At 63.3% G+C, this 226,140-nt stretch carries 207 protein-coding genes and 8 pseudogenes (2 of these 215 running past the window's edge); 92 read left to right on the forward strand and 123 right to left on the reverse strand.

The genetic code is table 11. The features are described from left to right. The 10 genes from F8A10_RS19090 to F8A10_RS19135 form a co-directional block, all read left to right on the forward strand. On the forward strand, positions 1-994 hold the 3' portion of the coding sequence (locus F8A10_RS19090; RefSeq protein WP_152368214.1) for a bifunctional 5-dehydro-2-deoxygluconokinase/5-dehydro-2-deoxyphosphogluconate aldolase. 914 nt of this gene lie to the left of the window's left edge; the window shows 994 of its 1,908 coding nt (coding positions 915-1,908); the start codon falls outside the window, past its left edge; the stop codon is at positions 992-994. Between the two features lie 136 nt (positions 995-1,130). After that, positions 1,131-2,972, forward strand: coding sequence for a 3D-(3,5/4)-trihydroxycyclohexane-1,2-dione acylhydrolase (decyclizing) (gene iolD / locus F8A10_RS19095; RefSeq protein WP_152368215.1), 1,842 nt, complete (start codon positions 1,131-1,133; stop codon positions 2,970-2,972). An 11-nt stretch (positions 2,973-2,983) separates the two neighbouring features. Continuing rightward, positions 2,984-3,880, forward strand: a complete 897-nt coding sequence (gene iolE / locus F8A10_RS19100; RefSeq protein ID WP_085502344.1) for a myo-inosose-2 dehydratase — start codon at positions 2,984-2,986, stop codon at positions 3,878-3,880. A 10-nt stretch (positions 3,881-3,890) separates the two neighbouring features. Then, positions 3,891-4,076, forward strand: coding sequence for a hypothetical protein (locus tag F8A10_RS19105; protein ID WP_152368216.1), 186 nt, complete (start codon positions 3,891-3,893; stop codon positions 4,074-4,076). Continuing rightward, positions 4,073-4,888: a 5-deoxy-glucuronate isomerase gene (iolB, locus tag F8A10_RS19110; RefSeq protein WP_152368217.1), complete on the forward strand. Its 816-nt coding sequence runs from the start codon at positions 4,073-4,075 to the stop codon at positions 4,886-4,888. The genes F8A10_RS19105 and iolB overlap by 4 nt, the downstream gene beginning before the upstream one ends. 191 nt (positions 4,889-5,079) lie before the next feature. Beyond that, entirely contained in the window at positions 5,080-6,684 is a 1,605-nt protein-coding gene (locus F8A10_RS19115; protein ID WP_010395404.1) for an ABC transporter substrate-binding protein, read from the forward strand. Positions 6,685-6,756: 72 nt separating this feature from the next. Continuing rightward, positions 6,757-7,764: an ABC transporter permease subunit gene (locus tag F8A10_RS19120; protein ID WP_029371878.1), complete on the forward strand. Its 1,008-nt coding sequence runs from the start codon at positions 6,757-6,759 to the stop codon at positions 7,762-7,764. Further along, a complete protein-coding gene (locus F8A10_RS19125; protein WP_010395401.1) occupies positions 7,761-8,663 on the forward strand; it encodes an ABC transporter permease subunit in 903 nt (300 codons plus the stop codon). Before F8A10_RS19120 ends, F8A10_RS19125 begins: the two co-directional genes overlap by 4 nt. Before the next feature lie 3 nt (positions 8,664-8,666). Beyond that, a complete protein-coding gene (locus tag F8A10_RS19130) occupies positions 8,667-9,506 on the forward strand; it encodes an ABC transporter ATP-binding protein (RefSeq protein ID WP_010395398.1) in 840 nt (279 codons plus the stop codon). Then, positions 9,503-10,342, forward strand: a complete 840-nt coding sequence (locus F8A10_RS19135) for an ATP-binding cassette domain-containing protein (protein WP_152368218.1) — start codon at positions 9,503-9,505, stop codon at positions 10,340-10,342. Before F8A10_RS19130 ends, F8A10_RS19135 begins: the two co-directional genes overlap by 4 nt. Positions 10,343-10,432: 90 nt before the next feature. On the opposite strand, the gene F8A10_RS19140 is transcribed toward F8A10_RS19135, so the two are convergent. Continuing rightward, positions 10,433-11,473 (reverse strand): lysine-2,3-aminomutase-like protein, encoded by a 1,041-nt coding sequence (locus F8A10_RS19140; RefSeq protein WP_152368219.1) that lies wholly within the window; start codon positions 11,471-11,473, stop codon positions 10,433-10,435. 70 nt (positions 11,474-11,543) lie between these two features. Beyond that, the gene (locus tag F8A10_RS19145; RefSeq protein WP_010395393.1) at positions 11,544-12,014 is read right to left on the reverse strand and encodes an Lrp/AsnC family transcriptional regulator; all 471 of its coding nucleotides are present in this window, start codon (positions 12,012-12,014) and stop codon (positions 11,544-11,546) included. Positions 12,015-12,136: 122 nt separating this feature from the next. Here F8A10_RS19145 and hppD point away from each other — a divergent pair, with 122 nt between their 5' ends. Both hppD and F8A10_RS19155 read left to right on the forward strand, forming a co-directional pair. Next, positions 12,137-13,249 carry a 4-hydroxyphenylpyruvate dioxygenase gene (gene hppD, locus F8A10_RS19150; protein WP_152368220.1) on the forward strand — a complete coding sequence of 371 codons (1,113 nt, stop codon included), beginning with the start codon at positions 12,137-12,139 and terminating at the stop codon, positions 13,247-13,249. A gap of 3 nt (positions 13,250-13,252) precedes the next feature. Then, complete coding sequence (locus F8A10_RS19155) at positions 13,253-13,609, forward strand: Rieske (2Fe-2S) protein (RefSeq protein WP_152368221.1); 357 nt, start codon at positions 13,253-13,255, stop codon at positions 13,607-13,609. Between the two features lie 69 nt (positions 13,610-13,678). Here F8A10_RS19155 and F8A10_RS19160 read toward each other — a convergent pair whose 3' ends face one another. Further along, complete coding sequence (locus F8A10_RS19160) at positions 13,679-14,461, reverse strand: calcium-binding protein (RefSeq protein ID WP_227493549.1); 783 nt, start codon at positions 14,459-14,461, stop codon at positions 13,679-13,681. Between the two features lie 169 nt (positions 14,462-14,630). On the opposite strand from F8A10_RS19160, the gene F8A10_RS19165 reads away from it, so the two are divergent. The 3 genes from F8A10_RS19165 to F8A10_RS19175 are packed head-to-tail and all read left to right on the forward strand — an operon-like array spanning position 14,631 to position 17,019. Further along, entirely contained in the window at positions 14,631-14,981 is a 351-nt protein-coding gene (locus tag F8A10_RS19165) for a PepSY domain-containing protein (protein WP_010395383.1), read from the forward strand. Next, a complete protein-coding gene (locus F8A10_RS19170) occupies positions 14,981-15,664 on the forward strand; it encodes a response regulator transcription factor (protein ID WP_010395382.1) in 684 nt (227 codons plus the stop codon). The genes F8A10_RS19165 and F8A10_RS19170 overlap by 1 nt, the downstream gene beginning before the upstream one ends. Beyond that, positions 15,661-17,019 (forward strand): sensor histidine kinase, encoded by a 1,359-nt coding sequence (locus tag F8A10_RS19175; protein ID WP_152368222.1) that lies wholly within the window; start codon positions 15,661-15,663, stop codon positions 17,017-17,019. The genes F8A10_RS19170 and F8A10_RS19175 overlap by 4 nt, the downstream gene beginning before the upstream one ends. Here the strand turns inward: F8A10_RS19175 and panC are convergent. Further along, positions 17,016-17,864 (reverse strand): pantoate--beta-alanine ligase, encoded by an 849-nt coding sequence (gene panC / locus F8A10_RS19180; protein WP_152368223.1) that lies wholly within the window; start codon positions 17,862-17,864, stop codon positions 17,016-17,018. The genes F8A10_RS19175 and panC overlap by 4 nt on opposite strands. Further along, positions 17,861-18,691 (reverse strand): 3-methyl-2-oxobutanoate hydroxymethyltransferase, encoded by an 831-nt coding sequence (gene panB / locus F8A10_RS19185; protein WP_010395376.1) that lies wholly within the window; start codon positions 18,689-18,691, stop codon positions 17,861-17,863. The genes panC and panB overlap by 4 nt, the downstream gene beginning before the upstream one ends. Positions 18,692-19,184: 493 nt before the next feature. On the opposite strand from panB, the gene argC reads away from it, so the two are divergent. After that, positions 19,185-20,213: an N-acetyl-gamma-glutamyl-phosphate reductase gene (gene argC, locus F8A10_RS19190; protein WP_010395375.1), complete on the forward strand. Its 1,029-nt coding sequence runs from the start codon at positions 19,185-19,187 to the stop codon at positions 20,211-20,213. A gap of 101 nt (positions 20,214-20,314) precedes the next feature. On the opposite strand, the gene efp is transcribed toward argC, so the two are convergent. Then, positions 20,315-20,881: an elongation factor P gene (gene efp / locus F8A10_RS19195; protein ID WP_010395373.1), complete on the reverse strand. Its 567-nt coding sequence runs from the start codon at positions 20,879-20,881 to the stop codon at positions 20,315-20,317. A gap of 136 nt (positions 20,882-21,017) precedes the next feature. Here efp and epmA point away from each other — a divergent pair, with 136 nt between their 5' ends. The 4 genes from epmA (at position 21,018) to F8A10_RS19210 (ending at position 24,929) form a co-directional block, all read left to right on the forward strand. Next, complete coding sequence (epmA, locus tag F8A10_RS19200) at positions 21,018-22,076, forward strand: EF-P lysine aminoacylase EpmA (RefSeq protein ID WP_152368224.1); 1,059 nt, start codon at positions 21,018-21,020, stop codon at positions 22,074-22,076. Positions 22,077-22,212: 136 nt separating this feature from the next. Further along, on the forward strand, positions 22,213-23,487 hold the full coding sequence (locus tag F8A10_RS19205) for a lytic murein transglycosylase (RefSeq protein ID WP_152368225.1): 1,275 nt from the start codon (positions 22,213-22,215) through the stop codon (positions 23,485-23,487). 678 nt (positions 23,488-24,165) lie between these two features. Beyond that, on the forward strand, positions 24,166-24,288 hold the full coding sequence (locus F8A10_RS21785) for a hypothetical protein (protein ID WP_264675572.1): 123 nt from the start codon (positions 24,166-24,168) through the stop codon (positions 24,286-24,288). Next, positions 24,285-24,929 carry a metallophosphoesterase gene (locus F8A10_RS19210; protein WP_193668361.1) on the forward strand — a complete coding sequence of 215 codons (645 nt, stop codon included), beginning with the start codon at positions 24,285-24,287 and terminating at the stop codon, positions 24,927-24,929. Before F8A10_RS21785 ends, F8A10_RS19210 begins: the two co-directional genes overlap by 4 nt. A 10-nt stretch (positions 24,930-24,939) precedes the next feature. On the opposite strand, the pseudogene F8A10_RS21600 reads toward F8A10_RS19210, so the two are convergent. The 10 genes and pseudogenes from F8A10_RS21600 to F8A10_RS19265 form a co-directional block, all read right to left on the reverse strand. Continuing rightward, positions 24,940-25,059 (reverse strand): annotated as a pseudogene (locus tag F8A10_RS21600) (gfo/Idh/MocA family oxidoreductase); the annotation flags it as partial. Next, positions 25,059-26,765 (reverse strand): annotated as a pseudogene (locus F8A10_RS19220) (IlvD/Edd family dehydratase). The pseudogenes F8A10_RS21600 and F8A10_RS19220, both read right to left, overlap by 1 nt. Before the next feature lie 7 nt (positions 26,766-26,772). Next, positions 26,773-27,762 (reverse strand): AraD1 family protein, encoded by a 990-nt coding sequence (gene araD1, locus F8A10_RS19225; protein ID WP_152368227.1) that lies wholly within the window; start codon positions 27,760-27,762, stop codon positions 26,773-26,775. Between the two features lie 874 nt (positions 27,763-28,636). Further along, positions 28,637-29,989 (reverse strand): FGGY-family carbohydrate kinase, encoded by a 1,353-nt coding sequence (locus tag F8A10_RS19235; RefSeq protein WP_152368228.1) that lies wholly within the window; start codon positions 29,987-29,989, stop codon positions 28,637-28,639. Beyond that, on the reverse strand, positions 29,986-30,303 hold the full coding sequence (gene rhaM / locus F8A10_RS19240) for an L-rhamnose mutarotase (RefSeq protein WP_152368229.1): 318 nt from the start codon (positions 30,301-30,303) through the stop codon (positions 29,986-29,988). Before rhaM ends, F8A10_RS19235 begins: the two co-directional genes overlap by 4 nt. Next, positions 30,300-31,292, reverse strand: a complete 993-nt coding sequence (locus F8A10_RS19245; protein WP_152368230.1) for an ABC transporter permease — start codon at positions 31,290-31,292, stop codon at positions 30,300-30,302. The genes rhaM and F8A10_RS19245 overlap by 4 nt, the downstream gene beginning before the upstream one ends. Continuing rightward, positions 31,289-32,260: an ABC transporter permease gene (locus F8A10_RS19250; RefSeq protein WP_152368231.1), complete on the reverse strand. Its 972-nt coding sequence runs from the start codon at positions 32,258-32,260 to the stop codon at positions 31,289-31,291. Before F8A10_RS19250 ends, F8A10_RS19245 begins: the two co-directional genes overlap by 4 nt. Then, positions 32,257-33,810 (reverse strand): sugar ABC transporter ATP-binding protein, encoded by a 1,554-nt coding sequence (locus F8A10_RS19255; protein ID WP_152368232.1) that lies wholly within the window; start codon positions 33,808-33,810, stop codon positions 32,257-32,259. The genes F8A10_RS19250 and F8A10_RS19255 overlap by 4 nt, the downstream gene beginning before the upstream one ends. 63 nt (positions 33,811-33,873) lie before the next feature. Further along, positions 33,874-34,869 carry a rhamnose ABC transporter substrate-binding protein gene (gene rhaS / locus F8A10_RS19260; RefSeq protein WP_152368233.1) on the reverse strand — a complete coding sequence of 332 codons (996 nt, stop codon included), beginning with the start codon at positions 34,867-34,869 and terminating at the stop codon, positions 33,874-33,876. Between the two features lie 30 nt (positions 34,870-34,899). Next, positions 34,900-35,709, reverse strand: a complete 810-nt coding sequence (locus F8A10_RS19265) for a DeoR/GlpR family DNA-binding transcription regulator (protein ID WP_152368234.1) — start codon at positions 35,707-35,709, stop codon at positions 34,900-34,902. Positions 35,710-35,894: 185 nt separating this feature from the next. Here F8A10_RS19265 and F8A10_RS19270 point away from each other — a divergent pair, with 185 nt between their 5' ends. Together F8A10_RS19270 and rhaI are read left to right on the forward strand one after the other, a co-directional pair. Further along, positions 35,895-37,997, forward strand: a complete 2,103-nt coding sequence (locus F8A10_RS19270) for a bifunctional rhamnulose-1-phosphate aldolase/short-chain dehydrogenase (protein ID WP_406611869.1) — start codon at positions 35,895-35,897, stop codon at positions 37,995-37,997. After that, positions 37,994-39,277, forward strand: a complete 1,284-nt coding sequence (gene rhaI, locus F8A10_RS19275; RefSeq protein WP_193668365.1) for an L-rhamnose catabolism isomerase — start codon at positions 37,994-37,996, stop codon at positions 39,275-39,277. Before F8A10_RS19270 ends, rhaI begins: the two co-directional genes overlap by 4 nt. Before the next feature lie 239 nt (positions 39,278-39,516). Here the strand turns inward: rhaI and F8A10_RS21270 are convergent, their stop codons facing one another. Next, positions 39,517-39,759, reverse strand: a complete 243-nt coding sequence (locus tag F8A10_RS21270) for a hypothetical protein (RefSeq protein ID WP_193668376.1) — start codon at positions 39,757-39,759, stop codon at positions 39,517-39,519. A 431-nt stretch (positions 39,760-40,190) separates the two neighbouring features. Between F8A10_RS21270 and F8A10_RS19285 the strand changes: the two genes are divergently transcribed. From F8A10_RS19285 to F8A10_RS19315, 8 genes and pseudogenes are all read left to right on the forward strand, one after another. Further along, positions 40,191-40,682 carry an RNA polymerase sigma factor gene (locus F8A10_RS19285; protein WP_152368236.1) on the forward strand — a complete coding sequence of 164 codons (492 nt, stop codon included), beginning with the start codon at positions 40,191-40,193 and terminating at the stop codon, positions 40,680-40,682. Positions 40,683-40,689: 7 nt separating this feature from the next. Then, positions 40,690-40,770 (forward strand): annotated as a pseudogene (locus tag F8A10_RS21970) (hypothetical protein); the annotation flags it as partial. Positions 40,771-41,089: 319 nt separating this feature from the next. Further along, entirely contained in the window at positions 41,090-41,404 is a 315-nt protein-coding gene (locus F8A10_RS21615) for a FecR family protein (RefSeq protein ID WP_227493554.1), read from the forward strand. A 414-nt stretch (positions 41,405-41,818) separates the two neighbouring features. Further along, positions 41,819-43,887: pseudogene (locus tag F8A10_RS19295) on the forward strand (TonB-dependent siderophore receptor). A gap of 8 nt (positions 43,888-43,895) precedes the next feature. Continuing rightward, positions 43,896-44,726: an ABC transporter substrate-binding protein gene (locus F8A10_RS19300; RefSeq protein ID WP_406611909.1), complete on the forward strand. Its 831-nt coding sequence runs from the start codon at positions 43,896-43,898 to the stop codon at positions 44,724-44,726. After that, the gene (locus F8A10_RS19305; protein ID WP_152368238.1) at positions 44,723-46,591 is read left to right on the forward strand and encodes an iron ABC transporter permease; all 1,869 of its coding nucleotides are present in this window, start codon (positions 44,723-44,725) and stop codon (positions 46,589-46,591) included. Before F8A10_RS19300 ends, F8A10_RS19305 begins: the two co-directional genes overlap by 4 nt. Then, positions 46,588-47,385 carry an ABC transporter ATP-binding protein gene (locus F8A10_RS19310; protein WP_152368239.1) on the forward strand — a complete coding sequence of 266 codons (798 nt, stop codon included), beginning with the start codon at positions 46,588-46,590 and terminating at the stop codon, positions 47,383-47,385. The genes F8A10_RS19305 and F8A10_RS19310 overlap by 4 nt, the downstream gene beginning before the upstream one ends. After that, positions 47,382-48,116, forward strand: coding sequence for a siderophore-interacting protein (locus F8A10_RS19315; RefSeq protein WP_152368240.1), 735 nt, complete (start codon positions 47,382-47,384; stop codon positions 48,114-48,116). The genes F8A10_RS19310 and F8A10_RS19315 overlap by 4 nt, the downstream gene beginning before the upstream one ends. Positions 48,117-48,291: 175 nt before the next feature. On the opposite strand, the pseudogene F8A10_RS19320 reads toward F8A10_RS19315, so the two are convergent. The 4 genes and pseudogenes from F8A10_RS19320 to F8A10_RS21275 form a co-directional block, all read right to left on the reverse strand. Then, positions 48,292-48,552, reverse strand: a pseudogene (locus F8A10_RS19320) (hypothetical protein); the annotation flags it as partial. A 234-nt stretch (positions 48,553-48,786) separates the two neighbouring features. After that, positions 48,787-49,515: an IS21-like element helper ATPase IstB gene (gene istB, locus F8A10_RS19325; RefSeq protein WP_152368241.1), complete on the reverse strand. Its 729-nt coding sequence runs from the start codon at positions 49,513-49,515 to the stop codon at positions 48,787-48,789. Next, a pseudogene (locus F8A10_RS19330) lies at positions 49,448-50,947 on the reverse strand (IS21/IS408/IS1162 family transposase). Before F8A10_RS19330 ends, istB begins: the two are co-directional and overlap by 68 nt. A gap of 54 nt (positions 50,948-51,001) precedes the next feature. Further along, positions 51,002-51,343: a hypothetical protein gene (locus tag F8A10_RS21275; RefSeq protein ID WP_193668367.1), complete on the reverse strand. Its 342-nt coding sequence runs from the start codon at positions 51,341-51,343 to the stop codon at positions 51,002-51,004. Between the two features lie 70 nt (positions 51,344-51,413). On the opposite strand from F8A10_RS21275, the gene F8A10_RS21855 reads away from it, so the two are divergent. After that, positions 51,414-51,779, forward strand: coding sequence for an ATP-dependent Lon protease (locus tag F8A10_RS21855; protein ID WP_319805346.1), 366 nt, complete (start codon positions 51,414-51,416; stop codon positions 51,777-51,779). Between the two features lie 312 nt (positions 51,780-52,091). On the opposite strand, the gene F8A10_RS19340 is transcribed toward F8A10_RS21855, so the two are convergent. The 7 genes from F8A10_RS19340 to F8A10_RS19370 all read right to left on the reverse strand — a co-directional run bounded on the left by F8A10_RS19340 (position 52,092) and on the right by F8A10_RS19370 (position 58,156). Continuing rightward, a complete protein-coding gene (locus F8A10_RS19340) occupies positions 52,092-52,409 on the reverse strand; it encodes a hypothetical protein (RefSeq protein WP_152368242.1) in 318 nt (105 codons plus the stop codon). A 117-nt stretch (positions 52,410-52,526) separates the two neighbouring features. Next, positions 52,527-53,453, reverse strand: coding sequence for an electron transfer flavoprotein subunit alpha/FixB family protein (locus F8A10_RS19345; RefSeq protein WP_152366466.1), 927 nt, complete (start codon positions 53,451-53,453; stop codon positions 52,527-52,529). Next, on the reverse strand, positions 53,453-54,211 hold the full coding sequence (locus F8A10_RS19350) for an electron transfer flavoprotein subunit beta/FixA family protein (protein WP_152368243.1): 759 nt from the start codon (positions 54,209-54,211) through the stop codon (positions 53,453-53,455). Before F8A10_RS19350 ends, F8A10_RS19345 begins: the two co-directional genes overlap by 1 nt. A gap of 18 nt (positions 54,212-54,229) precedes the next feature. Continuing rightward, entirely contained in the window at positions 54,230-55,087 is an 858-nt protein-coding gene (locus F8A10_RS19355; RefSeq protein ID WP_152368244.1) for a sugar phosphate isomerase/epimerase family protein, read from the reverse strand. Positions 55,088-55,089: 2 nt separating this feature from the next. Further along, positions 55,090-56,238, reverse strand: a complete 1,149-nt coding sequence (locus tag F8A10_RS19360; RefSeq protein WP_152368245.1) for a dihydrodipicolinate synthase family protein — start codon at positions 56,236-56,238, stop codon at positions 55,090-55,092. 11 nt (positions 56,239-56,249) lie between these two features. Next, positions 56,250-57,017: a 3-ketoacyl-ACP reductase gene (locus F8A10_RS19365; RefSeq protein ID WP_152368246.1), complete on the reverse strand. Its 768-nt coding sequence runs from the start codon at positions 57,015-57,017 to the stop codon at positions 56,250-56,252. Further along, a complete protein-coding gene (locus F8A10_RS19370; protein WP_010399572.1) occupies positions 57,014-58,156 on the reverse strand; it encodes an acyl-CoA dehydrogenase family protein in 1,143 nt (380 codons plus the stop codon). The genes F8A10_RS19365 and F8A10_RS19370 overlap by 4 nt, the downstream gene beginning before the upstream one ends. A gap of 158 nt (positions 58,157-58,314) precedes the next feature. Here F8A10_RS19370 and F8A10_RS19375 point away from each other — a divergent pair, with 158 nt between their 5' ends. After that, entirely contained in the window at positions 58,315-59,331 is a 1,017-nt protein-coding gene (locus tag F8A10_RS19375; protein ID WP_010399570.1) for an aldo/keto reductase, read from the forward strand. Positions 59,332-59,356: 25 nt separating this feature from the next. On the opposite strand, the gene F8A10_RS19380 is transcribed toward F8A10_RS19375, so the two are convergent. Genes F8A10_RS19380 through F8A10_RS19390 form a run of 3 tightly spaced genes read right to left on the reverse strand, consistent with a single transcriptional unit; the run spans position 59,357 to position 62,981 of the window. Continuing rightward, positions 59,357-60,616 (reverse strand): glycerate kinase type-2 family protein, encoded by a 1,260-nt coding sequence (locus tag F8A10_RS19380; protein WP_152368247.1) that lies wholly within the window; start codon positions 60,614-60,616, stop codon positions 59,357-59,359. Next, positions 60,613-61,413, reverse strand: coding sequence for an enoyl-CoA hydratase/isomerase family protein (locus F8A10_RS19385; protein ID WP_152368248.1), 801 nt, complete (start codon positions 61,411-61,413; stop codon positions 60,613-60,615). The genes F8A10_RS19380 and F8A10_RS19385 overlap by 4 nt, the downstream gene beginning before the upstream one ends. Next, positions 61,410-62,981 carry an acyl CoA:acetate/3-ketoacid CoA transferase gene (locus F8A10_RS19390; protein ID WP_085501633.1) on the reverse strand — a complete coding sequence of 524 codons (1,572 nt, stop codon included), beginning with the start codon at positions 62,979-62,981 and terminating at the stop codon, positions 61,410-61,412. The genes F8A10_RS19385 and F8A10_RS19390 overlap by 4 nt, the downstream gene beginning before the upstream one ends. A 126-nt stretch (positions 62,982-63,107) precedes the next feature. Here F8A10_RS19390 and F8A10_RS19395 point away from each other — a divergent pair, with 126 nt between their 5' ends. Next, positions 63,108-63,926, forward strand: coding sequence for an aldo/keto reductase (locus tag F8A10_RS19395; protein WP_152368249.1), 819 nt, complete (start codon positions 63,108-63,110; stop codon positions 63,924-63,926). A 38-nt stretch (positions 63,927-63,964) separates the two neighbouring features. On the opposite strand, the gene F8A10_RS19400 is transcribed toward F8A10_RS19395, so the two are convergent. The 7 genes from F8A10_RS19400 to F8A10_RS19430 all read right to left on the reverse strand — a co-directional run bounded on the left by F8A10_RS19400 (position 63,965) and on the right by F8A10_RS19430 (position 72,777). Continuing rightward, positions 63,965-65,566: a GMC family oxidoreductase gene (locus F8A10_RS19400; protein WP_152368250.1), complete on the reverse strand. Its 1,602-nt coding sequence runs from the start codon at positions 65,564-65,566 to the stop codon at positions 63,965-63,967. 10 nt (positions 65,567-65,576) lie between these two features. Then, the gene (locus F8A10_RS19405) at positions 65,577-67,073 is read right to left on the reverse strand and encodes an aldehyde dehydrogenase family protein (RefSeq protein ID WP_152368251.1); all 1,497 of its coding nucleotides are present in this window, start codon (positions 67,071-67,073) and stop codon (positions 65,577-65,579) included. A 30-nt stretch (positions 67,074-67,103) separates the two neighbouring features. Further along, entirely contained in the window at positions 67,104-68,141 is a 1,038-nt protein-coding gene (locus F8A10_RS19410; protein WP_152368252.1) for a zinc-dependent alcohol dehydrogenase, read from the reverse strand. Positions 68,142-68,148: 7 nt separating this feature from the next. Continuing rightward, entirely contained in the window at positions 68,149-69,090 is a 942-nt protein-coding gene (locus F8A10_RS19415; protein ID WP_152368253.1) for an ABC transporter permease, read from the reverse strand. Between the two features lie 7 nt (positions 69,091-69,097). Continuing rightward, positions 69,098-70,603, reverse strand: a complete 1,506-nt coding sequence (locus F8A10_RS19420; protein ID WP_152368254.1) for a sugar ABC transporter ATP-binding protein — start codon at positions 70,601-70,603, stop codon at positions 69,098-69,100. A gap of 7 nt (positions 70,604-70,610) precedes the next feature. Continuing rightward, positions 70,611-71,570, reverse strand: a complete 960-nt coding sequence (locus tag F8A10_RS19425) for an ABC transporter permease (RefSeq protein ID WP_040602304.1) — start codon at positions 71,568-71,570, stop codon at positions 70,611-70,613. A gap of 94 nt (positions 71,571-71,664) precedes the next feature. Then, entirely contained in the window at positions 71,665-72,777 is a 1,113-nt protein-coding gene (locus F8A10_RS19430) for a sugar ABC transporter substrate-binding protein (RefSeq protein WP_029372618.1), read from the reverse strand. Positions 72,778-73,001: 224 nt separating this feature from the next. Here F8A10_RS19430 and F8A10_RS19435 point away from each other — a divergent pair, with 224 nt between their 5' ends. Beyond that, the gene (locus F8A10_RS19435; protein ID WP_010399539.1) at positions 73,002-73,655 is read left to right on the forward strand and encodes a TetR/AcrR family transcriptional regulator; all 654 of its coding nucleotides are present in this window, start codon (positions 73,002-73,004) and stop codon (positions 73,653-73,655) included. A 6-nt stretch (positions 73,656-73,661) separates the two neighbouring features. Here the strand turns inward: F8A10_RS19435 and F8A10_RS21975 are convergent, their stop codons facing one another. After that, positions 73,662-73,982 (reverse strand): heme-binding protein, encoded by a 321-nt coding sequence (locus tag F8A10_RS21975; RefSeq protein WP_152368255.1) that lies wholly within the window; start codon positions 73,980-73,982, stop codon positions 73,662-73,664. 98 nt (positions 73,983-74,080) lie between these two features. On the opposite strand from F8A10_RS21975, the gene F8A10_RS19445 reads away from it, so the two are divergent. Beyond that, entirely contained in the window at positions 74,081-74,512 is a 432-nt protein-coding gene (locus tag F8A10_RS19445; protein ID WP_085501639.1) for a hypothetical protein, read from the forward strand. A gap of 439 nt (positions 74,513-74,951) precedes the next feature. Continuing rightward, a complete protein-coding gene (locus F8A10_RS19450; protein ID WP_152368256.1) occupies positions 74,952-75,884 on the forward strand; it encodes a sugar-binding transcriptional regulator in 933 nt (310 codons plus the stop codon). On the opposite strand, the gene F8A10_RS19455 is transcribed toward F8A10_RS19450, so the two are convergent. The 16 genes from F8A10_RS19455 to ugpB form a co-directional block, all read right to left on the reverse strand. Beyond that, positions 75,885-77,327 (reverse strand): FGGY-family carbohydrate kinase, encoded by a 1,443-nt coding sequence (locus F8A10_RS19455; RefSeq protein WP_152368257.1) that lies wholly within the window; start codon positions 77,325-77,327, stop codon positions 75,885-75,887. A gap of 15 nt (positions 77,328-77,342) precedes the next feature. Next, a complete protein-coding gene (locus F8A10_RS19460; RefSeq protein ID WP_010397591.1) occupies positions 77,343-77,999 on the reverse strand; it encodes an HAD-IA family hydrolase in 657 nt (218 codons plus the stop codon). A gap of 3 nt (positions 78,000-78,002) precedes the next feature. Then, the gene (locus tag F8A10_RS19465; protein ID WP_152368258.1) at positions 78,003-79,466 is read right to left on the reverse strand and encodes a mannitol dehydrogenase family protein; all 1,464 of its coding nucleotides are present in this window, start codon (positions 79,464-79,466) and stop codon (positions 78,003-78,005) included. Between the two features lie 12 nt (positions 79,467-79,478). Next, positions 79,479-80,477, reverse strand: coding sequence for an ABC transporter ATP-binding protein (locus F8A10_RS19470; protein ID WP_010397587.1), 999 nt, complete (start codon positions 80,475-80,477; stop codon positions 79,479-79,481). 12 nt (positions 80,478-80,489) lie between these two features. Further along, positions 80,490-81,320 carry a carbohydrate ABC transporter permease gene (locus F8A10_RS19475; RefSeq protein ID WP_010397584.1) on the reverse strand — a complete coding sequence of 277 codons (831 nt, stop codon included), beginning with the start codon at positions 81,318-81,320 and terminating at the stop codon, positions 80,490-80,492. A 4-nt stretch (positions 81,321-81,324) separates the two neighbouring features. Continuing rightward, positions 81,325-82,194, reverse strand: coding sequence for a carbohydrate ABC transporter permease (locus F8A10_RS19480; protein ID WP_010397581.1), 870 nt, complete (start codon positions 82,192-82,194; stop codon positions 81,325-81,327). Between the two features lie 101 nt (positions 82,195-82,295). Further along, positions 82,296-83,603, reverse strand: coding sequence for an ABC transporter substrate-binding protein (locus F8A10_RS19485; protein ID WP_029372265.1), 1,308 nt, complete (start codon positions 83,601-83,603; stop codon positions 82,296-82,298). A gap of 137 nt (positions 83,604-83,740) precedes the next feature. Continuing rightward, on the reverse strand, positions 83,741-84,205 hold the full coding sequence (gene queF, locus F8A10_RS19490) for a preQ(1) synthase (protein WP_010397578.1): 465 nt from the start codon (positions 84,203-84,205) through the stop codon (positions 83,741-83,743). Between the two features lie 17 nt (positions 84,206-84,222). Beyond that, positions 84,223-84,930, reverse strand: a complete 708-nt coding sequence (gene queE, locus F8A10_RS19495) for a 7-carboxy-7-deazaguanine synthase QueE (RefSeq protein WP_152368259.1) — start codon at positions 84,928-84,930, stop codon at positions 84,223-84,225. Beyond that, entirely contained in the window at positions 84,927-85,280 is a 354-nt protein-coding gene (gene queD / locus F8A10_RS19500; protein WP_085501645.1) for a 6-carboxytetrahydropterin synthase QueD, read from the reverse strand. Before queD ends, queE begins: the two co-directional genes overlap by 4 nt. Further along, a complete protein-coding gene (queC, locus tag F8A10_RS19505) occupies positions 85,280-85,981 on the reverse strand; it encodes a 7-cyano-7-deazaguanine synthase QueC (protein WP_029372263.1) in 702 nt (233 codons plus the stop codon). Before queC ends, queD begins: the two co-directional genes overlap by 1 nt. Before the next feature lie 99 nt (positions 85,982-86,080). Further along, positions 86,081-87,511 (reverse strand): alkaline phosphatase D family protein, encoded by a 1,431-nt coding sequence (locus tag F8A10_RS19510; protein WP_152368260.1) that lies wholly within the window; start codon positions 87,509-87,511, stop codon positions 86,081-86,083. Between the two features lie 102 nt (positions 87,512-87,613). After that, positions 87,614-88,675, reverse strand: a complete 1,062-nt coding sequence (locus tag F8A10_RS19515) for a sn-glycerol-3-phosphate import ATP-binding protein UgpC (RefSeq protein ID WP_152368261.1) — start codon at positions 88,673-88,675, stop codon at positions 87,614-87,616. Next, positions 88,676-89,539, reverse strand: coding sequence for a sn-glycerol-3-phosphate ABC transporter permease UgpE (ugpE, locus tag F8A10_RS19520; RefSeq protein ID WP_085501649.1), 864 nt, complete (start codon positions 89,537-89,539; stop codon positions 88,676-88,678). After that, positions 89,532-90,413, reverse strand: a complete 882-nt coding sequence (gene ugpA / locus F8A10_RS19525; RefSeq protein ID WP_010397561.1) for a sn-glycerol-3-phosphate ABC transporter permease UgpA — start codon at positions 90,411-90,413, stop codon at positions 89,532-89,534. The genes ugpE and ugpA overlap by 8 nt, the downstream gene beginning before the upstream one ends. A 49-nt stretch (positions 90,414-90,462) precedes the next feature. Beyond that, positions 90,463-91,758, reverse strand: coding sequence for a sn-glycerol-3-phosphate ABC transporter substrate-binding protein UgpB (gene ugpB / locus F8A10_RS19530; RefSeq protein WP_010397559.1), 1,296 nt, complete (start codon positions 91,756-91,758; stop codon positions 90,463-90,465). A gap of 634 nt (positions 91,759-92,392) precedes the next feature. On the opposite strand from ugpB, the gene F8A10_RS19535 reads away from it, so the two are divergent. After that, positions 92,393-92,596: a P-loop NTPase family protein gene (locus tag F8A10_RS19535; RefSeq protein ID WP_152368262.1), complete on the forward strand. Its 204-nt coding sequence runs from the start codon at positions 92,393-92,395 to the stop codon at positions 92,594-92,596. Positions 92,597-92,655: 59 nt separating this feature from the next. Here the strand turns inward: F8A10_RS19535 and F8A10_RS19540 are convergent, their stop codons facing one another. Then, positions 92,656-94,719, reverse strand: a complete 2,064-nt coding sequence (locus F8A10_RS19540; RefSeq protein ID WP_152368263.1) for a TonB-dependent receptor domain-containing protein — start codon at positions 94,717-94,719, stop codon at positions 92,656-92,658. A gap of 150 nt (positions 94,720-94,869) precedes the next feature. On the opposite strand from F8A10_RS19540, the gene F8A10_RS19545 reads away from it, so the two are divergent. The 4 genes from F8A10_RS19545 to F8A10_RS19560 are packed head-to-tail and all read left to right on the forward strand — an operon-like array spanning position 94,870 to position 98,649. Next, entirely contained in the window at positions 94,870-95,910 is a 1,041-nt protein-coding gene (locus F8A10_RS19545) for a hemin-degrading factor (protein ID WP_152368264.1), read from the forward strand. After that, positions 95,907-96,797, forward strand: a complete 891-nt coding sequence (locus F8A10_RS19550) for a heme/hemin ABC transporter substrate-binding protein (RefSeq protein WP_085501655.1) — start codon at positions 95,907-95,909, stop codon at positions 96,795-96,797. The genes F8A10_RS19545 and F8A10_RS19550 overlap by 4 nt, the downstream gene beginning before the upstream one ends. Beyond that, positions 96,797-97,876, forward strand: coding sequence for a FecCD family ABC transporter permease (locus F8A10_RS19555; RefSeq protein WP_085501656.1), 1,080 nt, complete (start codon positions 96,797-96,799; stop codon positions 97,874-97,876). The genes F8A10_RS19550 and F8A10_RS19555 overlap by 1 nt, the downstream gene beginning before the upstream one ends. Continuing rightward, complete coding sequence (locus tag F8A10_RS19560; RefSeq protein ID WP_085501657.1) at positions 97,873-98,649, forward strand: heme ABC transporter ATP-binding protein; 777 nt, start codon at positions 97,873-97,875, stop codon at positions 98,647-98,649. Before F8A10_RS19555 ends, F8A10_RS19560 begins: the two co-directional genes overlap by 4 nt. Positions 98,650-98,661: 12 nt before the next feature. On the opposite strand, the gene F8A10_RS19565 is transcribed toward F8A10_RS19560, so the two are convergent. The 4 genes from F8A10_RS19565 to acs form a co-directional block, all read right to left on the reverse strand. Then, positions 98,662-99,030 (reverse strand): response regulator transcription factor, encoded by a 369-nt coding sequence (locus F8A10_RS19565; protein WP_152368265.1) that lies wholly within the window; start codon positions 99,028-99,030, stop codon positions 98,662-98,664. Between the two features lie 79 nt (positions 99,031-99,109). Next, positions 99,110-100,822, reverse strand: coding sequence for a cation acetate symporter (locus tag F8A10_RS19570; RefSeq protein WP_010397540.1), 1,713 nt, complete (start codon positions 100,820-100,822; stop codon positions 99,110-99,112). Further along, complete coding sequence (locus F8A10_RS19575; RefSeq protein ID WP_010397538.1) at positions 100,819-101,127, reverse strand: DUF485 domain-containing protein; 309 nt, start codon at positions 101,125-101,127, stop codon at positions 100,819-100,821. The genes F8A10_RS19570 and F8A10_RS19575 overlap by 4 nt, the downstream gene beginning before the upstream one ends. Positions 101,128-101,331: 204 nt before the next feature. Then, positions 101,332-103,293 (reverse strand): acetate--CoA ligase, encoded by a 1,962-nt coding sequence (gene acs, locus F8A10_RS19580; protein WP_010397536.1) that lies wholly within the window; start codon positions 103,291-103,293, stop codon positions 101,332-101,334. A 351-nt stretch (positions 103,294-103,644) separates the two neighbouring features. Here acs and F8A10_RS19585 point away from each other — a divergent pair, with 351 nt between their 5' ends. Both F8A10_RS19585 and F8A10_RS19590 read left to right on the forward strand, forming a co-directional pair. Beyond that, positions 103,645-104,085, forward strand: coding sequence for a pseudoazurin (locus F8A10_RS19585; RefSeq protein WP_010397534.1), 441 nt, complete (start codon positions 103,645-103,647; stop codon positions 104,083-104,085). Between the two features lie 159 nt (positions 104,086-104,244). Further along, complete coding sequence (locus F8A10_RS19590; RefSeq protein ID WP_152368266.1) at positions 104,245-104,517, forward strand: DUF6522 family protein; 273 nt, start codon at positions 104,245-104,247, stop codon at positions 104,515-104,517. A gap of 3 nt (positions 104,518-104,520) precedes the next feature. On the opposite strand, the gene ric is transcribed toward F8A10_RS19590, so the two are convergent. Genes ric through F8A10_RS19605 form a run of 3 tightly spaced genes read right to left on the reverse strand, consistent with a single transcriptional unit; the run spans position 104,521 to position 107,244 of the window. Further along, a complete protein-coding gene (gene ric / locus F8A10_RS19595; RefSeq protein WP_152368267.1) occupies positions 104,521-105,186 on the reverse strand; it encodes an iron-sulfur cluster repair di-iron protein in 666 nt (221 codons plus the stop codon). Then, the gene (locus F8A10_RS19600) at positions 105,179-105,778 is read right to left on the reverse strand and encodes a UbiX family flavin prenyltransferase (protein ID WP_152368268.1); all 600 of its coding nucleotides are present in this window, start codon (positions 105,776-105,778) and stop codon (positions 105,179-105,181) included. Before F8A10_RS19600 ends, ric begins: the two co-directional genes overlap by 8 nt. After that, complete coding sequence (locus F8A10_RS19605) at positions 105,775-107,244, reverse strand: UbiD family decarboxylase (RefSeq protein ID WP_010397527.1); 1,470 nt, start codon at positions 107,242-107,244, stop codon at positions 105,775-105,777. Before F8A10_RS19605 ends, F8A10_RS19600 begins: the two co-directional genes overlap by 4 nt. A gap of 123 nt (positions 107,245-107,367) precedes the next feature. On the opposite strand from F8A10_RS19605, the gene ubiT reads away from it, so the two are divergent. Genes ubiT through F8A10_RS19625 form a run of 4 tightly spaced genes read left to right on the forward strand, consistent with a single transcriptional unit; the run spans position 107,368 to position 111,171 of the window. Next, positions 107,368-107,898 carry a ubiquinone anaerobic biosynthesis accessory factor UbiT gene (gene ubiT / locus F8A10_RS19610; protein ID WP_010397524.1) on the forward strand — a complete coding sequence of 177 codons (531 nt, stop codon included), beginning with the start codon at positions 107,368-107,370 and terminating at the stop codon, positions 107,896-107,898. Next, positions 107,898-108,887, forward strand: coding sequence for a ubiquinone anaerobic biosynthesis protein UbiU (ubiU, locus tag F8A10_RS19615; RefSeq protein ID WP_029372254.1), 990 nt, complete (start codon positions 107,898-107,900; stop codon positions 108,885-108,887). Before ubiT ends, ubiU begins: the two co-directional genes overlap by 1 nt. A 2-nt stretch (positions 108,888-108,889) precedes the next feature. Continuing rightward, positions 108,890-109,780: a ubiquinone anaerobic biosynthesis protein UbiV gene (ubiV, locus tag F8A10_RS19620; protein WP_152368269.1), complete on the forward strand. Its 891-nt coding sequence runs from the start codon at positions 108,890-108,892 to the stop codon at positions 109,778-109,780. Positions 109,781-109,803: 23 nt separating this feature from the next. Then, positions 109,804-111,171: an NnrS family protein gene (locus F8A10_RS19625; RefSeq protein WP_319805345.1), complete on the forward strand. Its 1,368-nt coding sequence runs from the start codon at positions 109,804-109,806 to the stop codon at positions 111,169-111,171. Here the strand turns inward: F8A10_RS19625 and F8A10_RS19630 are convergent. From F8A10_RS19630 to F8A10_RS19660, 7 genes are read right to left on the reverse strand one after another with little or no spacing between them, the layout of a single operon-like run. Beyond that, positions 111,075-111,587 (reverse strand): DUF2478 domain-containing protein, encoded by a 513-nt coding sequence (locus F8A10_RS19630; protein ID WP_152368412.1) that lies wholly within the window; start codon positions 111,585-111,587, stop codon positions 111,075-111,077. The two genes, F8A10_RS19625 and F8A10_RS19630, sit on opposite strands and share 97 nt — an antisense overlap. Continuing rightward, positions 111,587-112,384: a peptidylprolyl isomerase gene (locus F8A10_RS19635; RefSeq protein WP_406611888.1), complete on the reverse strand. Its 798-nt coding sequence runs from the start codon at positions 112,382-112,384 to the stop codon at positions 111,587-111,589. Before F8A10_RS19635 ends, F8A10_RS19630 begins: the two co-directional genes overlap by 1 nt. An 11-nt stretch (positions 112,385-112,395) precedes the next feature. After that, entirely contained in the window at positions 112,396-113,082 is a 687-nt protein-coding gene (gene narI / locus F8A10_RS19640) for a respiratory nitrate reductase subunit gamma (RefSeq protein ID WP_010397511.1), read from the reverse strand. Positions 113,083-113,095: 13 nt separating this feature from the next. Further along, positions 113,096-113,785, reverse strand: a complete 690-nt coding sequence (gene narJ, locus F8A10_RS19645) for a nitrate reductase molybdenum cofactor assembly chaperone (protein ID WP_010397508.1) — start codon at positions 113,783-113,785, stop codon at positions 113,096-113,098. Then, complete coding sequence (gene narH / locus F8A10_RS19650) at positions 113,782-115,299, reverse strand: nitrate reductase subunit beta (RefSeq protein ID WP_085501665.1); 1,518 nt, start codon at positions 115,297-115,299, stop codon at positions 113,782-113,784. The genes narJ and narH overlap by 4 nt, the downstream gene beginning before the upstream one ends. Then, complete coding sequence (locus F8A10_RS19655; RefSeq protein ID WP_152368271.1) at positions 115,296-119,045, reverse strand: nitrate reductase subunit alpha; 3,750 nt, start codon at positions 119,043-119,045, stop codon at positions 115,296-115,298. Before F8A10_RS19655 ends, narH begins: the two co-directional genes overlap by 4 nt. Before the next feature lie 19 nt (positions 119,046-119,064). Beyond that, positions 119,065-121,743, reverse strand: coding sequence for a nitrate/nitrite transporter (locus F8A10_RS19660; RefSeq protein WP_227493551.1), 2,679 nt, complete (start codon positions 121,741-121,743; stop codon positions 119,065-119,067). Positions 121,744-122,056: 313 nt separating this feature from the next. Here F8A10_RS19660 and F8A10_RS19665 point away from each other — a divergent pair, with 313 nt between their 5' ends. Continuing rightward, positions 122,057-122,758: a helix-turn-helix domain-containing protein gene (locus F8A10_RS19665; protein ID WP_010397498.1), complete on the forward strand. Its 702-nt coding sequence runs from the start codon at positions 122,057-122,059 to the stop codon at positions 122,756-122,758. Positions 122,759-122,849: 91 nt separating this feature from the next. After that, complete coding sequence (gene ada / locus F8A10_RS19670; RefSeq protein WP_152368273.1) at positions 122,850-123,911, forward strand: bifunctional DNA-binding transcriptional regulator/O6-methylguanine-DNA methyltransferase Ada; 1,062 nt, start codon at positions 122,850-122,852, stop codon at positions 123,909-123,911. A gap of 399 nt (positions 123,912-124,310) precedes the next feature. On the opposite strand, the gene F8A10_RS19675 is transcribed toward ada, so the two are convergent. Then, on the reverse strand, positions 124,311-125,501 hold the full coding sequence (locus F8A10_RS19675; RefSeq protein ID WP_085501669.1) for a multidrug effflux MFS transporter: 1,191 nt from the start codon (positions 125,499-125,501) through the stop codon (positions 124,311-124,313). Beyond that, the gene (locus F8A10_RS19680) at positions 125,494-125,673 is read right to left on the reverse strand and encodes a hypothetical protein (protein ID WP_152368274.1); all 180 of its coding nucleotides are present in this window, start codon (positions 125,671-125,673) and stop codon (positions 125,494-125,496) included. Before F8A10_RS19680 ends, F8A10_RS19675 begins: the two co-directional genes overlap by 8 nt. Positions 125,674-125,763: 90 nt before the next feature. Here F8A10_RS19680 and F8A10_RS19685 point away from each other — a divergent pair, with 90 nt between their 5' ends. From F8A10_RS19685 to F8A10_RS19705, 5 genes are all read left to right on the forward strand, one after another. Then, positions 125,764-126,477: a FadR/GntR family transcriptional regulator gene (locus F8A10_RS19685; RefSeq protein WP_152368275.1), complete on the forward strand. Its 714-nt coding sequence runs from the start codon at positions 125,764-125,766 to the stop codon at positions 126,475-126,477. A gap of 223 nt (positions 126,478-126,700) precedes the next feature. Further along, the gene (locus F8A10_RS19690; protein WP_029372248.1) at positions 126,701-127,672 is read left to right on the forward strand and encodes an asparaginase; all 972 of its coding nucleotides are present in this window, start codon (positions 126,701-126,703) and stop codon (positions 127,670-127,672) included. 101 nt (positions 127,673-127,773) lie between these two features. Further along, positions 127,774-128,742, forward strand: coding sequence for a TRAP transporter substrate-binding protein (locus F8A10_RS19695; protein WP_010397487.1), 969 nt, complete (start codon positions 127,774-127,776; stop codon positions 128,740-128,742). 3 nt (positions 128,743-128,745) lie between these two features. Continuing rightward, complete coding sequence (locus F8A10_RS19700) at positions 128,746-129,240, forward strand: TRAP transporter small permease (RefSeq protein WP_010397484.1); 495 nt, start codon at positions 128,746-128,748, stop codon at positions 129,238-129,240. Beyond that, positions 129,233-130,522: a TRAP transporter large permease gene (locus tag F8A10_RS19705; protein WP_010397482.1), complete on the forward strand. Its 1,290-nt coding sequence runs from the start codon at positions 129,233-129,235 to the stop codon at positions 130,520-130,522. Before F8A10_RS19700 ends, F8A10_RS19705 begins: the two co-directional genes overlap by 8 nt. Positions 130,523-130,566: 44 nt before the next feature. Here the strand turns inward: F8A10_RS19705 and F8A10_RS19710 are convergent, their stop codons facing one another. The 3 genes from F8A10_RS19710 to F8A10_RS19720 all read right to left on the reverse strand — a co-directional run bounded on the left by F8A10_RS19710 (position 130,567) and on the right by F8A10_RS19720 (position 133,040). Next, a complete protein-coding gene (locus F8A10_RS19710; protein ID WP_193668369.1) occupies positions 130,567-130,953 on the reverse strand; it encodes a YbaN family protein in 387 nt (128 codons plus the stop codon). Between the two features lie 23 nt (positions 130,954-130,976). Then, positions 130,977-132,194 (reverse strand): FAD-dependent oxidoreductase, encoded by a 1,218-nt coding sequence (locus F8A10_RS19715; protein WP_152368276.1) that lies wholly within the window; start codon positions 132,192-132,194, stop codon positions 130,977-130,979. A gap of 165 nt (positions 132,195-132,359) precedes the next feature. After that, entirely contained in the window at positions 132,360-133,040 is a 681-nt protein-coding gene (locus tag F8A10_RS19720) for a TetR/AcrR family transcriptional regulator (RefSeq protein WP_152368277.1), read from the reverse strand. A gap of 224 nt (positions 133,041-133,264) precedes the next feature. Between F8A10_RS19720 and F8A10_RS19725 the strand changes: the two genes are divergently transcribed. The 3 genes from F8A10_RS19725 to F8A10_RS19735 all read left to right on the forward strand — a co-directional run bounded on the left by F8A10_RS19725 (position 133,265) and on the right by F8A10_RS19735 (position 137,648). Further along, entirely contained in the window at positions 133,265-134,494 is a 1,230-nt protein-coding gene (locus tag F8A10_RS19725) for an HlyD family secretion protein (protein WP_152368278.1), read from the forward strand. A 3-nt stretch (positions 134,495-134,497) separates the two neighbouring features. Next, positions 134,498-136,102, forward strand: a complete 1,605-nt coding sequence (locus tag F8A10_RS19730) for a DHA2 family efflux MFS transporter permease subunit (RefSeq protein ID WP_406611895.1) — start codon at positions 134,498-134,500, stop codon at positions 136,100-136,102. A gap of 94 nt (positions 136,103-136,196) precedes the next feature. Next, complete coding sequence (locus F8A10_RS19735) at positions 136,197-137,648, forward strand: aldehyde dehydrogenase (RefSeq protein ID WP_152368279.1); 1,452 nt, start codon at positions 136,197-136,199, stop codon at positions 137,646-137,648. A 56-nt stretch (positions 137,649-137,704) separates the two neighbouring features. On the opposite strand, the pseudogene F8A10_RS19740 reads toward F8A10_RS19735, so the two are convergent. From F8A10_RS19740 to F8A10_RS19755, 4 genes and pseudogenes are all read right to left on the reverse strand, one after another. Beyond that, positions 137,705-138,662, reverse strand: a pseudogene (locus F8A10_RS19740) (IS481 family transposase). 70 nt (positions 138,663-138,732) lie between these two features. After that, positions 138,733-139,446 (reverse strand): annotated as a pseudogene (locus tag F8A10_RS19745) (IS5 family transposase). 309 nt (positions 139,447-139,755) lie between these two features. Next, on the reverse strand, positions 139,756-140,394 hold the full coding sequence (locus F8A10_RS19750) for a carboxymuconolactone decarboxylase family protein (protein ID WP_152368280.1): 639 nt from the start codon (positions 140,392-140,394) through the stop codon (positions 139,756-139,758). A 202-nt stretch (positions 140,395-140,596) separates the two neighbouring features. Then, positions 140,597-142,195, reverse strand: a complete 1,599-nt coding sequence (locus tag F8A10_RS19755) for a glucan biosynthesis protein (RefSeq protein ID WP_029372118.1) — start codon at positions 142,193-142,195, stop codon at positions 140,597-140,599. Positions 142,196-142,599: 404 nt separating this feature from the next. Here F8A10_RS19755 and rnk point away from each other — a divergent pair, with 404 nt between their 5' ends. Then, complete coding sequence (rnk, locus tag F8A10_RS19760; RefSeq protein ID WP_010396684.1) at positions 142,600-143,013, forward strand: nucleoside diphosphate kinase regulator; 414 nt, start codon at positions 142,600-142,602, stop codon at positions 143,011-143,013. Between the two features lie 123 nt (positions 143,014-143,136). Then, complete coding sequence (locus F8A10_RS19765) at positions 143,137-145,128, forward strand: PhoX family protein (protein WP_152368281.1); 1,992 nt, start codon at positions 143,137-143,139, stop codon at positions 145,126-145,128. 48 nt (positions 145,129-145,176) lie between these two features. Here the strand turns inward: F8A10_RS19765 and F8A10_RS19770 are convergent, their stop codons facing one another. From F8A10_RS19770 to F8A10_RS19780, 3 genes are all read right to left on the reverse strand, one after another. After that, positions 145,177-145,620: an SRPBCC family protein gene (locus tag F8A10_RS19770; RefSeq protein WP_085501678.1), complete on the reverse strand. Its 444-nt coding sequence runs from the start codon at positions 145,618-145,620 to the stop codon at positions 145,177-145,179. Positions 145,621-145,636: 16 nt separating this feature from the next. Further along, the gene (locus F8A10_RS19775; protein ID WP_152368282.1) at positions 145,637-146,791 is read right to left on the reverse strand and encodes a DJ-1/PfpI family protein; all 1,155 of its coding nucleotides are present in this window, start codon (positions 146,789-146,791) and stop codon (positions 145,637-145,639) included. A 78-nt stretch (positions 146,792-146,869) separates the two neighbouring features. Beyond that, a complete protein-coding gene (locus F8A10_RS19780; RefSeq protein ID WP_010396675.1) occupies positions 146,870-147,907 on the reverse strand; it encodes a LacI family transcriptional regulator in 1,038 nt (345 codons plus the stop codon). Between the two features lie 213 nt (positions 147,908-148,120). On the opposite strand from F8A10_RS19780, the gene F8A10_RS19785 reads away from it, so the two are divergent. From F8A10_RS19785 to F8A10_RS19805, 5 genes are all read left to right on the forward strand, one after another. Further along, a complete protein-coding gene (locus tag F8A10_RS19785; RefSeq protein WP_227493553.1) occupies positions 148,121-149,362 on the forward strand; it encodes an ABC transporter substrate-binding protein in 1,242 nt (413 codons plus the stop codon). Positions 149,363-149,479: 117 nt separating this feature from the next. Then, complete coding sequence (locus F8A10_RS19790; RefSeq protein WP_010396671.1) at positions 149,480-150,373, forward strand: carbohydrate ABC transporter permease; 894 nt, start codon at positions 149,480-149,482, stop codon at positions 150,371-150,373. Next, positions 150,373-151,251, forward strand: coding sequence for a carbohydrate ABC transporter permease (locus F8A10_RS19795; protein WP_085501682.1), 879 nt, complete (start codon positions 150,373-150,375; stop codon positions 151,249-151,251). Before F8A10_RS19790 ends, F8A10_RS19795 begins: the two co-directional genes overlap by 1 nt. A gap of 5 nt (positions 151,252-151,256) precedes the next feature. Further along, positions 151,257-152,369 (forward strand): ABC transporter ATP-binding protein, encoded by a 1,113-nt coding sequence (locus F8A10_RS19800; RefSeq protein ID WP_152368284.1) that lies wholly within the window; start codon positions 151,257-151,259, stop codon positions 152,367-152,369. Positions 152,370-152,418: 49 nt separating this feature from the next. Next, a complete protein-coding gene (locus F8A10_RS19805) occupies positions 152,419-153,657 on the forward strand; it encodes an AGE family epimerase/isomerase (RefSeq protein ID WP_010396664.1) in 1,239 nt (412 codons plus the stop codon). Positions 153,658-153,672: 15 nt separating this feature from the next. Here the strand turns inward: F8A10_RS19805 and F8A10_RS19810 are convergent, their stop codons facing one another. From F8A10_RS19810 to F8A10_RS19825, 4 genes are all read right to left on the reverse strand, one after another. Next, a complete protein-coding gene (locus F8A10_RS19810; RefSeq protein ID WP_029372115.1) occupies positions 153,673-154,311 on the reverse strand; it encodes a response regulator transcription factor in 639 nt (212 codons plus the stop codon). Then, positions 154,265-155,689, reverse strand: coding sequence for a sensor histidine kinase (locus F8A10_RS19815; protein ID WP_152368285.1), 1,425 nt, complete (start codon positions 155,687-155,689; stop codon positions 154,265-154,267). The genes F8A10_RS19810 and F8A10_RS19815 overlap by 47 nt, the downstream gene beginning before the upstream one ends. Next, complete coding sequence (locus tag F8A10_RS19820; protein ID WP_010396658.1) at positions 155,689-156,099, reverse strand: molybdopterin-dependent oxidoreductase; 411 nt, start codon at positions 156,097-156,099, stop codon at positions 155,689-155,691. Before F8A10_RS19820 ends, F8A10_RS19815 begins: the two co-directional genes overlap by 1 nt. Positions 156,100-156,505: 406 nt before the next feature. Beyond that, positions 156,506-158,950 carry a GcvT family protein gene (locus F8A10_RS19825; RefSeq protein ID WP_152368286.1) on the reverse strand — a complete coding sequence of 815 codons (2,445 nt, stop codon included), beginning with the start codon at positions 158,948-158,950 and terminating at the stop codon, positions 156,506-156,508. Positions 158,951-159,096: 146 nt separating this feature from the next. On the opposite strand from F8A10_RS19825, the gene F8A10_RS19830 reads away from it, so the two are divergent. Next, entirely contained in the window at positions 159,097-159,648 is a 552-nt protein-coding gene (locus F8A10_RS19830; protein WP_010396654.1) for a helix-turn-helix domain-containing protein, read from the forward strand. Positions 159,649-159,798: 150 nt separating this feature from the next. Continuing rightward, on the forward strand, positions 159,799-161,430 hold the full coding sequence (locus tag F8A10_RS19835; RefSeq protein WP_152368287.1) for a peptidoglycan-binding domain-containing protein: 1,632 nt from the start codon (positions 159,799-159,801) through the stop codon (positions 161,428-161,430). Positions 161,431-161,433: 3 nt separating this feature from the next. On the opposite strand, the gene F8A10_RS19840 is transcribed toward F8A10_RS19835, so the two are convergent. The 3 genes from F8A10_RS19840 to F8A10_RS19850 all read right to left on the reverse strand — a co-directional run bounded on the left by F8A10_RS19840 (position 161,434) and on the right by F8A10_RS19850 (position 164,779). Further along, a complete protein-coding gene (locus F8A10_RS19840) occupies positions 161,434-162,678 on the reverse strand; it encodes a hypothetical protein (protein ID WP_152368288.1) in 1,245 nt (414 codons plus the stop codon). A gap of 153 nt (positions 162,679-162,831) precedes the next feature. Then, on the reverse strand, positions 162,832-164,175 hold the full coding sequence (locus F8A10_RS19845; RefSeq protein WP_152368289.1) for an esterase-like activity of phytase family protein: 1,344 nt from the start codon (positions 164,173-164,175) through the stop codon (positions 162,832-162,834). A gap of 109 nt (positions 164,176-164,284) precedes the next feature. Further along, complete coding sequence (locus tag F8A10_RS19850) at positions 164,285-164,779, reverse strand: Lrp/AsnC family transcriptional regulator (protein WP_010396646.1); 495 nt, start codon at positions 164,777-164,779, stop codon at positions 164,285-164,287. A 241-nt stretch (positions 164,780-165,020) separates the two neighbouring features. Between F8A10_RS19850 and F8A10_RS19855 the strand changes: the two genes are divergently transcribed. The 8 genes from F8A10_RS19855 to phnE (F8A10_RS19890) all read left to right on the forward strand — a co-directional run bounded on the left by F8A10_RS19855 (position 165,021) and on the right by phnE (F8A10_RS19890) (position 174,153). After that, entirely contained in the window at positions 165,021-166,274 is a 1,254-nt protein-coding gene (locus F8A10_RS19855; RefSeq protein WP_152368290.1) for a 3-methyl-2-oxobutanoate dehydrogenase (2-methylpropanoyl-transferring) subunit alpha, read from the forward strand. Position 166,275: 1 nt separating this feature from the next. Next, entirely contained in the window at positions 166,276-167,292 is a 1,017-nt protein-coding gene (locus F8A10_RS19860; RefSeq protein ID WP_085501690.1) for an alpha-ketoacid dehydrogenase subunit beta, read from the forward strand. Between the two features lies 1 nt (position 167,293). Continuing rightward, positions 167,294-168,595, forward strand: a complete 1,302-nt coding sequence (locus F8A10_RS19865) for a dihydrolipoamide acetyltransferase family protein (protein ID WP_152368291.1) — start codon at positions 167,294-167,296, stop codon at positions 168,593-168,595. A 3-nt stretch (positions 168,596-168,598) separates the two neighbouring features. Next, positions 168,599-169,987, forward strand: a complete 1,389-nt coding sequence (lpdA, locus tag F8A10_RS19870; RefSeq protein WP_152368292.1) for a dihydrolipoyl dehydrogenase — start codon at positions 168,599-168,601, stop codon at positions 169,985-169,987. A gap of 167 nt (positions 169,988-170,154) precedes the next feature. Then, a complete protein-coding gene (phnC, locus tag F8A10_RS19875) occupies positions 170,155-170,973 on the forward strand; it encodes a phosphonate ABC transporter ATP-binding protein (RefSeq protein WP_010396633.1) in 819 nt (272 codons plus the stop codon). Between the two features lie 33 nt (positions 170,974-171,006). Continuing rightward, complete coding sequence (gene phnD, locus F8A10_RS19880) at positions 171,007-171,918, forward strand: phosphonate ABC transporter substrate-binding protein (protein ID WP_010396630.1); 912 nt, start codon at positions 171,007-171,009, stop codon at positions 171,916-171,918. 66 nt (positions 171,919-171,984) lie between these two features. After that, complete coding sequence (gene phnE, locus F8A10_RS19885) at positions 171,985-172,827, forward strand: phosphonate ABC transporter, permease protein PhnE (protein ID WP_152368293.1); 843 nt, start codon at positions 171,985-171,987, stop codon at positions 172,825-172,827. Between the two features lie 3 nt (positions 172,828-172,830). Beyond that, complete coding sequence (phnE, locus tag F8A10_RS19890) at positions 172,831-174,153, forward strand: phosphonate ABC transporter, permease protein PhnE (RefSeq protein WP_152368294.1); 1,323 nt, start codon at positions 172,831-172,833, stop codon at positions 174,151-174,153. On the opposite strand, the gene phnF is transcribed toward phnE (F8A10_RS19890), so the two are convergent. Continuing rightward, positions 174,118-174,867: a phosphonate metabolism transcriptional regulator PhnF gene (phnF, locus tag F8A10_RS19895; RefSeq protein WP_152368295.1), complete on the reverse strand. Its 750-nt coding sequence runs from the start codon at positions 174,865-174,867 to the stop codon at positions 174,118-174,120. The genes phnE (F8A10_RS19890) and phnF overlap by 36 nt on opposite strands. Before the next feature lie 131 nt (positions 174,868-174,998). On the opposite strand from phnF, the gene phnG reads away from it, so the two are divergent. The 7 genes from phnG to phnN are packed head-to-tail and all read left to right on the forward strand — an operon-like array spanning position 174,999 to position 179,961. Then, on the forward strand, positions 174,999-175,451 hold the full coding sequence (gene phnG, locus F8A10_RS19900; RefSeq protein ID WP_010396621.1) for a phosphonate C-P lyase system protein PhnG: 453 nt from the start codon (positions 174,999-175,001) through the stop codon (positions 175,449-175,451). After that, positions 175,448-176,014: a phosphonate C-P lyase system protein PhnH gene (gene phnH / locus F8A10_RS19905; protein ID WP_010396619.1), complete on the forward strand. Its 567-nt coding sequence runs from the start codon at positions 175,448-175,450 to the stop codon at positions 176,012-176,014. The genes phnG and phnH overlap by 4 nt, the downstream gene beginning before the upstream one ends. Beyond that, positions 176,014-177,096 carry a carbon-phosphorus lyase complex subunit PhnI gene (locus tag F8A10_RS19910; RefSeq protein ID WP_152368296.1) on the forward strand — a complete coding sequence of 361 codons (1,083 nt, stop codon included), beginning with the start codon at positions 176,014-176,016 and terminating at the stop codon, positions 177,094-177,096. The genes phnH and F8A10_RS19910 overlap by 1 nt, the downstream gene beginning before the upstream one ends. Next, entirely contained in the window at positions 177,093-177,965 is an 873-nt protein-coding gene (locus F8A10_RS19915) for an alpha-D-ribose 1-methylphosphonate 5-phosphate C-P-lyase PhnJ (RefSeq protein ID WP_010396616.1), read from the forward strand. Before F8A10_RS19910 ends, F8A10_RS19915 begins: the two co-directional genes overlap by 4 nt. Beyond that, positions 177,962-178,744, forward strand: coding sequence for a phosphonate C-P lyase system protein PhnK (gene phnK / locus F8A10_RS19920; RefSeq protein ID WP_152368297.1), 783 nt, complete (start codon positions 177,962-177,964; stop codon positions 178,742-178,744). Before F8A10_RS19915 ends, phnK begins: the two co-directional genes overlap by 4 nt. Before the next feature lie 3 nt (positions 178,745-178,747). After that, entirely contained in the window at positions 178,748-179,431 is a 684-nt protein-coding gene (gene phnL, locus F8A10_RS19925; protein ID WP_010396612.1) for a phosphonate C-P lyase system protein PhnL, read from the forward strand. Continuing rightward, a complete protein-coding gene (gene phnN, locus F8A10_RS19930) occupies positions 179,428-179,961 on the forward strand; it encodes a phosphonate metabolism protein/1,5-bisphosphokinase (PRPP-forming) PhnN (protein ID WP_010396610.1) in 534 nt (177 codons plus the stop codon). The genes phnL and phnN overlap by 4 nt, the downstream gene beginning before the upstream one ends. Here phnN and F8A10_RS19935 read toward each other — a convergent pair. Further along, positions 179,943-180,623, reverse strand: coding sequence for a DUF1045 domain-containing protein (locus F8A10_RS19935; RefSeq protein WP_010396608.1), 681 nt, complete (start codon positions 180,621-180,623; stop codon positions 179,943-179,945). The two genes, phnN and F8A10_RS19935, sit on opposite strands and share 19 nt — an antisense overlap. A 95-nt stretch (positions 180,624-180,718) precedes the next feature. Here F8A10_RS19935 and F8A10_RS19940 point away from each other — a divergent pair, with 95 nt between their 5' ends. Beyond that, positions 180,719-181,861: an alpha-D-ribose 1-methylphosphonate 5-triphosphate diphosphatase gene (locus F8A10_RS19940; protein WP_152368298.1), complete on the forward strand. Its 1,143-nt coding sequence runs from the start codon at positions 180,719-180,721 to the stop codon at positions 181,859-181,861. 48 nt (positions 181,862-181,909) lie between these two features. Here the strand turns inward: F8A10_RS19940 and F8A10_RS19945 are convergent, their stop codons facing one another. From F8A10_RS19945 to F8A10_RS19965, 5 genes are read right to left on the reverse strand one after another with little or no spacing between them, the layout of a single operon-like run. After that, entirely contained in the window at positions 181,910-182,869 is a 960-nt protein-coding gene (locus tag F8A10_RS19945) for an ABC transporter substrate-binding protein (protein WP_010396603.1), read from the reverse strand. Between the two features lie 18 nt (positions 182,870-182,887). Then, on the reverse strand, positions 182,888-183,856 hold the full coding sequence (locus F8A10_RS19950; RefSeq protein ID WP_152368299.1) for an ABC transporter permease: 969 nt from the start codon (positions 183,854-183,856) through the stop codon (positions 182,888-182,890). Next, complete coding sequence (locus F8A10_RS19955) at positions 183,853-185,337, reverse strand: sugar ABC transporter ATP-binding protein (protein WP_152368300.1); 1,485 nt, start codon at positions 185,335-185,337, stop codon at positions 183,853-183,855. The genes F8A10_RS19950 and F8A10_RS19955 overlap by 4 nt, the downstream gene beginning before the upstream one ends. Continuing rightward, positions 185,334-186,428, reverse strand: a complete 1,095-nt coding sequence (locus tag F8A10_RS19960) for a Gfo/Idh/MocA family protein (RefSeq protein ID WP_152368301.1) — start codon at positions 186,426-186,428, stop codon at positions 185,334-185,336. Before F8A10_RS19960 ends, F8A10_RS19955 begins: the two co-directional genes overlap by 4 nt. Then, a complete protein-coding gene (locus F8A10_RS19965; RefSeq protein ID WP_152368302.1) occupies positions 186,425-187,477 on the reverse strand; it encodes a sugar phosphate isomerase/epimerase family protein in 1,053 nt (350 codons plus the stop codon). The genes F8A10_RS19960 and F8A10_RS19965 overlap by 4 nt, the downstream gene beginning before the upstream one ends. A 96-nt stretch (positions 187,478-187,573) precedes the next feature. On the opposite strand from F8A10_RS19965, the gene F8A10_RS19970 reads away from it, so the two are divergent. Then, positions 187,574-188,587, forward strand: a complete 1,014-nt coding sequence (locus F8A10_RS19970) for a LacI family DNA-binding transcriptional regulator (protein ID WP_152368303.1) — start codon at positions 187,574-187,576, stop codon at positions 188,585-188,587. Positions 188,588-188,659: 72 nt separating this feature from the next. On the opposite strand, the gene F8A10_RS19975 is transcribed toward F8A10_RS19970, so the two are convergent. Beyond that, entirely contained in the window at positions 188,660-190,027 is a 1,368-nt protein-coding gene (locus tag F8A10_RS19975) for a dicarboxylate/amino acid:cation symporter (RefSeq protein WP_152368304.1), read from the reverse strand. Between the two features lie 205 nt (positions 190,028-190,232). Here F8A10_RS19975 and F8A10_RS19980 point away from each other — a divergent pair, with 205 nt between their 5' ends. Together F8A10_RS19980 and F8A10_RS19985 are read left to right on the forward strand one after the other, a co-directional pair. Next, positions 190,233-191,921, forward strand: coding sequence for a sensor histidine kinase (locus F8A10_RS19980; protein ID WP_152368305.1), 1,689 nt, complete (start codon positions 190,233-190,235; stop codon positions 191,919-191,921). After that, positions 191,918-193,249: a sigma-54-dependent transcriptional regulator gene (locus tag F8A10_RS19985; protein WP_010396590.1), complete on the forward strand. Its 1,332-nt coding sequence runs from the start codon at positions 191,918-191,920 to the stop codon at positions 193,247-193,249. The genes F8A10_RS19980 and F8A10_RS19985 overlap by 4 nt, the downstream gene beginning before the upstream one ends. On the opposite strand, the gene F8A10_RS19990 is transcribed toward F8A10_RS19985, so the two are convergent. The 22 genes from F8A10_RS19990 to F8A10_RS20095 all read right to left on the reverse strand — a co-directional run bounded on the left by F8A10_RS19990 (position 193,246) and on the right by F8A10_RS20095 (position 214,112). Next, positions 193,246-194,262 carry a nucleotidyltransferase family protein gene (locus tag F8A10_RS19990; protein WP_152368306.1) on the reverse strand — a complete coding sequence of 339 codons (1,017 nt, stop codon included), beginning with the start codon at positions 194,260-194,262 and terminating at the stop codon, positions 193,246-193,248. The two genes, F8A10_RS19985 and F8A10_RS19990, sit on opposite strands and share 4 nt — an antisense overlap. Before the next feature lie 88 nt (positions 194,263-194,350). Next, positions 194,351-195,223 (reverse strand): quinol dehydrogenase ferredoxin subunit NapH, encoded by an 873-nt coding sequence (gene napH, locus F8A10_RS19995; RefSeq protein WP_085501710.1) that lies wholly within the window; start codon positions 195,221-195,223, stop codon positions 194,351-194,353. Next, positions 195,220-195,885: a ferredoxin-type protein NapG gene (gene napG / locus F8A10_RS20000; RefSeq protein ID WP_010396587.1), complete on the reverse strand. Its 666-nt coding sequence runs from the start codon at positions 195,883-195,885 to the stop codon at positions 195,220-195,222. The genes napH and napG overlap by 4 nt, the downstream gene beginning before the upstream one ends. Positions 195,886-195,904: 19 nt before the next feature. Continuing rightward, positions 195,905-197,119 (reverse strand): cytochrome-c peroxidase, encoded by a 1,215-nt coding sequence (locus tag F8A10_RS20005; RefSeq protein WP_152368307.1) that lies wholly within the window; start codon positions 197,117-197,119, stop codon positions 195,905-195,907. 5 nt (positions 197,120-197,124) lie between these two features. Next, positions 197,125-198,033, reverse strand: a complete 909-nt coding sequence (locus F8A10_RS20010) for a methylamine utilization protein MauJ (protein ID WP_152368308.1) — start codon at positions 198,031-198,033, stop codon at positions 197,125-197,127. A 22-nt stretch (positions 198,034-198,055) separates the two neighbouring features. Beyond that, positions 198,056-198,451 (reverse strand): amicyanin, encoded by a 396-nt coding sequence (locus F8A10_RS20015; RefSeq protein ID WP_010396583.1) that lies wholly within the window; start codon positions 198,449-198,451, stop codon positions 198,056-198,058. 83 nt (positions 198,452-198,534) lie between these two features. Then, positions 198,535-199,101 carry a methylamine dehydrogenase (amicyanin) small subunit gene (gene mauA / locus F8A10_RS20020; protein ID WP_085501713.1) on the reverse strand — a complete coding sequence of 189 codons (567 nt, stop codon included), beginning with the start codon at positions 199,099-199,101 and terminating at the stop codon, positions 198,535-198,537. Between the two features lie 43 nt (positions 199,102-199,144). After that, positions 199,145-199,744 carry a methylamine dehydrogenase accessory protein MauD gene (gene mauD / locus F8A10_RS20025; protein WP_085501714.1) on the reverse strand — a complete coding sequence of 200 codons (600 nt, stop codon included), beginning with the start codon at positions 199,742-199,744 and terminating at the stop codon, positions 199,145-199,147. Between the two features lies 1 nt (position 199,745). Then, complete coding sequence (locus F8A10_RS20030; RefSeq protein WP_010396575.1) at positions 199,746-200,306, reverse strand: MauE/DoxX family redox-associated membrane protein; 561 nt, start codon at positions 200,304-200,306, stop codon at positions 199,746-199,748. Between the two features lies 1 nt (position 200,307). Next, positions 200,308-201,552: a methylamine dehydrogenase (amicyanin) large subunit gene (gene mauB / locus F8A10_RS20035; RefSeq protein WP_152368309.1), complete on the reverse strand. Its 1,245-nt coding sequence runs from the start codon at positions 201,550-201,552 to the stop codon at positions 200,308-200,310. Between the two features lie 88 nt (positions 201,553-201,640). Next, complete coding sequence (locus F8A10_RS20040) at positions 201,641-202,477, reverse strand: methylamine utilization protein MauF (protein WP_152368310.1); 837 nt, start codon at positions 202,475-202,477, stop codon at positions 201,641-201,643. Between the two features lie 243 nt (positions 202,478-202,720). Further along, positions 202,721-203,584 (reverse strand): LysR family transcriptional regulator, encoded by an 864-nt coding sequence (locus F8A10_RS20045; protein WP_193668349.1) that lies wholly within the window; start codon positions 203,582-203,584, stop codon positions 202,721-202,723. Positions 203,585-203,670: 86 nt separating this feature from the next. Then, positions 203,671-204,135 carry a membrane protein gene (locus F8A10_RS20050; RefSeq protein WP_010396567.1) on the reverse strand — a complete coding sequence of 155 codons (465 nt, stop codon included), beginning with the start codon at positions 204,133-204,135 and terminating at the stop codon, positions 203,671-203,673. Between the two features lie 18 nt (positions 204,136-204,153). Beyond that, positions 204,154-205,068 carry an FAD:protein FMN transferase gene (locus F8A10_RS20055; RefSeq protein ID WP_010396565.1) on the reverse strand — a complete coding sequence of 305 codons (915 nt, stop codon included), beginning with the start codon at positions 205,066-205,068 and terminating at the stop codon, positions 204,154-204,156. Beyond that, complete coding sequence (locus tag F8A10_RS20060; RefSeq protein WP_010396562.1) at positions 205,065-205,640, reverse strand: nitrous oxide reductase accessory protein NosL; 576 nt, start codon at positions 205,638-205,640, stop codon at positions 205,065-205,067. Before F8A10_RS20060 ends, F8A10_RS20055 begins: the two co-directional genes overlap by 4 nt. Then, positions 205,637-206,461 carry an ABC transporter permease gene (locus F8A10_RS20065; RefSeq protein ID WP_085501721.1) on the reverse strand — a complete coding sequence of 275 codons (825 nt, stop codon included), beginning with the start codon at positions 206,459-206,461 and terminating at the stop codon, positions 205,637-205,639. Before F8A10_RS20065 ends, F8A10_RS20060 begins: the two co-directional genes overlap by 4 nt. Further along, positions 206,458-207,357: an ABC transporter ATP-binding protein gene (locus F8A10_RS20070; RefSeq protein ID WP_152368312.1), complete on the reverse strand. Its 900-nt coding sequence runs from the start codon at positions 207,355-207,357 to the stop codon at positions 206,458-206,460. Before F8A10_RS20070 ends, F8A10_RS20065 begins: the two co-directional genes overlap by 4 nt. Beyond that, entirely contained in the window at positions 207,323-208,651 is a 1,329-nt protein-coding gene (locus F8A10_RS20075) for a nitrous oxide reductase family maturation protein NosD (protein ID WP_152368313.1), read from the reverse strand. Before F8A10_RS20075 ends, F8A10_RS20070 begins: the two co-directional genes overlap by 35 nt. A 4-nt stretch (positions 208,652-208,655) precedes the next feature. Further along, positions 208,656-210,614, reverse strand: a complete 1,959-nt coding sequence (gene nosZ / locus F8A10_RS20080; protein ID WP_010396551.1) for a TAT-dependent nitrous-oxide reductase — start codon at positions 210,612-210,614, stop codon at positions 208,656-208,658. Between the two features lie 16 nt (positions 210,615-210,630). Further along, positions 210,631-212,811: a NosR/NirI family protein gene (locus F8A10_RS20085; RefSeq protein WP_152368314.1), complete on the reverse strand. Its 2,181-nt coding sequence runs from the start codon at positions 212,809-212,811 to the stop codon at positions 210,631-210,633. Further along, positions 212,808-213,320, reverse strand: coding sequence for a hypothetical protein (locus tag F8A10_RS20090; RefSeq protein WP_152368315.1), 513 nt, complete (start codon positions 213,318-213,320; stop codon positions 212,808-212,810). The genes F8A10_RS20085 and F8A10_RS20090 overlap by 4 nt, the downstream gene beginning before the upstream one ends. A 174-nt stretch (positions 213,321-213,494) precedes the next feature. Then, positions 213,495-214,112, reverse strand: coding sequence for an FMN-dependent NADH-azoreductase (locus F8A10_RS20095; RefSeq protein WP_010396545.1), 618 nt, complete (start codon positions 214,110-214,112; stop codon positions 213,495-213,497). 136 nt (positions 214,113-214,248) lie between these two features. On the opposite strand from F8A10_RS20095, the gene F8A10_RS20100 reads away from it, so the two are divergent. From F8A10_RS20100 to F8A10_RS20130, 7 genes are all read left to right on the forward strand, one after another. Beyond that, entirely contained in the window at positions 214,249-215,214 is a 966-nt protein-coding gene (locus F8A10_RS20100; protein WP_152368316.1) for a LysR family transcriptional regulator, read from the forward strand. Between the two features lie 86 nt (positions 215,215-215,300). Continuing rightward, positions 215,301-216,191 carry a LysR family transcriptional regulator gene (locus F8A10_RS20105; protein ID WP_010396541.1) on the forward strand — a complete coding sequence of 297 codons (891 nt, stop codon included), beginning with the start codon at positions 215,301-215,303 and terminating at the stop codon, positions 216,189-216,191. Positions 216,192-216,338: 147 nt separating this feature from the next. Next, the gene (locus tag F8A10_RS20110) at positions 216,339-217,886 is read left to right on the forward strand and encodes an ABC transporter substrate-binding protein (RefSeq protein WP_152368317.1); all 1,548 of its coding nucleotides are present in this window, start codon (positions 216,339-216,341) and stop codon (positions 217,884-217,886) included. Further along, positions 217,886-218,845, forward strand: coding sequence for an ABC transporter permease (locus F8A10_RS20115; RefSeq protein WP_152368318.1), 960 nt, complete (start codon positions 217,886-217,888; stop codon positions 218,843-218,845). The genes F8A10_RS20110 and F8A10_RS20115 overlap by 1 nt, the downstream gene beginning before the upstream one ends. 1 nt (position 218,846) lies before the next feature. Next, on the forward strand, positions 218,847-219,677 hold the full coding sequence (locus tag F8A10_RS20120) for an ABC transporter permease (RefSeq protein ID WP_010396535.1): 831 nt from the start codon (positions 218,847-218,849) through the stop codon (positions 219,675-219,677). Then, positions 219,674-221,269 carry an ABC transporter ATP-binding protein gene (locus tag F8A10_RS20125; protein WP_152368319.1) on the forward strand — a complete coding sequence of 532 codons (1,596 nt, stop codon included), beginning with the start codon at positions 219,674-219,676 and terminating at the stop codon, positions 221,267-221,269. Before F8A10_RS20120 ends, F8A10_RS20125 begins: the two co-directional genes overlap by 4 nt. 75 nt (positions 221,270-221,344) lie before the next feature. Continuing rightward, entirely contained in the window at positions 221,345-223,354 is a 2,010-nt protein-coding gene (locus tag F8A10_RS20130) for a CocE/NonD family hydrolase (protein ID WP_152368320.1), read from the forward strand. Positions 223,355-223,435: 81 nt separating this feature from the next. Here the strand turns inward: F8A10_RS20130 and F8A10_RS20135 are convergent, their stop codons facing one another. From F8A10_RS20135 to F8A10_RS21620, 4 genes are all read right to left on the reverse strand, one after another. After that, positions 223,436-223,819, reverse strand: coding sequence for an H-type lectin domain-containing protein (locus F8A10_RS20135; protein WP_010400911.1), 384 nt, complete (start codon positions 223,817-223,819; stop codon positions 223,436-223,438). A gap of 59 nt (positions 223,820-223,878) precedes the next feature. Further along, complete coding sequence (locus tag F8A10_RS20140; protein ID WP_010400914.1) at positions 223,879-224,157, reverse strand: hypothetical protein; 279 nt, start codon at positions 224,155-224,157, stop codon at positions 223,879-223,881. A 96-nt stretch (positions 224,158-224,253) separates the two neighbouring features. After that, positions 224,254-224,472 carry a hypothetical protein gene (locus F8A10_RS20145; protein WP_152366819.1) on the reverse strand — a complete coding sequence of 73 codons (219 nt, stop codon included), beginning with the start codon at positions 224,470-224,472 and terminating at the stop codon, positions 224,254-224,256. A 302-nt stretch (positions 224,473-224,774) separates the two neighbouring features. Beyond that, positions 224,775-226,140: the 3' portion of a Hint domain-containing protein gene (locus F8A10_RS21620; RefSeq protein ID WP_227493539.1), read on the reverse strand. Its footprint extends 56 nt past the window's final position; only the last 1,366 of its 1,422 coding nucleotides appear in the window; its start codon lies beyond the right edge, outside the window; its stop codon occupies positions 224,775-224,777.

The raw sequence follows: 226,140 nt of genomic DNA on the forward strand, positions 1-226,140 counted from the left end.
GGCCTTTGCGGTCAGCCGCCATGGCTGCACCCCGGCCTATCCAAGTCTTGATGAGCTGAAGTTCTTTCTTAAGCGCGGTATACGCGAGCGGGCGCTGCGCAAGGACGCAGAGCTGGAGCGGGTCCATCGCGCCACCAATCTGCCGCCGCTTGAAGGCGATATCCGCGCCTTTGCCTTTGACCACCGTATCCAGCTTGAAGAGCTGGAGGGCGCGACGCCCGAACGGATCGGTGCCTTCAAGCAGCTTTGCCTGAAGGCGGCACTGGAGGTGCAGGGCGGCCGTCCTGGCTATGGTATCCTTTGCGACGACCGTCTGGGCCGGCAGGCGCTGCATGCATCGGCAGGTACCGGGCTTTGGGTCGGGCGGCCCTGCGAATGGCCGGGCTCGCGTCCCCTGCGGCTTGAGCCCGATCTGGGCGCGGCCTGTCAGGGGCTGTCGGAATGGCCTGCGGGTCAGGTGGTCAAGGTGCTGTGCTTTTGCCACCCGGACGACGATGCTGCGATGCGTGCCGATCAGGAGGCGACCATTACCCGGCTTTACGAGGCGGCCAGGGCCAATGATCTGGAGTTCCTGCTGGAGGTCATCCCCTCGAAGGTCGGGCCGGTCGATGACGGCACCACGGCGACGCTGATCCGGCGCTGGTATGAGATCGGGGTCTATCCCGACTGGTGGAAGCTTGAGCCTTTGCAAAGCGATGCTGCCTGGCAGCAGGCGGTCGCAGTGATTGAGGAATATGATCCCTGGCTGCGCGGCATCGTCGTGCTGGGGCTGGACGCCCCTGAGGGTGAGCTTGCGGCCAGTTTTGCCAAGGCGGCGCAATATCCGCTGGTTCGCGGCTTTGCTGTCGGGCGGACGATCTTTGGCTCGGTGGCGCGCGACTGGCTTGTCGGGCGTTGCGACGATGCCGGGGCGGTAGCCGAAATGGTCAGTCGCTATGGGCGGCTTTGCGCGCTTTGGGATCAGGCCCGGACGGGCGCCGGGGTCGCTGCATGAGCGGGGTGAGGCGCGGCTGCAGGGGAGGGGCTCTGCCCCTCTTGGCCTGCGGCCAATTCACCCCGGGATATTTGGGCACGAAAGAAGCAGACAGGGCGCGCGCCATGGGCACGGGTCCGCGCCAAGGAGAGAAGGCATGAGCGAGACGATCCGGCTGACCGCAGCCCAGGCCATGGCGCGCTGGCTGTCGGTGCAGATGACCGAAGAGGGCGAGCGTTTCATCGAGGGTGTCTGGGCGATCTTTGGTCATGGCAATGTGGCGGGCCTTGGTGAGGCGCTGCATGGCATCGGCGACGCGCTGCCGACCTGGCGCGGCCAGAACGAACAGACCATGGCACATGCTGCCATCGCCTATGCCAAGGCCAAGAAGCGACGTCGTGCCATGGCGGTCACAAGCTCGATCGGGCCGGGGGCAACCAATATGGTCACTGCAGCCGCGCTGGCCCATGTCAACCGCCTGCCCGTGCTGTTCATTCCCGGCGATGTCTTTGCGGGGCGTCGTCCTGATCCGGTGTTGCAGCAGGTCGAGGATTTTGACGATGGCACGGTCAGCGCCAATGACTGTTTCCGCCCGGTCAGCCGCTATTTCGACCGTATCCAGCGTCCTGAGCAGCTGTTGACTGCTTTGCCGCGCGCGCTGCGGGTGATGACTGATCCGGCAAATTGCGGGCCGGTCACGCTGGCCTTTTGTCAGGACGTGCAGGCCGAGGCTTTTGACTGGCCGCTGGGGTTCTTTGAGCCGAAAGTCTGGCATATCCGCCGGCCTGAACCCGATGCGGGTGAACTGGCCGAAGTTACGGAGCTGATCCGTGCTGCGCGTGCGCCGGTGTTCGTCTGTGGGGGTGGGGTGATTTATTCGGGGGCAGAGGCGGTGCTGGCGGATTTTGCCTCGCATCACGGTATCCCGGTGATCGAGACCCAGGCCGGCAAATCGGCTTTGGCCCAGGCGCATCCGATGAACTATGGCGCTGTCGGTGTCGATGGTTCGGCGGCGGCGAATGCGCTGGCGGCCGAGGCGGATCTGGTTATCGGCATCGGCACCCGGTTTCAGGATTTCACCACTGGCTCCTGGGCGCTTTTTGCCAATCCTGCCCGACGCCTGGTATCGATCAACGTTCAGCCCTATGACGCGGGCAAGCATGGCGCGACCGCTCTGGTCGCGGATGCGAAGGTCGCGCTGGAGAAGCTGGGCGCGCTGCTTGGCGATTATCGCGCCGGCAACGCCGATCCCAGGCTGCGCGCTGATTGGCTTGCGGCGGTCGATGCCCATTGCGCCGCACCTGCCGAGGGGAATGCGCTGCCGACCGATGCTCAGGTCATCGGCGCGGTTCAGCGTGCGGCACCCGAAGCAATCGCCATGTGCGCGGCTGGCACCATGCCCGGGGCGCTGAAGCTGCTGTGGCAACCCTCGCAGGGCGGTTATCATATGGAGTACGGCTATTCCTGCATGGGCTATGAGATTGCCGGGGCCATGGGGTTGAAGCTTGCTTTGCCCGACCGCGAGGTGGTCTGCTTTGTCGGGGATGGCAGCTATATGATGGCCAACAGCGAGTTGGCGACGGCTGTGATGCTGAAGGTGCCATTTACCGTCGTGCTGACCGATAACCGTGGCTACGGCTGCATCAACCGGCTGCAGATCGCCTGCGGGGGTGAAGAGTTCAACAACATGTATGTGGACTGCAATGTCGAAGAGCAGCCGCAGATCGACTTTGTCGCCCATGCTGCCTCGATGGGGGCACATGCGGTGAAGGCGCAGGGGATCAGTGATCTTGAGGCCCAGATCGCTGCGGCACGCGGGCGCAACATTCCCACGGTCATCGTTATCGACACCACCGCCGAGCCCGGCCCCGGCGATGGTCTTGCCGGTGCAGGTCACTGGTGGGACGTCGCCGTCCCCGAGGTCGGAGCATCTGACAAGCTTAGGGCGGCGCGCGAACAATATGAAACCTGGCTGCAAAAACAGCAGATTGCGAACTGAGGTTTACAGGAATGATCCTTTTCGGCACCAACCCCATCGCCTGGGCCAATGACGATGACCAGCGCATCGGCGCCCATATCCCGACCGAGCAGATCCTGCGTGAAGCGGGCCAGATCATCGGCTTTGACGGGATCGAGAATGGCCATCGCTGGCCCGATGATCCGGTCGCGCTCAAGGAGCTTCTGGGCAGCTATGGGCTGAAGTTCATCTCGGGCTGGTATTCGACCTCGCTGCTGACCCGCTCGGTCGGTGAAGAGATCGCGGCGGTGCAGGGGCATCTGGCCAAGCTCAAGGCCAATGGCTGCAGGGTCTGCATCGTCTGCGAATGCTCGAATACCGTTCACGGCAGCCCTGACACCCCGGTCAATGCCCGCCCGCGCCTGTCGGACGCTGAGATGGCCGGGTTCGGCCGCAAGATGGAAGAGTTCGCCCGCTATCTGGCAGATGAAGGCATCACGCTGGCCTATCACCACCACATGGGCACCGTGGTCGAGAGCCCTGAAGAGATCGACGCCTTCATGGCTGCGACCGGTCCGGCAACGCATCTGCTGTTTGATACGGGGCATTGCACCTTTGGCGGTGGTGATCCCGAGGCGGTCCTGCGTAAACATGTCGCCCGTGTTGCGCATTTCCACGCCAAGAACATCCGTCGCCCGGTGACCGAAGCCGTACGCGCCGAGGATATGAGCTTTATTCAGGGCGTTCTGGCCGGGGCCTTTACGGTGCCGGGCGATCCCGAAGGCGCGATTGACTTTCAGCCGTTGCTGCGCATCCTTGCCGAGGCCGGCTATGGCGGCTGGCTGGTGATCGAGGCCGAACAGGACCCCGAAAAGCGCAACCCGCTGGAATATCAGTCGATGGGGCTGAGGGCGCTTAAGGACATGGCGCAGGCCGCCGGGCTGCACTAGACTCGGGGCCATGCTGGTCGATCCGAAACACCCGTTTTTCCGCCCCCTCTGGGTCCGTGTCCTTTGTGCCCTGCTGCCTCTGCTTTGGGCTGGGGTCGAGCTGTCTACCGGCTCGATCTTCTGGACAATCCTGTTCGGGGCGGCGGGGATCTATCTTTTCGTGACGCTTTTTCTGAACCGCGGCGAGGACAGATGAAACTCTTGCGTAAACCGGCCGGCCAGCACGGTCTTGTCCACCATATCACCCCCGAAAATGCGGGCTGGTCCTATGTCGGCTTTGATCTGTGGCGGCTTGAGCCGGGCGAGGTGGCCAGCGGCCAGACCGGTGGCAATGAAGCGATCCTTGTCATCGTCGAAGGCAAGGCCCGCGTCAGCGGCGCCGGTCAGGATTGGGGTGAGATGGGCGAGCGGATGGACGTCTTTGAAAAGACACCGCCCCATTGCCTGTATCTGCCCGATGGCAGCGAATGGAGGGCCGAGGCGACCACGCCGCTGACGCTGGCCGTCTGCCTGGCCCCCGGCAAGGGCGGTCATGCGCCCCGCCGTATCGGTCCCGAAGGCATCACCCTGACCCAGCGCGGACAGGGCGCGAATACCCGCTTTATCAACAATATCGCCATGGAGGCCGAAGATTGCTGCGACAGCCTTCTGGTTACCGAGGTCTTTACCCCGGATGGAAACTGGTCGAGCTATCCGCCGCATCGCCATGATGAAGATGACTTTCCCCGGATGACCTATCTTGAGGAAAGTTATTATCACCGGCTGAATCCGGCGCAGGGTTATGGCATCCAGCGCGTCTTTACCGATGATGGCAGCCTTGATGAGACCATGGCGGTCCAGAACCATGATGTGGTGCTGGTACCGCGTGGGCATCACCCCTGCGGCGTGCCCTATGGCTATGAGATGTATTACCTGAACGTCATGGCGGGACCGATCCGCAAATGGCGCTATGAGAATCATCCCGATCACGACTGGATCTGGCAGCGCGACAACGCCCCGAAAAATTGAACCGGGGTGTTTAGAGGACGCGGATATCCTCTCCTCCGCCGCGTTCTCTTGGCGAAACGCCGAAATAATCGGGCTGATTTCGGCGTTTCGCTGCGTTATTATGTCATAATGACGCCAAATGCAGGCAGAGCACTTGACCTGTCAGGCAGATTCGTTTGCATCAGGGTATATCTCAAGACATGGGAGGCATTATGTCGCTCTTCTCCACCCGCCTGCTCGCGGCGTCGGCTTTTGCGCTGATGGCGGCTGCGCCGCTGCACGCCAAGACTTTCGTCTATTGCTCGGAAGGTTCGCCCGAAGGGTTCGACCCCGCGCCCTATACTTCGGGGACGACCTTCGACGCTTCGGGCCATGCGGTTTATAACCGCCTGGTGCAGTTCAAGCCCGGCACGACCGAGATCGAGCCGGCCCTCGCCGAAAGCTGGGAGGTGTCCGAGGACGGGCTGGAATATACCTTCCACCTGCGCAAGGGCGTCAAGTTCCACTCGAACGACAAGTTCACCCCCTCGCGCGAGTTTAACGCCGACGACGTTATCTTTACCTTTGAGCGTCAGGCCAATGCCGACCATCCCTGGCATGAGTATATGGCCGGGATCACCTACGAATATTATTCGTCGATGGAGATGGACAAGCTGATCAAGTCCATCGAGAAAGTCGATGATTACACGGTGAAATTCACCCTTAACCAGCCCGAGGCGCCTTTCCTCGCCAATGTGGCGATGCCCTTCGTCTCGATCGTCTCCAAGGAATATGCCGATACGCTGGAAGCCGCTGGCACCCGCGAGGATCTGAACAACACGCCCATCGGCACCGGCCCCTTCAAGTTTGTGGCCTATCAGAAAGATGCGGTGATCCGTTACCAGAAAAACGCCGATTACTGGGGCGAGGCGCCCAAGATCGACGATCTGGTCTTTGCCATCACCCCCGACGCCTCGGTGCGGCTGCAAAAGCTCAAGGCTGGCGAATGCCATCTGATGCCTTATCCCGCGCCCGCTGATCTGGACGAAATCCGTGCCGATCCGAACCTCAAGATGGACGAGCAGGCCGGTCTGAACGTCGGCTATCTGGCCTATAACACCACGGTCGCGCCCTTTGACAACCCGCAGGTCCGCAAGGCGCTGAACATGGCCATGGACAAGCAGGCGCTGGTCGAGGCCGTCTATCAGGGCAGCGGCGTCGTCGCCAAGAACCCGATCCCGCCGACCATGTGGGGTTATAACGACACGATCGAGGACGACAAATACGATCCCGAAGCCGCCAAGAAGATGCTTGAGGAAGCCGGCGTCAAGGATCTGACCATGGAAATCTGGGCCATGCCGGTCCAGCGTCCCTATATGCCAAACGCCCGCCGCGCCGCCGAGGTGATGCAAAGCGACTTTGCCAAGGTTGGCGTCAAGGTTGATATCGTCAGCTACGAATGGGGCGAATACCTCAAGAAATCCATGGAAGAGGGCCGCAAGGGCGCCGTCATCCTGGGCTGGACGGGTGACAACGGCGACCCCGACAACTTCCTGTCGGTTCTGCTGTCCTGCGCCGGGGCCAACCCGGGTGGTGCGAACCGTTCGTTCTGGTGCAACGAAGAGTTCTCGGACATTCTTGCCAAAGCCAAGAGCAGCTCGGATCACGAAGAGCGCGTGAAGCTGTACGAAGAAGCTCAGGTCATCTTCAAACGCGAGGCTCCCTGGGCCACGCTTGCCCACTCGACGCAATATGTGCCGATGGCCAAGAATGTGACCGGTTTCGTCCAGTCGCCGCTGGGTGACTACACCTTCGAAGCCGTGGACCTGACCGAATAAGGCCATTTCCCCGGATTGAAATGCTTGGCCGTGCAGGGAATCCCCCCTGCACGGCCATCAGGTTAAGGTTCGATGCTCAGATTCATTCTCAAGAAACTGCTCTACCTGGTCCCAACCATGTTCGGGATCACGCTGGTAGCCTTTGGCTTTATCCGCCTGCTGCCCGGCGATCCGGTGCTGCTGATGGCCGGCGAACGCGGCGTCTCGCCCGAACGTTATGCCCAGATCGCGGCCCAGCTTGGCTATGACAAGCCGATCTGGCAGCAATATCTCCACTATATCGGCAACCTGCTGCAGGGCGATCTCGGCAATTCGCTGGTGACGAAAAAACCGGTTCTGAACGAATTTCTGGCGCTGTTCCCGGCCACGGTCGAACTGGCGCTGGTCGCGATCATCATCGCCACGGCAATCGGCGTGCCCGTCGGGGTCATCGCTGCGATCAAGCGCGGTTCGTGGTTTGACCAGCTGTCGATGACCGCGGCGCTGGTCGGGTTTTCGATGCCCATCTTTTGGTGGGGGCTGCTGCTTATCATCCTGTTCTCGGGCGTGCTGGGCTGGACCCCGGTATCGGGCCGTATCTCGCTGATGTATTTCTTCCCGCCGGTAACGGGCTTCATGCTGATCGACAGCCTGCTGTCGGGTCAGAAGGGCGCCTTTGCCTCGGCGGTCAGCCACCTGATCCTGCCTTCGATCGTGCTGGCGACCATTCCGCTTGCGGTGATTGCACGGCAGACCCGCTCGGCCATGCTTGAGGTGATGGGGGAGGATTACGTCCGCACCGCCCGCGCCAAGGGCCTGTCGCCCCGTCGGGTGATCGGCGTCCATGCGCTGCGCAATGCGATGATCCCGGTCGTGACCACCATCGGCCTGCAGATCGGGGTTCTGATGGCTGGCGCTATCCTGACTGAAACGATCTTTTCCTGGCCCGGCATTGGCAAGTGGATGATCGATTCAATCTCGCGCCGCGACTATCCGGTGGTGCAGTCGGGCCTGTTGCTGATCGCCGCCATCGTGATGATCGTGAACCTGCTCGTCGACCTGACCTATGGTCTTATCAACCCGAGGATCCGGCACAAATGACCGATACCGCAGTCAAGATTTCGGATGCGGCCATCCGCCGCCGGATGCTCAAGGAGTTCTGGTTCTACTTCAGCCAGAACCGGGGCGCGGTGATCGGCCTTGTGGTGTTTGCCATTCTGGTGCTGACGGCCATCTTTGCGCCGCTGCTGGCGCCGCATGATCCGACCCATCAATACCGCGACGCGCTGCTGGTGCCGCCGTTCTGGCAAGAGGGCGGCCGGGCCGAATTTCTGCTGGGCACTGATGCAGTCGGCCGGGACATGCTGTCGCGGCTGATCTATGGCGCGCAATATTCGCTGTTCATCGGCATTGTCGTTGTCTCGATCGCCCTTGTTGGCGGCATTATCATCGGCCTTGTCGCAGGCTTTTTCGGCGGCTGGGTCGATACCGTCATCATGCGGGTGATGGATGTCGTGCTGGCCTTTCCATCGCTTTTGCTGGCGCTGGTTCTGGTTGCGGTACTGGGCCCGGGGCTGACCAATGCGATGATCGCCATCGCCATAGTCTATCAACCGCATTTTGCGCGCCTGACCCGCGCCGCGGTGATGGGGGAAAAGGCGCGCGAATATGTCACCGCCGCCAGGGTCGCAGGGGCTTCGAACCTGCGGCTGATGGTCAAGACCATCCTGCCGAACTGCCTTGCGCCGCTGATCGTGCAGGCAACGCTGAGCTTTTCCTCGGCGGTGCTCGATTCGGCCGCACTGGGGTTCCTTGGCATGGGGGCGCAGCCGCCGGCCTCGGAATGGGGCACCATGCTGGCCGAGGCGCGCGAATTCATCCTGCGCGCCTGGTGGGTCGTCACCTTCCCCGGTCTCGCCATCCTCGTTTCGGTGCTGGCGATCAACCTGATGGGCGACGGTCTGCGCGACGCGCTTGACCCGAAACTAAAGCGGAGCTGACCGATGGGGCTTTTGAACATCCGCAACCTGACGGTGCGTTTTGCCACCTCGGCCGGCAGCTTCACCGCGGTCGATGGTATCGACGTGACAGTGGACAAGGGCGAGGTTCTCGCCATCGTCGGCGAATCCGGCTCTGGTAAATCGGTGTCGATGCTGGCGGCAATGGGGCTTTTGCCCGACATCGCCACCATCACCGCCGATGAGATGACCTTTGACGGCAAGGACCTGCTGCGCATGACACCGCGCCAGCGGCGCAGCATTATCGGCCGCGAGATCACCATGATCTTTCAAGAGCCGATCGCCTCGCTGAACCCCAGCTTTACCACCGGCTACCAGATCGAAGAGGTGCTGCGTTACAATGCCGGTCTTTCGCGTCGCGCGGCGCGGGCCCGTGCGCTTGAGCTTTTCCAGCAGGTCGGTATTCCCGAACCCGAGGAAAAACTCAGAAGCTATCCGCATCAGATGTCGGGCGGCCAGTGCCAGCGGGTGATGATCGCCATGGCCATCGCCACCAATCCGCGGCTGCTGATCGCAGACGAACCGACGACGGCGCTGGATGTGACCATTCAGAAACAGATCCTCGATCTGCTGATGAAGCTGCAGGAACAGACTGGCATGGCGCTGATCCTCATCACCCATGACATGGGCGTGGTGGCCGAGACGGCAGACCGCGTCCAGGTGCAATACAAGGGCAAAAAGATGGAAGAGGCCGACGTGCTCACGCTGTTCGAGGCACCTTCGCACCCCTACACACGTGCACTGCTCTCGGCTCTGCCCGAACATGCCACCGGTGACCGGCTGCCCACCGTCGGCAGCTTTCTTGAACCGGAGGTGCAGCAATGAGCGTCGTCGAAGGCCGCAACCTCATCCGCGACTATTACGTCCCCGGCTCACTGACCCGCGCGGCCAAGACGGTGCGCGCGGTCAAGGGTATCAGCTTCTCGGTCGAGCGTGGCAAGACGCTGGCGATCGTCGGCGAATCCGGTTCGGGTAAATCGACACTGGCACGGATCATTGCGCTGATCGACCAGGCCTCGGGGGGCGAGCTGCTGATTGAGGGCAAGCCCGTCGATATCGGCAAGCAGCGACCGACGCGCGAGATGCGTTCAAAGGTGCAGATGGTGTTCCAGAACCCCTACGGCAGCCTCAACCCGCGCCAGAAGATTGGCGACGTGTTGATGGAGCCTCTGCTTCTGAACACTGACACGCCCGCTGCCGAACGGCGGCGCCGCGCCGAAGAGATGCTGGTCAAGGTCGGTCTGCCGGCCGAGGTCTTTAACCGCTACCCACATATGTTCTCGGGTGGGCAGCGCCAGCGGATCGCCATCGCCCGGGCGCTGATGCTGAACCCGACGCTTCTTGTGCTGGACGAGCCGGTCTCGGCGCTCGACCTTTCCGTGCAGGCACAGGTGCTGAACCTGCTCGCCGACCTGCAAGAGGAATTCAACCTCGCCTATGTCTTCATCAGCCACGACCTGTCGGTGGTTCGCTACATCGCCGATGATGTGCTGGTGATGAACAAGGGCGAGGCGGTCGAGCAGGGCAGCCGCGACGAGGTATTTGCCGATCCCAAACACCCCTATACGCGCGAACTCTTTGCCGCGACCCCGATCACGGATGTCGAGGCAATTCGCGCCCGGGTGGCGCGCCGCAAAGCCTTGCGCGCCGCCACTGCCTGACCAAAAGCGGCCGGGACGCAACACGCCCCGGCCGCGTGCTTCTTTCGTGGCCAAATATCCTCGGGGGTCCGGGGGCGAAGCGCCCCGGTCTCAACCGTCCGGATCGCGGTATTCGTGCCTCTCGCCGCGCCAGTCGCGGATCGCATAGTGACCGGGCGCGATTTCCTCGACATAGTCAGGACCCAACGGCACCTTGCCATGCCCACCCGGCAGATCCAGCACATAGGTCGGCAGACAGGTCCCCGACAGCCGCCCGCGCAGGGCTGCCATAATCGCCTGTCCCTCGGCAATGGTGGTCCGGAAATGGCTGGTGCCGCGCGCCAGATCGCAATGATGCAGGTAATACGGCTTTACCCGGTTGCGGATCAGCGCCCGGAACAGCCCGGCCAGAACCTCAGGATCAGCGTTTACGCCCTTTAACAGGACGGTCTGGGAAAGCAGCGGGATACCCGCCCCGGCCAGCCGCGCCAGCGCCGCCCGCGCCGCTTCGGTCAGCTCTTGTGCATGGTTGATATGCAGCACCACCCAGACGGCAAGCCGCTCCGGGCGCAGCGCCTCGATCATGGCCGCATCAATACGTTGGGGCGCGACGACCGGCACGCGGCTGTGAAAACGGACGATGTCGATATGCGGGATCGCCTCCAGCCGTGTCATCAGCGCCGACAGACGGCGCGCCGACAGCACCATCGGATCGCCGCCAGTCAGGATGACCTCGTGAATGGCGGGGGTGCGGGCGATATAATCCAGCGCGGCAGCCAGGTCAGGCTCGGGCAGGGTACCTTCCTCACCCACCACCTCGCGGCGAAAGCAAAAGCGGCAGTAGACCTCGCAGGTCCGGGTGATGTGCAGGATCACCCGGTCGGGATAGCGATGGGTCAGACCCGGCGTCGGGCTGAAGGCTTCATCGCTAATCGGGTCGGCCAGCTCTTCGGCACGGATATTCAGCTCGCGCGTGTCGGGCACGAATTGCGCGCCGACCCCATCGCGCGCCTCGCGCATCGCCCCGCGCATGGCGGGAGAGACACGGATGCGAAACCCGGCTGCCACCTGATCCAGCGCGTCTGCATCATCCGGGTGGGCAAGTCCGGCCTCGATCAGGGCAGGAACTGTGGTGATGGGACGCTGGGACAAGGCGGATGCTCGCGGCTGGTAGAGGGGCGGTTTATCGACCCGCCCGCGTGGCTTGGCAAGCCCCGGCCCATCAAGGCAACGCGAGGCTGCGATCGTCCTTCAGCGTCTTCAAGACGATCTCAGAGCGTACCTGCGCCACCTGCGGCTGCGGCAGCAGATGACGATGAACAAAGTCCGAGAATGCCTCCAGATCGCGTACCCGCACATCAAGAATATAGTCCGCATCACCCGAGACCGAAAATGCCGAGCGGATCTGCGGATGGGCCGCGACGAAACGGGCAAAATCATCCTCTTTGCCCTGGCCATGGCTGCGCAGGTTCACACGGATGATGGCGCGCAGGCCAAAGCCCAGTTTTTGCGGGTTCAGCCGCGCGGCATAGCCTTCGATCACGCCGGCCTCTTCCAGCGCTGCGCGCCTGCGTGAACATTGCGAGGCCGACAGGTTTACCAGTTCGGCCAGCGCGGCATTCGTCATCGCCCCGTCACGCTGCAGGGCGTTGAGTATGGCGATATCGAATCCGTCTATGCGAACTTCTTGCATTGATCTGACCTGTAATGCGCGATTCATGCCTTTTTATCGCGATCATGGCATATATTGCGCCATTCTTGCATCGAAAATGCGCGATCATTGTCCCAACAGACGCGAACAGAGGAGGAGACGCCATGGGTCCGTTCCCGCATGACGCCCCGAAAGCCACGATCAGCCCCAGCAACCCGGCCGGAACCGACGGTTTCGAGTTCGTCGAATTCGCCCATCCCCAGCCCGAGGTTCTCGACCGCATTTTCCGCCAGATGGGCTTTGTCCCGGTGGCAAAGCATAAAAGCCGCAACATCACCCTCTATCGTCAGGGAGACATCAACTATCTGCTGAATGCCGACCCTGACAGCCATGCTGCGGGGTTTGTGGGTGAGCACGGCCCCTGCGCCCCGGCGATGGCCTGGCGCGTCGTGAATGCGCAGGTAGCGTTGAAACGGGCGCTGGATCTTGGCGGGACCGAATATACCGGTTCCGGAAAATCCATCGACGCTCCGGCGGTTTATGGCATTGGCGGCTCGCTTTTGTACTTTGTCGACCGCTACGGTGATTTGGGCAGCGCCTATGATACAGATTACGATTGGCTGGACGAGCGTGATCCGCGTCCCGAGGGGTTCGGTTTCTACTACCTCGACCACCTGACCCATAATGTCATTCGCGGCAATATGGACACCTGGTACAAGTTCTATCACGACACGTTCAATTTCCGCGAAATCAAGTATTTCGACATCAAGGGTCGCCAGACCGGGCTGGTCAGCCGGGCGTTGACCTCGCCCGATGGCAAGATCCGTATTCCGATCAATGAATCGACCGATGATCACAGCCAGATCGAGGAATATTTGCGCGAATACAAGGGCGAGGGCATCCAGCATATCGCCATCGCCACCGAGGATATCTACTCGGCGACCGATCGCATCGCCGCGGCGGGAATGAAGTTCATGCCCGGCCCGCCCGACACCTATTACGAAATGTCACATCGCCGGGTCAAAGGCCACGAAGAGCCGATCCCGCGGATGAAAAAGCACGGCATCCTCATTGATGGCGAGGGCGTTCTGGGCGGTGGCATGACCCGGATCCTGTTGCAGATATTTTCCAGGACCGTCATTGGACCGATCTTTTTCGAGTTCATTCAGCGCAAGGGTGACGACGGTTTTGGTGAGGGCAACTTCCGCGCCCTTTTTGAGTCGATCGAAGAGGATCAGATCCGCCGCGGCGTGCTAAAGATCGACGCAGCCGAGTAAGCGATGAGTTGGCGCGACTATGCCTCGGCCCCGCCTGCAGGCACCGATATTTGTGCCGAGGCTGATCTGGACCGTATCCGCTGCCTGACCGTGGAAAGCGACAATGGGCATTTTCCCTTGTTGCTGGTGCGGCTAACCGAGGAGATCCGGGCCTATGTGAACGCTTGCCCGCATCATTATCTGCCCTTGGATCACCTTGGCGACAGTATCCTTTCGGCCGATGGCAGACGGCTGATGTGTTCGGTCCATGGTGCGACATTCGACATCGCAAGCGGCGCGGCGGTGCAGGGTACGGATTGCGGACTTGACCCGGTGCCTCTGATGATCAGCAACGGCATGATCCGGATCGCGGGGGCCTGAACGCCCGCATGAGAACGCCGCCGCAATGCGATGCGGCGGCGTATTTGATCAGGACATGAAGGGCAGATCTCAGAAGATGAAATCGCTCATATCCAGCTGACCCAGTTGCATGTCACGGATGGTGACCGTGGTGTCGGCCGAAAGGCGCAGCACCAGATCGTCGCCAACCTGCTGGGCGTTCTTGATCACCGCCTGCACCTGAGCACGGCTGAAGTCATCAAAATCCAGACGGTCAACACCGTTCTGGAAATCGGTGATGATGTCACGGCCGTCGCCACGCTCGAATTCAAAGATATCGGCACCGGCACCGCCGTTCAGCACGTCATTGCCGCGACCGCCTTCCAGCTTGTCATTTCCATCGCCGCCATAAAGGCGATCATTGCCGTCGTCTCCCTCCAGCTCATCATTGCCTGCGCCCGCAACCAAGGTGTCATTGCCGGCGCCGCCTTCCAGCTCATCCCGGCCCGCGCCGCCGTGGAGGTAATCAGCACCGCGGCCACCGTTCAGGTCGTCATTGCCATTGCCGCCGCTGAGCCGGTCGTCACCGTTGCCGCCATAAAGAGTGTCGTTGTCGTTGCCGCCGCGCAGGAGGTCATTGCCGTTACCACCGCTCAGGCTGTCACGGCCGTTGCCACCTTCCATCGTGTCATTGCCGTCACCACCGAACATGGTGTCGTTCCCATCCAGGCCGTACAGTTTGTCATTGCCGCCCAGGCCCGACAGCCAGTCACCGTATTTGGTCCCGGTCAACCGTTCCGAGAGAGAAGTGCCGATCTTGCGTACCATCGAACTAAATCCTTTCCTTTGCTCCAGCAGCGGTAGTGTTCCGCGATGATCGCTGAGCAATGCCATAACCATGCTGACAACGATCTGACCCGAACTGTCAGCACTCTGTCAGTTTTCTTAAACAGAGGTGTATTGAAAGGAAAGAAAACCCGCATAGCGGCAGAATAACCGCAAGACAGCATGATGCCGCCGTTTGTCAGTCAGATGTCAGCGATTTCTCTTTATGAATAGAACCATGAAAAGATGCGCTCTGCTGATCCTGATTCTGACTTTTCTGCCACCGCCCGCGGTCGGACAGCGGGCTGGGGTCTATTCCGTGCAGGACTCCTCGACGCCAGATTTTGAATTCGCCCGTGCTGCGGTCGAACGTGGCGAGATTCTGCCCCTTGCCGTGGCGCTGAAGCAGCTGCAAGAAACCCATCCGGGGCAGGTCACGGAAATCGAGATGGATCAAGAGGATGGCCTGCTGATTTATGAGGTCGAACTCATCACTACCGATGGCCGGCTGATCGAGGTCGAGATGGATGCCAGGACCGGCACCATCATCAAGCTTGAGGAAAGCGATGATGAAGAGGACGACGACTGATGCGCGCCCTTGTGGTTGAGGATGAACTGCGGATTGCCGCGGATCTGGAGCGCGCGCTGAAAGCGGCGGGGTTTCTTGTCGAGTTGGTGGCCGATGGCGAGACAGCGTGGTTTCGCGGCGGCACCGAGAATTACGACCTGATCGTGCTGGATCTGAACCTGCCGCGCCTTGACGGGCTGACCGTGCTCAAGCGCTGGCGGGCCGAGGGTTGCGAAAGTCCGGTTCTGATCCTGACCGCGCGCGGTGCCTGGACCGAGCGGGTTGAGGGTATAGACGCCGGCGCCGACGACTACCTGCCCAAGCCATTCCGTATGGAGGAACTGATCGCCCGCGCCCGCGCGCTGGTGCGCCGCGCAGGGGGAAGGGGCAATGCGACCCAACAGATCGGGCGGCTGACGGTGGACATCAACCGCATGACCGCCTCAATCGACGGTATTCCGGTGTCGGTTACGCCGCTGGAGTTCCGGCTGATCGCATATCTTGCCGTGAACCGTGATCGCACCGTACCGCCGACCGAGCTGTTGGAGCATCTTTACGGTGACGATGATTCGCGCGAACTGAATGCTGTTGAAGCCATCATTACCCGGTTGCGTCGCAAGCTGGGCGCCGGCGTGATCGGGACCCGTCGCGGTTTTGGCTATCACCTCGAAGGGGGAGAGGCGCAGATGCAGGGCAGCGCGTGATCCGCTCGATCCGCTGGCGGCTGGTGCTGGCGGGGGCGCTGGCGATTGCGCTGGCGCTCGCGCTGTCCGGCTTTGGCCTGGCGATCCTGTTTGAACGCCATGTAGAACGTGTCACCATCGCTGATCTGCAAGCCCGGGCGCTGGCCCTGACGGCGATGGTGCAACCGGGAGGGGCCTCGGGCCCACGTCTGCGCGAATCGCCCGAAGACCCGCTATATGACCAGCCGTTCTCTGGCCATTACTGGCAGGTAGAGCTGGGGGATGAGATCCGCCGCTCACGCTCGCTTTGGGATCATGTGCTGGTGACTGGTCAACCCGTCCCATCCCCGGGTGAGGTCAAGGTACGGTCGCTGCCCGGCCCTCAGGGTGAGGCGCTGCTGGCTGTCGAGCAAAGCCTGATGGTCGGCCAAAGCGCCAATCCGGTGCCCCTGCGGATCATCGTTGCCTCGCATCGTTATGAGCTTGAGCTGGCGCGACGTGGCTTTCTGGGCGATCTGTTGCCCTATCTTGGACTGCTTGGGGCGGTGCTGCTGCTGGCCAGCTGGCTGCAGATCACCGTGGGGCTGCGGCCTTTGGCGCAGGTCGGCGCAAGGGTGGCCGAGCTGACCTCGGGTTCGCGTCCGCGCATTGGCCGCGATTTGCCGACCGAGGTAATCCCGCTTGCGACCGAAATCGACAAGCTTCTGGATGCCCGCGAGCAAGAGCTGGCACGCGCCCGTCACCGCGCCGCCAATATGGCGCATGGGTTCAAGACGCCGCTACAAGCCCTTTTGGGCGATGCGGCACGGCTGCGCGCCCGGAACGAGGATGAAATCGCCGGCAGTATCGAAACCATCGCCACCCAGATGCACCGCCATGTCGATCGTGAACTGGCGCGTGCACGCATCCAGTCAGACCGCAACACCTCGGGCGCTGAGCCTGAACGAATCGCTGCCAAACTGGTTGAGGTTCTGCGTCGGACCCCGATGGGGGCGGCGCTCGACTGGCAGGTGCCAAAACCCTCTGGCCTGCGGGCCCGGATCGACCCTGACGATCTGACCGAGGCGCTTGGCGCGCTGCTTGAGAACGCCATGCGCCACGCCCATGAGATGATACAGGTTTCGATCAAGGCAGAGGATGGGCATATCCACATAGGTATCCGCGACGACGGCCCCGGTGTGCCCGAGGCCGATTTGACGCGGTTGACCCAACGCGGGCTTAGCCTTGACCCGAGCGGACAAGGGCAGGGCATCGGCCTTGCCATGGTCGCCGATATCACCGATGCAGCGCAGGGCGAATTGCGGCTGAGCAACGCCCGGCCCGGTTTCCTGGCCGAGCTTGTCTTTGATGCACTGCCTGCACAGCCCGGCGCTTAGGGCAGATTGACCGCCACATTGTCGATCAACCGTACGCCATCAAGCCATGCCGCAACCAGCAATCGCGTTGCGCGGCCGGCCTGCGGCGCCTCAAGCGTGTCGCCATCGCGCAACTCCAGGTATTCCACCGGGGTAATTCCTGCCGCCTCAAGCTCGGCCGCCGCTGCTGTCAAAGTTGTCTCGACCGGCTCGCCCGCCTCGATCTTTCGCGCGGCCTCGAACAGGGAACGGGGCAGGGCGGCGGCGCGGCTGCGGCCCTCGGGGCTAAGGCGCTGGTTACGGGACGAAAGCGCCAGCCCATCCTCGTCACGGACACAGGGGCAGGGGACAATCTCGACCGGCATTTTCAGGTCCTGCACCAGCCGCCGCACCAGCTGAAGCTGCTGCCAGTCCTTTTCGCCGAAAAAGGCGCGATCAGCCTGGGTCATGTTGAAAAGCAGCGTCACCACCGTCGCCACTCCGTCGAAATGGCCGGGGCGATGCTGCCCCTCCAGCGGTTCGGTTACGCCCGAAACCGAAATGACCGTCGCATGACCCGGCGGATAAACCTCATCACCATCGGGAACAAACAGCGCATCCACGCCAAGCGGCCCCAAAAGCGCCGCATCGGCGTGTTCGGTGCGGGGGTATTTCGCAAAATCCTCGGAGCTGTTGAACTGGCGCGGATTGACGAACAGGGTGACGATCACCCGGTCGCAACTGGTCCGCGCTGCGCGCACAAGGCTAAGATGACCCTCATGCAGCGCACCCATGGTCGGCACCACGCCGATGGTCTCACCCCGGGATTTCCAGTCGCGGATCAGGGCGCGCAATTCGGCAAGCGGGCGGATGATCGGCGCACTCATGCGGGTTTGCCCTCGCCAAAGGCATGTTCCGGACCGGGAAAGCGGCGCGCACGTACCTCGGCGGCATAGGCGGCGATTGCCGCATCCGCGTCCTGGCCAAGTTCGGCGTAACGTTTGACGAATTTTGGCCGAAAGTCCGAGAAAAGCCCCAGCATGTCATCGACGACCAGAACCTGCCCGTCGCAATCAGCACCAGCACCGATCCCAATGGTCGGCACAGCGATTTCCCGGGTGATGCGATGACCCAAAGCCTCGGGCAGTTTCTCAAGCACCACCGAGAATGCTCCGGCCTCGGCCAACGCCCGCGCATCAAGGGCGATACGGTCAGCCTCGGCCTGACCACGTCCTTGCACCTTGTATCCGCCAAGGGTGTTCACCGATTGCGGGGTCAGCCCGACATGACCCATGACGGGGATGCCGCGCGCGACCAGAAACGCCACGGTTTCCGCCATATGCTGCCCGCCCTCAAGCTTGACGGCCTGACAGCCCGTCTCGGCCATCAGGCGCGAGGCGTTGCGGAATGCCTGTGCCGGCCCCTCTTCATAGCTGCCAAAGGGCATGTCGACCACCAGACACGCGTGGGACAGGCCGCGCGCGACGGCCTTGCCGTGCAGGATCATCATTTCCATGGTGACGCCAAGGGTCGAGGGCAGGCCATGCAGAACCATGCCCAGACTGTCGCCGACCAGCGCAATGTCACAATGCGCATCGACCAGCCGCGCCATCGGGGTGGTATAGGCGGTCAGGCAGACCACGGGTTCGCCGCCCTTGCGGGCACGGATATCGCCGGGACCAAGGCGGTCCTTGCGTTCGGGGGTCGCACTCATATCAATCCCTCTCCGTCAGTCCTGGCCTTGGCGGCCGCTGCCCGAATATTGGATTCGCGCCCGCATGTCTCGCAATAAAATGATGCAGATGCAGCATTCTTGCGCAGGATTATGATCTGACCGCATTGATTGAATAATTTATTCATACATTACAGTTAATTATACTGTATATGTCAAATCTGGAGCATGTTTGCAAAATCTGCGCTCGCCAATCTCCGGCACAGGCAGGCGGGCGTTCCGCCCAACGGTGGAAGGAAAAGATTCAATAACTTATAATTATATAATAATAAAATCATAATGATAAACATAAAATCTATAAAACTTCAAGGTAAAGCACTTTCCCGACCATTCACCCCAAGCCGCTGCCTCCTCCCGCGCTCAGCTTGACATGGCGGCGGGCCGGGCATAGTGCCGGTTCCGGCCGCCGCGAGGTTGCGGAATGGGCCAAAACCATCCTCGGCCGCCGCCGCGGCCAGTTCCTCGGGGTCGAAACATGACGCTGAAAGCCGCCATCCTTGGTGCTTCGGGCTATACGGGGGCGGAGCTTGTCCGCATCCTGGCCACCCATCCCCGGATCGAGGTTGCCGCACTGTCGGCTGACCGCAAAGCCGGGCAGGGCTATGATGAGGTTTTCCCGCATCTGCGACATCTGAAGCTGCCGCCCCTGATGCGGATGGAAGAGATTGATTTCTCGGGCATCGACGTGGTTTTCTGCGCCCTGCCGCATGGCCTTAGCCAGCCGCTGGTCGGCCAGTTGCCGCGGGATGTCAAGATCGTCGATCTGGGCGCCGATTTCCGGCTGCGCAACCCCGAGGATTACAAACACTGGTACGGATTAGACCATGCAGCGCCCGAGGTTCAGCCTGAGGCAGTCTATGGCCTGACCGAATTCTATCGCGACCAGATCCGCGACGCACGCCTTGTCGCCGGAACGGGCTGTAATGCCGCCACGGTACAATTTGCGTTGCGGCCGCTGATCGGCTCGGGGCTGATCAATCTGGACGATATCATCTGCGATCTCAAGAACGGAGTTTCCGGGGCAGGGCGCTCGCTCAAGGAAAACATGCTGTTCGCCGAACGCTCCGAGGATGTTGCGGGCTATTCGCAGGGCGGCAAACACCGCCATCTGGGCGAGTTCGATCAAGAGTTTTCGGCGCTTGCCGGACGCGAGGTCCGCATTCAGTTCACCCCCCATCTGGTGCCGGTGAATCGCGGCATCCTTGCATCCTGCTATCTCAAGGGCGAGGCGCAGGCCATTCATTCGGCCTTGGCCAATGCCTATGCCGATGAGCCTTTTATCGTCGTCCTGCCATTTGGCCAGCTGCCGGCCATGTCACATGTGCAGGGGTCGAATTTTTGCCATATCGGCGTGATTGGGGACCGGATCTCGGGTCGCACACTGGTCGTCTCGACGCTGGACAACCTGTGCAAAGGGTCCTCGGGGCAGGCGGTACAGAACGCCAACCTGATGCTGGGCTTGCCCGAGACCGAAGGGCTGATGCTCGCACCCATTTTCCCCTGACGACGGGTTATCCGCACAACCCGCACAATCTGCGGATATAATCCGAAAATAAAAAGGGCGGGGGATAGCACATCCCCCGCCCTGAATTTTGGGCCTGCAGTTCAGGCCTTGGCGCGTTCGACATAAGTCAGGTCAGCGGTGTTGATGATCACCTTGGTGCCAACGCCGATATGCGGCGGGACCATGATACGCACGCCGTTATGGGCCACAGCGGGCTTGTAGCTTGACGAAGCGGTCTGGCCCTTGACCACCGGCTCGGTCTCGACAACCTCGACGGTCACTTTCTGCGGCAACTCCAGGGCGATCGCTACACCGTTATGCACCTGCAGGAAGACGCGCACGCCGTCCTCAAGGAACACCTTGTCATCACCGACCACATCGGGCGAAACCACGATCTGCTCATAGCTCTCGGGCTCCATGAAGTGGTAGCCTTCGCCATCCTCATAAAGGAAGTCGTATTCGCGTTCGTCCACATGGGCACGTTCGACCTGCTCGGTGGTTTTCCACCGCTCCGAGACCTTGGTCCCGTCCGAGATGCGGCGCAGATCGACCTGAGTGACGGGCGTGCCCTTACCGGGGTGAAAGTTCTGGGCGGTCAGAACGACATAAAGTTTGCCGTCGATCTCGACGACATTGCCTTTGCGAAGGCTGGAGGCGATGACTTTCAAGGCGGTTTCCCTTGCCTGCTTTTCAAGTTCCGAAAGGCCAGCTATCGAAGGCCGGCGAAGATGATACCCCATAGCGTTTTTCGCAGCTTTGCGCCAGCCGCAAGCAGAAAACGACACTCAGGAAGGAGTCGCGCGCATGAACCCCCCTTTGAACGGCGCAAAATCCAGCCCGTGGTGGGACCGCAACCACCATGCCGGGCGGCGACCTTTGCTGTTGGCGCGCAACCGTATTCAGGCGGCGATCCGCGACTGGCTTGGTGCACAGGGCTTCGTCGAGGTCGATCCGCTGGCGCTGGCCGTAAGCCCGGGGAATGAGGCCCACTTGCACGCATTCGCTACCAGCCGGATCGGCAATGATGGCGAGGCGCAGCCGATGTATCTGCACACCAGTCCCGAATTTGCGATGAAAAAGCTGCTGGCGGCGGGTGAAGCGCGCATCTTTGCCTTTAGTCACGTCTGGCGCAACCGCGAGTGCGGCGCCCTGCATAGCCCCGAATTCTGTATGCTGGAATGGTATCGGTCAGGCGAAGATTATCGCGTTCTTTTCGATGATTGCGCACAATATCTAAAGCACGCGGCCGAGGTTGCGGGGGCCGAGGCGCTGCGGTTTCGCGGGGCCGAATGCGACCCCTATGCTGCACCTGAGGTGATGTCCGTTGCCGAGGCTTTCCGCGAGTACGCCGGTATAGATCTGCTTGCGACCTGCGACGGCTCCGAAACCGATGCCGGCGCATTGCGGGCACAGGCCGAGGGGCAGGGGATCCGGCTGGCTGCGGATGACGGCTGGTCCGATATTCTGTCGCGTATTCTGGTCGAAAAGGTCGAGCCGCATCTTGGTATGGGCCGGCCACTGATCCTTGATCGCTACCCTGCGGCCGAGGCGGCGCTGGCCCGCCCGACCTCAGGCGACCCGCGTGAGGCTGAGCGGTTTGAGCTTTATGCTTGTGGGGTCGAGCTTGCCAACGGCTTTGGCGAGTTGACCGATCCTGTTGAGCAGCGCCGTCGCTTTCAGGCCGAGATGGATGAAAAAGCGCGAATCTATGGCGAGCGTTATCCGCTGGACGAGGATTTTCTGGCCGCATTGGCTTTCATGCCGCCTGCTTCGGGCTGCGCCTTGGGGTTTGACCGGCTGGTCATGCTGGCAACCGGAGCGCCCCGAATTGATGAGGTCATCTGGACGCCACTTATAGAATAAGCAAAATCAATGTCTAATTAATAATATATTATGTTATTTCTTACATAGCGGTGCTTTGCCACCGGCAAGATTTCGGCTTTCAGCATTGAAAATCCGCGGTTAGGCTGGGGCAAAACGCTTTGACGAAGGAACGGGCATGCGGCTTTCTTTGCGACTTTCAGCGACGCTTACAGCCATGGCTTTGCTGCTTGGCGGCTGCGCCGGGAATTACACCGGCATGGGCGTGCCGCAGCAGGAACAAGAGATCAAATGGGGCCGCTATCAGAACCCGCCGCCCGAAAAGGTTGCCGGGCTGCAAAACTGGGTCGAGGGTTTCAAGGCACGAGCACGCGCCCAAGGCATCAGCGACAGCACGCTAAGCATCGCATTCCGCGACGTGACCTATAACCCCGAGGTCGTGCGGCGCTCGCAAAACCAGGCAGAATTCAAGAAATCTCTGTGGGAATATCTTGAAAACGCGGTCTCAGAGAAACGCCAGAACAATGGTCGCGCGGCGCTGGCGCAATATGGCAATGTGCTGAGCCGGATCGAGGCGACCTACGGGGTCGATAAAGAGATCGTCACCGCCGTCTGGGGCATGGAATCGACCTATGGTGAGCGGCGCGGGGACCTGCCGCTGATCGAGGCGCTTTCGACGCTTTCCTATGAAGGCTACCGGGGTGATTTCTTCCGCAGCCAGCTGATGGCGTCGCTGGGCATCCTGCAAGCGGGCGACATCGACCCTGGACATATGACCGGCAGCTGGGCCGGCGCCATGGGCCACACCCAGTTCATTCCGACGACTTATCTAAGCTATGCTGTTGATTTCACGGGGGACGGCAGGCGCGATATCTGGTCGAACGATCCCTCTGACGCACTTGCATCAGCCGCGAATTATCTGGCGAAATCCGGCTGGCAGCCGGGTCTGCCCGCTGCAGTCGAGGTGACGCTGCCCGCAGGGTTTAACACTGGCCTCGCCGGCAAGGGCAAGCGCCGCAGTGTTGCCGAGTGGCAGTCGCTTGGCATTCGTCAGGCAACCTCGCGGCCCTTGCCGCCTGGCGCCGCCTCGGCCGAGCTGATCCTTCCCGGTGGCTCATCCGGTGCGGCTTTCCTGATCACGCGCAATTTCCACGCCATCCTGCGCTATAACAACGCCGACAGCTATGCACTGGCGGTGGCGCATCTGGCCGACCGGCTCAAGGGTTATCCGGGACTTGCGAACCCGTGGCCCGCCAATCATCCCGGCCTGAGGATCGAGCAGCGCAAAGAGATGCAACGCCTGCTGACCGCGCGCGGCTTTGATACGCAGGGCGTCGATGGCAACGTCGGCTCGAACACGATCAATGCGATCAAGGCCTATCAAACCTCGCGCGGACTGCCGGTGACCGGCGAGCCTTCTGCCGCGCTGCTTGAACAGCTGCGTCGGGGCTGAGTAGTGGCAATAGACCGGGCGCAATGAGCGTCCGGTCTGCTTCTCGTTTGGTTAAACCTGCTGACGCAATTTAATTACATAATACAGATTATCGGACATTTACTCTTGTGAGGTGAAAGCCCGTGTCAAACAACCGAAATAATGGCCATTTGGGCCCCTTTTTTTGTCCTTTCTACAACCAATTAATGGCCATCGCAGCGCTTGATTGTAAGCAAAATTGTTTTATTTCAATTCGTTGAAGGAATCCGGCCAGATGGTGCCAGAGGCCGTGGTCTGTCATCGGGCCTCGGACCCGAGCCGTTGACCGCCGGGACGCTGCCCGGCAAGGTCGCCTCAATCCCATCCGGAGCGATGGAACGGCCTGAAGCTCGCCGGATCTCCGCAGTTTCCTGATTACCACGTTTCCGCCGGAAAGCGCGGCTTCTCCGAGCGGCCGAGCCATGTCTCGAGGGTCGACGCAATGTCGCAACATTAAACCCATCCAGGTTGAGCCGGTCGTCAGCCCGCCTCCCCTGCCCTGACTCACTTCCATCCTGTCGGAATCGCCTGGCCGGTTCTCCGGCCGCCGGCCCCGTTTTGCCAAAAGGAATCCTCATGTCCAGCATCCCGTTTATCGAGGCCTATCCATCCGAACGAAAGTCGGGTCGATCTCGTTCTGACCACAGGGGCATGTGGCCAATGAACGTTCTGATCACAGCCGATCTGCATCTCGACCTCTGGGATCGTGCCGGTGTGCGTGACCTCGACGCGCTGATCATCGCGGGCGATCTCGCCAATGATCTAAAACGGAACTGGCCTTGACGTTGGCCCGGATCGCGCGGCCGGTCTCGCCCGCCCGGATCTGGGTGATCCCGGGCAACCATGACTATTATGGCGCCACGCTCGACGATGACGTTCTGGCCCGGATCGCCTCAGGTGCGGGTGTGAACCTTGCCCAGAGTCAGTTTCTGACCTTCGGCGCCTGCCACCTGCCGCCTGCTGTGCTGCACGCTCTGGACGGATTTCGCCTTGCTGGGCGATCCGGGGACGGCGGTGGAGCGTGCGGCGATGGTCATGCCGGATTACGGTCGAATTCGTCGGGCAGAGGGCGGGCTTATCAGCCCCGAGGACACCGTCGCGATTCACCGCGATCACCTCGACTGGTTGACGCGGGAGATTGCCAGACCCTGCACGGACAAGCCATTGTCGTCACCCATCACGCCCCGTGCTTGGCGGTCTCCGGTCCGATTTCGGGCATCAGCGCGGCCTTCGCTTCGGATCTTGACGGCTGGATCGAGACGCACCTGCCTGATTACTGGTTCTTCGGTCATACCCACCGGCCGCTGTCGGTCCGTATCCGCGGTGCTCCGGTTGTCAACGTCTCGCTCGGCTATCCCGACGAGGTGCCCGAGGGCGGTGAGGCCGAACTTCTGCTGCGCGGCCTGATTTTCCCCGGCGCCTGACCGCCATTCCCCCAACGACCCTTCCATGCCGGCTGACGGTCGCGGCCAGCTCCCAGTCGGGGCTGGCCGCCAGCGCCGGGACGTGCTGGTCCAGCGCGATCTTGCCGATGCCGACGAGCGCGATCCGCATCAGTGGCTGTCCTTTCCGACCGGGTTGCCGCGGCAGCCGCGCAGGAAATCCAGGTCCGCGCCGGTATCCGCGCCCATGACATGCTGCTGGTGCAGCCAGGCATAGCCGCTGGCGGGCTGGTCGGGCAGCGGCCGCCATTCGGCCAGCCGCGCCGCCAGTTCCGCATCCGAAATGTCCAGGTGCAACCGGCGGTTCGGCACGTCGAGCACGATCATGTCGCCGTCGCGCACCACGGCCAGCGGCCCGCCCGCCGCCGCCTCGGGCGAGGTGTGCAGGACCACGGTGCCATAGGCGGTGCCCGACATGCGCGCGTCGGACACCCGCACCATGTCAGTGATGCCCTTGCGCAGCACCTTGGGCGGCAGGCCCATGTTGCCGACCTCGGCCATGCCGGGATAGCCCCTGGGCCCGCAGTTCTTCAGCACCATGACGCAGGTCTCGTCGATGTCCAGCGCCTCATCCTCGATCCTGGCCTTGTAGTCGTCGATGTCCTCGAAGACGACCGCCCGGCCGCGATGCACCATCAGGTGCGGGCTGGCGGCCGAGGGCTTCAGCACCGCCCCGTTCGGCGCCAGGTTGCTGCGCAGCACGGCGATGCCGCCCTGGTCGGTCAGCGGCCGGTCGGCGGGCAGGATCACCTCCTCGTTCCAGTTCACCACCTCCTTGACCTCGTCCCAGATCGTGGCGCCACTGACGGTCAGCGCGTCCTTGTGAAGCTGCCCGGCCTCGCCCAGCCGCTTGATGACCACCGGCAGGCCGCCGGCATGGAAGAACTCCTCCATCAGGTATTTCCCCGAGGGCATCAGGTTCACGATGGTTTTGAGGTCGCGCCCCAGCCGGTCCCAGTCCGCCAGCGTCACATCGACCCCGACCCGGCCGGCCAGCGCCAGCAGGTGGATCACCGCGTTGGTCGAGCCGCCGATGGCGCCATTGGTGCGGATCGCGTTCTCGAAGGCCTGCTTGGTCAGGATGTCGCTGGGCTTCAGGTCGTCCTTGACCATCTGCACGATGCGCCGGCCCGACAGCTGCGCCATGGTGCGGCGGCGCGAATCCACCGCCGGGATCGCGGCATTGCCCGACAGCGCCATCCCAAGCGCCTCGGCCATGCTGGCCATGGTCGAGGCGGTGCCCATGGTGTTGCAGGTGCCGGATGAGCGCGACATGCTCGCCTCGGCCTCGAGGAACTCGGCCTGGGTCGTCTCGCCGGCCTTCACCGCCTCGGAAAACTTCCACAGATGCGTCCCCGAGCCGATGCGCTCGCCCCGGAACCAGCCGTTCAGCATCGGCCCGCCGGTGACGACGATCGAGGGAATGTCGGCCGAGGCCGCCGCCATCAGCAGGCTGGGCGTGGTCTTGTCGCAGCCCACCAGCAGCACCGCCCCGTCGATGGGCTGGCCGCGGATCGTCTATTCGATGGCCAGCGCCGCGAGGTTGCGAAACATCATCGCGGTCGAGGTGCCGGCCTCCCACACGCCCGCCTTCACCTTTTCCGCCAGTTCGCGCAGGTGGCCGTTGCAGGGCGTCAGGTCCGACCAGGTGTTCAGGATGCCGATCACCGGGCGGCCGTCGAACAGGTCATGCGGATAGCCCTGGTTCTTCATCCAGCCGCGGTGATAGATCGTGTCGCGCGAATTGCCGCCATACCAATGCTGCGAGCGCAGCTGGCGCGGCCATAGGGCGGGGGTAAAGGACGGGGTGCTGGACATGCGACTTCTAGAGGGTGGCGACGGCGACCGGCACCGCATCGTTGGGCATCTGGACCAGCGGGTTGTGCAGCGGCAGGCCGAGCGCAGGGGCCTCGATCTGGAACACGTCGCCCGGCCGGGCATGGACGCCGTCGGCAAAGGACAGCGTCGCCGTGCCGAGGAAATGCACATGCACATCGCCCGGCTGGCGGAACAGCGCATATTTGAAATGATGGTGTTCCAGGTTGGCGATGCTGTGGCTCATGTTCGCCTCGCCCGACAGGAAGGGCCTTTCCCAAAGCGTGGCGCCGTCGCGCAGGATGCGGCTGGTACCCTCGACATGCTGCGGCAGCGCGCCCAGCAGCATCTCGGGGCCGAAGCTGGCCGGGCGCAGCTTGGAATGGGCGAGCCAGAGGTAGTTGCCCCGTTCCGTGACGTGGTCGGAAAACTCGTTCCCCAGCGCGAAGCCCAGCCGGAAGGGCGTGCCGTCCGGGCCGATGACGTAAAGCCCGGCGATTTCCGGCTCCTCGCCCGCGTCCAGCGCAAAGCCGGGGCTGTCCAATGCCGCGCCGGGCGCCACGGCAGCATGGCCATTGCCCTTGTAGAACCATTCGGGCTGCGCGCCGACCTGGCCTGTGCCGGGCTTGCCGCCTTCGAGGCCCATGCGGAACATCTTCATGCTGTCGGTCAGCTCGTCGCCGTCCAGCTTGGCATGCATGGTATTGCGCGTCGCGGCCCAGCTGAGATGCGTCAGCCCCGTCCCGGTCAGGTGCAGATGCGCCGGGTCGGGATGGTCCAGCGGCAGTAGCATCCGCCCCTCGGCCAGCGCGGCACCCAGGTCGACCGGGGCGCCTTGGCAGCGCGCCTGGACCTCGCCGGCCAGGCTGCGGCCGGCGGCGATGGCGTCCAGCGCCAGGGCGCGGGTGCTGTCCATGCCCGGAACCAGATGCGCGGCATCGCCGTCACGCAAGGCCACCGCACGTCCGCCATCCGGCAAAAGCAATTGCGACAAAAACATGGATCAGCCTTACATTCTCAGTTGGGGTGATGCGGTGACCGCAGCCCGTCCCAGTTGGCGGGACATGGAAGGATGATCGCCAATACAGTGCGGCAACTCTGGATGACATGATTTCCTCTCCCTCGCAGCGCATGGCCGCGTCGACCCGGAGGGCCTTGCCAGCACGATAGCAAGCAATCCACATGATGATAAAATTATATTAATGCCATTCCATATGCATATATTGGTATACATTGTGCCTCTCCCGCAGCATGCTAATCACGTGGCGCTTCGGCTTGGGCATGGCGAGCACACGATGGGAAAATGGCGTCGCCGGTTTGCCGAGCATCGGATCGAGGGGCTGACCGACCAATATCGCTCAGGGCGGCGGCCACGGACGGTATTGGATGCGCAGGTTGCAGGCTGCTGCCCATCTAATCGCGGGTCTTCTAGGTTCCCACGGGACGCGGTTCCGGTGATGCCATGCTCAGGATTGATGCCGACCATGTCGAGCACGCCAATGAGATGGGTAGGCCCGAATTGCATTGAACCAGCATCATGTTGGCGGCCACGGTGCCGGCTACGAACCGAAGCATGCCCAGGTCGACCTCACACGAAGGCTGCCAAGCAGGAAAGCGGTCCATTTGATAAACATATAAGACCGCAGTCCGGCGGCGCATTGCGCCTGCGCAAAACAGCTTGACTGAGACGATCCCGTTACCAAAGCTTGGAGCCTGGGAGAGATGGCGAAGTGCCACGGAAAGAGGCGCCTTAATCCTGTGAACAGCAGAACAAGCCGGCAAACTCTTGTGGCACACCAATTTGATGTTCCCGCAACATCGGTGACGTCCAACGGAGGAAGCGACAATCACCCGACCGAAGTGCGGGCCGCCGCTTACAGATGTTCAAACCATCCGGCAGCATAGCCGCGCAGCGCTTCGGCGTGAGCGGGCATGAGGCATGGCCTGCCTTGTTCGACCACCGCATCCGGCAGGCAGAGCAGCGCCGCCCCGACCGAGGTGCCGGTGGCTGAGGCCGCGGTTTCGACGCCCTCGCCGCGCAAGGCCGACAGCATGTCGAGAAAGTCGCCGTTCCGCGCGAAGGGGCCTTCGACGATCGTCGGCCCACGGGCCGCAATCAGATCGAGGCAAGTCGCCGTCATCAGCGCCAGATACCAGGACAAGGCGACCATGCGCTGCCCTTCGCCCCCAGGCGTTCCGATCCACGCCATCTCGCGGCCCCGGAACGGGCCTGAGCCCGGCTCGACCGCCGGCAGGATCATCACCCCGGCATCCAGCACGGCGGCACGGTCCGCGTCGGAGGGCTCGGCCGCGCTGCCGGCATGGATGATCTCGAACTCGCGCCCACCCATGAACCGGGCCGAAGGCACGGGCTGGCCAAGCGCGTTGACATTGACGAGGACGTCGCGCGCAGGGTCCAGCCGTTCACTTGCGCCACCCACCGCCATGGCCACGACCCAGGTGCCGGTCGAGACCACCGCGAAAGGCGCTTTCCGCGCCAGGACATGCGGGAACAGCGAGGCGTTGCTGTCGTGGATGCCCACCGCAACCGGGGTGCCGGCAGGAATACCGGTCAAGCCCGCGACCTCGGGCGACAGCCCGCCCAGCACTTCGTTCGAGCGGCGCGCGGGCGCGAAGCGGTCGGTCAACCCCAAGCGCTCGACCAGCGGCGAGAAACAGCCCTGCCACGGATCCCAGAGATCGGTGTGGCACCCCAGCGAACTCACATCCGAGGCCCGTTCGCCGGTCAGCCGCCAGCCCCAATACTGCGGATAGGTCACGACATGCGCGACGCGCTCGGCAAGTTTGGGATGGGTGGCCAGCAGCCAGTGAAGCTGCGCGCCGAGGTTCAGCCCCAAAGGCAGCCGGGGGGAGCCGGTCAGCGCAAAATCCGGCCGGATCGCATCATAGCGCGCTGCAAGCGCATCCGGCCCGGAATGCTCGTAATCCAGCATGGGCGCAGCCACCCGGCCCTGCCGGTCCAGCAGCACGGCAGCCGCGCCGTGCGTGGTGATCGAGATCGCATCCACGCCATGCTCGGCCTGGAAGGCCGCCAGATGCGTCAGGAAGAACCGCCAATGCCCATCCAGATCTACATGAGGCCAGGGCGGGCCGGGCAAGGGACGGTTCGGGCGGGTGACAACGGCGATCTCGGCCAGCGTCCTGCCATCGACCAGCGCCAGCTTGGCATTGGTCTTGCCGATGTCGATGACGGCGATATGGGTCATGGCAGGTGGAACATCGGCATCAGCGGAACCGCGACGGGCTCGTTATCGGGGCGGGTTTCCATGATGTCGGCCATATGCGCCCACCAGCGCCGCATCACCGGATGCGCCGGCAGGTCGTCCATACCGTGATCGTCCGGGCGCCAGAGAACCGCGAACAGCGCATTGGTCTGGGGGTCGAGGTGGATCGAATAGTCCCGCACCCCTGCCTGCTTCAGCAGCGCGACGAGTCCGGGCCAGATCGCGTCATGGCGGCGGCGGTATTCCTCGGCCATGCCGGGCTTCAGCATCATGCGGAAGGCGTGTTTCTGCATCACCGCCTCCGCGCCATGGCCCAGAGCCGCGGGATGGCGATGACCGCGATCAGCAGCGCGCCGGTGACGATGGACATGACGATGCCGGGCACGTTCAGCAGGCCAAGGCCGAAGGTCACCAGCCCCATCACCAGCGCCGCCAGCACCACGCCGAGGACGCTGCCCGAGCCGCCGAGGATGCTGACCCCGCCCAACACGACGATGGTCACCACCTCAAGCTCGAAGCCGGCAGCGATCGAGGGCCGGGTCGAGCCCAGCCGCGAGGTCAGGCAGATCGCGGCGATGCCACTCATCAGCCCGGTGAGCAGGAACAGAATGAAGCGGACGCGCTCTACGCGGATGCCCGAGAAGCGCGCGGCGGTGGCATTGTTGCCGATGGCATAAACCATGCGGCCCAAGCTGGTGCGGTGCAGCAGGACACCGAAGACCAGCGCGGCCAGCGCAAATATCACCAGCTCGACCGTGATAACCCAGAAGACATAGCCCTGCCCGAACCAGGCGAAGCTCTCGGGGTAGCCGGTGAAGGCGCCGTCGCCCAGCACGATATAGCTGATGCCGCGAAACAGGCTCATCGTGCCGATGGTCACGACGATCGAGGGCAGGCCGAAGCCCGCGACCAGAAGCCCGTTGAAGGCGCCGCAAAGCAGTCCGGTCCCCAGCCCCAGCAGAACCAGCACCGGGGTCGGGGTGCCCAGGGTCATAGCCAGGCCCATCACCGTCGAGACCAGCGCGATGATCGCGCCCACGGAAAGGTCGATCTCGCCGGCGACGATCAGCATGGCCATGGCGAAGGCGATCATGGCCTTTTCGGTGAAGTTGAAACTGGCGTCCGACAGGTTCCATGGATCGAGGAAATAGGGCGAGGCCAGCGCATTCAGGATGAAGATGGCGACGGCCACGACCAGCAGCAGCCCCTCCCAGCTTTTCAGCGCACGTGCGGCGGGGCTGGTAAGGCGGTCGGGAATGTGGCGTCCATTGATCGCGGTGGTCATGTCCGATGCTCCGCCTGTTTCAGGATGATGCGGCCGGGCTCGCGTTGGCTGGCCGCGTTGAAGGCGATGGCCACCAGGATCGCGCTTCCCGAGATCGCCATCTGCCAAAAGGGCGATATGCCGACGACCGGCAGCGCGTTCTTGATGATGCCCAGGAAAAGCGCACCCATGACCGCGCCGGCGACCGAGCCTGCTCCGCCCGCGATGGCGATGCCGCCGATCACGCAGGCTGCAACCACGTCCAGTTCAAACCCGGCGGCGATGTCGACATAGGCCACGGCATAGCGCGCGACCCACAGATAGCCGGTCAGTCCGGCCAGCGCGCCCGAAAGCACGAAGGCCGCGCATTGCGTGCGCCCGACCGAGAGGCCGGTATAGACCGCGGCGTGGGGATTGCCGCCGACTGCATGGAAGGCCCGCCCCAGCGGCGTCCGCGTCAGCACCAGCGCCATGGCCGCGACGCCGGCAAGGCCGATCCAGGCCATGACCGGCAGACCCAGGACGACGGTGCGGGGGAACGCCTTGAACGCGTCGCTCATCTGATGGGCGTTGATCCAGGCGCCGCCGGTCATCAGGAAGATCGAGCCGCGATAGATCGTCATCGTGCCAAGCGTGACGACGATGGAGGGGATGCCCAGCTTCCAGACCAGCAGCCCGTTCACCGCCCCCAGCGCCGCGCCAAGCAGGATCACCGCCAGCAGGATCAGCGGCAAGGGCACCCCGGCCCCGTTCATCAGCGCCGCGACCATGCCGCACAGCGCCAGGTTGGCGGCAACCGACAGGTCGATGCATTTCGTCAGGATCACCGTCATCTGGCCCAGGGCCAGCAGGATCAGCGGCGAGGTATCGGTCAACACCCGCGCCAGATTTCCGGGCGAGACGAAGCCCGGAAAGCGGCTGGCAATGGCGGCCAGCAGCGCCAGGATGGCAAGGGCCAGGATCGTCTCACGAGATTTCAGCATGCTCATGCGGCTTCTCCTTCGCCGGGGGGTGGGGCGCTGCGGTCCAGGCCGACGGCGGCACGCACCAGGTTTTCCGGCGTCATCCGCTCGCCTGCGAACTCGCCGGCGATGCGGCCCTCGCGCATGACGATCACCCGGTCGGACATGCCCAGCACCTCTGGGATCTCGCTGCTGACCATGATCACCGACAGGCCCTGGGCGGCCAGTTCGGACATGAAGTCATGCACCGCCGCCTTGGAGCCGATGTCGATGCCCTTGGTCGGCTCGTCCAGGATGATGACGCGCGGACGTGTGGCCAGCCATTTGGCGATGACGACCTTTTGCTGGTTGCCGCCCGACAGCAGCGCGACGTCCTGGTCCAAGCTCGCCGCCCGCAGGTCCAGCCGCTGGGTGTATTCGCGGGCCAGCGCGAATTCCTCGGTCAGGCGCAGGAAGCCCACCCGGCTGGTGCGCGCCAGCGACGGCAGGGTGACGTTCTGAAAGATCGGCAGCCCCTTGACGGCGCCCTGCCTGCCGCGATCCTCGGGGACATAGACGATGCCGGCCTCAACCGCCTGCGCGGGCGAGCGGATGACCCGCACCTTGCCCTCGATCCGGCAGGCGCCTTTCGACGGCCGGGTGATGCCGAACAGCGCCTGCATCACCTCGGAGCGTCCGGCTCCAACCAGGCCGTAAAAGCCCAGGATCTCGCCGCGATGCAGGGTGAAGGTGATGTCCGCAAACTCGGTCGGGTGGCTGTAGCCGGCGACGGTCAGCACCGGTTCGCCGATCCGGGCCGGACGCTTGGGATAGATCTGGTCGACCGAGCGGCCGACCATCATGCGCACCAGATCGGCTTCGGCTACATCCTGCATCAGCCCCTGATCGACGAACTGGCCGTCGCGGAACACGGTCCAGCGGTCGGCGATGCGAAAGATTTCGTCGAACTTGTGGCTGATGAACAGGATGGCCTTGCCCTGCGCCTTGAGCTTCTCCACCAGGTCGTAAAGTTCGGCGATCTCCTTGTGCGACAGCGCGGCGGTCGGTTCGTCCATGATGACGACGCGGGCGTCGATGGACAGGGCGCGGGCGATGGCGACCAGGTGCTTGCTGGCGATACCCAGATCGCGCAGCCGCACCGCGGGGTTCAGATCGGCGCCGATGCCGTCCAGGATGGCGCGGGCACGCCCGCGCATGGCGCGCCGGTCGATCAGGCCCCAGCGGTTGCGGGGCGCATGGCCGATAAAGATGTTCTCGGCCACCGTCAGCTCGTCGAAGAGCACGGTTTCCTGATGGATCGCGGTCACACCCGCCTCGCCCGCAGCCTGGGCGGTAGGAAGGGCAACACGCCGGCCATCCACCAGGATCTCGCCCTCGTCGGGCTGGTAGATGCCGGTCAGGATCTTGACGATGGTGGACTTGCCCGCGCCGTTCTCGCCGATCAGCGCGGTCACCTGGCCGGGATAGAGGTCGAGTTGCACGCCACCAAGCGCACGCACTCCGGGAAAGGTCTTGACGATGCCGCGCAGCGACAGCACCGGGGCCGCGCCGTCCTGCGGCCGATACTCAGCCTGCATGATCACATCCTTTGAGGCAGGGATCCCCGGTGCGCCCTGCGCGCCGGGGCAGCGTTCCGGCGATCAGAAGATCGAGCTGAACTGGTCGATGTTGCCGGCATCGTAGACGAAGGGATCGGCCATGGCGGCCTCGGTGTTCTCGTCCAGCGTGATCTCGCCCATGCGGCCGATCGGGATGGTCGCGCCCGGCTCGGCCTTGGCGTCGCCCTTGGCCAGGTGGTAGGCGGCCATGGTCGCCGAATAGCCCAGGTCGATGGGGTTCCAGATCGCGAAGCTTTCCGAGACCCCCGACTTGACATGACCGGCCATTTCCGACGGCAGGCCCAGGCCGGTCACGTTCACCTGGCCGATCTTGCCAGCATCGGTGACGGCTTGCGCAGCAGCGACGATGCCCACCGAGGTCGGCGCGATGATCGCCTTGAGGTTCGGATAGGTCTGCATCAGGCCCTGCGCCTCGCGATAGGACTTGTCGGCCAGGTCGTCGCCATAGACCGTCCCCACTACCCTGACGTTCGGATAGTCGCCCGCGACCTTGTTCATCTCGGCGATCCACGTGTTCTGGTTGGTCGAGGTGGTGGTGGCCGAAAGTACCGCGACCTCGCCGCCCTCGGGGGGCAGGTGATCGGCGGCCAGCTTGATGATCGTATTGCCGATCAGCGGTGCGGAGGATGGGTTCAGCTGCATCTGCCGGCCCGCCGGTGCGACGCCGGAATCCCAGCTGATGACGGTGATGCCGCGCTGCATGGCCTTTTTCAGGGTGGGCACCAGCGCGTCGGTGTCATTGGCGCTGACGGCGATGGCATCGACCCTTTGCGCGATCAGGCTGTTGATGACCTCGATCTGGCCCTCGGCGGTGGTGTCGGTCGGGCCGGTATAGATGATCTCGACATCGCCGAGTTCTTGCGCAGCCTCTTGGGCGCCCTTGTTGGCCGCCTCGAAAAAGCCGATGCCAAGCGCCTTGGCGACCAGCGCGATGCGCAAGTTCTCGGCCTGGGCGGCGCCGGTCATCAGCGCGCCGGCGACTGCGGCGGTGGTCAGGATCTTGCTCAGAATGCTCATGTCTTCCTCCCCTATGAGCGATGTCGCGCCTTACTCCTCGGCGCGTTTCTTCCGGTTTGAAGCCGCTGCTGCCTCGACCACCATCAGGCGGATATCGGCCGCCTCCAGCATCTTGGCGGCGCGATCCTCGATCCCGTCATCGGTGATGACGGTGTGGATGCGTGTCAGCGGGCAAAGCAGCAGGCTGGAGCGCTGGCGAAATTTCGAGCTGTCGGCCAGCACCACCAACTCGTCAGCCTGGTCGATCAGCTTCTGCTCGGCCTGGACCAGCAGCGGATCACCCTCCATCAATCCCAGCTGCCCCAGGCCACGGCAGCCCATGAACATCAGCCGAGCATAGAAGTGGTTGCTGCCGTCCTCGTCGAAGGGCGACAGGATGATGCTCTGTTCGCGGTAGATGGCGCCCGCTGGCACCAGCACGGTATTCTTGGATTGCTTGAGCAGGTGCTCGGCAATGGGAAAGCTGTTGGTAAAGACCTGCAGGCGTCGGGTGGACAGCGGATGCACCATCTGGAAGGTGGTCGTTCCACCGTTGATGATGATGGCATCGCCATCCTGGCACAGTTCGACCGCCGCTTGGGCGATTGCGCGTTTCTGAGCGATATTGATCGTCTGATCGACCGCAAAGGGCCGGGCATTGATCCCGACGAATTGCGGCGGCGCAATGGCCTCGGCGCCGCCGCGCACGCGCCGCAGCTTCTTGCCGACATGCAGCTGAGCAATATCGCGCCGCACCGTCGCCTCGGATGCGCCGGTCAACGCACAGAGATCGGCAACGGTAACGACCGGCCGCTCCTGCACGGCGGACAGAATAATGCGGTGACGTTCGGTTTCCAGCATGTCTCGCTCCCTTGGCGACTCAGTTTCCATCAATTTCGCGCATTGTCAATCATTTTTAAGCGTATACGCCGTTTTATGTGGCAATTATTGATTGTGATTGATTGAAAATGATTGACTTTGAGGCGAACGCAAGGTTATGCGTCTCCTGACCGCGCGGCAACCGCCGCCCGAAAGGGGAGGATCGCATGACCATGACAATGACCGCCAACCGATTGGAAAACCTGTGGGACGACGCCAAGGCTGCGTCCATGAGCGAATCGGAAAAGCTGCTCTATCGCTCGAACCTGCTCGGGTCGGACAAGCGCGTCACCAATTACGGTGGCGGCAACACCTCGGCCAAGGTGATCGAGGCCGATCCGCTGACCGGCGAATCCGTCGAGGTGCTTTGGGTCAAGGGCTCGGGCGGCGATATCGGCTCGATGAAGATGGATGGCTTCGCCACACTCTACATGGACCGGCTGCACGCGCTGAAGGGCAAGTATCGCGGCCCCGCGCATGAGGACGAGATGGTCGGCTACCTGCCCCATTGCACCTTCGGTCTGAACCCGCGCTCCGCCTCGATCGACACGCCGCTGCACGCCTATGTGCCCCGTCGCCACGTTGACCACGTGCATTCCGACGCGATCATCGCCATCGCCGCCTCGGTCAATTCGAAAGAACTGACAGCCGAGATCTTCGGCAACGAGATCGGTTGGCTGCCTTGGAAAAAGCCGGGCTATGAGCTGGGTCTGTGGCTGGAGAAGCTGGCGACCGAGAACCCGAAGATGCGCGGCGCGGTTCTGGAAAGCCACGGGCTTTTCACCTGGGCGGATGATGCCAAGGACTGCTATCTGACCACACTGGAGATCATCAACAAGGCCGCCGCCTGGCTGGAGGGAAAGACCGCGGGCAAGCCTGCGTTTGGTGGGGCGAAGGTTCCCACGCTGCCCGAAGCAGAACGTCGCAACGTCGCAGCCCGGCTGATGCCGGTGATTCGCGGCCTGATCTCGAAAGAGCGTTACAAGGTCGGCCATTTCGACGACCAACCGGCGGTCCAGGAATTTGTCGGCTCGAATGCGCTCGAAACCCTTGCGCCCCTGGGCACCTCCTGCCCGGACCATTTCCTGCGCACCAAGATCCGGCCGCTGGTCGTCGACTTCGACCCGGCAAACCCGGATCTTGACGCGACCATTGCCGGCCTTGAAAAGGCCGTCGCCGATTATCGCGCCGACTACACCGCCTATTACGAACGCTGCAAACATCCCGACAGCCCCGCACTGCGCGACCCGAATGCCGTGGTCTACCTGGTGCCGGGCGTTGGCATGATCACTTTTGCGCTGGACAAGGCCACGGCGCGGATCTCGGGCGAGTTCTACGTCAACGCCATCAACGTGATGCGCGGGGCCAGCGCCGTCTCGACCTACCAGGGCCTGCCCGAGCAGGAAGCCTTCGACATCGAATACTGGCTGCTGGAGGAGGCGAAGCTCCAGCGGATGCCGAAACCAAAGGCCCTGGCCGGCCGGGTGGCGCTTGTCACCGGCGGCGCGGGCGGGATTGGCGCCGCCACGGCCGAGCGTTTCCTGCGCGAAGGCGCCTGCGTCATGCTGGCCGATATCGATGCAGACGCCCTAGGGCGCGCGCATGAGGGGTTGGCCGGCAGCTTCGGCCGGGACGTGGTCCGCTCGATCCAGATGAACGTCACCGACGAGAACCAGGTCGCCCGCGCCTATGCCGAAACAGCGGTCGAGTTCGGTGGCATCGACATCCTGGTGTCGAATGCCGGCATCGCCACCTCGGCCCCGGTCGAGGAAACCTCGCTGGCGCTGTGGAACAAGAACATGGACATCCTCTCCACCGGCTATTTCCTGGTCTCGCGCGAGGCGTTCCGCCTGTTCCGCACTCAGAAGGTCGGTGGCTCGGTGATCTTCGTCGCCTCCAAGAACGGCCTGGCGGCCAGTCCCAATGCCAGCGCCTATTGCACCGCCAAGGCGGCCGAGATCCATCTGGCCCGCTGCCTGGCACTGGAAGGCGCCGAGACGGGGATCCGCGTCAATGTGGTGAACCCCGACGCCGTGCTGCGCGGCTCGCGCATCTGGGAGGGCGAGTGGCTGGACCAGCGCGCCTCGACCTACGGCACCGACAAGGAGGGGCTGGAGGAGATGTATCGCCAGCGGTCGATGCTGAAGCGCTCGGTCCTGCCCGAGGACATCGCCGAGGCCATCTATTTCTTTGCCGGCGACCTTTCCGCGAAATCTACCGGCAACATCCTGAACGTGGACGCCGGCAACGTCCAGGCCTTCACCCGGTGACCGCCATGATCGAGAAAAGCGTGATCGAGGCGGAAAACGCCGCCCGCGCGGCCGATATGCAGGCCGATTATCAAGCCCTTGGCGCCCGTCTGGCGCACCGGGACATCGATATCGAGGCGCTGACCGCCCGTGCCATGTCCTTCGGCGTCGCGGTTCCCAGCTGGGGGACCGGCACCGGCGGCACCCGCTTCGCCCGGTTTCCGGGCGAGGGCGAGCCGCGCGGCATCATGGACAAGCTGGACGATTGCGGCACCATCCACCAACTGACCGCCGCGACACCTCGGGTCAGCCTGCATATCCCCTGGGACAAGGAAGACCCGGCGCTGCTGCGCGAAAAGGCCGAGGAGGTCGGGCTGGGCTTCGACGCCATGAACTCGAACACCTTCCAGGACCAGCCTGGGCAGGCGCGCAGCTACAAGTTCGGCTCGCTCAGCCATACCGACCCGGAGACGCGCCGGCAGGCGGTCGAGCACAACCTGGAATGCATCGAGATCGGCCGGGCCATCGGATCGAAGGCGCTGACCGTCTGGATCGGCGACGGCTCGAACTTTCCCGGCCAGACCTCGCTGTCGCGCCAGTTCGACCGCTATCTGGACTCGATGAAGGCGATCTATGCCGGGCTGCCCGAGGACTGGCGGATCTTTTCTGAACACAAGATCTATGAGCCGGCCTTCTACTCGACCGTGGTGCAGGACTGGGGCACCAGCCTGGTGACCGCGCAGGAACTGGGCCCACAGGCGCAATGCCTGGTGGACCTGGGCCATCACGCCCCGAACGTCAACATCGAGATGATCGTGGCGCGGCTGGTGCGGGCCGGCAAGCTCGGCGGCTTCCATTTCAACGACAGCAAATACGGCGACGACGACCTGGACAGCGGCACGATCGAGCCCTTCCGCCTGTTTTTGGTCTTCAACGAACTGGTCGAGTTGGAGGACACGCCGGGCCTCGACCTGGCCCATATGATCGATCAGAGCCACAACGTCACCGATCCGATCGAAAGCCTGATCGTCTCGGCCGGCGAGATCCAGCGCGCCTTCGTGCAGGCTTCTCTGGTCGATCGCGCGGCGCTGGAGAGCTATCGGGAGGAGAACGATGCGCTGATGGCTGCGTCGGCATTGCGGACGGCCTTCCGCACCGATGTCGAGCCGGTCCTGCAAATGGCGCGGCTGCGCGCTGGCGCGGCGATCGATCCGGTCGCAACCTTCCGTGCCTCGCGCTATCGCGCGCGGGTCGCCGCCGAGAGGCCCAGGACGACATCCGGGGGCGGAGGCATCGTCTGAGCCAAGACCATCAAGCCTCGCCAACGGTAACATTTCGAAAGCGCCGGGCACGTCATAGGAAGCAATTGATCCGCCGCATCACATTCCTCCCAAATGACGGATCCGCGATCCGACGCCTACGCCTTTCAACGGGCTCAGATGGCGAGAACGGCGATCTTGCGGACGGCCTGGGCGGCCTCCGCGCCCTTCTTCACGAAATGGGCATGGAAGAATGCGCGATGCTCGTCATTCGGCCGAGATCATGAAGACCGGGTTATGGATATCGAAGGGACCGGCCTGACGCCTTCGATATTGTCCTGACCGATCTGGTAGTCGGTCTCGATGATCTCGGTCGACCCCTCGGGCTGCGGCAGCGCCTCGACGCCCGGATCGAGGTCGGGGTCGAGATGGCCCGCTAGGGCCTCCTGCTCTCGCCAAAGATCGCCGGGATGGCCCTTGTGGCTTTTGTGAGTCGGTTTGTCGGGTGTGGGTGTCTGTGCCATGCGTCCCTTTCTCATTTGTGGTGCGATCGGGCCCGAAAACTTCGACTCGGCGCCCAGGGCGCCTGCGCGCACGAGGATTTCACAACGTCGCCATGATCGTCACCCACATACGAGATCGGCAATCGGAAGGTCGGATGCCAAGTTAGCGGTAGCATTAGCCACTTTGGTTCTGCCTATGACGGAGATGGGCATCATGCTCAGCAGGCACGCCGCATTTTAGCCTCCCGCAGCACCCTCATCGCATAGGCGCCCACCAAGCCGCTACGACCAGCCTCTTCCTGATGCAATCCGACGTGGCGTTCCCTCAGCGGTTGCGCGACCGCCCAGGCATCGTGGCCTTCGGCATGCTTGCAAGCAAATTCTGATTGTTTTAGTCGGAATTTGCGCACCTGCATCCTCTCTCGTCTGTTCAAGGATTCCCAAGCTTTCGGATGACCGATTCCGTCCATCTTGCCTGTCTCTACATGAAGGAACGGCCCGGTCTGCGTCGGTTCCTGACAAGGATGACCGGCAGCCTCGGCATGGCGGACGACCTGATCCAGGACACGTTCCTGCGCGTGCTGGAGAAAGAAGGCGGAATGGGCGGGGTCCGCGATCCGCGTGCCTATCTGCGCCGCTCGGCGCGCAACCTTGCGATCAACGCGCTGACGGCGCAGCGGCGCAATGCCGACATCACAGATATGCCCGAAACTGCCGATCCGGCGCCCGGCGCCGTCGAGAGGATGATCGCCCGGCAGGACTTGCTGCTGGTCATGCGCACCATCGCCGGCCTGCCGGAAAAGCGGCGGCAGGTCTTCATCATGTCGCGCGTCGACGATCTGAGCTATAATCAGATCGCCGCCCGGCTGGGTATTTCCCGCAACACGGTGATGGTGCAGATCGTCCGGGCGCTGTCCGATCTGCGCAAGGCGCTTGAGATGTAGGCCAGTCATGGGCTCTCCCGACGATCAGGCTCTGGAATGGCTGGTGCGCGTGAATGACGAGCGGGCGGACGACGGCCTTCGCGCGGAATTCACGCGCTGGCTTGCGGTGCCCGAACATGTTGAAGCCTGGGTGCGGGCTGAGGCGTTCTGGAACCGTCTGCAGCCCGCCACCACCGAAATGCGCCAGAGGCGCAAGCTGTCCCGCCGGGCCGCCATCACCGGCGGAGGGGTCGCGCTGCTGGCCCCGCTGACTTTATGGCTAACCCGCCCGCCCGTTCGTCGTCAAGGCGGGTCCGGCCGAATTCAGCGCGCTTGGGACGGCGTTCAACATACGCCTTTCCGGGGATCGGGTCAGCCTTACGGTCACGGAACACAGCGTTCTTGCCAGAAGCGGCACGGTCGAGACGGTGGTGGAACAGGGCCAGCAATTCGTATTCGACGACAATGCCGCCACCGGCCCGCAGGCGATCGATCCCGAATCCGAAACTGCTTGGCGGCATGGCGTCCTTGTGTTCCAGGCGACGCCGCTTGGGGAGGTGATGGACGTGCTGGCCCGCAATGCCGGGTGGAATGTCATGGTCAGCAACACGGCGAAACGCATCCCGGTCACGGCGATGTTCAGCCTGTCCCGCATTGCCGAGGCGCCGGAAACCATCGCGCAGACGCTGCCGGTGCGCCTGACCCACCTGCCGGGCGGCGTTATCATCATACGGGCCAGGTGAGGAAAAATTTTCAGGCCGCTGTAATTACCCCGGCCGCCTGAACTGTCTTTTCTCTGTCATCGGATCCATGGGGAAGACAGGATGCAGGGAATGAAGGGACGGCTGGCCGCTTTGGCCTCGCTGGTATGCCTCGCTACAGCTGCGGCTCAGGCTCAGGAAGCGCAACGCATAGATATCGCGGCACAGCCGCTGGCCAGCGCGGTGCTGGAGCTCGGCCGGAAGACCGGGCTTCAGGTCGTTGTCGATGATCGGCTCATCGCAGGACGGCAAAGCATCGCCGTTTCGGGCATGATGACGCCCCACGAGGCGCTGAGTATCATGCTGGGTGAAAGCGGCTTGCAGCCTGCGCTGATAGATAACGACACCCTGACCATGGATCGCCGGGCCGGCGCGATGACTGCGGATGGGTCGATCATGCTGAGCACCGTCGTCATCAGCGCCGAAAACCCCTTCGGCGCTGTTTCCGGTATCGTGGCCCATTCCAGCGGTACCGGTACCAAGACCGGTGCCAACCTGCGTGACGTGCCGCAGGCGGTCAACGTGGTCACCGCCGACCAGATCAAGTCGCAAGGCGCGCGCTCGGTCATGTCGGGTCTGGCCTATACCCCCGGCGTCGTTGGCCAATACGGCGACAACGACCTGCGCCATGACTGGCTGACGGGGCGCGGCTTCCGCCCCGACCGTTATGCCGACGGGCTGCGGCAGAATTTCGACGCCCGTGGCTATGCGCAATCTCGGGCGGAGCCCTTCGGGCTGGAACGGATCGAGGTGCTGAAAGGTCCGGCATCGGTCCTTTACGGGCAAGCCACCCCCGGCGGCATCGTGAACGTTGTCACGAAGCGCCCCGTCGACCGGGAGGTGCGCGAGGTCGAACTGTCCTTCGGCTCCTACGACCGCAAGCAGATCGGCATCGATTTCGGCGGCCGGCTGGATAAGGACGGCGACCTGCTTTACCGCTTTGTCGCCATGGGCCGTGACGGTGACAGCGAATACCACCATATGAGCGAGCGGAAGCTCTATATCGCTCCGTCGCTGACCTGGAGGATCGACCCCAGCCTGACGCTGACGGTGTTCGGCGAATACCAGAACATCGATTCGCCCGGTAGCGGCGGCGCGCCGTCGCTTTCAGCCAATGGCACGTTGTTCCCCGATCCGGTCCGGGGTTATTTGCCGCAATCCACATTTGTCGGCGAACCGGGCTTCGATCATTTCGAAAGCACCTCTAAACAGGCCGGGATACGGCTGGAAAAGCAGATCAACCCGGACTGGTCCATTAACCAGATGCTGCGCTATAGCGAGGTGGATGTCGACACGCAGCGCGTCCAGCTTTACTGCCTGTCGCTGGCCTGCGGCCCGACCGAGGCCGCGCGTTACGCCTGGGGATTCCCGGAAACCTCGAAGGTCTGGTCCTATGACGCGCACTTGGTCGGCAAGCTGCGCAGCGGCGTGGTCGAGCATGACCTGCTGTTCGGCGTCGATGCATCTCGCGAGAAAAGCAGGTTCGACGAGACGGCGCTCAGCTATGTCTCGATGGGCTGGGACGTGTTCGACCCGGCCTATGTCGGCAGTGGTATCACCCGCCCGCCCGTCGCCATGAGCATCGGGCAGACCCGCAAGCAGGTCGGCATCTATGCCCAGGATCAGATCACCTGGGGCAAGGCCGTTGTTTCGGTCGGGCTACGCCATGACTGGGCCGATACGATAACCCGCACCGTTACGGCGACTTCTGACCGCAGCGTCGAGCAAGGCGATGACAAGCTGACCGGGCCCATTGGCGCGGTCTATCATTTTGACAACGGCATCTCGCCCTATGTCGGCTATACGACCTCCTTCTATCCGGCCGGCGGCACGGACCGTAACGGTGACGTCTTCCCCCCCCCACCACCGCCGACCAGGTCGAGGTCGGGCTGCGCTATGCGCCCCAGGACAGGCCGGTCATGGTCACCTTGTCGGCCTTCCAGCTGACGCAGGAAAACGTGCTGACACCCGATCCGGTCAACACAAGTTTCAACACCCAGACGGGCGAGGTCCGGGTGCGCGGCATCGAGCTGGATGCCAAGGCCGAACTGGCAAGCGGCTGAGCGTCATCGGCTCCTGTGCCTATAGGTGATGGCCAGATCACCCGCGACAACCGCTATCAGGGCAATCGTCCGGCCTTCGTGCCGCGCCATCAGGCCGCCCTCTGGCTGGACTACAGGCTGCAAGCGGCTGATGCCTGGGGCGGGCTGAGCCTTGGCGGCGGTATCCGTCATGTCGGCCAGACCTTCGGCGACAACGCCAACCAGTTCAGCGTGCCGTCATTCACGCTATTTGACGCCGCGATCCGCTACGACCTAGCCGCGATTGGCCATGAAGGCGCGCAGTTCAGCCTGAACGTCACCAACCTGACCGACAAGCGCTATGTCTCGACCTGCCTGAGCGCTTCGGGCTGCTACTGGGGTCCGGGTCGCGCTGTCTCGACCAGCCTGAGCTATAAGTGGTGACTGGAAATGTGTTGTCCCGGCGGGGCTTTCTCGCCGGGGCCACCTCTCTGGGCCTGACAAGCGGCCGCGCCGCCTCGACGGGCACGCCCGGCCGGATCGTCGTGCTTGACTGGGCCCTGGCCGAAACATTGATCGCGCTTGGCTTGGCCCCGCTGGCGGTGGCCGAGGCCCCGCTTTACAGGCAAAGGGTGGTCGAGCCGGCCTTGCCGCCGGGGACGCAGGATGTGGGGCTGAGGAACTGGCCCAATCTCGAAGCGATCAGGTCGCTCCGCCCCGAACTGATCCTGACGCTTGAAGGTTACGGTGCGCCGCCCGCGCGGCTGGAAGCCATAGCCCCGGTGCGCGCTCTGCCGCTATACACTGCGGAACGCCAGCCGCTGCATCTGGCCCGCCAGGCCGTCCGGGATCTGGCCGCGCTGCTGGATCGCAAGGCGCAGGGTGCCCGGCTGCTGGCGGATCTGGAACAGGCCCTTGCGCCGGTCCATAGCGATGCGCCTTCGGTGCTGATCCTGAAATTCGCGGATGATCGTGTCATCGACATCTATGGTTCGGGCAATCTGTTCGACGATGTCATCAAGGCGAAGGGCCTGTGGAATGCCTGGAACGGCCCGACGAACATCTGGGGCTTTGCCTCGGGCGGGATCGAGGAACTGGCCCGCCATCCCGAGGCCCGCCTGCTGATCATCGAGCCCGCCCCTCCTGCCCCCCTGCGGGAAAGCGCCATCTGGCGGGCCATGCCGCAGGTCCGGGCCGGTCGATTCAGTATCCTGCCCCCGGCCTGGGTCTTCGGCGGGGTGCCGTCGGCGATCCGCTTTTCAGGATTCTTGGAGGCGACATGACCCGCGGCACCCTGTTTCTGGCCATGCTGGCCGCCGGATTGGCGATCCTGGCTATTGGCCTTGCCATTTTCAACCTGACTGTGCCGGAACCGACCATCGCCAGCCTTCCCGATGAATTCTGGCAGATCTGGCGCGCCGAGTCGCTGATACCCCGTCTTTGGATGGCGTTGATCTCAGGGGCTGCGCTCGGGCTTTCGGGTCTGATGTTCCAGCAGGTATTGCGCAATCCGCTGGCGGAACCCGCCACGCTTGGCGTGCTGTCCGGGGCGCAGCTTGCCATCGCGCTTTGTGTGCTTTTGGCGGGCAATAGCGCCTGGCTGCGTGAGGCGGCGGGACTGGCTGGCGGCCTTGCTGCGCTGGCGTTCGTCACGTTGCTTGCCGGGCGCCGCGCCTCAGGCCCTGCACTGCTGGTCGCCGGACTGGTGGTCAATCTTGCGGTGGGTGCCATCTTCGTGCTGCTCGCCCTGTTTCAGCATGACTACCTGCGTTCGGTATTCATCTGGGCTAGCGGCAATCTGACGCAGAACGGCACCGCCGATCTGGCGGCGCTTGGCGGTCGGCTGCTGGTGCTGGTGCCGATTGCCCTGATCCTGATGCGGGGGATGGCGCTTTTCGCGGTATCCGATGAAAGCCTGCGCGGCCTTGGAGCCAACGCTTCCAGACTGCGGCTGGGGTTCTCCTTCTGGCCACGCTTGTATCTGCCGTGGTCACTGCCCGGATCGGCGTCATCGGGTTCGTCGGGCTTGCCGCTCCGCTGCTGGTCGCAGGAATGGGCATCCGCAGCCTGCCCGGCCGGATTGGTTGCCACGCCTGCGGCCGGCGCCGTGACCCTGCTGCTGCCCACCGGCGTTCTGACCCCGATACCCTGCGGCCTATTGCTTCTGCTGCTGCTCTGGCAGCGACGCATCCCCGAACATCCGGCACGGCAGGTATTGGCGGGCAATCGGCGTCCATTTCCGGCGGTCCTGGTTGCACTGACCGTTCTGGCAATATCCGTTGCCTTTTCGCTCTCGGAAACCCTCCATCTGCCGGGCTTGGACGCCGCCGAACTTTGGCCCGGACGCTGGCCCCGCGTTCTGACCGCGCTTTCTGCCGGGGTGATGCTGGCACTGGCGGGCGTCGTGATCCAGAGCCTGACCGGCAACCCGCTGGCCAGCCCGGAAAGCCTTGGCATCAGTTCGGGCGCGGGGCTCGGGATCATTCTGGGCCTGCTCGCCGGGGGCATGGCGGCGCTTTTTTCCGGCGCGGTGTCGGGTGCGCTGCTGGCCTTCGCGCTGGTCGTGGCGATCAGCGCGCGAAACCGCTTTGCACCGGGCGCGCTTCTGTTGACGGGGGTTGCCTTCGGCACCTTTGCCGGCGCCTTGATCTCAGTGATAATCGCCAGCGGCGATCCGCGCGCCTTTGTCGTGCTGACCTGGAGCATGGGGCCAACCTATCGCGCCGAGCCGATGGCCGCGCTGACCGGGGCTGCGGTGACGCTGCTCGCCTGTCTCAGCTTTCCGCTTTTCCTGCGCTGGCTTCGCATCCTGCCGCTTGGCACCGCGCAAGCGCAAGCCCTGGGTGTAAGGCCGGTCATCACGCGTTTCACCCTTATGGCCTGGGTTGCTGTCCTGACCGGCGTTTCGACGCTTGCCGTTGGACCGATCAGCTTCGCCGGACTGATGGCGCCGCATCTGGCCCGTGCCCTGGGCGCTTCCGGTCCGGGCATGCAGGGGATTTGCGCCGCCGCCCTGGGGGCAACCATTCTCGTGCTGGCCGATCTGGCCGGTCGGCTGATCTGGTTTCCCTACGAGATTCCCGCAGGCGCGCTTGCATCGCTTTTGGGCGCGCCGTTTTTCCTGTGGCTGATCGGAAGAGGCCGATGACCCTGTTTTCCTGCAAGGCGCTGGAACGTCGCGCAAATGGCCGAACCCTATTGGGCCCACTGGATCTGACGATCGAACCAGGCCGGATCATCGCAATCCTCGGACATAACGGATCGGGGAAGTCCACGCTTCTGAAGGCCCTTGCCCGCCAGGAAAGCCCGGATGCCGGAGATATCCGCTTCCTGGGCCGCGCAATCAGAACTTGGTCTGCCCGGGATTTCGCGCGCAAGCTGGCCTGGCTGCCACAAAACCCGACCGCAGCCCCGGGGATGACGCTGCACGACCTTGTGGGGCTCGGCCGTTTCCCCTGGCACGGCCTGCTGGGGCAACGTTCCACGCAGGACCGTATCGCCTGCGACGAAGCGATGGCGCTGACCGGCACCTCCGCATTTGCGGATCAGCTGGACGATACCTTGTCGGGCGGTGAACGGCAGCGCGGCTGGATCGCCATGCTGCTTGCACAGGGTGCCGAGGTGATGCTGCTCGATGAGCCGGTCTCGGCGCTGGATATCGCCCATCAGGTCGAAGTGATGGAGCTGTTGCGCAGGCTGAACCGTCAGCGCGGCATTTCGGTCATCATGGTCCTGCAAGACCTGAACCTCGCGATGGGCTGGTGCGACGAGGCCATCGCGCTGCATGGCGGCAGGCTGGCTGCGCATTCCCCGATTGAGGAGCTGCATGACGCCGGCCTTCTCAAGCGGCTTTATGGACTTGAGATGGAGGCAATTACCTGGCGCGGCAGCCGCCTGATGATGCCGCGGAGATTTTTCGAATCCGAAACCGCGACGCCATGAGAGATATATTCCCGGCCAATGTAATATCGGTTACCGACTTGTCGCCCTCCCTAATCCGGCTGGTCCTTGCCGTCGGGAATATGGAACTGTTTGAAAGGACGAAACACCCGGGCGAATGGGTCAGTCTCTGGTTTCCCGATGCCGCGGGGGCGCTGCCGCTACCCGCGCGCAACCTCTGCGGCAAGCGTCTGCCGCGCAACCGCTCTCGCCCGTATACATTGCGCAAGATCGATTGGCGGGAAGGGACCGTAACGATTGATATGGTTCGCCATGCAGGCGGACTTGCGGCCAGTTGGGCAGCTCAGGCGCGTATGGGCGATCAACTCCTGATGGGTCAGCCCGAGGGCAGGTTCAGAATTGCCCCCGGAATCGACCGGATTCTGATATTTGCCGACATCACCGGGCTTCCGGCCATTGCGCGCATTTTCGATGAGTGGCAGGGGCAGGCAAGAGCCATCGCGCATATCTGCGTGCCGTTCCCGGCTGACAGGCCGATGATGTTCGCGCCCGAAACCCATGAGATACACTGGCATCAACAGTCCGAAGCGGACGATCAACTGCTGGGGAGCGTTGCGGAAAGCATCTCGTTCCTGCCAGGTCGGGACTATGTGTGGATCGCTGCGGAGGCTACGACTGTGGCCCGTCTCAAACGCTGCTTTCGGGCAAAAGGCGCATACGACGGCGATGTTACCACGATAGGCTACTGGATCCGGGGCCATAGCCGCAGGTGAATATGCCGATAGAGGGGGCGGACCCCATCCCGGTTTGCCGAGCCGCGTTGCCCTGACTGGTCTCTTCGTCGCGGCTGGCCGGCCACAATCCGTCCAAGATGCAGCCGGCAAAGGGGCGGACGGGTGAGGGCGATGCTAGATGGCATTCCGCCCCCTTCCACCTCCCGCACCAGCCCTGATCTTCACGCGCCCGGCGGGCGAACTCGTTCAGCGTGGCCACCGCTGCGTCGAAGCGGTGTTCCGCCTCCGCATGGCGCAGGAAGGCCACGCGCTGCACCAGTATCTCGGCGGGCGTCGGCTGCTGCGCGAACAACTCCATCACCTCGTCGATGAAATCGGTCAGCGGCAGATAGCCGGGCCGCGTCGCTTGCCCCAGCGTCAGGTCGGTCTGCACTGCGGGCGGCACCAGTTCGATCACCTCGACCCGGCCTCGCAGCCCATCAGAAAAAGCTATGTGCCGAACTTGGCGCCAATCGGGTGATCTGCCTGCCGCTTACCCGTGAATCGGTGAAACAGGGGCTGGTTTTCGTCCGGAATCGTGAACTGGACCATGTCAATCAGCGCGCAAAACTGACCCCTTATCGGCGTCCAATATTGCCCCCCTGATGCGGTTTGCGCCGGGGCCTGAGCCGACGGAACTGATCAGTGGTGGAGGCGGGTCAGGCCCCGGTCATGCACGGTTCTTGAAGCGCCAGGACTCGTTGCCGGTCTCGATGATCTCGCAATGATGGGTGAGCCGATCGAGGAGCGCCGTAGTCATCTTGGCATCGCCGAAGACAGCCGGCCATTCTCCGAAGGCGAGGTTCGTGGTGACGATGATCGAAGTGCGCTCGTAGAGGCGGCTGATGAGGTGGAACAGCAGCTGACCGCCGGATTGGGCAAAGGGCAGATAGCCCAGCTCGTCCAGAATGACGAAGTCGAGGCGCGTCAGGTAGTCGGCCATGCGACCCTGCTTGCCGCTACGGGTCTCGGTCTCCAGGCGGTTCACAAGGTCGACGACATTGAAGAAGCGTCCACGGGTGCCGCCCCGGATCAGGGCGCGTGCTATGGCAATGGCGAGGTGGGTCTTGCCGGTGCCTGTGCCGCCGATCAGCACGACGTTGCGCTGGTCGGCAACGAAGCTGCCGGTGCTGAGGTCGCGCACCAGACCCTCGTTGATCGGCGTGCCGGTGAAGTCGAACTCCTCAATATCCTTTGCCAAGGGCAGTTTGGCGACGGTCAGTTGATAGCGGATGGATCGCGCCAGCTTCTCGGTGATCTCCGACTGCAGCAGATCGCCGACGATCCGGGGCGGCTCGTGCTGACGCTTGATGCCGGTGGCCATGACCTCGTCATAGGCGCTGCGCACTCCGTAAAGCTTCGGCGTCCCCATCAGGTCGAGGATTTGGGTGCGTTCCATAATGGCTTGTCCTCCTGAGGTTATCGTAGCGCGCACAGTCGGCCACGGGCTCATGGGTCAGGCGCAGCGCGGTTGGTGTGAGCAGCAAGGGCGGTGGCGCGGGGTTGCGCTGGCGGGCGAGGATGTTGATGACGACCGGTGCGGAATGGACGCCGTGCCCGAGCGCTTCGCGGCAAGCGGCCTCGACAGCCTGAAGGCCGTCCTCCGGCACGCAGGCCAGGATCTGGACCATCTGCCGATCACCGTCATCGCTGCCCTTCAACTTGCGCCGGATCGCCGACATGGCGGCGGGCAAGGCCCAGTCCCTGAAGGGCGCACCATTGCGCAGCGCTCCGGGTTTGCGCGCCAGAACAGGCACATAGTGCCAAGGGTCATAAACGGTCTGGCCTTGCCCGAAGACGCGGGCATGCTCGCCGACCACCACCCCATCCTGCCGGATGGTGATGCGATCGGCATAGGCATGCACCTCGACGGGGCGGCCAACAGCTGTGGCCAGCACCGAGTATTTATTGTTGTCGAACCGCACCGTGCATGTCTTGGCCACCGACGCAGGCACGCTGTGGAAGCCGTCGAAGGGCCCGGCATAGGGCACGAGATGCGGGCGTTCCGCCTCGAACATCTCCCAGACCGTCTTCCCGCTTTCTTCGGGATGGCGATGGGTCTTGGCATAGGCCACGCGTTTGTCGAGCAACCAGGCGTTCAACTCGTCGAGGCTCCCTACCCGCAAACGCAGCGTGAAGAAGCGCTCCCGCACCAGCCCGACCTGGTTCTAGACCTGGTCCTTCTCCCATCCGGAGGCGGGAGTGCAGGCGACCGGCTGGACCAGGTAATGGCTGCACATCTGCAGGAAGCGGCGGTTGTATTGGCGTTCCTTGCCGCTGGAGATCGCCTCCACCGCCGTCTTCATGTTGTCATAGATACCGCGCATGTAGGCGCGGGCAAACATCACCCGGCTGTGGCAAAGGCGGAGATGGGCGACATTCACCGTGACCGTCACGTCCGAGATCAGAACGACCTCATGGCTCCAGTCGAACTGGTAAGCTTCGCCAGGAGCATAGTAGAGCGGCACATAGGCTTCGGCCGTCACCGCCCCGCGGGTCTGTGACCAAGGTCGCGCGAACCGGCGCACGGCATCGTATCCGCCCTCATATCCGAGCGCTTGCAGCTCCTCGAAAATGCGGATCAACGTCAGCCGCTCGCGAGGTGCCTTCGACGCATTCGAGGATAGAAACTGCTCAAGCTGCCCCTGCCACGGCCCGATCCGGGGCAACGGCTGACGGCTGCGCTCATAGCTGAAATCCGTCTCGTCCGACCGCAGGATCTTCCGCACGGTACTCCGCGATACGTGCAACTCCCGAACGATCTTCTTCACCGACCAGCCATGAACGTAGAAGGCACGCCGGACCCGCGCGATCGTATCCACCCGCTTCATCTACTCCTCCGCTCGCTGACCTCCAGCGAACGGTCTGACAAAACATCAGGGGGGTCAAAATTGGGTGCCGATACCCCCGCCTAAGGGGTCAAGATTGCATGCCGAAACACAGGCTATCAACGTGAGTTCAACCCCGCTCTGTCTTCGGGCGCGTTTATCGCTGATGCGATCTCGCGCGGGGTTGATACCTATTTCAGCTTGACCAATGAGCAAGCGGCTCAAGCTGATCGTGAGGCAGAGGCCGTGCAGGCCGTGCGCGAACATGAGCGCCGCAAGGACCTCATCGCTTTTGAACATAACTTTAATCGGACCAAAACCGGCTTTGATTATGATCTGACATCGGTTCAACCGTATAACCGCCCACGCATCGATCGCCGAAACGCATTTCGGGCGCATTCATGCCTTACTTCGCGCGGCCACGCCCTGCCCCAACGATTTTGCAGACGCGATCGTCCTTGAGGCTTGGCTGCCCTGTCTTTCTGCACAAGGGTTTCCCGCGCTTTGGGGTGTGCTGATGGATCATCCCTGCCTGGGGCACCGCCGACTGCTGCTGATTGACCGATCTGACGGTTGGGCCCGCAGCTTACAGGGCCTGATCCGCCTGCCCGGCAGCGCATATTGGCACCCCCCGAAGCTGCATGGCATCGCGCGTCAGATCCAAATGATCGAGGCTGCAGGCCATGTGTCCATCGATTGTCCGAAGATGCTGGATAGTCTGCTTTCGGAATTCGCGCGGGCTGTTCGCCTGATGCATTGCAGCCAGCCCCCCGCCCGTCCGCCAGGACCGTCACAGACTGGTGCTCTCGTGCTTCCGAATGGGAGATCCCCATGATCAACCACACATGCCTTCCGTTCCCTATCAAACCAACCAGCCAAGGCATGTGTATTGCAGCGGCGCTCGATCAGCTTTCCAGCGTCTATCGGGCCGACCACTAGGCTGAGGTCCTGCGGGCGGTGCTGGATTTCTCAGTCCGGCAGCTTCCGCATCTTTGTGATCTGCGAACCGATCGATTTCCGCAAGGGCATGGGCGGGTTCCAAACCGCGCGGCCTGATTTTTACCGGCACCTGATCACCATTCCCCCCAACCCCTCTTGCCCCGGTCGGGCTCCCCCCCGGCCGACGGCCCCTACATGTCCGGAGTATTCACCTGTCCACCATCCCCTTCATCGAGGCCTGCTTTTTCAGCCTGACCGAGGGTCGTTTCGACCTTGAGCTCGGCCTCAAAAAGCATCTGCACAAGCTGCGCTGTAAGAGGATTCCCCCAGACCTCCTGACCCCGCCCCCGTCGATGTCGACGCATCGGACGAAAGCCCGGATATGGACCTGGCGGACTTCAACGGCATCAGCGCCCACGACGCGACGCGCATCCGGCGCCGGGTCAAACGGATGCTCGAGCGCCGCAAGGCCCCCACCAACAATAACGACGTCATACTCCATCGACTCGCGGACGATTTCAGACATGTTCGATTCCTCTGGACGGAGCCCCGGGGAGGTAAGTGACAAGGTTCCGTCCTTCCCGACTGACCGAAGATGTCGCCTGAGCTTTTGTCATTGCTGCATTACGGCAGGTTTTAGCCCTTACAACTTCTGCGTGAGTTCTGGTACGGTGGAGAAGAGGTCCCCGACGAGGCCGTAGTCTGCGATCTGGAAGATGGGGGCCTCTTCGTCCTTGTTGATGGCGACGATGACCTTGCTGTCCTTCATCCCCGCGAGGTGCTGGATCGCACCCGAGATGCCGACCGCAACGTAAAGCTCGGGCGCGACAACCTTGCCGGTCTGGCCAACCTGCCAGTCGTTCGGCGCGTAGCCCGAGTCCACCGCCGCGCGCGAGGCGCCGACCGCGGCGCCCAGCTTGTCGGCAAGCGCCTCGATGATCCCGAAGCTCTCTTTCGAGCCAAGGCCGCGACCGCCCGAGACCACACGTTTCGCCGAGGTCAGCTCGGGGCGGTCCGATTGCGCCACCTCGTCGCCGACCCAGGACGACAGGCCGGGATCCGCAGCAGCAGCCACATCCGAGACCGCGGCCGAGCCACCCTCGCCCGCCGCATCAAAGCTGGCCGTGCGGATGGTGAAGACCTTCTTTGCGTCCTTCGACCTGACCGTCTGGATCGCGTTGCCGGCATAGATCGGCCGCTCGAACGTATCCGCGCCGATCACCGCCGAGACATCCGACAGCACCATCACGTCCAGAAGCGCCGCAACCCGCGGCATGACGTTCTTGGCATCCGTCGTCGCAGGCGCGGCGATATGGTCGTAGTCACCCGCCAAAGACACGATCAGCGCCGCCGTCGGCTCGGCCAGCCGGTGGCCATAGACCGGGCTTTCCGCCACCAGCACTTTCGACACGCCGGCGATCGTCGCGGCCTCCGCGGCGGCCGCTTTCGCCGAGGCGCCGGCGCAGAGCACCGTCACATCGCCCAGGCCCCTGACCGCGCTGACCGCCTTGGCGGTCGCATCGCGGTTCAGAACACCACCCGTCACTTCTCCAAGCAGCAGAACAGCCATCAGATCACCCCCGCTTCTTTCAGCTTGCCAACCAGCTCATCGACCGAGCCGACCCTGATGCCGGCCTTGCGCCCCTCGGGCTCGCGGGTCTTGAGAACCTCAAGCCGCGGCGAAACATCCACGCCGTAATCACCGGCGGTCTTTTCATCGAGCGGCTTTTTCTTGGCCTTCATGATATTGGGCAGGCTCGCATAGCGCGGCTCGTTCAGACGCAGGTCGGCGGTCACCACCGCAGGCAGGCTGACCTCGATCGTCTGCAGCCCGCCGTCAACCTCACGCGTGACCCGGGCCTTGCCGCCATCAACCTCGAGCTTGCTGGCAAAGGTCGCCTGCGCCCAGCCCAGCAGCGCCGCCAGCATCTGGCCGGTCGCGTTCATGTCGTTGTCGATCGGCTGTTTGCCGGCGATGATCAGGCCCGCGCCCTCTTCCTGCGCCACTTTCGCCAGGATCCTGGCCACCGCCAGGGGCTCGATGTCCTGATGCACATCATCGGCCGCAACCACCAGGATCGCACGGTCCGCGCCCATCGCAAGCGCCGTCCGCAGCGTCTCGGCTGCCTGCTTCACACCGATCGAAACCGCGATCACCTCAGAGGCCTTCCCGGACTCCTTCAGGCGGATCGCCTCCTCAACCGCAATCTCGTCGAACGGGTTCATCGACATCTTGACGTTCGCAAGATCAACACCAGAACCATCAGACCTAACACGGGCCTTAACGTTGTAGTCAATCACACGCTTGACGGGGACCAGTATCTTCATGATTTCTTCCTGAAATTATCAACAGACGGATCGGAAGCGCGTAACGATGGTATCTAGCACTTCGGCCGGACCGCGTTTCCACCAGTTACCTGCCGAGAAGATCTCGACCTCGCAAAGGCCGTTGTAGCCGGCCGCTTCGACCGCAGAACGGATGGTCTTCAGATCGGCCACGCCATCGCCCATCATGCCGCGATCCAGGAGCACATCGGTCGTCTCGGCCAGCCAATCGCAAAGGTGGTAGCCGAGGATGCGTTCTCCGGCGCGGGCCAGTTGCCTGGGCAGGTCGGTGTCCCACCAGACATGATAGACATCGACCGCCACGCCAAGATTTGGCGCGCCGATGGTGTCGCAGATGTCCAGCGCGTCGCGCAGGGTGGTCAGGCAAGAGCGGTTGCCGCCATAGACCGGGTTCAGAGGCTCCAGCGCCAGCTTGACGCCGCGTGCGGCGGCATAGGGCGCTGCCTCGGCCACACGGTCGGTGACAAGGCGCAGGCTTTCGACGACGCCGCGGGTGCCCGGTTCGACCCCGCCGGTGACGATGGTCAGAACCGGAGCGCCCAGCTCCGCCGCCATGTCGATCGAAGCATGGAAATCATCCATCACCGCCTGTCGGCTCTGCGGCGCCAGGGGTCCAACGAGGAAGGGGGTCCGGCAGAGCCCCGCCACCGTCAGCCCGGCCGCTCGGGCATGGGCCGCGATCCTGGCAGCATTGGTCCCGATCTCGCGCCGCCAGAAGACAATGCCGCCATAGCCGCGCTCGGCGCAGGCGTCGATGATGCGTTCGGGGGACCAACCGGCGCCCGCACCCTCGACATTATGGCCAAGCGTGGCGGTATTCAGCGCGAGCGCGGAAATATCATGACTGAAGTCGCGCATCGTCAGACGCCATAGACGGCCAGCAGCGATTTCATCCGCCGCACCGCCAGTTCGGGATCACGCAGAAGACCGCAGGCGTCCGACTGGCGGAAGACCTGCGCGAAATAGGGCAAGGGCCGCATCGCCTGATGGCCGTTCAGCATGATGAAATGATCCTGGAAGCCGTTCAGCCAGGCCAGAAAGACCACCCCCGTCTTGTAATATTGCGTCGGCGCGCGAAAGATCGTGCGGGCCAGCGGCACGGTCGGGTCCAGCGTGGCACGGAAACCGGCCTTGTCCCCTTCGGCCAGCCGGTTGACGGCATAGGCGGCGGCAGGGGCCAGCGGGTCGAAGATCCCCAGCAAAGCATGGCTGAAGCCTTGGTCGTCGCCCTCGATCAGTTCGGGATAGTTGAAATCGTCGCCGGTATACATCTTAACGCCGGCAGGCAGGCGGCGGCGCAGGGTGATCTCCTTGTCCTTGTCCAAGAGCGACATCTTGATGCCGTCCACCTTGGAAAGGTTCTGCTCGATCACCGCCAGAACGGTCTCCAGCGTAGCGTCGAAATCCGAGTCGCCCCAATAGCCGGCCAGAGCGGGGTCGAACATCTCGCCCAGCCAGTGCAGGATCACCGGCTGGTCGCAGACCGACAGCACCTGTGCATAGACATGCAGGTAATCCTCGGGCGAGGTCGCGACGCGGGCCAGCGCGCGGCTGGCCATCAGCACGATGCGGCCGCCAATGGCCTGTATCGCCTCGACCTGCTCCAGATAGGCGCGGATCACGTCGTCCAGAGCGCGGGCATCCGCCGGATCCAGATGATCGGTACCGCAGCCGTTGCCGACCAGCGCGTCGGGCAATTCGGCCTTGGTGCGCTGGATCAGCTCCAGCGCGCCGGGCCAGTCGAGGCCCATGCCGCGTTGCGCGGTATCCATCGCCTCGGCAATGCCGAGACCAAGACCGGCCAGATAGCGTCGGAATTCCATCGTCTTTTCCCAATCCACCGCCGCGCGCCCCGAAGGATCGTTGGTGGTGAAGGGGTCGGCCACCACATGGGCGGCGGAATAGACGATGCGAGCCGGATTGACGGGCAGCACGGCCTGCGCGATGGGGGTGCCGGTCAGCGTATAGTCGGCCATGCGGCCTTGTGTGTCGGGAAGTGCGATTTTCATCATGGTCGCTTTCAGAAACGCGGAACCAGCATCCCGGCATCGGCCGAAATCGCCTGTCCCGTGGTATAGGGAAGCCGGCCCGAGGCCAGCGATGCAATGATGGCGCCCATGTCGGCGGGCTGGCCGACGCGGGGGAACAGGGTCAGCCCTTCTTGGGCGCGCTGGCGATAGGTCTCGATCACGGGGGCGGTCATCTCGGTCGCGATCAGGCCGGGCTGCACGTCATAGACCGCGATGTTTTCCGGCCCGAGCCGCACGGCCAAAGCCTTGGACACCATCGCGGCGGCCGCCTTGGAGGCGCAATATTCCGACCGCTGCACCGCCACCGCGATCGCGTTCGACGAGGTGACGTTGACGATGGCATGGAACAGGTTTTCCGGGCGTTCCCGCGCCAGCAGGCGGCGGGCGAACGCTTGCGACAAAAAGAACATCGCCTTGCTGTTGACGGTCAGGCAGCGGTCCCAGCTTGCCTCGCTGACATCCAGCAGGTCGCCGCGCTGCATGACGCCCACGCCCGCGTTGTTGACCAGCGTGGTCAGGGGGCCGAGCGCATCCTCGATCCGTTGCAGAGCGGCGTCATGGCCGGCAATGTCGGTCACGTCGAAAGGCGCGGCGACGACCGGCACGCCAAGTGCGGCGATGCGTTCGACCGCCGCACGCAACTCAGCATCGTCGGCGGGACCGTTCACGGCGACGGCGAAACCTTCGCGGGCCAGTGCCTCGGCCGCAGCAAGCCCGATCCCGCGCGACGAGCCGGTGACAAGGGCAACCTGTGTCATGCCTGCGCGCCCTTCTTCAGCAATTCGCGGGCAATGATCATGCGCTGGATCTGGTTCGTGCCCTCGTAGATCTGAGTGATCTTGGCATCGCGATAGAGCCGCTCGACCTCGAAACCCCGGATATAGCCCGAGCCGCCGAAGACCTGCACCGCATCCGCCGTGCGCGCCACCGCCATGTCGCCGGCAAAGCATTTCGCTATCGAGCAGGCCTTGGTAGCATCCTGCCCGTTGTCGATCTTGGACGCGGCCGAATGAACCAGCAGCCGCGCAGCCTCGATATCCTTGGCCATATCGGCCAGCAGCCATTGCACGCCCTGGAACTCGGCGATCTGCTTGCCGAACTGCATGCGCGTCCCGGCATATTCCAGTGCGGCCTCAAGCCCCGCCTGGCCGATGCCGACCGCCAGTGCAGCGATACCGACGCGGCCCTTGTCCAGCACGCTCATCATCATGTGAAAGCCGCGGCCCGGCTCGCCCAGCATGGCATCCGCGCCAAGCCGCACATCGGTGAAGGTCAAGGCCCCGACCTGGCTGGCGCGCTGACCCATCTTGTGTTCCTTGGGGCCGCGCTCGACCCCTGCCGCGTGCAGGTCGACGATAAAGATCGACATGCCGCGGTTGCCCGCCTCTTTGTCGGTACGGGCGAGCACGAAGCCCAGATCGGCGACGGGTGCATTGTGGATCCAGATCTTGCCGCCGTTCAGCACCCAGCCGTCGCCGTCGCGCACTGCCGTGGTGCGGATGCCCGACACGTCAGTCCCGGCCTCCGGTTCGGTGATGCAATAGGCAACCTTCTGCTGCATCGCCAGGATCCCGGGCAGCAGCTTGCGCTGCGCTTCGGTGCCGTGGCGGACCAGAAGCGTCGAGATCAGCTCCAGCAGACCGCATTGATCGGCCACGCTGGCATAGCCGCGCGACAGTTCCTCCATCACCACGGCATAGGTCAGCGTGTCGAAGCCCGGCCCGCCCATGCTTTCCGGCACACCGATGCCGAACAGGCCCAGCTTGGCCATCTCGTCATAGATCTCGGCCGGGAAACGCTCGTCGCGGTCCAGCGCCTCGGCTGCAGGCCGGATGACCTCGTCAGCGAAGGCGCGGGCCATGTCGCGCACCTGCAGCTGGGTATCGTTCAGATACATCCTCGAATCCCCTCCCGATATGTAACTATCCGGTTACTTTATTTGAGGCACCTTCCTCACGTCAAGCGTCAAAACCGACAACGGCTTGGAAATCCGCTTGATCCGTGGCGTGGACTCATGCAAATTATAACCAATTGGTTACTTATGGGAGGAACCTGATGAAACCATCCGACAAACGAAAGTTCGGCCGCACGGATATGGAGGTGACCGGCTTCGCCTTCGGCACCGCACCGGTCGGCAATATTTTCCGCGAGATCGACGACCAGACCTCGCGCGCCATGTTCGATCATGCCTGGGATGCCGGCGTGCGCTATTTCGACACCGCGCCGATGTATGGCCATGGCCTGTCCGAACTGCGCACCTCCGAGGCGCTGCGCTGGCGCAAGCGCGACGATTTCGTGCTGTCTTCGAAAGTGGGCCGCCTGCTGCGCCCGGCGCGACGCGACAGCATCGACTTCGCGCCCTGGGTCAATGCCGCCCCGTTCGCAATGGAGTTCGACTATAGCTACGACGGCACGATGCGCGCTTTCGAAGACAGCCTGCAACGGCTGGCACTGGAGCGCATCGACATTCTGTTCATCCACGACATCGACGTCTATACGCGCGGCACCGAGCAGCCCGAGGTATTCCGGCAGGCGATGGACGGCTGCTATAGGGCATTGGCCCGGCTGCGCGACGAGAGGGTCGTGAAGGCCATCGGCGTCGGCGTGAACGAATGGCAGGTCTGCCACGAGGCGTTGAAGCAACGCGATTTCGACTGCTTCCTGCTGGCCGGGCGCTATACGCTGCTGGAACAGGACGCGCTGGACGCGTTCCTGCCGCTTTGCGAGAAGCGCGGTGCGGCAGTGGTCGTGGGCGGCGGCTTCAACTCGGGGATCCTCGCCACGGGTGCGAAGCCGGGCGCAAAATACAACTACGCCCCTGCCCCGTCCGAAATTATGGACCGGGTGGCAAAGATCGAGGCGGTCTGCGCCGAATACGGCGTGCCCCTGGCGGCGGCGGCATTGCAATTCGTCGTGGCACATCCGGCTGTCCCGGCCTTCTGCGCCGGCACGCGGACTATCCAGCAGCTTGAGCAGAATCTCACGTGGTTCCAGCACCCCATTCCGGCCGCGTTCTGGGCGGCGCTGAAGGACAAGGGCCTGTTGCGTGAGGACGCGCCGGTTCCTGCCTGAGATCGCGGGTCGGCGGCGCCCGGACCTATCGGACCAGGATGGCCCGGAAATCGTTGACATTGGTGCCGGTCGGGCCAGGAGCGAACAGGTCGCCCAAGGCGGCGAAAGCGGACCATGTATCGTTCCCAGCCAGCATCGCTGCCGGATCGCAACCCAAGGCCCGAAGCCGCGCCGCACTGTCCCCATCAGCAAAAGCGCCTGCGTTATCCTCGGACCCGTCGATGCCGTCGGTATCGGCGGCCAGCGCGGCGATGGGCAACCCTTCAATAGCCAAACCGAAAGCCAGCAGGAATTCGCTGTTGCGCCCGCCCTTGCCATTTCCGCGCAGCGTCACGGTCGTTTCGCCGCCTGACAGGATCGCCACCGGGGGCGTGAAAGGCCGGTCTTGGGTCGCGACCTCGCGGGCGATGGCAGCATGGACGCGGGCCACGTCGCGTGCCTCCCCTTCGATCGCGTCCGACAGAATCACTGCCGGAATGCCCGCCGCCCCGGCCCGCGCGGCGGCGGCTTCCAGCGACAGGCGCGCCGAAGCCACCACGCGAACCTCATGTCCGGCAAAACGAGGATCGGCGGGATCCGGCGGCAGGCCGTCCTCGCCCGCGAACCATTCAGCCAGACGCGGTGGCAACTCGATCCGCCATGTTTCAAGCAGACGCCGCGCGTCCCGGCGGGTGACCGCATCCGGCACCGTCGGACCCGAGGCCACCTGCGCCGGATCGTCGCCCGGCACGTCCGAAACGACCAGCGACACCACCCGCGCCGGATGCGCCGCCAGCGCCAGCCTGCCGCCCTTGATACGGGAGACCTGCTTGCGGATCGCATTCATCACCGAGATCGGCGCACCACTGGCCAGCAGGGTGCGATTCAGCTCGATTTCGTCCTCCAGCGTCAGCCCCTCGGGCGGCGCTGGCAGCAGCGCCGAGCCACCACCGCAAACCAGCGCCACGACCAGATCATCCTTGCTCAGCCCCCGCACAGCCTCAAACAAGGCCCCAGTCGCGGCAAGACCGGCCTGATCGGGAACGGGATGCGCGGCCTCGATCACGCGGATATTGCGGGTATCGCAGCCATAGCCGTAACGCGTGACCACCACGCCCTCCACCGGAGCGTCCCATCGGCGCTCGAACGCCGCCGCCAGTTGCGCCGCACCCTTGCCGGCACCGACTACGACCGTGCGACCCCTAGGACGATCCGGCAGATGCGCGGCCAGCGCGGTTTCGGGATCGGCAGCAGCCACCGCCGCGTCAAAAAGCCCGGTAAGAAACTCGCGATCCTCGGCTTTCATTCCAGCTTCTCCCCTCGACCCGTCGCTTCGAACCTTGCAGAGCGCTTTTCGCGGAACGCCGCTAGCCCTTCCCGCAAGTCACCGGATGCGGCGGCGACGCTGCCGGCCAGTGCCTCAAGCACCCGCTCGCGTTCCTCGCCTTCGGCGGCGTTGAGCAGCATCTTGGTGATTTCTGTTGCACGCGGAGCGCGGGCGATCACCCGCGCGGCCAGCACCCCGGCGGCAGCCATGCCAGTGCCCGTCGGGACGACCTGATCGACCAGCCCGAGACGCTGCGCTTCCTCGGCACCGAAAACCTCACCGAACAGCGCCATCCGGCGGACCGTGCCAGCACCGAAGCGTCGCACCGCGCGTTGCGTTCCCGACCAGCCGGGAATGACCCCAAGCGAGGTTTCGGGCAAACCGATCCGCACATGTGCCTCGGCCAGGCGGTAGTCCGCGCAAGCCGCCAGCTCCAGCCCACCGCCCAGGCAATGCCCGTTCAGCACGGCGATCACCGGCTGTATCAAACGTGCCAGCGCATCGAAGGCAGCATGGCCGTCGCGCAACCAGCGGCGGCTGAAATCCTCGGGCGACAGTTGCGACCAGGCGGCAATATCGCCGCCTGCGCAGAATGAGCGGCCACCCTCGCCAGTCAGGATCACCACCCGCGCGTCGGATCGCTCGATCCGGCGGCAGAGCGGCAGCAATCCGTCCACCATTTCGGCGTCCAGGGCATTCAGCTTGTCCGGGCGGCGAATGGTCAGCCGTGCGATATCCGCCTCGATACGCAGATCGAGGCGCTGATCTTCGCTCACAGCGCCAGCCCCATCGGCGTGTCGCGAAACAGCGCCGCATCCATTTCCTTCAGATTCTCTGCCACGCGGAGGGACGTTGCGGCCTGATCCAGCACATCCCGCCGCAAGTCGACGCCAGGCGCGATCTCGGTGACCGTCAGTCCCTCGGGCAACAGACGCAACACGCAACGCTCGGTGACATAGGTGATCTCCTGCCCCTGCGCCACCGCGCGCCGGCCCGAAAAGCTTACCTGATCAACCTTTGGCACGATCTTGGCAACCTTGCCCTCACGGTCAATCACCAGCCGGCCATTTTCAATTCGCATCTTTGCTCCGGCGTTGAAGTTCCCGGAAAAAACGATCCGCTTCGCCCTCGCGGTAATGTCGACGAAACCGCCCGCCCCCGCTGTCCGATGCGGCGTCGCGGCAAGCCGGCTGACATTGACCGAGCCCTCGGCGTCGATTTCCAGGAAGGACAGCAGGGAACAGTCAAAACCGCCCGCCTGGAAATAGCAGAACTGATGCGGCGAAGCGACGAACGCCTCTGCATTACTGGCGCAGCCGAACTTGAAATCCAGCAGCGGCACGCCCCCGACCGCGCCTTGCTCGATGACCCATGTCACCGCGCCATGCAGGCCCTCCTCGATCAGGATGCGCGGCACATTGGCCGAGATGCCAAAGCCGATATTCACCGCCCATCCCGATCGCAGTTCTTGTGCGACGCGCCTGGCGATGACCTTGCCGGGATTGAAATCCGCCGCGCGGAAACTGGCGAGCGGCCGGAAGACCTCGCCCGAGATAGCCGGATCGTGCGGTGTCGCGGTGGTCTGCAACTGATCGGGTGCTTCGACGATTACATCGACCAGAATGCCCGGCACCTTCACATCATGCGGCTTCAACGTGCCCTGCGCGGCAATACGTCTAACCTGCGCAATGACGATGCCGCCGCAGTTGTGCGCGGCCAGCGCCATTTCCATCGCGCCAAGGGTCGCGCCCTCGTCCTCGAAGGTCAGGTTGCCATTCTCGTCTGCCGTGGTTGCGCGGATCAGCGCTACATCGGGGCGCAGGGCCGGGAAATACAACCAGTCCTCGCCCTCGAAGGCCACGCGCTTGACGATGGGTGTGGCGCGTGCGGTGGCGTTCATCGCGCAGCCTTCCAGCGCGGGATCGGCAAAGGTTTCCATGCCGACCTTAGTCAACACGCCGGGCCGCTGCGCCGCCCCCTCACGCAGCATGTCGAAGACAATGCCCGAGGGCACGTTATAGGCCGCAACCTCCTCAGCCAGGATGCGCTGCCAGATCTTCGGCGGCTCGGCATTAGACGGCCCCGAGGGATAGGAACCGCCAATGATCTTTGTGATCATGCCGGGATGGGCGATATGGTCCACGCCCGGGGTGCCGAACATGTCGCCGGCAGCGATCGGATGGATGGTCGTCAGGCCGCGCGGAGCGCCTTCTTGCACAAAGCGCTCGCCCAGGGCCGCCAGGACATGATCGGGGCACAGCAATCCCGAAGACGAATTCACCGCAATCACCGCGCCATCGCGAACCAGTTCTGCCGCCTGACTGGCGGTCCGAATCTTGGACATTGCGCTCCTCCTTCGCAATTGCATCTTAAGTAACTAACTGGTTATCTATATATCTGTAATCTGCCCGGCCCGGCAAGAGGAAAACCGGGATCGGCGCGATGCAAGAACATGTGAGGGAGGACCAGGATGAACATTCTGCTGCAACCCGGATTCCTGCAGGGATTCGGCACATTCCCCTTGAAAGGAGGCGCCCTGCGGGACGCGATCCATATGGCGGTCAAGGCGGGTTACCGAACCTTTGACACGGCTCAGGGTTATGAGAATGAAGCGGATACCGGCGCCGCCCTGGCCGAAACCGGCGTCGCGCGCGACCGTCTTTGCATCATCACCAAGGTCAGGCCCGAGAATTACAGCGAATCGCGCTTCTTGCCCTCGGTCGAGGGCAGCCTGCGTGCCTTGCGGATCGACCGGATTGATGTGTTGCTTCTGCACTGGCCGCCGGCCGGAGGCGACATTACGCCATCGCTGAGGCTGTTGCAAAAGGCATATGAGGCCGGATTGGCCAGCCATATCGGCGTGTCGAACTATACCGCCGCGATGATGCGCCAGGCCCGTGCCCTCGTCGATGTGCCGCTGGTCACCAACCAGGTCGAGTTTCATCCACTGCTGGATCAGTCGCGCCTGTTGGAAGCGGCCAGAGACACCAAGATACCACTCTCGTCATACTGCTCTCTCGCGCGCGGCGAGGTTTTCAAATACCCGCTGTTCGGGGAAATCGGCAAGACGCATGGAAAATCTGCGGCTCAGGTCGTCTTGCGCTGGATTCTGCAAAAGGGTCTCAGCATGAACACCATGTCCACCAACCCGGAAAATATCCGTGCCAATCTGGAGATTATGGATTTCACGCTTACGACGGGTGAGATGTCCCGGATCGACGATTTGAATCGCACGAATTACCGCATCGTAGACCGCGACCGGGTGCCCTTCGCGCCTATATGGGATTAACGCGCCAGGGCGCGGTGAAGGCCGCGCCCCGCAAAATCTCAGTGATTGCCCCGGATCATGTCGGATGCCTTTTCAGCGATCATGATCGTCGGCGCATTGGTGTTCGACCCGATCAGCGAGGGCATGACCGAACTGTCGCAGATCCGCAACCCGTCCAGCCCGTGAACGCGCAACTGCGGATCGACCACCGACATCTCGTCCCGGCCCATCTTGCAGGTGCAGGTGGGATGATACGAGGTGCGGCCGTATTGGCGCGCATAGGCCTCGTAATCCGCCTGCGTGCGCACATTCGCATCGGGAAAGCGCAGTTCGCGGATATACTTTCGCAGCGAATGCTGACTGAAGATCTCGCGGCTGATCTTTACCCCCTCGGTCGAGATGCGCAGGTCGTCCGGGTGGCCAAGAAAATTCGGATCGACCACCGGATTGTCGCGCGGATCGGAGGACCGCAGCGTCACCGTGCCCCGCGATTTCGGGCGCAGGGTGTAGCTGTTCAGCGTGATCCCCGAAGATCCTTTCGGCACCGAGGGCACGCCCGCCTCGGCCCCCGCCCCGGCAAGGAAATGGAATTGCAGATCGGGACAGGGCGCCCCACGGTCAGCATACCAGAAGGCCCCGCCCTCGACCACGTTCGAGGTCACCGGCCCCGAGTTGAACAGCAGGTATTGCAGACCGGCCCAGACCATCCAATGCGGCTTGCCATAGCGGTCGAGGCTTTCATGGCCTTTCAGCTCGGCTACGATGTCGATGCCGAAATGGTCCTGGAGGTTCTGCCCCACGCCGGGCATATCCTGCACCACCTCGATGCCGTGGCTGCGCAGGTGATCGGCGGGACCGATCCCCGACAGCATCAGAAGCTTGGGTGAGCCGATGGCGCCCGAGGTCACGATCACCTCACGCTCGGCACGCGCCACCACCGGCGCGCGCCCCTTGCCGGCGGCATACTCGACGCCGACCACCCGGCTGCCCTCGAACACCAGCCGCAGCACCAGCGCGCCGGTAATCAGGGTCAGGTTCGGGCGCGACAGCGCCGGGCGCAAGTAGCCGACGGCGGCCGAGCAACGCCGGTTGCCCCGGGTCGTGGTCTGATAGATTCCCGCGCCTTCCTGCATCGGCCCGTTGAAATCGGGGTTGTAGGGGATGCCCGCCTCCTGGCAGCTTTGGACGAAGGCGCGGCTCATTGCATTGGGATTGGGCAGGTTCGACACGCCCAGCGGCCCCTCGGTGCCGTGCCATTCGCCCGACAGGATCGTGTTCCCTTCCGAGCGGTGGAAATAGCGCCGCACCTCGTCCGCGCCCCACCCCTCTGCCCCCTCATCGACCCAGCGGTCGTAATCGGACGGGTGGCCGCGGGTGAAGATCTCGGCGTTGATCGACGACCCGCCGCCCAGGACTCGGGCCTGAGCATAGGGGATCTCGCGGTTGTTGGCATGGCGCTGCGGCGCGGTCACCAGCCCCCAGGTCAGCGGCCCGGTGGTCATCTTGGCGAAACCCACCGGCATGTGGATCAGCGGGTTGCTGTCCTTGCCGCCGGCCTCGATCAGGCAGACCCGCGCCTGACTGTCCTCGGACAGCCGCGCGGCCAGCACGCAACCGGCCGAGCCGCCGCCGACGATGACGTAATCGTAACCCTGCGCCATGACGCCCCCTTTACCCGATCCAATGCGTACGCTTGCCGATCTCGACATGGACCGACTTGATCTGGGTATACTCCTCGACGCCGTAGATACCGGCCTCGCGGCCCCAGCCGGATTGCTTGAAGCCTCCCAACGGCATTTCCGGCCCGCCCGCCATGATCGTATTCACCCAGAACCGGCCCGCGCTGACGCGCCGCGTCACGGTCAGTGCCTTGTCCAGATCCTTGGTCCACAGCGATGCGGCAAGCCCATATACCGTATCATTGGCGATGGCGATGGCCTCGTTCACGGTCTCGAAACGGAACGAGGACAGGACCGGGCCGAAGATCTCGTCGCGCGCAATGGCCATGTCGCGGCCAACACCGGAAAACAACGTCGGCGCAATGAAACGGCCCGCGCCGATCTTCAGAACTTCGCCGCCGGTCAAGAGGCGTGCGCCCTCCTGGCGGCCCTTCTCGATATAGTTCAGAATGGTGTCGTTCTGCGCGGGCGTCGTGATGGCGCCGACCTGCGTCGCCTCGTCCAGCGGATCGCCGATGCGGATGCGCCGCATCTTTTCCACCAGCAACCGTTCAAATTCGTCGGCCACCGAGGCCTCGATGATCAACCGGCTGGAGGACACGCAGCATTGTCCGGTGTTGAAACTGATGCCAAAGGCCGCCGCGTCGGCGGCATCCTCAAGATCACTGTCGGCAAAGACGATGATCGGGTTCTTGCCGCCCAGTTCCAGCCCCAGCTTCTTGAAATTGCTGTCGGCGGCGGCGTGGACACAGGACCGCCCGACGCCGGTCGAGCCGGTGAAGGACAGCATGTCGATGTCCGGGTGTTCGGCCATCGCCTGGCCAATGGTGCGGCCCGAGCCGGTGACGACGTTGTAGACCCCCTTGGGCAGCCCCGCCTCGGTCAGGATTTCCGCTAAGATCAGCGTGGTGGCGCTGGTCACCTCGGACGGCTTTACCACCATCGTGCAGCCCGAGGCTAAGATGAAGGGTACCCGCTCGCACAGGATCAGAAAGGGGAAGTTCCACGGCGTAATCAGCCCGACGACCCCGATGGGATCACGCAGGACCATGCCGAACAACCCGTCGCCCAGCGAATTGAAGCTGTCGCCATGCAGCAGCCGGGCGGCACCCGCAGCCGTCTCGAAACAGGCGATGCAGCCTTCGATCTCGGCGCGGGCCTGGGCAATGGGCTTGCCGTTTTCCAGCACCTCCCAATAGGCGACCTCGTCACGGCGGCGGCGCAGGATCTCGGCGGCGCGCAGCAGCACACCCGCGCGCTCACCGCCCGAAATGCCAGCCCAGCTGCGCTTCTCGAAGGCGCGGCGTGCGGCGGCGACTGCATCGTTCAGGTCTTCCGTGATACAGCGCGCCACCCGCGTCACCGGCACGTCATGCGCGGGCGAGCGTTGTTCGGCCAGATCGCGGCCATGCCGCCATTCGCCGTCGATGAAAAAGCCGAACTCGCGCGGCGACTCCGGCGGGGAAAGGGTGCGGGCGGTCTGGTCCATCGTGTAGGGCTCCTCGGAAATGCTGCAATGTCAGTTCTGCGCAATGACAATCTGGGTCTTGAGGTCGGCGGACCGCTCGGCCAGGGTCTCGAACGCCTCCTGGATGCGCGCGAGCGGATAAGAGGCCGTGGTGAACGCCTCGGTACGGAACCGGCCATGCGCCAGCAACGCCAGCGCGTCATGCATGTCCTGTCCCATCCCCGCGACCGAGCCTTTCAGGCCGTTCTCCTCAAGGATCGTGCGCAGGATCGGCACCGGAGCGACCTCATCGGGGCCGGTCAGGCCGAAGAAGGCGACATGGCCGCCCTTGCGAATAAGGTCGAAGGCGGTTGCGTAAAGTGCCGGGTGGCCAACGCTTTCGATCACCAGATCCGCGCCCCGGCCGCATGTCAGCTCAAGCACGGTCGCCTTCAGTTGCGCGTTATCGCTGATCGCGGCATCGGCACCGACATCCAAAGCCATCGTGCAGCGTTCGGCCGACAGGTCGGCCACGATGATTGGTGCCGCGCCCATGAGCCGCATCATCTGCACATGCAGGTTGCCAACCGGCCCGGCGCCCAGCACTACGACCGATTGCGCGATCCCGGCCTGTGCCTTGCGCGCCGCGCGGACCACGCAGGCGACCGGCTCGGTCAGGGCGAGTATCTCGGGAGAAATGTCATTGGGCGCAGGAATGACCAACCGACCGGGCAGCGCGACAAACTCGGCGAAGGCACCGTCGCGGGTGATGCCAAGCTGCGCCATCTCGGGGCAGTTCAGCACCTCGTTGCGGCGGCACCAGTAGCAATGTCCGCAACCGATATTGATGTCGGCGACCACCACCTTGCCGGGGGTGAGATGGCGCTGGTTCGCTCCGGCCTCCTCGACGATGCCGCAAAATTCGTGCCCCGGAATGATCGGCAGGTCGTCGGCCGCATAATGGCCGTGGAACATATGCAGGTCGGTACCGCAGATCCCGGTCCGGGTCACGCGGATCAGCACCTCGTCGGGGCCGATCTGCGGGCGCGGCACCTCGCGCAATTCGAGCTTGTGCGGAGCGACAAGGACGGCGGCTTGCATGGTTTTCATGGCAACCTCACTTCACCGTGCGGAGTTTCGAGCGGTCGATGGTCAGGGCGATAGCCGCGATCAGGACCAGTCCGAACAGCATCTGCTGCTGTGTCGCCTCGATCCCCAGATACAGCATCGAAGCGCGGATCACGGCCACGATCAGCGTGCCGATCAGCGTGTTCAGCACGCCGCCGACACCACCGGTCAAGGGCGTGCCACCAATCAGCACCGCGACGATAGCGGGCAGCAGAAAACCGTTGGCGATGGTCGGCGCCCCCCCAGACAGCTTGACTGAGAACAACAACCCCGCCATCGCCGCCAGCGCCCCGGATATCGCAAAGGCCAGCATCTTGTAGCGCCCGACATTGATACCCGACGCCTTGGCCGCGGGCTCGCCCGCACCGACGGCCTTCAGCACCCGGCCCAGGATGGTGCGGCGCTCGATGAACAGGCAGATCGCCAGCAGGGCAGCACCCAGAAATAACTCGTTCGGGATGATCCCGGTATGGCCGATCATCCAGCCAAAGGTGGCATTCCTCTGCTCGGCATCCATGTTCAGGGCGCGGTTGCCCGACAGCCATTGTGCGACCGAGAAGCATACCCCGCCCACCGCCAGCGTCGAAATGAACGAAGGCACGAACAGCCGCGTAGTCAGAAAGCCCGACAACATGCCAAGTCCGAAACCCGCCGCGATGCAAAGCACCGCCACCCAGGCCCCAAGCGAGGCGAGATAGATTGAGGCGATGACCGTGATCATATTGGCCATGGACTGCACCGAGAGGTCGATCCCGCCGATATAGATGGCGAAGGTCAGCCCCAGCGCCATGATGAACAGAGGCACGATATCGCCGGCGAGGCTGAGCAGGTTCGCCGGGCGCAGGAAATTCGGATCCACCACGCCGACCACAGCGGTCAGCACCAGCAGGGTGATCCAGGGAAGATGCGGTTTGAAGCGTTGCATGGTCATCTGCGCCTCAGATCATGTGGTGGAGAAGATCGTAGAGCGACGGTTTGGCGCCCGGCCGGCATTCGAAACGCTGCCGGATCTCGCCATCCTTCAGCACGACGATGGTGTGCGAGAGGCCGATGGCCTCTTCCAGCGTGTCGGCCACCAGAACGATGCCGACCCCGTCGTCGCTCATGTCGCGGATCATGTCGTAAACGTCTTCCTTGGCGCCGATGTCCAGACCCCGCGTCGGGTGGTCCAGAAGCATGATGTCGGACCCGCCCGACCGCCATTTCGACAGCACCACCTTCTGCTGGTTGCCGCCCGAGAGGTTGCCGCAATCGGCAAACTCGGAGTGTGCCTTGATCGACAGCTTCCTGATCCAGTCCCGCGCCAGCGCTTTTTCGCGTCCGACGTCGATCACCCCCGCCCGGGAATAGCGGCCAAGTTGGGAAAGGGTCATGTTCTCATAGACGTTCATGCCTGCGACGATGCCTTCGATCTTGCGTTCGCGCGGCACATAGCCCACGCCCATCGCGACCGAGCGGCGCGGGTTGAAACCGCGAAGCTCTTGCCCCTTCATCTCGAAACGGCCCGAGACTGGCGCCAGCATCCCGTAGATCGTGCGCAGGATCGCCTCGCGGCCCGAACCCTCGGTACCGACCAGGCACAGCACCTCGCCCGGATGCAGCGCCAGGTTCAGCTTGTGCGGACGGCCCGGCAGGACAACGTCGCGCATATCGAACAGCGTTCGAGAAGTGTCATAAGGTTTCTGGCGCTGCTCGCGGTAATATTCGCGGTCCACGTGTCGGCCGACCATCTTGTGCTGGATCGCGCTGGCATCGGCGTCGGCCTTGGCGACCACATCCATCACCTGCCCGTCCTTCATCACATAGATGCGGTCCGAAAGCTCCATCACCTCGTCCATGCGATGGCTGACGAAGATGAAGGATGCGCGGCTGGTCAGCTCACGCACCAGCTTGAAGAGCAACTTCACCTCCTCCCCGGACAGGACCGAGGTCGGCTCGTCCAGCAGGATGACCAGATCGCCCTCGACCCGTTCCTCCAGCGTCAGCACCTTGGCCAGCTCGACCAGCTGCCGCTGCGCGAAGGACAGGACCGAGGTCACCGTCGCCGGGTCGATGTCCAGCTTGACCTTTGCAAGCTGTTTCTTCGCAGCCGCGGCCATCGCCTTCCAGTTCACCACGCCCAGGCGGGTGAATTGCGCCTCGTAGCCCAGGAAGATGTTTTCCATCACCGTCAGGTTGGGGATCAGGGATTGTTCCTGGAACACCATGCCGATGCCGCGCTTCATCGCCTGCCGGGGATTGGCGAAATGCACCGGCTTGCCGTCGATCAGGATCTGGCCGCCGTCGGGCTGATAGGCGCCGTAGATCACCTTCATGAGCGTCGATTTTCCGGCACCGTTCTCGCCCACCAGCCCGACGATCTCGCCGCGCTTGATGTGGAAGTCGATGGATTTCAGGGCATGGACGCCGGGGAATTTCTTGTCGACTGAGCTTAGCTGATACATGGCGGCCTCACTTCGCGAAACTGACAAGGCGCCGGTCGGTGGAAAGAACGACCGCGACGATGACAAGGACGCCCAGCAAGCCGTCCTGAAGGTAGTTGGGCAGGCCGATGACGACCATGCCGTTGCCGATGACATTGACGATCAGAACGCCGACGACCGCGTTCAGCACGCCGCCGATCCCGCCCCACAGCGCCACGCCGCCCACGACGACCGAGGTGATGGCGACGAACATCAGGTTGGCGCCGGTCACCGATTCCGCCTGCCCCAGCCGCGCCACCTGGAAGATCGCGGCGACGGCGTAGAATACTCCGGCCAGCGCGAAGCCCGCCAGCCGCACCCGGTGCACGTTCACGCCCGAGGCATGGGCCAGTTCCTCGCCGCCGCCTACGGCATAGAAGTTGCGGCCCAGCGTCGTGTGGTTCTGGATGAACCAGGCCAGCAGGACCAGCAGCGCCGCAATATGCACCATCAGCGGAAAGCCGAGGATGCGCCAGGTCAGCAGGGCGCGGAAGACATCGTCATCAATGCGGACAATGTCACCTCCTGTCACGAGCACCGCAGCGCCGGTGCCGACGAAGCCCATCGCCAGGCTGGCCATGAATGAAGGGATCTGAAGCCGGACATGAACCATCCCGGTCAGCCATCCAAAGAAGGCCCCGCAGAGCAGGATCGCCGGAATGGCCAGCCATGCGCCCGCCCCCAATGATCCGCCCAGCTTCAGGAACATCAGGCAGAACAGCACCGCGCACAGCGACACCGCCCCCTCCATCGACAGGTCGATGGAGCCCATGACGATGATGAAGGTGACGCCGAGCGCCACCATCATCGGCGGCGTCGAGGCCAGCGCGATCCGGGCCAGGTTGCGTTGCGACAGGAAGGCCGGATTGATCGCCGCGAACAGCACGACCAACCCCAGCAGCACGAGGGCCGGAGCCCATCGGATGATATTCTCGCGGGTGAGCTTCATCTTCAACGCAGTTCTCCTCAACACTGCCGGCCCGCATGCCCCGAAGGACGGCGGGGAAGGCCGCCGCGCGGTCAACCCATCGGATTTTCAGAAATCAGCGATACTGGATCTGGCCGTTGCTCGGCCCCCAGAAGTCGGTCCAGTCATATTCAGGCGTGGCGTCCAGATACTGCGCCTTAAACTCGGCCGCGTCCTTCTGAGTGATCAGGACGGTCGGACCGTAGAACTCACGATGCTCATGCGGCTCCTCGGACGGTTTGAACGTGCCGATGGCCGCGTGATAGGCCAAGGCCGCCGAGATACCGCCACCCCAATAGGGGTTGGTAAAGACCGTAGCCAGAAGCTGACCGTCCATGACCAGCTTCACCGCCTCGGGATTACCGTCATAGGCGACGATCGGCATGTCGGTGATGCCCTCGGCCCGCAGCGCCTCGATCACGCCATAGGCGATGTTGTCGGCGGCGCAATGGACGCCGGTGATCCGGTCACCATAGCGGGTCAGGAAAGAGGACATCAGCTCCGCCGCCTTGGTCGTGTCCCAATCGGCAGGCTGCGCGTCCAGCAGTTCGATATCGGGAAAGTCCTTCAGCGCGTTCTGCAACCCAGCCAGTCGCTCGACCGCCGGATTGTTCGCCGCGATGCCGCCCAGATGCACCACGCCGCCCTTGCCCCCCATCGCCTCGAACAGGATCCTCGCGGTTTGCTCGGAGGGCTGTTCGTCCGACCAGGTCATGTGGCTGACATAATTGTCGCCGAAATCCCAAGGGTGCAGGTCGTCGGTCTTGTTCCAGATGGTCGAGATATAACCGCCCGCCGCCTGCACCGCCTCGACGATGGGCCGGGCATTGGGACTGTCGTTCGGGTCGCAGGCGATGGCGCAATTGCCGCCGGTCTTAGACAGGAATGCCTTGATATCGGACAGAGATTTTTCCGACGAACCCTCGCTGATCAGGTTGACCATGTCCGATTTGCTACGGCCGATGGATTCAACGAAAGCCTCGCCTCCCGACACGACCGCATTCCAATAGGCCGAGGCACGGTCGCGATAGCTCCATGCAATGGCGGGATCGGTCAGCGCGGCGCGGGCCTGACCGCGCCCGAATACGGCTGGAACGGCGAGCGTCGCCATGCCGGCAGCCCCCGCCAGCAGCAACTTGCGACGGGTTATGACCTCACGGTCGATATAGTCCTTGATAAAGGTGGACATCTTCAGCCTCCCCATAAGGCGCCGCCCGAATCTCTCCTCAGATCCACAGATGGCGAGCGCCGTCAAAATAACGCACTAACTGGTTACTTTCTTCAGGGATGTTGAGTCAAGCGTAATCATTAACCGGATAGTGCATTAAATCGCCATCGTCGTCTTGCGTCAGCCATGGACTGCTATAACCTTTGCGAGGCATTGAACGAGCCAGGAACCACCGGAGACACAGCGTGACCGCACAAGCCAAGACGCCGCCGCGTAGCAAGCCCCGCATCCGCGATGCAGACGCGACCAAAGCGCGCATCCTCAAGGCGGCACTGAACGAGTTTGCCCGCAATGGCTTCGGCGGCGCCCGCGTGGACGTCATCGCCGAAAAGGCCGATGCCAACAAGCGGATGCTCTATCACTACTTCGGCAGCAAGGAAGAGTTGTTCCAGACAGTGCTCGAGAATGCCTATATCGACATCCGCGATGCCGAGCAGAAACTGGCGCTGGACCACCTGCCGCCCAAGGAGGCGTTGGCGCGGCTGGTGCGTTTTACCTGGGAATACTACCTGAAGCACCCCGAGTTCATCACACTGGTCAACAGCGAAAACCTGCACCGGGCCAAGCACCTGAAGAAATCCGAGATCGTCAAGATCTACAGCCGCCGCTTCGTCTCGATGGTCGACACGATCCTGGAGCGCGGCGTCGCAAGTGGCGATTTCCGCTCCGGCATCGATCCGGTGCAATTGAACATCACCATCGCTGCGATCGGCTATTACTATCTGACCAACCGCTTCACCGGCTCGATCATCTTCGAGCGTGACCTGATGGCGAAAGAGGCGCTCGAAGAGCGCCTCCAGTTCAATATCGACACGATCCTGCGTCTGGTCAGCGCCTGACCTGCTTCAGGTTCCGCTACCTAGGCCCAGGCTGTGAAGCGCTGCTTGGGCACATTCCACGTCCTCGTGTCCCTGCACCCCGGAAACCCCGACGCCGCCCACGATGGTCCCATTGTGAACGATGGGCAGGCCCCCTTCCCAGGTGATCAACCGGTGACGGTTTGCCAAGCCGGCCCTACGCTCATCGGTGCTGTTCATCCGAACGCAGAAATCCAGTGTCGAACGTCGCATCGTGGCTGCCGTGAACGCCTTGTCGACAGCGAAGTCCAGCGTTTGAGCCGCGACACCATCCATGCGGGCCGGTGCCGATCTCAGCACCGGCTTCATCTCGACAAGGCTCGCGTAGCTTCCCTGATCCGCTGCGCCCGTCCCGACGAAACGGATGGAAGGGGTGTATTCGCCGCAAGCGTCCCGGAAACCACCCCATGCTGAGAGAGATTGCTCGCAACGCGGAGCCCTGTTCGGCCTCCCCGCTCCAGGCGTATATCACCGACCGGATTGCAGGCCGTCCTGGTCCGGCATGGCTGGATGGCCAGCCGCTCGAACGGGCCATTCGGGTTACGGAAATTCTGGGCACCGCCCTGGAGTTCGGTCCGTATGTCACCTTCGAGGATCTGTCCTTCAGTGAACGGCATGTGGCCGACACATGTGGCTGGACCTATACCTCGAAGGGCGAAACCGGGATCCGCCGCGCATTCCGAATTCTGGAGGCCAGCCATAACCCGAAGCAATCGCCCGCCCGGGGCGATAAATGGGTCGCCTTCGGTCTGTTGCTGGATGAGTTCCAGAATCCCGCGCAAAGCAGCTCACTCCGCAGAATCTTCGAAGAGCATATCGCCAGCACCGCCGAATCCTGAATCGCCAATCGGGTAAGCCTGGCCAGACACCGCTCTCTATCAGATGCCAGACTTCGTCAGGCCGCCTTCGGGCGGCCTTTTCCTTTGGTCGTCACGCAATATTTCGATGGTCGATAATCGCGGTAAAAGTGGACAAAACAGAAAACCGCGCATCTAGATAATAAAGTAAAATCAATTATTTATTTTGCGCCAGAGTTGCCGGAATGGCCATTGTTTCAGTGATCGGACACGCATGGCGGCTAGGTCGGCTACTGGGGCGCGAACGGAATATGAAGGGCCAGTTCTTTCCAATTCTGATCTGGGGAAATGGGCGTTAACCTGTTGCCAGCCCCCTCCCCCCTCTCCAGTTGGGATCCCAAAGCCGCCGCTGGACACTTGCGGCACCACCAAGCTAGACACGTAAAGGGATAGTTAGGGTAGGAAAGACGGACAGCCCCTTATGGTGAACCAGGGCCGGAAACTTGAGCAGGCAGCCAAGGCGGCGTGGCTTTCCTATGTCGCAGGCAAGACCCAGGATGAGATCGCCGGGATCATGGGCGTCTCGCGCCAGACTGCGCAGCGGCTGGTTGCTCAGGCTATGGCCGAGGGTATCGTCAAGATCCGCATCGACCACCCGTTTGCCCATTGCATGGATATTGCCGCCGGGCTGCAGCACAAATGGGGGCTGGAGTTTTGCCAGATCACCCCCTCAGATGCCCCCGAAGCAGGTGTCGCGCTGATGGTCGCGGACACGATCGAGCAATGGTTGCGCCGGGCCGAGCCTTTGACCATGGCGATCGGCACCGGCCGCACCCTGCGCAGCGCCATTGCGCAACTGCCCCATATCGACTGCCCCCAGCATCGTATCGTCTCATTGACCGGCAATATCGCGCCCGACGGCTCGACCGCCTATTATAACGTGCTGTTTACCCTGTCAGATCTGGTCAGCGCCCGCAGCTTTCCCTTGCCCCTGCCCGTCATCGCCCCCAGCATGAGCGAACGGCAGGCCGTGAACAGCCAGCCAAGCATCCGGCGCCTGATCCAGATGTCGTCTGAGGCGGCGGTCGCTTTTGTCGGCATCGGCACTGTGGGCGAGAACGCGCCATTGATGCTTGACGGTTTTCTGACCCAGCCCGAGCTTGACGCCCTTGTCGATGCCGGCGCGGTGGGCGAGATCACCGGCTGGGCCTATGACACCCATGGCGCGCTGGTGCCCGGGCTTAGCAATGATCGCGTGGCCTCGGCCCCGATCCCCCCGCGGGAAACGACGCTTGTTATCGGCGCGGCGCATGGCAGTGAAAAGGTTCCGGCGATCCGCGGTGCGCTGCGGGGCGGGCTGATCAGCGGGCTGATCACCGATGCCACAACCGGTGCGGCGCTGCTGTCGGGCTAGCTACATCGCAGCAATTTCAGCGCGCTGTTCTTGCATGCGCAAAAAGATGCGCCAGTCCCGCTCACGCCGGATACAGGCGGCGGGATCAGGCTTTGTCACCTCGATCGGCCGGGCAAAACGGTCGCGGGCAGCAAGAACACCGCCGCTGAGCGGCGCAGCAGCAAGGATGGCTGTGCCGCGCAGCACCGCGTCTTCGGGCTGCCAGTGGATCTCGGCCCCGATGGCATCCGCGTAAAGCTGGCGCAACAGGGGTGAGCGCGCCTGCCCACCCGCCATGGCCAGCGCCTGGGGTATCAGGCCCATATGCGCGATCACCTGACGCGTTCCCAGCGCGATCCCGACCGCCGCGCGCCAGTAAAGCGCATCCAGCGCCTCGGGGCTACGCTCAAGGGTGAGACCCTGAATGACGGCACGCAGCAGCGGATCGGCAAAGGGCGTGCGGTTGCCCTTGATATCAGGCAGGACATGCAGATCGGCCGCAGGCTCGGGGGCCGAGGCGATACGGGCAAGGATCACGTCGTGATCGGTCGGCTCGGGGTAAAGGGCGCGCAGACGTTCCAGCAGCGCGCCGGTCGCAGATTGCCCTCCCTCGGTCACGCTTTCATCGGGCAGAATGGCGCCGGGATAAGGTCCCCAAAGCGACGTGCGCGGGCCTATCCCTGCCGCGATCACACAGTTCGAGGTGCCCGCGATCAGCGCCGGCATACCGGGCGCCGCGCCAAGCGCCCCGGCAAAGGCGTCGATCAACCCCGTTGCGACCAGCGTTTCCTGTTTTAACCTCAGTTCGGCCGCGCCTTGCGGTGACAGGGGGCCAATGCGGCTGCCGGGGGACAGGACCGGACCGGGGCGCGGAAAATCGGCGACCCCTGCCCGTTCCAACAGATCCTGCTGCCAGCCGCCATGGTCAGGAAGCCACGCCCATTTTGCCACCGCCGCGCAAAGCGAGCGCGCCTCGATACCCGTCGCCCGAAAGGTCAGATGGTCGCAAAGGTCCCGTACGCCGTTCAGCGTCGCCCAGATCCCGGGCCGGTTGCGCTTCAGCCACATAAGCTTTGGCGTCTGCATCTCGGGCGAGACCGAGCCCCCAGCCCGCACCACCACCTCATGCGGGATGCGGCTAAGCTCGGCTGCCTCGGCAACCGCGCGATGATCGTGCCAGGCGATTACGTCGGGCGAAAACCCCGGGGCGTCAACGACCAAAGAACAGGTCGCATCGAAAGCCAGCGCGCCGATCTGCGCCGGGGGCACGCCGGCCTGATGGCGTGCCTCGGTCAAGGCATCGGCGACTGCCTGCCAAATCTCGGCAAAATGATACATGGCCTGTTGGTCGGGCCCCGGGATGGTGGCAAAGCCCCGGCTGGCGCGTGCAACAAGCCGGCCGTCAAGGGTGAAAAGCCCCGCCCGCGCCCGGGCCGAGCCCACATCCACGGCCCCGATCAGCACGCTGATTCCCCTTTGTTAGTCCAGATCATCCAGAGTTTTGGGCAAATCGCTGGCGCGGTCAATCAGCGCATCCGGGGCAAGCTGTGCCAGCTTTTCGGCAAGGCGCGCCGGTCCCGCGTGACTGCCGCCCAGAAAGCCGATCACCCGCATCCCCGCCGCACGGGCAGCGCGCAGACCGGCCGGGCTATCCTCGATCACCACACAGTCAGCGGGATCAACCCCCAGTTTTTTCGCAGCGAAAAGGAACAAATCGGGCGCTGGCTTGCCGCGCGAAACCTGCACCGCCGAATAGACATGCTGACCGAAAAAAGACGCAAGCCCGGTCAACGACAGCGACAACGACAGTCGTTCGGGCGCACTGGATGAGGCGACGGCGCGCGGACCTGAAAGCCGGGCCAGTACCTCGGCCATGCCGTGAACCGGCTGCAACTCGCGGCGGAAACGTTCGGCCAGCGCCGTGGCATAACCCGGCAAGGCCGGTCCCAGATCGACACCATGCGCACGCGCCGCATCGGTGATGGTCGAGAATGAGCGGCCCAGAAACTCATCATAAATGCGCGCAAGGGTGATGGGCGCGCCCTGCCCTTGCAACAGCGCCCCGATCTCGGCCGCTGCGAGGGGCTCTGAATCAACCAAAACCCCGTCACAGTCAAAGATCAGCCCGCGCGCCACTGCCTAGCCCCGAATATAAGCGTCAAGCGTCGCACGCGTGCCCTTGTTCCACAGCATCGCAAGCCAGCGGGCAAAGGGTTGGGCAAAGCGCGGATCGCGCCCCGTTGCGCCATAGATCTCGGCCAGGGCAAGCCACGCGGCGGGATCATTGCGCGCGGCCTGTGCCTGAATGATCAGACGATCCCAGTTCGGATCGTTCGGCGCAATAACGGCCCCGCTGTCGCTGATGCCCGCGCAATAGCGGCACCACAACGCCGATTCCAGCGCCAGCCCCTCGACCGGCTGATCACGTTCAAGCCGGTGGGCGATGGTCGGGACAATGAACTTGGGCTGCCGGTTCGAGCCATCAAGGCAAAGCCGGCGCACCGTATCCCCGATCTTGGGGTTGGCACAACGTTCGGCCACCTTGGCGAAGTAGGCGCCAAGATCGGTGCCGGGCACGGGCGGCACGGCGGGGATGATCTCATCACGCTCGATCTTTTCAAGAAAGGCGCGGATCTGGGCATCCTCCATCGCCTCATGGACGAAGTGGATGTCGAGCAGTCCCGCCGGATAGGCGATCACCGCATGGCCGCCATTCAGGATGCGGATCTTCATCAGCTCCCACGGCGTCACGTCCTGTACGAATTCAACACCGACCTTTTCCAGTGCGGGTCGTCCGGCAGGAAAGCGGTCCTCAAGCACCCATTGGATGAAATCTTCGCAAAAGACCGGGGCGTCATCCTCAATGCCGAAATCCTCGCGCACCAGACGCCGCTCACGCTCGCTGGTCGCAGGAGTGATGCGGTCCACCATACCGTTCGGAAAGGCGACTTCGGCGGTGATCCACTCGGCAAAATCCGGGTCAGAGAGGCGCGCCGTCTCAACCACCGCCTCACGCGTGACATCGCCGTTATGGGGGATGTTGTCGCAGCACATGACGGTAAAGGGCGCATGACCCGCCGCGCGACGCGCCCTTAGTCCGGCGACGATGAGGCCAAACACCGTTTGCGGCATATCGGGATTGGCCGCATCGGCCGCAATGGCGGGATGGGTGGGATCGAAATGCCCGGTAGCGGCGTCGATGAAATAGCCGCCCTCGGTGATGGTCAGCGCGACAATGCGAATCGCCGGATCGGCCAAGCTGGCGATTACCCGGACATGATCACCGGGGGTGATATAGTCGATGACCGGCCCCAAAACCCGCGCCCGCGACGCCCCAGCCGATTGTTCGACCAGCGTGTAAAGGTGGTCCTGCACTGCCAGAGTGTCACGCATCCGCGCATCCCCCGACATGACGCCCGCGCCGATGATGGCGAAATCATGGGCCAGTCCCATGTTCATCAGCCGGTCCAGATAGGCCGCCTGATGGGCGCGGAAGAAATTCCCGACCCCGAAATGCAGGATACCGGGGCGCAGCCGCCTGCGATCATATTCCGGGCGCGGCTGGCTGATCTGCCCAAGGGTCTGTTCACTTAATCTTGTCATTTTCATCCCGGATCACAGAGCGCTGCCGTTTTGGTCAAAGCGATACAGCCTTCCGTCCTGCGGGGTCAGGTGGATGCGGTCCCCATGGCTGGCGGGGAATTCGCCCTCGGCCCGGGCAACCACATGGGTTCCATCGTCCAGATCGACATGCAGGAAGGTATCCGAACCCAGATGCTCGGCGACCCCGACCCGGCCCGCAAACGCCCCCTCGCTCATCGACAGGCGGAAATGCTCGGGGCGGACGCCGATCGCATGGGCACCAAGACGCGCGGCGGCCTCGCCTTCAAGAAAGTTCATATTCGGGCTGCCGATAAAGCCCGCGACAAAGCGGTTCGCCGGGCGGCGATAAAGCTCAAGCGGGCTGCCCACCTGTTCGATCCGGCCGGCGCGCAGAACGACGATCTTGTCGGCCATGGTCATCGCCTCGACCTGATCATGGGTGACATAGATCATTGTGGTAGCTAGTTTTTTGTGCAGCTCGGATATCTCGACCCGCATGTTCACCCGCAGCGCCGCATCAAGGTTCGACAAAGGCTCATCAAAGAGAAATGCCGAAGGTTCGCGCACGATCGCACGGCCGATCGCCACGCGCTGACGCTGACCACCTGAAAGCTGACCCGGACGGCGGTCCAGATAGTCGGTCAGGTTCAGGATCCCTGCCGCGTGCTGGACGCGCCGTTCTTGTTCATCGGCGCTCAGCCCCGCCATCTTTAACGGGAAAGCGATGTTTTTGCGCACCGACATATGCGGGTACAGCGCATAGGACTGGAACACCATCGCAAGTTTGCGCCGCGACGGAGGCGCCACCGTCACATCTTGCCCGTCGATGACGATCCGCCCCGAGGTCACGTCCTCAAGCCCTGCGATCAGCCGCAAAAGCGTGGATTTCCCGCAGCCCGAAGGGCCGACAAAGACCACGAACTCTCCGTCCTCGATCTGCAGGTCGACCCCGGGGATGACCTCGACCTCGCCAAAGCTTTTGCAGACCTGTTCAAGCGTGATGCTTCCCATATTTGCCTCCCCTTATTTCACCGCGCCAAAGGTCAGCCCACGGACGAGCTGTTTCTGGCTGAACCAGCCAAGGATCAGGATCGGGGCGATGGCCATTGTACTCGCCGCCGAAAGTTTCGCGTAAAACAGCCCCTCGGGGCTGGAATAGCTGGCGATAAATGTCGTCAGCGGCGCCGCTTTGGACGTGGTCAGGTTCAGCGTCCAGAACGCCTCGTTCCAGGCAAGGATCACGTTCAAAAGCAGCGTTGAGGCGATCCCCGGCACTGCCATGGGCGTCAGCACATGAAGGATTTCGTTGCGCAGACTTGCCCCGTCCATCCGCGCCGCCTCAAGGATCTCGGACGGGATTTCGCGGAAATAGGTATAAAGCATCCAGACGATGATCGGCAGGTTGATCAGCATCAGCACCACGGTGATGCCCAGCCGGCTGTCAAGCAGCCCAAAGCTGCGGAACATCAGATACATCGGGATCAGGACCCCGGCCGCCGGCATCATCTTGGTCGACAGCATCCACATCAGCAGGTCTTTGGTCCGGCGCCCCGGTTGAAAGGCCATAGACCAGGCCGCCGGGATCGCCAGGACAAGACCCAGCAGGGTTGAGCCGACCGAGATGATGACCGAGTTCATGAAATGCCGGAAATAGGGTGAGCGAGACTGCACCTCGGCATAATTCTCGACCGTCCAGTCAAAGAACAGGAACTTTGGCGGGCTGGCGATGGCATCGGCCTCGGTCTTGAAACTGGTCAGGATGGTCCAGAGGATCGGGAAAAAGATCACCAGCGCCGCGCCCCAGGCCAGGATGGTAAAGCCCCAGCGACGGCTTTGAGAGATGTTGCGGGCCATGTCGTTACTCCAGCGTCTTGCCGATCATCCGCATCAGGAAGATCGCCACGATATTGGCCAGGATCACCGCGATGATGCCCCCGGCAGAGGCGCCGCCCACGTCGAATTGCAGCAGGGCCTGGCTATAGACCAGATAGGTCAGGTTGGTGGATTGATAGCCCGGCCCGCCATTCGTCGTGACCAGGATCTCGGCAAAGACCGACAGCAGAAAGATGGTCTCGATCAGGATCACGACGGTAATGGCGCGCGACAGATGTGGCAGGACCAGATGGGTGAACTTGGCCAGAGTGCCCGCCCCGTCCATCTCGGCCGCCTCCATCTGCTCGCTGTCAAGCGATTGCAGCGCCGTCAGCAGGATCAGCGTGGCAAAGGGCAGCCATTGCCATGAAACGATCAGGATGATCGACATCAGCGGATATTGGGCCAGAAAGTCGATGGGCTGGGCCCCGACCGCCTTGGCAAACCAGGCAAACAGCCCGTTCACCGGGTTCATGAACATGTTCTTCCACACCAGCGCCGAAACGGTGGGCATGATGAAGAAGGGCGCAATCACCAGAATACGCACCACACCCTGCCCGAACATCGGCTGATCCAGCAGCAGGGCCAGCGCAATGCCGCCTCCCACGGTGATGACCAGCACCCCACCGACCAGCAAAAGCGTGTTGCGCATCGCCGTCCAGAAGGCCGGATCTGACAGGAAATACTGGTAATTGGTCCAGCCGATGAATTGTTCCATCCCGGGTGACAGCAGGTTGTAGCTTTGAAAGCTGAACCACAGCGTCATGGCCAGAGGAACGATCATCCAGCCCAGAAGCAACAGGACCGAGGGGGAAACCATCAGCCGTGCCAGAGTTTTCTGGTGTCGGGTCGCCATCGGTGCGCCTCCCCGCGCAGGAAATCATTGTCGGTGCCGGGTGGCAGGGGACAATGCGCCCCCTGCCCGGCCCGCGACCGGGTTACATCGTCAACTGGGTATCACTTGGGATAACCGGCCTTGGCCATCTCGCGTTCGGCAATCTGCTGGGCCATCTGCAACGCCTGATCAACGCTGGCCTGACCAGCCAGAGCTGCAGAAAACTGCTGGCCTACCGAGGTGCCAAGGGCCTGGAACTCGGGGATGCCCACCCATTGCGTGCCGATATAGGGCACCTCGACGCTGGTCGGGTTTTGCAGATCGGCGGACATGATGCTGTCAAGCGTCGGCCTGGCAAAGGGCGCGGCCTGCTGATACTCGGGGTTTTCATAAAGCGAGGTGCGGGTGCCCGGAGGCACATTCGCCCAGCCCTCGGCCGCTGCGACCTGTTCGGTATAGGCCTTGGAGGTCGCCCAGGCGACGAATTTCTTTGCCGCATCAGGCGCATCGGTCGAAGAGGGGATTGCCAGCGTCCATGCCCACAGCCACATTTGCGGCTTTTCACCCTCGGGTGCCAGCGCATAGCCGACCTTGTCGGCCACCGTCGATTCCTTGGGGTTCGACACAAAGCTTGCCGCCACGGTGGCATCAATCCACATGCCGCATTTGCCGGTCTGGAACAGCGCGAGGTTCTCGTTGAACCCGTTGGACGAGGCGCCGGGCGGGCCGGCCTCATTCATGATGGTGACATAGTCGGTCAGCGCCTTTTTCCACTTCTCACCCGAGAATTGGGGCTTCCAGTCCTTGTCGAACCATGGCGCGCCATAGCTATGTGCCATCGAGGTCAGAAAGGCCATATTCTCGCCCCAGCCCGCCTTGCCACGCAGGCAGATGCCGTAGACCTCGGCCTCTTTGTCGGTCATCTTGCGGGCGGCGTCATAGATGAACTCCCATGTCGGGCGTTCAGGCATGGTCAGCCCGGCCTTTTCCATCAGATCGGTGCGATACATGATCATCGCGGATTCGCCATAGAATGGCGCGGCATATAGCTTGCCATCCACCGACAGGCCGGCGCTGATCGGCGGCAGGATATCAGCGGCATCGTATTCCTCGCCCATATCCTCAAGCGGCAACAGCCAACCCTGCCTGGCCCAGATCGGCACCTCGTAATTGCCGACAGTGACGATGTCATATTGCCCGCCCTTGGTGGCGATATCGGTCGTCACGCGCTGACGCAGCACGTTTTCCTCAAGCGTGACCCATTCCAGCGTGATGTCCGGGTTCGCATCGGTGAACGGCTTGCTCATCTTTTGCATGCGGATCATGTCACCGTTGTTCACGGTGGCGATGGTCAGTGTCTCGGCCATGGCTGGCAGCGTCAGCGCCGTCACGGCGCAGGCCCCCATCAAGCCGCGCAGCATCATGCTCATGCGATTGTCCTCCCCTACGGATCAGCATTTGCTAATGTGATGAGCAAATGCTCACACATAGTGATGAGGGCTGTCAAGAAAAATCGGCGCGGATCCTATGAGCACCCGCGCCGATAGATGATTTGCGTCAGCAAGCCTTAGCCGCGTCCGCGATAGGGTGGCACGCCCTGATCCGGGATCCAGACCCCCGAGGGCATCGGGCCGGTTTGCCAGAAAACGTCAATCGGCATACCGCCGCGCGGATACCAATAGCCGCCGATGCGCAGCCAGAGCGGAGCGAGGAACCCGGCAAGCCTGCGCCCGATAGAGACGGTGCAATCTTCATGAAAAGCACCGTGATTTCTAAAGCTTCCAAGGTATAATTTCAGCGATTTCGACTCAACAAGCCAGTCACCTGGCACATAATCAATAACCAGATGTGCAAAGTCCGGCTGACCGGTCATAGGGCAAAGCGACGTGAATTCAGGCGCGGTGAAACGTACGTTATAAGCAACATCGGCCTGCGGGTTCTGCACCCGCTCAAGCTCGGCCTTGTCGGGGCTTTCAGGCAGAACTGTTGCGCCACCAAGCTGTTTAAGGCCGCTATAGATCGTTTCGGACATTCTTCGCTCCTATGGTCTTATACGCCGCGCCGGTTGCCCCAGATCAGGACATGCAGTTGCGGCAGAATGTGGGGTTTCAGCCAGCCGCGGCCGACCGTGTTTTCGACCAGCCACAGCAACCGGTCGGCAAGGGCTTGCGGCTCGACCGGGGTTTCAGGGTCGGTTTCAGGGTTGCCGGGTTGCAGGTAAAGCGGCAGGTCGGGATAGCGGGCGGCAACCTCACGCGCCCAATCCAGATCCGCCTGATCGAAAATGACGATCTTGAGCACCCGCCGACCCGCGCCTTCGGCTACGCTCAGGCAGCGATCAAAGGCATCCCAGTCCACCACCTGCCCGCTAGAGGGCGGCTTGGGTGACAGGACCAGCATGGCCAGATCGCCAAACCACGGCTGCGCAATCGAGCCCTGAGTTTCGCAGGCAAAGCGATACCCCCCGGCCCGCCCCAGCGCGATCAGCGGGGCAAAATCCTGAATCGCCGGGTTCCCCCCTGACAGCGAAACGGTCAGCGGCTGGCCAGCCGACAGGCGGCGCACCTCGGCCCAGATTTCCCTGGCCTCCATTGGCCGCCATCCGTGTCGGTGACTGCTGTCCACGGCATGCAAGCTGTCGCACCAATGGCAGCGGTAATCACAGCCGCCAGCGCGGACAAAAACGGTCGGCTCTCCGATCAGGGCACCCTCGCCCTGGATGGTCGGGCCAAATATTTCGGCGATGCGCAGGGTCATGGCCGGTACTCGGCCCAGGTCTTGGGTGTCTCGGAAACACGGACCGCCACCGTTTCAGGCCAGCGCGCCTTGCACCAATCGTGAAAATGCCGCGCCATATTCTCGGCCGTTGAGGGGCCGTCCAGCACTTCATTCAGATGACGATGATCGAATTGCGTGTCGATATAATGCTTTAGCGGCGCAAGCTCATGATAATCACGCACGAAACCATCAGCGTTCAGCGTGGCCGAGGCCAGCTCGACCACCACGATGTAGTTATGGCCGTGTAGCCGGGCGCATTGGTGATCGGGCGGCAGATGGGATAGTTGATGCGAGGCCGAGAAATGAAACTCCTTGGAAATGCGGAACATCACTTCCGCCCCCGGTCAGCGACGGCTTGCAGCCAGAAATCCGGGTCCTCATAGGTGGTCGGGTCTGGGACACCGGCCAGTTGAAAGGCTTCGCGCCGTTCGACACAGGTGCCACAGCGGCCGCAATGCTGCTTACCACCCCTGTAACAGGACCATGTGGCGGCAAAGGGGGTGTTGTGGCGTGCCCCTTCGGCGACGATATCGGCCTTGGTGCGATGGACAAAGGGCGTCAGCAGCGTGATCCGGGCATAGCCGTCAAGTGCCGCGTCCTGCATATGCTGGAACGCCTGGGTAAAGGCCGGGCGGCAGTCGGGATAGATGAAATGATCTCCGCCATGGACGGCGATGGCCACCGCCTCATCCCCCATCGAGGCCGCGACACCAAAGGCAATCGTCAGCATGATGGCATTACGGTTCGGAACCACGGTGATGCGCATGGTTTCCTCGGCATAGTGACCGTCGGGCACTTCGGCCCCTCCGGTCAGGGCCGAGCCGCCAAGTGCCGCCCCCACGCCGCGCAGATCTATGACGTGGTGGGGCACCTCAAGCTGCCAGGCGGTGGCGACCGCGAATTCCAGCTCTTTGCGGTGGCGTTGTCCATAATCGAACGAGATCAGGCGTGAAAGTTCGCCCCGTGCCGCGACCATATGAGCAAGCGTCACGGAATCGAGTCCGCCTGAACAGACAACTAAAGTCTTCATATTGTGAACCCTTGTTTTGATAACCGGGTAGGCTGCGACCGGTATGGGCGCCCGGGATAGCGGGCTTTGGCGGGCGGCGCAACCGCCACGCCGGCCCGATCAGGCGGACAGCTCTAGCGGAGGCGTTTTGCCGCTGTCCTCAAGATGCCAGACCGCCTGCCAATGGCCCGCATTGCGGGTAAGGGTCAGGTAATTGCGTTCGGCGACATAGCGGTGGCGCTGGCCAGGCAGCGGCAGGATGCGGATCGGGTGGCCGGGCAAAGGCGCCTCGCCCAGCCCGGCAAACAGGCCCAGCAGCCGGGCATAGGCGCGCGGAGGCGCACGGTGGGAAATGCCCGAGGCGACAAGCTGATGGATATTTTGCGCCTGTGGTCCCATTTCGGCCCGCGTGGCAAGGTGGATCTCGCCCGACAGGGCGGTGACGCGCGCATGGTCGCGCCATTGCAGCACCTGCCCCAGCATCCGCCGCCATTCAGCGCGATGTGCCCGGCTTTGCCATTGGTCGCGCAAGTCATCCTCGTAATGCTGCATACGCGGGATCGCCATCATCACCCGCTCGATCAGCGACAGGCGCGGACCAAGCAGCGGGACGCTGGAGACCAGAAAGATATGTTCGCCTTGCGGCGCCAGCGCCTCGACCGATTGCCAGCCCGCCGGGCCCATGATCCGATGACGGTCGCGTTCTGAACGCAGGTCGGGTGCTGTGATGGTCAGGCCGGGCAGTTCGCGTTTCCAGCCAAGGCTGGCACCTGTGGCGTCAAGAAACAGCTCGGGGATGTCGCTTTCAACCGCGCCATGCTGGAACAGCAAATAGGTCTCGCGCGCGGCCTGAAACAGCGCCTGGCCAACGGCCGAGCGCGCGCGCTTTTCAGGCAGCGAGCCCCAGCCGTCACAAATGTCATGGTCGTCCCAGATCGCCAGCGTCGGCACCCGTGCCGCCATCCACGAATAGCCGGGCGCGCGCAGCACATGCAGATAGCGTTCGACAAAACGGTTGCGCAGATGCCGGGCCAGATCTTGCAGCGCGGCAGAGTCATCGACCTCGGGCGCGTGATCGGGCCAATCCTCGCTCAGCGGGTGGCCTTGCGTCGCCTCATCAGCATAAATCTGGTCGCCGCCCTGCAATAGCAACGCAAAGGGGGCGCTGGCGTGATCCTGCGCCAACCGCGTCCACATCAGGTTGCGTTCATCATCGTCGCGCTCAAGATCGCCGTTTTCCTCGCCATTACAGGAAACGAAGGCAAGGCGCAGATCGCCGCTCAGATCGGTGACGACCTCGTAAAAGCAGTCCGCGAACTCATAACCACGATCAGCGGGCGTCAGGGTAAAGTCGTGGCGCCAGATTGCGACATTGGCAATTTCGGCGATGCGGACAGGTGCGACCCCGGCCGTAGAAACCCGCAGCGACGGAGGCGCTGGCGCATTAAGCGGGCGGATGATGATAGTCGCAAGCCTGATCCCGCCCCCGGCCATGCCGCGAAAATGCAGGATCGGCCCCGCATGACCGGGTTCTTGCGCCTCATCCATCATAAACCTGCCTTCTTTATACTGCAGCGATGGATATAGGTGCGGCGCGGGCACCTGCAAACCGGGCCGGCGGCGAACCGCCTCTGGCCCGGCTGCAAAGTGACATTAACCTTCGATACGCTTTCCGCTTTCGGGGTCAAAGAAATGCAGATGCGCCGGATCAGGCACCGCCTCGACCCGGTCGCCGCGATCAAGCGTACTGGTGCCGGGCAAACGCAGAACGAAAGACACATCCGAGCCTTCGATCATGCCATAGCCGAAAGCATCCGCCCCCAGCCGCTCGACCGAGCGCAGCACGACGGGGATTGCCGCCTCGCCCGGTTCGGCCATGCGCATATGTTCGGGGCGCAGACCAAGACGCAGATCGCCCCCACGCGGCACGGGCAGCGGCAGGACCGCGCCCCCCGGCAAGGTCACGCGACCGTCAGCCGCGCTGACCGTAAAGATGTTCATGGCCGGAGAGCCGATAAAGCCCGCGACAAATTCACTGGCCGGTCGCTGATAGACCTCAAGCGGGGTCGCAATCTGTTCGGCCACGCCCTTGTTCATCACGATCAGCCGGTCAGCCAGCGTCATTGCCTCGACCTGATCATGGGTAACGTAAAGGGTGGTCTGGCCTGTGCGCAGGTGCATTTCCTTGATCTGCAAACGCATCTGGACCCGCAGCTTGGCGTCAAGGTTCGACAGCGGCTCATCCAGAAGCAGCGCCGCAGGCTCGCGCACCAGCGCCCGGCCCATGGCGACGCGCTGGCGCTGGCCGCCCGACAATGCGCGAGGCTTGCGGTCCAGATAGGGCTCAAGCTCAAGCATGGTTGCGGCCTTGGCGACACGGCTGTCGATCTCGGCCTTAGACATGCGGGCGATCTTAAGGCCGTAGGCCATGTTCTCGCGCACCGACATGTGCGGGTAAAGCGCGTAGTTCTGGAACACCATGGCAATGTCGCGCTGACGCGGCTCAAGGTCGTTGACCACCTTGTCGCCGATCTCGACCGTACCAGAGGTGATCGCCTCAAGTCCCGCGACCATGCGCAGCAGCGTGGATTTGCCGCAGCCCGAGGGGCCGACAATCACCACGAATTCCCCGTCAGCGATCTGCATGTTGATGCCATGGATCACCTGAGTTCCCGCATAACTCTTGCGGACGTCGTTCAGCAGGATGCGGGCCATTTATTTCTCCGTCTCGACCAGACCCTTGACGAACCAGCGCTGCATCAGCACCACCACCAGGATCGGCGGCAGAATGGCCAGCACGCTGGTCACCATCACGAGGTGCCAGGGGGTATCGGCATCGGCAAAAGAAACCATCTTCTTCAGCGCGATGACGATCGTGTTCATTTCGTTGGAATTGGTAACCAGCAGCGGCCACAGATATTGCGTCCAGCCATAGATGAACTGGATCACAAAGATCGCCGCGACATTGGTCAGCGACAGGGGCCACAGGATGTCCTTGAAAAACCGCCACGGCCCGGCACCATCGACGCGAGCCGCCTCAAGCAGCTCATCCGGAATGGTCATGAAGAACTGCCGAAACAGCAGCGTCGCCGTAGCCGAGGCGATCAGCGGCAGGATCAGACCCGGATAGGTGTTGATCAGCCCAAGATCGACCATGACCTTGTAGGTCGGCTGGATACGCACCTCGACCGGCAGCATCAGCGTGATGAAGATCAGCCAGAAACAGGCCATCCGCAGCGGAAAGCGGAAAAAGACGATCGCATAGGCCGAGGCCATCGAGATCGCGATCTTGCCAAGCGCAATCCCCATCGCAACGATGGTGGTATTGGCCAGCAGCCGCCACAGGCTGACCCCGCCAATGCGGCTGACCCCACCCGAGAATGCCTCGGAATAGTTCCGCACCGCCTCGGAACCGGGCAGCAGCGGCAAGGGCGGGCGCAGGATCGTTTGCAACGAATGGGTCGAGGCGACAAAGACGTAATAGACCGGGAAGGCCACGACAATCACGCCAAGCACCATCCACAGATGTGCGATCAGCCGGCCCGAACGGCGCGCAGCGAGAGGAGCGGACTCAGCCATAATGCACCCGCCTTTCGATGAAGCGGAACTGGAAGGCGGTCAGCGCAATGACGATGATCATCAGGATCACCGATTGCGCGGCGCTGTCGCCCATGATCAGGTTGACGAAACCGTCGTTATAAACCTTGTAGACCAGCGTTTCCGTCGCCTTGCCGGGGCCGCCACCAGTCACCGCATGGATGATGCCAAAGGTGTCGAAAAGCGCATAAACCGTGTTTACGACCAGCAGGAAAAAGCTCGTCGGTGCCAGCAGCGGAAAGGTGATGGTCCAGAACGTATGGCGGCGCGATGCCCCGTCGATCGCCGCCGCTTCCAGCAATGAACGAGGAATTGCCTGCAAGCCTGCGACAAAGAACAGAAAATTGTAGCTGATTTGCTTCCATGTCGCGGCAGCGACAACCAGCCCCATGGCCTGTGTGCTGTCAAGCAGCGGGTTCCAGCTGATACCAAGCTGCCGCAGGGGCCAGGCAAGCGTGCCAAAGCTGGGATTGAACATGAAAAGCCACAGCATACCGGCAATGGCGGGCGCTACCGCATAGGGCCAGATCATCAGCGTGCGGTAAAACCCTTTGCCCCGGACAATCTTTTCGGCCTGCACGGCCAGAAACAACGCAATCGCCATGGCGAAAAATGCCACAAGTACCGAAAACACCACCGTCACCCGCATCGAGTTCAGATAGTTCGGATCGCTCAGCACCTTACGAAAATTCGCAAGCCCCACGAAGGTGGTCTTCAGGCCAAAGGCGTCCTCGCGCAGCATTGACTGGCGAAACGCCTGCGCTGCGGGCCAATAGAAAAAGATCAGCGTGATTGCCAGCTGTGGCGCCAGCAGCAGCCAGGGCAACAGCTTGTGCGGAAAGACGGTGCGTCTCATCTGTCCCTCTTTAGGGTCGGGCGGGCGCCGGAACGCCCGCCTTCTGGTTTCAACCGCCCACGGCTTCCTTGATCGCGGCATTGCCGCGTTCGACGGCGTTTTTCAGCGCGGTGGCCGCGTCCTGCTGGCCAGCGAGCATCTTTTCGTATTCTTCGTTCTGAATGTCGCGCAGCTGCGGTAGGTTAGGCGCGCGCACCCCTTTTGAATTCTCGGTCGGCGCCTTGCCCATCATCTGCTGGATCGGCGTTTCGCGGCCCGGGTTCTGTTGATAGAAATCCGAACCTTTGGTCGCCTCATAGGCAGCCATGGTCACCGGCAGATAGCCCGATTGTTCGTGCAGGAACTGCTGAACCTCGGTCTGGGACAGGTAGTTGAAGAAGGCAGCGACGCCCTTGTAGGTCTCGTCCGACTTGCCGCCCATGACCCACAGCGAAGCACCGCCGGGGGTGGTGTTTTGCGGCGCACCCTCGGCGGTCTCGTCATAGGGCAGCTGGCCGATGCCGTAGTTCATGCCCGATTTTACGATATCGCCCAGCCCGCCCGAGCTTTCGGTCAGAATCCCGCATTCGCCAGAGGTAAAGTTCTGCTTGGCCTCGCTGGTGCGGCCGCCGTAGACAAAGACGCCCTCTTTGGCCAGATCGGCAAGCTCTTGGAAATGCTTGACAAACAGCGGTCCGTCAATCTTCAGCTCGGGCGTGCCGGCAAGGCCGTTTTCATTCGTCGCCCAGCTGACGTTGTTCCAGGCGGCAAAGTTCTCGGTGTGAATCCAGGTCAGCCAGGTCGAGGTATAGCCGCAGGTCGCCGCGCCCGACTCTTTGATCTTGCGGGCAGCCGCCCAGACCTCGGCCCAGGTCTTGGGCGGGGTTTCGGGGTCAAGGCCCGCCTTCTGGAAGATGTCCTTGTTATAATAAAGGATCGGCGAGGACGAGTTATAGGGGAAAGACAGCATATCGCCCTCGGGCGTCGAGTAATAGCCGACGATACCGGGCAGATACTGGCTCTTGTCGAATTCGTAGCCACCTTCTTTCAGCACTTCGGCGACCGGTTTGATCGCGCCCTGGGCGCCCATCATCACGCCGGTTCCGACGTCAAAGACCTGAATGATGTCCGGGGCCTGCCCGGCGCGAAAGGCCGCAATACCGGCATTCAGCGTCTCGGGATAGGTGCCCTTGAAGACCGGCTTGAGCTCATAGTCGGATTGGCTGGCGTTAAAGTCATTGGCGATCTTGGTTACCACTTCGGCATTGGCGCCGGTCATCGCATGCCACCACGAAATTTCGGTCTTGGCTTCGGCAGCGACCGGCAGGGCCATCATACCGGCCAGCCAGAACAGGTTTTTCCGCATGGATATTCCTCCGATTCATGCCTTTCGGCGTTCTTGTTCCCGGACGGGGCTGTGAAGGTTGCCCCTGCGCCCGCCATCCGCCCCCCGTTCGAATCTTTTCGAATCTGTTCGAATTTGTCCACTGCCAATGACGCATGTGTCAATTCGCAAACAAACCGACCAGTATGGAAACTGTCGGGGAGGCAAAGCGCCGGTCACGCCTGCCCTGTCGCAGCTCTTTGTAAAAATTACGCGACAACAATATGTAACAAAGATTACTTCATCTTGGCGCATGCCAAAAACTGCGGCTCTGCAGCCTGTATCGCCCGGCTTTTCATCTGCCCGTGGAACAGGCAATAAGGGGCCGCAAATCCACAACGATAGCGTGAAAGCGAACTTCTTTCCCCAAGGAACCTGCGATTCCCGGGGAGCCCGAGGGCAGCAGCCGACGCATGAACCAAGCAAAATGAACGGGGTTGAGCATTCCCGCAGGCAGACCTGTTAACGCGAAGAAAATGACCGAGCCCATGCCTCGGCTGAGGTTCTGGGCGTCTGGGGCGACCCCTTGATCGGATATGCCGCGATGCGGGTTCTGCTCGCTGCCCCTTGGTACCGTGATCAGTGTGGCGCTGCCCACGACACATTCTAAGGGCTGATGGGCGACTATGCCCGCGCCATTCTCAAGAATTCACCGATCCTGTCCCTTGGAAAGCCGGCAATCGGACGCAGGATGCCGGTTATCACCCATCGGCTGGGCGCAACCCGCCATACCGACCGTATCGTTGTCATACATGAGGGCCGCGTTATCGAGATGGACGATCATGACGCGCTGATTGCCCAAACATGGCGGGCAAACTGAGCCCTAAAATGAAACGGCCGGCCCCGGATGGGACCGGCCTTCGCATCTGGCAGCCCCGCTCAGAAACTGCGCGAGACCGACAGTTTAAAGTTCCGCCCCGGGGCCGGGCCGCTCAGCCAGGTGGCAGGCGTGTAATCGCGATCGGCGATGTTATCGATGCCCATATGAACCTCGATCCCTGCTGCGGCACCCGTTTGCGGGGCCCAGGTGGCAAAGACGTCATGGACGCCATAGCCCGCGCGATGCTCGTCATCCGCTTTGTCCCGGCCTTTCGCCAAAGTGCTGCGCAGGCCCAGTCGCCACTCGTCATTGGGCCGCCAGATCGCCTGCAGCGTGACCCGGTCGTTTGGCAGCGTGTCCAGGACCTTGCCGTCCTGATCCTTGCCATCGACGATCGAAACGGCGGCGCCCAGTTCCCAGTTGTTAAGGCTGTAGCTGGCCTCCAGCTCACCGCCGCGCAGATAGGCACGGTCGATATTGACATAGGCCGGGGTCGGCGCGGCGCCATTCGTGCGCATGATCATGTCGTCGATATGATTGCGAAACAGCGTCAATTTCATCACCGCCGCATCGCCCGAGGCGAACAGATCCGAGCCGCGATAGGACAGCCCGGCCTCAAGGTTCTTGCCCTTTTCATCCTTGAGATCCGGCGAAGGCGCACCACCACGAAAGCTGTCGTAAAGTTCATCAACCGTCGGCATGCGCTGAACAAAGGCGACCGAGCCAAAGACCGACCAGCTGTCATTCAGCCTGTAGATCGCTGCGATTTGCGGCTCGATGGCTTCGGAGTTGTATTTATCGTCCGTCGCCGTCACCGAGGATTTCGGCTCGGTGCGCTGCTTTTCATAGCGCAGACCCGAGTTCACAGTCAGATCGCCCCAGGTCAGCTCGGACAGCGCATAGGCCCCCCAGGCGCGGGTATAGGCCTCGGGGTGCGAACTTGACGGCACGCTGGACGAACGGTCCTGTTTCATGATGTCGAAACCGGTGGTCAGGTGGTGATCATAGCCCGCCCCCGACAGGTCCGAGACGTTGCGCAGCTTGAATTTCCACAGCTGATAGTCCCGCCGGCCCAGCAACGAAGCCATGATCGGCTCATCCGGGTCGTCGCCCTGCCGGACATCCTTCATGGTGTTGGTATAGGACAGGGTCGCGGTCAGGTCGATGTAGCGGTTGTCCTGCGGATTCCAGCCCCAGGTCAGTTTCATCGTCTGGTCGCGGGTGGTGATATCGCCGACACCCCAGCCGGTGAAGCCGGGGAAAAGTCCGGCCTGCGCGCCCTCGACCTGATTGAAGTCCTGATTTTCGCCTTTGGCTTCCAGATGCTGATAGGAAAAAGCGATATACTGATCGCCAAAGGTGCGCCTGGCTTTCAGCAGCAGGTTCGGCGTCTTGGAATTCGAGCGCACGGTGGTATTGCCGTCGGCGTCCTTGGTATCGCCCAGCTTGCGCCATGCAAAGGCGGCCAGAGCCTCAAAATCCTCGGCCGGGCGCCAGCCAAGCGCAACGCTGCCCAGGACCGTGTCGGGGTTGCTGGCATAGCCAAGCTTGGCCTTGCCGCCGAAGGTGCTGCCCTCGGCGATCAGGTCGCTGGCCTCGATCGTCTCCATGGCGATGACGCCACCAAGCGCGCCCGAACCGTATAGCGTCGAGGACCCCGGCCCTCGCAGCACCTCGACCTGACGCAGGAAATCCGGCTCAATGAACAGCGCGCCCTGACGGTAGGATTCGTAATATTTCTTTTCGCCGTCGATCAGCTGGACAATGCCGGATTCCGCCGCCGCCATTTCCGTCGAGCCAAAGCCGCGGATGTTGAACCCCTGACCAAAGAAACTGCCCGAGCCGACCCCGGCGACACCCGGCACCGTCGCCAGGACCTCGCCGATATGGCCGGCCTCGATGTCCCGCAACTGCTCGCTGTCCACGACCGAGACCGACTGGGGTACCTCGGACGCGACTTTGGGCTTTCCGGCGCGCAGCACCAGCTGATCCAGCACAAAGGTGGTCCTGGTCTTCTCATCCTCGCCCGTGCGCTGTTGGGCAAGCAGGGGCGTGGTCAGGGTCAGCGCGGTCAGGCCGGCGGTTCCGGCCAGCAGCGCGCCGCGTAGTGAATGGCGTGGCATGTGTTTCCCGTCGTCAAATCCAGAAGTTTCCGGCTGGCGCGAGCTGGCATCTTGCGCGACGTAAAATAAACTGAGTAAAACTGTCAATGATTCTTGCGCACTGCTCCGGGTTAAGGCCACGGGCATGCAACAGCAGCGAAAGGCACAGCAATGACTGTTCATTCCCCCGCCGATCTGCGCCGCTTTCTGGCCGAAAACAGCACCCGCCCCTATGATCTGGCCGAACGGCTGGGCATCCCCGAGGCGGCGTTGATCGCTGCGCGGGTCGGCCATGGTGCGATCCGGATTGACCCGCAACCGGGGCGGCTGATCCCCCTTGTCCAAGGTCTGGGCGAGGTGATGTCGCTGACCCGCAACCGCTCTTGCGTGATCGAAAAGATCGGCACCTATAACGAATTTCACGATGGCGAACATGCCGCCATGACCGTGGACCCCGAAATCGACCTGCGTATGTTTCCGCGCCATTGGGTCCATGCATTTGCCGTCGAACTTAAGACCGAGACGGGGACCCGCCGCTCGATCCAGATCTTTGATGCGGCGGGGGACGCGGTGCACAAGATCCACCTGCGCGATGCCTCGGACCTGACGTCATGGCAGGCGCTTTGCCATGATCTGGCGCTGCCCGATCAATCCGACAGCGCCAGCTTTGCGCCGCGCGCGCCGGTCGAGCCCGCCAAGGCCAGCCCCGAGCGCGCCGAGGCCCTGCGCCGCGAATGGGCCGAGATGACCGATACCCACCAGTTCAACATCCTGACCCGCCGGCTCAAGATGAACCGGCTGGGCGCTTACCGCATCGCGGGCGCGCCGCTGGTGCGGCAACTGGCCGTCGATGCGGTGCCGGCCCTGCTTGAGCGGGTCCACGCCCGGGGCGTCGGCGTGATGTTCTTTGTCGGCAACATGGGCTGTATCGAGATCCACTCGGGACCCATCCAGTCGCTGAAGCCGATGGGGCCGTGGCTGAATATCATGGACCCGCGCTTTAACCTGCATCTGCGCGTCGATCACGTTGCCGAGGTCTGGGCGGTGGACAAGCCGACCCGGCGCGGTCCGGCAATCTCGGTCGAGGCTTTTGACGCAGAAGGCGCGCTGATCTTTCAATGTTTCGGGCTGCGGCCCGAAAAGGGCGGCGATGCCGCAGCATGGGCGACGCTGGTTGATGGCCTGCCCGAACTGGCCGAGGCAGCGGCATGAAACGGCTGGCACTGGCGCTTGCGCTGCTGACACCGTCATGGCTTGCCGGGCCTGCCTTTGCCGAAAGCTACCCCGAGGCCCGGCGCGTGCTGTCGCTTGGCGGCTCGATCACCGAGATCATCTATGCGCTTGGCGAAGAGGCGCGGCTTGTCGGGCGTGACACCACCTCGAACTGGCCGCCCGAGGCCAATGCCTTGCCCGATGTCGGCTATCTGCGCGCGCTGTCGCCCGAGGGGGTGCTGAACGTCGCGCCTGACATGATCCTGGCCGAAGAAGGTGCCGGCCCGCCCGAGGCGGTCGCAGTCCTGCAATCGACGGGCCTGCCCTATGTCGCGGTGCCCGAGCGCTATGACATCGCCGGCGTGCTCGACAAGGTGGACCGCGTGTCCGAGGCGCTTGGCGTGCCGGAAAAGGGCCGCGATCTGCGCGAAAAGCTGGCGGCCGATCTTGAGGCCGTTCAGGCCCGCTCACAGGCGGTTGGGACACCGAAAAAGGTCCTTTTCATCCTTTCGCTGCAAGGCGGTCGCGTCATGGCAGGCGGCACAGGCACGGCGGCTGACGGGATCATTCGCCTGGCAGGTGGCGAAAACGCCCTGGCCGGGTTCCAGGGCTACAAGCCCGTCACTGATGAGGCGATCATTACCGCCGCCCCCGATGTCATCCTGATGATGACGCGGGGCGATGAACAGGTCGACGCCACAATGAATGGCGGCAACACCAATGCCGAGGCAGCCGAAGCAGCGCAGAAAATCCCCGCGCTTGCCCAGACCCCGGCAGGCCGTGCGGGTGCGGTAGTGGTAATGGACGGACTGAAACTGCTGGGCTTTGGTCCCCGCACCGGCGAGGCAGCGGTCGAACTGCATGACCTCATCTATGCGGGGTCGTGATGGTCGCCTTGTCCCCTGATCTTTGCCCGCCACAGCGGATCAAGGGCGACCGCAGCCAACGCGCCCGCCGTCTGGGACTGGCACTCGCAGCCCTGCTTGCCGTAATGACGGTGATCTCACTTGGCTGGGGCGCCTCGGGCACCTCGCTGACGCAGGCGATACTGGACCTTCTGGCCGGGCGCGAACTTGCGGTGCAGGATCGGGTTGTGCTGATGGATATCCGCCTGCCCCGGGTGCTGATGGGCATTTTCGTCGGCGCCTCGCTTGCTGTTTCGGGGGCGGTCATGCAGGGGCTGTTTCGCAACCCGCTGGCTGACCCGGGCATCGTGGGCATAAGCTCGGGCGCCTCTTTGGGTGCGATCCTTGCCATAGTTCTGGCCAGCGCCCTGCCCGGCTGGCTGACCGGGCTTTTCGGCTGGTATCTGGTGCCGGTCGGGGCCTTTGCCGGTGGCTGGGCCACGACGATCACGCTTTACCGCATCGCCACGCGGCGGGGGCGCACCTCGGTTGCGACCATGCTGCTTGCCGGGATTGCATTGGGGGCGATCATCGGGGCCGTTTCAGGGCTGGTCATCCTGCGCGCCGATGACCGCGAATTGCGCGATGTGACCTTCTGGAGTCTTGGCTCGCTGGCCGGGGCGAACTGGCCCAAGCTTCTGGTGGCCGCGCCGATCATGGCGCTGGCAATGATCCATGCGCCATGGCTGGCACGCGGGCTGAACGCGCTGGCGCTGGGTGAGGCCGCGGCCGCCCATGTCGGTATCCGGGTGCAAAAGGTCAAGAACCGCGCCATCCTGACTGTCGCCGCAGCAACCGGGGCCGCGGTGGCGGTCTCGGGCGGGATCGGTTTTGTCGGCATCGTCGTGCCGCATCTTTTACGGCTTGCAAGCGGGCCGGATCACCGCTGGCTGCTTGTGAACTCGGCGCTGCTTGGCGCGGTCACGCTGCTGATCGCCGATATGATCAGCCGTACGGTCATCGCCCCGGCCGAGCTGCCGATCGGCATCGTCACCGCCATCATGGGCGGGCCGTTCTTTCTGTGGATCCTCTTGCGCAATCGCGGAGTGCTGGACCTATGAGCCTGATCGCCAGCGATATCTCGGTCAGTCTTGGCCGAAAACAGGTGCTGCATGGCGTGTCGGTAAGCGCGCAGGCGGGCGAGTTCACGGCCATCGTCGGCCCCAACGGCTCGGGCAAGACGACCCTGATGCGCAGCCTGACCGGAGAGCTGGCCTGCCGGGGCCGCATCACCCTGAACGGTCGAGACATCGCACGGATGCCGCCCGAAGAACTGGCGCGCCACCGCGGCGTGCTGCCACAGGCAGCCGAGCTGTCCTTTCCCTTTACCGTTGCCGAAGTGGTTCGCATCGGGATCGAGGGGCAGGCCGGGCGCACCGAGGCCCTGATCCCGCAGGCGCTGGCGGCAGTCGGTCTGCCGGGTTTTTCAGGCCGCCTTTATCAAGAGCTTTCGGGTGGCGAACAGCAGCGCGTGCAGCTTGCCCGCGTGCTGGCCCAGGTCTGGCAGCCGGTGGATAAGGAAACCGGCCCGCGCTGGCTGATGCTGGATGAACCGGTCAGCAGCCTCGACATCGCCCATCAGCTGACAGTCATGCGGCTGGCCGCCGATTACGCGCGGGCGGGCGGAGGCGTGATTGCGGTCATGCATGATCTGAACCTGACTGCGCTTTTTGCGCAGCGGCTGGTGCTGATGTGTGCCGGCCGCGTTCTGGCTCAGGGCCGTCCCGAAGAGGTGCTGTCCGATGACACCTTGTCCTGCGCCTATGGCTGCCGGCTGCGGGTGAACGCTACGCCCGAAAGCGGCATTTGGGTCCTGCCACACCTCGCTGCCTGAACGTGCGGGCGGTCAGGGGGTGCCCAGCAACCGCTCGATCTCGGCCCGCAGTTCGGACAGCTCAAAAGGTTTGGCAATAAAACCATTGGCCCCAAGCGCCAGCCCCTTGCGCCGCTCGACCACCGAGCCGCGCGCGGTCATCAGCAGCACCCGCACCATGCGCAGATCCGGGTCGGCGCGTACAGCCCCGACAATCTCATAGCCCGAAATGTCGGGCAGCATGATATCAAGCAGCACCAGATCAGGACGGCGTGCCCGCATTTCGTCCAGCGCGCCTGCGCCTCGGGCGATCCGCCTGTAGCTGTGGCCAGCGCGCAAAAGCAGAAACTCCAGCGCGGCGGCAATGTTATTCTCGTCCTCGACGATCAGGATGTGGGCCATCATCCCCTCCGCAACATCCGCAACCGGATGCGGAACGGTAACGGCCCGCCCCCGTCTGCGGGGGGCGGGCCGCCTTTTTTCAGTGCGACGAGGCCTGGGCCGCGCCGATCCCGGTTTCAGAGCGCACCTGCTGGGCAAGGAAACCCGCCCGGTCGATACGCGCCCGTGCGCCATTGTCCATCTTTGACACGAGCCAGATGCCAAGGAAGGCAAGCGTCATCGAAAACAGCGCGGGCGAGGTATAGGGGAAGGGGGCCGAACCTGCGGGGTTACCCAGCGTCGCCTCCCAGACCGAGGGCGACAGCACCGTCAGCACCACCGACGAGATAAGCCCGAGGAAGCCGCCGACAACCGCGCCACGGGTGGTGCAATCCTTCCACAGCACCGACATGAACAGCACCGGGAAGTTGGCCGAGGCCGCCACCGCAAAGGCCAAGGACACCATGAAGGCGATGTTCTGGTTCTTGAAGGCAATGCCCAGCACCACCGCGACGATCCCCAGGACGATGGTGGTAATGCGCGAGACGCGCAGTTCACTGCCCGGCGCGGGGTTGCCGTTCTTGATCACGGTCGCATAAAGGTCATGGCTGACCGCCGAAGCCCCCGACAGCGTCAGCCCCGCAACCACCGCAAGGATGGTGGCAAAGGCCACGGCCGAGATAAAGCCCAGGAACACGTTGCCGCCGACCGCATGGGCCAGATGCACGGCCGCCATATTGCTGCCGCCGACCAATGCGCCGGTCCCGTCCAGAAACTCGGGGTTGGTCAGGACAAAGGCGATGGCGCCAAAGCCGATGATAAAGGTCAGCAGGTAGAAATAGCCGATCCAGCCGGTCGCCCACATCACCGATTTGCGCGCCTCTTTGGCACTGGGAACGGTAAAGAAGCGCATCAGGATATGCGGCAGGCCCGCAGTACCGAACATCAGCGCCATGCCAAAGCTGATCGCCGAGATCGGGTCCTTGATAAAGGTGCCCGGCCCCATGATGGACTGACCGGCAACGGCGGCCTCTTCTGCGGTCTTGCCCGAAGCAGTGGCGATCTCGGTCTTGATGCGCACCGCATCGGCAAACATCGCTTCGGGGCTGAAACCATAGCGCCACATGACCATAAAGGCCATGAACGAGGCGCCGCCGAGCAGCAGGCAGGCCTTGATGATCTGCACCCAGGTCGTCGCGGTCATGCCACCGAACAGGACATAGATCATCATCAGCGCGCCGACGATCACCACTGCGATCCAGTAATCAAGGCCGAACAGCAGCTGAATCAGCGAGCCCGCGCCCACCATCTGCGCGATCAGGTAAAAAGCCACCACGACCAGCGTACCCGAGGCGGCAAAGATGCGCACCGGCGCCTGGGCAAAGCGAAAGGCCGCCACGTCGGCAAAGGTGAACCGGCCGAGGTTGCGCAGCCGTTCAGCCAGCAGAAAGGTCAGTATCGGCCAGCCGACGAGGAAACCGATCGAATAGATCAGCCCGTCATAGCCCGTGGTCATCACCGCAGCCGAGATACCAAGGAACGATGCCGCCGACATGTAGTCCCCGGCAATCGCCAGCCCGTTCTGAAAGCCGGTGATGCCACCACCGGCGGTATAGAAATCCGCCGCCGATTTGGTGCGAGAGGCTGCCCATTTGGTGATATATAGCGTCCCAAGAACAAAGACGGCAAACATCACGATCGCGGTCCAGTTCGTGGCCTGTTTTTCGCCCCCCTGGATCACATCGGCCAGGGCGGCCCCCGGGACGGTCAGGGCCGCAGCGATCAGGCCCTTGCGCAGGATCTTGACGGTCATTTCAGCGCCTCCCGCCGGATCTTCTCGCTCAGATCGTCGAACTCGCTGTTCGCACGGCGCAGGTAGATACCGGTGATGATAATGGTAAAGATGATCACGCCAAAGCCCAGCGGGATGCCCCAGGTCATGACGCCCGAGCCGATACGGGCGGCAAGCAGCTCTTTGTCAAAGGCGATAAGCAGGACATAGCCGTAATAGACGACCAGCATCGCAATCGTCAGCACCCAGCCATAGCGGGTTCGTCTTTCCTTCAGTGCCTGGTAATTCGGATCGCGGACGATCCTTTCGACGAGTTCTTCTTCCATCGGGTCGTGCTCCTCCACTGCCACGATCTGCGGTTATCCTGTCCGCACCGGGTCAAGGCCGGCGCGGGCGGGCCCTCCTCTTAAGAAGAAGCGGCGCGTTACTGGCAGCCTCCCGGCCAGCCGCAGCCACCCCACGGGCGCCATGCACGCCCGTGGATAATCTTGTCTGGCTTCAGGGCCGACGTCCTCAGGCCGGCCCCTGCGTCAGTGACGGTTCATGCGGTTTGTTATGAGCTCATCGACGACGCCCGGGTCTGCGAGGGTCGAGATGTCGCCAAGGTTGCCGAAATCGTCCTCGGCGATCTTGCGCAGGATGCGGCGCATGATCTTGCCAGAGCGCGTCTTCGGCAGCCCCGGAGCCCACTGGATCAGGTCAGGCTTGGCAATCGGGCCAATCTCGGTGCGGACCCATTTCTCAAGATCCAGACGCAGCTCATCACTTGGCTCAACACCGTTCATCAGCGTCACATAGGCATAAATGCCCTGACCTTTCAGCGGATGGGGGTAACCAACCACCGCCGCCTCGGCCACCTTCTCATGCGCGACAAGCGCCGATTCAATCTCGGCCGTGCCCATCCGGTGGCCGGACACGTTGATCACATCGTCAACCCGGCCCGTGATCCAGTAATACCCGTCCTCATCCCGACGGCAGCCGTCACCCGTAAAGTAATGGCCCGGATATTGCTGGAAATAGGTCTCCATAAAGCGCTGGTGATCGCCCCAGACCGTCCGCATCTGACCCGGCCAGCTGTCGGCAATGCACAAGACACCCTCGACCGCCTCGCCCTCCTTCTCCACCAAAGCGCCGGTCTGAGCGTCCAGGACAACCGGCTTGACCCCAAAGAAGGGCAGCGTCGCCGAGCCGGGCTTGGCCTCGATCGCGCCGGGCAGAGAGGTCAGCATATGCCCCCCGGTCTCGGTCTGCCACCAGGTGTCAACAATCGGGCAGCGGCCCTTGCCGACATGCTTGTCATACCAGTTCCAGGCCTCGGGGTTGATCGGCTCACCCACCGTACCAAGAATCCGCAGGCTCGACAGATCATGCTTTTCAACCCATTCCGGGCCCTGGCTGATCAGCGCCCGGATCGCGGTCGGCGCCGTGTAAAACTGGGTGACCTTGTGCTTTTCGCACACCGCCCAGAACCGGCCCGGATCAGGCCAGGTCGGCACGCCCTCAAACATCAGCGTCGTCGCGCCATTGGCCAGAGGGCCGTAAATGATGTAGCTGTGACCCGTCACCCAGCCCACATCGGCCGTGCACCAGAAAATGTCGCCCTCTTTATAGTCGAACACATACTGGAAGGTCGTCGCCGCATAGAGCAGATAGCCCCCGGTCGTATGGACTACCCCCTTGGGCTTGCCGGTCGAACCCGAGGTGTAAAGGATGAACAGCGGGTCCTCGGCATTCATCGGGCGCGGCGGGCAGTCGGGGCTGACCTGCTCCATCATCGCCAGCACATCGACGTCACGCCCGTCGATCCAGGTGGTCTGGTCGCCGGTATGTTTGATCACAAGGCAGCGCACCCGGTCCGAGCAATGCAAAAGCGCGGCATCGGTGTTCGATTTCAGCGCGGTCTTACGCCCGCCGCGCGGCGCGGTGTCGGCGGTGATGACCAGCTTGGCACCCGAGTCATTGATGCGGTTGGCCAGCGCATCGGGCGAGAAACCGGCAAAGACGATCGAATGGATCGCACCGATGCGCGCACAGGCCAGCATGGCATAAGCGGCTTCGGGGATCATCGGCAGATAGATCACCACCCGGTCGCCCCGCATCACCCCCTGGCTTAGCAGCACATTGGCAAAGCGGTTCACCTTTTCGGAAAGCTCGGCATAGGTGATGTGGCGCGCGGGCTGGCTGGGGTCATCGGGTTCAAAGAGGATCGCCGTCTGGCTGGCACGCTGCGGCAGATGGCGGTCGATACAGTTCACCGAGGCGTTCAGCGCCCCGTCCTCAAACCATTTGATCGACACCTTGCCCATGGTGAAATCGGTGTTCTTCACCTTGGTAAAGGGCTCGATCCACTCCAGCCGGCCAGCCTCGCGCCGCCAGAACCCCTCAGGGTCGGAAATCGATTCGGCATAAAGACGGGCGTAGTCACCAGGACCAATATGAACATCCTCAAATCCAGGAGGAATCGGATGTTTCAAAACCTTTTCAACGGACATGGCACGCCTCCTCAATAGCAATCCGCATCGGGTCGCTTTACCCCCACCCTCCTCTCAGGTGCCGCACGGGGGCAGCGGTCGCCGATCAGTTTGCATGTTAATCCCAGTTTCTATTTTCAGTAAACCTTTTTTTATAAAGGAATTTTTTGTAAAAAAATTGACGGCTATTCTAATGAATTTGTAAATTTTTCACAAATCGGACAGATCTGTGGTCTTAGCCTGCGGCAATCTGGTCGGCAGAAATCCGAGTAATTTCCTTTTTGCTTGATTTTCATCAAGTCGCCTGAGCCGGAACAGGATCAGGACAGGGGCGATGGGTCGTCATGCGCCCAGTTTACCAAGGAGACCGTGATGTTTCACAAACCCCTTGCCGTCGCAGCCATCATGGTGGCGCTTGGCCTTGCCCTGCCTGCGGGTGCCGAAACCCATGAGGTGCACATGCTCAACAAGGGTGAGACTGGCGCCATGGTGTTCGAGCCGGGCTTTGTCCGCGCCGAGCCTGGCGATGTGATCACCTTTATTCCCACCGACAAAAGCCATAACGTCGAAGCGATCAAGGATATCCTGCCCGAAGGCGTCGAGCCCTTCAAAAGCAAGGTCAACGATACCTACACCCTGACCGTGACCGAACCCGGCCTTTACGGTGTGAAATGCACCCCGCATTTCGGCATGGGCATGGTCGGGCTGGTACAGGTCGGCGACGCCCCGGCAAATCTTGAGGCCGCCAAGACCGCCAAGATGCCCAAGAAAGCGCGCGAGCGCATGGATGCCGGGCTGACTCAGGTGAACTGAGGCAGCGTTTTTCAAACGGCAGCAAGACAGAGATGGGCGCGATCCGATCGCGCCCTTTGCCATTCCTGCAGCTTCGGGCCGGTGCGTTCAGGTTTTCGCCATGGCAAAATGACCCGCGCATGCCCATATGTCGCAAGCAACCACCCGGAGGGATCTGGCATGGACAGGATCGACGTGACCGAACAAGGTTTCGTGGTCGATGCGCATGAGCTGGCCGAAGCCTTTGGCCTTGAACCGGACCGCGTGCCCGAACTGATGCGCACGAGCCGGATCACCACCCGCTGTGAGACCGGCGAGGGTGAGGACGCCGGACGCCATCGCCTGACCTTCTTTTTCAAGGGCCGCGCGCTGCGGCTGACCGTTGATCAGGCGGGCCGGATCCTCAAGCGCGCGCGTTTTGACATCCCCGCCCGCAATGCTGCCCCGGGTTAAGTCTTACGAGGTCAGGGCGCGGGGAAAGAGCACCTCTTCTTCAAGGTGGATATGGGCGACCACGTCGTCGCAAAGCTTGCGCAGCCCGGTGTAAAGCGCCGTCCATGAACCACAGGCCCCTGCAGGCAGGGTCAGGCCACGGGTCACATGTTCGATCCTGTGCAGGACCTGCCCGGTATCCTCATGCTCGGCCTGCATCACCCGGATCGGCCCGGCAAGCATTGCCCCCGCCCCCTGCAGGATCGAGGGGAACAGCACCGCCTCTTCCTTGGCCATATGCGATTCAAGTTCGTCCCGCAGCAAGACCAGCGCCTCGGTCAGGCCCAAGGGGGCCTCTTCGTGATCGCCATGCACTGCCTCGACCCGCTCAGCGAGGCTGATCAGAAAGGCCAGCTCTTGCCGGTGGGTCCGATGATAACGGGTCAGGATATGTTCGATCAGCGCCGGTGTCTCAGAGGGGGCATCGCGTCCGGCCCGATCGCTCAGCGCCTGCAATTCGGCGCTGAGCGTGGCCAGCGGCACACCGGCTTTCTCAGCCGCTTCGGCCAGTGCGACATTGCCCCCGCAGCAAAAACTGATGCCGGCGCGGCGAAAGACCTCTGCCGCGCCGGGCAGCCGGGCCGCAATGTCGCCGACAATGGCTGTGGAGCCAAAGGTGATGTCAGTCATGGGTATCTCCTTCGCAGGGGTTCACAGGGGGATTGGCCGGGCTCCACGCCCGCGCCAGAGGCGGGCCGAGGCGCAGCAGATCGACCGCGCGGGCGGCGATCTGGGCGGTGACTTCGGCAAGGCTTTGCGGGCGCAGGTAAAACGCCGGGACGGGCGGCAGGATCACCGCCCCCATCCGCGTTGCAGCCAGCATATTGTCGAGATGCGCCAACGTCAGCGGCGCCTCACGCGCAAGCAGGATGAGCGGCCGGCGTTCCTTGAGCTGAACCCCGGCGGCGCGGGTCAAAAGCCCATCGTCCAGCCCATGGGCAATGGCAGCAAGGCTGCGCATCGAACAAGGCGCAACGATCATTCCCGCGACCGGACATGAGCCCGAGGCGATCTCGGCCCCGGGGTCCCCTTGGGCATGGACCCGCGCCGCCATGGCGCACAGATCAGCCAACGCCCCGGCGCCGACCTCGGTGGCAAGCGTACGCTTGGCCATGGGCGAGACAACCAGATCAACGTCAGCCCCCACGCGGGTCAGCGCCCGGGCACAATCCAGCGCCAGCGCCGCGCCTGACGCACCCGAGACGCCAAGCACCACCCTCATGGCAGCACCGTCGCAAGCAGAGCCTCGGCCCGTGCCTCATGCTGCGGATCAAGGTGCATGACGCGGCCCCATTCGCGGCTGATCTCCGCCCCGATCTTTGTGGTCGCATCAAGGCCAAGCTTGCCCGCCAGCCCCTCAAGGGGCGATGCAAAATCAAGGTAATCCATCGGCGTGCGGTCCAGCAGCACCGTGTCGCGGGCCGGGTCCATTCGGGTCGAGATTGCCCAGACGATATCGTCCCAGCTGCGCACATCAATGTCGCGGTCCACGACCACGATCATCTTGGTATAGCTGAACTGGGGCAGCATCCCCCACAGCGCCATCATCACCCGTCGCGCCTGACCGGGATAACGTTTGTCGATCGCCACCACCGCCATGCGATAGGAACAGGCAGCGGGCGGCAGCCACAGATCGGTAATCTCGGGGATCTGGGTGCGGATCACAGGCAGCGCCAGATCGTTGAAAACCTCGCCAATGACCGAGGGTTCATCAGGTGGCCGTCCGGTGACGGTCGAGAGGTAAAGCGGCGCCTCGCGACAGGTGATGCGGCTGACGCGCATGACCGGGAAAGGCTCAACGGCATTGTAATAGCCGGTGTGATCGCCGAACGGCCCTTCGGGCGCGGTCTCTCCGGGGTGGATCCAGCCCTCGATAATCGCCTCGGCGCGGGCGGGTACCATCAACGGCACGGTTTTCGCCGCGACAAGCTCGGTCCGCGCGCCGCGCAGCACCCCCGAAAACCCCAGCTCTGAAACCGTTTCAGGCAGAGGCAAAGCAGCGGCAAGCAACAGCGCGGGATCCGCGCCAAGGGCGATGGCGACCGGCATCGCCTTACCCGCCCTTTCCCATGAGCGATGATGTGCCGCACCGCCGCGATGGGCGAGCCAGCGCAGAATCAGCCGGTCGGGCGCCAGAACCTGCGCGCGGTAAACACCAAGGTTATAGCGCGTCAGATCCCCGGCACGGCTGTCCTCTGGCCGGGTCAGCACCACTGGCCAGGTAATCAGCGGCCCGCCGTCATTGGGCCAGGGGGTCTGGACCGGCAGGGCATCAAGGTCCGATAGCTCGGCCTCCTGCACCGGGCCATGACGCAAAAACCGCTGCCGCATCCTTAGTGCCGCGCGCAGCATCGGCCAGCGCGACATGGCATCCCGCATCCCCTCGACCGGCGGCGGGCTGCGCAGCGCAGCCAGAAACTCGCCGAACTCCACGATCTTATCCGGTTCCAGACCAAGGCCCGCCGCGACCCGCGCGCGGGTACCAAACAGGTTGGCGATGACCGGGATGCGCGCACCCTGCGGGTTGTCAAAGCGCAGCGCAGGGCCGCCCCGGCGCAAGCAGGCCAATTCGACAGCCGTCATCTCATGGCGCAACGACACGGGCTCGGCGATGCGCGCGAGCTCGCCCCGCGCCTCCAGCCAGGACAGAAAGGACCGCAGATCAGGAAAAGGGGGAAGGCTGCGCATCGCTGGCTCCGTCGGGCCCGCGACAAGGCGGGCGATGATGGGCGCAAAGCTAGGCGGCAAATTCCGCGCATGACTTGACGAAGATCAATCACAACCCCGATTAACCGGCCTAGACCGTCTGGCATGACCCAGCGCCCTGCCCTGCTGCCGCTGCTGACGCGGCTTCCGCCCCCGCCGCTTGCCCGCCCGGCCCTTGGGCTGGCGCTGACGGCTTTTCTGCGCCGCATCGCCCAGCGAAACCCGTCGATCCTGTCGCGGCTTGGCCCCTATGCCGGCGCGCGATTTCTGCTTGATGTCCGCGACGGGCCGTTTCTTTTGCTGATGCAGCCCGAGGCGCGGCGTCTGAGCGCCCATTCCCGCCGCACGCCTGAGCCTGCGCATGACGCCGCGATCCGTGGCGGGCTTGCCGCCTTTCTTGCCATGCTGCACGGGGCCGAGGACGGGGATGCGCTGTTCTTTTCCGGCGAGTTGCAGATCGGCGGCGACACTTCTGCCGTGCTGGCGCTGCGCAATGCGCTGGACGACGCCGAACTGGACCTGACCGAGGAACTGGCCGCCCTGTCCGGCCAGTTTGGCGGCTGGCTGCGGCGCGGCTCGGCCCTGGCCGCGCGCAAAAGCGGCCTGATCCTGTCCCGACAAGAGGTATTGCCATGATGGAGCTGGTCTGTCCGGCCGGAACCCCGGCAGCTTTGCGTGCAGCAGTCGATGCTGGCGCACATACGGTCTATTGCGGCTTTGCCGATGAAACCAATGCCCGCAACTTTCCCGGCCTGAACTTCAGCCGCGAGGAAATGGCCCAGGGCATCGCCTATGCCCATGCCCGCGGCGCCAAGGTGCTGATTGCGATCAACACCTTTCCCCGCGCGGGTGATCAGGCACTGTGGCACCGCGCCGTCAGCGATGCAGCAGGTCTGGACGCCGATGCCGTGATCCTTGCCGATCCGGGGCTGATCGCCCATGCGGCCCAGACCCATCCCCATCTGCGACTGCATCTTTCGGTTCAGGCGGCCGCCGCCAATCCCGACGCGATCAATTTCCATGCCCGAACCTTTGGTATTCGCCGGGTGGTTCTGCCCCGTGTGCTTTCGGTCGAGGAAATCACCGCCATCAACCGCGAAATCGACATCGAAACCGAAGTCTTTGTCTTTGGCGGGCTATGTGTGATGGCCGAGGGGCGTTGTTCGCTATCCTCATACGCCACTGGACTTTCGCCGAATATGAACGGCGTCTGCTCACCCGCCAGCCACGTTGCCTATGCCGATACCGGCGGCAATCATGAGGCGCGGCTGGGCGAATTCCTGATCCACCGCACGCCCAAGGGCATGCCTGTACCCTATCCGACGCTGTGCAAGGGCTGCTTTACCTCGCCCGGCGATGGCAGCAGCCAGACCGGCCATATTTTTGAGGATCCGGTCAGCCTTGATGCAACCCGGCTGATCCCGGCCCTGCAAAAAGCCGGCGTCACCGCCCTGAAGATCGAGGGGCGGCAGCGGTCGCGCGCCTATGTGGCGCAGGTGGTGCGCGCATTTCGCGCCGCGGTCGAGGCCGCCGATCAGGGCGCACCGATGCCCGAGGGGCTGCTGGCCCGGCTGACCGAGGGGCAGGCCGCGACCACCGGCGCCTATGCCAAGACATGGAGATGAACATGGATCTGACCATTGGCCCCATCGCCTTTTTCTGGAGCGCAGAGCAGGTCCGCGCCTTTTACCAGAGGCTCGCCAGCACTCCGGTTCAGCGGGTGGTGATCGGGGAATGGGTCTGTTCGAAACGCCTGCCCTTCTGGCAGCACGAGATCCCGGCCGCTGTCGAGGCCCTGCAAGCCGCCGGCAAAGAGGTCGCGCTGTCCACGCTGACACTCATCACGCTAAAGCGCGAGCGGCGGCAGACAGCCGGGCTGTTTGCCTCGGACCTGCCGGTCGAGATTGCCGATCTGGGGGCGCTTCAGCACCTGCCCGAGGGCGCACCCTTTTGGGTCGGCCCGACCGTGAACGTTTATAACGAGGGCACGCTGGAATGGCTTGCCGCGAAAGGCGCGCGCCGCATCTGCCTGCCGCCCGAGCTACCTCTTGCCTCGGTCGTGCAGCTTGCCCGCGCGGGCCGTCAGGCGGGCGTCGCGGTCGAGGTCTGGGGCCATGGCCGCGCACCGCTGGCAATCTCGGGTCGGTGTTATCACGCGCGGTTACATGATCGGGCCAAGGATAACTGCCAGTTCGTCTGCGCCGAAGACCCCGACGGCCGCCTTGTCGAGACATTAGAGGGCCAGCCTTTCCTGACCGTGAATGGCGTCCAGACGCTGAGCCACGCCCACATGACCGCCGCCCCGCACGCCGCGGCGCTGCGCGAGGCAGGCATAAGCGGCCTGCGCCTGTCGCCTCAGCAAGATAATTTTGATGATATCATAAATATTTACGCGCAGATTCTTGAAAATGGATTGCCTGCGCCCGATGCGCTTTCCGACCTGCGGCGCATTCTGCCCGGCACGGTCTTTGCGCAAGGTTTTCTTGACGCGCAGCCCGGTGCAACCCCCTGCCCCTGACCCTTTTCGGATGGAGACGCGCAATGTCCACCGCGGAACGCATGCGCAATTATCGCGGGCCAGTCCTGTTCAGCCACGGATTTCGGGCCTTTTTCCTGCTCTCATCACTATGGACGGCACTGGCCATGCTGGTGTGGGTCGCCATGCTGAGCGGGGCCGGGATCCTGCCTCTGACCATGGATCCCTTTAGCTGGCACGCGCATGAATTCCTTTTTGGTTATACAAGCGGGGTCATTGCCGGATTCCTTTTGACGGCGGTGCCGAACTGGACCGGACGGCTGCCGGTGATCGGCACGCCATTGGCCGGGCTGGTCGGGCTGTGGCTGCTGGGGCGGGTGGCGCTTGCAATCTCGGGCCTGCTTGACTGGCGGGTGGTGATGGTGGCGGACCTGGCCTGCACCCTGGTCCTGCTTGCCTTTCTGGCGCGCGAAATCCTGCATGGCCGCAATTGGCGGAACCTGCCGGTGCTGGCGCTGTTGGCGCTGTTTGCCACCGCCAATGCACTGTTTCACCTTGAGGCCGCACGAGGAGAGGCCGCCTTTGACGGTATGGGTATGCGGCTGGGGCTGGCTGCGGTCCTGATGCTGGTGGCGCTGATTGGCGGGCGGATCACCCCCAGCTTTACCCGCAACTGGCTGGCCGCAAGGGGCCGCACACGCCTGCCCGTGCCCTTTGGCCGCGCGGACGGCGCGGTGCTGGGGCTGACCGGGCTGACGCTGGCCGGTTTCATTGCAGCGCCCGAGGCCGCATGGATGCCATGGCTGATGCTTGTGACGGGGGCGGCACATCTGTGGCGCCTTGCGCGCTGGCAGGGCCTGCAAACCGGGGCCGAACCGCTGCTTTGGGTCCTGCACCTTGCCTATGCGCTGCTTGCGCTTGGCTTTTGGGCCGAGGGGGCGGCAGGGTTCGGCCTGATCGCCCCAGCCCCCGCCCGGCATATCTGGCTGGCCGGGGCGATCGGCCTGATGACGCTGGCGGTCATGACCCGCGCAAGCCTTGGCCACAGCGGCCGATCGCTGCACGCCGGGCCGGGCACTACGGCACTGTATCTGGCGCTTTGTGGCGCGGTGGTCACGCGGCTGCTTGCCGGCTGGCTGCCCGCACAGCTGTGGCTGCTGCATTTGTCGGGCACGCTGTGGGTTATCGGGTTCGGCGGCTTTGCCCTGTTGTATCTGCCGGTGCTGGCGCGTCCGCGGGTGGCAAAAAGCCGGTCTCAGGGCCGGGCCGCACCGCCTGAGCCTTGCAGCAAAAAGCCCGGTCGCGTGACCGGGCCTTTGTCATGGGAAAAGACAGATCAGGCCGGCTGCAGCCCGCAGGCGCGCTGGCACCAGTCAAGGACCGCCGCCTCATCCCCCGGCAGGGCTGTGGCAAGCCCCTCGGCAAAGCCTTGAAACGCGGGCAGGTTCAGCCCGTTTACCCCGCACAGGACCGGAATGCCGCGCGACAGCGCCTCGGCGATCAGGGAGGCAAATCCCCGGCCTTCGCTTTCCTGCTTGCCAAATTTATTGACAAGCAGCAGATCCGCACCGGGCAGTGCGGCGGCAACGCCCGAGACAGCCGCCTCCAGCACACCCGCATCCAGCCGACAGCCGCGTGCGCCATTGCCGCGGTCCTCGCTGATGCGCAGCACCGGACCATCCGGCAGCACGCGCAGGTCCATATCGCATTTGATCCGCCCCTCACGCCGCGGGTTGGTCTGAACGGTCCCGGCAAGCCGGATACCACCGTCCAGCAACCGCGCGGCGACACCGGCCAGAAACAGGTCATTCGCACCACGACCGGGTATGCTGACATAGGCGAGTTGCATCATGCGCCCCCTTCGCGTTGAAACGAGACGCCCGAGATCCGGGCCCTTGCGATCAACCCATCTATATAGTCACGGCTGGCACGCAGCCATGCCGCCTTTTCATGCGCCTCACGCAGGCGCGGAAGGACGGCGGCAAAGGGCAGCACCTCGCCCCGCGCCCGCGCATCAAGGCGGATGATGTGCAGCCCATAGCGCGTTTCGGCGATGGTCAGCGCGCCTTCCTCCATCGTGGCCAGCGCCGCCTCGAACTCGGGTACCGTATCGCCGGCGGTCAACTGGCCCAGCACGCCGCCCGAGGTTTTCGAGGAACAGGCGCTATGGCGTGCTGCCAGCTCAGCAAAGCGGCGCGGCGCGGCACAAAGCTCGGCCAGAACCGCCCCTGCCTCGGCGCGCGCCGTTTCACGCGCCTTGGCATCATCCGGGGCAGCGGCGAAAAGGATATGCGCCGCCTCGTATAGCGAAGGAGAGCGGAACTGTTCCGGATGCGCCGCGTGATAGGCCGCCAGCACCGTCTCATCGACGGGATCGGGTTGGATCTCCTGATCCAGCAGAGCGCGGATCAGGGCCTCTTCCGCAGTTTCCCACTGGCCGGGCACAAGCTCGGCAGGTTCAGCGGTGATGCCTTGCGCGCGGGCTTCTTGCAACAAAAGTTCGCGCACCGCCAGCGCCCGCGCTGCTGCGCGCCAGGCATGACCGGGCTTGCCCTTGGGCGCGGGATGGTTCTGCGCCTCGGCCGCGATGCGTCCGGGGTCGATGGTGACGCCGTTCACCACGACCGGCGGCAAAAGCGGTTTCATCTCCATCGCCCTTACTCCGCCGGGAAGCGGCGCGAGCGCACGATCTGATAGCCCGGCCGCCACAGATAGCGCACCGGAGCCGAAATCATGTGCACAAGCCGGGTAAAGGGAAAGAGCACAAAGATCGTCAGCCCCAGCAGGATATGCAGTTTGAACAGCCAATGGACATGGGCCAGATGTTCAGCCGCACCGGCGCGCAGATAGACGATCCCCTGCGCCCAGGACATGAGCAGGGTCATCTCATGCCCGTCAAGATGCTGCATCGAAACCAGAATCGTCGCCAGCCCAAGGACCAGTTGCGCGACAAGCAGCGCAAGAATGCCGGTATCGGCCAGAGTCGAATGGGCGCGCACGCGCGGGTCGGTCAGTCTGCGATGCAAAAGCAGCGCCCCGCCGATAAGCGCCATAACCCCGGCGATGCCGCCCACGGTCATCGCCATCACCTGTTTTGCGCCATGGCTGATGCCGATGGCATCAAAGACGGCGATCGGGGTCAAAAGCCCGACCAGATGGCCGCCAAGAATAATCAGCACGCCGACATGAAACAGGACCGAACCGATGACGAATTGACGACGACGCAGGATCTGGCTGGACTTTGATTTCCAGCTGAAAGGGTCGTGGTCATAACGGATGACAGAACCCAGGATCATCACCGTGATGGCGATATAGGGGTAGATGCCGAAAAGAACATAGTTCATCTGCGCCTCCTGTTCATTGCGCCGGGCTTTGGGCGCGCGGGGCGTCCATACGGGCCAGAATGTCGCGGCTGACCGGACAGCCGGCGTTGGGATCGGGGCCAAACGTCACCTGTGCCTCTTCCCAGACGGCGTCTAGCGCGGCCAGATCCTCGGGATCGTCATCGGGGACGGCGGCCAGTTCTTCGGGCAGTTCGACCGGCTCGGTCACCACAAGCGCCACCAGCGCGCCAAGGACAGCGGCATAGGCAGACTCGCGCCGCGTCAGCCGCTCGGCCAGCGCGACAAGGATATGCGAGGCATCGGCCAACAGCGCCAACGCCTCGGGCAGTGGCCGGGTGGACAGGTATTCCAGCAGCACCGGCAGGTGATCGGGCAGCTCGGACCCCGCAAGGTCAAAGCCGCCGTCGCGATAGGTTTCAAGCAGGTCCACCATCGCGCCGCCGCGGTCGCGGCTTTCGCCGTGGACATGCTCAAACAGGTTCAGCGACAGGCTGCGCGAGCGATCAAAGAGCAGCACATAACGTTCCTGCAAATCGTATAGGTCGCCCTGCCCCAGCTTTTGCAACAGGCTGCGGATTTCATCCATGCGCCGGGGACCAAGCAGGCCCTCGGATTGCAGGACCTGCTCAATCTGGGGCAAAGCGGCGATCAGATCTTCGCCGGGATAGCTCAGCAGCGCGGAAAGGGCCTTGAAGGTTTTCATGCGATGAACTCCTGCGGGCTGCGGAATTTCTTGCCGCCAAACAGCGAGGGGCTGTTGCCCGACGAGCAGCCATGCCCATCGGTAAAGCCACAGCCGCCGCGCAGGTCATAGGCATCCTCGACCAGCTCACGATGCGTGGTCGGGATGACAAAGCGATCCTCGTAATTGGCGATGGCCAGCAGGTGATACATCTCATCAATCTGCTGGGGGGTCAGGCCGACCCGTTTTGCAATGGCAAGGTTCACCACGCCGTCCAGCGTCCTGGAACGCATGTAGCTGCGCATCGCCAGCATCCGTTCAAGCGCGGCTGCGACAGGGGCTTCGTCCCCGGCGGTCAGCATATTGGCCAGATAGCGCAGCGGGATGCGCAGGCTGCGCACGTCGGGCATATCGTCCTGCGCCGCGATCTTGCCCGCCTCGGCCGCGTTCTGAATCGGCGACAGCGGCGGCACATACCAGACCATCGGCAGGGTGCGGTATTCAGGGTGCAGCGGAAAGGCGATCTTCCACTCCATCGCCATCTTCCAGATCGGAGATTTCTGCGCGCCGCGGATCCAGTCCTCGGGGATGCCCTCGGCCCGGGCGGCGGCAATCACCTCGGGATCGTCCGGATCAAGGAAAACACCCAGTTGCGCGTCGTAAAGATCCATCTCGGACTCGGCGCTGGCAGCCTCGGCGATGCGGTCGGCGTCGTAAAGCATCACACCCAGATAGCGGATGCGCCCGACGCAGGTTTCCGAACAGACCGTGGGCTGGCCGGATTCCAGGCGCGGATAGCACAGGATGCATTTTTCCGATTTGCCGGTGGACCAGTTGTAATAGATCTTTTTGTAGGGACAGCCCGAAACGCACATCCGCCAGCCCCGGCATTTGTCCTGGTCAATCAGGACGACGCCATCCTCTTCGCGCTTGTAGATCGCGCCCGAGGGGCACGAGGCGACGCAGGCCGGGTTAAGGCAATGTTCGCACAACCGCGGCAGGTACATCATGAAGGTGTTTTCATATTCACCATAGATGTCCTTCTGAACGCCCTCAAAGTTATAGTCTCTGCTGCGTTTTTCGAACTCGCCGCCAAGGATTTCTTCCCAGTTCGGGCCCCATTCGATCTTTTCCATCCGCTCGCCCGAAATCTTTGAGCGCGGGCGGGCGCTTGGGAACGCCTGCATCTCGGGCGCCGATTTCAGATGGTCGTAATCGAAATCAAAAGGTTCGTAGAAATCGTCGATCTCGGGCAGGTCGGGGTTGGCAAAGATATTGGCAAGGATGCGCCACTTGCCGCCCTGCCGGGGTTGCAGATGCCCCGATTTCGTCCGCACCCAGCCGCCGTTCCAGCGTTTCTGGTTTTCCCAATCCTTGGGATAGCCGATGCCGGGCTTGGTCTCGACGTTGTTGAACCACGCGTATTCGACCCCCTCGCGCGAGGTCCAGACGTTCTTGCAGGTGACCGAACAGGTATGACAGCCGATGCATTTGTCCAGGTTCAGCACCATGCCGATTTGTGCGCGCACTTTCATTCCGCTGCCTCCGTGGCTTGGGTTGCGGGGCGATCGAGCCAGTCGATCTTGTCCAGCTTGCGGACGATGACGAATTCGTCCCGGTTGGCGCCCACCGTGCCGTAATAGTTGAACCCATAGGACAGCTGTGCATAGCCACCGATCATATGGGTGGGCTTCAGCACCGTGCGGGTGACCGAGTTGTGGATGCCGCCGCGCAGGCCGGTGATCTGGCTGCCCGGCGTGTTCACGATCTTTTCCTGAGCGTGATACATAAAGAGCGTGCCTTCCTTCATGCGCTGGCTGACGACGGCACGCGCAGTGATGACGCCGTTGCTGTTAAAGACCTCGACCCAGTCGTTATCGACCAGTCCGGCCTTTTTCGCGTCGATCTCAGATATCCACACCACCGGACCGCCGCGGTTCAGCGTCAGCATCAGCAGGTTGTCGGTATAGGTCGAATGGATGCCCCATTTCTGGTGCGGGGTGATAAAGTTCAGCACCACATGCTTTTCGCTGGCCCCCAGCGACTTGCGGGCATCCGCCGTGATCGTCTTGAGATCGACCGGAGGCCGCCATGTCACGAAAGCCTCGCCAAAGGCGCGCATCCATTCGTGATCCTGATAAAGCTGCTGGCGACCGGTCACGGTGCGCCACGGGATCAGCTCATGGACGTTGGTCCAGCCGGCGTTGTAGCAGACCTCTTCGCTTTCGATGCCTGACCAGGTCGGAGACGAGATGATCTTTCTGGGCTGGGCAGCGATATCGCGGAAGCGGATCTTTTCATCCTCTTTGACCTCGGCCAGATGCTGGTGGCTGCGGCCCGTGGCCTTGCCAAGCGCCTGCCATGCCTTGACCGCAACCTCGCCATTGGTTTCGGGGGCCAGCATCAGGACCACTTCGGCGGCGTCGATCGCCGTCTCGATCCGCGCCATGCCCCGGGTCGGGCCATCCTCGGTCACGCATCCGTTCAGGGCATGCAGGTGGTGAACCTCATCCCTGGTGTCCCAGGAGATGCCCTTCCCGCCGTTGCCAAGCTTTTCCATCAACGGGCCAAGCGCGGTGAAGCGTTTGTAAAGGTTCGGATAATCGCGCGTCACCTCGATATAGTTCGGCGCGGTCTTGCCGGGGATCAGATCGCATTCGCCCAGCTTCCAGTCCTGTACAAAGGGTTGGGCGATCTCACCCGCGCTATCGTGCTGCAAGGGCAGCTGCACGACATCGGTTTCGACCCCCAGCACCTCGGGTGCGATCTCGGAAAACTTGCGGGCAATGGATTTGAAGATTTCCCAATCGGTGCGCGACTCATAGGCCGGGTCCACCGCCGCCTGCAGCGGGTGGATAAAGGGATGCATGTCCGAGGTGTTCATATCGTCCTTTTCGTACCAGCTGGCGGTTGGCAGGACGATGTCGGCATAGACAGCGGTGGTGGACATACGGAAGTCGATGGTCACCAGCAGGTCCAGTTTGCCCTCGGGCGCCTTGTCATGCCAGGTCGCCTCGACCGGCTTCTGACGCCCCTCCTGCCCCAGATCCTTGCCAAGCACGCCGTGATCGGTGCCAAGCAGGTGCCTGAGGAAATATTCATGCCCCTTGCCCGACGAGCCAAGCAGGTTCGAGCGCCAGACAAAGAGGTTGCGCGGCCAGTTCTCGGGCGCGTCCGGGTCCTCGCAGGACATTTGCAAGGCGCCGGATTTCAGCCCGCGCGCGACATAATCGGCAACCGGAACACCCTCGGCGCGGGCGGCACGGCCGACCTCCAGCGGATTGGTGCGCAGTTGCGGGGCCGAGGGCAGCCACCCCATCCGTTCAGCCCGGATATTATAGTCAATGAGGCTAAGCTGGCCCCAGTCCCCCTTGGGCGCGGTCGGGGACAGGATCTCCTGCGCCCCCACCGTTTCATAGCGCCACTGGTCGGTATGGGCATACCAGGCCGAGGTCGAGTTCATGTGGCGCGGCGGACGCGCCCAGTCCAGCGCAAAGGCCAGCGCCGTCCAGCCGGTCTGCGGTCTCAGCTTTTCCTGTCCAACGTAATGGGCCCAACCACCGCCCGACTGGCCGACACAGCCGCACATCACCAGCATGTTGATGACGGCGCGGTAATTCATGTCCATGTGGAACCAGTGGTTCATCGCCGCACCGATGATGACCATGGAACGCCCGTTGGTCTTTTCGGCATTGGCGGCGAATTCCCGCGCCACCTGGATGATCTTGTCACGGCGGACACCGGTTATGCGCTCGGCCCAGGCGGGGGTAAATGGCACGTCAGCGTCATAATCGCGCGTGACGTGGTCGCCCCCAAGCCCACGGTCAAGGCTGTAATTGGCACACAACAGGTCAAAGACCGTCGCGACAAGCGCCTCTTCCCCATTGGCCAGGGTCAGCCGCTTGACCGGTACATTGCGGGTCAGGACCTCGCCCCGGTCATCAATGGCAAAGCCGTTGGTCGCGGCACCGCCGAAATAGGGGAAATCGACGCCCACAATATCATCGCGATCCTCGTCAAGGATCAGGCTCATCTTAAGGCGAACCGCGTCATCGCCGGCCTTTTCCTCAAGGTTCCAGCGCCCCTCTTCGCCCCAGCGGAAACCGACCGAGCCGTTCGGGACCACGATACGGTCGCTGATTTCGTCAATGGCGACGGTTTTCCATTCGGGATTGTTGGCCTGACCCAGCGCGCCGTCTAAATCGCTGGCGCGCAACTGGCGGCCCGGGATCAGACGGCCATCGCGCTGATCAAGCCTGACCAGCATCGGCATATCGGAATAGCGGCGGCAGTAATCCTCAAAATACTCGGCCTGCCGGTCCAGGTGGAATTCACGCAGGATGACGTGGCCAAAGGCCATCCCAAGCGCCGCATCGGTGCCCTGCTTGGCGTTCAGCCAGATGTCGCCGAATTTTGCGGCCTCGGAATAGTCGGGGCAGATCACCGCCGATTTGGTGCCGCGATAGCGCGCCTCGGTATAGAAATGCGCGTCGGGGGTGCGGGTCTGCGGCACGTTCGAGCCCCAGAGCAGCAGATAGCCCGCATTATACCAGTCGGCCGATTCCGGCACGTCGGTCTGTTCGCCCCATGTCTGCGGGCTTGCCGGCGGCAGGTCGCAATACCAGTCGTAAAAGGACATGCAGGTCCCGCCCAAAAGCGACAGATAGCGCGTCCCGGCGGCGTATGAGATCATCGACATGGCCGGGATGGGCGAAAAGCCAAAGACCCGGTCGGGGCCGTATTTACGTGCGGTATAGGCATTGGCAGCAGCGATGATCTCGGTCGCTTCGTCCCAGCCTGCGCGCACAAAGCCGCCCTTGCCGCGGATGCGGGTATAGCTTTCGCGGGCGGCGGGGTCGTTCTGGATCGCCTCCCACGCGGCGACCGGTGACATGCTGCGGCGCTTTTCGCGCCACAGCCGCATCAGCCTGCCCCGGATCATCGGCGTTTTCACCCGGTTGGCCGAGTAAAGATACCAGCTGTAGGACGCACCCCGCGCGCAGCCGCGCGGTTCATGGTTGGGCAGATCGGGGCGGGTGCGCGGATAATCGGTCTGCTGCGTCTCCCATGTGACGATGCCGGATTTGACATAGATCTTCCACGAACAGGACCCGGTGCAGTTCACCCCATGGGTCGAGCGCACGATCTTGTCGTGGCGCCAGCGGGCGCGATAGGTTTCCTCCCAGTCGCGGTTTTCGACCGTGGTCTGGCCATGGCCCTCTGAGAACACGTCCTTGCGGGCGGGCCTCAGAAAATTCAGACGGTCCAGCAGATGGCTCATTGCTGTCTCCTTGGGATTCTCATGCGGGGGTGGTGGCGCCGCTTTCGGCGCGACCGCGTTCGATGTCATGCAAAAGGCCGCCCGGGCGGGTGTAGAACACCCAGGTCACGGCAAGGCAGAGCACGTAGAAGCCCAGAAAGGCCCACAGCGCGCCCAGCACAGACCCGGTCAGGGCGATCGAGCTGCCATAGGCCTTGGGGATGAAGAAACCGCCATAGGCACCGATCGCGCTGGTAAAGGCGATGATGGCGGCGGACTCGCGGTCGGACTGGCGGCGACGTTCGTCCGGGCTCAGTTGCGGCTCCAGCCGGGCGACCTCTTTGCGCATGATCACGGGGATCATCTGGAAGGTCGAAGAGTTGCCGACCCCGGTAAAGAAGAACAGCGCCATGAACCCGGCAAAGAAGCCCATAAACGAGGCCGCTTGCAGCGATACGATCACCAGCGCGACCGAGGCGATCATGCCGGCAAAGACCCAGAAGGTCACCCGTGCGCCACCGACCCTGTCGGACAGCCAGCCCGAGCCAGCCCGGCTCAGCGCGCCGACAAGCGGGCCAAGAAAGACGTATTGCAGGGCGTTCACCTCGGGGAAGGCAAGGCCGATCAGCAGCGGAAAGCCCGCCGAATAGCCGATGAAGCTGCCAAAGGTGCCGATATACAGCAGGCACATCACCCAGTTGTGCAGCCGGGTAAAGATCACTGCCTGTTCGCGGAAGCTTGCCTTCGCATCGGCGATGTCATTCATGCCGATCCAGGCAGCAATGGTCACGGCAATGATAAAGGGCACCCAGATGAAGCCCGCGTTTTGCAGCCACAACCGGCCGCCGTCCGACAGCGGTTGCGGGTCGCCGCCGACGGCACCAAACACGCCGACGGTGATGACCAGCGGGACAAGGAACTGCATCACCGAAACGCCAAGGTTGCCCAGACCAGCGTTCAGCCCCATGGCGCTGCCTTTTTCCGATTTGGGGAAAAAGAAGCTGATATTGGCCATGGATGAGGCGAAATTGGCCCCGCCCAGCCCGCATAGCAGCGCCAGCGCGACAAAGATGATGTAGGGCGTGGCGGGGTCCTGCACCGCATAGCCGATACCCATCGCCGGGATCAGCAGCGAGGCGGTCGAAAGCGTCGTCCACAGCCGCCCGCCAAAGATCGGCACCATAAAGCTGTAAAAGATGCGCAGCGTCGCCCCCGACAGTGCCGGCAGTGCCGCCAGCCAGAACAGCTGGTCCTGACTGAAGGCGAATCCGATCTGGGGCAGCTTTGCCACCACCACCGACCAGACCATCCAGACGGCAAAGGCCAAAAGCAGCGCCGGGATTGAAATCCACAGGTTCCGTTGCGCAATCCTGCGGCCCTTTTCCGCCCAGAAGGCCGGGTCCTCGGGCCGCCAGTCGTCAAGGACGCGCGGCATCACGGTGCGCTCGGGGTCATGCACCTCGGCCAGTTCGGGAAAGTTCGGCAACCGGTCCAGCGCCTTGCCCTGCGCCTGCCGCTCCATCGCGCGGATCGACAGATGCATCCACGCCATCGACACGATGACGACAAGAAACAGCAGCGCAAAGCACGAAGTCCAGATCCCGGTCAGGTCCAGCAGGGCGCCAAAGACGATGGGCAGGATGAACCCGCCAAGCCCGCCGATCATGCCGACCAGACCACCGACCGAACCGACATGGTTCGGATAATAGACCGGGATATGCTTAAAGATCGCCGCTTTCCCAAGGCTCATAAAGAACCCCAGTGCAAAAAGCGTGACCACAAAGGGCCAAAGTCCCATCTCGGTCGAGAACGAAATCAGCCCGTCCTTGCCACGGATCGTGTAATCCGTCGGCGCATAGGACAGCATGAACAGAAACAGCGCGCTAAAACCAAAGGTCCAGTACATCACCGTACGCGCGCCAAAACGGTCCGACAGCATGCCGCCATAGGCACGAAACACGCTTGCCGACAGGCTGAAGGCCGCAGCCGCCATACCGGCAACCCGCAGATCGACGCCATAAACCTCGGTCAGGTAATGGGGCAGCCACAGCGCCAGCGCGACAAAGCCGCCAAAGACAAAGAAATAGTAAAGCGCAAAGCGCCAGACCTGCAGCTTTTTCAGGGGGGCGAATTGCTCGGCCAGCGAAGGGGCGGCGATACCCGCGGCGCGCCGGGCCTGAAAATCGGGATCGTCCCGCGCGATCAGCAGGAAAATCACGCCCATCAGCGCGATGCCGACCGCCCAGATCTGCGCAACGGCCTGCCAGCCCCAGGCGACAAGGATAAAAGGCGCTAGGAACTTGGTCACCGCCGCGCCGACGTTGCCCATGCCAAAGATGCCAAGCGCCGTACCCTGACGCTGGCTTGGGAACCATTTCGAGACATAGGCGACGCCGATGATGAACGAACCGCCTGCCAGCCCGACGCCAAGCGCGGCCAGCAGAAAGCCCGTGTAGCTATGCGCCCAGGTCAGCGCCCAGGTCGCCGCGCCGGTCAGCAGCATCTGCAATGAGAACACCAGCCGTCCGCCATAACGCTCGGTCCAGACGCCGAGGATCAGCCGGACGAGTGAGCCGGTCAGGATTGGGGTTGCGATCAGCACACCATACTGGAACTCGGACAGGCCAAGGTCGTGTTTGATGGTGACACCGATGATGGAAAAGATCGTCCAGACGGCAAAGCACAGCGTGAACGCTATGGTGCTAAGCCACAGGGCCATCTGCTGCTCCAGTGGGGACGGAGAACGGGTTTCCGGCATGGCGGCTGCTCCGGTTTTGGGTCTTTCACGCGCATTTCCGCCGCTCACCCAACACGGACAGGTGTTACCATATTTGATCTGGATCAACCTCCGACCCCTCAGGGGAAAAAAACGCCCGAATTTGGGTTTTATGTTTCCTGCCAAGGAAACTGCTCAAATCGCCGTAACGGATCTATTAGTTAACTGAATAACAAAATTGGCAGTATTGATTGACAATAGTCAAACAAATTGCCAGCTTGCACCTAATTCCAGCCACGACAGCAAGGATCATCAGATGCGCGAAGAGGACCGCAACGACATCCGCAAGCTGACCCTGTTTCGCAACATGACCAGCCCGGCCTTTGATGAGCTGATGCACGCTGCCTACGATCAGGTTTTCCCCGCACAGCTTGAACTGGTCCGGCAGGGCGAAGCCGCGAATTTCCTGCATGTCGTGCTGGAGGGTGCGGTCGAGCTTTATGCCAATTGGCAGGATCGCGATACCACCATGGCGGTGGTCCAGCCGGTTGCGACCTTTATCCTTGCCGCCTGCATGCGCGATGCGCCCTATCTGATGTCAGCGCGCACGCTGCAACGTTCGCGGATCGTGCTGATCCCGGCGGTGGATGTGCGGGCGGCCTTTTCGCGCGATCCGGGCTTTGCCCTTGCTACGGTGCAGGAACTGGCCGAGGGCTATCGCAGCCTCGTGCGCCATGCCAAGAACCTGAAACTGCGCAATGCCCGCGAAAGGCTGGGGGCGTATCTGTTGCAACGATCGGATTATGCCGGGGCGCAGGGCTTTGTATTGCCGCAGGAAAAGCGGCTGCTCGCTTCTTATCTGGGCATGACGCCGGAAAGCCTGTCACGCGCCTTTAAGGCGCTGCGTGACCATGGCGTCCATATCGACGGAATGCGTGTGACCATCACCGACCCGGCCGCACTGAAGGCGCTTGTCCAGACCGACAGCCTGCTCGACAGCCCGTTGAACATTCCCTGACCGCGCGAATTTGACCGCAAGCGGCGGAGTGCCCGGCTGCCCCGTCGGCGATATCCGTGGTAAGGAACTGTTCAGCAGAAAGGCTCTTGCCATGACCGATGCCGCCCTTCCCACCAAAGCCGATCCGCGCTGGCAGCGGGTGCTGGCACGCGATGCCGCAGCGGATGGCAGTTTCGTCTATGCCGTCCATACGACCGGGGTCTACTGTCGGCCCTCTTGCCCGGCGCGGCGGGCCAAGGCGCAGAATGTAACGCTGTACCCCGCGCCCGACGAGGCCGAAGCGGCGGGCTTTCGCCCCTGCCGACGCTGCAATCCGCGCGGTCTTTCAACGGCCGAGGCGAATGCCGCGCTGGTCGCGGCCGCCTGCCGCCTGATCGAAGGCGCTGAAACCACGCCCAGCCTGGAACAGCTGGCCGAGGCGGCGGGACTGAGCCCCTTTCATTTTCACCGCCAGTTCAAGGCCGCGACCGGAATGACGCCCCGCGCCTATGCCATCGCCCATCGCGCCGGCCGGCTGCGCGAGCAGTTGCGCGAAAGCGACAGTGTGACCGGGGCGATCTATGATGCAGGTTTCGGCTCGGCCAGCCGGTTTTATGAGAACGCGGATCAGATGCTGGGAATGACGCCTTCGACCTGGCGCAAGGGAGGCGCCGGGGCCGAGATCCGCTTTGCGCTTGGTCAGAGCCAGCTTGGCGCGATCCTTGTTGCGCAAAGCCAGCGCGGTATCTGCGCCATCGCATTAGGGGACGATCCCCAGGCGCTGCTGCACGAATTTCAGGACCGCTTTCCTGCCGCCACCCTCATCGGCGATGATCCAGAATTTCAGGCCCTGATCGCCCGGGTCATCGGCTTTGTCGAGGCTCCGGGCGTCGGGCTTGACCTGCCGCTTGATCTGCGGGGCACGGTGTTTCAACAGCGGGTCTGGCAGGCATTGCGTCAGATCCCGCCCGGCAGCACCACAAGCTATGCCGAGATTGCCCGCCGCATCGGCGCCCCCCGCGCCCATCGCGCCGTAGCGGCGGCCTGCGCAGCAAACCCGGTCGCGGTCGCCATCCCCTGCCACCGGGTGGTGCGCAGCGACGGCGCGCTTTCGGGCTATCGCTGGGGCCTTGCACGCAAACGCGCGCTTCTGGAACGGGAAAGCCGGGACTAGTGGCGCAGCAGGATGATCAGGTTGAGTTCGACATCTTTCATCACGCGGCAGCCCGCCCCGCGACTGGGCCGAACGGGCGCGACCCGGCGATCCACTGGCCCTGGCCCCGGGGGCGACAGCTGGCCCCAGACCGCGCATCCGGGGCTTTTCGGGGATAAAACCGCCCTGCGAGCCACGCCCGGATATGGGCCGCTGACCCACAATTCACGCGTCAGACGCTGCGATGATCTGTTGGCCGTACCGGACGCTGCCGAATTCTGACAGGGCCGGCTTTGACGTGACCGCCAGCCGACCTGTCGGTTTACCGGCCCCGCGCATGAGGGGCGCGAGGCATGGCGGCGGCTAACCGGGTGCAATCTGGCCCGGGTTGTGTTCACCGCCGCCCATCGCAGTAAACCCTTACGCCAGCAGCCGCAGGCGGGGCAGCGAGGCCGCGGCCGCGGCCCATGCCAGAACCGCGCACAGCGCAATCGCTGGCACCATCGTCACCGAGGTATTGTCAAGGAAAGGGCTGGTGACGGCGATCATCAGCCCGCCGGTCAGCATCTGGATCGTGCCACCCAGTGACGAGGCCAGCCCGGCAATATCCGGATGCGGATCCAGCGACATGACCATGGCGGTCGGCATCACCAGGCCCAGACAAGCATTGGCCATGAACAACCCGGCGATCACCACCGGCAGAGCATCAAACCCCGCCATCACCACCACCGACAAAAGCAGCGCAAGTCCCGCAAAACCGGTGATGGCAAGCGAGATGACCCGCTCCATCCCATAACGCTCAGCCAGCTTGCCCGCGAATTGCGAAGCAGAGAAAAAGCCGATCGCATTCACGGCAAAGGCCAGCGAAAAGCCGGTCGGGCTAAGCCCATATTGCCCGGTATAAACAAAGCTCGCCGAGGCAAGGAACACAAAGAAGCTTGCCATGCCAAAGCCACCGATCATGGTCAGCCCCATAAAGCGGCGGTCGGACAAGAGACGTCTTGCCCCTTCGGCCATGGTGGTCAGACGCACGGGACGGCGCTCTGCCTGAGGCAGGGTTTCCGGCAGCACAAAAAGAATCAGCGCAAGGCTCAGCAGAGCGGCGGCCGCCAGCACCGCAAAGATCTCGCGCCAGCCGCCCCAGGCCATCACGGCCGAGCCGGTCAGCGGCGCAAGCATGGGCGAGACCGAAATCACAATCATGATCGCGGCCATCATCTTTGCGGCCGCTGGGCCGGTCGCCATGTCGCGGATCACCGCGCGCGGCACCGCCATCAGCGTCGCCGCACCAAGCCCCTGCAGGGCGCGGGCCGCAATCAGCCAGCCGATGGTCGGCGCAAGGCTGGCGGCCACCGTAGCGACAAGAAAGATCGCCACACCGATCACCAGAGGTTTCTTGCGCCCGACCGCGTCGGCCATCGGGCCGTAGATCATCTGGGCGATACCAAAGACGATGAAATACGAGGTCAGCGTCAGGGCGGCCTTGGCCTCGGACGTGCCAAGGTCGCGGGCCACCTGCGGCAGCGCGGGCAAATACATGTCGATCGCAAAGGGACCGACGGCGGAAAGCAGGCCAAGAATCAGGGCCATGCGGAACAACGGATCACGCATCGGAAAACCTGTAAATGTTCAGATATGAAAATAGCGGCGCAGAATCGCGCCAAGGGTCATTCACCGCCGCCGAGCGGCCTTCCTGCCATACCCAGACGGCAAGGACAACCACCACGACCTGAAAAATCTCGCGCCGGGCGAAAAACCGCGCCTCGGCCGGGTCCGGCACCATGCGGCAACGCCGTCATTGATCTGGTGACAAAAAGGCACCGACCTCGACTGGACGGCTTGACAGGTGCGCCTGACGTGCAACATTGGCGCCATGAACAAGGTGGCTGATTGGTTGTCCAAGAAGAGCCCGGTCAGTCGGAAAAACGCCGCCGAAACGGTGTTCGAGGATCTGCGAGGCGCAATTTTGACCGGTCGTTTACCGGTCGGCATCCGGTTGCCTTCTGAAGCCAAGCTAGCCGAACATTATGGCGTCAGCCGCCCGATCATCCGCGAGGCCATGCGTTCATTGCAGACGCTGGGGCTGACCCGCAGCCGCAGCGGCAGCGGCAGCTTCGTGATCTCGGACAGGCAGGTGCCCGAGCTTGCCTATGGCAGCTATTCCGCCCGTGAGCTGATCGAGGCTCGGCCTTTTATCGAGATCCCCGCAGCTGGCTGGGCCGCCCTGCGCCGCAGCGAAGAGGACATGAACCGCCTGCTGCAACTGTGCGACAGCATGGAGCGGCAAGAGGATGCGCTGAAATGGGTGCGCCTTGATTCCGATTTCCACTGCCTGATCGCCGAGGCAGCGCGCAACCGGCTGTTTGCCCGCATCGTCACCGACTCTCGCGATGCGCTGATGCGCCAGTCCGAGCTGGTGAACCTGATGGCTGACCGGCGCATTACCTCAAATCACGAACATCGCCGCATCGCCGAAGCGATTGCCACAGGCTCGGAATCCGAGGCGCAGACCGCCATGCGCGACCACCTGCACGAGGTCGAACAGGCGATGACCTGGATCATCAACCAGCGTCCGGCGAATTCGTGATCTTCCACATTGCGGAACCCGGGCGCAATTTTCCTTTCATTGACTGACCCGTGACGCAAGATTATGCCGGGCTTTCGCGATGGCGTCTTGACCCTGCCGCAGGCTGTGCTAATCCCCAAGCTGTCTGACAGATTGAGATAACCGGAGCCCAAGACCCGGAGGCCGATCTGAAACAGGGCCAAATCTGCAGGGGGAAAATGTGCAAGGCCATAGGGCTTATGTCGTGACCGGAACGGGCCAGAACCCGCTGCTGGTGGTCCTGACCACCGGCGGAACCATTGCAAGCAGCCTGGATTCCGACGGAGCCGCACGGCCAAACCTTGGGGCCGCCGAGCTGCTGTCATTGCTGCCGCCGATGGCGGTGGATCTGCGCGCACAAGAGGTGCTGGCCAAGGACTCGGCCAGTCTGACGCTGGCCGACATGCAGCGGATCAGCGATGCGGTGGGGGCAGCACTGGCCGATCCGCAGGTCACGGGGGTCATCGCACTGCACGGCACCGACGCAATGGAGGAAACCGCGCTCCTCGTTCAGTTGCAGCATGGCCCGCAAAAGCCGGTGATCTTTACCGGGGCGCAGTTTGCATCTGACCATCCACGCTCGGACGGCGCGCGGAATTTCACTGATGCTGTCCGGGCGGCACTGCAACCCCAGGCAGATCCGGGGGTCGCTCTGGCCTTTGGCGGTCAGGTCATGCCGGTCTGGGGGCTTTACAAATTCTCGACCGATGCACCCGACGCCTTTCGGCGGGTGGCGGATGAAGGGGCAACCATCTCACACCCCTTGCCCGCCCCTGTCAGCGATCTGAGGGTCGATATCATCGCCGCCCATCCCGGCAGCGACGGGCTGCTGCTTGAGGCCAGCCTTGCAGCCGGCGCCCGCGGCATCGTCATCGCGGCACTGGGGTCCGGCAATGCCACGCCCGAACTGGTCGCGGCAATCGCGCGAGCCCGCAACGAAGGTGCGGTTGTCGTCGTCTCAAGCCGCGTGCCCGAAGGACTGCTTTCGCCAATCTATGGCGGCGGGGGCGGCGGCCACGACATGCGCCGCGCCGGAGCCATCCACGCCCGTGTGCTGCGCCCGGGGCAGGCGCGCATCCTGCTGGCGGCAATGCTGGCCAATGGCTGCTGCGAGACAGAAATCGCTAACGCATTCGAAGGCACCCCTGATACCGTGCCGCAATCCCGCCCTGCCTGAGGGGCGGGACCGCTCTCTCACCCGGCCCCACGACGGGTGCCGGGATTGCACATTCCCGTCATGTAGCGCTAAATCGCCCCCGGAAACGGGAAGGAACCAGCATGAAACACGTCTTTGCCGCCGCGCTGCTTTGCGCTGCCGTCGCCGCGCCGTCGTTCGCGCAGGAAATCAAGATCGGTTACGCTCTGGCCGAGGACAGCCATTACGGCGCGGGTGCCAAGGCATTCGAAGCCTCGCTCAAGGAAAGCCTTGGCGACCAGTTCACCTTCCGCCATTTCCCCTCATCGGGTCTGGGCGGTGAGCGTGAGGTTCTCGAAGGGCTGCAGCTTGGCACTGTCGAAATGACCATCGCCTCGGACGGTACGCTGACCAATTTCGTCCCCGAAGTCGGCGTTTTGGGCATCCCCTTCCTGTTGCGGGACAAAGATCACGCCCGCAAGGTTCTGGACGGCGAGGTCGGGCAGGAGATGCTGGCGAAATTCGACGCCGCCGGTCTGCACGCGCTGGCCTGGGGTGAGCAGGGCTTTCGCCATATCACCAGCAACCGCGGCCCGGTCGAGAAACCCGCCGACCTGAGCGGGCTCAAGATCCGCACCATGGAAAACCCGGTGCATATCGAGGCGTTCCGCGCCCTTGGCGCCGCCCCTACCCCGATGGCATGGCCCGAGGTGATCGGCGCGCTTGAACAAGGCGCCATCGACGGGCAGGAAAACCCGCTGTCGGTGATCGTATCGGCCAAGCTTGACGAGGTGCAGAAGTTCCTGACCCTCGACGGCCATGTCTATTCCTCGACGATCATCCTTGTTTCGCCTTCGCTGTGGAACGGGCTGGACGACACGCAGAAAGCCGCCTTTGACAAGGCCGCTCGCGATGCGGTGACGGCGATGCGCGCCTATGTGGACGATGTCGATGCCTCGGGCGTCGAGGCGATGAAACAGGCCGGCATGCAGATCAACGAGCTGTCGCCCGAAGAAAAAGCCGCCTTCCGCGACGCGCTGGCCGGGCCTTACAAGCAATATGAGACCCAGTTCGGCAAAGAGCTGATGGACCGCATCCAGGCGGTCGAATAACCGATGCGCCGGATCGAACACGCCTTTGTCGCGCTGAACGGTGCCGTTCTGGTTCTTGGACTTGCCGCCATGGCGGGGATCCTTGGCTGGAACGTCGCCGGTCGCTACCTGACCGGCAATTCGCTGACCTGGGCCGATGAGGTCGCGCGTTACTCGATGATCTGGCTGACCTTTCTGGGCTGCGGGCTGGCGCTGCGCCACGGCGCCCACGCCGCCATCACCAATGCGCAGGACGCCCTGCCCGCCAGGGGTCAGCTTGTCCTGCGCGGCGTGATCCTGTTGATCCTGTTCGGCTTTTTCGCCTTCATGGTCTGGGTCGGCATCGACTACATGAACCGGACCTCGATCCAGCGGTCGGCGGCACTGCAGGTGCCGATGAAGTGGATCTATGCCGCAATGCCCGTCGGTTTCCTGCTGATGATCCTGCATCTGGCGCTGGTCGCACCACAATATCTGCGGGCGGGCCTGCAGCAATCTGACGAGGCCCCAGTTGGTTGAGATTCTGATTGTCGCATTTCTGATCCTGATGATCATGGGGGTGCCCATCGCCTTTGCGCTGGCCATGGCCGCCTTTGCCGCGGTCGGCCTTTCAGGCCGCTATCCGCTGGTCGTGGTGGTGAAAGAGATGTTCACCGGTCTTGACAGCTTTCCGCTGCTGGCTGTGCCCTTTTTCATCCTCGCGGCCGAGATCATGTCCACGGGCGCGATCTCGCGCATGCTGCTGCGTTTTGCCTCGCAATTCGTCGGGCATCTGCGCGGCGGGCTTGGCTATGCCAATATCCTGACCGGGACGCTGTTTGCCGGGATCTCGGGCTCGGCGCTGGCCTCGGCTGCCGGCCCCGGCGCAATGATGGCACGGATGATGGAGCGCAGCGGCTATTCCAAAGCCTATGCCGGGGCGCTGACCATCTCGGTCGCGGTCATCGACCCGATCATTCCGCCTTCGATCACCATGATCATCTATGCGCTGCAGGATCGCAATACCTCGGTCGGCTCGCTGTTCATGGCAGGCATCCTGCCCGGCATCCTGATCGCCGGCCTTTTGGCCGCCGTGAACTGGTGGATCAGCCGCAAACGCAACTATCGCAGCGGAGAGCCGCGCCCGCCGCTGGGCGATATGCTGCGCAACACCGGTGCTGCGCTGCCCGCGCTTTTGTTGATCGTGCTGATCGTCGGCGGCATTCGCGGCGGGGTCTTTACCCCGACCGAAGCCTCGGTCGTCGCAGTTTTCTACGCGATCCTGACCAGCGCCTTTATCTATCGCGGCTTTACGCTAAGCGATCTTTGGGGGGCTTTCCTGCGCTCGGCTATCATGTCGGTCGCGGTGCTGATGATCCTGGCTGCCGCACGTGCCTTTGCCTGGGTGCTGATCATCGAGGGCGTGCCGCAGGCCATGGCTGACGCGGTCATCGCCATGGACCTGTCACCCATAGCGTTTCTGCTGATGGTGAACCTGCTGCTGCTGGTGTTTGGCATGTTCATGGACCCGCTGCCCGGGGTGATGATCCTTGTGCCGATTCTTGCGCCCATCGCGCATAACCTTGGCATTGCAGCAGACCATTTCGCCATCATCGTCATCGTCAACCTGACCTTCGGGCTGATGACGCCGCCGGTCGGAGGGCTGATTTTTGTCGTCGCCTCGGCGACACGGCAAAAACCCTCGGCGCTGATCCGCGAATTGCCGCCGTTCTTTCTTGCGGCGCTGGCATCATTGCTGATCCTGACCTTTGTGCCTGCGCTTTCAACCTGGCTGCCCCAGATCAGCGGCTTTGCGCGCTAAGATATCGCGGCAAGGCGCAGACCTCTGTTGCCTTGCCGAATTCCTTATGCCGAAGGGCGGGTAAAGACATAGCCGAGCCCCAGCCCCATCAGCCCGGCCACCGCCAGTACCAGCGGCCAGCCCGGGTGGCTGAAGAATAAAAACAGCCCAAAACCTGTCAGCGTCCCGATGAGCGCCGCCCATTTGGCCCGCATCGGGATCGCCCCGCGCTCACGCCAGTCCGAAAGCAGCGGGCCGAATTGCGGATGTGAAAGCAGCCAGCTCTCCAGCCGCTCGGACGAGCGGGCAAAGCAGGCGGCGGCAAGGATCAGAAAGGGCACCGTCGGCAGCAGCGGCAGAAATATCCCGACAAAGCCCAGACCGGTAAAGCCAAGGCCAAGCGCAAGAAACAGCGCCCGCATCACGGCAGAATGGCGCTCAGGCCCGGGCATGGCCGACCTCGCGCCACCCGGCGTCAGTCCACGCCATGGCCTGGCACCTTTTTTACATGTTCGGGCCGGAACCCCATGCCGATCAGCCGGCCCATGGCATGGGCAAGCAGCGGAAAGCGGGCGATTGCACGGATAAAGCCCGGCGGGCGCGGCGCGGCCTCGCCCTTTTCGTTACGCTTGCGACGCATCATGCGCTGCAATCCCTGCGTGGCCTTGGTCGGGAAACGGCGGCGGGCCTCGACCCGGGCCAGATCGGCATCCTGCAACCGCCCCTCGCGCAAAGGGCGGGCAAGGATATTTGCCGCCGCCACCGCGTCCTGAATGGCAAGGTTGACGCCGAACCCCCCGACCGGCGACATGGCATGTGCCGCATCGCCGATGCACAACACCCCCGGCGCCCACCAGCGTTTCAGCCGGTCCATGCGGATCGAAAGCAGGTGCACCTGATCCCAGCCCTGTATTTCGTCAAACCGCCCGGCAGGCAGGGGCGCCAGCGCAGCCAGCGCGGCGCGAAATGCGGGCAGGCCGCGCGCCTTGAGGTCATCGAAACTGCCCTTGCGGATGACATAGCCGCATTGCCAGAAATCGCCGCGGTCGATCAGCACCAGCCCTTGCTGCGGGCCGGCATGGCTCATCGCAGGGACCGGATCGTCGGGCAGGCGCGTCAGCCGCAGCCACAGCACATCAACCGCTGAGCCAAAGTCCTGAACCTCCAGCCCTGCCTTGGTACGCACTACCGAATGCCGACCGTCCGCACCAATGACCAGCGGCGCGCGGATCTCGCCTTTCGCGCCGCTTGTGTCCTGCCAGATCACGCCGTGGATGCGCCCGTTTTCGCGTAAAAGGCCGCTGACGCCATGGCCCATACGCAGCGAAAAACCCGGCAGCTCCTGCGCCTTTTCCGCCAGAAAATTCAGGAAATCCCATTGCGGCATAAAGACGATATAGCGACAGTCGAGCGGCAGGCGGCTGAAATCGGCGATGGTGACCTGCTGGCCCGCGATCTCGGCATGCAGGTCGGGCGCCTTTTGATGCGGCAGGCGCAGGAATTCGTCCAGCCAGCCCAGTTCGGCCATCAGTTGCAGGGTGGCTGGATGGATGGTGTCGCCGCGAAAATCATGCAGGAAATCGGGATGCCGCTCCAGGACCGTGACGCGGGCACCCGCCCGCGCCAACAGCAGCCCCGCCATCATCCCCGCCGGTCCGCCGCCCGCGATCACGCAATCCCGTTCCTCGGCCATGTCAGTCCTCCGATCTTGCTGAGAGCCGCCTGGCAGGACGCCCCCCGAAAGTGCCGGAGGGGCCAGAGGGGCTGGACGGCCATGCCCGGTGTTGTCACTCACCGCCAGTATAGCCATCACCGCGGCCCTGCCGCGCTTGGGCCAATTGACGCAGAAAAGGCGCCGTCAGCCCGCCACCGGACCGGGGGCATAGACGGCCAGAAAACGTGCGACGCGGCGGCGGATAAAGGCCTCGATCTCATCATCGCTCAGCGGAGGCATCATCAAAAGCGCGCGGCGCTGCAAACCGCCCAGCAACAGGTCGACGAATTCGGCCCCCGCCTCAAGGCAGTCGCTCATTACCAGATCGCCCTGGGCCACGCGGCGCTCAAAATACTCTGCCAAAGCCTTGATCGAGCGGGTGGGACCGGCCTGATAGATCAACCGAGCCAGTTCGGGGAATTTCTCACCCGCGCCGATCATCATGCGCATCGCGGCCAGCACCTCACGCTGTAGCAGCGTGCCGATCATGCGTCGGGCGATCTGGCACAGCTCATGCCCGACATCCTCCGTACCCGATCCGATCTGGCGGATGGTCTGTTGCAGGCGACCGCATTCGGTCGAGACCAGCGCCTGAAACATCGCCTCTTTGCTGTCGAAATACACATAGAGCGTACCCTTCGACACCCCCGCCGCCTTGGCGATATCCTGTACCGAGGCGGCCTCGAACCCATGCGTCAGGAACATCCGCCGCGCGCCATCAAGGATCTGGCGGCGTTTGGGATTGTCCTCGGGCTGCATCGTCAGGTCGCAGGGATCACCCTGATCACCCTTGTCAGATGCCGTCTTGCCGCCGGGTTGGTTCAAACCTGCCTCCTTTTCCTGCACGCTGCGGATGTCGTGCGGCAGGATATGCCACCCCGTCAGGAAAAGTCATTCCCTATCCCGCAGGGTCCCTTAATATGTATATTGACCGAACGGTTCGGTCAATACTATAAGCAGCCTGACCGCGACTCGAATCCCCCCTCCTCCACCGGGGCTGGCTCTTCGATCTGCTGGCAGCGGTCACTATCGGAAAGGCGCGATATACCATGGCTTCGACGCACGAAGATTCGTCTGCGGCAACCGGCCCCTCGCCCGGGGCACAGCCGGCGGCGAAAAAACCCGGCAAGGCCAAACGCATCCTTGGCGCGCTGGCGCTTATCCTGCTGGCGGTGGTCGCTTACGAGGGCTGGCAATGGTTCACCTCTGGCCGCTTTCACGAAAAAACCGACGACGCCTATCTGCAAGCCGATCTGGTGACGCTGCAGGCGCGCGAAAGTGGCTATATCGCCGAGATCCTTGTCGCGGCCAACGCGCCCGTCCGCAAGGGTGAGGTCATCGCCCGCATCGACCCCGAGGATTATGAACTGGCGCTGGAAAGCAGCCGCAACGGCCTGGCCGTCGCCGAAAGCAACGTGCGTCAGCTTGAGGCGCAGATCACCGCCGGAGAGGCCGCAATCCGCCAGGCCCACGCCGCAGTGACCGCCGCCGAGGCAACCAGCGACGGTGCACAACGGGCCTATCGCCGGGCGCGCGAGCTAAAGACCACTTCCGCCGGCACGCAGGCCGCATTGGATGCAGCCGAGGCGAATGCGAAATCCTCGGCCGCGCAGGTTGAAAGCGCACGCGGCGCGCTGGCCCAGGCCGAGGCCGAGCTGGTGTTGTTCAAGGCCCGGCTGGACACCGCCCGGCTTGAGGTACAATCGGCCCGCACGGATCTGAGCAAGGCACAGCGCGATCTGGACTTTACACAGATCCGCGCCCCTTTTGATGGCATCCTGACCGAACGGCGGGTCGAGGTCGGCTCATACGTCGGCCCGGGCAGCCCGATCGGGACGCTGGTGCCGGTGCAGGAGGTCTATGTGGATGCCAATTTCAAGGAAACCCAGATCGCCGATATCCATCCCGGCGCCAAGGTTTCGATCCGCGTCGACGCCTGGCCCAAAGAGGTTCTGCATGGCACGGTGGACAGCCTTGCCGCCGGTACGGGACAGGTGTTCAGCATATTGCCCTCGTCGAATGCCACGGGCAATTTCACCAAGGTCGTGCAGCGCGTTCCGGTGCGGATCCAGATCGACGCACAGGACCGCGCTCGCCTGCCCCTGCGCCCCGGCTTGTCGGTCATTGCCGAGATCGACACCCGCACCGGTGCCAGTCAGCAGCTGATGCCGCCCACGACCACGCCCGAAGAAGCCGCTCCGGATATCGCCGCCACCTCTGCCGCGCCCGAAGCTGCGGCCAAGGACGCCGCCCTGCCCGACAGCCACAACAGGGGCTAGACCATGGCTGCCAACGGCACCGCCGAAGTGACCGCCGCGCCCGTCGTAATGACTGCCGCGGTGGATGAGGACCGGATCGACCCACGCCGCCTCATCACCTTTCTGCTGATGGTGCTGGGCATGTTCATGGCGATTCTGGACATCCAGATCGTCTCGGCCTCGCTCTCTGAAATTCAGGCCGGGCTTGCGGCATCAAGCGATGAGATCCCGTGGATCCAGACCTCGTATCTGATCGCCGAGGTCATCATGATTCCGCTGTCAGGCTATCTGTCGCGGATGCTGTCGACGCGCTGGCTGTTCACCATCTCGGCGGGCGGCTTTACATTGATGAGCCTGATGTGCGGCCTGTCAAACTCGATGACCGAGATGATCATCTGGCGCGCGCTTCAGGGTTTCATCGGCGGGGCAATGATCCCCACGGTCTTTGCCTGCGCCTTCACGATCTTTCCGCGATCAAAGATGCATATCGTCTCACCCATGATCGGGCTGGTGGCGACGCTAGCCCCAACGATCGGGCCGACGCTTGGCGGCTATCTGACGGAATACCTTAGCTGGCACTGGTTGTTTTTCATCAACGTCATTCCCGGCATCATCGTCACCAGCGCGGCTTTTCTGATGATCGACTTTGACAAGCCGGACATGAGCCTGCTGCGCCGCTTTGACTGGTGGGGTTTTCTGGGCCTTGCGCTGTTTCTTGGCGCAATGGAATATGTGCTGGAAGAAGGCGCGGCAGACGACTGGTTCGCCGACGAACTCATCGTCGCCATGACCGCAGTGATGGCGGTTGGCGGTTTTCTTTTCTTCTGGCGCGCATTCACGGCCCAAGAACCTATCGTGCGGCTCGACGCCTTTGCCGACCGCAACTTTGCCATGGGCTCGCTGTTTTCCTTTGGCCTTGGGATCGGGCTTTATGGGCTGATCTATATCTTTCCGCTCTATCTGTCGGGGGTACGCGGCTATAATTCGCTACAGATCGGCGAAGCGATGATGGTGTCGGGCGTGTCGATGTTTCTGACCGCCCCTATCGCCGGACGGCTGTCGCAAAGCGTCGACCCCCGGCTGATGATGGGTATCGGGTTCGGGATCTTTGCCTTTAGCTGCTGGATGATGACCGGGCTGACCGAGGATTGGGACTATTGGGAAATCTTCCTGCCTCAGATCCTGCGCGGTGTCTCGCTGATGCTCTGCATGGTGCCGGTATCGAACATCGCACTGGGGATGCTGCCACCTGAAAAAGTCAAGAACGCCTCGGGCCTGTTCAACCTGACGCGCAACCTTGGCGGCGCGGTCGGGCTGGCGCTTATCAACACCGTGCTGCGCAACCGCGAGGATCTGCATTATGCCCGCATCGCCGAAAGCGTCAGCGGCACCAACCATGCCGCGCAAGAGACGATGCGGATGCTGGAACAGGTTTATTCCAGCCTTAGCGAGGCAGCCGATACCGCGGCGCTGGCGACACTGACCCAGATGGCGCGTCTGCAATCAATGCTTATGTCGCTGGCCGATATCTTTGTGCTGCTGACCGCTCTTTTCGCCTCTCTCGCGCTGCTTTTGATATTTGTCGAACGCCCCGCGTCCGGCGGCGGCGGTGGCGGCGGCGGGCATTAGACCGACCACATTGCCCTGCCCTCACGGGAATGATGCTATGGCCCGGTCGTGGGCCCCACACCCCCGATTCGACCCCGCGCGACAGGAGGAGAGCATGGGTTTCGTCAGCATGAAGATCGGTGGAAAGGCACGCCCTGCCAGCGACGGGCGCAGCTTTCACCGCCGCAACCCGGTCACCGGCGCGATTGCCAGCGAAGCCGCCGCCGCAAGCCCGGCCGATGCAATCGCGGCGGCTGACGCGGCCGCCGCAGCCTTTCCCACCTGGGCCGCACTTGGCCCCAACGCCCGGCGCGCAGCGTTGCTTGGTGCGGCCGATGCGCTTGCCGCCCGCGCCGATGCTTTCGTCGCCGCCATGGCTGATGAGATCGGTGCGACCGAACCCTGGGCACGTTTCAACACCATGCTGGCTGCCTCGATCCTGCGCGAAGCGGCAGCGCTGACCACGCAGGTCGCGGGCGAGGTCATCCCGTCAGACAAGCCGGGCTGTCTTGCCATGGCCAGCCGTGAGCCGGTCGGGGTGGTGCTTGGCATCGCACCCTGGAATGCGCCGGTGATCCTGGGTGTCCGGGCTCTGGCGACCCCTCTGGCCTGCGGAAATGCCGTGGTCTTCAAAGCGTCCGAGACCTGCCCGCGCACCCATTCGCTGATCGTCGAGGCCCTTGAGGAAGGCGGGGTGCCCCGCGGCCTTGTCAGCCTTGTCACTAACGCCCCCGAGGACGCAGCCGATATCGTCGGAACGCTGATCGATCATCCTGCGGTGCGGCGGATCAACTTTACCGGATCGACCAAGGTCGGCCGCATCATTGCCGAACGCGCCGCACGGCAGCTTAAACCCTGCCTGCTTGAATTGGGCGGCAAGGCCCCGTTTATGGTGCTGCACGACGCCGATCTGGAAGAGGCGGTGAATGCCGCGATCTTTGGTGCCTTTTTCAATCAGGGCCAGATCTGCATGTCGACCGAACGTATCATCCTTGCCCCCGGGGTTGCCGAGGATTTCGTTGCACGGTTTATCGCCCGTGCTGCTGCACTGAAGGCCGGAGATCCTCGCGAGGGCAAGGCCCCTCTGGGCGCAGTGGTCGATGTCCAGACCGTCACCAAAGTCACGGCTCTGATCGAGGACGCCCGCCAGAAAGGCGCAACCCTGCATTCTGCCGGAACGGCCGAGGGTGTGCTGATGCCGGCGCAGGTGGTCGATCACGTCACAACCGATATGCGCATCGCCAACGAAGAGAGCTTTGGTCCAGTGGTCGCCATTTTCCGCGCCCGTGACGAAGAGGACATGATCCGCCTTGCCAACCACGGGGAATACGGGCTGTCAGCAGCAATATTTACCCGCGACGTGGCGCGCGGGCTGACGGTGGCACGCCAGATCAGGTCAGGCATTTGCCACATCAACGGCCCGACCGTGCATGACGAGGCACAGATGCCCTTCGGCGGGACCGCCAGTTCCGGTTATGGCCGCTTTGGAGGCAAGGCGGGTATTGCCGAATTCACCGAGCTGCGCTGGATCACCGTGGAAACCCAGCCCGGCCAATATCCACTGTAGGATCACAGCCCCAAGCCACCAGATGGCGCGGAATTGCACATCATTAGCGGCAGCACCTAGTTGCTCAGTCCCGGTATCTGATGGACCGGGTTCAGGATGAATCTGTCGGGCTCTGATGTCGAGATCTCGCAGATGTATTCGTAAGGCGTGAGACCACCGGGGATCTTTAGCTTTCGTGCGAAGTTGTAGGCCGCCATGAAGTCTGCGAGGTGCGTTCGCAGTTGGTCGTGGGTTTCGTAGTGGAAGCGTTTGACGGTGGCGTCCTTGATCGTGCGGTTCATCCGTTCGACCTGGCCGTTGGTCCAGGGATGGTTGGGCTTGGTCAGCCGGTGCTCAATCCCGTTTGCCTCACAGATCATGTCGAAGCGCATCAGCCGGGAGTAGAGGGTGTTCCGGTTCCACGGCTGCTCTGCGAACTGGGTTCCGTTGTCCGTGAGAACAGTGTGAACCTGGTAAGGCACGGCTTCAAGCATATGCTGAAGGAATTCCCAGGCTGTCTTCATGTCGGCTTTATCGACGAGTTGGGTCACGGCGAACTTGCTCGTGCGGTCGATGCCGACGAACAAATATTGCTTACCTTCAGCTGTCTGCACCTCAGCTATGTCGATGTGGAAGAAGCCGATCGGGTAGCGTTTGAATTCCGACCGCTCCGGCTTGTCACTCTCCATATCAGGCAGGCGCGAGATGCCATGTCGCTGCAGACAGCTGATGGCGTCAGGTGGGGGATCGAAGGCTGCAGAGCGTAGAGACAATCGTCTAAGGGCAGAAGTGTATGACGTCTGAACGCAACGGTCATCGCCTCCCCGGCCTCGGACAAAGCTGTCGAACGGAGCTCTGCCGGCCCTGTCTTCATGTCTTCGGCCGTCGCGCGCTTGCGCCACTTCGCGACGGTCTTGGTGTTAATCCCCAGTTCGCGGCCCAACTGCGCGAGCGAAGCTTGCGATCGCTGTATTGTTGTATTGTTGTTCGGACAGCGTGCGTGATCGTGGCGCTGCCATGGCGAATTTGTCCCATAGGGCATCCTTCCATTCCAAAGAAAAGATCGCACCATCAAACCGTGGGATCAAACACCTACGGTCAGGACTCATAACCAGCAAATGACGGTAGCTGCCAGGGCGAAGGCGGAGAGAGACAGGATGGGGAGCGATCGTAGCGGGTTGCGATCCGACGCCAGTCCTTCAACCTGGCGAACATGTTCTCGACCTTGTGGCGTTGGCGGCAGAGGTCGGCGTTGTGTGGGATCGGAACATTCCGGGCCTTCCGGGGCGGGATGCAGGGTGAAATGCCTATTCCGATCAGTTCGTTACGGAACCATGCGGCGTCATATTCCCGGTCGGCCAGCAATGAGGCCGCCTGCGAGAGCAGCGCCCGCGCACCGATGTAGTCCGGGGTCTGGTCTGCCGACAGAAACAGCCTGATCGCGCGACCCTTGGCATCGGCCAGAACATGCAGCTTCGAGTTCAGCCGACCCTGGGAGCGCCCGATCAGCCGTCCGCGTTCCTCTTTTGGAGCGCCAGGCTCGACGCCGTCCGGTGCGTTTTCAGATGTGTCGCATCGATCATCATCATATCGGTTTCCTGCGCCTGCCCGCCAGTTCGGTCATGCTGGTAGCGAACACTGCCATTCGGCTCCAGCACTTCCAGCGGTTGTAGAGCGTCTTCGCGGGACCAGAGGCGGCAGGTGCGTGTTTCCGCATCAACCCGTTGCGCTGAATAAAGATCATACCGCTCAGCACGCGTCAGTCGTCAAGGCGAGACCTGCCTCGTGACTTTGGAAAAAACTGTCGCAGACGCTCCATCTGCTCATCGGTCAACCAGTATGATCCCTCCCTGAGGTGGGAACGTCAATCACAGCATAGCACGCTCATCAGCCGCGTTTACGGGGCCTGACCTTAGGGCCAAAGGCCGAGGCAGGCTGCACGGTTACAAAACCTGCAAGCCCGCGCCGGGCGGATACGGCAAGCCGGGCCGCGCTGCATCTCCAAGCCCGGCGCAGCCGCCAGGCAGTTCGTTCTATCCCTCGGCCGCCCTTTTGCAGCACCCATCGTGCGGGTGCCGCACCGGGCCTTTCAGCTCTGCCTGTTTAGCCCGCGTTTCTGTTGGGCAGATCAGTGCCGGATCACGCTCATCGGTGAAAAAAGGCTGACGACATGTTCCAGCGAAACAATGTCATCCTCGCTCCAGCCGACGCGAGACAGGCACTGGCGACTTGCCCCGGTGCCAGAAAGACCGTGGAGAATCTGCCAGACATGTTCCAGCGCTGCCGCGACACGGTCATTCAGCCTTTCGCGCAGACGATCCCCGACCCGGTAACGGTCAAGCGGCATAGTACTGGCAAGGCGATGCGCCTCGGCCAGAACCGCCTGGCTCAGATCACCGACGCGCTCGCCCGTGTCATTATGGCTGTCGGCCAACAGACCAACATATTTTGCCTGATGGACGTTTCCGGTCAGGATTGAGGCAAAGGCAGCAACGGCCCGGCGCTCCCAAAGGCTGAAAACCCCGGGGTCGGCGGGCGAAAGCAGGGCCGCGGCCGACGGCCGGTGGCGCGGTCGCACATCACCCCGGTCCCGGGTCAGCAGCAGACGGCTGCCAAGCTTTCTCAGCTGCGCCAGAACGCCGTGATGGCCCGCAAGCTCATCCACAACGGGCGAATGGTGCTCGAAACCCATGCGGGGGCCGAGGTCGAATTCGAGGACATCGGAAATTCGACGCGACGGGGCACGCTCGGTGATCTTCATATACACGGCCGCAACCTCCTGCTGCTTTCGTCTGCATGCAGGCTAACCCGAAAAGGATTAAAAAACGATGAAATTGGTCGTTTTAAATTTCCTTCCGCACGACTTAATTATTCCCGCATCGCAAACTCTACGGGAAATTTCTTCTGCAACGCGAAAGGAAAGGCCGGCTCACAGGATTGACCGCGAATCCGGGGGCCGACTCTGTGCGTTACGGCTTGCGGGCCAGCATGGCGCGCAGTTGCGTGGGGAATAGCTGCAACAGCAAAGTCTCGGTCACCGCCTCATCCCCCTTGGCTACAAAGGCGCGCAGGTCGATGGGGCTGTCGTCGCGCCCGACCAGCTCTTCCGGGCCGCCAAAGCCCAGATCGAACATGGCTCGCCAAGCCGACTGGCCAACGATGGGATAGACCGCGTCGTTCGAAACCACCCCGCGCGAACTGGTGATGTTGAAATAGGGCTTGTCGCCCGCCCCAAGGTCATGAGGGGTAAAATCGCAGACAATTTTAACCGTATCCTGCGGGCGCGGTTGTCCCGGCACGCCCCCCGCGCCCAGTCGGACGGCGGTGAACTGGCCGGTGCTGCCGGTCAGCGGGCTGTCCTTGAGCCAGGACAGGGTATAACTAAGCTCATGACTGTCGCCCGGTTTGACCGCCCCGGCGGGCTGCCAGAAGGCGACGATATTGTCGTGAATCTCATCATCGGTGCTGATCTCGACCAAGGTGACGGTGCCCTGACCCCAATCCTGCCCCGGGACGACCCAGGCGCCGGCGCGACGGTCGTAGAATACGCCATCATCCTGATATTGCTCAAAATCCCTTTCGCGCTGCATCAGGCCAAACCCTTTGACCGAGGGCGCGCTGAACGTGTTCACCATCGTATGGGGCGGGTTGTTCAACGGCCGCCAGATGCGCTCTCCGCTGCCCGTCAGAATTTCCAGCCCGTCTGAATCATGTACCTCTGGCCGCCAGTCGGGCGAGACATGGGGGGTATTCTTGGCAAACCAGAACATCGAGGTCAGCGGCGCAAGGCCCAGACGTTCAACCGTGTCGCGCATAAAGATGCGGGCGGTCACGTCCTGCACCACCCCGTCGCCCCGGCGCGAAACGATGCGATAGGCCCCGGTGGCACGCGGACTGTCAAGCAGCGCATAGGCGGTCAGGCCGTTTTCGTTCTCGGGCTCAAGCCAGAACTGGGTAAACATGGGAAATTCCTCGGGGCCGCCGGCAATAGCGGTGTCGATCGCCAGCCCCCGCGCCGAAAGGCCGAATTGCCCGCTATAGCCCGAGGTTCGCCAATAGGACGCGCCAAGGAACGCCATCCAGTCGATCCCGGTCTTGGCGTCCATGGCGCTGAACCCGGCAAACCCTTCGGTACGGACCAGTCGCCTGGCGGGGTTGTCCTCGGGGATGTCAAAGAAATCGACCGAGAAGGGGATTTCGCGGGCCATACCGTCCTCGACCGTATGAAGGCGGACGGGCTGTTTGAAATAGCGGCCGGGAAAGAAAAAACGCACCTGCGAAGGGCTGGGCTTGTCGCCCCACAACGCCCGCTCTTTGCGAAAGCGGATCTCGTTGTGGCGGTCGTAATCGACCTCTTCAAGGATATCCGCCTCTTCGACCACCGGAGGCTGATAGTCGTGTTCGGCAAGCTCGCGCGCCTGCCCGGTCAGCCACTCAAACGAAAAAGGGACGGGCTCACCGCCGTCGGCCCCATCGGCCGCACGGGCGAGCTGTGGCAATAGAAAGAAGGCGCCGCCTCCTAGAGCGGCCTGCAAAAGAGTGCGGCGGGCGATTTGGGACGAATGCATGATGCTCCGGGGGGTGGGCGAGTCGGTCGGGCAGTATCCAGCAGCAATATAAACGTTTTTTCAACTGGTTGAACGTATATCGGCCGGGGGCTGCCATTCTTGTTAGCGTTATCGGCATTTTGCTGCCGGCAGGCGGCGCAACAAGGGGCATCCCGGCCATCCACATGGACGGGACGGTCTCGACTCTGCGGATTTTCATGGATAGGCTGGAATGATGTTGTTCTGCGCGCCGTCATCTCAGGCCCGGTATTACGCCGGTGTGCTGCTATTCCGCTCTCTGCCCCCGGCAGAGCGGCGTTTGCGCTGATCTCTCGCCCCGGGGGCTTTCCGATCCCACCCATCCTGATCTTCGGCCGGCCATGACCGGGCGATCCCTGTGCATGACAATCAATTGAGGACGAAACATGACCAGAACCTCTCACCCGCCGGTTATCATCGCCAGCGAAACGCTGGAGCGGCTCGAGCGGCTGGCCGAGGCCGCAATGGCGCGCAACCCGGACCTCGCCGACCGGCTGCTGACCGAGCTGTCGCGTGCCAAGGTCCTGCCGCTTGAGCGCCTGCCCGAGGATGTGGCGGCAATCGGCAGCAGTGTTACCTTTCGCGATGAAACCATGGGCCGCGATCAGACCGTTGTCCTGACCTGGCCCGAGGATGCCGATATCGCCCAGGGGCGTGCCTCAGTCCTGACCCCGATTGGCGTCGCGCTGATCGGGCTGAAGGCGGGCGCGCAGTTCTCGTGGGATACCCGCGCGGGCGAGACGCGCGAAATGACGATCCTGTCGGTCAGCCGCGCCGATCCGGTGACCCCGGCGGCGTGACGCCCCGTGGCTGACGGTTCTGCTGAAACGTGGCACTGTCACCTTTCGGTCATGCTGGCGGGCTAAAGGGGGCGCCGAAAGCGGCCCCGCCCTTTGGGCCGCCCAAGCAGCCAGGAGCGTCTGATGACCGAGCAAAAGCCTTCCCGTCACCTATTCCGCACCAGCCAGCTGGAGGAAGCCGACGGCCCCGGCCATAACCCCACCGCCAACCCGACCATGGGCGAGATCATCGCAGCCCGCTTTTCGCGTCGCGGCTTTCTGCGTGGCTCGCTTGCCGCCACGGCCATTTCGGCGACCGTAAGCCCCCTGGCCCTGCTGGCCGCCGATGAGGCGCGCGCCGAAGGCACGGTCGAAGGCTCGGCCTTTGACTTCCCCGAGGTCGATGCCGGAGTCGATGCCAATCACCACGTTGCCCAGGGCTATGACGCCGATGTCCTGCTGCGCTGGGGCGACAAGGTTTTTGCCGATGCGCCCGAATTCGATCCCAAGAACCAGTCCGAGGCAGCGCAGGAACGCCAGTTCGGCTATAACAACGACTTCGTCGGCTTCATCCCGCTTGAGGGTGCCGATGACCGCGGCCTGTTGGTCGTCAACCACGAATACACCAATGAACATCTGATGTTCCCCGGTATCGTCACCCTCAAGGATGGCGAGATCTCGGTTGCCGATGCCACCGAGGATCGGGTGAATATCGAAATGGCAGCCCATGGCGGCACCATTATCGAGATCCGCCGCGTGGACGGCAAATGGCAGCCGGTGCTGGAAGGCGCGCTGAACCGCCGCATCACCGCCAAGACTCCGATGCAGATCAGTGGCCCCGCCGCCGGCCATCCACGCCTGCAGACCGTTGCTGATCCGACCGGCACCAAGGTGCTTGGCACGATCAACAACTGTGCCGGCGGTGTCACGCCCTGGGGCACCTACATCATGGCCGAAGAGAACATCCACGGCTATTTCATGGGCGCCCTGCCCGAAGGTCACGCCGAGGCCCGCAACTATGAACGTATGGGCATCCCCGAGGAAAGCTATGCCTGGGGCAAGTTCCATGACCGTTTCGACATCTCGAAAGAACCAAACGAGCCCAACCGCTTTGGCTGGATCGTCGAAGTCGATGTGATGGACCCGAATTCGGTGCCCAGGAAACGCACGGCGCTTGGCCGTTTCAAGCACGAGGGGGCGGAAAGCGCGCTGGCCCCTGATGGGCGCGTTGTCTTCTATCTCGGCGATGATGAGCGATTCGACTATGTCTACAAGTTCGTGACCAGCGGCCGCTATAACCCCGATGACCGCGCCGCCAATATGGACCTGCTGGATGAGGGCACGCTGTATGTCGCCCGTTTCCACGAGGATGGCTCGCTTGAGTGGCTGCCTCTGACCCATGGCGAGGGGCCGTTGACCGCCGGGAACGGCTTTGAAAGCCAGGCCGATGTGCTGATCGAGACCCGCCGTGCCGCCGACCTGCTGGGCGCAACCCCGATGGACCGCCCCGAGGATATCCAGCCCAATCCCGAAACCGGTCGCGCCTATGTCATGCTGACCAACAACACCAAGCGCAAAGAGGTAAACGCCGCTAACCCCCGCGCCGAGAATGCCTTTGGCCATATCATCGAGATCATCGAGGATGGCGGCGATCTGGCTGCGACCAAGGGTCGGTGGGAGATCGTGGTGAAATGCGGCGACCCTTCGATTGCCGAGGTCGGCGCCACCTTCTCGACCGCGACGACCGAAAACGGCTGGTTCGGCATGCCCGACAACTGCGCCGTCGATGCCGAGGGGCGGCTGTGGGTTTCCACCGATGGCAACTCGCCCTCGGACACCGGGCGCACCGACGGTCTGTGGGCGGTGGATGTTGACGGACCGGCGCGCGGCACCTCGCGGCTGTTCTATCGCGTGCCCGTCGGGGCCGAGCTTTGCGGCCCCTGCCCGACGCCCGATCTGACGACCTTCTTTGTCGCGGTCCAGCACCCCGGCGACGGCGGCGAGGATTGGGAGGGTCACGGCCGCCCGTCCTATTACGAGGACCTCTCGACCCGCTGGCCGGATTTCCGCGATGACATGCCGGTCCGCCCGGCAGTTGTCGCCATCAGCAAACAGGGCGGCGGCAAGATCGGCTGACCGGCGCAACCAGGGGCGGCCGCTTTACGGCGGTCGCCATCCCGCCTGTTACTGGTTGATCTCTGGCTCGACCAGCCGCTTGAGCTTGTGCAGCGAATCCTGCCAGCCCAGATAACAGGCCTCGGCAGGGATCAGGTCGGGAACACCGTCTTGTTCCACATGCATCTCGGTCCCGACGGTGACCGGCGTCAGCACCACCGTTACCCGCATTTCCCCCGGCATGGCCGGGTCGTCGAAACCGTCAGTATAGACCAGTCTCTCGCCCGGAACGAGTTCAAGATAGGTGCCGCCAAAGGAATGGCTTTGACCGGTGGTAAAGTTGCGAAACGACATCCGGTGCCGCCCGCCGACCCGTGCATCCAGTTCATGCACGGTGCAAAGAAAACCATAGGGCGGCAGCCAGCTTGCGATGGCATCCGGCTCGGTAAAGGCGCGATAGATCTTGTCGGGGCTGGCCGCGATCACACGGTGCAGGCGGATGGTGCTGGGCATCGGTTCTTCCTTTCGTTTAACGGCTAAGCAGGTCACTGTCCCATCGGGGATATTCCAGCTGCATGGCGACAATGTCGGCGGTCGCTTTGTCATAACGCGCCAGAACCGCCTCCAGTGCCCGGTCAAGAGCTTGCAGGGGCGGTCCCTTTGGCAAGGTGATGCGGCTCTGTTGCGGCCAGTCAGGGGCGGCAAGATCGGGAATGACCCGGATACCACCCCGGGTCGGCACCGGATCGGTGGTCTTTGCATAGCTTTGGACGCGCGACAGATATGTGCGCGACCAGATATCGGCGGCAAACGCCAAGGCCAGCTCATCCATACCCGGGGTCAGCCGCAGCCCAAGGCTTTCCCGCCGCCACAGGGACAGGCGGTTTTTCAGAACCGTTGTGGCAAAAGGCCGGGTCAGTTGAAACGCGCCGCTTGCATGGCGGGCATCCCACGGCAGCACACCAAGCTCGCGCGCTAAGGCATCGGCCCGCCCGGAACCGGCAATCGCCTGCACCATGGCCAGCGCCGTCGGCACCGAGGCAGTAATTCCGGTCGTCGTCACCACGCCCCGATCAGCAACCATCCTGCGATCCGGCACATATTGAATGGTCGGGCTGCGCGACAACAGCGTGTCCAGATAATACCAATGCGTAGTGGCCCTTCGACCATTCAGCAGACCCGCCGCCGCAACCACCTTGGCCCCCGCACAGACGCCGATGATTGTCGCCCCCTTTCTGGCCTGTTGGCGCAGCCAGTCCAGAATTGCGGGGTCGTCATCAACACGCATGGCAGGGACGATCACATAATCCGCACCGCCAGGATATGCGGCGTCAAACCCGGCAAAGGTCGCGTCCGGTTGAACCCGCAACGCCGGATATAGCTGTACCGGACCGGGGGCGGCGGCAAGTAGGCGAACCTCAGCCACATCGGCGCGGCGCAGGATGCTTGCAGGCAGCAGGTAATCGGTAGTCTCGGTCCCTGCATTCAGCCCCGGTACGGCGATGACGGGCCGGGCGCGACGGGGCTCTAGCGTCGTCAGCAGCGCGTCGACCTCGGCCTGTGGCACCGGGGTGGCGGTCAGCGCGGATGGGGTGCCGGGCAGTCTGGCCATCCAGACACCAAACCCCGCCAGCGCCAGAAGCGCGAGCGCAATCACGGCGTAAAGCATGCGGGCTCTGGTCATGGCGGGTCCTCCCTCCGCCCTGGGGACGCCTTTGATCCAGCCTAGCAGGCCGGGCGCATGGGACAAACAGGATCTGGGTCAGGGCAGCGCCGGCCCGCCGTTCTGGGGCAGCGGGGCCATCTGCCTTTCAACGCGTACCGACTGGACATGGCGCAGCTTTTCGGGCTCTTCGCCCTCGATGCGGCGCAAAAGGAAACCTGCCATCAGATAGCCTGTCTCGACCAGATCTTCGTAAAAGCTGCTGATTCGCGGGCGGATCATGTCAAAAACGCCCGAAGTCTGTTTCACCGCCAGATGCACATCCTGCCCCGGCCGCAGCCCCGCATCATGGATCGCGGCCATGGCGGCAAGACCCGAAATCTCGCCCGGCAGGACCAGCCCATCCGGCGGATCAGGGCCGCGCAGGATCTTGCCGATCACCGCCGCAAAGGCCCCGCCCTCGGTATCCAGCGTGACCCCCGGCAGCACCCGCCCCGCCGTGCCAGTCGCCACCCGAAACCCTTCGAGCAGATGGCCGCCAAAGGTAAAGCGCGGATCAGGCAACAAGATTGCGGGACGCCGCGCCCCTGCCTCAAGAAGCGACAGCGCCGCGCAGCGGGCGAATTCGTGATTGTCGAAATCGACAAAGGGATGGACAAAGGGCAGCTCGGTCCGGCCATGGCTGACAAAGGGAAAGCGGATCTCGGTCAGATAGCGCACCCGGATGTCCTGCGGCTCGGTACGCGAAAAAATCACCCCGTCGGCAAGACGGTTGCGCACGATCTTGCGAATCAGCCCGTCGCGCTGGCCCTCGAAATCGGGCAGCACCAACAGGTGATACGAGGTACCGTGCAGCGCGCGGGTGATGCCCCGGATGATCGAGGTGCTGAAACCCAGAACCTCATCATGCGGGTTCAGGACCAGAATGATCGTGCCCGTCCGCCCGGTGCGCAGGCTGCGCGCGGCCCGGTCGGGCGTATAGCCCAGCTGCTCGGCCGTGGCCCGCACCTTTTCCCGTGTTTCGCGCGCGATCAGGGGATCGTCTGACAGGGCGCGCGATACCGTTCCCAGCGACACGCCCAGATGGCTGGCGATGGTGCGCAGGGTCGGTCTGGGCCGCACGTCCTTTCCCGTCATTGTGTTCCTCCTTGCCCGGGCGGGCGTCCTCCATCTGCGCCCTTTACCCCTTGCCTGCAATGCCGCATCCGCCCTCTGGCGCGACAGAGGGTCATGATAGCAGGGCTTTGCCGATGCCGTCACGCATGAGGAGTGCTTGACTCGCAATAATTTAAAACGTTAAAAATTTTGCACCGGAACTTCCGGTCAAGGGAGGTAATCATGCTCAAGCAAATGCTTCGGGGCGTCGCCCCGATCGCGGTCATGGCGGGCCTGGCCACGCCGGTCATGGCTGAGGATGTCGAGGTTTTGCACTGGTGGACTGCGGGTGGTGAGGCTGCGGCGCTGAACGTGCTCAAGGAAGATCTGGCTGCCAAGGGCATTGGGTGGGTGGATATGCCTGTTGCGGGCGGCGGGGGCGAGGCCGCGATGACCGCGCTGCGCGCCCGTGTAACCGCCGGTGATCCGCCGACCGCGGTGCAGATGCTGGGCTTTGACATTCAGGACTGGGCGGCCGAGGGCGCGCTTGGCAACCTCGACGAAGTTGCTGCCGCCGAAGGCTGGGACAAAGTGATCCCCGAGGCGCTGCAGCGTTTCTCGAAATACGACGGCCACTGGATTGCCGCCCCGGTGAACGTGCATTCGACGAACTGGGTCTGGATCAGCAAACCCGCGCTGGAGGCGACCGGCCTGGGCGAGCCGACCTCGTGGGATGAACTGGTCGCCGTTCTGGACAAGATGAAGGAAAACGGGATCACCCCCGTCGCGCATGGCGGTCAGCCCTGGCAGGATGCCACTATCTTTGATGCGCTGCTGCTGGCCGAAGGACCCGAGTTCTACAAGGCGGCCTTTGTCGATCTGGACCCCGAGGCGCTTGGCGGCGCCAAAATGGCGTCGGCCTTTGACCGGCTGATCAAGCTGCGCGGCTATATGGACGACAACTTTTCGGGCCGCGACTGGAACCTGGCCTCTGCCATGGTCATCAACGGCGAGGCCGGGATGCAATTCATGGGCGACTGGGCCAAGGGGGAATTTCTGAAAGCCGGCAAGGTGCCGGGCACCGATTTCGTCTGCATCCGCTTCCCCGGTACACAGGGCTCGGTCACCTTCAATTCGGACCAGTTCGCCATGTTCAACGTCAAGAGCGAGGGCGAGCTTGAGGCGCAAAAGGCCATGGCTTCGGCCATAGAAAGCCCTGCATTCCAGGCGGCTTTCAACACCGTCAAGGGCTCGGTCCCTGCCCGTACCGACGTGCCTGACACCGATTTCGACGATTGCGGCAAAAAGGGCATGAAGGATCTGGCCGAAGCCAGCGCGAATGGCACGCTGTTTGGCTCGATGGCGCATGGCCATGGCGCGCCGACCGCGGTGAAAAACGCCACCTATGACGTCATCACCGCCGCGCTGAACGGCGAATATGCCGATGGCGCAACCGCTGCAAAGGCTTTGGCCGACGCGGTGGCCGCTGCCCAGTAAACACCATCCATGGACGGAAGGCGGTGCGCCGCCTTCCCTTCGCGCGCCCGGTTCAAGGCGCATTCCAACACCGACAGGAACACGACCGCGCCAGCCAAGCGCGGCAGGAGGAATGGCATGTCTCCGCCGACTTCTGCGGATTTCCGCACCCGCTTGCAGGACTGGCTGCCCCGGCTGGTGCTGGCCCCGTCCTTTGCCACGACCCTGATCTTTGTTTACGGGTTTATCCTTTTCACGGTGCTGCTGTCGTTTACCGGGTCAAAGATGCTGCCGAACTGGTCCTTTATCGGGCTGGATAACTATGTCCGGCTGTTCAAGCTTCAGCACTGGCATATCGCGCTGAAAAACATCGCCGTTTTTGCATCGCTTTACATCGTGATCTGCACGGCGATCGGCCTCGCTCTGGCGATCTTTCTGGATCAGAAGATCCGGGGCGAGGGGATGTTGCGCCCGATCTATCTTTATCCGATGGCGCTGTCTTTCATCGTCACCGGGACGGCCTGGAAATGGTTCCTCGACCCCGGGATCGGGCTTGAACATGTCATGCACCTGTGGGGCTGGGAAAGCTTCAGCTTTGGCTGGATCAAGAACAGCAACATGGCGATCTATTGCATCGTCATTGCGGCGGTCTGGCAGACCTCGGGCTTTGTCATGGCGATGTTTCTGGCCGGGCTGCGCGGGATCGACAATGAGATCCTGAAGGCCGCCCAGATCGACGGCGCCTCGAACTGGCAGCTTTACCGGCGCATCGTCATTCCGCTTTTGCGGCCCGCATTCCTGTCGGCCTTCGTGATCCTCAGCCACCTTGCGATCAAAAGCTACGACCTTGTCGTGGCACTGACGGGCGGAGGTCCCGGCCGTGCGACCGAGATGCCGGCGACATTCATGTACTCCTATACCTTCACCCGCAACCAGATGGGTGTGGGCGCAGCCTCGGCGGTGATCATGCTGATGACCATCGCAGCGATCATGGTGCCCTATCTTTATGCCGAACTAAGGGAGAAACGCTGATGTCCGCGATCCGCCACGAGACTGCCGTCTCGACCGGCCGCACGGCACGGGTGTTTCTGTATCTGGTGCTGGTGCTTTTTGCGCTGTTCTACCTGCTGCCGCTTTACGTCATGGGCGTCAACTCGGTCAAACCCCTGCCCGAGATCACCGGCGGGAACATGATGGCCCTGCCCAGGGCCTGGACGCTTGAGCCATGGCGCGCGGCCTGGTCCAGCGCCCAGATCGGGGTGCAGCCGACCGGCCTTAAGCCCTATTTTCTGAACTCGATCCTGATGGTGGTGCCTGCCGTGGCCATCTCGACCATCGTCGGGGCGCTGAACGGCTATATTCTGACCAAATGGCGCTTTCGCGGTGCGGACTGGGTCTTTGGGCTGATGCTGTTTTCCTGCTTTATCCCGTTCCAGATCGTGCTGATCCCGATGGCGCTGATCCTTGGCAAGCTGGGACTTGCAGGCAGCATCCCGGGGCTTGTCCTTGTCCATGTGGTCTACGGCATCGGCTTTACCACGCTGTATTTCCGTAACTATTACGCCGCCTTCCCGACCGAGCTTGTGCGCGCGGCGATGATCGACGGGGCAGGGTTTTTCCGCATCTTCTGGCGTATCCTACTGCCCGTTTCCGGCCCGATCGCGGTGGTTTCGGTGATCTGGCAATTCACCAATATCTGGAACGACTTTCTGTTCGGCGCCTCATTCGGGGGCACCTCGCAGCCGATGACAGTGGCGCTCAACAACCTCGTGCAATCCTCGACCGGGGTTAAGGAATACAACGTCCATTTCGCCGCCGCGATCCTCGCGGCCCTGCCGACGCTGGCCGTCTATGTAGTGGCGGGGCGCTATTTCGTGCGTGGCCTGATGGCCGGTTCAGTCAAGGGATAAGAGCCATGGGCTTTCTGGAAATCCGCAATACCACCAAATCCTATGGCCCGGTCGAAATCCTGCACGATATCGACATCAGCGTCGAAGAGGGCGAATTCCTCGTGCTGGTCGGCCCCTCGGGCTGCGGCAAATCCACGCTGCTGAACATGATCGCCGGGCTTGAGGACATCACCTCAGGCGAAATCAGCATCAAGGGCCGGGTGATGAACGGCGTTCACCCGTCGAAACGCAACATCGCCATGGTGTTCCAAAGCTATGCGCTTTACCCCAACATGACGGTTGGCCAGAACATCACCTTCGGTCTTGAAATGCACGGCACCCCCAGGGCCGAGCGGGAAAAGGCGCTGGCCGAGGTCGCCAGGCTTTTGCAGATCGACCACCTGCTTGACCGCAAGCCGGGCCAGCTTTCGGGCGGCCAGCGTCAGCGCGTCGCCATGGGCCGGGCGCTGGTGCGCGACCCCGATGTGTTCCTGTTCGACGAGCCTTTGTCGAACCTGGACGCCAAGCTGCGCGTCGACATGCGCACCGAGATCAAGAAGCTGCACCAGAAGCTGAAGACGACCATCGTCTATGTGACCCATGACCAGATCGAGGCGATGACGCTCTCGACCCGGATTGCGGTGATGTATCAGGGTTATGTCCAGCAGCTCGGCACGCCGAAAGAGATCTATGACACGCCCGCCAATGTCTTTGTGGCGACCTTCATGGGGTCTCCGGCGATGAATATCATCCCGGCGCATGTGGTGATGCGTGAAGGCGTTCCCCATGCGAAAATCACCGACGCCGATGGCAATGAGGTTCTTTTGCGCTTCAGCCAGCCGAACCTTGCTGAATGGGACGGTCGCGAGATCCTGCTGGGCATCCGCCCCGAGGCGATGACCGATCCCGAAGGCGCCGACCGGCAGTCCGCGAACATCCAGACCCTGACCAACCGCGTCAGCGTGACCGAGCCGGCGGGTTCGGACACATTTGTCACCATGGTCCTGGGCGGCAAAGAGGTCGTCGCACGGATGCGCGCCGATGCGCTGGTCCGACCGGGACAACGCTTCGACTTCGCCGCCAACATGGAAAAAGCCATCGCCTTCGACCCAAAAACAGAAAAACGGATCGCGCCGTAACGGACGCTGCCTCATTCCCGAATGCCCCACAGAGATGACAAGGACCGACATGCCCGCCAACGCCCTGCCGCAGGACGACACCGACCAATCCCCGTGGCTAAAGGACCCGCGCCATCGCGACTGGCTGCTGGCCGATGCGCGGCGGCAGTTTCAGTTCTTTGACGCCAGCGTGAACCCCAAAGGCGGGTTCTTTACCCTTGATCTTGACGGCCGCCCCCTGCCCGACCGGCTGCAAGAGCTGCATACGACAACAAGGCTGATCCACTCTTACGCATTGGGGATGCGGCTGGGCCAACCCGGCGCAGACAAGATCGTCGATCAGGGCATGCGCTATCTGTGGTCCCATCACCGCGACCCCGTCCATGGCGGCTATGTCTGGGGGGTCAAGGACGATGCCGTCGCCGACGGGCGCAAGCTGGCCTATGGACATGTCTTTGTGCTGCTTGCTGCCTCAAGCGCGCTGGAGGTCGGTCATCCCGATGCGAGAAGGCTGTATGAGGACGTCAGCGAGGTACTTGAGCAGCACTTCTGGGAAGAGGACCCCGGCCTGTTCTGCGACGAATGGAACCGCGACTGGACGCCGTTTTCCAGCTATCGCGGCATGAACGCCAATATGCACGGGGTCGAGGCGCTGCTGGCCGCCCATGAGGCCACAAATGATGCACAGCCCCTTGCCCGCGCCGGCCGCATCCTTGAGATGTTCACCCAGCGGATGGCCGCGACGCATGGCTGGCGCATCCCCGAACACTACACCGCATCATGGCTGGTCGATCCCGATTATGCGGGCGACCCGATGTTTCGCCCTTCAGGCACGACCCCTGGCCATTCCTGCGAATTCGGGCGGCTGTTGCTGCAATGGTGGGATCTTTCGGGCCGGCCTCAGGGTGACGCGCCTGAACGCGCCCGCCGCCTGATCGCCCGCGCGCTGTCCGATGCCTGGGATAAGGCGCGGGGCGGTATGGTCTATACGCTGGACCTTGACGGGAAGGTGGCGATTGACGCGCGCTACTGGTGGCCGGTGACCGAGGCGATCGGGGCGCTTTCCATGCTGATCAAGCTGGACCCGCGCCCCGAAGATGAGCTTTGGTATCGCCGCCTGTGGCGCTTTGCCGATGAAAAGCTGATCGACCACCGCCGCGGCGGCTGGTTCCCCGAGCTTGATGGAAACGACCGTCCGGCAATGACCCAGTTCAAGGGTAAGCCCGACATCTATCACTCCGTGCAAGCAGCCCTGTTTCCGCTGACGCCGGGCCTGTCCCGTCACATGCACGAACTTGGGGCGCTATAACTGCAGGGGCTGGGGCTAAGTTCTGTTTGTCGCGCTAAGCCCCAGCGAAATAGCGATCCGGGCGGCATCGGCGCGGTTGTTGATCCCAAGCTTGCGGTACAGCTCTTTGATGTAATGGCTGACCGTGTGTTCGGAAATCTCAAGCCGCGCGGCGATGGCTCCGGTTCGCGCGCCCTGCCCCAAAAGCGACAGCACCTGCTCTTCGCGCCGTGACAGGTGAACGTCCAGAGGTTCACCCAGCGGCACCATGCCTTCGCGCAGGCGATGGGCAAAGGCCAGCGTATTCTCGATCTTGAGATGCAGCAGATCCAGATCGACCGGCTTGGTCAGGTAATCGACCGCCCCGGCACGCAGCCCCTCCAGATGAGGTTCGCGGTCCGACAGTGCGGTCAGAAAGATGAAAGCCGTCGTTTCGGCCAGTCTGTCACCGTCGCGCAGGTCGTTCAAAAGCTCAAACCCGCTGCGCCCGGGCAGCATCACATCGCATAGGACAATGTCGGGACGGTACTCGGCCAGAATCGCCTCGGCCTCGTCGCTGTTCGTCGCTGTCAGGACGTTATGCCCTTTGGACGACAGCTCTTCTTGCAATTCCTCAAGGAGGAACTCTTCATCCTCGACACAAAGAATGGTCGCTGGTATGCGACTCCGCCCCATCCGCCTGACCCCCCGCAGCAGGCACGGCAATGATGAACTCGGACCCCTCGCCCACCTGCGAAGTAAAGGTTACTTCGCCACCGTGTAGCGAGACTATATCACGCACAAGACTAAGGCCAACCCCGACTCCGGGCAGGCGATGCACATTTGGCGCACGGTAAAACTTGTCGAACACGACCGCCTGCGCCTCGTGCGGGATACCGACGCCGCTGTCTTTCACCCGGCACAGAACGCGGCCGTTCCTGCACGATGTCTCAAGCCGGACCGGAGCGGGGGCTTCAGAGTATTTGATCGCGTTTGACAGCAGGTTCAGCACCGCTTGTTCAAGCAGCACCGGGTCGGCGTCAATCAGCAGCGCCGTTTCGGCCAGCGATACCTCAATCCGGCGCGCAGGGTTCGCCTGCCGGATCTGATCGGCAGCAACTGCGGCGATTTCATTGAAATCTATCAGGCGGCGGGACAGCGAGATGTCCTTGCCCTCGACACTGGCCGAGGCAAGAAAGCTGCTCAGCAACCGCTCAAGCCGCTCGGCTGCGTCAAGGATACGGCTGAACTTGCGCCGCAGCGCATCCGAAAGCGGCGCCGAATCGTCACGCAACTGGCGCTGCGCGATCATGTGAATGATCGACACCGGGGTGCGGAACTGGTGCGAGACGGTGACGATAAAGCTGCGATAGACGTCCTTGGCGCGGCGCTCGACCTCCAGCGCCTCTTGCAGCTCGAAGGTGCGGGCAATGACGGTTTTTTCCAGCTCTGCGCGATGGGCCTGCAATTCCTGTTGCGCACGTATTGATCGCCGCATGTTGCGCCACAACAGGCCGGCCATGACCACGCCCGAAACAAAGGTGCCAAGCGCAGCGAAGCTTAGCAGTTGAAACATACGCTGCAGGGATTCCCGGCGGGCCTGACGCTCGATCCGCTCTTTCAGGACCAGGGCATTGGTGATGTCGCGCAGGATCGACGACAGCGCGGAGAAACGCGGAATCAGTGTCCCGATCTCCGCAAGGTCAAAGTCGCTGGCCGAGATGACCGCGTCGATGTCGTCCAGCATCGCCTTGACCTCGGTCACCTGCGGGCCCGCGCCGATGGAACGGAAATATTCGAACTGCGGCCTGTCGGTCATCAGCGCGATGCGGCTGTAGAGAATGTCAAACCGCAGCATCACCTCGTCGTAGTCGGCTTTCAGCCCATAGCGATAGAGGGTGACCAACATGTTCTGGGCCTCGCGGTCCGCCTGAGTCGCGACCCACATGTTGCCTTCGGTGATCTCGCTGCGGAATGCGCGGTCGATATTGACGATCTGCGTCAGAGAATAGATGAACAGCACCACGAAGCTTGCAATGGTCACCAGCGCGAAATGGGAACCGCGCAGGCGCATCACAGCACGATGATCTCGGACAGTTGCCAGATCCAGCGTTCGTCAACGACGGCGTTTTGCAGCTCGAGGTACTGGTCGCGGGGATAGATCAGCCACAACGGGCCCTTGTCGCGCACCCGCATCAGCTTGCCATTCATCTCGCGCGCGATGATGAGGTTGTAATCCCAGGCGTCGCTGGCAGGAACCACAATGCCAAAATCGTTCAGCGCCTTCATCAGCAGGTTGCGGCTGATCAGGTCCGAACGGGTCATGCCGCCCTGGGTCAGCACATCCTTTAACCGGGGACCCCGAAAGGTCTGGACGCCGTCTGTCCAGCGCGTTCGGGTCGCAATCTCGTGCCAGGCCAGATCGGCAATATCCTGTTCGGAAAGCTCTCGCACCTTGCCGGCAGGTTCGGTGATGGTCAGCATCGGCCGGTTTTCGGATGCGCGCAGCGGCGATCCGGGCAAAAGAGCTGCCGCAGCACCGGAAAGAATAACGGATCTTCTGCTGGGACGCGGCGCGGGCGGGTGATGCATTCGAGCCATCTCCGAAGCCAGGAACATAACAGATGAAGATATGGCATGCGCGGGTCGGGGTACAACCCACGCATGCCATTTCATCACATTCGGCACCAAAGGCCGACACTCATTACGGCAATGACTATCTAAAATAGCGTCCCGCCGGTTTGCTCGTGTAAATGACACGACCTGAGCAGGCAGGATCATCTCTGCCAGTTGTTCGCGCATCTCGCTATTCCCCAAAATAGGGGGGTGCGCGTTCGCAATCGGCGTGATTCCGCCACTGAGGCAGCAAACAGGGGCAGGCTCGCACCGCCTAGATCATTCGCGCGCCCGTCGGGTCGTATAGCGGCTTAAGGCTGGCCCTGGCGGTGACCGGGCGGCCCGCAACCTCGATCTGCCAAACCGAGCCAAGCAGCTCTGCCACGCTTTCATCCCCGCAGCAGGGCACATAGCCAAGGCCGACCGCCGCGCCAAGCGCATGACCATAAGCCCCCGAGGTAAGTTGCCCGACGATACGCCCGTTGCGCAGGATCGGTTCATTATGGAACAACAGCGGCTCGGGGTCGCACAGGCAGAACTGCAAAAGCCGGCGCGACAACCCCTCATCGCGTTTGCGCAAAACCGCCTCGCGCCCGATGAAATCGCCTTTGCCAGTCTTGACGGCAAAACCCAGTCCCGCCTCCAGCACATGATCTTCGTCAGTGATGTCGTGACCGAAATGGCGATAGGCTTTTTCGATCCGGCAGCTGTCCATCGCATGTAACCCGCAAAGACGCAGGCCCAGATCCTCGCCTGCCTCGGTCAGCTCTTCAAAGACATGGGCGGCCTGATCGGCGCTGACGTAAACTTCCCAACCCAGTTCACCGACATATGAGATGCGATGGGCGCGGGCGAGACCAAGGCCGATCTCAATTTCACGCGCAGTGCCAAAGGGATGGGCAGCGTCCGAAAAATCGTCGGGCGAGACGCGGGACATAAGGGCACGGGCGCGCGGCCCCATGACCAGCAGCACCGCCTCCGCCGCGCTCATATCGGTGATCGTCACCCATGCCTCACCCAGATGCCGACGCAGCCAGGCAAGGTCACGTTGCAGGGTCGCCCCGGGCACAACCAGCAGAAAGGCCGTTTCGGACAGGCGCGTCACCGTCAGATCGCTTTCGATACCGCCCCGCGCGTTCAGCATCTGCGTATAGACAATGCGGCCCGGCGCGACGTCCAGATCATTGCCGCAAAGCCGCTGCAAAAACGCCAGCGCATCGCGACCCTCGACCCGGATCTTGCCAAAGCTGGACATGTCGATCAGCCCGACGCCCTCGCGCAGCGCCATATGCTCATCCCGCTGATTGGGAAACCAGTTCTGGCGACCCCAGGAATAACGATATTCGCGCAGCTCTCCGGGGCGCGCGAACCAGTTCGCCCGCTCCCACCCCGAGACCTCGCCAAAGACCGCGCCGCGCGCCTTCAGATGTTCATGCAGGGGTGAGCGGCGCAACCCGCGCGCCGTCTCGACCTGCCGATAGGGGTAATGATCGGCATAAAGCAGGCCCAAGGTCTCGCTGACCCGTTCACGCAGATAGCGGCGATTGCGCTGAAAGGGCTGGGCGCGACGGATGTCCACCTCCCACAGGTCAAAGGGGGGTTCGCCCTTATCCATCCAAGCCGCCAGCGCCATGCCCGCACCGCCCGACGAAACGATGCCGATCGAATTATAACCCGCCGCGACCCAATAGCCCGCGACCTCGGGTGCCGCGCCCAGATAATAGCGGTCGTCGGGGGTAAAGCTTTCGGGACCGTTGAAAAAAGTATGGATCCCCGCTTCGGCCAAAAGCGGCATCCGAGCTACGGCCTTTTCAAAAATCGGTTCGAAATGGTCGAGATCTTCGGGCAGCTGGTCAAAGCAGAAATCCTCGGGGATGCCGGACATGCCCCAGGGCTTGGCCTTTGGTTCGAACGCGCCCAGCAGGATCTTGCCCGCATCCTCTTTGTAATAGGCGCATTCATCGGGAACGCGCAGCACCGGCAGGCGCTCAAGCCCGGGGATCGCCTCGGTGACGATATAGAAATGCTCGCAGGCATGCAGCGGCAAGGTAACGCCGTTCTGCGCGGCAAGATCACGGCCCCACATGCCACCGCAATTGACGACATGGGTGGCGGCGATATGGCCCTGCTCATCCCCTGCCCGCCAATCGACACCGGTCACACTGCCGCGGTCGGTGGTAACGCGGGTTACCTTGACGCCCTCGATAATGCGGGCGCCCCGCGCACGTGCGCCCTTGGCAAGCGCCAGCGCAATATTTGCGGGATCTGCCTGCCCATCGCCGGGCAGATGAACGCCGGATACCACGTCCGACACCTCAAGGTGCGGGTACAAAGCATTGATATCAACAGGTGAAAGCTCGTTCACCTCGACCCCAAAGGCGCGGGCCATCGAGGCCTGACGCAAAAGCTCTTCGCGCCGCGCCTCTGTCAAGGCCACGGTGATCGAGCCGCGTTGCGAAAAACCGGTGGCCAGCCCGGTCTCTGCCTCAAGCCTGCGGTAAAGATCGGCCGAATATTTCGCCAGACGGGTCATATTGCGGCTGGCGCGCAACTGCCCAATCAGCCCGGCAGCATGCCAGGTCGTGCCGCAGGTCAGCTGCCTGCGCTCAAGCAGCACGATATCGGTCCAGCCGCGTTCGGCCAGATGATAGGCGACCGAACAGCCTGAAATACCACCCCCAATGATGACGACACGGGCAGAGCTGGGAATATCGGGCATGGCGCGGGTCCTCGCAGGGCGAATCCTTTGCGCCAGATTGTCAGCATGATATGAAATTTCAATGCTTCTTTTTCATTTATGTGATGAACGATAGATATTCGATCAAGTATCTGGTCAACAACCCACCAGTCTTTTAGCAATAAACCATGGACAGGATCGGACAGGACATCCGGGCTTTGCGTAAGGCGCGCGGCCTGACCATTGTCGATTGCGCCGCCGCGCTTGAGCGTTCGGTCGGCTGGCTCAGCCAGGTCGAGCGCGGCGTGACCACGCCCTCGGTTCAGGATCTGGGCCGGATCGCGCGGCTGTTTGACCTGAACATCAGTTTCTTTTTCCGCTCGGCCAGCCGCGGACCCGATGAACAGGGTCTGATCGTGCGCGCCGCCGACCGCAGCCGCATCGGCTCGGTCGATACCGGCCTGTCAGAAGAGCTGCTCTCACCCGGTCTTATGGGGGGGTTCGAAATGATCCGTTCGGTCTTTGCCCCCCACTCAAAAAGTGAGGGCATCCGCCCCGCGCGCGAGAAAGAGGACGGTGGCGTCGTGATCTCGGGCCGGCTGATCCTGAAAATCGACGCGCGCCGGTTCGAGCTTGGGCCCGGCGACAGTTTCCAGTTCAAGGGTGCGGCCTATGCGTGGGAAAACCCCGGCGACGAACCCACCGAGGTGATCTGGATCGTCTCGCCTCCGATCTACTGACGGCTCCGCCCCATCGGCAGGGCTTTGCCGAAATCACTCCCCCATCGCCCGGTGGCATGCTTGCGGGACCATTATCAGGCCAGTAACGCGGGAACGAATTCCCTGCCCCGCGCTTATAGGCAGAAGGCATCGTCTTGGAAGGAAAGCATCATGCGTCACCTGTCGCTTCTTTTGGCTGCTCTGGTCGCTGCAGGGCCGGCATGGGCCGAAAACCGTGGCGTGGTGATCGCCAATGCGAATTACCAGAATGCGCCGAAGCTGGCCGATGCCGACGCCAAAGCCGCATCCGAGGCAATGAAGGCAGCAGGATTTCGCACCGTCACCGGGGCCGATCTGGTGGTCAAGGATGTGCGGCAGGCGCTGTCGGATCTGCTGCGGCCCGACGATTCGCCCGGTGCAAGGGTCGTGCTGCTGAACGGGCATTTCCTGCACGGCGGCAGCGACAGCTGGTATATGGGCACCGATGCCAACAAGCCTGATCTGATCGGCGCGGCGGCGCAGGGCGTGCCGCTGTCGATGGTGCTGGATTTGCTAAAGGATGCCCGCCCCGGCGCGGTGCTGCTGCTTGGCACGGATGAGACGGGGATGGAGCCCGCCACCGGTCTGGAGAGCGGCATCGGCCCCCTGACCCCGCCCGAGGGGGTGACGGTGATCTCGGGTCCTCCAGCGGCGACCAGCGCGGCGGCAGAGGCGCTTTTGCAGCCCGGAGCATCGGTGGACGCAGTGATCCGCGCCGATGACCGGCTGACGCTCGCCGAGGGTGGCAATGCCGATCTGGTGCTGGTCCCGGCCAGCACAGCTACCGACCCCTCGGGCGATCCGCTGGAGACCGACCGCGATCTGTGGGCCAAGGCCGCAGCCGAGGATTCGGCCGATGCCTATCGCAGCTATCTTAGCCAGTACCCCAGCGGGATTTACTCAGCCGCAGCCAAGGCGCGGCTTGATGCGCTGAAAGCGGCGCAGGGCGACCGCGATCTATGGGCGGATGCCGCCGCAGCCAATACGGTCGAGGCTTATGAGAACTATCTTTCCCGCTACCCCCGGGGCGAATTTGCCGAGGCTGCGCAACGCCGCCTGACCGAGCTGCGCCCGCCAGAGCCCGCCCCCGCCCCGGCGCCTGCTCCGCAACCGGTGAAACCGCGTGCGCCTGAAATCCAGCAACCGCGCGAGGTCGAGCCGGTGCGTCAGGCGTCACAGGCGGAACTGGCCGAGAACCGGCTGGGCCTGTCGCGCACGGCACGTATCACCATTCAGCGCCGGCTGAACGTCCTTGGCTATTCGACAGGCGGCGCGGATGGCGTCTTTGGCGCGCGCACCCGCTCGGCCATCCGGGGCTGGCAACAGCGTAACGGCTATCCGGTGACTGGCTATCTGACCTCGGACCAGATCGCGACCATGCGCGCGCAGGCCGGGACACAAACCTCGACACGCGAACAAGAGGACCGCGCTTATTGGCAAAAGACCGGCGCGATCGGCGGGGTCAGAAACCTTCGCGCCTATCTCAATCGCTATCCCGACGGGATCTATGCCGAGAATGCGCGGGCCCGCCTTGCCGCAGCACAGGAACGCGAGACCCTGTCGAGCGATGAGCGCGAGGACCGCGCCTGGAGCCGCGCCCGCCAGATCAACACGGCCGATGCCTATGCCCAGTATCTGCAGGCCTGGCCGCGAGGCGAGCACGCCGCAGAGGCCCGCCAGCGCCGTCAGCGGCTGTTGAACCAGAACCCCCTGGGCACCGGAAACCCCGGGCTGGATCTGATCATCCGCGAACTGGTCAAGTAAGAATCAGTTCAGCATCACCATGGCAAGGAACGGCCCGGTGTCGGTCAGCATGTCCGCAAAACGATCAAAGCTTTCCGGGCTGACGGGCGGGGCGTCGGTGAAATAATCCGCCAGCGCCCAGCCCTGGATCACCCCGTCGACCGGCAGCGGCGCGGGGTTTTCCAGCCATGCGCCAAGGTCGATCCCCAGCGGCGCGCGCCAGAAGATAACGCTGCGCTCACCCTTCAGCAGCGCCTCGCCGTCGGCCAGGACCGCCTGCCATGCCGGACCCGTACCGGGCGGAAAGGCGATGCCCGTGGCCGAGACCTGACGGTCGTTCGGAATCCACTCTCCGGCATTGTCGCTTTCCTGCCCGACCAGCGTCCAGAAACGCCTGTTCTCGGCAATGGTTTGCTGCCAATGGGCACGGGCGGCGCGGGTACGCTTGGCATCAGGCTGACGGCGCAGCATGTCGAAGGCCGCGGCAATAGGGTCGATGGCGCCATCCGCCATGGGCGGCAGCAACATTCCGTCCGGATCTACATTTAGCCGGGCTTTGTCGATCCGTTCGCGCATCGCAAAGACCCTTTGCAGGCTCGGCGTCGGATCAAAGGCCAAAAGCAGCTCTGCCCCGCCCGAAACCAGATGCGTATAGGCCGACAGCCAGGCCGCATCGGCGCGATCAAAGCGGATCACCGGAAGTTCGGAAGCGATCGGCGCGCCCGTTTCCTGATCGAATTCGGTAACGCCGGACCAAAGGACTCCGTCCAGCAACTCGGCCGCGCCCTCGCTCTCGGCGCGTTTGCCGTCGCCATTGATGTCGAACCACAGATCGCGCATCGAGATGGCCAGACCAAAGTCTTCATCAGGGCCGATCCCGGCAAGCGCGGCGCGGCTGCGTACCATCGCGGCCAGCGTCTGTTCGGTCAGATCGGCCAAAGCCTCAGGCGGCATCGGCTGCGGCTCCATCCCTTCGGGCAGATCGGTGGAAAAACCAAAAATCATCGGGCCAAGGGGGCGGACGCCATAGGTCTCACGCCAGTGCCAAGCGGTTTCGACGGCACCCAGAAATTCCAGCCCGGCGATGGCAAAACGCTCGTCGGCGGTCGGCGACGGCAGGGCGTGCAACCGCTCAAGCACCGGCGCGATGCCCCTTTCGCCGATCTCGCGCGAAAGAGCCGAGGGCTCGACGGGCTGTGGCTCGGCCCATGCAGCACCTAGCGACAGCAGGGTCAGCCCCGCCGCCGTACAGATCGAAACCAGTTTCATGATCGCCCCTCCGCAATGATGTCACGGAACATGGGCGATCAGCCCCGTTCCGACCGAAGTTGTAGCCGCAACGCGAAAAGCGGCGCAAGCCGGGACCCGACACGCGCCGCCTGGGCCGGGCAAGGGCAAGGCCCCAGCCCCTGACCATGTGCCTTATTTCGCCGCCAGCAACTCGGGTACCGACAGCAGGATGAATTCATTATCCGCCGCCTGCCCGATCTGGCGCCCGCCCGAAAATGGCAGGTTGTTGTCGTTGGCCAGCATGATGTGGCTGTCATCGACCCGCGCCACGTCCTCGATGGTAAAGAAGGGGAAGGTGAAATTCCCCTCATCGGGCTTGTGCCCGGGCAAAGCCTTGCCATCGGGGTCAGCAATATCCAGCAGATCGACATGACCGATGCGGCGCAGATAACCTTCGGCGTCGGTGCTGGCGGTATCGACCAATACCACGCGCTTGACCCGCGCGGGCAAAGGATAGCAGGCCGACTGATCCGCCGCGCCCTCAGTGCAGGCGCGGGCGGCGTCGCCTTCGCCATTGTCACGTTCGATTACCAGCGCCCGGGTCTCGTCGATGAAGTTGAAATCCCCGATCGCCGTCGCGCCCTCGGCCAGTTTGAAACGGTAGCTGTCGCCGGTCCAGTCGCCTTTGGCGGTGTCAAAGGTCATCACGCGCAGAAAATCGCCCTCGGGCTGGCCGTCATCAGCCAGCAGCGGCTTTTCGAGCATCGCCCAAAGCAGACCCGAACCCGGCTGCAACGCCATCCCCTCATAACCGCCCGAACGCTGGACACGGAAATCCTTGCCCGGCTGGGCAGGCACGGTCACTCCGGGGGTATCGGGGCCGGCAAGAAGCTCTCCCTCAAGCATGGTGCGATGGACCGACAGCACCCGCCCGTCCAGCGCGACCCGCAGGATATGAGGGCCGAATTCGTCGCCGATCCAGATTTCTCCATCAAGATACTGGATGCTTTCGGGGTCGAAATCGGCACCGGTCAGATAGCGGCTTTCGGTCGTCTCATTGGCGATGCGAAAGGGCACCTTGCGGTCGGGATCGCGCAGAAAGACCGTCTCGACCCGTTCAACCCTGCCGGTCTGGAAATCGGGGCGCATACGGTGAAAGAACAGCATCGCATCGGGGCTGTTGACCTTTGAACCAAAGCCGTTGTCGGTCAGGGTGAACCAGCTGCCATCCTCGGCCCGGTTCATGGCAAAGCCCGACATGCCCTGCACCGGCTGGCCGATGAACGGCAGGGAAATCCCGGTTGCATGGCTGCCATAGGTCGGGCCGGTGTCGCCCTCGACCGACATGGGCAGATCGTTGCGCGCGGCCCCGGTAAAGCGTCCCGCCAGCCACAGATCGCGCGGCGCATCGGCGGGCGGTGCGACCAGCGTAAAGGCGGGCAGAACAACATGACCCGCCAGCCGGGCGGGAAAGCTTTCCTCGGCCTGGGCAGCAGAAGCAAGGGAACAGGCAAGAATGGCAAGGCCAAATCGCATGAGCGGCAATCCTTTTCGCTGTGATACCGCCCCTTTAGGCCCAAGAGATGACAGCAATGCTGCAAGCAGGTGTCAGATCGGTGATACCGGTCCGTGACGCCTGCCAGCGTCAGTCCCCCGCCGCCTCGGGCAGCGCCCAGCCCCGCTCTTTCAGGCAGCGCAGCGTAAAGATCGAACGCGCGTGGCGTATCCCCGGAACCCGGTAAAGCTTGCGGCGCAAGAATTCCTCGCATCCGCGGGTGCCGCTGACCGTGACCTTGAGCAGATAGTCATATTCGCCGGTGGTCAGGTAAATCTCTTGCACCTCGGGCAGGTTGGTCATGGCCCGGCCGAATTCTTCAAGCACGCGGTCGTCATGGCGATCCAGCGTCACCTCGATCAGCACCGTCTCGGTTCCGCCCAGCCGTGACTGGTCCAGAATGGCAGTATAGCCGCGAATGATGCCCTCGGCCTCAAGACGGCGGGTGCGCTGCCAGCAGGGACTGGGCGAAAGCCCCACCTCTTCGGCAAGCTGGCTGTTGCTCAGCCGTCCGTCCCGACTCAGCGCGCGCAGGATCCTGAGATCAATCGCATCAAGCCGCCGTGATGCAGCAGTTTCATCCATGAAAATATCGCCTTGCTGAAAGAATCTTTTTCATCATCGCTATCAGGCGAAAATAAAGAAAGGAAATTCTGTCGCGATCTGTGGCATGATCTTCCTTAGGGGAGGGACAGGATGCACAGCTTTCTTGTCATGAGGGTTTCCACCGGCCACGCCGCCGCCTTTGGGCAGGCCCGCGCACGGTCGGTCAGGAAAGGCCAAGGCACCGGTTTCCGCCCCGATAGCCAGAGCCAAGGAGGTGCCGATGAATCGGCCAGACCCGAATGAGTTTCCGCCGCTAAGCCTTGCCGTGCCGGAGCCCGAGGTCCGGCCCGGCGACCAGCCGGATTTCTCGCATGTCGCCATCCCACGCGCGGGTACGGTGCGCCGTCCGCCGGTCGATGCCGACCCCGAGTCGATCCGCGATCTGGCCTTTACCATCATCCGCGTCCTGAACCGCGACGGGCAGGCCGTCGGCCCTTGGGCCGAGGCGCTTGATATCACGCCCGAGGATCTGCTGACCGGGCTGCGCCACATGATGACGCTGCGCATCTATGACGCGCGGATGCTGAACGCACAACGTCAGCAAAAGACCAGCTTTTACATGCAGCACCTTGGCGAAGAGGCGATCTCTTGCGGCTTCCAGCGCGCCCTGCGTCCGGGAGACATGAATTTTCCGACCTATCGTCAGGCCGGGCTGCTGATCGCGGCGGGCTATCCGATCAGTTCGATGATGAATCAGGTATTCTCGAACGCCGAGGACCCGATGCGGGGCCGTCAGCTGCCGGTCTGCTATTCCTCGCGCGAGCATGGATTCTTTACCATCTCGGGCAACCTCGCCACGCAATATATTCAGGCGGTTGGCTGGGCCATGGCCTCGGCCATCTCGGGCGACCGCAAGATCGCGGCGGGCTGGATCGGGGACGGCTCGACCGCGGAAAGCGATTTTCACGCCGCGCTGGTCTTTGCCTCGACCTATAAGGCGCCGGTGGTGCTGAACATCGTCAACAACCAATGGGCGATATCGACCTTTCAGGGCATCGCCCGCGGCGGGGCGGGGACCTTTGCGGCACGGGGGCTGGGATTTGGCATTCCGTCGCTCAGGGTCGATGGCAATGACTATCTGGCGGTGCTTGCCGCCGCGCAATGGGCGGCCGAGCGGGCGCGGTGCAACCTTGGCCCGACGCTGATCGAATACGTCACCTATCGCGCCGGGGCGCATTCAACCTCGGACGACCCGACCGCCTATCGCCCGACCGAGGAAAGCAATGCCTGGCCCCTGGGAGATCCGATCCTGCGGCTGAAAAACCACCTGATCGTCCTTGGCCATTGGAGTGATGAGCGTCACGCCCAGGCCGAGGCCGAGATCCTTGCCGAGATCACCCAGATGCAGAAGCGCGCCGAGGCCATCGGCACCCTGCACCACGGCCAGCACCCCAGCCCGGCCGATATGTTCGAGGATGTCTACGCCGAGATGCCGCCGCATCTTTTGAAGCAACGTCACGAGGCGGGGTTCTGACATGGCACGTATGACGATGATCGAGGCGATCCGCGACGCGCTGGATGTGGCCATGGGGGCAGATCCCAGCGTCGTGGTCTTTGGCGAGGACGTGGGCTATTTCGGCGGCGTTTTCCGCTGTACCGCGGGATTGCAGGCGAAATATGGCAAGACGCGCTGCTTTGACACGCCGATCAACGAATCCGGCATCGTCGGAGCAGCGATCGGCATGGCGGCCTATGGGCTGCGCCCGGTGGTGGAAATCCAGTTCGCCGACTATGTATATCCCGCCTATGACCAGATCGTGTCCGAGGCGGCGCGGCTGCGCTATCGCTCGGCCGGACAGTTCACCTGTCCGCTGGTGGTGCGCATGCCTTCGGGCGGCGGCATCTTTGGCGGCCAGACCCACAGCCAGTCGCCCGAGGCGCTGTTTACCCATGTGACCGGGCTCAAGACCGTGGTGCCCTCGAACCCGCGTGACGCCAAGGGGCTGTTGCTGGCCGCAATCGAATGCCCAGATCCGGTGATCTTTTTTGAACCGAAGCGCCTTTATAACGGCCCCTTTGACGGCCATCACGACCGCCCGGTCACCGCGTGGAAGACCCATGAACTGGGCGAGGTCCCCGAGGGGCATTACACCATCCCGCTGGGCAGGGCCGAGGTGCGGCGTCAGGGCCGCGCGGCAACGGTGCTCGCCTATGGCACGATGGTCCATGTCGCGCTGGCCGCTGCCGAAGAAGCGGGCGTCGATGCCGAGGTGATCGACCTGCGCACCCTGCTGCCGCTTGATATGGAGACGATCACCGCATCGGTCTCCAAGACCGGGCGCTGCCTTGTGCTGCATGAGGCGACACTGACCTCGGGCTATGGGGCAGAGCTGGCGGCGCTGGTGCAGGCGGAATGCTTCTGGCATCTCGAAGCGCCGATCCGCCGGGTCGCAGGATGGGACACGCCCTATCCCCATACGCATGAATGGAGCTATTTCCCCGGCCCCGCTCGGGTGGCCGAAGCACTGCGTCAACTGGTCGAGGTGGCCTGATATGGGTATTTACGCAATCCGCATGCCAGATATCGGCGAAGGCATTGCCGAGGCCGAAATCGCTGAATGGCTGGTCAAGCCCGGCGATGTCCTGCGCGAGGACGACCCGATGGTCGCGGTGATGACCGACAAGGCAACGGTCGAGATCCCCTCGCCCGTTACCGGCACGGTGATCTGGCAGGCGGGTCAGCCCGGCGATGTGATCGCCGTCGGGGCTGAACTGGTCCGGCTTGAGGTCGACGGTCCCGGCAATGTCGCCGAAGAGGCCGAGACCCCGCCAACCAGCGCCGGGACCAAGTCTGCTACCCCGGAAAAACCCGCTGCCGCCCCCGTGCCCGAGCCTGAACCCGCCCCCCGGCAAGAGGCCGCGGCAGAGGTGCAAAAGGCCCCGGCAAGCGCGGCCCCTGCCCCGGCTGCCCCCGCCGCCCCGCTACGGCCCGAGGGCGAAAAGCCCATTGCCTCGCCCGCGGTCCGGGCACGGGCGCGCGAGGCCGGGGTGGACCTGCGGCTGGTGCGCGGCTCGGGTCCGGGCGGGCGCATCAGCCACGATGATCTGGACGCCTTTATCGCATCGGGCGGCGTTCCCGCCCCAAGCGGCCCCCGCCCCGACACCAGCGTCGAGGAAATCCGCGTCATCGGCCTGCGCCGCAAGATCGCTGAACGGATGGAGGCTGCAAACAGCATCCCGCAGATCACCATTGTCGAAGAAGTCGATGCCACCGCGCTGGAGGATCTGCGCGGGCGGATGAACGCGCAGGGCAAGGGCACGCGCCTGACGATGCTGCCCTTTATCGCCCGGGCCATGGTGCGGGCGCTGCGCGAACAGCCGCTGCTCAACGTCCATTACGATGCCGGGGCCGGGGTGATCCGTCGCTTTGGCGGCATCCACATCGGCATCGCGGCGCAGACCCCCACCGGGCTGATGGTGCCGGTCCTGCGCCATGCCGAGGCGCTGGACCTGCGCAGCACAGCAGCCGAGATCGCGCGCCTTGCCAACGCCGCCAAAGAGGGCACGGCCAGGCGCGACGAGCTGACCGGATCGACCATCACCATCACCTCGCTCGGGCCGCTCGGGGCGATTGCCTCGACCCCGATCCTGAATGTGCCCGAGGTCGCCATCGTCGGCGTAAACCGCCTTGCAGTGCGGCCATTCTGGAACGGCACCGCCTTTGAGCCACGCAAGATGATGAACCTGTCCTGCAGCTTTGACCATCGCGTGATCGACGGCTGGGACGCGGCGGTCTTTGTCGCCAGGCTCAAGGAACTGCTGGAAACCCCGGCGCTGATTTTCGTGGAGGGCTGAGCAATGCGCGAGATCCAATGCAGACTGCTCATCATCGGCGCAGGCCCCGGCGGCTATGTCTGCGCCATCCGCGCCGGACAACTGGGCATCGACACGGTGATCGTCGATGCCGCACCCCCGGGCGGAACCTGCCTTAATGTGGGCTGCATCCCCTCAAAGGCGCTGATCCATGCGGCCGAAGAATATCATCGCCTTACACAACTTTCCTCAAATTCATCAATGGGAATTTCGGCGGGCGCCGCACAGCTCGACCTTGCAGAAACTGTGGCGTGGAAAGACGGGATTGTCAGCCGCCTGACCGGCGGTGTGGCAACATTGCTGCGCAAGGCGGGCGTGCGGCTGGTCAGCGGGAATGCAACCCTGCGCGACGGCAAGACCGCCATTGTCGAGACGCCCGAAGGTCCGGTCCAGATCCGCGCCGAAGTCCTGGTCCTTGCCACCGGCTCGGAACCGGTCGAGATCCCCGCCCTGCCCTTTGGCGGCAAGGTCATCTCTTCGACCGACGCGCTGTCGCTGACCGAGGTGCCCGCACGGCTTGCCGTGGTTGGCGGCGGCTATATCGGGCTGGAGCTGGGCATTGCCTATGCCAAGCTTGGCGCCGAGGTCACCATCATCGAGGCCGCGCCGCGCATTCTGCCGCAATATGACGGCGAGCTGACGCGTCCGGTGGCGCAGCGCCTGACCCAGCTGGGCATCCGCCTGCTGACCGGCGCGCGGGCCGGAGGCCTGTCGGATAGCGGCGCGCTGCGTGTCGCCGGCGTGGACGGGGCCGAGGATTTTCATTGCGACAAGGTGCTGGTGACCGTCGGTCGCCGCCCCCGCGCCACCAGCGCCGGCATCGACAAGCTGCGGCTTGAGATGGCTGGCCCCTTCATCCGCATTGATGAACGCTGCCGCACCTCGATGTCGGGGGTGTTCGCCATCGGCGACGTGACCGGAGAGCCGATGCTGGCCCATCGCGCCATGGCGCAGGGCGAAATGGTGGCCGAGATCATCGCCGGACAGCCGCGCAGCTGGGACAAGCGCGCGATCCCGGCGGTCTGCTTTACCGACCCTGAAATCGTCAGCGTCGGCATCTCTCCGGACGAGGCGGCAACTCAGGGGCATGAGGTCGTGACCGGAACCTTCCCCTTTGCCGCCAATGGCCGGGCAATGACGGCAGGAGACGAGGCGGGCTTTATCCGTGTCACCGCCCGCGCCGATACCCATGAGGTGCTGGGCATTCAGGGGGTCGGGGCAGGAATATCGGAAATGGCAGGAGGCTTTGCGCTGGCACTTGAGATGGGCGCGCGGCTTGAGGACATCACCGGCACCATCCACGCCCACCCGACACGAGGCGAGGCCCTGCACGAAGCCAGCCTGCGCGCGCTGGGTCACGCACTGCATATCTGAAGCATATATTCACAGACTGCGCGCGCCGCTGGCCCTGGCTGGCGGCGCGTTCTTTTTCCCTGCGGCGCAACGCATCGCCCGCAAACGTCAAGAAAGCTTCACCGAACCTTACCCTTTCCGTCACGCAGGCCAGATATCAGCCCCCCAACCGCTCATGGAGGGCAGCATTGCTTGCAGTTCAGAACGTCACCCGCGTCTTTTCCGGACGCCCGGCTGTAGACGATATCAGCTTTACCGTGGACGGCCCTGCCTTTGTCGGTATCATCGGCCGCTCGGGTGCGGGGAAATCCACCTTTCTGCGTATGATGAACCGGCTGACGGACGCGACAGCAGGCCGGATCTGCGTCGAGGGACGCGACATCCTTTCCCTGCGTGGACGCGAGCGCCGCGCCTGGCAGGGCCAATGCGCGATGATCTTTCAGCAGTTCAACCTTGTGCCGCGCATGGACGTGGTCTCGAACGTGCTGCACGGGCTGTTGAACCGCCGTCCGGTGCTTGCCACCCTGTGCAATCTGTGGTCCCGCGCCGATATCCTGCGCGCGCTTGAGATACTGAATCGACTTGGTATCGCCGAACAGGCCCAGAAACGCGCCGAGGCGCTGTCGGGCGGTCAGCAACAGCGCGTCGCCATCGCAAGGGCGCTGATGCAGGACCCGCGGATCATTCTGGCCGACGAACCGATTGCAAGCCTCGACCCGATGAACGCGCAGATCGTGATGGACACGCTCAGGCGTATCAATGTCGAGGACGGGCGGATGGTGATTGCCAACCTGCACACACTCGACACCGCGCGACGCTATTGCGACCGGGTGATCGGAATGCGCGACGGGCGCATCGTTTTCGACGGCTCCCCCGCCCAGCTTTCGACCGGTGCCGCACGCGACATCTATGGCGCAGATCACAGTTTCAACGAGGCCGCGACCTCGACCGCCCTGCCCGCCGACAGCGCCGCCGATGCGGCCTATGCCGCGCAGCTGATGGCTTGACAGCCCCCAGATTCCCCAACCCATGGAGAGACCATGAAACCGCTTGCTCTGGCGCTTGCCGCCGCCACCGCCCTGACCCCCGTTCTTGGCTCGGTCGCCTCTGCCCAGTCGATCACCGGCTTTAACCTTGGCATCATGGGCGGCGAGAACGCGCAGGACCGCATGACCTCGAACGAATGCTACCGCGCCGCCATCGAGGCCGAGCTGGGCGTACCGGTCAAGGTCTTTACCCCCGCCGATTACGACGGTGTCATTCAGGGGCTGCTGGGCGGGACGCTGGATATGGCGTGGCTGGGTGCCTCGGGCTATGCGAAAATTTACCTGACCGACCCCGAGGCCGTCGAACCGGTGCTGACCAAGCAGAACATGGACGGCTCGACCGGTTATTACTCGATCGGCTTTGCCCGCAAGGACAGCGGCATCACCTCGATCGAGGACGCCAGGGGCAAGGTCTTTGCCTTTGCCGAGCCGAACTCGACCTCGGGCTATCTGGTGCCGGGTGCGGAACTGACCGAGACCTATGGTCCGCTGAAGGATTTCTTTGGCGAGGTGCGCTTTTCGGGCGGGCATGAACAGACGATCATCGGCGTCGCCAATGGCGATTTCGCCGCCGGTGTCAGCTGGGCCGACGGGCTGGGCGATTGGGAGGACGGCTATAACTCGGGCGCCTTCCGCAAGGCCGCCGATGCCGGTCTGGTCGAAATGAACGACCTGGTCGAGATCTGGAAATCAAAGCTGATCCCCGAAGGCCCGATGGTGCTGCGCAAGGCCCTGCCGCAAGAGGTCAAGGACAAGGTGACCAAACTGTCCGCCGATCTGCATGAAACGAACAAGGACTGCGCCTATGGCGTCGCCCATGGTGAGGCCAAGGATTTCGTTCCCGTCACCCATGACGCCTATCTGGGCGTGATCTCCGCCCGCAAACTGCAGGAAAGCGCGCAGTAAAGCGCCGCCCTTGCCGCGCCCGCCAATGTCCGGGCGCGGCTTTCGCATTCATCGGACAAGGCTGCAATGGCTGACCTCGCCCCGGCGCATCGTGACGCCTATCTGGAACTGACCCGCCGCCGCCGTCTGTATGGCGGTCTGCTGCTCATCATCTTTGTTGCCATGATGGCGGCGGGGTTCCGGCTGGCGGAAAGCCGCAATGCCGGGGGCTTCATCGACGGACTGCCCATGCTGCTGGCCTTTCCGTCCGAGGTGCTTGCCGAGGCGTGGCAAAAGCGCGCAAACCTGCCAGGCCTCATTGTAGCACATCTGCCCTCGCTGATCGAAACGCTGAACATCGCCGCCGTCTCGACGATTTTGGGCGGGCTGATCGCGATGATCCTCGCGCTGCTGTCCACGCGCGGACTGGCCCGCTGGCCAAGGCTGACGGGCGTGTTCCGGCGGCTGATGGACGCGCTGCGCGCCATGCCCGAAATCGTGATCGCGTTGGTGCTGATCTATATCCTTGGCGGCGGGCCGGTGCCTGCGGTCGCCGCCATCTCGCTGCACACGGCGGGTGCGCTTGGCAAACTGTTCTCGGAAGTGGCCGAAAACGCCGATCTGAAACCGGTCGAGGGGCTTGCCTCGGTCGGGGGACGGTGGAGCCAGCAGGTCTGGCTGGGCGTGCTGCCACAGGTCGCACCGAACTGGCTGTCCTATGCGCTGATGCGGTTCGAAATCAACCTGCGCGCCAGTGCCATCCTTGGCTTCGTCGGCTCGGGCGGCATCGGCTATGACCTGAAACTGGCGATGCAATGGGGCGGCGGGCGCTATGACGAAGTGGTCGCGATCTTTCTGCTACTCTTTGCCGCCATCGTCACCATCGACCGCATTTCGGACCATGCCCGCAGCCAGCTGGTAAAGGGCTGAACCATGACCGACGCAACGCTTTCCCCCGCTTTGACCACCGCCGTTCTAAGCCGTTTCAACCGCCGCAAACTGGTGGCACTGGCAGTGCCGCTGGCGATCATGACCTATCTGGCCTATGCCGCCATCGCCTTTGATATCGCAGGTTTGGCGGGGCGCGCACGGATGGATAATGCCGCCGTGCTTCTGTCCGACTTCTGGCAGCACAAGACCCATGTGACCCGCGACAACCGCTCGGGCGCGCTGCGCGTCGCCATCGACGGCGAGGCCAAGGGGGTTTATCCGCCCGACCGCTTGCCAGGCTGGATCACGCATAGCGGCCAGTCGACGCGTATCGACCTTGGCGACGGCCATATCGTCACCTACGACGATGCAGGCGCGCGCTATCAGGTGCCGGGCTATGGGCTGATCGACATTCGTCCCGAAAATGGCCGGCTGCACCTGACCGCGCCCCAGCCGCTGCCAGACTGGATCAGCGCGTCAGATAACCGTGTCAGCGTCACCACTCCCTCAGGACGCTTTGCCTATACCCGTACCAAGGTCGAGACATTGCGCTATCAGCCGGGCTGGGCGCTGTTCTTTTTCACCCTCGACAGCCCGTTTCATTACATGAACTGGCCCGAGATCGCGGCAAGCGCCCTATGGGGCCCACGCCTTGACCCCGACATGCCGAACATTGCCGCCATGGCACGCGATTTCTGGACCAACTCGATGTGGCGGCACGGTGATGTGTTATGGGCCATGTTTGAAACCGTGCTGATGGCGTTTCTGGGGACCTTTGGCGCGGCACTGATCGCACTGCCGCTGGGCTTTCTTGCCGCGCGGAACATGATGCCGTTTGGCCCGCTGCGCTTTATGCTGCGCCGTATCTTTGACTTTATCCGCGGTGTGGACGGGCTGATCTGGACCATCGTTCTGGCCCGCGCCTTTGGCCCCGGCCCGATGACCGGATCGCTGGCCATCCTGCTGACTGACACCGGCAGCTTTGGCAAACTGTTCTCGGAAGCTCTTGAGAACATCGACGAAAAGCAGGTCGAGGGCATCCGCTCGACCGGGGCCGGAGCCCTTCAGCGCGCCCGTTTCGGGGTGATCCCGCAGGTAACGCCGGTGCTGCTGTCTCAGGTGCTATATTTCCTTGAATCGAACACCCGCGGTGCGACCGTCATCGGCGCGATCGTCGGAGGCGGTATCGGCCTGTTGCTGACCCAGGCCATCCAGACCCAGAAGGACTGGGAGGACGTCGCCTATTACGTCGTCCTGATCGTGCTGATGGTCATGGCGATGGACAGCCTGTCAGGCTGGCTGCGCCGCAGACTGATCAAGGGCTAGCGCGTCCTCGGGGCGCAGGGTCAGGGTGACGCGATCACCGGCAAACCAGGTGGTGCCAAATTCGACCGGCACGCCCTCTCTATCCACGTTCACCCCGACCGAGCGCAGGACCGGCGCCCCCTCGGACACCTGCAAGGCCAGCGCCATCACCGCCGGTGCAAGTTCTGCCGTCAGGCGGGTCGAGGCGCGGGTGTAATCCCTGAGCCCGCATTGGGCGAGCGCGGCGGTAACCGAAGGGATTTCCACCACATGTCGCAAAAGATCGGGAAAACGTCCGGCATCAAAGACCGAGCGGAACACCGCGACCGGCTGGCCATCGACCAGCGACACCCCTTCGACCACATGGACCGCGCTGCCGGGGGCAAGGCGCAGCGCCCCGGCCTCTTCGCGATTGGCGGCACGCGTTTCGGTCAGCGTCAACCGACGCGAGGGGGTCCGTCCCGATGCGGTGATGTTCTGGTGAAACCGCACCCGCAGACCTAGCGCGTAATCCGTGGGCCGCGAAGCGACAAAGACCCCTGCTCCGCGTCGCGAACGCACGGTGCCCGCCTCGGCCAGCGCAGCCAGCGCATGGCGCACAGTGTGACGGTTGACGCCGAAACGCGCGGCCAGCACCGCCTCGGATGGCAGCTTGTCACCCGGGTGATACTGGCCCACGGCGATTTCGCCCGCCAGCGTATCGGCGATGGATTTCCATACCGGACTGCGCGCCATCTGCCCTCTCTGGTGGTGGCTGTCATCAAAAATTCACCAAGCCGCCCCTTGAGCGGAATCACCGGCCGGGTTATCACTTGTCTAGTTGTATAGTAATCTAGACAAACCCGCAAGCTTGTCGAGGCCCGGAAATGTCCACCCCTTCTCATCCCGAAACTGCTGCGCGCCGCGACTGGATATCGGCGCTGGCCAAGGCCCGGCCCGAGCGTCTGGCGGCGCTGATGCCGGATCTGCCCGCGCATGAAATGCTGCGCGCGCCCGAGATCGGCACCATCATGGTGCAGGGCCGCATCAGCGGCACCGGTGCCCCCTTTAACCTGGGTGAGATGACTGTCACCCGCTGTTCGGTCCAGCTGGCAGGGGGCGCCGTCGGTCATGCCTGCGTGCAGGGCCGCGACAAGGCACATGCGACCCGCGCCGCCATCGCTGACGCGCTGATGCAAACCGACATAGCACCGCGGATCGAGGCCGAGGTCCTGACCCCCCTGCGCGCCGAGGCTGCAAGCACCCGCGCCACCCGCTCGGCCAAAGCAGCGGCAACGCGGGTCGAATTCTTTACCATGCTGCGTGGAGAGGACGCATGAACGCCATCCTTGGCGGCGGATTCGCCGACCCCCCGACCCAATCCGCCCATGCCTTTCGTGCGCTGCTTGAGGCCATGGCCCGTCCGGGCCGCATCCATGAGGTGACCGGGGCAGCACCGCCCGCGCCGATCTCTGTCGCGGCAGGGGTGGCGCTGCTGACCCTGACAGACAGCACCACGCCCCTGCATCTGGCAGGCCCGGCGGATTCTGAGGCGCTGCGCGTCTGGATCGGTTTTCACACCGGCGCACCTTTGGTCCCGGCGGATGAGGCACAGTTCGCCCTTGGGCACTGGCATGATCTGCAGCCGCTAAGCCGTTTTCGCATCGGAGAGCCCGCCTATCCCGACCGTTCGGCAACCCTGATCGTCGAGCTTGATCAGCTGGAATCCCAAGGCGCGCGCCTGACCGGTCCCGGCATCCGGGACGAAGCGCGGCTCTCCTTGCCCGAGATCGGGGCCTTTCGCTCCAACCGGGCGCTGTTCCCGCTGGGCCTCGATTTCATCCTGACCTGCGGCTCACGGCTTGCCGCGCTGCCGCGCAGCACGATCGTGGAGGACATCTGATGTATGTCGCCGTCAAAGGGGGCGAACGCGCCATCGACGCCGCCCATGCCTGGCTGGCCGAGGAACGCCGGGGCGACCCCGCAGTCCCCGAACTGACCGTCGCCCAGATCCGCGAACAGATGACGCTGGCGGTCAACCGCGTGATGGCCGAGGGCTCGCTTTACGATCCCGACCTTGCCGCGCTGGCGATCAAACAGGCCCGCGGCGATCTGATCGAGGCAGTGTTCCTGATCCGCGCCTATCGCACCACCCTGCCGCGCTTTGGCCAGTCGCGCCCGGTCGATACGGCAGCGATGGCTGTGGACCGGCGCATCTCGGCCACTTTCAAGGATCTGCCGGGCGGGCAGGTGCTGGGACCGACTTTCGACTATACCCACCGCCTGCTGGATTTTGCCCTTGCTGCCGAGGGCGCGCCGCCACCCGCGCCCAAAGCCCCGGTCCGGGATGAGCCGGTGCCCCATGTCACCGCACTGCTTGACCGGGACGGTCTGATCGAGGACCAGCCCACAGACGACACCCCTGCCCCCGACCTGACGCGTCAACCATTGGAGCTGCCTGCCTCGCGCGCGCTGCGGTTGCAGGCGCTGGCCCGCGCTGATGAGGGGTTTGCCCTGTCGCTGGCCTATTCCACCCAACGTGGTTACGGGCGCACCCATGCCTTTGTCGGTGAATTGCGTATCGGCCGTGTCGCGGTCGAGGTCGATCTGCCCGAGCTGGGTTTCGCCGTCGAGATCGGAGAGATCGAGCTGACCGAATGCGACACGGTGAACCAGTTCAAAGGGTCAAAGACCGAACCGCCGCAATTCACCCGCGGCTACGGTCTGGTCATGGGCCAGTCCGAACGCAAGGCGATCTCGATGAGCCTCGTTGACCGCGCATTGCGCTGGCACGAACTGGGCGAGGATTTCACCGGCGCCCCGGCACAGGACGAGGAATTCGTGCTGAGCCATTGCGACAACATTCAGGCGACCGGGTTTCTCGAACATATCAAGCTGCCGCATTACGTCGATTTTCAGGCCGAGCTTGAACTGGTCCGGCGCATACGGCGCGAGGCGACGCAGATAAGGGAGGCGGCGGAATGACCGGCCAAGCCTATAACTTTGCCTATCTGGACGAACAGACCAAGCGCATGATCCGCCGCGCACTGCTCAAGGCGCTGGCGATCCCCGGCTATCAGGTGCCCTTTGCCAGCCGCGAAATGCCGATGCCATATGGCTGGGGCACCGGTGGGGTACAGGTGACAGCGGCCTGTCTGACCCCCGATGACCGGCTGAAGGTCATTGATCAGGGGGCCGACGACACCACCAACGCCGTGTCGATCCGCCGTTTTTTCCAGCGCACCGCCGGGGTCGAAACCACCGAGGCGACCAGCGAGGCGACCGTGATCCAGACCCGCCACCGCATCCCCGAAACGCCGCTCACCGAGGGGCAGATCCTTGTCTATCAGGTCCCGATCCCCGAACCTTTACGCTTTCTGGAACCGCGCGAGACCGAAACGCGCAAGATGCATGAGCTTGAGGAATACGGGCTGATGCATGTCAAACTATATGAGGACATCGCCCGGCATGGCGAGATTGCGACCTCTTACGCCTATCCGGTGCGGGTCGGGGGGCGCTATGTGATGGACCCCTCACCCATCCCGAAATTCGACAACCCCAAGCTGGGCGGCAATCCGGCAATCCAGCTGTTTGGCGCCGGACGCGAGGCACGGATCTATGCCCTGCCCCCCTATTCCGACGTCGTCAGCCTGGACTTTGAGGATCATCCATTCACCCCTTCAAAGACCGATCACGAATGCGACCTTTGCGGCGCGGGCGACAGCTACCTTGATGAGGTGATCACCGACGACCGGGGCGCACGCATGTTCGTCTGTTCAGACACCGATTTCTGTGCCTCGCGCCAGGCGCAGGGCCATCGCGGCCGCCTTGCGCCGCAGGGAGATACGCCATGACGCTGATGCCCAACGCCATCACCGCCGCGCCGCTTTTGTCGGTGCGCGGCCTGACCAGACGTTATGGCGCGCGGATCGGCTGCGCCGATGTCAGCTTTGACCTTTACCCCGGCGAGGTCCTGGGGATCGTCGGAGAAAGCGGCTCGGGCAAATCGACCCTGCTGTCCTGCCTTGCCGGGCTGCAACCGCCTGATCAGGGGAAGATCCTCTTTGACGGCACCGACGTGCTGACCCTGCCCGAGGCCGAGCGGCGGCGCCTGCTTCGCGGGGACTGGGCCTATGTCCACCAAAACCCGCGCGACGGATTGCGTATGGGCGTTTCGGCCGGGGGCAATGTCGGCGAAAGGCTGATGGCCGTCGGCGCGCGCAACTATGGGGCCATTCGCGCCACTGCGACCGACTGGCTTGGCCGGGTCGAGATCGCAGCAGATCGCATCGACGACCGCCCCTCGGCCTTTTCCGGGGGGATGCAGCAGCGCCTGCAAATTGCCCGCAATCTGGTGACTGGGCCTCGGCTTGTTTTCATGGATGAACCGACCGGAGGTCTTGATGTCAGCGTGCAGGCGCGGCTTTTGGACCTGTTGCGCGGGCTGGTGCGCGATCTGGGCCTGTCGGTGGTGATCGTGACCCATGATCTTGCGGTGGTGCGTCTGTTGGCCGACCGGCTGATGGTGATGAAATCGGGCCGGGTGGTCGAAACCGGCCTGACCGATCAGGTGCTGGACGATCCCCAGCACGCCTATACCCAGCTTCTTGTTTCCTCTGTCCTGCAGGTGTGAGCCATGATTGAGATCCGCAATCTTTCCAAAAGCTTTACCCTGCATAATCAGGGCAGCGCAGCCATCCCGGTCATGGCGGACGCGCATCTTGAGGTCGCCCCCGGCGAATGCGTCGGGCTGATCGGCCGTTCGGGTGCGGGGAAATCGACACTGATGCGCATGGTCTATGGCAATTACCTTGCCCAGGAGGGCTCGATCCGGGTCGGGGATCTGGATGTCGTCAGCGCCGAACCGCGCCAGATCATCGCCCTGCGCCGCGCGGTGCTGGGCCATGTCAGCCAGTTTCTGCGCGTCGTGCCGCGGGTTCCAACGCTGGAGGTCGTGGCCGAGCCGCTGTTGCGCCTTGGCGTGCCGGCGGATCAGGCCCGCGCCCGGGCAGCCCGGCTGCTTACCCGTTTAAACATCCCCGAACGGCTGTGGACGCTGTCGCCGACCACATTCTCGGGCGGCGAACAACAGCGGGTGAACATCGCCCGCGGCTTTGTCCACGACTACCCGGCGCTGCTGCTGGACGAGCCGACGGCAAGCCTTGACGCCCGCAACCGCGAAGAGGTCCTGCGCCTGATCGAAGAGGCCAAGGCCCGGGGTGCGGCCATCCTTGGCATTTTCCACGATGAGGCAGCGCGCGACCGCGTTTGTGACCGCCTGGTCGATGTGACCGCCTTTACCCCGGGACTGGCGGCATGAGCCGGCATCTGGTCGCGGTAGTCGGCCCCTCGGGCGCGGGCAAGGATCTGCTGATGGTGCTGGCCTGCAAGGCGCGGCCCGATCTGCGGGCCGCGCGCCGCGTGATTACCCGCCCCAGCGAGGCAGGAGGCGAAGATTTCGAAGGCGTCAGCGATGCCGAATTCACCGCCCGGGCACAGGCCGGAGCTTTTGCGCTGCATTGGCGCGCGCATGGGCTGGGCTACGGCATCCCGGTCGAGGCGCTGTCGGGCGATGGCACGCTGCTGTTTAACGCAAGCCGCGCGGTTCTGGCCGAGGCGCAGGCACGCTTTCCCGACCTTGCCGTGGTGCTGGTCACCGCCCCGCCCGAGGTGCTGGCGCGCAGGCTGGCCGGGCGCGGACGCGAAAGCGGTCCCGATCAGGCGGCACGGCTGGCGCGGGCGGATTTCCCGCTACCGCCCGGCATCACCCCGCGTATCGTGATAAACGACTCTACCCCCGCTGAGGGGCTGGCGCGGTTTCTTGCCGCGCTTCAGCCCGAAAGGGCATAGCGATGCAGCAGGCGGAAACGCCCATCCTCGCCCTCGCCAAAAAGGCACAGTTCGGCCAGCCGGAATGGTCTGGGCAGGACCGGGGCGAAATGCGCATCAAGGACCCGCGCCGCCTCGCTTGCCAGCGGTTCATCCAGCCGGTCCGAGAGGGTCAGGTGAAAGCGGAACTCGTCCATCACATAGGGATAGCCCCAAAGGTCCAGCAGCTCACGCTGGCGCGGCGTCAGAAGGTCGGGGCGGCGGCGGGCAATCTCGGCCTCGGTCAGGGGTGCGCGAAACCCGTCAAGCGCGGCAACCACCGTCGCAGCAAGGGTTTGCAGGGGGGTCGTGTCGCCCTGCGGGATCAGCGCCAGAAAACCGCCAAGGCTTGCCAGTTTCAGCCCGGACAGGGTTACGGGGGCAAGCTGCGCGGCAAGCCGGCTCAGCGCGTCATGCAAGCCCCCGGCATCGCGGCCCTCGGCCAGCCGGAAAGGCGGCTTCAACGTGCCGTGAAAACCGTATCTGCGCGGATCGCGCGTGATGTCAGCCGCAGGCAGGCCCAGATCGGGCTGTTCAACGGCTTGACCAGTGGCGGCATCCCAGCCCAGCCACGCGCTGGCATGACGGGCAAAGGCACCCTCGGGCGGGGCGTAATAGATGGCGTAACGCTTCATATCTTCCATGCGCAGGCTCTTAGCGGTCGTGTGTCACAGCACTGTGACATGCCGGTGGCATTCAGCCCGCCCATCTACCCGGACGCAAGACAGGACGAAAGACGATGACCGAAACCATCCTTGCCAATGCCACTCTGATCCTGCCCGATGAGGTGATCCGGGGCACGCTGCGCATGACCGAAGGCCGCATCTCTGCCATCGACCATGGCAGCGCCGTGCCCGCGGGCGCGATCGACTGCCAGGGCGATCTGGTCCTGCCCGGCCTGATCGAACTGCACACCGACAACCTGGAGCGCCACATCCAGCCGCGTCCCAAGGTGAACTGGCCACATCAGGCCGCAATCCTTGCCCATGACAGCGAACTGGCAAGCGTCGGCATCACCACGGTATTCGATGCGCTGCGCGTCGGTTCGGCCGTGTCAGGCGGCGGGTCGGAACACGGCGAATACGCCCGCGCCATGGCCGATGAGATCCTTGAACTGCGCGCGATGGGCGCGCTCAAGATCAGTCATTTCCTGCATCTGCGCGCCGAGGTCTGCTCGGAAACGCTGGTGACCGAGATGGCAAAATTCGGGCCGGGTGACCGCATCGGTATCGTCAGCCTGATGGACCACACCCCGGGAGAACGCCAGTTCCGCGATCTTGAAAAGCTCAGGGAATATGTCTGCGGCAAGCATGGCCTGTCGGACGAAGGCTTTGCCGATCACGTCGCCAGCCAGCGCGCCCTGCGCGAACGCGTGGGCCCGCTGCATGAGGCAACGGCGGTGGCCGAGGCGCGGCGCTATGGCGCGGTGCTGGCCAGCCATGACGACACCACTGCGGGACAGGTCGCGGTCTCGGCCGGGCATGGCGCGCATTTCGCCGAATTCCCCACCACACCCGAGGCCGCCCGCGCCTGCCGTGACCATGGCATCCGGGTGATGATGGGGGCGCCGAACCTGATCCGGGGCGGCAGCCATTCCGGCAATGTCGCCGCAGCCGAACTGGCCGAGGCAGGTTTGCTTGACATTCTGTCCTCGGATTACGTGCCCTCGTCGCTGCTATCCGGGGCGCTGCTTCTGGGCGATCTGTGGGGCGACATGGCACGGGGTATCTCCACAGTTACCCGCGCGCCCGCCGAGGCGACCGGCCTTGACGACCGTGGCCGGCTTGAGCCGGGCGCGCGGGCCGATGTGATCCGCGTCGCCCGTATCGGTAAGGGCGCAGCACTGCGGGGTGCCTGGGTTCAGGCCAACCGCGTCGCCTAAGCGCCCCTGGCGGATGGTCCCGCCCTGACGGCGGGACCGAACGGCCGCTTAGAACGGGCTGTCAGGATAATAGAACTGTCCGGCGTTCTCGGGCGTGATCAGCCGGCTGCTGATGATAAAGCGGCCGGTCATCGGCGAGTTTGAGACAAAATTCAGCGCCGTCATTTCAATCGCGGCGGAAATAAGCGCCGGAGGATAGGTCACATTGACCGGCAGCTGCTTGTCACCATCCATGATGCGCTTGACGATTTCCTTCATCCCGGCGCCGCCGATCACCCACATCTCATCCTGGCGGTTCGCGGCGGAAATCGCCTCGAGCACGCCCAGGGCCATGTCGTCATCAGCCGCCCAGACCGCGTCGATCCTGGGGTATTTGGCCAGATAGTCCTGCATCACCGCAAAGGCGTCGTCACGGTTCCAGTTGCCATGCTGCATGTCGAGGATTTCTACCTCGGAACCCTCCAGCGCCTTTTGGAAGGCCTCGACCCGCTCATTATCAAGCGTGGTTGGAATGCCGCGCAGGACGACGACCTTGGAACCCGGCTCAAGATGTTCACGGAAATATTCGCCCGCGACACGGCCAAAGGCGGTGTTGTCTCCCGCGACATACAGATCCTCGATCCCCTCCTGGCTAAGGCCCCGGTCAACCACGGTCACGAACTTGCCCGCGTCCTTGACGGCCTTGACCGGTGCGGTCAGCGGCTCGGATTCAAAGGGCAGGACCACCAGCGCGTCGATATTGCGGGTGGCCATCATGTCTTCGATGTCATTGACCTGTTTGGCCGCATCGCCAGCCGTCGACAGCACGAATTCAAGGTTCGGATAGGTCTCGCCCAGCCGTTTGATCGTGTCCTGAGCATGCCAGTTCAGCCCGCCCATGAACCCATGCGTCGCCGACGGGATCGACACGCCGATGATCTTTTTCTCGCCGTCCTGCGCAAAGGCGGCGCTACCCATTCCCATGGCCGCGACCAGCGCGGCGGCCTTCATCAGGCTTCTGCGTTTCATCTGTTCTTTCCTCCCCAGTCACCGCTCCTCGGCGGCGCGTTTTTCCCGCTGCAGCACCACAGCAAGAACGATGATGACCCCCTGGATCGCCCCATTCAGATAGGGGCTGACCAGATCGGCCAAATTCAGGATGTTGTCGATCAGCGACAGGATCAGCACGCCGACCACCGTACCCCAGACCCGGCCGCGACCACCCTTTAACGCCGTGCCGCCGATGATCACGGCGGCAATCGCCTCAAGCTCCCACAGCACCCCGGTCGAGCCCGAGGCCGAACCGAGGCGCGGCACGTAAAGGACGACCGCGATCCCGACCAGTGCGCCCAGCAGCACATAGGTCAGCAGCCGCACCCGATTCACGTCGATGGCCGAATAACGCGCCACCCGGTCGTTTGAGCCGATCGCTTCGACATGGCGGCCAAAGCGCGAATGGCGCATGATCCATTCGCCCAGCACCGCGACCATGGCAAAGGCGATGATCGGCCAGGTGATCCAGCCGATGCCGCCATAATAGACGGGCCGGTAAAGCGTGCGCAGCCCATAATCGAGCGACAGCGTGCCCCCGTCAGCAAGCCATGTCACCAGTGAGCGGAATATGCCCATGGTGCCAAGCGTGACGATGAAAGGCTCGATCCGCGCCTTGGTGATCAGCGCACCGTTAAGGTAACCGGCAACGATACCGCCAAGGACCGCCACCGCCATGCCAAGCAGAATAGTCCCCCAATTGCTGCCCAGACCCGGCAGGGCAGCGTTCATGGCAATGATCGCAACCCCCGCCAGAAAGGCGGCCATCGAGCCCACCGACAGATCAAGTCCACCCGCCGTGATCACGAAGGTCATGCCCACCGCGATCAGCCCGATAAAGGCCGAGCGCGCCAGCACATTGGTGATATTGGCCGGCGCCAGAAACGAGCTGTTCAGCGCCGCCCCCAGGATCACAAGGGCGATCAGCGCAACAAGCGGGCCAAGGGTATGCAGGTCGATCTTCATGCGGCTTCTCCGGTCACGCCCATGGCAAGGCGGACGATACGGTCTTCGGTCATCTCGCTGCCGGACAATTCTCCGGCCAGCCGCCCCTCGCGCATGACCAGCACGCGGTCGGCCAGACCGATCACTTCGGTCATCTCGCTGCTGATAACGATAAGGCTGCGGCCCTCGGCGGCAAGTTTGCGGATAAAGGCGTAGATCTGGCTTTTCGTGCCCACATCAATGCCACGCGTCGGCTCGTCGATCAGGATGATCCGCGGGTCCGACAGCATCACCTTGGCCATCAGCAGCTTTTGCTGGTTGCCGCCCGACAGTTTGCCCGCCGCAATATCGCGGCGTGGGGCACGGATATCGAATTCGCGTGTCGCCTGTTCCAGCGCCGCATCCTCGGCCCGCGTGTCGATCCGCCAGCCACCAAAACGTTCAAGCGTCGCAAGCGTCAAATTCTCACGCAGCCCTTTGTCAAGCAGCAGCCCCGCCTCTTTGCGGTCCTCGGTCAGATAGGCAAGGCCCGCGGCAAAGGCGTCGCGCAGGCTGCGGATGGCGACGGGCCTGCCCGCAACGCAGATTTCGCCGCCAGCGGGGCGCAGACCGACCAGCCCCTCGGCCAGTTCGGTGCGTCCTGAACCGATCAGCCCGGCAATGCCCAGCACCTCACCCCGACGCAGGGTGAATGAGACGTCGCGCACCCGGCCCGGCACGGTCAGACCCCGAACCTCAAGCGCGGGCTCATCACCGGACTGGCCTTTCGGCGGGTAGAAGTCCTGCAACTCACGACCGACCATAGCGGCGGCCATGCCATCCTCGCTCAGATCACCGCGCATGGCGCGGCGCACCACGCGACCATCGCGCAGTACGGTGATGCGGTCGGCCAGATGCGCCACCTCGTCCAGGCGGTGCGAACAGTAAAGGATCGCCACCCCCTCGGCCCTCAGGCGGTCGATCTGACGGTAAAGCGCGCCGACCTCGCGATGGGTCAGGACCGCGCTTGGCTCGTCCATGATCAGCACCCGCGCCTTGCGTGACAGGGCCTTGGCGATCTCGACCATCTGGCGGTCGGGAACCGACAGGTCGCGGATCAGCGCCCCGGGATCGACCCGGGTATCCAGTCGCGCCAGCAGCGCCGCCGTCGCCTCATGCATGGCAGCATGATCAAGCCGCCAGCCGCCAATTTCGCGCCCCAGAAACACATTCGCCGCCACCGTCAGATCGGGGGCAAGGTTGAATTCCTGATGGATGACGACAATGCCCCGGGCCTCGGCCTCGGGACCGCTGGTCAGCCGGACGGGCTGGCCGTCCAGCAGCACCTGCCCCAAAGTCGGATCCAGAAAACCGCCGAGGATCTTCATGATCGTCGATTTTCCGGCCCCGTTTTCACCGATCAGGGCATGAACTTCGCCCGGTTCCAGCGCCAGATCGACGCCGTGCAGCACCTCGACCGGGCCAAAGCTTTTCGAGACGTTATCAAGCGCGAGTACGGTCATGACCCGACCTCGACCCATGCGCCGTCCCGCGCGGCCGAGGCCTGCGTCGCGGCGATAAACGCCATGCCGGAAAGCCCGGCCTCAAGCCCCGGAACACGGTCAGCAAGGCTGGAATCACCGCGAATGATCGCCGCGATATCGCTGTAAATATTGGCGAAACCTTCCAGATACCCCTCGGGATGGCCGGGCGGGGTACGGAAAGAGGTGCTGCGGTCCTGCGCACGGGTCAGGATGCGGGCCGGACCATCCTTGGGCGACAGGATCAGTCGCTCGGGGTCGGGCAGACGCCATTCCAGCGCGGCTTGCGTCCCAAAGATACGCAGAGACAGGCCGTTTTCCTGCCCGACCGCGACCTGACTGACCCAAATGCCGCCTTTCGCGCCCGAAGCATAGCGCATAGCAATGCGGGCATCGTCATCGACCGTGCGGCCCGGAACCATGCTCGACAGATCCACCGAAAGCGCCACGGGGGTTTGCCCGGTGACGAATTGCGCCAGTTGCCAGGCATGGGTACCGATGTCGCCGATGGCACCCGCCCCGGCGCGGGCCGGATCGGTGCGCCATTCGGCCTGTTTGCTGTCTGCCTGATCAGCCAGCCAGCCTTGCAGATATTCGGCCTGTACCAGCCGGATATCCCCCAGCGCGCCTTCAGCCACAAGCGCCCGTGCCTCGCGCACCATGGGCATAGCACAATAGTTATGGGTCAGGAAAAAGCGCGCGCCGCTGGCCTGTGCAGCCTCGGCAATCTCGCGCGCTTGTTCGGGCGTCGCGGCCAAGGGTTTATCACAGATCACGTGAATCCCCGCGCGCAGAAAGGCTGCGGCAGGCGCGGCGTGCAGATGGTTGGGGGTGACGATGCTGACAGCCTCGATCCCGTCTTCGCGCGCGGCCTCGGCCCGGGCCATGTCGGCGAAATCGCCATAGCTGCGGATGCCCAGCCCGGCGGCGCTGGCCGCCGCCCGTTCAGGGTCCGAAGACAGCGCCCCCGCGACCAACTGAAACCGCCCGTCCATGCGCGCAGCGATGCGGTGAATGGCGCCGATAAAAGCACCGCTGCCGCCGCCGACCATGCCCAGACGAACCGGCCTCATAGCCCCAGCGCCTTGTTTATGGCCGCGCGATCTACCTCGCTGGCGGCGAAATCGTCAAAAGCATGTGGCGTGACGCGAATGATGTGATCACGCACGAAACGCGCCCCCTCGCGCGCGCCGTCCTCGGGGTGTTTGAGCGCGCATTCCCACTCGACCACCGCCCAGCCGTCGAAATCATATTGCGTCAGCTTCGAAAAGATCGCGCCGAAATCCACCTGCCCATCCCCCGGGCTGCGAAAGCGGCCGGCCCGGTCGGCCCAGGGCTGATAGCCGCCATAAACACCCTGCCGCCCCGAGGGGCGGAACTCGGCATCCTTGACGTGGAACATGCGGATGCGGTCGTGATAGATGTCTATATGTTGCAGGTAATCAAGCTGTTGCAGGACATAATGCGACGGATCATACAGCATGTTTGCCCGCGCATGACCGCCGAGACGGTCCAGAAACATCTCGAACGTCACGCCGTCGTGCAGATCCTCGCCGGGGTGGATCTCGTAACACAGATCAACGCCCTGCTCATCAGCCAGATCCAGCAAAGGACGCCAGCGCGCAGCAAGCGTGTCAAAGGCCGTCTCAACCAGCCCCGGCGCACGCTGCGGCCAAGGATAGAGATAGGGCCAGGCAAGCGCCCCCGAAAATGTCGCCATCCGGTCAAGACCCAGCAGCCGACTGACCCGCAGCGCCCGACCAACCTGATTGACTGCCCATTCCTGCCGCGCACGGGGATTGCCGCGCAGCGCAGGCGGCGCAAATGCATCAAAAGCCGCGTCATAGGCTGGATGAACGGCGACAAGCTGGCCTTGCAGATGGGTCGAAAGCTCGGTCACCTCGACGCCGTTCTGACGGGCGATGCCCAGAAATTCGTCCCGGTAATCGCGCGACTGCCCGGCCAGCGACAGATCCAGCATGCGCGAATCGGTCGTCGGCACCTGCACCCCGCGATAGCCGCAATCGGCGGCCCAGCGGGTGATACCATCCCAGCTGTCAAAAGGCGCCTTGTCTGCGATGAATTGCGCCAGAAACAGCGCCGGTCCCTTGATGGTCCGCATGTTCCCCCTCTCTCCTCATGTGCAGGCTGCCTTGCCCTGCAATCGATTGCAAACATTTTCTTGCACCCTGCAAGAGCGCAGGCGTAATCTTGGGTGATGAGGAACCAAAGCCCGCCCGGAAGGGCCAGATTGTCGGATGTCGCGCGGCGCGCCGGTGTGTCTGCCGCCACCGTCAGCCGTGTGCTGTCCCGCCCCGGGCTTGTTGCCGAGGCCACACGTGAGGCGGTGCTGAAGGCCGTCTCGGAAACCGGCTATCGGATCAATCACGCCGCCCGCAACCTGCGCAAGCAAAGGACAGGATGCGTGGTGGCGCTGCTGCCCAATCTGGCCAATTCCTTTTTCGCCAAGATCCTTGACGGCATGGGCCGTGAACTGGCCAGGGCGGGCTATGACCTGCTGGTCGCCGACACGCTTGAGGACAGCGGGCGCCACACCCGGCTTGACCGTTTCCTGGATCCTTCGCGCGCAGACGGGATCGTGCTGATGGACGGACTTGCGCCCTTTGACGATCTGGCCGGACGGCCCGACCTGCCCCCGGTCATCACCGCCTGCGAATGGATCGAGGGCGTGGAACTGCCGCGCGTCATGCTTGATAACCGCAAGGGCGCGGAACTGGCCGTTACCCATTTGCGCGATCTTGGCCATGACCATATCGGCCTGATCGGCGGACCGCCCGACAATGTGCTGCACAAGGACCGGCTTGCGGGTGCGCAGACGGCGGCAGGATCGGCGCGCATCACGGGGTTTCCCGGGGATTTCACCATGCAGTCAGGCCAGCGCGCAGCCGAGGCCTGGCTCGCCCTGCCCGCACGCGACCGGCCCGGCGCGGTCTTTGCCTTTTCCGATGAGATGGCCTGCGCCTTTATGTCCGGGCTGCGGCGCGCAGGCATTAGCGTGCCTCAGGATCTGTCGATCATCGGCTTTGACGATATCGAACTGGTCTCGCACCTGACCCCGGCGCTGACCACGATCCGCCAGCCCAAGCGCGAGATCGGGCGCAAGGCGGCGCAGATCATCCTTGACCGGATCGCGGGGCAGGAAATCCCCACCGTAACCCTGCTTGAGCCCGAACTGATGCTGCGCGAAACAACAGCCGCGCCGCAACGCTGAACGAAAAAAGGGCACCCTGGTGGGACGCCCTTTCAGAACCGTTCAACAAGGAACCATTCCCCGGAACCGGAATCAGTCGGCGCTGGCCTCGTTCAGTTGCAGGCCAGCCGGGGCGCCATGCAGATCATGGATCGGCTGGACATCGCCGCGCAGATCTCCGGCAAGGGCGCGGTCGAACTGGTCGCGGTCAAACGCGCCTTCCCAACGGCTGACGACAACGGTCGCCACCGCATTGCCGATAAAGTTGGTGATCGAGCGGCATTCCGACATGAAACGGTCCACACCCAGGATCAGCGCCATACCCGCGACAGGCACCGTGGGCACGACCGAAAGCGTCGCGGCCAGGGTGATGAAGCCCGCCCCGGTCACACCCGCCGCGCCTTTCGACGACAGCATCGCCACCAAAAGCAGCAGAATCTGCTGTTGCAGCGTCAGATCGGTGTTGGTCGCCTGCGCAATGAACAGCGCCGCCAGCGTCATGTAGATATTGGTCCCGTCGAGGTTGAAGCTGTAGCCCGTCGGCACGACCAGCCCCACGACCGAGCGGCGGCAGCCTGCACGCTCCATCTTCTCCATCAGCGAGGGCAGCGCCGATTCCGAGGACGAGGTGCCCAGCACCAGCAGGATCTCGGCCTTGAGATAGGCCATCAGCCGAAAGATGGAAAACCCGTTCACCATGCAGACCGTGCCGAGCACCACGATCACAAACAGCGCCGAGGTCAGGTAAAAGGTCCCGACCAGCGTCGCCAGATTGATCACCGAAGCGATGCCGTATTTGCCGATGGTAAAGGCAAAGGCTCCAAAAGCCCCGATGGGCGCGGCCTTCATCAGGATATCGACCATACGAAAGACGGCGTGGCTGATCGCCTCGAACAGGGTGACGACCGGCTTGCCCTTGTCGCCGATCAGGATCAGACCGATCCCGAACAGGATGGCGACAAACAGCACCTGCAGGATATTGCCATCGACAAAGGCCGAGGTGATCGTCGTCGGAATGATGTCCATGACGAACCCGGTCAGCGAGGTCTCATGCGCCTTGGTGGCGTAATCGGCGACCTTGCTGCTGTCGAGCGTCGCGGGATCGATGTTCATGCCAGCACCGGGGCGGATGACATTGGCCGTGATCAGCCCGACGATCAGGGCAAGCGTCGAAAAGGTCAGGAAATAGCCAAAGGCCTTGCCGACGACCGAACCCACGCCCCTGAGCGTACCCATACCGGCCAGCCCGGTGACGATGGTCAGGAAAATCACCGGGGCGATGATCATCTTGACCAGTTTGATGAACGCATCGCCAAAAGGCTTCAGCGCCTCGCCCGTCTCGGGGTAGAAATGTCCGATCAGCGCACCGGCGAAGATGGCGCAAAGAACCTGAAAATATAGATGCCTGTAAAATGGCCGCGGTGCGTGAGCGACCGTCGCGGCCGTGGTGTCGATGTGCATGGGGCCTCCTCCAACCTGCGTATGACGGCAATGTGACGGCCATGATAAATTCGCAGGCGGCGGCGCCCAAAAATCGCGCGCATGACAGCAATGCATTGTAATCATGGCTTTTTACGCAGATCACTCCGGCGCATATGTGTGGTTTTCCGCACAGATCTGATCTGTTAGTGTGGGAATCGGCACAAGCCTGATTCCCGGGAAAACCATGGTCGCCACCGTCGATTCGCATAGCGAAAGCCCCCGCCTGACATTGCGGCGGGTGATGGTTGTGGCGGCGCTTGTTCTGGTGCTTGTCCTGCTGCTTGCCCTGACCTTTCGCATTGCGCAGGCCAGTGCCACGCGCGAACTGACCGGGCGGCTGGCAATCAGCGCCCAAAGCCGGGTGCAGACGCTGGAAAGCGTTCTTGCCAAACAGCGTGTGGTGGCAACCGTGCTTGCAGATGACGCGGCGGTGCGGCAGGCTTTGATGGACCCTTCGCGCGCGAATGTCGCCCGGGTTTCGCAAAAGCTTGGGCGGCTGAAGGAACAGACCAGCAGCGCGGTGATCTACCTGCTGAACCGCGACGGGATCGCGATCGCCGCCTCGAACTGGCATGAACCGGACAGTTTCGTCGGCTCGGACTATAGTTTCCGCAGCTATTTCACCGATGCGCTGGACCACGGTGAAGCAACGCAATTCGCGCTTGGCACGGTCAGCAACCGCCCGGGCCTTTATCTGTCGCATGACATACCGCAGGCGGGACACGCCCTTGGCGTCATCGTGGTTAAGGTCGAGTTCGAGCCGATGGAGAAAGGCTGGGCTGAGGCCGAGGAAACCACGCTTGTCACTGACAGCTCCGGTCAGGTGATCCTGACAAGCCAGCCCGCGCTGCGCTTCATGCCGATGCCGCCCCAGCCCGCTGGTCAGGTTTCGGCCCGGCTGGCGGTGCCGGGTGCGGATTGGGTGCTTTGGTTACGGGCGTCTGCGGCCGAGGCATCGCGGGCGGCCCTGCTGGCGGCGGGGACCTTTGGCTTTCTCTTTACCCTCTTTGCCGGCGCGGGGTTCTGGGCGCTGCGCATCCGTAGCCGCACCGCCCGCCGGATCGAGGCCGAGCGCCGCTATCGCGCCGATCTGGAGCGCGCCGTGGCCGAGCGTACCCGTGACCTGACCACCGAAATGCGCGAACGCCGCACCGCCGAACAGCGGCTGTCGCAATTGCAGGGCGAGATGGTGCAGGCCAACAAGCTGGCAACCCTTGGCCAGATCGCAGCCGGCGTCGCGCATGAGGTGAACACGCCGCTGGCCACGATCCGTCTGCTGGCCGAAAACGGTCGTCAGATGCTGGGCGAAAAGGACGCGCCCGAGGTCAGCCGCAACCTGTCGCAGGTGCTGCGCATGACCGACCGCATCGCCCAGATCACCACCGAATTGCGCGGCTTTTCCCGCAAGGCCACTGGCACGCTTGGCCCGGTTGCGATCAAAGAGGCGCTGGATGCGGCATTGTTGCTGACTGCCAGCGGGCGGCGCGCTCAGGATATCCGGCTGATCCTGCCCGAGATCCCCCCGGGCCTGCGTGCGATGGCCGAAACGGTAAGACTGGAGCAGATCCTTGTGAACCTGCTGCAAAACGCCCAAGAGGCGCTTATCGGCCGTCCCGGTCCCGAAATCCGGGTCACTCTGCGGGATGACGGGGCGATGCTGCGGATCAGTATTTCAGACAACGGGCCCGGCCTTGCGCCCCAGATCGCGGCCAGCCTGTTCACCCCCTTTGCCACCAACAAACCCGAGGGGCTGGGCCTTGGTCTGGTCATCTCGCAAGAAATCGCGCGCGATCTGGGCGGCAGCCTGACCGCCGAGCCACCGCGCGAAGGCGAAGGCGCAACCTTTCATCTGGACCTGCCGAAAGCTCAATGACCGACGCTCCACTTGTCCGCCTTGTCGATGACGATCCCGACCTGCTTGAGGCGCAGGCGCAGGCGCTGCATCTGGCCGGCTTTCGCGCCGAAACCTTTACCGATGCGGCAAGCGCGCTGGACGGGCTGGGTCGCGACTGGCCGGGGGTGGTGCTGTCAGATGTGCGCATGCCCGGCATGGACGGGTTTCAGTTGTTCCAGCGCATCCATGCGCTTGACCCCGATCTGCCGGTGATCCTGCTGACCGGACATGGCGATGTGCCGATGGCAGTCGCGGCCCTGAAACAGGGGGTCTATGACTTTCTGACCAAACCGGTTGGCGGCGACACGCTGGCTGCGGCGCTGACGCGGGCGGCCTCGAACCGGGCGCTGGTGCTGGAAAACCGGGCGCTGCGCCGCCAGCAACAGGACAGTGCTGCGCGCGAAACCCGGCTGATCGGGCAAAGCCCCTTTATGCAGCATCTGCGCGAGACGATCTCGCGCCTTGCCGAGGCAGGCAGCGACGTGCTGATCCTTGGCCCCGGCGGCTCGGGCAAGGAAACCGTGGCCCGCGCCATCCACCGGCAAAGCCCGCGCCGCGCCCGCGCCTTTGTCCATATCGCCTGCGCCGCCCTGGACGAGGCACGTTTTGAGGCCGAGATGCTGGGGACCGAGCAGCAGGGCCGTGGCCCGCGCCAGCCCGGCCGGCTGGAGACCGCGCATCGCGGCACGCTTTATCTGGACGAAATCGAGGCGCTGGCCCCGCCCTTGCAGGCCCGCCTGCTGGCACTGATCGAGGCGCGCCAGATCCAGCCCCCCGGCACCGCGGCCCCCCGACCTCTGGACCTGCGGGTCATTGCCGCAAGCCACGCCGAGCTGCCGCGTCTGGTGCAGGCCGGGGCGTTTCGGGGCGATCTGTATTACCGGCTGTCAGGCGCGACCCTGACTCTGCCTCCGCTGGCCGAGCGGCGCGAGGACATTCCCGAGCTGTTTCGCCATTTCCTGCTGGCGGCCTCGGCCCGGCTGAACCTGCCGGTCGCGCCAGTGACCGGTGCAGTCAAGGCGCGGCTGGTCGGTTATGGCTGGCCGGGCAATCTGCGCGAATTGCAGCAGTTCGCCGAAAGCCATGCGCTGGGGCTAACCCCCTTTGACCCGCCGGCCGAGGGGGATGAGGCCCCCGGACTTGCCGATCTGGTCGGGGAATATGAGGCCGAACTGATCCGCGAGGCGCTGCGACTGGCCCAGGGCAATGCCACGCAGGCAATGGCCAGGCTGCGGCTGCCGCGCAAGACATTCTATGACAAGCTGACCCGCCACGGCATCCGCCCCGCCGATTTCCGGCCGGGCTAAAGCGCCTCAAGCCGCGCGCGCAGATGCGGCATCCGTCCCAACGACGCGGCCAGCCGGTTTCGCCATGCGGGGCCTTGCTCTAGCGCGGTTTCATAGGCGTCGCGCAAATCATCGGGCCGTTCCTCGGCCAGAACGTCGATCAGGAATTCGGCCTGCGCCCGATCCTTGCGCGATTTCAGCGTATCAGGTCCGTCACGGCGGCGGTCGGCAACGATCAGCTTATGGATGGCAAACCGCTCGGGCCTTGGCACCTGAATAAGAAACCCTGAACGATATAGCAGCGGCACCCGGATCGGATCGGCAATCAGGTAGTTCAGGTAATGCAGGCTCTGCGCCGAAACGCCAAGTGCGGGCAGATCGCGCAGCCCCTCGGTGCCGTCGAAACAGGGGGTCAGGAACTCGACCAGCGTCTGTTGCTCACCCTGACGCCAGCGCCAGACCCGCTGTCCGTCAACGGCTGGCAAAGGGTCAAAGCGCAGGTCGCGAAACACCTCGGCCAATGGCTCGGTCACCTGATCGCCCAGAACCAGCGACAGGCGCTGAAAGCTCGCGATGTCGATATCGTCGGTCATTGCGGTCTGGTCAAAACCGATACGGACGCCAAGTTCGCCTTCGTAACAGCGAAAGGCCTGGGTCCCGACCAGCGTACCGCCCAGCCGGAATACCCCGGCCCGTGCCATGGCCGAAATCACCTGACCAGAACCACGGTCGGTCATCAAACAGCCCTCGGCCCGCAGAATGCGCATCAGGCGCGAACGTTCGCGCTGGCTGTTACGCTCGGCCGCGCGCAAGGCCTCAAGCTGTTCCAGACGCGCGCGCAATTCATCGCTGTCCTCGCCGATATAGCGGTCGATGATCCGGTCCCCGAGGCGGAAATGATCGTACCAGTATTTTTTCTGCCCGATCGTCTTGAGCCGGGGCGTACCACGCAATTCACTGACCGCAGCGTCCTTGAGATGCCGCAAAAGATCGGTCCATGCTGCCACAGCCACGGGGGAAAGATGCTGCGTCACGATTACCCCACAAAGATAAATTCGTGGGGTAAGATAGCAGAACTTCTAATACCCCACAATAAATTATTCGTGGGGTAGAGGTTGCCAGCTATTCCGCAGCCCCGGTTTGCAGCCACGGCCGGCGGGTCGAGATCTGGAACACATCGACCGGGCAGGCGTCGATACAGCCGCCGCAGTTCTGACAATCGCCGGACAGGATCAGCGGACTGCCCCGCCCTTTCAGCGCCGGGACGATGACATGCGGCTCGGGGCAGATGTTAAAGCAGGCGCCGCAATCAGTACATGCGCTGCGCCTTGTGGCCGAGACGCGGACCAGCGCGCCCCGCCCGATCAGCCCATAAAATGCTCCGACCGGGCAAAGATGACTGCACCACGCCCGCCGCGAGACAAATAGGTCAAGCAGGAACACCGCCAGAATGATGCTCCAGCCAAAGCCGATACCCGAAATCAGCGCCCGTTGCAGCAGGCTGACCGGATTGACGAACTCCCACGCCACAGCGCCTGTCAGGGCCGAGGCAAACAGCGTCCCCGCCAGAATGACCAGCCGGCTGCGGCGGTCAAGCTTGCGGTCACGCGTCAGCCCGGTCTTTTCGCGCAGCCAAAAGGCCGTGTCGGTGACGATATTGACCGGGCAGACCCAGCCGCAATAGGCCCGCCCGCCAAGGACCAGATAGGCCAGTGTGATCACAGCCGCGCCGCTTAGCACCGGCCAGGCATGTATGGCGCCGCCGAAAATTCCCTGCACGACGATATAAGGGTCGGCCAGCACCACCAGCCCGGCGATGTCGCTTGCGGCGAAATTGCCGCGCACGATCCAGATCCCCGCCCATGGCCCCAGCATGAAAAGCCCCAGCAGGGTGATCTGGCTGAACCGGCGCAGCAGCCACCATTTATGGCTGCGCAGCCAGCCCCGCTTACCAAGGCTGAGCCGTCGGCTCTCACTGATCAGCGGGCCAATCATGCCGGCCTGCCCGCGCGGTTGCGCCCCGGACCGCCCAGACCCAGATCGCGCGGCAGTACCCGGATCGATGCATGGCCGGTGACGCAATGCTTTTCGCAAGTCCCGCAACCGGTACAATGGCGCGAATGCACGGTCGGGATCATGATCTTGCGGCCGTCCACCTCGCCCGGTTCAAGGGTGATCGCATCGCCCCGGATCGGGCAGACCCGGACGCAGATGCTGCAATTCATCCCCTTGTAATTCAGGCAATCCTCGTGCCCGACCAGCACTGCGACGCCCATATCGGCATCGCGGATCGAAGGTATCTCGCGGTCAAGCGCCCCGGTCGGACAGGCACGCGCGCAAGGGACGTCCCTGCACATGTAACAGGGTTCCTGTCGCGGGGTGAAAAAGGGCGTGCCAACCGCGGCCTCTGCCCCCCATTCAGCAAGCGACAGCGTGTCATAGGGACAGGCCTGCACACACAGCCCGCAGCGCACGCAAGCGGCCAGGAAATCGGGCTCGGGCAGGGCTCCGGGCGGGCGCAGGGCGCGGGCATCAGCATGCGAGGCCGATCTGACCAGCGCCGCCAGAGAGAACCCGCCCAGACAGGCCGCCCCGGCGCCACGCGCGATCTCTTGCATGGCCGTGCGGCGGGTCATCTTGCGCTTGCTGGATGCCATCCTGCGTTCCTTTCGGGCTCTAGTCGGTCGGGGCCGTCTCCTTGCGGATGCGCTTTTGTTCGGCCAGCAGCGGCTCATAGCGGCGGTCCGTCAGCGTTTCGAGAAAAGCCACCAGCGCATCGACCCGCGCATCGTTCAGCATCAGCCCCGATTGCAGTTCGGGCAGAGACAGGTTCTCGGCCACCTCGGGCTGCCCCCAATCCCGACCGGTTTCGGGATTGATGCGCGATTCAGGCCGGCGACTGGTGTATTTGTTGTAAAACAGAACGGCAGTGCGCAGGTCCTCGAACACGCCGTTATGCATATAGGGCCCGGTCACAGCGACATTGCGCAGGGTCGGCACCTTGATGCGCCCGGCCTGCGCGGGATCGTCGATACCGGGACGGGCAAGCAGCCCCAGATCGACATGATCCGGCCCCAGACCGCTGGCTGCACGGGCCGCGGGATTCACTGGCACGCCGATGTTGTGATATTCAAAGCTCGTGAAGGTCTCACGCTCGACCACGCCCTGCTTTTGCAACTGGTGGCACAACCGACAGTTCCAGGTGATAAAGACGGTATAGCCGAACTCTTCCTGCGGGGTCAGGCTTTCTTCGCCGCGCTGCCAGCGGTCAAAGCGGGAATCAAAGGGCATGAATTCCTGGCTGCGCTGATAGGCCGCAAGCGCGGCCGAGGCCCCCTTGAAGGCCCTGTCCACATCATCAAGCGCGCCGGGACCAAAAAGCGCGGCAAAGCTTTCCTGATAGCCCTGCTCGTCACGCAGCCGCGCCACCACCGCCGCCTTGTCAGTCATCGCCATCTCGACCGGGTTCAGCATCGGCTGGCCGGCCTGATCCTCAAGATCATCGGCCCGCCCGTCCCAGAACTGCCCACCCTTGTAGCGGCCCTTGGCGTCACGGTGAAACGATGGGCTAAGTGCGGCATAGCTGAGCGTCGGCGTATTGCGGTCACCATAGGAAACGCCGTCATCGCCAAGCGAAACCGCCCGGCCCGCCACCCCTTCGCGCGGGTCGGTAAAGGCGTACTCGGGATCATGGCAGGTGGCACAGGACTGGGTGCCGTTCCGCGACAGCGCGGGATCATGAAACAGCCGTTGGCCAAGCTCGGTCAGATCGTGCTGCACCTGCCCGGAGGTTGGGCGGGGGGTGCGCCCGGTCGCCGCGCCGACCGTTACCACGGCCCCGATCAGCGCAAGGACCAGCAAAAAAGGCGAAAGGGAGCGCGGAAAAGACATGGCGTTCAGACCCCGACCCCCTCGGGCCCGACCAGCGATGGCGCGGCATGGTTGCGGGCGCGAGTTTCGGCCACGATCAGACGATGGGCGACCAGATCGGCCAGATTGGCCAGTTGCGAAAGGAGTTTCTGTGCAGCCAGATCGTCGGCCAGCGGTGCAAGCACCCCTTCTGCCGTGAACAGCCGGTCATGATGGGGACGCAACAATCCGACCAGATCCGCCAGCCCTATGCCCTGCAAATCCTCGGGCGCGTTGATGGCGCCAGAGTGGATCAGCATCTCTTCGCTGACCCTCAGGCTGGCCGCACCCGAGCGCGCCAGCGCGGCGTGGCCGGTCACGGCGGCGTGCAGGACCGCAAAGCCTGCGATCAGCCTGCTTGCCGCATCGGTGGCGTTACGGGCACGCTGAAACAAGGTGACAATGGGGACCAGATCGGGCGCAACCGGGGCCAGCGCGGCCAGATCCAGCTGCAGGGCGCTGGGGCGGAAAGGCGTGCAGCGCCAGCGCGCATCATGGGTCAGATCGGCGATACGCCAGCCTGCGATGGCCATGCCGCGCCCGGTTTCCACCAGATAGCGCAGGATACGCGGTTTGATCGCGGCATGGGCGCGGGCCAGCGCCTCCTCGGCCGAAGGGGCCGAAAGGCGGCACAGGATCTCGGCCAGCTTGCCGCCCTGATTGCCGTGCAGGCTGATCCGAACTGGCCCGGCGCCGCCTTCGGCCTGATCCCCGATCTGAGGCAGGTGCAGATCCTCGGGGACAAACAGATCCAGCTCCCAGATTTGGGTGACCGGGTTGCGCAGAAAGAAGCCGACCAGAAATTCCCGCATACGGGCGTCGGCCCGTGACAGGCTGATGCTGTCCCGGCTGCTTTCAGCCTTAAGTGCGGCGCGGATGTCATAGGGGATCCACATGGGCGGCTCCTTTCCGTTCCGGTCACTCGACCGTCACCTTGGCGCGCATAAAGGGGTGGGGTGTGCAGTGATATTCATAGCTGCCCACCGCATTGAAGGTGATCGCATAGGCCTGATCCTTCTTGAGCATCTCACCCTTGAAGGCATCATCGCCAACCACGCCCTTTTTGAAGGCGACGTTATGGGGCATGACCTCGCGGTTGACCCAATAGACCGTGTCCCCTGCCTGAACGGTCAGTTCGGGCTGGTCGTATTTCATCTTGTCGATATTGACGATGATGGCGTCGGCCGGGACATCGGCGGCGGTCAAGACGGACCCACCGGGCGCAATGGCCCCGTCAGCCAGGGCAGAAAGGGCGCCGGTCGCCACCAGCATCACAGCGGCAAGCACAGACCGCGACGTTTTGGCAAAATTCATGGAAAAGTCCTCTTTAGGTACGGGGTGCCGGACGCGACCAGGGCGCATGAGCCTCAGGCGGAGGAGCGCGTCCGGCGGGATCGTCAGCTTGCCTTGCCGACGATAGGAGAGATGGTGCAGTGATAGGTCATGGCGTCATCCTCGGCACCGAAACACCAGATGATGTCATTGGCGAATTCCGGGCGATAAACCGGCAGTTCGCCCTCGGTGTTGAGGCACGGACAACGGCCCGACACATTCGCACCGCAGCAATCGCGATAGGCGATCAGATAGCTTTGCCCGTCAGTCGGGTTATAGCAACTGGCCACCCAGGACGCGGTCGCAAGCTTGGTGCCCGGCGGGCAATTGGTCAGCGAACCGCCCGAGCAATCGCAGATATTGCCGTCGATCGAGCAGTGCCGCCAATAGTCGCAGGATTGCACGTCATGATCCTGCGGCTGCCATTTGGCGCGCGGATCCGCCCCCTCGGGGGCCGAGGCAGCATTGGCGCGGCTGACGCGGCCGCGGCGATCCACCGGCAACAACGGCACGATGGCAGCCCCCGCCAGCACCGCGCCAAGGCGGCCGATGGCACCCCGGCGGCTGGTGCGGCCGGCCACCCGGCGGGACAGTCTTTCGACCATATCGTCAAATCTGAAGTTCCCCAGCATCGTTAATCCTCCCTCTGCCTGGGTCGAGACGGAAACGGCCGGGTCAGGCCGCGTTCTTTTTGCGGCTGGCCATGAATTGCTGCAGCGAGGCAAAGCCGGTCTTGTCAGCCTCAAGCAGGCTTTCCAGATGCTCGCGCGTGTTGGTCAGCCCCTTGGCCTTGATCTCTCCATTCGCATCCAGCAGCACGCCATAGGGGATCTTGCCGACCTGGAAAGCCATGCCGATTTCAGCCGAAACGACATAGCGGATCTGGCCAAGATCATGGTTCCTGAGGAAACGCGCATGTTCTTCGGGCGCGCCGTCGCTGATCATCACCACGCCGATCTTTTCGGCCCGGGCAATGGATTTGATGATCGGGAACAGCTTGTCGCAGACCGGGCAGGTCGGCGCAGTGAACATAAGCAGCGTCGGACGCCCCTCGGCCGAAGCACCGCCGATATGGACCGGACGACCGAAGTAATCGGGCAGGTCGAATTCGGGGGCCTGATCTCCGATATCGGGACCGTGGTCGGTGATCATCGCGCCCATGGGCGATGAGCGCTCATGCAAAAGCCCGATCTGGCGCATAAGGCCCAGCATGACCATGGTGACACCCAGAAAGGCGATCCAAAGCAGAATGTTCGAGGCAATCAGATAGGTCATGTCAGCGGCCTTTCGCTGTAGAGGTTGCGTTCTGCGTGGCGGAGAGCCCGCCCAGCAGCGATGCGCTGAAGTAAAGAAGCATGAGCACGGCCCCGGCGATCAGCCCGGTTGCAAGCTCGGCCAGCCCGGCAGGACGTGCGGAGGGATGCAGTGCGGCCACCGCAGCCGCCAGCCCGGTCAGCAGGACGTTGCGACCAACGACCAGCCAGCTGATGCGTTGTTTCATGCCGCCGCGAAAACAGCCGCAGTCGATCTGGGTACGCCCGCGCAGCACGTTGATGGCGATGGCCAGACCAAAGATCGCAAGCAGCAGCGCCGCGACAAGGGCAGCGGGCCGCGCCAGCGCCGGAACAAGCAGCGCCACCGCGACGGCCAGCTCTGCCACCGGCAGGACCATCGCGACGGCCCGCGCCAGCCAGTCGGGCAGCAGGCGAAAATTCCGCACCACGCCATAGAACTCTTCGATCCCCGCGAGCTTGGAGATTGCGGCCGTCGCGAACAGCGCCGCAAGAAAGCTGCGTAGCGTCCAGAGGATCAGCGGTTCGTGCAAAAACGCCGCCATCTCATGACTCCATGTCATGGGTGATGAGGACCTGCGGCCCACGGCCCAGCTGGTTGACGCTGCGCAGCTCTTTGCCCGAGGCGGCGTCATAGATGTGCAGGGTCTGTGTCCCGGCCGACAAACCGTAAAGCAGCGGCTCGGCATCCTGGCTGACGTTGATCGAGTCGATCTCGTGGCCCATCTCGATCTTGGCAATCCGCTCGCCCGTCGCGGCGTTCAGCACCAGAACAAAGCGGCTTGCGGTCTTGTGCTTATGCCCGGCGCGTTGGTCCACCAACAGATAGATCCGGTCAGAGCTACGATGATAGGCGACCTGCTGCCAGCCACCCGGTGCCCAGCCTTCGGCGCGCTCGGCCTCGGTCAAGGCCTCGATCGGATTGCGGAACCCAGCCTCTTCGGCGGTCAGATCCATCTGGTAAATCTTGCCGGTATAGGTCGGCCAGACCAGCCTGCCGCTACGGCTGGTATATGCGGGATGGTTGATCAGCAGCTCTTCTTCGGGGTGAAAGACCTTGCTGTTCGAGATCTGGGGCTCATCCCCCGCGATATCGACCCGCGCCAGGCTGCCGTCACGGCAGTTCATGTAAAAGACCGTCGGGCTGGCCGGAAAGATGTGATAGCAATCCGGCACATCAATCATGCGGTCGAACTTCTTGGCCTCAAGATCGACGATGCCAACCGCCGGGGCGGGCGAGAACTGATAGAACAGGAATTTCTTGTCGTCCGGCGTCAGCGCATTCATCCACTGATAGGTGCCGACCAGAAAACGCGAGTCCTTGGGCAGCTCGATATCCGCGGTAGGTTCCAGCGTTTCGGGATCAAAGACCTCAATGTAATCCGTGCGGATACCGCGTGCGATGCGCGAATAGACCGTGCTCGCCTGCGCAAAGAACGAGCCGTCATTGGCTGCGACCGGCTGAGGCAGAAAGCCGCCATCGGTCATGCCAAGGACCTCTCCGGTCGAGCCGTCGATGACGAACTGCTGGGTCACCGCAGCGAAATGGGCCGGGTCCTGCACATAGACGCGCCGGGCATCGGGTTTTGGCGCGTTCAGGATCACCGGCTCATCAGCCTCACCCGCCGCAAGCTGGCGCGCAGCCTCGGCAGCGGCGCGCTGGCCCTCGGTCATTGTCTCGTCCGGGCTGCTGTCCTGCGCAAAAGCCGCACCCGTTGCCAGCAGAAATGTGGTCGCGCACAGGCCCCAAAGCCGTGTGTCCTTGATCGTCGCTCTGCGTGAAAGAGCCATGGTTTTCCTCCCAGGGATGTGTTCGCCCGGCCCATCCGGGAACCCGGACAGAGGGAGAACAGGAAAAATGAGAGATTTCAGTTAATTGTCAGATCATCGCCAGCAGGGCGAAAGCCGCGCCCAATGCGGTCAGGATGGCACCGTCAGCGATGGCTGCGCGTTCCTGATTGCGTCCGAGCCATGCCTGAATGGCGTAATCCGTCACCGGGAACAGGTTCACAGCCACCGGCAGAAAGCGTCCCAGATTGAACAGCGCGATAATGGCGATGGCCTCGACAGGGTTGCCGGTCAGGATTGCAGCTGCGGTCATCATGTAAAGCAGCGGCGTCTGCACATAGGTCAGGTAATCAAGCCCCAGCGACAAACCGTACAGCCCGCCGACCACCCATTTCGGAAACCGCTGGCGGGCGTCATGCGGCACCTGCGCCCGGCGCTGCGGATAGGGCACGCGCAGGAAATCCAGCTGATGCGCGCCATAAACCAGCCCGATCAGCGCCAGCACTGCCAGACCAAAGCCGCTGGTAAAGCCTGAAGAGCCCAGCGACATCCCCAAGGCACCCAGCAACGTGCCCAGGATCAGCGCCCCTGCGACATAGCCAAGCCCATGCATGGCAAAGGTCGGCAGCCAGTCGACCAGCGCCCGCGCACCCTTGCCCGTCGGCCGCAAAAGCGAGATCGATGAATAGCCACAGGGCGACCATGTGGACAAAAGGCCGCCCAGAAAAGCCGCAACACCAATGCAACCCCACAGCGCCATACCCGAGCCGCTACTGTGCAAAATCAGGCCACCGCCAAGACCAGCCGCGATGGCCAGCGCCATGATGGCCAGCCGGCTTGTCCGGGAAAAGCTGCCGGGAAAGACGGTGCAGTCCGCTACGCCATCCGTCTGAATACCCCCTAATCGGAAATCGTCAATCGAAGTCACCGTCCGCCTCCTCTCGTTCGGTCCCCCGGGGCCCTGCGACCTTTCGCCACGTTTAGCGCCAAAGATCGCCGGAACCCGACGCAACCACAGACTGGAGGCTGTTGCCCGCAGGCGAAATTCATATTTCTGCAGCCGGGGGCCGCAAAAACGCCGGTTGCAGAGGAAACGAATCAGTTCGGAAGATAACTTAGTCAGTTCAATTGGTTGATTTCAGGGACACTGCGGGTTGACCTGCGCGGCAACTCATCCTTTGGTTGCGGATGTCTTTGCGTCCCGGCGCGCAGGGAACAGCGTCGCGCACCATTCCGACAGTCTGCGCGCCAGCGGATCGTTGCGCAGATGGGGCTGCGTCAGCAGCCAGATCTCGCGTGAAGCCGACATGGGCGTCACGATCACATTGGCGAGCCGCGCCAGATCCCGGGCCATCAGATCGGGCAACATCCCCGCCGCCCGGCCGCTTGCCAGCATCGCCCGGATCAGGTTCAGGTTCGAGGTTTCAACCCGGATCGGTCGGTCTTTGACCACGGTGAACAGACCCGCCATCTCGGGCGTGTCGGCAAGGATCTGGGGATAGGCGGCAAGCATCTCGGTATCCGGCGCCATGGTGCAGGGCCGGACCAGGGAAAAGCTGATCTCTCCGACCCGGCGCATCAGGAAAGCGCCGCTTTTGGGCCTTCCAAGGCGCAGGGCCAGATCGGCCTCCCATCGCGACATTTCGACATTGTTGTCCGAGGTATCGATGCTCAGCGTCAGTTCTGGCAGTTCGGCCAAAAGGTCGGGCAGTTTCGGGGCCAGCCAATGTTCGGCGATGGCGGCGATAGTAGTGATGCGCAGCACCCGTTCAGCAAAATGCTGTTGGTCAAGCAGGCGGCGAATGCTTTCAGCCGCTGATTCCATATCATGCAGCGGGCGCATGATCGCCATACAGGCCGCTGTCGGCCGACGCAGCCCATCGGCAGGCTCAAACAACGAGACGTCAAGGGCGGTTTCAATCCGCGCTACGCGGCGGGCGACAGTCGTTTCGTCGATCTGCAGCGCCCTGCCCGCCCTGACATACGAACCAGTCCGATAGACGGCAGAGATAACCCGAAAGTCGTCCCAGTTCATTGCAGCAGCGCCAGATTTGCCCATATGCTGGGCAGTTAATCTGGTTTTCTGCCCGGATTAAAGGGGCTGTGCCCGACAAATCGGCATCAGAACAATCCATGCGCACCACCCACCGCCCCAATAACCGCGATGGCCGAGCCGGCAAGCAGCAGGCGATGCATCCGGTCCAGCCGGTCGAAATCCGCCGCAGGGTCGGGTGAGGTCGCCATGCGCCGGTGCAAAAACAGCGGCTCGATCACGAAAAGCATGACAGCAAAGACAAGCCAGACCGCGAGCATGGCGTGCATCCACCAGAACGAGGGATCAGCAAAGAGGCCCCACATCGCGCCGCGCCAGATCATCCACAGCCCGCTTGCCCCGGCAAGCAGCACCCAAAGCCGCGCCTGCGGGGCAAACCGACCCTCGATCGCGTGAAAGGCGGCCAGCCGCCTGTCCGGGGGGTAAAGCCGGCGCAGCGCCGGTATCACCACCAGCGTCACGAAACCGACGCCACCAATCCACATCAGGACCGCCACGACATGCAGGATACGGGCCAGCGCCAGGTCGTCCATTAGCTCTGCTCCGCCGACCTAGCCTGCCATATGTGCGGCTTCGAGCCGGGCCGCGGGAAAGGCTGACAGCAGCCCGTCCAGCGCCAGCCTGTCCGGGGTCAGACAGCCCGCGGTCGAAAGCGCATCCGCAAGCGCCGCGCCGGGGGCCGAGACGCTGACCGCGCGCCACACCGGCCGCGCCGGCATACCGCTGTGCGGATCGATGATATGCCCGTCCTGCCCACCGGCATCGAAACAGGTTCCCAGCGGAGCCGAGGTCGCCAGCGCCCGGCCGCGCAGCGCGGTACTGCCACCATCGGCCAGCTGCACTGGCCAGTCTGCGCCATCGGGCCGCGCCCCCAGCGCACGCAATTCGCCGGTGTCGATCAGGATATTGCTCAGCCCCTCGGCCTCAAGCAGCGCGGCTATGCGGTCGGCGACATAGCCCTGACCGATACCGTTCAGCGTCAGCGCCATGCCGGGGGCAAGCGTGATGCGGCCAGAATCCAGGTTCACGCCCTGCCAGCCGATCCGGGCCAGCACCGCGCGACGCTCAGCCTTGGCCGGACGACGACCTTGGGTCGCAGCCTCGGCCCAAAGCGACCAGAGTGGCTGCACACTGGGGTCAAACAACCCGCCGCTTGCGCGGTGCACGCTGCCAGCAAGCGACAGGCATTCGATCAGTTCAAATGGCGGAGCGTCCAGCGCCCCATCCCGGTTCAGGCGCGACAGTGCGCTTTCCGGGCGATAAAGGCTAAGGATGTTTTCCAGCCGCTCGATCTCGGCCAGGCAGCGGGCGGTGATGGCCCCGGCGTCAGGGTGGTCGATGTGGATCGCAGCGCGGGCGCCAAGCGCCTGCCCGACCCAATGGCGCGCGGGCCGGGCCTGCAATGTGGCGGGCAGCAAGGCAGCGGCAGCCGAAATGGTCAGAAAGCGACGACGGGAAAGGCTCATGTCGCAGGCTCCTCGGGTTGGTTCAGTGCGCGCAGGCGGTCCTGGAATTCAGCCTCGGAGCCGCTGTCGGCGGCGGCATCCCCGGGCGTCAGGACCATTGCGTCGGGGATGTCATTCAGACGCATGACCTGACCGCCATGCGCAGCGGCAAACTGCTCGGCCGCGGCGCGGCTGGAAAAAGGCACCGCCTCGGGCGCGCCCATACCGCCCATGCGGGACGAGCCAAGGACATAGAACGCATCCCCCGCAGCAATCCAGTTGCCCTGCCCCGGCTCGTCCCAGCCGGCACCGGGGCGGGCCATGTCATTGACGTGGATGGCAAGGATCGGGTGGCTTTGTTCGGGCATCCGGGCATAGGCGATGGCATCGCGGACCTGGCTGAAAAACAGTGGCGTCCCCGGCAGGCCCTTAAGATGCACCTGCGCCTTGGGGCCGGGATGTTCAAGCAGGTTCATCTGGCAGAAATGGCCCAGTGTTTCGGCATTCAGCTCGACCGGGTCGGTGTTCTGCGCGACCTCTTCGCGGCAGGCGGCAAGGCCGCAAAGCAGGATGAACACAAACGCCTTTCTCATGGCGTGACCTTTCGGAAAGCGGCAATGGCAAGCCCCAGTGCAGCCAGCGGCCAAAGAACCACCGACAGCGCCGATTGCCATAGCGGGATCGTCGCAGCAGCGCCGCCCATGCCAGCGGCGGCATTGGCAGCCTCGGCCGCGGCAAGGTTGAAAAGGCGAAAGGCGTCGGCGGGATTGGCAAGCAGCGCCACCGGCAGCACCCGGCCGGTCAGCGGTCCACCACCATCGGCAACGATCATCGCAAGCAGGCCCAGATCGTAAAGCACGACCAGACCCAGCCACAGCCCGACCGCAAGCCCCGCCGCACCGGACGGCCGCCGGGCAAGGCAGGACAGCGCATAGCCGACGCCGAGGAACGTGGCACCAAGCAACGTGGAGCTCCACATCAGTCGCCATAGCGCCGGCAGCCCCGCTGTCGAGGCGGGATCGACCCAGACCGCCGCCAGCGCCGCCGCGCCATAGCCCGCCCCCACCGCCAGTGCGAGGATCGCCATATGCGCGACAAGCTTGCCGGCCAGCACCTCGGCCCGGGCGACCGGATAGGTCAAAAGCAGCGGCAGGGTGCCACGCTCGACCTCTCCGGCAATGGCATCAAAGCTCATCAGCAGCGCAAGCAGCGGCACCAGATAGACAGCCAGCGAGGTCAGCGAAACCACGGTGACCGACAGCCGGTCGGCGCCGATATCGCCGGTGGGCGCAGCACCTGCCGCCGCCAGGACCAGTGCAAAAATCACCATCAGACCAATGGCAATCGCCACCCAGCGGTTGCGCAACGCGATGCGGAACTCAAGCGCGGCGGTGGAAAGGATGCGGCGGATCATTGCCCGTCTCTCCGGCTGAAATGGCTGTAGATGTCCTCAAGGCTGGGCGGGATCACCTCAAGATCCGCGACCTGCGGCCCAAGCGTGGCGATATGCGCAAGCAGCGCCAGCTTTTCCGTTTGGGCGCAGGTCAGATGCAGCGTTCCGTCATCCGCCTGCCGCGCCTGCGGCAGCGCGGCGGCCAGCGCAGCAGCTGCATCGGGCGCGGGGGTGACGATCAGCGCAACCGGCAGCGCAGCGCGGCGGCGCAGATCGGAAAGCGTGCCTTCGGCCACCAGCCGACCCTGCGACAGGATCAAGATACGATCAGTACGGGCCTCGACCTCGGTCAGCGCATGTGAGGACAAAAGGATCGCCGCCCCTTCGGCCGCGAGCCCGTCGAGAAGCGCATAGAAATCGCGCCGCGACACCGGGTCCAGCCCCGAGGTCGGCTCATCCAGCACCAGCAGCCCTGGCCGTCCGATCAGCGCCTGAGCCAAACCGACGCGCTGGCGCATGCCCTTGGAATAGGTGCCGATGCGCCGTCCTGCCGCCCGGGCCAGCCCGACCCGCTCAAGCAGTTCCGACGCCCGGCGCGGGCTTTCGCCACGCAGCGAAAGATAATGGCGGATCTGTTCCTCTCCGGTCAGGGCGGGGTGAAAGGCCGCATTCTCGGGCAGATAGGCTACCTGCGCGCGGGCACGGGCCGAACCGGGCGCGGCACCGCAGACCTGCACCTGCCCCCCGTCGAAAGGGATCAGGCCAAGGATGATCTTCATCATCGTCGATTTGCCCGCACCGTTATGGCCCAAAAGCGCGACGCGCATCCCCGGCCCAAGGCTCAGCGACACCTCGCTGAGCGCGCTCACGCCCTGAAAGCGTTTAGTGAGTCGCGAGATCGTCAGGGTCGAATTCATCATAAGTTCCTTTTGCCCATCGCCCGGCAACCTCTTGCTCATAGGCCTCGATCTCGGGCGGGACGGGGATGGAGAGCGGCCGCATCAGCGGCGCGCTGTCCTGAACGCCGCCCGGCAGGGTGGCGGGAAAGCTTTGCTGGCTCCAACGGATCAGCTGTACGGCGGGCGCACCGGTCAGCAGCGCGGCGGCAGGCTGAGACCATAGGATGTGATCCATCAGGTCATTCGGGCGATAGACCCCGTCGGCAATCCCGTCGCCGTTCAGGTCAAAGCCCGGATGATCGGACCAGAAATTGCCCCGCCCGTCATGGCTCCATTCCACATGGCGGGTGCCGACATATTTCACCTGCTCGCGGTTGCCGATAAAGGCGTTCCCGGTCAGCACGTTACGTTCCGACCCCGCGGTAAAGTGAATGCCGATGCCGCAATCCTGAAAGCGGTTCTTCCAGATCAGGTTGCGATGGGCGTTGTAGATGAAAAGGCATTTCCGCGTGCCGCCCCGGATCAGGTTGCCGGTCACGTCGGCATTGTTGGCATAGTTCAGCATCAGCCCGTGTTCGCGGTCGCCAAGGCTGAAATTATCCCGGATCACCGCCCGGTCCGAAAACATGATGGCATAGCCAAGATGGTTGCCGATGCTGATATTGCCCGACACCTCGGTATTGCGGGTATACATGAAATGCACCGCAAAGCGCAGGTCGCGAAACAGGTTGCCGCGATAGATGCTGTCGGCGCTGGCGTTGGAAAAGATGCCGTCGCGGCCATGGCGGATGCTGTTGCCCTCGATCAGCGTGCCCGGACTGTTCCAGACATAGATGCCGTTGCCCCGCTCATTCATATGGGGGTGGCGGGTGCCGATAATCTCATTGCCGATGACCTGGGCGTCGCGGCCGCCATGCACGTCGATGCCATGCATATTGCCGCTAAGCCTCAGCCCGCGGATCTGGGCCCTGTCGGCGCCCTTGAGGATCTTGACCCCGGCGTCGAGGTCCTTGTTCACCCCGCCCGAACCGGTGACGGAAAAGCCGCGCAAAGTGACATCGGGTGCGGCAATGGTGATGACCGTGCCCTGCCCCTGCCCGTCCACGACCGCACCGGGCGTGCCTGTGACGGTCAGCGGCCGATCAATGGTGACGGGACCGGCATGGGTCCCGTCCTGCAGTTGCAGCACATCGCCGGGCACAGCCCCGGCGATGGCGCGCGCCAGACTGTCCCCGCCCGGCATGACGACATGCTCGGCGGCCAGCGCCGGACAGGCCAGCAGCAGGGCAAGGATCGGGGACAGCCAGCGCATCGGATCAGCCCGCCTTCGGCTTGACCATCATGCGCCCGCGCATCTCCATATGCAGCGCGTGGCAGAACCACTGGCAGTAATACCAGTAGACGCCCGGATTGGCGGCCACGAAGGTCACCGAAGAAGTCTGCTGGGGCGAGATCTCCATCGCAACGCCATGGTTGCCCATGGTAAAGCCGTGGGTCAGGTCGTCGATCTCATCAAGGTTGGTGACGATGATCGTGACCTCGTCGCCTTCATTTACCGTAAAGCTTTCGACCGAAAAACTGGGCGCGACGCTGGTCATATAGACCCGCACCTTGTTGCCATCGCGGATGATCGTGTCGGTCCATTCATCAAGGTTGACACCATCGGCCTCGGCCTGCTTGCGGGTTTCGGCCCACATCGGGTCGTTACGGTCCCAGACCGAGCGGACATTGGACAGGACCGAGGGATGAACGGCGATCGCATCATGCGGCTCGGCAAAGGTCGGGCCGTCGTGAACCAGCACCATCTTGTCGCCCGAAATGTCGATCAGCTGGTCGTTTTCAGGCTTCAGCGGACCGACGTTCAGGAACCGGTCCTTGGAGAACTTGCACAGGCAGACCAGCCAGTCGTTGCTTGCGTCCAGCGTCTCGCCCATCACCGTCTTGAGGTGGCCCGGCTGGTAGTGAACGTCGATCTTGTCCTTGATCGGATCGACCTTTTCGCCCGCGTATGCGCGAATGGCGTCCTCGATGTTCCACTTGACCACCTGGCTGTCGAGGAACAGCGAGGTATAGGCGTTGCCCCGCCCGTCAAAGGCGGTGTGCAGCGGGCCAAGACCCAGCTCCGGCTCGGCCACCACGGCGCTGCGGGGATCGGCGTTTTCGTAAAAGAGCGCGTCAAACCGGGTCACATCCAGCACCGTCACCGTGGGCGACAACTTGCCCGCGACACAAAGATGCTTTTTATCCGGCGCCATGTTGCAGCCATGGGGGTTGTTGGCGATGGGGATGTAGCGGGTAAAGAGGCTGCCTGCCTCTTTGCGGCCGTCCAGCACCTTGACGCCGTTCAGTTCCTGATAGTTACCGGCGGCGATGGCCTTTTCGATCTCGGCAATGTTGAAGACCACGACATGGTCCATCTCGGCCTCGGTCATCTCGGCCAGCGTCATACCCATTTCCGAGTTATAGCTGGTCGAAAAGGCCCATTTGCCTTCGTAATCCGCGTCGCAGTTGTCCAGGTTGCCCGAGACGAGCACCTGCCAGGCGACATCCCATTTATCGGCGTCGACGGCGGTAAAGACGTTCACATAGGTAGACAGGTCCTCCATCGTGGTGCCGTCGTTGATCAGCGGCGCCTCGTCCTCGCCATTGCAGAAGACATAGTTCGTGCGTGGCCATTTCTGCGGGCGCAGACCATGGATGGCCTTGGCGTTCGGCACCTCAAGGATGGCATCGCATTTCATCACGTCGCAGCGTACCCGCGCCACGCGGGTATTGGCCTTGTCGTTCATGAACAGATAACGGCCGTCATATTTGCCCTCGGTAAAGGACATATGGACGTGGTGCAGGTCGCCGTTGTCATGGATGCGTTTCCCATTGGCGGCGAGCTGTTTTTTCGTCCGCTCGGTCATGCTGCGTTCATGGACGCGGATCGACTCATTGGTGACGCCCCAGCCGGTGGCCGAGCAGCGGTTAAAGACCGGCACCCGCATCAGCTCACGCATCGAGGGGATGCCAAGGATGCGCACCTCGCCCGTCTGGCCCGAGGACCAAAACCCGTAATAGCTGTCAAGCTGGCCCGGCGCGACCGCACCGTCGCCCGCGGCTGCCATAGCCGCACCGGCCCCGCCGACACTGGCGACACCCGCCGTGCCAAGCCCGACCGCCGCCGGCGCCAGCGCCAGCCGGCCGCCGAACGCGCCGGCGATGGCCGCGCTGCCCGCGGTCGCGCCCAGAAGCGCGCGCCGGCTAAGTCCCTTTTCGTGCTTCGATTCCATGATCGAACTCCTTCTTTCAAACTTCAATCTTGCGGGTGGCGTTAGGGTGGCCCGCAGGGGGCTGGCCCAGCCTGGGAGTGCTGCCTCCGGCCACGGCCTCACGCCGCTTGAGCTTTTTGATGACCACCGGACAGACGGATTTGGACTGGTAGAGCACCTGACAATGCAGACAGTTGATGCATTCGTTGGGATTGATCTCACCCGTCGGATGGATAGCCTGCACCGGGCATTGGCGGGCGCAGGTCTGACAGGGGTTACCGCATTCGTGGTAGCGCTTGAGCCAGTCGAACATGCGCATCCGCGCCGGGATCGCGAGCGCCGCACCAAGCGGGCACAGATAGCGGCAATAGAACCGCTCGACGAACAGTCCCGCGATCAGCAGCGCCGCCGCATAGGCGACAAAGGGCCATGCGCGCACGAATTTCAGGATGATCGCCGTCTTGAAGGGCTCGACCTCGGCCAGATGCTCGGCCTGTTCGACGCTCATCAGCGAGACACCGAACAGCCCAAGAAAGATCATGTACTTGACCGGCCACAGCCGTTCATTCAGACCCCAGGGCAGGGTCCATTGCGGGATGCGCAGCTTGCGCGCGATCTGGTTCGTCAGCTCTTGCAGCGCGCCAAAGGGGCACAGCCAGCCGCAATAGGCCCCCCGTCCCCAGAAAAGCAGCGCCGCCGCCACCGCAAACCACAGCACGAAAGTCAGCGGGTCCAGCAGGAACGCCTGCCAGCTAAAGCCGCTGACAAGGCTGCCAAACAGCGCCATCAGGTTCACGACCGAAAGTTGCGCATTGGCGTACCAGCCCAGCCAGACCAGCGTGACGGTCAGAAAACCCATGCGAAAGATGTAAAAGGCGCGCTCGTTGCGGGTGGCAAAGCTTTGGAAAAAGAACACCCCGGTCAGCACCAGCAGCATTGCCCCCAGCCCGACAATCCTGGCCTTGGAATCCAGCCAGATGCGTTTCCACAACTGGGCCTGCGCCGCGCCCTCATCAGGTTCGGACTGCGTGGCTGCGGCCTCGGGCGTGGGCACGGCAAGGCGGCGCAGGTAACGCTGGGGCAGTTGGTAGCCAAGGTCAAAAGTGTGAAAGACCTTGTCGATCGGCCCGACCTCGCGCTGCACAAGCAGCTGAATGCGGAACGGTTTCGCCGGATCAAACCCCGAGGCGGCGGGGATACGGAACAGGTCCATCTCGGTGAATTCGGGGGCGCCCTCGGCGGCGATCCCGTTCAGCCGCCGGTGATCACGGTCACGAAAGCGGACCGAAACGTCATCCTGAATAAGCACGATCCGGTCAAAGATACCGCCGCGCACATAGCCCGAACCCTTGAAGCTGTAGAGCCCGCGTCCCATCACCGCGATGGCGTGATCCCCCTCACCAAGCCAGCTTTGCAGGTTCGCTTGCTGCGCCTCTCCGATCACGGCCTTGCCTATGGCCGGGACCGAGACCAGCCCGGCGTGCATCTCGATAAAAGTAGTCTCGGGCGGCGCGCCAAGCGCCCGCTCGGCGGCGCGAGGGTCGGGGTTGGCGGCAAAAGCCGCGTTCACCTGCCCAACGTCCAGAGACAGCCGCCGCAGGGTTCCGTCGCCCTCGATCTCGTGCCAGTCGGCCGGGGCGGCGGCGTCGGGGTCAATCTCGAATTCGGGGCCGGTTGCGGCGGCTTCGGGGGCAAGCCCGCCCAGACCCAGTGCCCGCGCGACCTTAAGGCCCGAACGCGTGATCGAATCGTCGATCACCATCACCGTTACCGTGGCGCCCGAGATGATCTCGACCTCATGCGCGGTGCCGCCCGATTGGGCCTCTGCCACCAGATCCAGACCCTGATAACCCTCGACCAGTGCCTTGACCCGGGCCTCGGGGATGCCGATCAGGACGATTGGTTCAGAGTGTCTGACCAGCTGGACGCCAGCGACCTTTGCATCCTTGTCCAGCGCCACCAGCGTATGAATGGGCTTGCCCGAATAGCCTGTGGTGCCGACGAAATCCGAGGTGACAAAGGCATGGGCCACCGTCTCGCCCCCCTTCAGCACTGGCGCGACGGCGAGATCGGACCTGATCGGGCCGAAGGCATCGGCACCGGGCACCAGATCGGCGGCATGCTGTTGCGGTAAAAGCTGCGCCAGCACGCTTTCCGCTGCGGCGGGCAACGCCGGAAAAAGCAGTGCAAAGGTCAGGATGAGACGAAATAGGGTCATACGGAGACATCCAGGAAATTTGCCCGGACCCCGCGCATCGGCCAGCCTGGCCGGGGTGCGCGCTGCATCTGGCCATTGCCCTCAGGCAAGGCAGCAACAGTCCGGGCATCAGGAAAGACGGGCGGGCCGCGCGTCAGGACAAGCGGGGGCCGGATTGCGCCATGTACCTGCGGGGCGGCCGGCAAAATGCCCGCCCGCGCATATGTCCGGACAACGATACCGGGCAGCGGCCGGGGCTGCGGATCGGCGCTGGCAAGCGGCAGGTTGCACAACCGGCAATCGTTACAGTCCTGAGGGGCGGGACGTTCATTGCCCTCGGCATCAAGCCAGACGGTGCGCGCATGACCACCGGCGCAGATGACCACCTGTTCCAGCGGGCCGGCGAGTGCCGCGGCCAGATGGCCGGGCATCGCCGCCCCGGTCGCCACCTGGCCGGCCAGAACGGTCAGGGCCATCACGACGAGAGAGAAAAGGCGTCGGACCTGGTTATGGACGGCTTGGTGGCGCATACCCCCTGTCTAGGCAAGCGGCCATTTGCTTCGTTGACTTTGATCAAAAACCGTTCGGTTTAATCGGGTAACGCCTGCGGCAGCCTGACGCAGGGGTCACAACCTTGGAAAACGAGCAAGGCCGGCGCGAAACGCACCGGCCTTACAGCAGCTTTGGCGATGTTTTATGTGACGTCAGGCAGCGAGCGCCAGTTCCTCGGACCGGACCTGAGCAGCGGCAATCGCCTTTTCAGCAGCCTCAGGACCAAATGCGAGGCCTTCGACATAGACAACTTCGATATCGGTCATGCCCATGAAGCCCAGCACAGTGCGCAGATAGGGAACGGCATGGTTCATGCCCATAGCCGCGCCTTCCGAGTAAACGCCGCCCGCAGCAAGGACGACATAGACCTTTTTGCCGGTCACCAGCCCTTCGGGACCGTTTTCGGTATAACGGAAAGTCTGACCAGCACGGGCCACATTGTCGATCCAGCTTTTCAGCGTGGAGTAGATGTTAAAGTTGATCAGACCGGTGCCGATGATCACCGCATCAGCCGCCAAAAGCTCGGCAACCAGTTTGTCAGAATAGGCAGCGGCAGCGGCCTCTTGCTCATTGCGTGCCTCGGCGGGTTTGCGGATCGCCGAAGTCGTCACCGTATCAAGATGGGGGATCGGCTCGGCACCCAGATCGCGGTGGTGGATCTGTGCATCGGGGTTTTTCGCGCGCAGGGCATTGGCCAGATCGGTGGCAACCTTGCTCGACAGCGATTCATCGCCACGCGGGCTCGAAGTGATCAGCAGAATTGAGGACATGATCCCAGTCTTTCCTTGTCTTTCAGTTTTCCCTGACGGCCCGGGGCCGTTGCATGGGCGATAACCTAGGGCTGGAATATGATCCGTAAAACCGATAAAATATCGAAGTTAGCTATCGAAAAAATGGATGGCAAAGATGGAAGCCAACCCCACCCTTGACCAGTTGCAGGTCTTTCTGGCCGTCGCCGAAAGCGGGGGGTTTTCGGCTGCCTCGCGCCAGCTGAACCGGGCGCAATCGGTGGTCAGCTACACCATTGCCAATCTTGAGGCGCAGCTGGATGTGGTTCTGTTTGAGCGTGCCGGCCCACGCCGGCCCCGTCTGACCGAGGCTGGCAAGGCCCTGCTGACCGATGCACGGCGGATCGTTTCGGACCTGCAGGTTCTGCGGGCGCGGGCGCGCAGCCTTAAACAGGGGCTTGAGGCTGAGCTGTCCCTGGCGATCAGCGTCATGGTGCCCTCGGAAATCGTGGTCGCGGTCCTGCGCGGGTTTCGTGACACCTTCCCCTCGGTGGCGCTGAACCTGACGGTGGGTGAACTGGGCGCGGTGATGAACCTTGTGATCAACGGTAAGGCAGATATCGGCATCGGCGGCGCGCCTCTGCTGAACAATGACCTGATCTCGGCCGATAAGCTGGGGCATTCTTTCATGGTGCCGGTGGCCGCTGCCAGCCACCCTTTGGCCCGGCTGGGCCGCCCCCTGACCCTTGCCGATGTGCGCGAAGAGGTTCAACTGGTGGTCACTGACGCCTCGGGCCTGACCAGCGGGCGAAACTTCAACGTCCTTTCCTACAAGATCTGGCGCGTCGGCGATGTGGCGACCAAGCACCAACTGATCCGCGGCGGGCTTGGCTGGGGCGGACTGCCGGCTGCTCTGGTCAGAAAGGACCTGAAATGCGGGCGGCTGGTACAGCTGGATCTGGATGCCTACGAACTGGGCGAATACTCGCTTTATGCGCTTTGCCGGGCTGACCATTCGCCGGGCCCCGCGACCAGCTGGCTGATCGAGGCGTTTCGCCAACGGCTGTCGGCCTGTCCCAAGCAGGTCGACCTGTCCAATCTTGCCAAGGCCGGGGACGAATGCGTCACGGCGAAACCGGCCTGACCGGGCACGGCATGCAACCGGCACTTGCCTATGGGTCCATGATGAAATTTCATGGTCTCTGACCCGCCGCCAGAAGCAGGCCTCCGATGACCCGCCTTCGCGTCCCCCCTCTCAGCGCCCTTGTTGCATTTCAGACCGTCGCCCGCTGCGGCTCGATCTCGGCCGCCGCACAAATTCTGGGGCTGACGCAAAGCGGGGTCAGCCGCCAGATCGCCCGGCTTGAGGATCATGTCGGCGCAGTGCTTTTCGAACGCACGACCTCTGGCGTCATGCTGAATGCGCTGGGGCAGGAATATGCCTTGCAGGTCGGCCAGGCCATGGATGCACTTTCGGTGCTGAGCGAGGGAATGCCCGGCACACATGACAGTCACCGTGTCGTGCTGGCCTGCTCACAGGGTGTGGCCGATCTGTGGGTGATGCCGCGTCTTGCCGCCCTGCACCATGAGTTGCCCTGGCTTGAGCTGAAGTTGCGGGTGGACGAGAATATCTCGCAACTGCGGCCAGATGAATATGATCTGGCGCTTTACCACCGCCCGGGCCGGGTGGCCGATTTCGTCATGCATCCGCTTGGCGCCGAAGAGATGGTGCCCGTCACCGCCCCCGGGCAGCCACTGCTGGCCGAAATGGAAACCCCACTGCTGTTGACCATGGAAGAAACCTTCAAAGAGTGGACAGATTGGGGCAACTGGCTTTTCAGCGCCGGCGTCACCCTGCCCGAGGCAACGATGCGCTGGAAAATGGGCAGCTACCGGCTGGCGATCGAGGCAGCAGTGCAGGGAACCGGCGTTGCCATGGGCTGGACATGGTTGGTCCAGGACCTGATCGACGCCGGCCATCTTGTCCAGGCCCACCCATACCGGCTGATGGGTCAGGGGCGCTATTACCTGATACGCCCGACCCAGCGGCACCTGCGCGCACCGGCGAAAAAGCTGTTCGATTGGCTGGTAGCAAGCAACCGTCACGGGATCACGAAATGATCCGGCCTCGCCGCCCTGCCCCTGCGTCAAAGGGGTATGACTGAAAATCATTTGCCTTGCCCTGCCCGCGCCATAGGGTTGAGCCCTGCCAACAGGTCACGGGATCGTTCAACACGGGGAGGCGCCGTATCTGCGGCGTAAAAACACATGAACCACGGACAACCCTCGCAGATCGGGCGGCGCGGCTTGCTTGCCGGCGCGGCGGGACTATCGGCACTGGCACTGTTCCCCGGCCGGCTGTCTGCCCAGGACACCCCCCGACGGGGCGGCGTTTTGCGCATGGGGCTGGGCGGCGGCTCGACCACCGACGATTTCGATCTGCGCAAGCTCAACGACTGGGTGCCGGTGAACCAGGCCTATATGGTGATGAACGGCCTGGTCGAGATCGACGCCGAAAACATCGCCCGGCCCGAGCTGTTTGAAAGCTGGGAGACTGGCGAAGGCGCCGAGGAATGGCTGTTCCGCGTCCGTCAGGGCATCACCTTCCACAACGGCAAGACCCTGACCGCCGATGACATCGTCTATTCGCTGAACCTGCACCGGGGCGACAGCTCTTCGGCGGCGCGTTCGATTGCAGCGGCGTTCAGCGACGTCCGGAAAGTATCGCAACATGAGGTCAGGATAACCCTGACCTCGGGCAACGCCGACCTGCCCTATGTCTTGTCGGATTATCATTTCCTCGTCGTGCCCGAGGGCTTTACCGACTGGGCAAACCCCATCGGCACCGGCCCCTTTGTCCCCGAAAGCATCGAGCCGGGCGTGCGTGCACGTTTCCGTCGCAACCCTGATTACTGGAAGCCGGGCTGCGCCAATGTCGATACGGTCGAGGTCATCGTCATTAACGATATCGCCGCCCGCACCAACGCGCTGATGTCGGGACAGGTGCAGGTGATCAATAACCTTGATCTCAAGACCGTGGATCTGCTGGCACGCAACCGCAATCTGGAGATCGTGCGCTCAAAGGGCGGGCAACACTATACCTTCCTCATGGATTGCACCAAGGCGCCGTTTTCGGATGCGAATGTGCGGCTGGCGGTGAAACATGCGGTGGACCGTGAACTGCTGCTCAAGACCGCGCTTCTGGGCAATGGAGCACTTGGCAACGACCACCCGATCCCGTCCTCGGACCGTTTTTTCAACAGTGAACTGCCGCAGCGCCCATATGATCCGGACAAAGCCAGATTCCATCTGCGGCAGGCGGGGCTTGAGGGGCTGACGCTTACGCTGCACAGCTCGGATGCGGCATTCCCGGGGGCGGTGGACGCAGCAGCGATCTACCGCACCACGGCCGCCCCGGCAGGGATCGAGGTCGCCATCCAGCGCGAGCCTGCCGACGGCTATTGGGACAATGTCTGGATGAAGGCGCCCTTCTGCATGTCCTATTGGGGCGGAAGGCCGACGGCAGATCAGATGCTGACCATCGCCTATGCCTCTGGCTCGGCCCAGAACGACACCCATTGGGCCAGTGCCGATTTCGACCGGTTGCTGACCGAGGCGCGCGCCCTGCTCGACGACAGCCGCCGCCGCGAGATCTATTGGGAGTTGCAGCGCATGATCCATGACGATGGCGGCGCGATGATCCCGATGTTCGGCGACTATCTCGACGCCGTTTCGGTCAAGGTCAAAGGGGTTACGCCGCATCCGATGTTCAACCTGATGGGCGCGCGTATGGCCGAAAAGGTCTGGCTGAACTGATGGCGTGGCTGATCCTGCAGCGGCTGGGACTGGGGGTCATCACCCTGGTCTTGGTCTCGATGTTGGTCTTTGCGGGCACCGAGATCCTGCCCGGCGACGTGGCCGCCGCAATCCTTGGCCAGAATGCGACACCTGAGTCACTGGCCGCGCTGCGGCAAGAACTTGGCCTCGATTCCGGGCCGGTCGCGCGTTACCTCGCCTGGGCCTCGGGTATTCTGCATGGCGATCTGGGGCAGTCGCTGGCCAATCGCCAGCCGGTTGGCGAGCTGCTTTGGCCCCGGTTTGGCAATACCATGGCGCTGGCCGGTTACGCGGCCGTCATCGCTGTGCCGCTGGCAGTCGGGCTGGGGATATCCTCGGCAGCCCTTCGCGGCTCGTTCTTTGATCGGGCGGCGAATGTCGTGGCGCTGGCGACCGTCTCATTGCCGGAATATTTCCTGGGACTGCTGCTGATCCTGTTCGTCTCGGTCCAGTGGGGGCTGTTGCCAAGCCTTGCCGATACTTGGTCCGGCATGGGTCTGGCAGCATGGCTGCAGGCCACGACCCTGCCGATGCTGGTGCTGGTTCTGGTGACCGTTGCGCAGATCATGCGCATGACCCGTACGACTGTCCTTGCAGTAATGGACCAGCCATTTATCGAAACGGCCTGCCTCAAGGGGTTGCCCATGGGCCGCGTCGTGCTGGTCCATGCCGTGCCGAATGCGCTTGGCCCGACCATCAATGTCGTCGCTTTTAACCTGACCTATCTGATCGCCGGTGTGGTGCTGGTCGAGACAATCTTCAATTACAACGGGCTGGGCCGGTTCATGGTCGATGCGGTCTCGAAACGAGACGTGCCGATGGTGCAGGCGGCCGCAATGGTCTTTGCCGCTGTCCATGTGGTGATGAACATGCTGGCCGATATCGCGGCGATCGCGCTGAATCCTCGCCTGCGCCACCCACGCGTGAAGGAGTCCTGAGATGACCCTGCCGGTTTTCGGACGGATCCCCCTCTCGGCCGTCTTTGGCACGCTGATCCTTGCGGGGACGTTGGTGCTGTTTCTCTTTGGACCGATGCTTGCCCCCTATGGACAGGAAGATGTGCTGGGCATGCCCTTTGCCGAGCCGTCTGCCGCCCATCCCCTTGGGCTGGACCAGAACGGGCGGGACATGATGTCGCGCCTTTTGCACGGGGCGCGCATGTCGGTGGGCGTGTCGCTGGCGGCGGTGGTGATCTCATTCTGCATCGGGGTGCCGCTGGGCTTTCTGGCTGCGCTGAGGGGTGGCTGGCCCGATCTGATCGGGGCACGACTGGTCGATATCGTCATGTCTATTCCGGTGCTGATCTCGGCGCTTGTCGTCTTGCAGGCACTTGGTTCAAGCTTGCCGGTCCTGATCGGAACCATCGCGCTTTTGGACAGCACGCGGGTGTTTCGCCTTGCCCGCATCCTGGCACAAGGGATCGTGGTGATGGAATATGCCGAGGTCGCCCGTCTGCGCGGCGAGGGCCTGTGGTGGATGCTGCGCCGCGAGATCCTGCCCAATGCCCTGCCGCCGTTGATGGCCGAATTCGGGATGCGCTTCTGCTTTGCCTTCCTGTTCGTCGCGGGGCTGTCTTACCTTGGGCTGGGGGTGCAGCCGCCCTTTGCCGACTGGGGCGGCATGGTGCGCGACTGCCAGCAGGGCATCCTTTATGGCCTTTACGCGCCCCTGTTTCCGGCCGGAACGATCGCGCTTGTCACCATCGGCGTCAACCTTGTCGTTGACTGGGCGCTGGCCGGACGCACCACCATACAGGGAGAAAACCGATGAGCCATGTACTGCAGATCCGTGACCTCAGGGTCGAAGCGCCGGATGGCACGGTACTGCTGCACGGCGTCTCGATGGACCTGAACCCGGGTGAGGTACTGGGTCTGATCGGGGAATCCGGTGCGGGAAAATCGACGGTTGCGCTGGCCTCGATGGGCTATGGCCGGGGCGGCTGCCGCATCACAGGGGGCGAAATCCGCCTTGCCGGGACCGAGATGCGCACCGCACCGCGCCAGACACGGGAGGCTTTGCGCGGCACCCGCATCGCTTATGTGGCGCAAAGCGCTGCGGCAGCCTTTAACCCGGCGATGCGGCTGGAACGCCAGATCCTCGAAGTACCGCGCGTCCACGGGCTGATGAACGAGGCCGAGGCCCGCGTCTGGATGACCGACCTGTTCAGCGCCCTGCAATTGCCGGACCCCGAACATTTCGGCCGGCGGTTTCCGCATCAGGTCTCGGGCGGGCAGTTGCAGCGGGCGATGATCGCCATGGCCATGGCAGGAAAGCCCGATATCCTGGTGCTGGACGAGCCGACGACCGCGCTGGACGTCACCACCCAGATCGAGGTGCTGCGGCTGTTGCGCGACGTGATCCGCCGCTATGGGACCGCCGCGCTTTACATCACTCATGACCTGGCGGTGATCGCCCAGATCGCCGACCGGCTGATGGTGCTACGCAATGGGCGCGAAGTCGAGACCGGCCCGACCGCCGCGCTGCTTGACACGCCGCAACAGGATTACACCCGCCTGCTGGTGGCCGAGCGGCACGGCAGCCTGACTGCCTCGCAGCGCATGCACAATCCTGGCAAGGATGAATTGCTGGCAATCGAAGGTGTCGATGCCTTCTATGGCCGGACACAGGTTCTGCATGACGTCTCGCTGCGCCTGAACCGGGGTGAAACGCTGGCCGTGGTGGGCGAATCCGGCTCGGGCAAGTCGACGCTGGCACGGCTGATCGCCGGACTTTTGCCGCCGGCGCGGGGCGAAGTAAGGCTGGACGGCGCATGCCTGCCACCGGAGTTGAGCCAGCGCGACAACGCCCAGCTACGGCGTGTCCAGCTTGTCTATCAGTTGCCCGATGTGGCATTGAACCCGCACCAGACCGTGGGTGAGGTGATCGGCCGACCGCTGGCGCTGTTCGGAGGACTGCGCGGCCGGGCGCTGAAAGACGAGGTTGCGCGGCTGTTGGATCAGATCGGCCTGCCCGCCTGTTTCGCCGCCCGGCTGCCCGGCGCATTGTCTGGCGGGCAGAAACAGCGCGTCTGCATCGCCCGTGCGCTGGCGGCAAAGCCGGATCTGCTGATCTGCGACGAGGTGACCTCGGCACTTGATCCGCTGGTGGCCGAGGACATCCTGCGCCTCTTGCTCCAGCTTCAGGACGAATTGGGCATCGCCTATCTTTTCATCACCCACGACCTGTCGGTGGTCCGCCGCCTCGCCGACCGGGTGATGGTGATGCAGACGGGCCGGATCATCGAGACAGCCGGGACCGCGACGCTATTTGCGACGCCGGAGCAGGCCTATACGCGCCGCCTGCTTGCCGCAGTCCCCGAGCTGCGCACCAATTGGCTGGACGAGGTCACCGCCGCGCACTGATCCCCGCCCCTCCATCCGCCGACGCAGGCCCCTTACGCGGCGCCGGTCCCTTTCCTGATGCCAGCGGAGAGTAGAATGAGCATAGAAGTTATTGAAAATACTTGGATACCACTGAGTGACGGCACCCGTCTTGCGGCGCGGATCTGGCTACCCAGTGGCGCACGGTCGCATCCGGTCCCCGCGGTTCTGGAATATATTCCCTATCGCAAACGCGACGGAACCCGGGGCCGGGACGAGCCAATGCACGGCTATTTCGCGCAGCACGGCTATGCCTCAATTCGGGTGGACATGCGCGGCAGCGGTGATTCCGACGGTCATCTGGCCGATGAGTACCTGGCGCAGGAACAGGATGACGCTCTTGAGATCATCGACTGGATCACCGCGCAGGAATGGTGCTCGGGCAATGTCGGAATGATGGGAAAAAGCTGGTCGGGCTTTAACTGCCTGCAAGTCGCCATGCGCCGCCCGCCCGCGCTAAAGGCCGTCCTGAGCTGTTATTCGACTGACGACCGTTTCCGCGACGACATCCATTTCATGGGCGGCTGTCTGCTGAACGACAACCTGTGGTGGGGTTCGATCATGCTGGCCTATCAGGCCCGTCCGCTTGACCCCGAGATCGCCGGAGCAGGCTGGCGCGATCGCTGGCTTGAGCGGATCAGGAACCTGCCCTTCTTTCCGGCGCTATGGGCCGCCCATCAAAGCTATGACGACTATTGGAAACATGGTTCGGTCCAAGAGGACTGGTCCGCGATTCAATGCCCGGTGCTGGTGGTCGGTGGCTGGGTGGACAGCTATACCAACTCGGTCCCGCGCCTGCTGGAAAAGCTGCCTGTGCCAAGCCGCGGCATCATCGGCCCCTGGGGTCATGTCTATCCCCATGACGGCGTCCCCGGGCCCGCGATCGGCTTTCTGCAAGAGGCGGTGCGCTGGTGGGATCACTGGCTCAGGGGCATTGATACCGGAGTGATGGATGAGCCGCAGCTGCGCGCCTTTATCAACGACCCCACGCCTCCGACCGGCACCCGAAAAGAACAGCCCGGCCGCTGGGTGGGTGAGATGCGCTGGCCCAGCCCCACCATCCTGCCACATGTGCTGCATCTGCATGCGAATGGCACGCTTGCGCCCATGCCCCGGACTGACGACGCGGAACTGTCGATCCGCTCGCCTCAGGATCACGGCCGCGCCGGTGGTGAATGGATGGGCACCGGCTGCGAGGGCGAGATGCCGACCGATCAGCGCCTTGATGACGGGGGGGCGCTGAATTTTACCTCTGCCGCGCTGACCGATGCGGTCGAGATCCTTGGCGCGCCAGAGCTTGAGCTTGAGCTTGGCGCCGATGTCCCGGTGGCCCAGCTTGGCGTACGACTGTGCGACGTGCTGCCCTCGGGCGAGGTGCTGCGTGTCTCGTATCAGGTGCTGAACCTCACCCACCGGGACAGTCACGAAACGCCGACGCCGCTGGAGCCCGGCCAGCGCTATCGCATCAAGATCATGCTGTCGGCCTGTGGGCATCGCTTCCTGCCCGGGCACCGGATCCGGGTGTCAATCGGAACAGCATATTGGCCAATGATCTGGCCCGCGCCGCAACCCGCCACGGTGACGATCCGGCCCGGAGATTGCCGCCTGACGCTGCCCATGCGTGACCCCTCGGCCCCGCAAGCCGAGGTGTCCTTTCCCCCGCCCTCTTCTGGAGTTTTGGCCGTTTTGACGCGAACTGATCCTGGCTTGGTGCTGCGCGCGTCGTCGTTTGACCATGTCACCGGGGTTGCGCACTATATCACCGAGGGGCGGGGCGGGCTTTTCGGCGAGGGGATCGTGCGCATTGATGAGACCGGCACCGAACTGGCCCATAACCTGCGCCGTGAGCTGACCATCCGGCCCGACGATCCCCTGTCGGCACGCTATGTCCTGACCCAAAGCTATGAGATGGGCCGCAAAGGCTGGCGCACACGTATCGAAACCGTCACGGAGATGAGCGCGGATGCCGGGCGTTTCTTCCTGAAAGGCCGGCTGATCGCCTATGAAGGCGCGAACGAGGTCGCACGACGCGATTGGGACGAGACAATCCCCCGCCATCTGCTCTGACGCAAAAGGGGGCGCTGCCGCCCCCTGCACTCTGTCTTGACTGTCGCCCCCTTTTGGGGACCTTCTGTGTCGAAGGGAGGCTCAGTTACTCTGGACGGCATCGTGGCTGCCTGTTGAGGGGCCGATTGCCTGCCAGGTCACCGAGGCCCGCGCGATATGCGTGTCGCCCCAGGTCACAAACTCGACCACAAAACCAGAGCGTGTCACCTCCACCGCCTCGAGCCGGAAGCGCAGGTTCTGGTCATGCGCCGCATCAAGCCCGCTCAGCCCCAGGTTCACGCATGGAACCGCACCGAAAGGCGCGACAAATGAGGTGCTGATCCGGACACTCCGGTCACCACTGCCCGCCCACATCGGCAGCCCCGCATCAACATGGTTGAAGAGCTCGCCCGAGGCGCTGATCATCTGAAGCTCTCCGGTCCAGATCAGGTTCTGCGTAAAAGGAGAGCGCGTATCATCCAACATCTTCTGATCTCCGATCCTGATCGACCCCCGGCCGCGGCCGGGGCTTACGAAGCGCGGCTTCACAAGGACAAATCGGGTTCAGAGGCGCCGGCGGGACTGGTGCCCGCGGCCTTCTGACGCTGCCCCTCACTGAGGCAGATCTGATCCGCGGCAGCCACCGTCATATTCGCCGGGCGATCAATCGAGCGGTCCCAGGTGACGAGCGATCTGGTGTAAAGCTGGCAGGTGACCGGGCCCGAGGCCGTCTGGACCGTCACCGGCGCCGTTTCATAATCCTTGGGGTCGATCGAACAGGCCGCAAGCAGCCCCAGCGCCAGGACCGGCAGGAATTTGTTCATCTCTGGTTACCTTCTGCTACCATTACACAAGACAGGGCGCGGAACTCCCGGGCCCGCCGTTACTTCCGCCCCGCCCGACACGGGGCGGGACGGTCATCACAAACCGGTATTCCGGCCGGTCGGATCGCGGGCCTCAGCCGTCTGCGGCGCCATCAGGGCAATCATCGCACCCAGGCTGGAAACGATGCGGCGGGTTTCGCCCTCGGGCACCATCTCTGCCGTTGTCGAGAGAAGCTCCGAGACAACCTTCAGGACCGCCTGCTGCCCGTCTGCGAACCCGGCCTCGTACCAGGACCGATGACTGTCGGAATTCATCAGATACCTCCCCACCAAAGCACCCCATTGCGCATTCGGGCCGAGCAGATGCCGGCGCCCGCCTGCCAGTCGGATTGCGGGTACGTGCGACGGTTCATCCGACACGGGAGAGACCTTTACGGCGCATCATGCGACCCCGGGCCGGATGTGAAGACCGTGCACCACGCATGCCAATCATCCGGCACAAGGCCGCATCGGGTCTGCGGCCGGGCAGACAGGGCCCCGGCGCGCAGATCGGTCAGCCTGCCGCATGTGCCGGGACACGGCCCACGGGCGTGATCCCCGTCGGCATCCCCCGGCCCTTAGTGAAGGGCACGCCCGACGGGATCATGCTCGACAAGCGGGCGGCTGTTCTGCAGATGCCGCACCCCCATCTTGCGCGCCTGACGGCCCGAGGGCAGAAACCGCGCCGGCTGCGGCACATGGGACGGATCCGCAAGCTCGGGGAAAAGCGCGCAGATCTCCTGCACCGCCTCGTCGCCGACGGATTTCAGCGCCTGCGGGCCGGTATAAAGCGACTCGGTCTCGGCCCCGTTCGAGATCACCACCTCGTGCCGGTCGAAGAGGATGTGGAAATACTCGACCTCCTGCACGTCGTCGGCGATGTCGATCCCGTCCAGCAGCACAAGCTGCTTGGCCGCGACCAGAACCTCCATCGCGCCGAACATCTTCTGCGCGATCTTCGAGCGCACCAGCACCCGATGCTGCGGCGAAACCATCAGATCGCTGGCAGGCACCCCCGGCCCCATCGCGCCGGCCCTGATGCGGACCGGACGCAGGTTCGGCATCGTCTCAAGCTCATGCGCCCAGAGCTGGCGCGAGCCGATCCAGCGCACAGGCTGAAGCCCGTGGTCCCGCGTCAGCACAAGATCCCCGACACAAAGATCCTCAACCGCAACCTCACCACGATCCGTCATGAGCAAGGTGCCGCGGACAAAACACACAACCGGAAGCGGGTCATTGCCACCCTTGGCCTTGAACTGCGTGTCGTCAACATACGGCCTGATATAATCTTCAGTCAGTCTTTCCAGTTTATCGAGCCATTTTTTCCAAGGCGCAAAAGCCTCGTCCCTGGCCTTGAGAGCCGCCGCGACTTTCTGCTCATGGGTCATAGTATTCGGATACCCATTATAAGCCTTAAAGAAAGCGTCGTTTGCAACCTTATCAGCATCTGGCCGCAGCAAATCGTAAAGCTTTTTCTGGAACTCTTCCGGCGTCTGGCCATGCGCTGCGTATGTTTTTCCATTAATGGAAAAGCCACCGCCAACAATCGGAGTCTCATATTTGGACAGATCCGTATCACTGACGAAGTAGGTATTCCCATCGGAACCCTTGATCAAATGCCCTTTGATGTTACCGTGAAAGATGCTGATCTGCCCCTGACCCGGGACATCCACAACCTGAGAAGGACTGGTCAGGATGGTTTCCACGGAGCCGACGTAAGTCCCGGTAATTTTCTCGCCATTCGGGAGATGTACAGTTACATCCTGCCCGTTCTTGGCGGTAGACGACGGGTTGCCGTTCGTTCCTTTCGCCGAGATGTGATCAAGCTCTTCCGACCCTTGCGATATGTCGGAATAGTTTCCCTTCCAGTTATCATTGACCTTCCACTTATCTCCATCCTTGACGAGGAGATTGTCATCCACTTTCGTGATATACATTTCATTA

It is taken from the genome of Paracoccus kondratievae (genome assembly GCF_009301415.1).
Classification (GTDB): Bacteria; Pseudomonadota; Alphaproteobacteria; order Rhodobacterales; family Rhodobacteraceae; genus Paracoccus; species Paracoccus kondratievae.

What these genes read in the sequence shown, in the direction of transcription:
- F8A10_RS19355 (WP_152368244.1), bottom strand. Translation starts at nt 55,087, where the DNA reads ATGCGCGACTTCAGTCATGATATTTCCGCGCTCGCGCTGAATACCGCC.
- napH (WP_085501710.1), bottom strand. Translation starts at nt 195,223, where the DNA reads ATGATTGGCCCGCTGATCAGTGAGAGCCGACGGCTCAGCCTTGGTAAG.
- ubiV (WP_152368269.1), top strand. Translation starts at nt 108,890, where the DNA reads ATGGATCTGACCATTGGCCCCATCGCCTTTTTCTGGAGCGCAGAGCAG.
- F8A10_RS19420 (WP_152368254.1), bottom strand. Translation starts at nt 70,603, where the DNA reads ATGTATCAGCTAAGCTCAGTCGACAAGAAATTCCCCGGCGTCCATGCC.
- F8A10_RS19350 (WP_152368243.1), bottom strand. Translation starts at nt 54,211, where the DNA reads ATGAAGATACTGGTCCCCGTCAAGCGTGTGATTGACTACAACGTTAAG.
- nosZ (WP_010396551.1), bottom strand. Translation starts at nt 210,614, where the DNA reads ATGGAATCGAAGCACGAAAAGGGACTTAGCCGGCGCGCGCTTCTGGGC.
- F8A10_RS19910 (WP_152368296.1), top strand. Translation starts at nt 176,014, where the DNA reads ATGTATGTCGCCGTCAAAGGGGGCGAACGCGCCATCGACGCCGCCCAT.
- F8A10_RS20095 (WP_010396545.1), bottom strand. Translation starts at nt 214,112, where the DNA reads ATGTCCTCAATTCTGCTGATCACTTCGAGCCCGCGTGGCGATGAATCG.
- F8A10_RS20140 (WP_010400914.1), bottom strand. Translation starts at nt 224,157, where the DNA reads ATGAACAAATTCCTGCCGGTCCTGGCGCTGGGGCTGCTTGCGGCCTGT.
- phnE (WP_152368293.1), top strand. Translation starts at nt 171,985, where the DNA reads ATGGCTGACCTCGCCCCGGCGCATCGTGACGCCTATCTGGAACTGACC.
- mauD (WP_085501714.1), bottom strand. Translation starts at nt 199,744, where the DNA reads ATGACCTATCTGATTGCCTCGAACATTCTGCTTTGGATCGCCTTTCTG.
- F8A10_RS19950 (WP_152368299.1), bottom strand. Translation starts at nt 183,856, where the DNA reads ATGAAGATCGACCTGCATACCCTTGGCCCGCTTGTTGCGCTGATCGCC.
- F8A10_RS19575 (WP_010397538.1), bottom strand. Translation starts at nt 101,127, where the DNA reads ATGGAAGAAGAACTCGTCGAAAGGATCGTCCGCGATCCGAATTACCAG.
- F8A10_RS21975 (WP_152368255.1), bottom strand. Translation starts at nt 73,982, where the DNA reads ATGAAGCCGGTGCTGAGATCGGCACCGGCCCGCATGGATGGTGTCGCG.
- phnE (WP_152368294.1), top strand. Translation starts at nt 172,831, where the DNA reads ATGACCGACGCAACGCTTTCCCCCGCTTTGACCACCGCCGTTCTAAGC.
- F8A10_RS19345 (WP_152366466.1), bottom strand. Translation starts at nt 53,453, where the DNA reads ATGGCTGTTCTGCTGCTTGGAGAAGTGACGGGTGGTGTTCTGAACCGC.
- F8A10_RS19975 (WP_152368304.1), bottom strand. Translation starts at nt 190,027, where the DNA reads ATGCACATCGACACCACGGCCGCGACGGTCGCTCACGCACCGCGGCCA.
- acs (WP_010397536.1), bottom strand. Translation starts at nt 103,293, where the DNA reads ATGTCCGTTGAAAAGGTTTTGAAACATCCGATTCCTCCTGGATTTGAG.
- queF (WP_010397578.1), bottom strand. Translation starts at nt 84,205, where the DNA reads ATGTCCGAAACGATCTATAGCGGCCTTAAACAGCTTGGTGGCGCAACA.
- F8A10_RS19775 (WP_152368282.1), bottom strand. Translation starts at nt 146,791, where the DNA reads ATGACCAGAGCCCGCATGCTTTACGCCGTGATTGCGCTCGCGCTTCTG.
- F8A10_RS19630 (WP_152368412.1), bottom strand. Translation starts at nt 111,587, where the DNA reads ATGCAACTCGCCTATGTCAGCATACCCGGTCGTGGTGCGAATGACCTG.
- F8A10_RS19725 (WP_152368278.1), top strand. Translation starts at nt 133,265, where the DNA reads ATGGCTTCGACGCACGAAGATTCGTCTGCGGCAACCGGCCCCTCGCCC.
- phnF (WP_152368295.1), bottom strand. Translation starts at nt 174,867, where the DNA reads ATGGCGCGCAGTCCGGTATGGAAATCCATCGCCGATACGCTGGCGGGC.
- F8A10_RS19400 (WP_152368250.1), bottom strand. Translation starts at nt 65,566, where the DNA reads ATGGCGCAGGGTTACGATTACGTCATCGTCGGCGGCGGCTCGGCCGGT.
- phnG (WP_010396621.1), top strand. Translation starts at nt 174,999, where the DNA reads ATGTCCACCCCTTCTCATCCCGAAACTGCTGCGCGCCGCGACTGGATA.
- F8A10_RS19860 (WP_085501690.1), top strand. Translation starts at nt 166,276, where the DNA reads ATGGCACGTATGACGATGATCGAGGCGATCCGCGACGCGCTGGATGTG.
- F8A10_RS19550 (WP_085501655.1), top strand. Translation starts at nt 95,907, where the DNA reads ATGAAACGGCTGGCACTGGCGCTTGCGCTGCTGACACCGTCATGGCTT.
- F8A10_RS19475 (WP_010397584.1), bottom strand. Translation starts at nt 81,320, where the DNA reads ATGGCCCGCAACATCTCTCAAAGCCGTCGCTGGGGCTTTACCATCCTG.
- F8A10_RS19540 (WP_152368263.1), bottom strand. Translation starts at nt 94,719, where the DNA reads ATGCCACGCCATTCACTACGCGGCGCGCTGCTGGCCGGAACCGCCGGC.
- phnH (WP_010396619.1), top strand. Translation starts at nt 175,448, where the DNA reads ATGAACGCCATCCTTGGCGGCGGATTCGCCGACCCCCCGACCCAATCC.
- F8A10_RS19865 (WP_152368291.1), top strand. Translation starts at nt 167,294, where the DNA reads ATGGGTATTTACGCAATCCGCATGCCAGATATCGGCGAAGGCATTGCC.
- F8A10_RS19340 (WP_152368242.1), bottom strand. Translation starts at nt 52,409, where the DNA reads ATGTCTGAAATCGTCCGCGAGTCGATGGAGTATGACGTCGTTATTGTT.
- F8A10_RS19265 (WP_152368234.1), bottom strand. Translation starts at nt 35,709, where the DNA reads ATGCTGGAAACCGAACGTCACCGCATTATTCTGTCCGCCGTGCAGGAG.
- F8A10_RS19675 (WP_085501669.1), bottom strand. Translation starts at nt 125,501, where the DNA reads ATGCGTGATCCGTTGTTCCGCATGGCCCTGATTCTTGGCCTGCTTTCC.
- F8A10_RS19600 (WP_152368268.1), bottom strand. Translation starts at nt 105,778, where the DNA reads ATGAGGGTGGTGCTTGGCGTCTCGGGTGCGTCAGGCGCGGCGCTGGCG.
- F8A10_RS19375 (WP_010399570.1), top strand. Translation starts at nt 58,315, where the DNA reads ATGAAACCATCCGACAAACGAAAGTTCGGCCGCACGGATATGGAGGTG.
- F8A10_RS19605 (WP_010397527.1), bottom strand. Translation starts at nt 107,244, where the DNA reads ATGCGCAGCCTTCCCCCTTTTCCTGATCTGCGGTCCTTTCTGTCCTGG.
- iolB (WP_152368217.1), top strand. Translation starts at nt 4,073, where the DNA reads ATGAAACTCTTGCGTAAACCGGCCGGCCAGCACGGTCTTGTCCACCAT.
- F8A10_RS19585 (WP_010397534.1), top strand. Translation starts at nt 103,645, where the DNA reads ATGTTTCACAAACCCCTTGCCGTCGCAGCCATCATGGTGGCGCTTGGC.
- ugpA (WP_010397561.1), bottom strand. Translation starts at nt 90,413, where the DNA reads ATGAGACGCACCGTCTTTCCGCACAAGCTGTTGCCCTGGCTGCTGCTG.
- F8A10_RS19465 (WP_152368258.1), bottom strand. Translation starts at nt 79,466, where the DNA reads ATGACAAGATTAAGTGAACAGACCCTTGGGCAGATCAGCCAGCCGCGC.
- F8A10_RS19285 (WP_152368236.1), top strand. Translation starts at nt 40,191, where the DNA reads ATGACCGATTCCGTCCATCTTGCCTGTCTCTACATGAAGGAACGGCCC.
- F8A10_RS19145 (WP_010395393.1), bottom strand. Translation starts at nt 12,014, where the DNA reads ATGCAAGAAGTTCGCATAGACGGATTCGATATCGCCATACTCAACGCC.
- F8A10_RS19310 (WP_152368239.1), top strand. Translation starts at nt 46,588, where the DNA reads ATGACCCTGTTTTCCTGCAAGGCGCTGGAACGTCGCGCAAATGGCCGA.
- F8A10_RS19365 (WP_152368246.1), bottom strand. Translation starts at nt 57,017, where the DNA reads ATGACACAGGTTGCCCTTGTCACCGGCTCGTCGCGCGGGATCGGGCTT.
- F8A10_RS20100 (WP_152368316.1), top strand. Translation starts at nt 214,249, where the DNA reads ATGGAAGCCAACCCCACCCTTGACCAGTTGCAGGTCTTTCTGGCCGTC.
- F8A10_RS19795 (WP_085501682.1), top strand. Translation starts at nt 150,373, where the DNA reads ATGTCCGCGATCCGCCACGAGACTGCCGTCTCGACCGGCCGCACGGCA.
- F8A10_RS19125 (WP_010395401.1), top strand. Translation starts at nt 7,761, where the DNA reads ATGACCGATACCGCAGTCAAGATTTCGGATGCGGCCATCCGCCGCCGG.
- phnD (WP_010396630.1), top strand. Translation starts at nt 171,007, where the DNA reads ATGAAACCGCTTGCTCTGGCGCTTGCCGCCGCCACCGCCCTGACCCCC.
- narI (WP_010397511.1), bottom strand. Translation starts at nt 113,082, where the DNA reads ATGAACTATGTTCTTTTCGGCATCTACCCCTATATCGCCATCACGGTG.
- narJ (WP_010397508.1), bottom strand. Translation starts at nt 113,785, where the DNA reads ATGAAAACCTTCAAGGCCCTTTCCGCGCTGCTGAGCTATCCCGGCGAA.
- ubiU (WP_029372254.1), top strand. Translation starts at nt 107,898, where the DNA reads ATGGAGCTGGTCTGTCCGGCCGGAACCCCGGCAGCTTTGCGTGCAGCA.
- iolD (WP_152368215.1), top strand. Translation starts at nt 1,131, where the DNA reads ATGAGCGAGACGATCCGGCTGACCGCAGCCCAGGCCATGGCGCGCTGG.
- mauB (WP_152368309.1), bottom strand. Translation starts at nt 201,552, where the DNA reads ATGGCTCTTTCACGCAGAGCGACGATCAAGGACACACGGCTTTGGGGC.
- F8A10_RS19305 (WP_152368238.1), top strand. Translation starts at nt 44,723, where the DNA reads ATGACCCGCGGCACCCTGTTTCTGGCCATGCTGGCCGCCGGATTGGCG.
- F8A10_RS19115 (WP_010395404.1), top strand. Translation starts at nt 5,080, where the DNA reads ATGTCGCTCTTCTCCACCCGCCTGCTCGCGGCGTCGGCTTTTGCGCTG.
- F8A10_RS19380 (WP_152368247.1), bottom strand. Translation starts at nt 60,616, where the DNA reads ATGAAAGCCGAGGATCGCGAGTTTCTTACCGGGCTTTTTGACGCGGCG.
- F8A10_RS19810 (WP_029372115.1), bottom strand. Translation starts at nt 154,311, where the DNA reads ATGGGGCGGAGTCGCATACCAGCGACCATTCTTTGTGTCGAGGATGAA.
- F8A10_RS19545 (WP_152368264.1), top strand. Translation starts at nt 94,870, where the DNA reads ATGACTGTTCATTCCCCCGCCGATCTGCGCCGCTTTCTGGCCGAAAAC.
- ugpE (WP_085501649.1), bottom strand. Translation starts at nt 89,539, where the DNA reads ATGGCTGAGTCCGCTCCTCTCGCTGCGCGCCGTTCGGGCCGGCTGATC.
- F8A10_RS20130 (WP_152368320.1), top strand. Translation starts at nt 221,345, where the DNA reads ATGAGCATAGAAGTTATTGAAAATACTTGGATACCACTGAGTGACGGC.
- F8A10_RS19170 (WP_010395382.1), top strand. Translation starts at nt 14,981, where the DNA reads ATGCGCGCCCTTGTGGTTGAGGATGAACTGCGGATTGCCGCGGATCTG.
- iolE (WP_085502344.1), top strand. Translation starts at nt 2,984, where the DNA reads ATGATCCTTTTCGGCACCAACCCCATCGCCTGGGCCAATGACGATGAC.
- panC (WP_152368223.1), bottom strand. Translation starts at nt 17,864, where the DNA reads ATGAGTGCGCCGATCATCCGCCCGCTTGCCGAATTGCGCGCCCTGATC.
- F8A10_RS19710 (WP_193668369.1), bottom strand. Translation starts at nt 130,953, where the DNA reads ATGCCCGGGCCTGAGCGCCATTCTGCCGTGATGCGGGCGCTGTTTCTT.
- panB (WP_010395376.1), bottom strand. Translation starts at nt 18,691, where the DNA reads ATGAGTGCGACCCCCGAACGCAAGGACCGCCTTGGTCCCGGCGATATC.
- queC (WP_029372263.1), bottom strand. Translation starts at nt 85,981, where the DNA reads ATGAAGACTTTAGTTGTCTGTTCAGGCGGACTCGATTCCGTGACGCTT.
- F8A10_RS19250 (WP_152368231.1), bottom strand. Translation starts at nt 32,260, where the DNA reads ATGAGCATGCTGAAATCTCGTGAGACGATCCTGGCCCTTGCCATCCTG.
- phnL (WP_010396612.1), top strand. Translation starts at nt 178,748, where the DNA reads ATGATTGAGATCCGCAATCTTTCCAAAAGCTTTACCCTGCATAATCAG.
- istB (WP_152368241.1), bottom strand. Translation starts at nt 49,515, where the DNA reads ATGGAACGCACCCAAATCCTCGACCTGATGGGGACGCCGAAGCTTTAC.
- F8A10_RS19800 (WP_152368284.1), top strand. Translation starts at nt 151,257, where the DNA reads ATGGGCTTTCTGGAAATCCGCAATACCACCAAATCCTATGGCCCGGTC.
- lpdA (WP_152368292.1), top strand. Translation starts at nt 168,599, where the DNA reads ATGCGCGAGATCCAATGCAGACTGCTCATCATCGGCGCAGGCCCCGGC.
- F8A10_RS19205 (WP_152368225.1), top strand. Translation starts at nt 22,213, where the DNA reads ATGCGGCTTTCTTTGCGACTTTCAGCGACGCTTACAGCCATGGCTTTG.
- F8A10_RS19955 (WP_152368300.1), bottom strand. Translation starts at nt 185,337, where the DNA reads ATGACCGTACTCGCGCTTGATAACGTCTCGAAAAGCTTTGGCCCGGTC.
- F8A10_RS19700 (WP_010397484.1), top strand. Translation starts at nt 128,746, where the DNA reads ATGCGCCGGATCGAACACGCCTTTGTCGCGCTGAACGGTGCCGTTCTG.
- ubiT (WP_010397524.1), top strand. Translation starts at nt 107,368, where the DNA reads ATGACCCAGCGCCCTGCCCTGCTGCCGCTGCTGACGCGGCTTCCGCCC.
- F8A10_RS19780 (WP_010396675.1), bottom strand. Translation starts at nt 147,907, where the DNA reads ATGACGGGAAAGGACGTGCGGCCCAGACCGACCCTGCGCACCATCGCC.
- F8A10_RS19160 (WP_227493549.1), bottom strand. Translation starts at nt 14,461, where the DNA reads ATGGCATTGCTCAGCGATCATCGCGGAACACTACCGCTGCTGGAGCAA.
- F8A10_RS20145 (WP_152366819.1), bottom strand. Translation starts at nt 224,472, where the DNA reads ATGAATTCCGACAGTCATCGGTCCTGGTACGAGGCCGGGTTCGCAGAC.
- F8A10_RS19855 (WP_152368290.1), top strand. Translation starts at nt 165,021, where the DNA reads ATGAATCGGCCAGACCCGAATGAGTTTCCGCCGCTAAGCCTTGCCGTG.
- F8A10_RS19985 (WP_010396590.1), top strand. Translation starts at nt 191,918, where the DNA reads ATGACCGACGCTCCACTTGTCCGCCTTGTCGATGACGATCCCGACCTG.
- F8A10_RS19235 (WP_152368228.1), bottom strand. Translation starts at nt 29,989, where the DNA reads ATGACCCATATCGCCGTCATCGACATCGGCAAGACCAATGCCAAGCTG.
- F8A10_RS19915 (WP_010396616.1), top strand. Translation starts at nt 177,093, where the DNA reads ATGACCGGCCAAGCCTATAACTTTGCCTATCTGGACGAACAGACCAAG.
- F8A10_RS19315 (WP_152368240.1), top strand. Translation starts at nt 47,382, where the DNA reads ATGAGAGATATATTCCCGGCCAATGTAATATCGGTTACCGACTTGTCG.
- F8A10_RS19470 (WP_010397587.1), bottom strand. Translation starts at nt 80,477, where the DNA reads ATGGGAAGCATCACGCTTGAACAGGTCTGCAAAAGCTTTGGCGAGGTC.
- F8A10_RS20085 (WP_152368314.1), bottom strand. Translation starts at nt 212,811, where the DNA reads ATGACCCTATTTCGTCTCATCCTGACCTTTGCACTGCTTTTTCCGGCG.
- F8A10_RS19815 (WP_152368285.1), bottom strand. Translation starts at nt 155,689, where the DNA reads ATGCGCCTGCGCGGTTCCCATTTCGCGCTGGTGACCATTGCAAGCTTC.
- F8A10_RS19565 (WP_152368265.1), bottom strand. Translation starts at nt 99,030, where the DNA reads ATGGCCCACATCCTGATCGTCGAGGACGAGAATAACATTGCCGCCGCG.
- F8A10_RS19120 (WP_029371878.1), top strand. Translation starts at nt 6,757, where the DNA reads ATGCTCAGATTCATTCTCAAGAAACTGCTCTACCTGGTCCCAACCATG.
- phnN (WP_010396610.1), top strand. Translation starts at nt 179,428, where the DNA reads ATGAGCCGGCATCTGGTCGCGGTAGTCGGCCCCTCGGGCGCGGGCAAG.
- F8A10_RS19425 (WP_040602304.1), bottom strand. Translation starts at nt 71,570, where the DNA reads ATGAAGCTCACCCGCGAGAATATCATCCGATGGGCTCCGGCCCTCGTG.
- F8A10_RS20120 (WP_010396535.1), top strand. Translation starts at nt 218,847, where the DNA reads ATGACCCTGCCGGTTTTCGGACGGATCCCCCTCTCGGCCGTCTTTGGC.
- F8A10_RS19430 (WP_029372618.1), bottom strand. Translation starts at nt 72,777, where the DNA reads ATGTCCACCTTTATCAAGGACTATATCGACCGTGAGGTCATAACCCGT.
- F8A10_RS20005 (WP_152368307.1), bottom strand. Translation starts at nt 197,119, where the DNA reads ATGTCTTTTCCGCGCTCCCTTTCGCCTTTTTTGCTGGTCCTTGCGCTG.
- F8A10_RS19755 (WP_029372118.1), bottom strand. Translation starts at nt 142,195, where the DNA reads ATGCATTCGTCCCAAATCGCCCGCCGCACTCTTTTGCAGGCCGCTCTA.
- F8A10_RS20015 (WP_010396583.1), bottom strand. Translation starts at nt 198,451, where the DNA reads ATGAATTTTGCCAAAACGTCGCGGTCTGTGCTTGCCGCTGTGATGCTG.
- F8A10_RS20070 (WP_152368312.1), bottom strand. Translation starts at nt 207,357, where the DNA reads ATGAATTCGACCCTGACGATCTCGCGACTCACTAAACGCTTTCAGGGC.
- ric (WP_152368267.1), bottom strand. Translation starts at nt 105,186, where the DNA reads ATGACTGACATCACCTTTGGCTCCACAGCCATTGTCGGCGACATTGCG.
- F8A10_RS19940 (WP_152368298.1), top strand. Translation starts at nt 180,719, where the DNA reads ATGACCGAAACCATCCTTGCCAATGCCACTCTGATCCTGCCCGATGAG.
- F8A10_RS20135 (WP_010400911.1), bottom strand. Translation starts at nt 223,819, where the DNA reads ATGTTGGATGATACGCGCTCTCCTTTTACGCAGAACCTGATCTGGACC.
- F8A10_RS19360 (WP_152368245.1), bottom strand. Translation starts at nt 56,238, where the DNA reads ATGAAAATCGCACTTCCCGACACACAAGGCCGCATGGCCGACTATACG.
- F8A10_RS19845 (WP_152368289.1), bottom strand. Translation starts at nt 164,175, where the DNA reads ATGCGATTTGGCCTTGCCATTCTTGCCTGTTCCCTTGCTTCTGCTGCC.
- F8A10_RS19685 (WP_152368275.1), top strand. Translation starts at nt 125,764, where the DNA reads ATGAACAAGGTGGCTGATTGGTTGTCCAAGAAGAGCCCGGTCAGTCGG.
- F8A10_RS19165 (WP_010395383.1), top strand. Translation starts at nt 14,631, where the DNA reads ATGAAAAGATGCGCTCTGCTGATCCTGATTCTGACTTTTCTGCCACCG.
- F8A10_RS20075 (WP_152368313.1), bottom strand. Translation starts at nt 208,651, where the DNA reads ATGCGCTGGCTGTCCCCGATCCTTGCCCTGCTGCTGGCCTGTCCGGCG.
- F8A10_RS19245 (WP_152368230.1), bottom strand. Translation starts at nt 31,292, where the DNA reads ATGACCACCGCGATCAATGGACGCCACATTCCCGACCGCCTTACCAGC.
- F8A10_RS21785 (WP_264675572.1), top strand. Translation starts at nt 24,166, where the DNA reads ATGAACGTTCTGATCACAGCCGATCTGCATCTCGACCTCTGGGATCGT.
- F8A10_RS20065 (WP_085501721.1), bottom strand. Translation starts at nt 206,461, where the DNA reads ATGATCCGCCGCATCCTTTCCACCGCCGCGCTTGAGTTCCGCATCGCG.
- F8A10_RS19840 (WP_152368288.1), bottom strand. Translation starts at nt 162,678, where the DNA reads ATGAAACTGGTTTCGATCTGTACGGCGGCGGGGCTGACCCTGCTGTCG.
- F8A10_RS19515 (WP_152368261.1), bottom strand. Translation starts at nt 88,675, where the DNA reads ATGGCCCGCATCCTGCTGAACGACGTCCGCAAGAGTTATGCGGGAACT.
- F8A10_RS19770 (WP_085501678.1), bottom strand. Translation starts at nt 145,620, where the DNA reads ATGCCCAGCACCATCCGCCTGCACCGTGTGATCGCGGCCAGCCCCGAC.
- F8A10_RS19625 (WP_319805345.1), top strand. Translation starts at nt 109,804, where the DNA reads ATGTCCACCGCGGAACGCATGCGCAATTATCGCGGGCCAGTCCTGTTC.
- F8A10_RS19390 (WP_085501633.1), bottom strand. Translation starts at nt 62,981, where the DNA reads ATGTCCAAGATTCGGACCGCCAGTCAGGCGGCAGAACTGGTTCGCGAT.
- F8A10_RS19370 (WP_010399572.1), bottom strand. Translation starts at nt 58,156, where the DNA reads ATGTATCTGAACGATACCCAGCTGCAGGTGCGCGACATGGCCCGCGCC.
- F8A10_RS19785 (WP_227493553.1), top strand. Translation starts at nt 148,121, where the DNA reads ATGCTTCGGGGCGTCGCCCCGATCGCGGTCATGGCGGGCCTGGCCACG.
- F8A10_RS19790 (WP_010396671.1), top strand. Translation starts at nt 149,480, where the DNA reads ATGTCTCCGCCGACTTCTGCGGATTTCCGCACCCGCTTGCAGGACTGG.
- F8A10_RS19510 (WP_152368260.1), bottom strand. Translation starts at nt 87,511, where the DNA reads ATGATGGATGAGGCGCAAGAACCCGGTCATGCGGGGCCGATCCTGCAT.
- F8A10_RS20010 (WP_152368308.1), bottom strand. Translation starts at nt 198,033, where the DNA reads ATGTGGATCCCCTATGACATCCGCGCCGCACTTAAGGCTGAAAGCAGC.
- F8A10_RS19945 (WP_010396603.1), bottom strand. Translation starts at nt 182,869, where the DNA reads ATGAAACGCAGAAGCCTGATGAAGGCCGCCGCGCTGGTCGCGGCCATG.
- rhaS (WP_152368233.1), bottom strand. Translation starts at nt 34,869, where the DNA reads ATGAGCATTCTGAGCAAGATCCTGACCACCGCCGCAGTCGCCGGCGCG.
- F8A10_RS19960 (WP_152368301.1), bottom strand. Translation starts at nt 186,428, where the DNA reads ATGAGGCCGGTTCGTCTGGGCATGGTCGGCGGCGGCAGCGGTGCTTTT.
- ada (WP_152368273.1), top strand. Translation starts at nt 122,850, where the DNA reads ATGACCGATGCCGCCCTTCCCACCAAAGCCGATCCGCGCTGGCAGCGG.
- F8A10_RS19665 (WP_010397498.1), top strand. Translation starts at nt 122,057, where the DNA reads ATGCGCGAAGAGGACCGCAACGACATCCGCAAGCTGACCCTGTTTCGC.
- F8A10_RS19660 (WP_227493551.1), bottom strand. Translation starts at nt 121,743, where the DNA reads ATGGCCCTGTGGCTTAGCACCATAGCGTTCACGCTGTGCTTTGCCGTC.
- F8A10_RS19450 (WP_152368256.1), top strand. Translation starts at nt 74,952, where the DNA reads ATGGTGAACCAGGGCCGGAAACTTGAGCAGGCAGCCAAGGCGGCGTGG.
- hppD (WP_152368220.1), top strand. Translation starts at nt 12,137, where the DNA reads ATGGGTCCGTTCCCGCATGACGCCCCGAAAGCCACGATCAGCCCCAGC.
- F8A10_RS19535 (WP_152368262.1), top strand. Translation starts at nt 92,393, where the DNA reads ATGGGCGACTATGCCCGCGCCATTCTCAAGAATTCACCGATCCTGTCC.
- F8A10_RS19830 (WP_010396654.1), top strand. Translation starts at nt 159,097, where the DNA reads ATGGACAGGATCGGACAGGACATCCGGGCTTTGCGTAAGGCGCGCGGC.
- F8A10_RS19825 (WP_152368286.1), bottom strand. Translation starts at nt 158,950, where the DNA reads ATGCCCGATATTCCCAGCTCTGCCCGTGTCGTCATCATTGGGGGTGGT.
- F8A10_RS19485 (WP_029372265.1), bottom strand. Translation starts at nt 83,603, where the DNA reads ATGAGCATGATGCTGCGCGGCTTGATGGGGGCCTGCGCCGTGACGGCG.
- F8A10_RS19935 (WP_010396608.1), bottom strand. Translation starts at nt 180,623, where the DNA reads ATGGAAGATATGAAGCGTTACGCCATCTATTACGCCCCGCCCGAGGGT.
- napG (WP_010396587.1), bottom strand. Translation starts at nt 195,885, where the DNA reads ATGGCATCCAGCAAGCGCAAGATGACCCGCCGCACGGCCATGCAAGAG.
- F8A10_RS19555 (WP_085501656.1), top strand. Translation starts at nt 96,797, where the DNA reads ATGGTCGCCTTGTCCCCTGATCTTTGCCCGCCACAGCGGATCAAGGGC.
- F8A10_RS19105 (WP_152368216.1), top strand. Translation starts at nt 3,891, where the DNA reads ATGCTGGTCGATCCGAAACACCCGTTTTTCCGCCCCCTCTGGGTCCGT.
- F8A10_RS19965 (WP_152368302.1), bottom strand. Translation starts at nt 187,477, where the DNA reads ATGCGGACCATCAAGGGACCGGCGCTGTTTCTGGCGCAATTCATCGCA.
- mauA (WP_085501713.1), bottom strand. Translation starts at nt 199,101, where the DNA reads ATGCTGGGGAACTTCAGATTTGACGATATGGTCGAAAGACTGTCCCGC.
- F8A10_RS19655 (WP_152368271.1), bottom strand. Translation starts at nt 119,045, where the DNA reads ATGAGCCATCTGCTGGACCGTCTGAATTTTCTGAGGCCCGCCCGCAAG.
- F8A10_RS19715 (WP_152368276.1), bottom strand. Translation starts at nt 132,194, where the DNA reads ATGGCCGAGGAACGGGATTGCGTGATCGCGGGCGGCGGACCGGCGGGG.
- rnk (WP_010396684.1), top strand. Translation starts at nt 142,600, where the DNA reads ATGACCAGAACCTCTCACCCGCCGGTTATCATCGCCAGCGAAACGCTG.
- F8A10_RS19560 (WP_085501657.1), top strand. Translation starts at nt 97,873, where the DNA reads ATGAGCCTGATCGCCAGCGATATCTCGGTCAGTCTTGGCCGAAAACAG.
- F8A10_RS20125 (WP_152368319.1), top strand. Translation starts at nt 219,674, where the DNA reads ATGAGCCATGTACTGCAGATCCGTGACCTCAGGGTCGAAGCGCCGGAT.
- F8A10_RS20030 (WP_010396575.1), bottom strand. Translation starts at nt 200,306, where the DNA reads ATGGCGGCGTTTTTGCACGAACCGCTGATCCTCTGGACGCTACGCAGC.
- F8A10_RS19765 (WP_152368281.1), top strand. Translation starts at nt 143,137, where the DNA reads ATGACCGAGCAAAAGCCTTCCCGTCACCTATTCCGCACCAGCCAGCTG.
- epmA (WP_152368224.1), top strand. Translation starts at nt 21,018, where the DNA reads ATGAACCCCCCTTTGAACGGCGCAAAATCCAGCCCGTGGTGGGACCGC.
- F8A10_RS19415 (WP_152368253.1), bottom strand. Translation starts at nt 69,090, where the DNA reads ATGACCATGCAACGCTTCAAACCGCATCTTCCCTGGATCACCCTGCTG.
- F8A10_RS19135 (WP_152368218.1), top strand. Translation starts at nt 9,503, where the DNA reads ATGAGCGTCGTCGAAGGCCGCAACCTCATCCGCGACTATTACGTCCCC.
- F8A10_RS20090 (WP_152368315.1), bottom strand. Translation starts at nt 213,320, where the DNA reads ATGCGCCACCAAGCCGTCCATAACCAGGTCCGACGCCTTTTCTCTCTC.
- F8A10_RS19570 (WP_010397540.1), bottom strand. Translation starts at nt 100,822, where the DNA reads ATGACCGTCAAGATCCTGCGCAAGGGCCTGATCGCTGCGGCCCTGACC.
- F8A10_RS19970 (WP_152368303.1), top strand. Translation starts at nt 187,574, where the DNA reads ATGAGGAACCAAAGCCCGCCCGGAAGGGCCAGATTGTCGGATGTCGCG.
- F8A10_RS20055 (WP_010396565.1), bottom strand. Translation starts at nt 205,068, where the DNA reads ATGAGCCTTTCCCGTCGTCGCTTTCTGACCATTTCGGCTGCCGCTGCC.
- F8A10_RS19405 (WP_152368251.1), bottom strand. Translation starts at nt 67,073, where the DNA reads ATGGACCAGACCGCCCGCACCCTTTCCCCGCCGGAGTCGCCGCGCGAG.
- argC (WP_010395375.1), top strand. Translation starts at nt 19,185, where the DNA reads ATGACGCTGAAAGCCGCCATCCTTGGTGCTTCGGGCTATACGGGGGCG.
- ugpB (WP_010397559.1), bottom strand. Translation starts at nt 91,758, where the DNA reads ATGCGGAAAAACCTGTTCTGGCTGGCCGGTATGATGGCCCTGCCGGTC.
- narH (WP_085501665.1), bottom strand. Translation starts at nt 115,299, where the DNA reads ATGAAAGTGCGCGCACAAATCGGCATGGTGCTGAACCTGGACAAATGC.
- F8A10_RS21270 (WP_193668376.1), bottom strand. Translation starts at nt 39,759, where the DNA reads ATGGCACAGACACCCACACCCGACAAACCGACTCACAAAAGCCACAAG.
- F8A10_RS19155 (WP_152368221.1), top strand. Translation starts at nt 13,253, where the DNA reads ATGAGTTGGCGCGACTATGCCTCGGCCCCGCCTGCAGGCACCGATATT.
- F8A10_RS21275 (WP_193668367.1), bottom strand. Translation starts at nt 51,343, where the DNA reads ATGCGCCCGAAATGCGTTTCGGCGATCGATGCGTGGGCGGTTATACGG.
- F8A10_RS19835 (WP_152368287.1), top strand. Translation starts at nt 159,799, where the DNA reads ATGCGTCACCTGTCGCTTCTTTTGGCTGCTCTGGTCGCTGCAGGGCCG.
- F8A10_RS20060 (WP_010396562.1), bottom strand. Translation starts at nt 205,640, where the DNA reads ATGAGAAAGGCGTTTGTGTTCATCCTGCTTTGCGGCCTTGCCGCCTGC.
- F8A10_RS19730 (WP_406611895.1), top strand. Translation starts at nt 134,498, where the DNA reads ATGGCTGCCAACGGCACCGCCGAAGTGACCGCCGCGCCCGTCGTAATG.
- F8A10_RS19695 (WP_010397487.1), top strand. Translation starts at nt 127,774, where the DNA reads ATGAAACACGTCTTTGCCGCCGCGCTGCTTTGCGCTGCCGTCGCCGCG.
- F8A10_RS20045 (WP_193668349.1), bottom strand. Translation starts at nt 203,584, where the DNA reads ATGAACTGGGACGACTTTCGGGTTATCTCTGCCGTCTATCGGACTGGT.
- F8A10_RS19395 (WP_152368249.1), top strand. Translation starts at nt 63,108, where the DNA reads ATGAACATTCTGCTGCAACCCGGATTCCTGCAGGGATTCGGCACATTC.
- F8A10_RS20115 (WP_152368318.1), top strand. Translation starts at nt 217,886, where the DNA reads ATGGCGTGGCTGATCCTGCAGCGGCTGGGACTGGGGGTCATCACCCTG.
- F8A10_RS20105 (WP_010396541.1), top strand. Translation starts at nt 215,301, where the DNA reads ATGACCCGCCTTCGCGTCCCCCCTCTCAGCGCCCTTGTTGCATTTCAG.
- F8A10_RS19255 (WP_152368232.1), bottom strand. Translation starts at nt 33,810, where the DNA reads ATGCAGGCTGAGTATCGGCCGCAGGACGGCGCGGCCCCGGTGCTGTCG.
- F8A10_RS19820 (WP_010396658.1), bottom strand. Translation starts at nt 156,099, where the DNA reads ATGCTGACCATCACCGAACCTGCCGGCAAGGTGCGAGAGCTTTCCGAA.
- F8A10_RS19680 (WP_152368274.1), bottom strand. Translation starts at nt 125,673, where the DNA reads ATGGTGCCGGACCCGGCCGAGGCGCGGTTTTTCGCCCGGCGCGAGATT.
- F8A10_RS19445 (WP_085501639.1), top strand. Translation starts at nt 74,081, where the DNA reads ATGCTGAGAGAGATTGCTCGCAACGCGGAGCCCTGTTCGGCCTCCCCG.
- araD1 (WP_152368227.1), bottom strand. Translation starts at nt 27,762, where the DNA reads ATGTTTTTGTCGCAATTGCTTTTGCCGGATGGCGGACGTGCGGTGGCC.
- F8A10_RS19270 (WP_406611869.1), top strand. Translation starts at nt 35,895, where the DNA reads ATGACCATGACAATGACCGCCAACCGATTGGAAAACCTGTGGGACGAC.
- queE (WP_152368259.1), bottom strand. Translation starts at nt 84,930, where the DNA reads ATGACCCTGCGCATCGCCGAAATATTTGGCCCGACCATCCAGGGCGAG.
- phnK (WP_152368297.1), top strand. Translation starts at nt 177,962, where the DNA reads ATGACGCTGATGCCCAACGCCATCACCGCCGCGCCGCTTTTGTCGGTG.
- F8A10_RS20110 (WP_152368317.1), top strand. Translation starts at nt 216,339, where the DNA reads ATGAACCACGGACAACCCTCGCAGATCGGGCGGCGCGGCTTGCTTGCC.
- F8A10_RS19805 (WP_010396664.1), top strand. Translation starts at nt 152,419, where the DNA reads ATGCCCGCCAACGCCCTGCCGCAGGACGACACCGACCAATCCCCGTGG.
- F8A10_RS19410 (WP_152368252.1), bottom strand. Translation starts at nt 68,141, where the DNA reads ATGAAAACCATGCAAGCCGCCGTCCTTGTCGCTCCGCACAAGCTCGAA.
- F8A10_RS19480 (WP_010397581.1), bottom strand. Translation starts at nt 82,194, where the DNA reads ATGGCGACCCGACACCAGAAAACTCTGGCACGGCTGATGGTTTCCCCC.
- F8A10_RS19735 (WP_152368279.1), top strand. Translation starts at nt 136,197, where the DNA reads ATGGGTTTCGTCAGCATGAAGATCGGTGGAAAGGCACGCCCTGCCAGC.
- F8A10_RS20050 (WP_010396567.1), bottom strand. Translation starts at nt 204,135, where the DNA reads ATGGACGACCTGGCGCTGGCCCGTATCCTGCATGTCGTGGCGGTCCTG.
- F8A10_RS19980 (WP_152368305.1), top strand. Translation starts at nt 190,233, where the DNA reads ATGGTCGCCACCGTCGATTCGCATAGCGAAAGCCCCCGCCTGACATTG.
- F8A10_RS19130 (WP_010395398.1), top strand. Translation starts at nt 8,667, where the DNA reads ATGGGGCTTTTGAACATCCGCAACCTGACGGTGCGTTTTGCCACCTCG.
- F8A10_RS19590 (WP_152368266.1), top strand. Translation starts at nt 104,245, where the DNA reads ATGGACAGGATCGACGTGACCGAACAAGGTTTCGTGGTCGATGCGCAT.
- F8A10_RS19850 (WP_010396646.1), bottom strand. Translation starts at nt 164,779, where the DNA reads ATGGATGAAACTGCTGCATCACGGCGGCTTGATGCGATTGATCTCAGG.
- F8A10_RS19635 (WP_406611888.1), bottom strand. Translation starts at nt 112,384, where the DNA reads ATGAAACCGCTTTTGCCGCCGGTCGTGGTGAACGGCGTCACCATCGAC.
- queD (WP_085501645.1), bottom strand. Translation starts at nt 85,280, where the DNA reads ATGTTCCGCATTTCCAAGGAGTTTCATTTCTCGGCCTCGCATCAACTA.